Here is a 230,686-nt window from a genome sequence, read left to right on the forward strand (position 1 = left end):
AGCGGGTCCACTCATGCGTCCCCCCGGCCCCCCCCCCCCCCCCCCCGCCCCCGGCCCCCACCCCCCACCCGCAGCAACCAAGCCCCCCGCCGGCACCGCCGCGCTCACCCCGGGGCCTCCGCAAAGCGCGCCGGCGCGAACGGAGCCGGGTCCAGGACGGGGGCCGCCCCCGTCAGCGCCGAAGCGATCAGAACCCCGGTCCCCGGCGCCAGCCCGATGCCCGCCCCCTCGTGCCCACAGGCGTGGAACAGCCCCGGCACCCGCGGGTCCGGACCGATCGCCGGCAGATGGTCCGGCAGGTACGGCCGGAACCCGTGGTACGTGCGCAGCACCCGCACGTCGGCCAGCACCGGAAAGAGGGCCGCGGCCTGCGCCGCCAGCCGGCGCAACGCCTCCAGCGACAACGACCGGTCGAAGCCGACCCGTTCCCGCGTGGCACCGATCAGGACCGGCCCCGCCGGAGTGCCCTCCACCACCGCCGAGGACTGCAGCGCCGCCGATCCGCTCGCGACGTCCGCGATGTAGTCCGCGGCGTAGACCTTGTGCCGCACCACCCTCGGCAGCGGCTCCGTCACCAGGACGAACCCCCGCCGGGGCAGCACCGGAAGGCCGACCCCGGCCAGCGCGGCCACCGCCCCGCCCCAGGTGCCGGCGGCGTTGAGCACCGCCGGGGCGAGGAGGTCGCGCCGCTCCGTGCGCACCCCGCGCAGCTCGCCCGCCGGCCCGAACAGCACCTCGGTGACCTCCTCCCCGAGGTGCACCTCCACACCCGGCGAAGCCGACAGCGCCGCCGCCAGCAGCCGCGCCGCCGCCTGGGCCGGCTGGACCTGGGCGTCCTGCGGGTAGTGGAAGCCGCCCGCCAGGTCCGGCGCGAGGTGGGGCTCCAGTTCCCGCAGCTCCCCCGGTCCCACCTCGACCGCGTCGACCCCGGCCGCGCGCTGGCCGTCCGCGAAGCCCCGTAGGGCCTTCACGGTGGCATCCTCGGCCGCGACGACCAGGCCGCCCTTGGCCTCGTACTCGATCTCCTGCGGGAGTTCGAGCGCGAGCTCGCGCCAGAGCCGCGCCGACAGCAGCGCGAGGTCCAGCTCCGGGCCCGCTTCCTTGTCGGAGACGAGCAGGTTGCCTTCGCCGGCGCCGGTCGTGCCGCCGGCGACCGGGCCGCGGTCGACGACGGCCACGCGGAGTCCGGCGCGCGCCGCGTAGTACGCGCACGCGGCTCCGACGACGCCGGCGCCGATGATCACGAGGTCCGGGGACGGGGAATGTCTGAGCACGGCAGTAATATGTCACATATCTTTAGAGGTGGACAGAGGTGGCGCCGGAGGCCGCGCCGTACGCGGCGGACGCGGCGACCCGCCGCCGGGTCAGCCGCGCAGCGGACCCTCGCAGCTGTAACTCGACGTGCCGGCCACCCGATTGGTCCAGATGTCCAGCGCGCCGAAGGAGCAGTTCATGTCGGCCGGATTGTTCGAGGCGGCGCCCGCCCGGTCGAGGATGAAGTAGTCGACCGTCTCGGACATGTCCTTGAAGTTCTGGTCTTCGCTGCGCCAGTCCTTCAGGTTCGCCGTGATCCTGCCGGTACAGGTGAACCGGCGCTTGCCCGGCTCGCCGTTCTCCACGCAGTCCGGGGTGTTGTACGTGGCCGTCGCGAAGGTGGACTTCACGTCCGCGAGCACCGCGTCGCGCAGCTGCGCGTTCGGGGTGAAGACGGTGTTCGGCACGTACAGCCGGTCGACCTTGGCGATCTGCGCGTCCAGGAACCGGTCGTAGGCGGTCTGGACGGCCGCGTCGCGGCCCATCCGGTTCCGCCAGGCGTCGAAGGCCGCCGGGTTGTCGGCGCGCAGGTAGCCGTACATCTCCCGCAGCTTCGAGGGCTGCTCGTTCCACAGGAACTCGAAGAACGCGCCCGAGTACCCGTAGAAGCGGAAGCCGTCGTTGGCGTACGTGGCGTGCAGGAGTTGGTCCACCGACATGCGCGGGCCGCCGCCGGCCGTGTCGGCGATGATGCTCTTGATCAAGGACTTGCGCACGGCGATGCCGTCGTCGCGGGTCGCCCCGTCGAAGAACTCGGCGGTGCCCTCGTCCATGGCGGTCGTGCGGTCGCCCTCATACCAGGCGCCTTGCCCGAAGGTGCCGGGGACGGCGAAGCGGCCGTTGAGGTAGTGGGTGTACTCGTGGCGGAAGAGCTCTTCGAGGGTGAGCTGGGAGTCCTGCGGGACGCGGCGCTGATAGGTGTAGAAGGTGGCGCCGTTCTCGATGTACATGCCGCCGTTGTTGATCCCGTAGCCGGTGAGCAGCGGCTGGTAGTTCACGTAGTCGGCGCGGGAGGCGTAGAGCACGATGTTCAGCGTGGCGTTGACGTCCCCGGCGATCGGCTGGTCGGTGCCGACGACCCGGTGGTACTGGGTCTTGACCTGCTTGCTCGCGTAGTAGAGCTGGTCGACGGTGGCCCGGTCGAGGGCGGTGCGGACCTTGATGGCGCCGTTGTCGTACGTGTAGGTGTTCGGGAAGAGCTCCCGCTCGATGTCCTCCTTGCACACCCCGTACGGCTTGCACGCCTGGTAGAAGTTGAGCCAGGAGACGGCCTTCGCCCACGGCTCGCCGCCGTCGCCGAAGGCGGCCCTGGCCGGGGCGAGCAGCGCACCGAGGTCTGCGGTGATCCCGTCCTTGAGGCCCGCGATCTGGCCGAAGCGGCCGAACTCGGCGATGGCGTCGCGCGCCACCCAGGCGTTCGCGGTGCCCTTGAGGTGGGCGTACGTCGCGAAGTCCTTGAAGGCGGCCCGGTACGGGGCGTCGGAGGCGGCCGCCGCGTGGAACGCGGTGTCGTTGTTGTACACGCCGAGGTAGTTGACGGACAGGGCGGCGAGCGCCGCGCCCGCCCAGGCGGTGTCCAGGTGCGTCGCGGGGTGCGACGGGTCCATGGTGGCGAGCACGTTCTTGATCAGGCCGAGCTGATGGTGGCGCAGCCCGGGGGCGCTGCCGGCGTAGAGGGCCTCGCGCAGGGTGCGAGCGTTGGAGCCGGTGGCGTCGAAGGTGCGGGCGGCGCCCGCGAAGGCGGCGATGGCCTGGCGCATGGCGTCGACGGTCGGGGCGTCGGTGACGTCGATCTCGGCGCGGGAGTGGTCGTGGTAGGCCACGGCGTGCAGATAGGTGAACATCTCCTCCAGGTGGGAGGAGTTCAGGCCGTCGTGGGAGGCGGCCAGGCCGGATATCCGGCGGGAGACGGCCTGCACGTGGGCGTCCGACATGACGGGGGCCAGGCGGGCGTCCCAGGTCCAGATGAGGCCCGCCAGGCAGCCGCCCTTGGCCGCCGTGACGGCCGGGTCGGCGAGGAAGTCTGCGAACTGCTCCGGGGTGAGCCCGGCGATCCCGTCGAGGGTGCAGGGGACCCCGGTGGCGGTGGCCTGGGCGGAGGCGGCGAGCCTGCCGCTCTTCGTGGCGGACGCGGAGGCGGGCGCGGAAACGGCGGTCGGCTCGGTGACGGCGCCGGGCACCTTGCCTTCGGCGACGGCACGGCCGCCCGGGGCCTGCCCGCCGGGAAGCCGCCCGCCGGGCGCCGGAGCGGGTGCGGCGGCGGCCTGCCGCGCGTCGGCGAGGTGCTCGACCTCGTCGAACGGGTTCGCCCCGGCTTCGGCACCCGCGGCGCCCCCGGTGAAGGTGCCGGGCGCCGCGGCACTCGCGGCGTCGGCGCGGGTGCCGGTCTCGGCCGCCTGGGTCACGGCCTGCCCCGCGGTGGCGAGGAGGGTGACCGCGACGGCGGCGGAGAGGAGGGACGTGCGCACGACTCTGTGCTGGGACACCAAGAACTCCTGGCTGGGAGGGGCGGTGGGGGAAGGTGCGGAACTGCCCTGCTTCACGCGGCGTTTGACGAGGCTTAACGGGGCGCGGTGTGAGCTGTAACATAGTAATGTGAAATTGCACTGACAAGACCTGTGCGCCCACCAGTTCGCATCTTCTTGAGGGAGCCCCTGTGACCGACACCCCCTCCCGCCCCACCGCCGGGCTCAACATCGGCAGTCACGACCTGCCCGTATCAGCCGAGTTGTCTCGTTTCATGGCGTCGGACTGGGCGGCCTCCCCCCTTCCCGACTCCACCCGCGTGCCCGCGTACGCCGTCACCCCGGCTCGCCGCGCACGCCTCTCGGCCCGCTTCCCCGGCGAGCGGCTGATCATTCCCGCGGGCGAGCTGAAGGTCCGCAGCCACGACTGCGACTACCGCTTCCGCCCGCACAGCGCGTACGCCTGGCTGACCGGGCTCACCGGCGAGGACCAGGTCGGCCACGTGCTGGTCCTGGAGCCGGCCGGCCCGCACGGGCACGAGGCCGTCCTCTACCTGCGCCCGCGCTCACCGCGCACCGGCGGCAACGAGGAGTTCTACCGCGACCGCCGCTACGGGGAGTTCTGGGTCGGCCGCCGCCCCGACCTCGCGGAGGCGGAGCGACTCTCGGGCATCCGCTGCGCCCACCTGGACGCGCTGGGCTCCCCCACCGGCCGCAACGCCGCCGCGGACCCGGAGCTCGCCGTCGCCCTCTCCGAACTGCGCCTGGTCAAGGACGCCTGGGAGGTGGCCGAGCTACAGCTCGCCGTCGACCACACCACCGCCGGGTTCGAGGACGTCGTACGGGACCTCCCGCGTGCGCTGGCCCACCCCCGCGGCGAGCGCTGGATCGAGGGGGTCTTCAACCGCCGCGCCCGGGCCGAGGGCAACGGCACCGGCTACGAGACGATCGCCGCGTCGGGCGCGCACGCCTGCGTGCTGCACTGGATCCGCAACGACGGCCGGCTGAACGCGGGCGACCTGCTCCTCATGGACGCGGGCGTGGAGACCGACGGCCTCTACACGGCGGACATCACCCGCACCCTCCCGCTGTCGGGCCGGTTCTCCCCCGTCCAGCGGCAGGTGTACGAACTGGTCCTCGCCGCACAGGACGCGGGCATGGCCGCGCTGCGGCCGGGCGCGAGCTTCCGCGACTTCCACCGGGCCGGTATGCGGGTGATCGCGGAAGGGCTCGCGGAGTGGGGGGTGCTCAAGAACGCCGAGGGCGATCTGCACCGCCGCTACACCCTGTGCAGCAGCGGGCACATGCTCGGGCTCGACGTGCACGACTGCGCCCGGGCGCGCGCCGACACGTACCTGGACGGGGTCCTGGAAGAGGGCCAGGTCCTCACCGTGGAGCCGGGCCTCTACCTCCAGCCCGACGACGAGACCCTGCCGCCCGAGCTGCGCGGCATCGGCGTCCGCATCGAGGACGACCTCGTGATCACGGCCGAGGGCGCCCGACTGATGTCGGGCGCCCTGCCGCGCACGGTGGCGGGCATCGAGGAATGGATGGGGAACCTACTGGAGGACGGCGGCCGGTAGCGGGCCGGGCGGGGCGTGGCCGCGACAGCAGGCGACCGCGGCGGCCGCGCCACGCCCACGAGGCGCGAACCGCGGACGTGACCGGCGCGTGTTCGCCACGCAGAGTCACGGCGCCACTATGTTCGGTGCATGCCGATCTCTCCCGACCGGGCCCCCCGGCACCGGGCACCCCGCTGGGCGGCGTTCCTGTGCGCGGCCGGGCTGCTCTCCGCCGGCGCCTTGTTCATGCGGTACCTGCAAGACCGTCCGCACGGTCTGGGCGAGCACCGGGAACAGCGACTCCAGTTCGCCGGGCGGCGCGAGGAAGCGTGCCAGGCCATCTACGAGCTGGGCCGGCGGTGCGAGACCACCGGTGCGCGCATCGACGCCTTCCAGCACAGCATCAGCGCCGACAGCCACTGGTTGGTCCCCGCGTACTCCCTGGCCCTCCTGTCGCTGTTCGGGCTGGGTGTCCTCTTCCTGTACCGCCTGGCATCGCGGAGGTTCGCCTTCCGGGCGATGCTCCTCACCCCGGTGGCCGCCGCGGCGGACCTGGCCGAGAACGCCTTCCTGAGCAGCGCCCTGCGGCACATGGCCGACGGTCCCGACTATGAGTTGATGGCCGCGGCCTCTTTCGCGCTGCTGAAGTGGGCGCTCGTCGCGCCGCTGATCATCTCCGCGTGCTGGGTGCTCCTCACCCTGCTGGCCAGGTGCTTCACGAGGAGGGCGAAACTGCGGCTCGCCCCGAAGCCACCGGTCCTGCCGGGAACTCGGGGGATCGCGCGCCGGATGGCGCGGACCCGGGCCGGCGAGGGCCTGCGCGAATCGGCGCTCGCGGCGGGCTTCTGGGCGCTGTTGATCAGCCGGAGGATCCGGCGGCACGGCCCGCGGCTCCCCGTACGCTTCGCCCACCGGCTCGCCCACGGCACCGGCGAGCCGCCGGACGATGTGCAGATCGTCGTGCCGCCGGCGGCGCCGCACCGCTCCTCGCCCTTGGAGGACTGGACCGCGCCGCCGAGCGAGGCGGCGCCGCCGGAGAGTGCGCACCGCCGCTGGCGCAGCCGCTCCCTCCCCCTGCCCGGCCGCGAGGCGGCGGAGATCGGCATCTGCGTGTCCGGCGGCGGTATCCGCTCCGCGTCGGTCACGCTCGGCGCCCTGCAGGCCCTGCGCGAGGCGGGGGTGCTGACCAAGGCGCGCTATCTGGTGTCGGTGTCCGGTGGCGGGTTCACAGCCGGGGCCTTCCAACTGGCGCTGACCACGAGACAGCCACGGAACCGGGGGCCGCAGCCTCCGCCCCGGGCCGACCTGGCGACGCCGCAGGACGTGTTCGCTCCCGGCAGCCCCGAAGAGCACCATCTGCGGCGGCACGCCAAGTACTTGGCCGACAGCCCCCAGGAATTCGTGCGGGCCCTGGGCGCGGCACTGCGCGGGGTGCTCGTCTCCCTCACGCTGCTGGCGCTGACGTTCACGGTGGCCGGGATCGTGCTCAACGCGTTCTATTCGCTCGTCCCCGTGATCGAGATCGAACGCTTCCGGCCGGGCGGCTTCGACCCCACCTCGGCCTCGGGTACGCCCACGGGCGTCCGGAACCTCTTGCTCCCCCGCTACGCCTGGCTGCCCATCGCCGGCCTGGTCGCGATCGCCGGCGGGATCTCCCTGGCGGGCTCCCTGTTCCGGCCCCGCACCGGGGGCGGGTGGCCGCGCTGGCTGCGGCTCTCGGTGAAGGGCATCGTGTGGATGGCCATCGGGATCGCGGTGTACGCGCTGCTCATCCCCCTCGTGCTGTGGTTCTTCGGCTGGCTGATCCAGCGTCAGAACCTGTTCCCCGAGGGGACGCAGGGAGTGACCCTCCTCGCCGGCCTCACGGCGGCCATCACCTGGCTGGGCGCGATGTTCGCCGCGCTGTACGAGCAGGTGAAGAAGATCCGGCCGGACGGCGAGAAGGCGGGATGGCTCTCCGCGGGCGGCACCTCACTGGCCGCCAAGGTCGGTACGGGATGGCTCCAGTTCCTCGTCGTCTGGGTGGTGCTCCTGGTGCTCGGCTTCGTCGGCCTCGCCGTGCTCTCCTGGTCCACCGTGCTGTCCGGCGGGTGGCACTGGGGATGGCAGCTGGGTCTGCCCGCCGCCCTGCTCGCCCTGTCCGTGGTGCTCGACCAAACCATGTGCAGCCTGCACCCCTTCTACCGGCAGCGGCTGGCCAGCGCCTTCGCGGTGCGGCGCGCGGTGCTGTGGGACGGCTCCGTCGGCGCCCTGCCGTACGACTACCACACGGAGCTGACCCGGCTGAGCACGCACGCCCAGCGGGTGAAGCCCTTCCCGCAGGTGATCTTCGCGGCGTCCGCGGCCCTGTCCGGCCGCAACCGCACCGCGCCGGGCAGGCCCGCCGTCCCCTTCACCTTCGCCTCCGACTACGTCGGCGGACCCGATGTCGGCTGGGTGAAGACCTCCACGCTGGAGAAGACCTCGCACCCCTTGATCCAGCGCGACCTCACCGTCCAGTCCGCCGTCGCGGTCTCGGGCGCGGCGTTCGCTTCCACGATGGGCACCCAGTCGAAGGCGGTGCAGCGGCTGCTCGCCCTGTCCAACCTGCGCCTGGGCACCTGGCTGCCCAACCCGCTGTACCTCGCCGAGGTGGCGAAGTTCGCCCCGGACTGGACCATGCCCCGGCTCCCCCGGATGCGGCGGCTGCGCTATCAGCTCCAGGAGCTGATCGGGCTGTACTCCGACACCAGCCCGATGCTGCTGTGTACGGACGGCGGACACATCGACAATCTGGGCCTGGTGGAGCTGCTCAGGCTGCGCTGCCGGAAAATCTACGTCATCGACTCCAGCGGGGACGTCCCCCCGCTGGCCACCACGCTCGCCCAGGCGATCGCGCTGGCGTACGAGGACCTCGGCGTCGAGATCGACTTCGGCCTGCCGGATCAGGACATGCTCACGCTCGTGCCGGGCAGCGCCGAGAAGCTGAGCCCGGAGAACCCGATGTCGGCCCTCAACGCGCGCTTGTCCGCGCGGTGCGTCGTCCGGGGCACCATCCGCTACCCGGAGCCCATCGAGTTCACCCCGGGCGAGGAGCCGACCCGGGAGGGCACGATCGTCTTCGCCAAGGCCAGTCTGACCACCGACATGCCCTACAAGCTGCTGAGCTACGCCCTCACCGAGAAAGTCTTCCCCCGCCAGAGCACCTTCGACCAGTCGTTCGACCATGAGCAGTTCGACGCCTACGTCGCACTCGGGCGCCACCTCGGCGAGGCGGCCGCGGGCAGCCGGCCCGTCAAGCGCGTCCAGCCGAACCTGCGCCTGCGGCACGACCGCTAGGGCTTCTCCTTCGGCCTGGCGGCCACCTGACGGGGCGGAGTGGGGCCCCGGGGGGGGGGGCCCCCCCCCGGGGGCCCCCCCCCCCGCCCCCCCGGCCCCCGCCGGGGGGGGGGGGGGCCCGCCCCCCCCCCCCCCCCCCCCGCGGGGCCCCCCCCCCCCGCCCCGCGCCCCCGGCGGGGGGGGGGGGGGGGGGGGGCGGGGGGCCCGCGGGGGGGGGGGGGGGCGCCGGGGGGGGGGCCCCCCCGCCCCGGGCCCCCACCCCGCCGTTCAGCCGGTCACGGCTCGGTCAGTTGCGGTGACCTCCGCCGCCGCCTCCACCGCCGCCGTTCCAGCCTCCGTCGCCGCCTCCACCGCCTCCACCGTCACGCCAGTTGCCGCCGTTGTCGTGGTTCCAGTTGCCGCTGTCGCGGTCGTGGTTCCAGTTGTCGTTGTTCCAGTTGTCGTGCCGGCCGTCGTTCCAGTTGTCGTGCCAGTTGTCGTTGCTCCAGTTGCTGTTGTCCCAGTTGCTGTTCCAACTGTCGTTGTCCCAGTTGTTGTTGTCCCAGCACCAACTGGGGCGGTCCGCGCGTGAGGTGTCGCAGCAGTAGCGCCACCAGTCGTCTCCGCGCCAGTCACTGCCGCGCCAGTTGGAACACCGGTCGTACGTCTGCGGAAGACTCGATGCGAAGGCACTGCTCACGGGCATCAGGCCGAGCGTGATCCCGGCGGCCCCCGCCACGGCTGCCGCAACAAACCCACGGCGCATACTCATACACCTCCGAGAATGAAGGATGAATTAGCCCGGATTGCTCCGTTATGAGGCATTTCCACCCTCCCCCCTCCCCTGCCCACTGTCAAAGGCACCCGCGCGACACCCGCGCTCACCAGCGAAAAGGCCCACGGGGGCAAAGGCCTACGGGAGCACCGCCAGCCCGTCCAGCTCGATCAGCGCCGCCTCGTCCCACAGCCGGACCACGCCCACGACCGCCATCGCCGGATAATCCCGACCCGCCAACCGCCGCCAGATCCGGCCCAGTTCGGGGGCACAGTCCCGATAGCCGGCCACGTCCACGGCGTAGACCGTCACCCGCGCCAGGTCGGCCGGCGAGCCGCCCGCCCCCGCCAGCGCGGCCAGCAAGTTCGTCAGCGCCTGCTCGAACTGCTGCGGCAGCGTCGCTCCCACCACCTTCCCCGCGCCGTCGAGGGCCGTCTGCCCCGCCAGGAACACCAGCCGGCCCCCGCTCGCGACGACGGCGTGCGAGAAGCCCGTCGCCGGGGACAGCTCCTCCGGGTTGATCCGCTCCAGGCTCACGCCTCCTCCACCTCCCGCGCCTCGCCCATGTCCCGCGCCTCCCGCTCCTCCCGGTAGAGCTCCTTCGCGATGATCGTGCGCTGCACCTCGCTCGCCCCCTCGTAGATCCTCGGTGCCCGTACCTCCCGGTACAGGTGTTCCAGCAGGTGCCCCCGGCGCAGCGCGGCCGCCCCGTGCAGCTGCACCGCGTGGTCGACGACGTACTGGGCCGTCTCCGTGGCCAGCAGCTTCGCCATGGCCGCCCGGCGCGGCACCTGCGGGGAGGACGCGTCCGCGTCGTAGGCCTCCGCCGCCGCGTACACCAGGAGCCGGGCCGCCTCGGTCCGGGTGGCCATCTCGGCGACCCGGTGCGCCACGGCCTGGAGGTCGCCCAGCACCCCGCCGAAGGCCGTACGGGCGGCCGTGTGCGCCACCGTGGCGTCCAGGGCGGCCCTGGCCATCCCGACGGCGAAGGCGCCCACGCTGGGGCGGAAGAGGTTCAGGGTGTCCATGGCCACCCGGAAGCCCCGGCCCGGTTCCCCCAGCAGGTCGGCCGGGCCCACCGGGACCCCGTCGAAGGCGAGCGCGCCGATCGGGTGCGGGGAGAGCATGTCGAGCGGCTCCCCCGAGAGCCCCGGCCGGTCCGCCGGAACCAGGAAGGCGCTGACGCCCCTGGCGCCGGGGCCCTCGCCGGTGCGGGCGAAGACGGTGTAGAAGTCCGCCTCGGGGGCGTTGGAGATCCAGCACTTCTCCCCGCTGAGCCGCCAGCCCTCACCCTCCCCGCCGGCGGGGGCCGCGTCGAGCGCCAGCGCGCCCGCGTCCGACCCGGCCCCCGGCTCGCTCAGCGCGAAGGCCGCCACCGTGCGCCCGGCCCGCACCCCGGGCAGCCAGCGCTCGCGCTGGGCGTCGCTGCCCGAGCGCAGGACCGGGTAGGCGCCCAGTCCCTGGAGGGCGAGGGCCGTCTCCGCCTCCGTACAGCCGTAGGCGAGGGATTCGCGCAGCAGGCACAGCTCCAGTGCGCCCGAGGTGAACACCCGTTCCAGCAGCCCCTCTTCGCCCAGTGCGGCCAGTAGCGGCCGGTTGACCCGGCCCGGTTCCCCCTTCTCCGCCAGCGGCCGCAGCCGCTCCGCCGCCAGTGCGCGCAGCCGCGCGCACCACTCCTCCTGGTCCGCCCCGAGCGCGAATCCCGTGAATCGGGTCATCCGTATGCCCCAGCCTCTATCGCGTCCTGTTGACTCCCGTCACCATGACGATACGCTCGTGCTGCGTTCGTACGGCCCGGCTCTTCCACTTCGGTCCACAGTCCATACGCAGGGTCCGGCCCCCACCCGGGGCGCGGGCCGTCGCAAGGGGGCGAACCCGCCTTGGAGCTCAAGCCTTCCGCTCATCGAGACACCTTCGCGCGCGACCACCTGCCGCCCGCGCACGCCTGGCCGCGGCTCCACTTCGAACTCCCCGCTCTGGCCTACCCGGACCGCCTCAACTGCGGCGTGGAGCTGCTCGACGCCACCATCTCCCGGCTGGGACCCGACCGCCCGGCCTTCCGCGGCGCGGACGGGTCGGTGTGGACGTACGGGGAGCTGCACGCCCGCGTGGACCGGCTCGCGCACGTCCTCACCACCGATCTCGGCGTGGTCCCCGGCAACCGGGTGCTGCTGCGCGGCCCGACCGGCCCCTGGCTCGCCGCGTGCTGGCTCGCGGTGATGAAGGCGGGCGCGGTGGCCGTCACCGTGCTGGCCCAGCAGCGTGCGCAGGAGCTGGCCACGGTGTGCGCGATGGCCCGGGTGAGCCACGCCCTGTGCCAGGCGGAGGTCGTGGACGACCTGGTCAAGGCGGGGGTCCCGGGCCTGCGGATCACCGCGTACGGCGGCGCCGAACCGGACGACCTGCTGCGCCTGGCGGAGCGGCATCCGCACCCCTTCCCGGCCGTGGAGACCTCCGCCGACGACGTGGCGCTGATCGCCTTCACCTCGGGCACCACCGGGCGCCCCAAGGGCTGCATGCACTTCCACCGCGATCTGCTCGCGGTGGCCGACACCTTCTCTCGAGAAGTGCTGCGCCCCCGCCCCGAGGACGTCTTCGCGGGCAGTCCGCCGCTCGGCTTCACCTTCGGCCTGGGCGGGCTGGTGGTCTTCCCGCTGCGGGCCGGGGCCTCGGCGCTGCTGCTGGCGGACGGCTCCCCGCGCCGGCTGCTGCCCGCGCTGGCCGAGCACCGGGTGTCGGTGCTGTTCACCGCGCCCACCGCGTACCGGTCGATGCTGGACACCCTGGGCCCGTACGACACGGGCGCCTACGACCTCTCCGCGCTGCGCCGCTGCGTCTCGGCGGGCGAGAACCTGCCGGCCGCCACCTGGCAGGCCTGGTACGAGCGCACGGGCCTGCGGATCATCAACGGGATCGGCGCCACCGAGCTGCTCCACATCTTCATCTCGGCGGCCGACGAGGACATCCGGCCCGGTACGACCGGCCGCGCGGTGCCGGGCTGGGAGGCCCGGGTGGTGGACGGGGCGGGGCTGCCGGTCGCGGACGGGGTGCCGGGGCTGCTGGCCGTACGGGGGCCGGTGGGCTGCCGCTACCTGGCGGACCCGCGGCAGGGCGAGTACGTACGGGACGGCTGGAACCTCACGGGCGACACCTACGTCCGGGACGCGGAGGGCTACTTCCGCTACGTGGCCCGGGCCGACGACATGATCATCTCGGCGGGGTACAACATCGCGGGCCCGGAGGTCGAGGAGGCCCTGCTGCGCCATCCCGACGTGCTGGAGGCGGCCGTGGTGGGCCGCCCCGACGAGCGGCGCGGGCAGATCGTGGTCGCGTACGCGGTCCCCCGGGAGGGCGCGGTCCTCACCGAGGACGCCCTGCGCACCTTCATGCGGAGCGAGCTCGCCCCGCACAAGTGCCCGCGCACCTTCGTCTTCCTGCCCGCCCTGCCGCGGACGGCGACGGGCAAGCTCCAGCGCTTCCGGCTGCGCGATCAAGAAGAGCACCTAGAGTGAAGCCGTGGTCGAGCAGCACACTCCGCGATCCCTGATCGTCACGTTCTACGGTGCCTACGGGCGGGCCTTCCAGGGCCCGGTCCCGGTGTCCGCGCTGGTCCGCCTGCTGGGTGCGGCCGGCGTGGACGCTCCGTCCGTCCGCTCCTCGGTGTCCCGGCTGAAGCGGCGCGGCTTCCTGCTGCCCGCGCGGACCGGGGACCGCGCGGCGGGGTACGAGCTCTCCGGGGAGGCGCGCCGGCTCCTGGAGGACGGCGACCGGCGGATCTACGGAGCCACCCGCCCGGCGGAGTCCCAGGAGTGGCTGCTGGCCGTCTTCTCCGTTCCGGAGCAGGAGCGGGCGAAGCGGCACCTGCTGCGCTCCCGGCTCGCCGGGCTCGGCTTCGGCTCGGTGGCGCCCGGCGTGTGGATCGCCCCGGCGCAGCTGGACGGGGAGACCCGCCGCACCCTGGAGCGGCTGCACCTGACGGGGTACGTGGAGCTCTTCCGCGGCGCCCACCTGGGCTTCGCCCCGACCGCGGAGTCGGTGGCCCGCTGGTGGGACCTGGCGGCGCTGGCCAAACAGCACGAGGAGTTCCTCGACCTCCACGAGCCCGTCCTGCGCGCCCTGCAGACGGGGACGGCCGACCCCACCCCGGAGGCCGCCTACCGCGGCTACCTGCTCGCCCTGGACACCTGGCGCCGGCTCCCGTACGCCGACCCGGGCCTGCCGCGCGGGCTGCTCCCCGCGGACTGGCCGGGCGACCGCTCGGCGGCGGTCTTCGCGGAACTGCACGAGCGACTGCGAAACCTCGGAGCCGGCTTCGTGGAACCGTAGCGGCGGCCGGGCGCGGCACCTGCTCTCGTGACAGGAACCGAACGGCCCCCGCGAGGAGCCGGAGCCCCGCCCCTGCCCGCGCGGGGAGCGATGGTGCTCTGCTTCCTCGCCGTCAGGGGCACCCTGGACGGGTCTCCGGGGGACCCGGCCCGGTGCGGACCGGACGACGTGCCGCCGGGGTGGCCGGGGTGGCCGCCGAGCCGACCCGGCGCGGCGGGGCCGGGTGGAAATCCGGCTGCGCTCCGCACCCGGCACGGGTGACCATGTGCCATGCCTTGGACCTTCACTTCCGACCTGCCGGCCTTTCTGGCCGCGGCGCGTCCGGCCCTCGCCGCCGACCCCGTCGTCAACACCTCCCTCATGACCGTGGTCGACGCCCTGGAACGGCGGGGACCCGACGCCTACGGCTCCGACGCCCCCCTCTTCGGCTGGTGGACCGACCCGCGGGCAATCGACGCCGCCGTCGCCGGCGTCCTGGTGCACACCCCGCCGTACCCGCTGCTGACCGGGGCGCTGCCTGCCGGGGCGGTCCGGGAGCTGGGGGCCGCGCTCACGGCCGAGCCGCTGCTCTCCGGGGTCGACGCGCTCAGCGTCCGCCGCGAGGACGCGGGCACGCTGGCCGACGCCTGGGGCAGGCCCTCGGAGGTCGTCGAGGAGAACCGCCTCTACCGGCTCGCCGGGCTCATCGCCCCCGACCCCGCCCCGGCCGGCAAGGCCCGCCCCGCCGGGGAGGCCGACCTGCCGCTGCTCCTGGACTGGATCACCGCCTTCAAGCAGGAGTCCGGCGAAGGCGGGGCCGCCTCCGAGGAGGCCCTGCGCGACCGGTTCTCGTACGGGGGCATGCTGCTCTGGGAGGACGCCGGGAGCCCCGTCTCGCTGGCCGGGTTCACCCGTCCCCTCGGCGCGATGTCCCGGATCGGCCCGGTCTACACACCGCCGGAGCTGCGTGGCCGGGGGTACGCGGCCGGGGTCACCTACGCCGCGACCGAGGCGGCGCACGCGGCCGGCGCGCACGAGGTGCTCCTCTTCGCGGACTTGAAGAACCCCACCAGCAACGGCGTCTACCAGCGCCTTGGCTACACCCCGGTCGAGGACCGGGTGGAGGTCGCGCTGAAATGACCGGCCGCACCCGGAGCCCTGCCACTGACACGAGTGCCTGACCCTGCGGCCGCGCCGGTAGGCGGGGCGGCAGGGTGCTATCCGCGCCCCGTGGGCGGCTTGCGGCTGCCGGCGAGGTAGGGGGCGGGCCAGGGGGCGGCCGGGCCGGTGTAGGACTGGTCGGCGGCCGCGTGCAGGGTCCAGTGCGGGTCGTAGAGGTGGGGGCGGCCGAGCGCGCAGAGGTCCGCCCGGCCCGCCAGCAGCAGGGAGTTGACGTCGTCCCAGGAGGAGATCGCCCCGACGGCGATCACAGGGACGTCCAGGGCGCCCCGGATCCGGTCGGCGTACGGGGTCTGGTACGCGCGTCCGTACTCGGGGGTCTCCTCCGCGACCACCTGGCCCGTGGAGACGTCGATGGCGTCCGCTCCGTGCGCCGCGAAGGCTCCGGCGATGGCCACCGCCTCCTCGGCCGAGGTGCCGCCGGGCGCCCAGTCGGTGGCGGAGAGACGGACCGTCATCGGCCGGTCCGCGGGCCAGACGGCACGGACCGCGTCGAAGACCTCCAGCGGGAACCGGAGCCGGTTCTCCAGGGAACCGCCGTAGGCGTCGGTGCGCTGGTTGGTCAGGGGGGAGAGGAAGCCGGAGAGCAGGTAGCCGTGTGCGCAGTGCAGTTCGAGGAGGTCGAAGCCGCTCGCGGCGGCCCGGACGGCGGCGGCGGCGAACTCGGAGCGGACGGCGGCGAGGTCGGCGGCGCCCATGGCCCGGGGCACGGCCGAGACCCCGGGGCGGTAGGGCAGTGCGGAGGCGGCCATCAGGGGCCAGTTCCCCTCGGGCAGCGGGGCGTCCATGCCCTCCCACATCACCCGGGTCGAGCCCTTGCGGCCCGAGTGGCCGAGCTGGACGCCCAGCGCGGTGCCGGGCGCCGAGGTGTGCACGAAGTCGGCGATCCGGGCCCAGGCGGCCGCCTGGGCTGCGGTGTAGAGGCCCGTGCAGCCCGGGGTGATCCGGCCCTCGGGGCTGACGCAGACCATCTCGGTCATCACCAGGGCGGCCCCGCCCAGGGCCCGCGCGCCGAGGTGGACCAGGTGGAAGTCGCCGGGCACGCCGTCGCCCTCCGCCGTGGAGGCCGAGGCCCCTCCGCCCGCCGAGGCCCCTCCGCCCGCCGAATACATGTCCATCGGGGAGACCACGACCCGGTTGCGCAGGGTCAGGCCCCGCAGGGTGAACGGGGTGAACATCGGCGGGGTTCCCGGCTCCTCCGGGCCGCCCTCGGGAGCCTCGGGGCAGCCGAAGTCGCGTTCCACGGCCCGGGTGAAGCGCGGATCTCGCAGCCGCAGGTTGCCGTGGGTGACCCGCAGGCTGCGGGTCAGGAGGTTGAAGGCGAACTGCCGGGCGGGCTGCTCCACGTACCCGGCGAGCTCCTCGAACCACCGCATGCTGGCGGCCGCCGCCCGCTGGGTGGAGGCCACGGCCGGCCGCCGCGCGGCCTCGTACGCGGCCAGCGCGGCCGGGACGTCCGCCTCGGACTCCACCGCCCGGGCCAGCGCGAGCGCGTCCTCCACCGCGAGCTTGGTGCCGGAGCCGATCGAGAAGTGCGCGGTGTGCGCGGCGTCGCCGATGAGCACCGTGTTGCCGTGCGACCAGCGCGCGTTGACCACCGTACGGAACCGCGTCCAGGCCGAGCCGTTGCCCCGCAGCGGCCGTCCGCGCAGGGCCTCGCCGAAGATCTTCGCGCAGCGCGCCGCGGATTCCGCCTCGTCGCAGAGGTCGAAGCCGGCGGCCTGCCACACCTCCTCGCGCATCTCGACGATCACGGTGGAGGAGTCCGCCGAGTAGGGGTAGGCGTGCAGCTGCATCACCCCGTGCTCGGTCTCCGCGATCTCGAAGCGGAAGGCTTCGAAGGCGAAGTCGGCGGCCAGCCAGATGTACCGGCACCGCCCGCCCGTCAGCGTGGGCCCGTAGTGCTCCGCCGAGGCCTCCCGGATCCGGCTGCGCACCCCGTCGGCCGCGACCACCAGGTCGTACGAGGCGGCGAGCACCTCGGGGCCGGGGGCCGGGGTGCGGAAGCGGAGCCGGACCCCGAGGCCCGCGCAGCGCTCGTGCAGGATCTCCAGGAGCCGGCGCCGCCCGAGCGCGGCGAACCCGTGGCCGCCCGAGGTGAGCAGCCGGCCCCGGTGCACGATGTCGATGTCGTCCCAGCGGACGAACTCGGCGCCCAGGGCCGCGTAGACCACGGCGTCGGCAGCTTCGATGCCGCCGAGGGTCTCGTCGGAGAGGACCACCCCGAAGCCGAAGGTGTCGTCGGGGGCGTTCTTCTCCCACACGTCCACCGCGTGCCCCTGCCGGGCCAGCAGGGCGGCGGCGTACAGCCCGCCCGGGCCCCCGCCGACCACGGCGACCCGCAGGGCGGCGCTCTCCCGGCCGGTGCTCGTCGCGCTGCCTGCCCCGATGCTCATCGCGCTACCTGCCCTTCCACTGGGGCGGCCGCTTCCCGGTGAAGGCCGCGTGGAACTCCCGGTAGTCCTCGCCGTTCATCAGCAGGGCCTGGGTGTTCGCGTCGAGTTCCACCGAGGCGGCGAGCGGCATGTCCAGCTCGGCGGTCAGCAGTGCCTTGGTCTGCGCGTACGCGAGGGCAGGACCGGCGGCGAGGTGCGCGGCGAGCTCCGCCGCGCGTACGGAGGCCTTGCCCTCCTCGGTGACCTCGCTGAGGAGCCCGATCCGCTCGGCCTCAGGAGCCCTGACCTGCTCCCCCAGCATCAGCAGCCGGGTCGCGTGCCCGAGCCCGACGACCCGGGGCAGCAGGTAGGCGGCGCCCATGTCCCCGCCGGAGAGGCCGACCCGGGTGAAGAGGAAGGCGAAGCGGGCGGTGGGGTCGGCGATGCGGAAGTCGGCGGCCAGGGCGATGACGGCCCCGGCGCCGGCGGCGACCCCGTGGACGGCGGCGATGACCGGGAAGGGGCATTCGCGCAGGGCGCGCACGACCTGTCCGGTCATCCGGTTGAAGTCGAGGAGCTGGGCGGTGTCCATCGCGAGGGTGGCGCCGATGATCTCGTCGACGTCGCCCCCGGAGCAGAAGCCGCGGCCTTCGCCGCCGAGCACAAGGGCGCGTACGGACCGCTCCCTGGACAGTTCGGCGAGCAGGTCGCGCAGGTCGGCGTAGGCGCCGAAGGTGAGCGCGTTGAGCTTCTCGGGGCGGTCGAGGGTGACGGTGGCGACCCCGTCGCGCCGGTCCACCCGGAGGTGGTTCCAGCGTTCGGTCGCGGGTGTGGAACCGAGGAAGGGACTCACCCTCCCGAAGGTATCACCGGTCCATGACTGTCGTCAGGGAAGCGCGATAACTGTGGGTCCGTGCCCGGTCCCGGACGCCACACGCACCGAACGTCCCGAGCCGATGTGCCCGACGTCCCTTGCGATCACGTCGGGGTGCCCTACGGCAGGACATTTCCACTTCGTATCGTTGAAAGCAGGATTTCCCCCGCCGCACCCCGTACGACCCCACCGCGGCCCCCTGCGATCCCACGGAACGGACGGTCCTGCCTTGCCCGACGCCTCCGCCTGGCGGATAGCCCTGCCGCACACGACAGCGGCCGTACCCATCGCCCGCGCCCTCGTCCGTACGGCCCTCGCCGACATCGACGCACCCGCCGACAGCGACACCGCCGAACTCCTCACCGCCGAACTGGTCGCCAACGCCGTGGAGCACACCCCCGGCGACGCCCCCATCGAGCTCGTCGTGGAACTGCTGGCGAACGGCTGCCAGGTCGAGGTCCACGACGGGGATCCGCAGCCCCCCGCCGACCTGACCGCCCCCGGCCGGGACGACGCCCACCCCGACCCCTGGCAGGAGCACGGCCGCGGCCTGCTGCTGATCCGGACCCTGAGCTCGGCCTGCGGTCACCGCGCCACCCCGCACGGCAAGGCCGTGTGGTTCACCCTGCCGTCCCGGCCGCCGCTCTAGCCGCCGCTCTCGTCGGCGCTCCAGCCGGCCGCTCGCGCCAGTGGTCCCGTAGACGCCCCAGAGGGCGGCCCGCCCCGCCGCATGACTATGCGGCCGGCCCCGCGAGGGTCGCCACGAGTACGGCCTTGATGGTGTGCAGCCGGTTCTCCGCCTCGTCGAAGACGACGGAGTGCCTGGACTCGAACACCTCGTCCGTCACCTCCAGCGAGTCCAGCCCGTGCCGCTCGTGGATCTCCCGGGCCACCTTGGTGCCGAGATCGTGGAACGCCGGCAGGCAGTGCATGAACTTCACGTCCGGGTTCCCGGTGGCGCGCAGCACGTCCATGGTGACGGCGTACGGGCTCAGCGCCTCGATCCGCTCGTCCCAGACCTCCTTGGGCTCCCCCATGGACACCCAGATGTCGGTCACCACGAAGTCGGCCTGCCCGACTCCCTGCGCGAGGTCCTCGGTGAGGGTGATCCGGGCGCCGCTGGCGGCCGCCAGCTCGCGCGCCGCGGCCACCACCGGGGCGGCCGGCCAGTAGTGCTCCGGCGCCACGATCCGTACGTCCATGCCCAGCAGCGCGCCCGTCACCAGGTACGAGTTGCCCATGTTGAAGCGGGCGTCGCCGAGGTAGGCGAAGGCGATCCGCTCCAGCGGCTTGGCGCAGTGCTCGGTCATCGTGAGCACGTCGGCCAGCATCTGGGTGGGGTGCCAGTCGTCGGTGAGGCCGTTGAAGACGGGCACCCCGGCGTGGGCGCCGAGCTGATCGACGGTGTCCTGGGCGTCGCCCCGGTACTGGATGCCGTCGAACATCCGGCCCAGCACCCGCGCCGTGTCCCGGACCGATTCCTTGTGGCCCATCTGGGAGCCGGCGGGATCGAGGTAGGTGGTGTGGGCGCCCTGGTCGGCGGCGGCGACCTCGAAGGCGCAGCGGGTGCGCGTGGAGGTCTTCTCGAAGATCAGGGCGATGTTCTTGCCCACGAGGCGGCGCCGCTCGACCCCGGCCTTCTTGTCCGCCTTGAGTGTGGCGGCGAGCTCGACCAGGCCGCGGAACTCGGCGGCGGTGAAGTCGAGCTCCTTGAGGAAACTGCGGCCGACAAGATCGGTGGCCATGGGGGCGCTCCAGAGTCACGGTGACAGGGGATGCTGGAAGTCTATACGACGGGATGCATTGATATACAGAGCCTTCGTGTACCGGCCCGGGCCCGGCCTCCCGGAGCCCGCTTCCCCCTGTCCCGCCCCGCGCCCCGTCCCCGCGCCCGTCCCCGCGCCCCGCCCGGCTAGGCCACCGCGTCCCGCTCGACCGGGCAGCTCATGCAGCGCGGCCCGCCCCGCCCCCGCCCCAGCTCGCTGCCCGGGATCTCGATCACCTCGATGCCTTGCTTCCGCAGGTGGGTGTTGGTCGTGACGTTCCGCTCGTACGCGACGACCACGCCCGGCTCCACGGCCAGCACGTTGCAGCCGTCGTCCCACTGCTCCCGTTCGGCGGCGTGCACGTCCTGGGTCGCCGTGAGCACCCGGATCGCGTCCAGCCCGAGGGCGGCTGCGATGGCCCGGTGCATGTGCTCCGGCGGATGGTCGGTCACCTTCAGCTCGCTCGGGCCGCCGCCGGGCTCGATCGTGTAGGAGCGCAGCATGCCCAGGCCCGCGTACTGGGTGAACGTGTCCGCGTCGACCATCGTCATCACCGTGTCCAGGTGCATGAACGCCCGCCGCTTGGGCATGTCGAGCGCCACGATCGTCGTCGCCGACCCCGCGGCGAACAGCCCGCGCGCCAGCATCTCCACCGCCTGCGGGGTGGTCCGCTCGCTCATCCCGATCAGCACGGCTCCGTTGCCGATGACCAGGACGTCGCCGCCCTCGATGGTGGAGGGGTAGTCGGCCTGCCCCTGGGACCAGGTGTGGAAGGGCCCGGACCCGGTGAAGAGCGGGTGGTGCTTGTAGATGGCCTCGAAGTGCACGGTCTCGCGCTGCCGGGCCGGCCAGCGCATCGCGTTGATGGACACCCCGTCGTAGATCCAGGCGGAGGTGTCGCGGGTGAAGAGGTGGTTGGGCAGCGGCCCCAGCAGGAAGCCGTCCAGGTCCAGGGCGTGGAAGCGGACCGACACCGGCTCCGCGTGCCGCTCCAGGAACTCCCGCTTGGTCATCCCCCCGATCAGCGACTCGGCCAGGTCCGCCGAGGCCAGCCCGTCGAAGACCGCCCGCAGGTGGTCGGTGGCGAGGGGGCCGTACTCCTTCTCGTCGAAGACCCGGTCCAGGACGAGGTGTCTCGCCTCCGGGATGTCCAGGGCCTCGATCAGCAGGTCACCGAAGAGGTGGACCTCCACGCCCCGGTCGCGCAGTACGTCGGCGAAGCCGTCGTGCTCCTGGCGGGCCCGGCGCACCCACAGCACGTCGTCGAAGAGCAACGCGTCCTTGTTGCTCGGTGTGAGCCGCTTCAGCTCCAGGTCGGGCCGGTGGAGGATGACGCGGCGAAGCCGCCCGGTCTCGGAATCGACATGGAATCCCATGCCGTACACGTTCGCAGACCGGGCGGCTTTTTGACGTGGCGTCGGCCCAGGGCGTCTCCAGCGGATCCGTCCCGCCGGATCCGACGGCGGGCGGTGGCCCGCCGGTTCAGCGCAGGCCGAGCAGGGCCTCCGGGGTGCCGGTGAGGTCCGGGGCGATGACGCCCAGCGCGGGGGCGGTCACGTTCGGCAGCCCGTAGTTGGACGCGTCGGGCATGGTCAGCGGGGAACCGACCAGCAGGCCCGGGGTCCGGGTGCGCATGGTGGTCGCGGGGGCGTCCAGCGAGCCCTCGCCGTCCGTCTCGGGCTTTCCGGCCAGGTTGGGCACCGGGGAGGTGAGGAGGGTGTTCCCGAGCTCGGTGCCGATCGGCACCGCCGGCAGCAGCGGGGTCGGCAGCATGTCGCCCTTGTGGAAGCGGGGCGCCTCCGGCGCTCCGACCACGGGCACCGGCACTCCGGTGGCCAGGTGCGGGACGTCCACGCCGAGCGTGGTCCGCACCGCGTCCAGGGGGACTCCCACCGGCACCGCGTCGGCCATGGCCGGGGTGGCCGCGCCTGCCGCGGCCATACAGGTCATGAGTGCCGCAATGCTTCCGCGCGCGGTCATCTTCATAGGTGACGTTCCGTCCTTCCAGGGTCGCGGACATTCCGCTGCCCTGGATGAACGATCCCGCCGGTGGTTTTCCCGGAGTTCTCCGCGAAAGTTCCCCCATACGACCTAATGCGCGGCCGTACGGGGGTCCTTCCTTGACGCCGTCAGCGTCCCGGGGTGGTGCTTCAGAGCCGCGGGTCCACCGGCTCCGACTCCAGCGCGAGGACGGCGAAGACCGCCTCGTGGACCCGCCACAGCGGCTCCCCGGCCGCCAGCCGGTCCACGGCCTCCAGGCCGAGCGCGTACTCGCGCAGGGCGAGCGAGCGCTTGTGCCCGAGGTGGCGTCCGCGCAGCCGCTCGAGGTGGTCCGGACGCGTGTACTCGGGACCGTAGATGATCCGCAGGTACTCCCGTCCGCGGACCTTCACGCCGGGCTGGACGAGCCGGCCCTTGCCGTCCTTGGCGTACGCCTGGAGCGGTTTGACGACCATGCCCTCGCCGCCGGCGGCCGTCAGCTCCAGCCACCAGTCGGTGCCCGCCCGTACCGAGGCCTCGTCGGCGGTGTCCACCAGGATCCGGCCGGTGCGGCGCAGCAGTCCGGTCCCGGAGGCCTCGTCGGCGGCGACCAGCCGGTCCAGCCAGAACAGCTGCTCGTCGTGGGGTACGGCCGCCAGCGAGCGGCCGGCCGCCGCCAGCAGCTGGAACGGGGCGAACCGCACGCCGTCCAGCCCGTCGGTGCTCCAGCAGTAACGCCGGTACGCCTCGGTGAACTTCGCCGCGTCGGCGGCCCGCCCGCGCTGGCGCTCCAGCAGCTCCCCGGTGTCGACGCCCCGGGCCGAGGCCGCCTCCAGAGCGGCGATGGCCTCGGGGAAGACCGCGCCGGAGGCCGCGCCCACGGCCGCGTACTGGTTGCGCAGCAGGCCGCCGGACTTCAGCGACCAGGGCAGCAGTTCGCCGTCGACGAGCAGCCAGTCCGTGTCGAGTTCCTCCCACAGCCCCGCGTCGGTGACCGCCGAGCGGAGCCGGGCGAGGACCTCCTCGGTGACTTCGGAGTCCTTGAAGAAGGGCCGTCCGGTGCGCGTGTACACGGACCCGGTGGGTCCGTCGACCCCGAACCGCTCGCGGGCCACGCCGGCGTCCTTGCAGATCAGCACGGTGGCGCGGGAGCCCATGTGCTTCTCCTCGCAGACGACCTGGGCGATGCCGTCCTTGCGGTACTGCGCGAAGGCCTCGGCGGGGTGCTCCAGGTAGCCGTCCTCGTGCGAGGTGGCCGTCGGCGCCATGGTCGGCGGGAGGTACGGGACCAGGCGCGGGTCCACGGCGAAGCGGCTCATCACCTCCAGGGCGGCGGCCGCGTTCTCCTCGCGGACGTTGACGTTGCCCAGGTGCCGGGTCTCGACGATCCGGCGTCCGTGCACGTCGGCCAGGTCGAGCGGACGCCCGTCGTGACCGCCGGGCACCTCGGTGACGAGCGGCTTGACCGGCTCGTACCAGACCTTCTCGGCCGGTACGTCGACCAGTTCGCGCTCGGGCCAGCGCAGGGCGGTCATCCGGCCGCCGAAGACGGCTCCGGTGTCGAGGCAGATGGTGTTGTTGATCCAGGTGGTGTCCGGGACCGGCGTGTGGCCGTAGACCACGACGGCCTTGCCCCGGTAGTCCTCGGCCCACGGGTAGCGCACGGGCAGCCCGAACTCATCGGTCTCGCCCGTGGTTTCCCCGTACAGGGCGTGCGAGCGGACCCGGCCGGAGGTGCGGCCGTGGTACTTCTCGGGCAGCCCGGCGTGACAGACCACGAGCTTGCCGCCGTCCAGGACGTAGTGGCTGACCAGGCCCTGGATGAAGGCGCGGACCTCCCGGACGAACTCCTCCGGCTCCCTTTCGAGCTGCTCGATGGTCTCGGCGAGGCCGTGGGTCCGCTGGACCTTGGAGCCCTTGAGATAACGGCCGAGCTTGTTCTCGTGGTTCCCGGGCACGCACAGGGCGTTGCCGGAGCCGACCATGCCCATCACCCGGCGCAGGACGCCCGGACTGTCCGGGCCGCGGTCGACGAGGTCGCCGACGAACACGGCGGTACGTCCCTCGGGGTGTGCCCCGTCCCGGTAGCCGAGCTCGGCGAGCAGGGTCTCCAGCTCGGAGGCGCAGCCGTGGATGTCGCCGATGATGTCGAAGGGGCCGGTGAGGTGGGTGAGGTCGTTGAACCGCTTCTCCAGGACCACCTCGGCCGACTCGACCTCCTCGGGCGTGCGCAGCACGTGCACCTTGCGGAAGCCCTCGCGCTCCAGACCGCGCAGGGAGCGCCGCAGGTCGCGGCGGTGGCGCTGGATGACGGCGCGCGGCAGCTTCGCCCGCTCGGGGCGGGCCGCGTTGCGCTCCGCGCAGACCTCTTCGGGCAGGTCGAGGACGATCGCGATGGGCAGCACGTCGTACTCGCGGGCGAGCTGGACCAGCTGCCGGCGGGACTCCGCCTGGACGCTGGTCGCGTCGACCACGGTGAGGCGGCCGGCGGCGAGCCGCTTGCCCGCGATGTAGTGCAGGACCTCGAAGGCGTCCTTGCTGGCGCTCTGGTCGTTCTCGTCGTCGGCGACCAGGCCCCTGCAGTAGTCGGAGGAGATGACCTCGGTGGGCTTGAAGTGCGTACGGGCGAAGGTGGACTTGCCGGAACCGGTGGCGCCGATCAGGACGACGAGGGACAGGTCGGTGACGGGAAGTACGCGCTTGCGGTCGGTGGTGCTGCTGGTCTCGGTATCGGTATCGGTATCGGTGGTCATGCTGCCTCGCCCTCCTTCGGGGTGTCGGTGCCGGTGCCGGTGCTGGTGCCCGTAGCGGTGGCGGTGGCGGTGTTCAGGGTGAAGACGGCCATTTGGGTCGGCGGGCCCACCTCGGGGTCGTCGTCCCCGACGGGCAGGTACGCGACGGTGTAGCCGTGCCGCGAGGCGACGTCCCCGGCCCAGGCCCGGAACTCCTCGCGGGTCCACTCGAAGCGGTGGTCGCCGTGCCGGACGTGCCCGGCGGGCAGCGACTCCCAGCGGACGTTGTACTCGACGTTCGGGGTGGTCACGAGGACCGTACGGGGGCGGGCCGAGCCGAAGACCGCGTATTCCAGGGCGGGCAGCCGCTCCGGATCCAGGTGCTCGATGACCTCGCTGAGCACGGCCGCGTCGTAGCCCACGAGCCGCTTGTCGGTGTACGCGAGCGAACCCTGCGTCAGGCGGACGCGGGAGCTCTGCCGCTCCCCCAGCCGCTCCAGCCGCAGCCGCTTGGCGGCGATGTTCAGCGCCCGGACGGACACGTCCACACCGACGATCTCGGTGTAGGCCGGGTCCTTCAGCAGCGCCTGCACCAACTGGCCCTGGCCGCAGCCCAGGTCGAGGACGCGGGCCGCACCGGCCGCCCCCAGCGCGGCGAGGATCGCCTCGCGGCGCAGCACGGCGAGCGGTACGGGCTTGTCCGCCGCCTCTTCGTCGTCTTCGGCCTCGTCCACGGCGTTGTCGAGCTCCTCGACCTCGCTGCCGTCCGCCTCGGCGAGGCGGACCAGCTCCAGGCGCTCCAGGGCGTCCTGGGTCAGCCGCTTGTGGCGGGCCAGGTAGCGGGAGGTGATCAGCCCGCTCTCCGGGTGCTCGGCGAGCCAGCCGTCCCCGGCGCGCAGCAGTTTGTCCACCTCGTCGGAGGAGATCCAGTAGTGCTTGGAGTCGTCGAGCACGGGCAGCAGGACGTACAGGCCGCGCAGGGCGTCGGAAAGGCGCAGCTCGCCCTCCAGGACGAGGCGTACGTACCGGGAGTCGCCCCACTCCGGGAAGGTCTCGTCGAGCACGACCGGGGTGGCCGTGACCGCATCCCAGCCGAGCGGGCCGAACAGCCGGCGCACGAGTTCCGCGCCGCCCCGGGCGGGCAGGACCGGGATCTCGATGCGCAGCGGGCGCACCTCGTCGGGCAGCTCGGGGCGGGCCGCGCACTGCCCCTTGAGCGCGCTGCGGAACACGCCGCTCAGGGCGACGGCCAGCAGTGAGGAGGCGGCGTAGGGGCGGTCGTTGACGTACTGCGCGAGCGCGGCGTCGGGGGTGCCGCCCTGGCCCTTGCCCTGACCGCGCCGCACGAGCGCGACGGGATCCACCTCCAGGAGCAGGCCCGCCGTGCACCGCTCGTCCGTGGCTTCGGGGTAGAAGACGTGGGCGGTGCCGTGGGAGGTGGAGAACGCCTGCGTTCTGCCGGGATGCTTGTGCAGCAGGAAGCCCAGGTCGGTGGCGGGTCGCTCGGGAGAACCGGTGGTGGAGATCGTCAGGAACACACGAGCGATTGTTGCTGGTCACCGGTGGCGGGCGCGCCCCATTTTTACGGCGGCGCCCACCTCCGGAACCCGAGCGGCGCCGTCGTTGTCAGTCGGTGCCAGTCGGTGTCAGTCGGTGTCCGTGGCCGCCAGGACGGCGAGGCGGAGGCCGTCCGGGGAGAGGCCCGCGACGCCGTAGTCGTCGCCGTCCTGGTGGAAGAACGCGGAGTCGGCCCGGAAGTGGAACCAGCTGTACTGCTCGGCGAGGCGTTCCACGTCGCCCGCGCTCGCGTCGAACGGGAGGCCGCACAGGCCCATGAGCGAGCGCCACGCCTGATGCCGGCCCCAGGCCCCGTACCTGCCCGAGTTGTAGTAGCCCCCCATGCAAGCGGTGGCGAAGAGCAGCGACCAGATGTCTCCCACCGGGCGGGCCGCTATCTCGAAGCGGCCGGTGGGACCGAGGTCCGAGACGCACTCCATGCCCAGGGTGGGGAGCAGCGCGGGCACCTGGGCGGGGGTGATGGGCTGGTCGGCCCGGAAGACCCAGGCCTCGGCGTAGCCCCAGTTGTCCTCGGCGGCGGTGACGATGAGGTCGCGCTCGTCCACCGTCACGGAGTTGCGCAGCGGCGACGGGCCGGTCGGCCGGGGGGTCGGCGGATCCAGCCGTCCGTGCCCGGGCAGGCCGCTCTTCACGCCGCCGGACGAGCCGTTCACGGAATGGTGCGCGAACTCGGGTTCGGTCTCCAGAGCGCGCCGGCGGTCGGGGAGCCAGGCCAGGGGATGGTACGCCTCCGAGCCCGCGAGCAGGGCAGGAAACTCGTCCGGGTCCACCCCGCGCAGCAGCAACTCGTGGAACAGGAGCCCCCGCAGCGCGCGGAGCCAGTGGTCCTCGGCGGTGCCGGCGAACACCGTCCGGGCGATCACCTCGGCCGACTGGTGCTGGGCGAGCATCGTCGCCATGAGCGGCAGTTCGGCCGACATGGATCCGGCGGCGGCTTCCTGTTCGCCGAGCAGCCGGAGCAGGAGCTCGACGCTGTCGCTGCCCGGGGTCGTGATGAGGAGCCGCCGGAGGTAGGAGAGGTCGGTTCCGTGGACCCGGGCGGCCCTGGAGGCGGCCGCGTAGCGGGTGCTGAGGTCCGACCCCAGTCGCCGCAAATGGGCGATGTCGCCGGCCAGGGCGTGCTGGAGGGCCTCGTCCTTCGAGATGTACTCGGGCTCGCTACTGATGATCGTCGGGTCGTTCGCCGCGTCGTCGTTCACGGTGCGTCAGCCTAGCCACGCGGTGGATCGGCGCGTCCGGTGGATCCGGTGGACCGACCACGAAGGTCTCGTTCCCCGCCGCCCGAAGGGGGGTTGAAGGGTGATGACGTATCCATCATGACAGGTCAGAGGCCGTTTTCGTAGGACGGACGGCACAGTCGATCTTCCTTGTCCAGAGCCCTGCGCGGCTCACAGAATCTCCCTCATGAATCCCACGGAGAACATCAATCACGACGCCGTGCTGCGCGCCCGGGTGGCGCTCCTCGGATCGGGCACGCTGCCCGTCCGGGAGCGGGTGGCCGCCTACCGCGTCCTCGTCCAGGTGAGTCCGTTGGCCTATCTGCCGCTGCTGGCCGTCGCGTTGTACGCGTACAGCCGTCAGGAGTTCGCCCATCGGCCCGGCATCGCACTCGCCCTGCGCGCCGAGTCCGTCGACGCCGCGCGCCGCATGTGCGCGCTGGAACCCGGGGAGACCCAACTGCTGCTCAGCGCGCTGGTGCACTACCGCGAACAGCTGCTCCTGACGGAGCGTCCGGATGAACTGGCCTCCGTGGAGGCCGAGATGAGCGCACTCGCCGCCTCGGGCGGCGGATCCCCGGGCCTGCGCTGGGACCTCAGCCGATCGTAGCGGCCAGTTCGGCGATGCGGTCGGGGCCGATGCGGCAGCAGCCCCCGACGAGGCGGGCGCCGGCCCGGTGCCAGGCCGCCGTGGGCCAGCGGGCGGAGGTGGCCGGGGCCCGCCAGGTGGCGGTGTCCGGCTCCCAGACCGAACCGTCGTTGGGGTAGGCCAGCAGCGGTTTGGCGGTGACGGTGGCGGCCGCCCCGAGGGCGGGCAGCACCTCAGCCGGGTCGCAGCAGTTCACGCCGACGGCGATGACCTGCGGTGACCCGGCGGCGAGGGCGAAGGCCTCGGGCAGGGGCTGCCCGGCCCGGGTGCGGCCGCCCTCCACCGTGTAGCTCAGCCAGGCGCGGGCACCGGTGTCCGCGAGCACGGTGAGCAGGGCTTCGGCCTCGGTGGCGTCCGGGACCGTCTCCAGCGCCAGGACGTCGGGGCCCTCGGCCAGCAGCGCCTCGATCCGGGGCCGGTGGAAGTCGGCGAGCTCCCGCACGCTCAGGCCGTACCGGCCCCGGTACTCGGAGCCGTCCGCCAGCACCGCTCCGTACGGGCCCACGGACGCGGCGACCCACACCGCGCGCTCCGCCGCCCGGGCCGCCTCGTCGGCCAGCCGCACGCTGCGCCGCAGCAGGGCCGTCGTGCGCTCCGGGCCGTATCCGCGCCCGGCGAAGGCGGCGTACCCCACCTGGTAGCTCGCGGTGATCAACACCTCGGCGCCGGCCCGCGCGTAGGCGGTGTGGGCGGCCGTCACCTGCTCCGGGCTCTCGGCGAGGACCCGGCCGGTCCAGAGGCCGCCGGACAGGTCGCAGCCCTGGTCGGCGAGCTGGTTGCTCAGTCCGCCGTCCAGGAGCACGGTGCGCCCGCCGGGGCCGGCCAGGGCCTCGGCGAGCGGTCGCGGTGCGCGGGGCACGGTCGTCTCCCCGTCAGCCGAGCTGGGTCTGGACCCGGGAGGAGATCAGCTCCAGGTGCTCCAGATCGCCGAGGTCGAGCAGTTGGAGGTAGAGGCGGGAGGAGCCCACGGCCTCGTAGGCCGCGATCCGCTCCACCACCTCGTCCGGGGAGCCGGCCAGGCCGTTGGCCTTGAGCTCCGCCACGTCCCGGCCGATCGCGGCGGCCCGCCGGGCCACCTCGGCGTCGTCCTTGCCCACGCACACGACGAGGGCGTTGGAGTAGACGAGGTCGCCGGGCGCGCGGCCGGCCTCCTCGGCCGCCGCGCGGACCCGGCCGAACTGCCGCTCGCTGTCGGCGATCGAGGCGAAGGGCATGTTGAACTCGTCCGCGTACCGGGCGGCGAGCCGCGGGGTGCGCTTCGCCCCGTGGCCGCCGATCAGGACCGGGATCTTCTCCTGGACCGGCTTGGGCAGCGCCGGGGAGTTCTCCACCTGGTAGTGGACGCCCGCGTAGTCGAAGGTGGCGCCGGGCTGGGTGGCCCACAGGCCGGTGACGATCGCCAGCTGCTCCTCGAGCCGGGCGAGGCGCTCGGCCGGGAAGGGAATGCCGTACGCCTTGTGCTCCTCCTCGAACCAGCCCGCCCCCAAGCCCAGTTCGATCCGGCCGCCCGACATCTGGTCGACCTGCGCGACCTGGATGGCGAGCACGCCGGGGAGCCGGAAGGTGCCGGCCGTCATCAGCGTGCCCAGCCGGATCCGCTTCGTCTCGCGGGCCAGACCGGCCAGGGTGATCCAGGCGTCGGTGGGACCGGGCAGACCGTCGGCCCCGCCCATGCGCAGGTAGTGGTCCGAACGGAAGAAGGCGTCGAAGCCCAGGTCCTCGGTGGCCTTGGCGACGCGCAGGAGGGTGTCGTAGCTCGCGCCCTGCTGGGGCTCGGTGAAGATACGGAGATCCATGCCTCCATCCTGCCCTTTCGGCCCCGGCCGGGTGAATCTGAGTCAACCGGGCACTCCCCGCCGCCCGCGCCAGTGACCAGCCCGGATGGGGATCGTTGGCTCGGACGGAGCCGGACCGCCCGGCCCGCGCGCCGGCGGAGTTCGCCGGTGCGTCCACCGCCCCCTTCCGCCTCCCGGAAGGGCCAGGGCCGAGGAGGCCGCCATGTCCCAGGAGTCCGCGCCGGAGACCCCCCGGCAATCGGGTCAGGACTGTCAGACCGGGCAGGCAGCGCACGACCACGCACGCCAGGAACCCGCCGTACCCGCCCAGGGCGGTGCACCGAAGGGCCTGCTGCAGCAGATGGAAGAGCTGATGGCGGCACTGAACGCCGACCTCTCGCAGCTCGACGCCGACCTCCAGTCCTCCACCGACCGCACGCCCGCCGCTCCACTGTTCCAGGGCATCCGTACCCCGGAGAGCGAAGCCCGCCCGTCCTACCGGCCCTCCTGACCAACCCGGGTCCCGCCGCCACACGGCGGGACCCCACCCCGGCTCAGGCCACGCCGGAGGCGGATCCCCGCTCGCGCACGGTCAGCCGGCGCAGGATCGCCCGGACCCGGTCGCTCGACTCGTCGGCCGCGTCTATGGACTCTATGCACTGCCAGTACAGACTCTCGTCGTCCGTCCCGCAGGCCACCCCGACCAGCGCTATGCCCACTTCTCCGAGCAGCGCCTGGAGCCCGAGCAACGCCTGCCGGGTGTCCGTCACCTCGGTCAACTGCGCGGCCCGGGGCGGGAGATCGGGCGCATAGCCCTCTCCGCGCAGAGCCGCCCGGTCGAGTACCCCGCAGCCCCTGCCTCCCGCTTCGCCCAGCCCCCGTGCCTCCGATCTCAGCTCCGGCGGCCCGGTGACCGCCATCCAGCTCCCGATGCCCTGTGCGAGGGCCTGTGCCTGCCAGGCCTCTCCCACGATGTCCCATGCAGCCCCGCTCTGCGCCAGCGCGTGCCGGCCGGCTGCGATGAGCCGTACCGCGTCCATATGCCGTCCCCCGTCCGCACGACATCTCGCCGTTCTCTCCACTACCCAGAGTGAGGGCAACGGGCCGGTAAAGCCAGGGGTATTCGGAAATTGTGGACACCGAAGATGGTTGTGGATATCGCCATCACTCCGAAGAGTGACGATCTGCCCCCGAAGTGCCCGGTACGGGGAACCTCAGCTCGTTCCGCTCGATCTTCGCGGCGAGCGCATCCAGCACATCGACCCCGAGCACCTCACAGAACTGCAGCAGGTAGGCGAGCACGTCGGCCACCTCATCGGCCACTCTGTGTGCGGTCTCCGGCTTCTCCATGACCGCCGCGGACTGTTCCGGTGTCAGCCACTGGAAGATCTCGACCAGTTCGGACGCCTCGACGCTCAGCGCGACCGCCAGGTTCTTCGGCGTGTGGAAGGGCTCCCACCCGCGCGCCGCCGCGAACTCGGCGAGCCGCCGCTGGAGCAGGTCGATCCGCTCGCCGCCCCCCTTGTCCTCTCCTGTCACTCCACGCTCCCCAGCCACACTGTTCTCTCCACTCTCTGCGCCCGTGCGCCGCTCTTCGCTCATGAGCCCAGGTCTACCACCGAGATGCCGGGCACTTCCCGGGCGGCCGCCGCGCAGGCCTCGCCCGCCGAGGCCGCCAGCCTGACCTGCCCGCGCGCGCAGGCCAGTACGGCCAGCCGCAGCAGTTCTGCGGTCTGCCGGCCGTCCAGGTCCCGGTCTAATCCGTCCGCGAGCACCGTCAGCGCCTGACGCGCCGTCGGCAGTTCGGCCGCCGGATCCACGTCCAGGACCCCCGGCCCGGTCAGCAGCACCAGCGCGAGGGCGAGGAAGCGCAGCTCGCCCGCGCCCAGCCGGGCCAGCTCGGTGGCGGGCCTGTCGGGGCCCCGGTCCAGCAAGCCGGTGACCGGGCCGCCCTCGGGAGCCCGTACGTCCAGTCCGGCCACCCACCCCGCGCAGCCGGTACGGGCGGCCCCGGTCAGCAGCCCGTACCGGGTGCCGCACTCCAGTCGGGTCCGGCGCAGTACGTCGGCCAGGTTCGCGCAGTCGCCCAGCAGCCGACCCTCCCCCGGCCGGGCCGGCTCCCGCATCCGCTCCGGGCGGGGGTCGCAGGGGAACACCGAGCGCAGCGCGACCACGACCTGCTCGGCGGCGGCCAGCACCTGCCGCTGCCCCTCGGTGGACCCGGCCACGCGCAGCGGGAGCAGCGCGGTCCCGAGCCGGTCGTCGGGCAGCGGAGCCCGGGTGACCCCGATGGCCCCGCCGGTCAGCCAGGCCGCCTGGACGGACCGTCGCCCGGGATCGCGCAGCGCGGTGGCGAGGAGCACCTGCCCGTCCACCGAGAGCCGTTCGCCGACGATCCGCAGCTCGGGCTCCGCCTGGACGGCGAGGTCGAGCCGGACCGGCCCGGCGGGGCCGTCGACCGTACAGCCGATCCGGAACCCCCTGCGCCGCTCGGCGTCGGGCACCGCCCCGTCGGGGATCCGGGCCCGCGCGTCGGGGAACACCTCGCCGAGGGTGGCCCCGGCCCCCAGGGCGGCCAGGGCCCCGTAGGCCTCCAGCGCCTGGGACTTGCCGCTCCCGCTCGGCCCGGCGAAGAGGGTGACGGGCCCGAGGGCGAACCGGGCCCCACGGTGCGCCCCGTAGGCGGAGAGCCGCAACTCGGTGACGGCGGGCCGCACATGCGCGGCGCCCGCGGCGGGCGAAGCCGCGCCCTGCGCCCGAGCGGAGCCCCGCGCCGCCCCCTGAACCCCGCCCGGAGCGGATGCAGGAGCCGGAACCCGGCCCACGCCTAACCCCGGTGCAGCGAGCGCGGCGGTAGCCGCAGGAACGGCGGGCACGGCGGAAGCAGCGGAGTCGGCAGGCCCGGCCGGTGAGGCGGAGGCCGCGGGAGCCGCGGGGATGTCCGTGGGGATGGGCGTGGGGGCGGCGGGAGCCGTGGGGGGTGAGGTCATGCGCGGGACGGTACGGGCCGCCGGACCCCCCGTGGGTGCGGCGAACCGTTCCGTCCGCGGGACCTTCCTACGATCGGGGGACGGCCGCGGCCGCGATCCCCTCCACCTCGGTCCCGACGGGCGCCAGCAGGAAGACGTTCCGATCGACCCGGTGCATCCCGCTGCCCAGCCCGAAGACCACACCGCTGCTGAAGTCCAGGATCCGCTTGGCCACTTCGCCGTCCGCGCCCGTGAGGTCCAGCAGCACCGGGATCTGCGCGATCAGGTACTCCGCCACCTCCCGCGCGTCCGCGAAGACCTGGACCCGGATCACCACGAAGCGCCGCTGCTCCGCCGCGGACGCCCCCGGAACCGTGGGGATCGTGCGGTGATCCACCCGGGAGGGCCACTCGTTGCGACTCCGCAGGGGGACCACCTGCGCGAGCCCCTCCCACTGTTCGTCGGTGACGTCGTACCTGCTCACCAGGCCGCCTCGGCCTTGCGCTTCATGTGCATCCCCCCATCCTCTCGCGTTTCACCCGTTCAGCCCAACACCGACACGAGGCAGCTGAGACACCCCCGGCGACCCACCCCGGCCGCGACCCCGACTACCCGCCACCCGCCCGGTAGGTTAGGTTAGGCATACCTAAGTACGTGCCATCTCGCCACTCGGGACGACGGAGATCCACATGCACCTGCCCCTGCCGCTGCCCACCGACGCCGAGCGGATCCGGTCCATCCTGACCGCCGCGCACTCCATGACCGTCGTCACCGACGGGCAGCGCACGGAGATCCGCCACCTCGACGGCACCGATCCCCTGGGCCGCCTGCACCTGCACCCCGTCGAGCCGGGCGGCCGCGCCGAGCACCGCCCCGCGATCCGGCTGGAGTTCACGGACATCGCGCCGACCCCGGTACGGGACCGCGTGCGCGCCCGGGTCACCCTCGTCGGCCGCCTGCTCACCCCGTTCGGCGAGGAGGGGGCCGACTCCACTTGCGTGGAGTTCGAGCGTGCCGTTCTCGAAACCGCCGACGGCGCCCGCTCGTACGTCGGGCTCGACGAGCTGGACGCGGCCCACCCCGACCCGCTCGCCTCCTACGAGGCCGGGATGCTCACCCATCTTCTCGACGACCACGCCGAACTCGTCACCCTCCTGCTGCGCCTGGTCCGGCCGCGGCCGGCGGCGGAGGCGGGCGCCGGGTCCGCCGTCCTGCGCGCGCTGCCCCTCGCCATGGACCGGTACGGGATCACCCTGCGCCTGGAGGAGCGGCGCGGCCACCGCGACGTCCGGATCCCCTTCCCCTCCCCGCTCGACGACGTGGAGCAGTCCGGGGCGCAGATCCAGGCCCTGTTCAGCGCGGCCCGGCGCAGCTCGCACCGCAACACCCTGCCCGCCTGAGCGCCCTCCCCGGGGAGCGGGTCATTCCGGAAGAGAGCTCCGAAAAAGGCCGGAAATGAGCATCGGAACCCGGAACAACGATCCCCCGGCGGCCTGTTGGGACGATCATGAAGGCAATCACATACACCGCATACGGAACGCCTGACATCCTCGCCCTCACCGAGGTTCCGGAGCCCAAGGTCGGTCCGGGCGAGGTTCTCGTCCGCGTCAGGGCCGCCGGGGTGAACCCGGTGGACTGGAAGCTCGCCGCCGGTTACCTCGATTCGATCCTCGAAGTCCGCTACCCGGTCATACCCGGATGGGACGTCGCGGGCGTCGTCGAGGCGGTCGGCGAGGACACCTTCGACTACGCCGTCGGCGACGAGGTGTACGGCTACGTCCGCAAGGAGTGGGTGGAGCTGGGCACTTACGCCGAGCTGGTCTCCGCGCCCGTCCGCACCCTCGCCCGCAAGCCGCGCGAGCTGACCTTCGAGCAGGCCGCCGGCATCCCGCTGGCCGGGCTCACCGCCTACCAGTCACTGACCCGCGTGGGGCTCCGGGCCGGCGAGACCGTGCTCATCCACTCCGCCGCGGGCGGCACCGGTTCCCTCGGCGTGCAGATAGCCGTCGCGCTCGGCCTGCGCGTCATCGGCACGGCCGGCGCGCACAACCACGAATACCTGCGCTCGCTGGGCGCCGAACCGGTCCTGTACGGCGAGGGCTTCACCGACCGGGTCCGCGCGCTGGCGCCCGAAGGGGTGGACGCCGCCCTGGACTTCTTCGGCGACGACGTCGTCCCGGCGCTCCAGTCCCTGGTCAAGGAGCGGCACCGGGTGGTGTCGATCGCCGACTACACCGCGGCCGCCCAGGGCGCGCACCAGCTGTGGGTCCGCCCGGACACCGCCGACCTGACCTTCCTGGCCGAGCTCGCGGACAAGGGCGGGCTCGCGGTCAACGTGGAGCACGCCCTGCCGCTCGCCGAGGCGGCGAAGGCCTGGGAGCTGAGCGCGGCGGGCCGTACCCGCGGCAAGATCGTCCTCACCGTCTGACCAGCCGCCCCGTCCGTCCGCCGCCCACGGACGTGCCGCCGGAGCGTCTCGCTCCGGCGGCACGGGGTCGGTCCCTGGGCGACGCTCAGGACGTGATCGGCGGCGCCGTCCCGCCGCCGGTCCCGCCGCCCGCCGCGCCGAGCGAGGGGCCGACCGCGCGCAGGGAGCCCGGTGTGCGCCCCTCGCCCCAGCCGATCTCCCGCCGGTAGCTGCCGAGCAGGCCGCGGCCGGCGAGGGCGGCCTCGTCCCGTACGGCCGGGTCCTCGGGGACCGGCCGGGTCAGCGGGGACACGAACAGCGCGTCCACCGGGCAGTTGGCCTCGCACAGGAAGCAGGTCTGGCAGTCCTCCTGCCGGGCGAGCAGCGGGATCCCCTCCGGCCCCCGCTCGAAGACGTCGGTCGGGCAGACCTCCACGCACTTGTCGCAGGCGATGCACCGCTCGGCCGACACCAGCTCGATCATGCGACCAGCTCCGCCGGCCGCGTCCACACCCGGTCGAGCCCGCCCGTGACGATCCGGTGGTGCTGCGCCGGGTCCTGCCCCGGGTGGTCGAGCCGGCGGGCCATCCCGCGGCTCTCGGTACGGGCCAGTGCCGAGGCGTACATCCAGCGGGCGTGCGCCGTCATGGCCGCCGCCTGCCGGACCTTGACGAGCCCGGCGCCCTCCCCGCGGAGGGAGCGCACCTGCGCCCAGACCTCGTCGAGGGCCCCGAGCGCGCCGGTGAGGACGGGGCCGCGCCGCAGGTAGTTCTTGTCGTACGGCAGCACCTCCTCCTGTACGAGCCGTACGAGTTCCCGTGCCTCCTCGGACCCGGCCGCGGACCCGGCGCCCCCGGTCGGCCGCAGGCCCGCCCCGCCGGCCCCGGTGACCGGCCGGAAGGCGGCCCGGCCCGAGCCCAGCGCGCGGGCGTACCGGGCCGCGCCGGCCCCCGCCCAACTGCCCGAGGACATCGCCCAGGCGGCGTTGTGGCTGCCGCCTCCGGTGAAGCCCCCGCAGATCTCCTCGCGGGTGGCCGCGTCCCCGGCGGCGTACAGCCCGGGGACCGAGGTGGCGCAGTCGTCCCCCGTGATCCGGATGCCGCCGGTGCCGCGGACGGTGCCCTCGGCCAGCAGCGTGACGGAGAACCGGTCGGTGAAGGGGTCGATGCCGAGCCGGTCGAAGGTGAGGAAGAAGTTCGGCTGCGCCAGCCGCATCGCGGCCTGCGCGGTGGCGTCGGCCCGGTCGAGGCGGGCGAAGACCCGTGCTCCGGTCAGGAGTTCGCCGGCGATGGCAGAGCGCCCGCCTTGGCTGGCGGCGCCCTCCAGGACTTCGCCGTCCTCCCGGTAGAAGGTGGCGAAGGAGTAGAAGGCCGTCTTGGTGACGGAGGTGCCCTCGGGTGCGATCCCGTAGGAGTTGGAGAACTCCATGCCGGACAGCTCGGCCCCGGTCTCGGCGGCGAACAGCGCGCCGTCCCCGGTGTTGGTGTTGGTGCCGAGCGCGCCGCTGAGGAAGGCGCAGCCTCCGGTGGCCAGGACGACGGCGCCGGCCCGGACCCGGTAGGGATCGCCCGCCTGGCGCCGGTATCCGGCGGCGCCCGCGACGGCTCCGTCCGCGTCGGTCAGCAGCTCGGTGACCGGGCTGTGGTCGAGGATCCGGACCCCGGCGCGGCGGATCCGGATGCGCATCCGCCGCATGTACTCCGGCCCCTGCAGGCCGTTGCGGAGCGGACGGCCGTCGGGGCCGGTCGGGAAGGGGTAGCGCCCCTCGTCGGCCAGCTCGTTCATCCGGGCGTACGTCTCGTCGAGCACCCGGGACATCCACCGCCGGTCGGCGAGGTACCCGCCGAGCCCCTCGCGGCTCGCCATCGCGGCCTCACGGGCCGCCGGCTCCGGCGGGACGTACCAGACGCCGGTGCCGCCGGCGGCCGTCGCCCCGCTGGTGCCGCAGTAGCCCTTGTCGGCGAGGACGACGGAGGCCCCGGCCCCGGCCGCCTTGAGGGCGGCCCAGGTGGCGGCGGGGCCCCCGCCGACGACGAGCACGTCGGCGACGTGGTCGCTCACGCCCCGGCTCCGTGGCCGGCCGCCACCGCCGCTGCCGTCGTGTAGCGGTTGGCGGGGCGGGCCAGGCCGTAGTTCTCGCGCAGGGTCCGGCCCGTGTACTCGGTGCGGAAGAGCCCGCGGCGCTGCAGGATCGGCACGACCTGGTCGACGAAGTCGGTGAGCCCGGTGGGGAGTACGGGAGCCATGATGTTGAAGCCGTCGGCGGCCCCCTGGGTGAACCACTCCTCCAGCTGGTCGGCGATCTGCTCGGGCGTCCCCGCGAAGACGCGGTGGCCGCGGCCCGCGCCCAGGCGGGCGATCAGCTCGCGCAGGGTGAGGCCCTCGCGGCGGGCGAGCTCGGCGACGAGCGTGAAGCGGCTCTTGTTGCCGTTGACGTCCCGCTCCTCGGGCAGGTCGGGCAGCCCGCCGTCGAGCGGCAGCCCGGTGAGGTCCACGTTCAGCATGTTGGAGAGCTGCGCGAGGCCGTACTCCGGGATCTGGAGCTCGGTGAGCTCCTGCTCCAGGGCCCTGGCCTCCGCCTCGGTGGAACCGATGACGGGGGCGATGCCCGGCAGCACGAGCAGCTGGTCCTCGGAGCGGCCGTACTTGGCGAGGCGCGACTTGAGGTCCTTGTAGAAGGTCTGCCCGTCGGCGAGGGTCTGCTGCGCGGTGAAGACGGCCTCGGCGTACTGGGCGGCGAACTCCTTGCCGTCCTCGGAGGACCCGGCCTGCACGAGCAGCGGGTGGCCCTGCGGGGAGCGGGGCACGTTGAGCGGTCCGGCGACGCCGAAGTACTCGCCCTTGTGCGCGGCGGGGTGGAGCTTGTCGGTGTCGGCGTAAACGCCGCCCTCCTTGTCGAGGACGATCGCGTCGTCCTCCCAGCTGTCCCAGAGCTTGGTGGCCACGTCGAGGAACTCGCGGGCCCGCTCGTAGCGGAGGTTGTGCTCGAGGTGCTCGTCGCGGTTGAAGTTGCGGGCCTCGTCGGCGCTGCCGGAGGTGACGATGTTCCAGCCGGCGCGGCCGCCGCTGATGTGGTCCAGGGAGGCGAACTTCCGGGCGAGGTTGTAGGGCTCGTTGAAGGTGGTGGAGACGGTGGCGATGAGCCCGATGTGCTCGGTGACGGCGGCGATCGCGGAGAGCAGGGTGAGCGGCTCGAAGCCGCCGACGGCGTTGTAGCGGGCCTTGCCCCAGAGGGCGACCCCGTCGGCGAAGAAGATCGAGTCGAGCCGCCCGCGCTCGGCGGTACGGGCCAGTTCCTGGAAGTAGCGCAGATCGGTGATCCGCTCGGGGCTGCTGGAGGGGTGGCGCCAGGCGGCGTCGTGGTGGCCCGCGTTCATGAGGAAGGCGTTGAGGTGGAGGGTCCGGGGTGCGGTCATGTCGTGTCCTCGGTGGGGATCTGGGCGCGCGGCGCCCGCAAGGGTGTGGTCGTGGCGGGCCGGGCGGCCCGAGCGGCCGCCGGCCTGGTGCCAGGGAGGGCCTGGGGCCAGGAACGGCCGGGGGCAGGGACGGCCGGGGGGCAGGGACGGCCGGCCGGCCGGGGGGGCAGGGAGGACCTGCTCAGCGCCTCAGGACGGGACGCGCCATGTGCTCAGGCGGCGTTCGATCGTGACGAGGATCTGGTTGAAGGCGAGGCCGATCGCGGAGATCGTGACGATGCCCGCGTACATCTGCGGGATCGCGAAGTTGAACTGCGAGGCGTTGATCAGGTAGCCGAGGCCCGCCTTCGCGCCGATCATCTCGGCCGCGACCAGGACCAGGATGGAGACGGCCCCCGCCAGCCGGATGCCCGTGAAGATGACCGGCACCGACGCCGGCAGGATCACCTTCTGGAAGAGCTTCGGCGTGGACAGGTCCATCGAGCGCGCCAGTTTCACCAGGGTCGGATCGGCGTTGCCCACGGCGCTGATGGTGTTCAGCAGGATCGGCCAGACGCAGGCGTAGACGACGATCGACACCTTCGAGGTCTCTCCGATGCCCAGCAGCAGGACGAACACCGGCAGCAGCGCGAGCGCCGCCGTGTTGCGGAACACCTCCAGCAGCGGCCCGAGCAGCGCCGCCACCGGCCGGTACCAGCCGATCAGCAGCCCGAGCGGGACCGCGACGGCCACCGCGATGCCGAATCCGCCGAAGGAGCGGGCCAGGCTCGCCTTGCTGTGCTCCGCGAGCTGCCCGTTGCCCAGCAGCTCCCACCAGGCCTTGGCGACCTCGCTCACCGGAGGCAGGAACGTCGCGTCGACCAGCCCCAGCCGCGGCGCCGCCTCCCACAGTCCCAGCAGCGCCAGGATCGCCGCCGAGCGCAGGGCCGCCGCCCGCAGCACCCGAAGGGCGCGCAGGGCCACGGCCGCGGCCGGCGACCGTACGGGGGCCCGCGCGGGGGTCCGTACCGCCGGGGGCGCGAGGTCCGGTACGGCTGCGGCCGCCACGTCCGCCGTGACGTCCGACTCCGCCTCTACCGCCTCTACCGCTGCTTCCACCGTCGTGCTCATACGGCGACCTCCTCCTTCTCCAGTTGCTGGGCGCGGGCCACCTCGTCGTGGAGCAGGGTCCAGATCTCGTGGCGGTAGCGGGCGAACTCCGGGCTGGAGCGCAGGTCTTCACCCGTGGCTCCGGTGGCCCGGTCGCCGAACGACACCGGGACGACCTGCTTGACCCGGCCGGGGCGGGAGGTGATGACCGCCACCCGCTGCCCGAGGTACACGGCCTCCTCGATGCCGTGGGTGATGAACACGATCGTCTTGCCGGTGCTCTGCCAGATCCGCCGCAGTTCGTCCTGGAGGGACTCGCGGGTCTGCGCGTCGAGCGCGGCGAACGGCTCGTCCATCAGGAGCACGTCCGGGTCGTACGCGAGCGAGCGCGCGATGGCGACCCGCTGGCGCATGCCGCCGGACAGTTCGTGCGGATGCCGGTCCTCGAAGCCGGTGAGGCCGACCAGGTCCAGGAACTCGCGTGCCTTCGCCGTCCGTTGGCGGCGCGGGACGCCGGTGGCCTCCAGGCCGAACTCGATGTTGCCCAGCGCGGTGCGCCACGGCAGCAGCGCGTACTGCTGGAAGACGATGCCCCGGTCGAGCCCCGGCCCGGTGACCGGCTTGCCGTCGAGCAGGATCCGGCCGGAGGTGGGCGGGGTCAGGCCGCCGAGGAGGTCGAGGAGGGTGGACTTGCCGCAGCCGCTGGGGCCCACGACGACCACGAACTCCCCCGACCCGATCTCCAGGTCGATGCCGTCGAGGGCGGTGAACTCCTCCTTGACCCCGTTCTTGTTCTTGCCCTTCGTCGGGAAGGTCTTCGTCACGGACTCGAACACGATCTTCGCCATGGTGCCGTCAGCCCTTCCCGGACGCGTTGAACTCGTTGGTGTAGAGGTCGGCCGCCTTGAGCTGACCCTTCTTGATCTCCCCGCGCCCGCCCAGCCAGTCGATCCACAGCTGGAACTCCTTGTCGGCGATCCGGCCGCCGGGCTCGGCGACCCCGTAGGAGCGCCAGTACTTCAGGGTCGAGGTGTCCTCGTTGCGACCGCGCTTCTTGACGATCTCCGTCATCCGCGCGATGACCTCCTCGCGCGGGGTGGCGCGGGACCAGTCGATGGCCTTGCCCACGCCCGTGGTGAAGGTGCGGACCGTGTCCGGGTTCTCCTTGATGAACTTCTTCGTCATCACGTACGAGCCCGCGCTGAACGCGCCGAGCAGTTCGAAGTCCTTGAACAGCGGCCGTATGCCGCCCGTGGCCAGGGCCTTGTCCCGCAGCACGCCGCTGAGGACGCCGACCTCGATCTGCTTCTGCCTCAGCGCCTGTTCGGTGTTGACGGGGGGCACGACGAGCGATTCGACCTTCGCGGCCTCCGCCTTGGGTACGCCGTTGCGCTCCAGGTAGATGTCGAGCAGGGCCTGGGCGTGGGCACCCAGGGTGTTCATGCCGACCTTCTTGCCGATCAGGTCGCGGGGGGACCGGATCGGGCTGTCCTCCAGGACGTAGTACCCGAGGTAGGTGTTCTCGTCGGAGCCGTAGTAGGAGGTGACGGCCTGGATCTGGGCCTTGCTGGACGCCAGTTTGACGATCGCGCCGTTGAAGGCGCCGCCGAAGTGGGTCTGGCCGGTGGCCGCGGACTGGATGTCCTGGGGGCCGCTGATGGTGTTGCCGACCCAGTCCAGGGTCACGTCGCCGAGATAGCCGAGGTCGGCGGCGAGCTCGGGCAGGCTGACCGCGCCGACGTTGCCCTGGTACTTCAGGGAGGTGATCTGGCCACTGCGGGAGCCGGTGGCGGTCGCCGTCCCGCAGCTCACCGCGGCCGCCGAGATGCCGAGCAGGGTGAGGAACTGGCGTCGGGAGGTACGGGTGGTGGTGAAAGCTGCGGACATCGCGATTCCTTGTCGATCCGGGTCGGGCGGGTGGGGCGGGTCGGGCGGGCGGGTCGGGCGGGTCGGGCGGGCGGGTCCGTACGAGGGTCAGCGCGCGGTGGCGAGCGCGGCGGCCTGGGCGGCGCGCAGGGCCTCGGCGAACTCGTCGACGGCCTGGTACAGGTCCAGCTCCGCCTCGGGCCGCAGCCGGTCCGGGCCGGCCCCGCGCTCGACGGAGGAGTCCAGGACGAAGCGGCCGGCGGTGACGTGCCGGGCGCCGAGCGCGGCGAGGACCGGGCGCAGGGCGTAGTCGATGGTCAGGACATGGGCGAGGCTGCCGCCGGTGGCCAGCGGGAAGACCGTCTTCCCGGCCAGCCCGTCCTGCGGGAGCAGGTCGAGGAAGGCCTTGAGGAGACCGGTGTACGAGGCCTTGTAGACGGGCGTCGCGATGACGATCCCGTCGGCTTCGGCGACGGCTTCCAGGGCCCGGCGGATCTCCGGCTCGCCGCGGCGCGCGGCGAGCAGATCGGCGGCGGGGAGTTCCCGGACGGAGAGCTGCGCGGTCTCGAACCCGGCGTGGTTCAGGCGGCGCAGGATGTGGTCGGCGACCACGTCGGTACGGGAGTGGACGGACGGACTGCCGGTGAGGGCGAGCAGCTTGGGCACGGAGCGCTCCTTGGCTGACGGGGAGGGGCGGTGGGGTGGGGTGGGACGGGTGGTCCGGGGCGGGCGGGGCCCGGCCGGGCCTGGCCGGGCCTGCCTGCTCAGGCTCAGGCTCAGGCTTCGGAGGCGGAGGCTCCGGACGCGATGCCGAAGGCCGGGTCCGGCACGGTCTCCGGGCTGATCAGCCGGGACGGGACCCCGTCGGGACCGACCGGGACGTCTCCGTCGACCGTCACGCGGCGCAGGGTGCGCTCGTGGTCGTCGGAGTCGTCGACGCCGTAGTGCTGGGTGGCGCGGTTGTCCCAGATCGCGACGTCACCGGCCTGCCACTGCCAGCGGACGGTGTTCTCGGGGAGCTCGATGTGGGCCTGGAAGAGGTCCTGGAGGATGCGCGAGTCGCGGCCGGTGAGGCCGTTGATCCGCTGGACGAAGTTGCCGAGCAGCAGGGTGCGTTCGCCGGTCTCGGGGTGGACCCGGACCACCGGGTGCTCGGTGAGGAACTTGGTCGAGGTGAACACCTCGCGGTACTGGGCGAGCGCCTCGGGCAGGGCGTCGGGCTTCAGGGCCGCGTAGTCGTACTCGTTGGTGTGCACGGCGCGCAGGCTGTCGGCGAGGACGCGCAGCGGCTCGGGCAGGCCGGCGTAGGCGGTGGCCGTGTTGGCCCACAGGGTGTTGCCCCCGTACGGCGGGATGGTCACGGCGCGCAGGATGGAGAAGGCGGGGTAGGCGGGGACGAAGGTGACGTCCGTGTGCCACTGGTTGGCGCGGGCTCCGTGGTGGGAGTCGATGCCGAGCGCGTAACGCCCGTCGGCGGAGGGCACGGTGGGGTGGGCGACGGGCGCGCCGAGCAGCTCGGCGAAGGCCTCGTGCCCGTCCTCGTCGAGGTGGTCCTGACCGCGGAAGAAGACGACCTTGTGGGCGAGCAGCGCGGCCCGGATCCCGGCGACGGCCTCGGCGTCGAGCTCGCCGCCGAGGCGGACCCCACCGATCTCGGCGCCTATGCGGCCGCCGATCTTGGTGACGGTGAGGTCGGTGCGGGTGGCAGTGGACATGAGAGGCTCCTTGTTTATTTCCGCAGGGGAAGAAATGAGGCAAGCGAGAACGCCGGGATCCGGCCGGGGCAAAGGGACGGAGGTGGCGCGTACGACGGGGTGACGAGGTGCGGCGTGGCGACGAGGTTCGGCGGGCGGCGAGTTCCAACGGGCAACGGGCAGGGCCGGCGGCGGGTCAGCGACGTTCAGCCGGCAGAGTGCGCGGGTCGACGGACGGCCGCCGTCGGACGGCGACAGGGCGAGCGGGCGGGCGGGGACGGGCGGTGCTCGGATCCGATCGGCCCGGACCCGCGGCGTTGGTCACCAGCACTCCGCCGGCGACTCGGCGCGAGTCCTTGAGACCACCCGGACGGCGGGGCACGAGGGCCCGGCCACTCGGCACGTCGGTGTCCCAGGAGCCCAGCGGCCCCATGGCCCAGTGGCCGAAGGACTCGAGGGCTCAGGGACTCAAGGGCTCAGGGCGCAGACGCTCAGGAACAGCGCGGGGCCGTACAGCGACGGCCCTGACACTCGCCCGGCGCGGTACAGACGCCGGGGGTGTGGAGCCGCGGGGCGAGGAACTCGGTCGCGGTCATGTCCCGGAGACTGCCAGCGCCCCCAGCCCCGGTCAACCCCGACGAGCGCCCCCCACCCGCACGCCTGACCCCCCGCACATACACACTGCGACCTGCGCTTTCACCATTTCCCGCCACTCCCGGAACGGCCGAAACCCATGGCCTGATTTCACGCCCCCGCAACGCACCCGCCACGCAGCCCTCCCGCCATCGGCTCGCCCGCCCGCGCCGAGCGCGGCGACACGGCATGATCGGGACCACACCCCACCCTCCGAGGAGCCCGCCCGTGTCCTCCACCCCCGGTGACAGCCGGGCCGTCGCCAATGCCGCCGCCGTGCTCCGTGCCGTCCTGAGCCACGGCCCCCTCGCACGGAGCGACATCCCGCAGCTCTGCGGTCTCAGCCCGGCCGCCGTGTCCCGGCAGACCACGGCCCTGCTCCGCGCCGGCCTGCTGTGCGAGCGCCCCGGACCGGAGCAGCCGCCCGCGGCAAGCGGCGCCGGGTCCGGAACCGGTGCCAGCGCCGGTGCCGGAACCGGTGCCGGACACGGCTCCACCACCCCCGGCTCCACCCCCGGCCCCGGCCGCCCCCGCATTCCCCTCGACCTGCACACCGGCCCCCTCGGCGGCCCCCTCGCCGCCGGACTGCACATCGGTGTGCCCGCCTCCACCTTCAGCCTCGTCGACCTCCGCGGCCGCGTCCTGGCCCGCCGGGCCTTCCCGCACGCGGGCCTCTCCTCCGACCGGCTGCCCGCCGCCATCGCCGCCGAGCTCGGCCGGTTCCTCCGGGACTCCCACCCCGCCGGCCGCCCCCTGCTCGGTGTCGGCGCGGCGCTCGGCGGCTGGGTCCGCCCCGCCGACGGGACCGTCGTGCGCCACGACGCCCTCGGCTGGCGCGAGCTCCCGCTCGCCGCCGAGCTCTCCGACCGCCTCGGCCTGCCCGTCTCCGTGGACAACCACGCCCGCGCCATCGCCCACGCCGAGATCCTCTTCGGCCGCCCCGAAGCCCGCTCCAGCCTCCTCCACCTCTTCATCGGCAACGTCGTCGACGCCGCCTTCGGCATCGAGGGCACCGTGCACCAGGGCCCGGGCGCAGCCGCCGGGGACGTCGCGCACCTCCCCGTGCCCGGTTCGCGGACCCCCTGCGCGTGCGGCCGTACGGGCTGCCTCCAGGCGAGCGCCTCCGACGGGGTCATCGGCGCCGAGGCCGTGCGCCGCGGCATCGTCCCGGAGCCCTCCATCAACCTCCTGGTCGACGCCGCCGCCACCGGCGACCCCCGCGCCGACCGGCTGCTGCGCGAACGCGCCCGTACCGTCGGCCGGGCCGCGGCCCTGCTCCTCGACGTGTTCAACCCGGCCGTCATGGTGGTCTCGGAGCTGGCCGGCATCCTCCACGAGGGCTACCTCGACGAGATCCGCGACGCGGCCGGCGCCCAGGACCGCTACGGGCGCCGGATCGTCGCGCCGCACGCGGGTCCTGCCGTACTCCCGGTAGCCTCGGCGACCGTCCTCCTCGCCCCGCTCTTTCGCGACCCCTCAAGGCTCACTTGAGAGGGCGAGATCACATCCGGTGGTTATAGGTCGTTCACAAGGAGCCCCCCTACCATTCGAGCCATGACGGTCCTGCCTGATGACGGGCTCTCCTTGGCCGCCGAATTCCCTGACGCGACGCATGAGCAGTGGCAGCGCCTGGTAGAGGGCGTGCTGCGCAAGTCGGGCAAGGAAGTTTCCGGCGAGGCAGCGGAGTCCGCGTTGTCCACGAAGCTCGAGGACGGGCTCACCACCCGCCCGCTGTACACCGCGCCCGAAGCCGCGCCCGACACCGGTTCCACTGGGTTTCCAGGGTTCGCTCCCTTCGTACGGGGCGGGCGCGCCGAGGGCGGCGCCGCCTCGGGCTGGGACGTGCGCCAGCAGATCGCGGGCAGTGACCCCGTACGGGTGAACGACGCGGCCCTGGCCGACCTGGAGAACGGCACCACCTCGCTGTGGCTCGCCGTCGGCGACGCCGGCCTCCCCGCCGAGGGCCTGGGCCGGGCGCTGGAGGGGGTCTACCTCGACCTCGCACCCATCTCCCTTGACCCCGGCGCCCAGTTCACCGAGGCCGCCCGCGCCCTGCTCGCGCTGTACGCCGAGCGCGCGGTGGCCCCCGAGGCCGCTCACGCCTCGCTCGGCGCCGACCCGCTGGGCCACGAGGCCCGGACGGGCGAGGCACTCGACCTGGCCGAGGCCGCCGCGCTCGCCGCGCAGACGGCCGCCTGGCCCCACGTGCGCGCCCTGACCGTCGACGCCCTGCCCTACCACGAGGCGGGCGGCAGCGCCGCCGAGGAGCTGGGGCTGTCCCTGGCCACCGGGGTCGCCTATCTGCACGCCCTCACCGAGGCCGGTCTGAGCACCGAAGCGGCCTTCGGCGAGCTGGAGTTCCGCTACGCCGCCACCGCCGACCAGTTCCTCACCATCGCCAAGCTGCGCGCCGCCCGCCGGCTGTGGGCCCGGATCGCCGAGGCCTGCGGGGCCCCGGCTGCCGGCGCCCAGCGCCAGCACGCCGTGACCTCGCCGGTGATGATGACCCGCCGCGACCCGTGGGTGAACATGCTGCGCACCACCGTCGCCTGCATGGCGGCGGGCGTGGGCGGCGCGGACGCGGTCAGCGTGCTTCCCTTCGACCAGGAGCTCGGTCTGCCCGACGCGTTCGCGCGTCGCATCTCCCGCAACACCTCCACGATCCTGCTGGAGGAATCCCACCTGGCCCGCGTGATCGACCCGGCCGGCGGCTCGTACTACGTCGAGCAGCTCACGGACGAACTCGCCCACGCGGCTTGGGAGTTCTTCCAGACCATCGAGAAGGCGGGCGGCCAGGCCGCCGCCCTGCGCTCCGGCCTGGTGGCCGACCGGCTCGCCGCCACCTGGGCGACGCGCTCGAAGAAGCTGGCCACGCGCCGCGAACCCGTCACCGGAGTCAGCGAGTTCCCGCACCTGTCCGAGAAGCCGGTCGTACGAGAGCCCGCGCCGGCCCCGCTCACCGGCGGACTGCCGCGCGTACGGCGCGACGAGGCGTACGAGGCCCTGCGCGCGCGCAGCGACGTACACCTGGAGGCGACCGGGGCCCGGCCCACCGTCTTCCTGGCGGCCCTGGGCCCGGCGGCCGCGCACACCGCCCGCGCCACCTTCGCCTCGAACCTGTTCCAGGCGGGCGGCATCACCCCGGTGCACGACCCGGTGTCGGTGACCCCGGAGACCGCGGCCGCGGCCTACGCGGCGAGCGGCGCCGACGGCATGGCCGTGCTGTGCTCCAGCGACGCGCTGTACGAGGAACAGGCCGAGGCGGTGGCCGCGGCCCTGCGCTCGGCGGGCGCGACGACCGTGTTCCTCGCGGGCAGGCCCGGCACCGCCGAGACGGCCGTGGACGAGTACGTCTTCGCCGGCTGCGACGCGATCGCCGTGCTGTCCTCCGTACTCGACCGGATGGGAGTCGCGTCTTGAGCACCGACCGCACCCCCCGCATCCCCGATTTCTCCGAACTCCCGCTGGACGGCGGGGCTCCGGCAGCCGGCTCCGAGGACCAGTGGCGCACCGCGCTGAAGGAGTCCACCGGCTCGGGAGCCGCCGAGCTGCTGTGGGAGACCCCCGAGGGGATCGGCGTACAGCCCCTGTACACGGGCCGTGACCTGGAGGGCCTGGACTTCCTCCACACCTACCCGGGCGTGGCCCCGTACCTGCGCGGCCCGTACCCGACGATGTACGTGAACCAGCCCTGGACGATCCGGCAGTACGCCGGCTTCTCCACGGCCGAGGAGTCCAACGCCTTCTACCGGCGCAACCTGGCCTCCGGCCAGAAGGGCCTGTCGATCGCCTTCGACCTGCCCACGCACCGCGGCTACGACAGCGACCACCCGCGCGTGACCGGCGACGTCGGCATGGCGGGCGTGGCGATCGACTCGATCTACGACATGCGCCAGCTCTTCGACGGCATCCCGCTGGACAAGATGACGGTGTCGATGACGATGAACGGGGCCGTGCTGCCCGTCCTCGCCCTCTACATCGTGGCGGCGGAGGAGCAGGGCGTCTCCCCCGACAAGCTCGCCGGGACCATCCAGAACGACATCCTCAAAGAGTTCATGGTCCGCAACACCTACATCTACCCGCCGAAGCCCTCGATGCGGATCATCTCCGACATCTTCGCCTTCACCTCGCAGAACATGCCCCGCTACAACTCCATCTCCATCTCCGGCTACCACATCCAGGAAGCCGGGGCCACGGCCGACCTGGAGCTGGCGTACACCCTCGCCGACGGTGTGGAGTACCTGCGGGCCGGGCAGGCCGTCGGCCTGGACGTCGACGCCTTCGCGCCGCGCCTGTCCTTCTTCTGGGCGATCGGCATGAACTTCTTCATGGAGGTGGCGAAGCTGCGCGCCGCCCGCCTCCTGTGGGCGCGCCTGGTCAAGCAGTTCGACCCGAAGAACGCCAAGTCCCTCTCCCTGCGCACCCATTCGCAGACCTCGGGCTGGTCCCTCACCGCGCAGGACGTCTTCAACAACGTCACCCGTACCTGCATCGAGGCGATGGCCGCCACCCAGGGCCACACCCAGTCGCTGCACACCAACGCGCTGGACGAGGCCCTCGCCCTGCCCACCGACTTCTCCGCCCGGATCGCCCGCAACACCCAGCTCCTCCTCCAGCAGGAGTCGGGCACCTGCCGGACCATCGACCCGTGGGGCGGCAGCGCGTACGTCGAGAAGCTCACCTACGACCTCGCCCGACGCGCCTGGCAGCACATCCAGGAGGTCGAGGCGGCCGGCGGCATGGCGCAGGCCATCGACGCGGGCATCCCCAAGCTCCGTGTCGAGGAAGCGGCGGCCCGCACGCAGGCCCGTATCGACTCGGGACGCCAGCCGGTGATCGGCGTCAACAAGTACCGGGTGGCGACGGACGAGCAGATCGACGTCCTCAAGGTCGACAACTCCTCGGTCCGCTCCCAGCAGATCGCCAAACTCCGGCGGCTGCGCGAGGAGCGCGACGAGGCGGTCACCCAGGACACCCTGCGGGCACTGACGAACGCGGCGGAGCGCGGCGACGGCAACCTCCTCGCCCTCGCGGTGAACGCGGCGCGCGCGAAGGCCACGGTCGGCGAGATCTCGGACGCCCTGGAGAAGGTCTACGGGCGCCACGCGAGCCAGATCCGTACGATCTCGGGTGTGTACCGCACCGAAGCAGGCGAGTCCCCGTCCCTGGAGCGCACCCGCGCGCTCGTCGACCGGTTCGAGGAGGCGGAGGGCCGCCGGCCGCGCATCCTGGTCTGCAAGATGGGCCAGGACGGGCACGACCGCGGCCAGAAGGTGATCGCGACCGCCTTCGCCGACCTCGGCTTCGACGTGGACGTCGGCCCGCTGTTCCAGACCCCGGAGGAAGTGGCCCGCCAGGCCGTCGAGGCCGACGTGCACGTGGTCGGCGTCTCCTCGCTGGCCGCCGGACACCTGACCCTCGTCCCGGCGCTGCGCGAGGCCCTGGCCTCGGAGGGCCGCGAGGACATCATGATCGTGGTCGGCGGGGTCATCCCGCCGGCGGACGTCCCCACGCTCCTCGACATGGGCGCGACGGCCGTCTTCCCGCCCGGCACGGTCATCCCGGACGCGGCGCACGACCTGGTGACGCGGCTCGCCGCGGACCTGGGCCACGAGCTGTAGGCGCCGCCGTGCCGCCCCGGATCGACATCCCCGCCTACACGAAGGGCGTACTCGACGGGAAGCGCGCGTTCATCGCGCGCGCGATCACCCTCGTCGAGTCCACCCTGCCCGCACACCGGACCCTGGCCCAGAGCCTGTTGACGGAACTCCTGCCCCACGCGGGGCGGGCGCGCCGGATCGGCATCAGCGGGGTCCCGGGCGTCGGGAAGTCCACCTTCATCGACGCCTTCGGCACGCTGCTGACCGGCTTGGGCCACCGGGTGGCGGTCCTGGCCGTCGACCCGTCCTCCACCCGTACGGGCGGCTCCATCCTGGGCGACAAGACCCGCATGGAACGCCTCTCCGTGGACCCCGCGGCCTTCGTCCGCCCGTCGCCCTCGGCGGGCACGCTGGGCGGGGTGGCGAAGGCGACGCGGGAATCGATCATCGTGATGGAGGCGGCGGGCTACGACGTGGTCCTGGTCGAGACGGTGGGCGTCGGCCAGTCGGAGACGACGGTCGCCGGCATGGTCGACTCCTTCCTCCTGCTCTCCCTCGCCCGCACGGGCGACGGCCTCCAGGGCATCAAGAAGGGCGTCCTGGAACTGGCCGACGTCCTCGCCGTCAACAAGGCGGACGGCCCGCACGAGCGCGACGCGAAGTCGGCGGCGCGCGAACTCTCCAGCGCCCTGCGCCTGATGCACCCGGCCGACGCCGCGTGGACCCCGCCGGTCCTGACGTGCAGCGCCCGGGAATCCACGGGCCTGGAGGAGGTCTGGAACCGCCTGGAACAGCACCGCCGGCTCCTGGAAGCGGGCGGCCGGCTGGCGTCGAAGCGCGCGGCCCAGCAGGTGGAGTGGACCTGGTCGATGGTCCGCGACGAACTCCTGGAACGCCTCCGCTCGAACCCGGCAGTACGGGACCTGGCCCCGGCCCTGGAATCACAGGTCCGGGCAGGCACCCTGACCCCCACCCTGGCAGCGGACCGCCTGCTGTCGGCGTTCACCGACTCCTGAGGGGGCGGCCCTCCCGGGACACGTGCACCGGGAGGGCCGCTCGCCGGACACCGGGGTCGGGCGGCGACCAGGTCAGGCGGCCATCAGGTCGGGCGGCGACCGGGGGCAGGCGGCGACCAGGTCAGGCGGCGACCAGCACGGACCCGCCGCTGGCCAGCACCCGCCGGAGCACCTGCACCCGCTCCTGCGCGTCTCCCTCGGAGAGCAACGCCGCGAGCACCGCGACCCGCGCCTGCGGCGCCCGCAGCGTCCCCGTCGGCACGGCCCCGGCGGCGACCAGGTCCACCGCACCCCCGTGCGTGTAGATCTCCGTCACCGGCCCGGCCGCGACCCGCGTGGTCAGCGCCACCAGCACGCCGTCCGCGACGGCCGCCTTCACCGCGTCGACGACCTCCGGCGTCGCGTTCCCCGCGCCGGTCCCGACCAGCACGATCCCCCGCGCCCCCGCCGCCACCGCGGCGTTCAGCAGCACCGCGTCACCACTCACGTGGTGCACCACGACGTCCACCCGCGGCGGCCCTTCCGGGTCCTCCGGCATCGCCGGCAACGGCAACGGCTCCGGCCGCACCGGCGTCCGCAGCACGGTGACCTTGCCGAATCCGACCTTCCCCAACAGTTCCTTCGACGGGTCGGCGAACGCGTCGAGCGCCACCGCCTGCGCCTTCACGGTCCCCCGGGCCGCGTGCACCCGCCCCGCGAACGTGATCAGGACGCCGAGCCCGCGCGTCTTCGACGCGGTCAGCAGGGCATCGTAGAGATTCCCCGGACCGTCCCCGTCCGCCGCCCCCATGGGCCGCTGCGAGCCGGTGAAGACAACCGACCGCTCATCATGATGATGAAGATCCACCAGGAACGCCGACTCCTCCAGCGTGTCCGTGCCGTGCGTGACCACGACCCCGTCCACACCCGGGTCGGCGAGCACCTCGTGCACGGTCCGCAGCAGGGTCAGCTGGTGCGCGGTGGTCAGCCGAGGGCTGTTCACACTGAACAGATCGACGACCTCGACGCTCACGCCCTCGGGCAGCGGCGCGGTGGCCATGACCTCCGCGCCGTCGGCATCGGCCGCGAAACCGGAACCCTGCCAGCGGCTGGCTATCGTCCCGCCCGTACTGATGACGACGATGCGTCCCATGGCTCCGACCCTTCCCTCACACAGTCCGAAACGGCCCGTACAGATTTTCTACAAACGGCAATGGTAGGCCGATCTACGCGCAACGCGATTGCTATCTCACCCACCCCCGCAATAAAACATGCGTGATAATTGCGCCATGGACGCGATCGACAAAGAAATCTTGCGCGAGCTTCAGGCGGACGGCCGGCTCAGCAACCAGGAGCTGGCCCAGCGCGTGGGCCTCACCCCCTCCCCCTGCATGCGGCGGGTCCGCCAGCTCGAAGAGGAAGGGATCATCCAGGGCTACCGCGCGGTGATCTCCCCCGAAGCCGTGGGCCGCGGCTTCGAGGTCCTGGTCTCCGTGGAGGTCCGCCGCGACCGCGAAGCCGTGGAAGCCTTCGAAGCCGCCCTCCAGGACATTCCCGACATCATCGAGGCCTACCGCCTCTTCGGCAGCCCCGGCTGCCTCCTGCGCATCGCGGTGGCGGACCTCCGCGCGTACGAACGCCTCTGGATCGAAAAGCTCACGGCCCTGTCGGGCGTCACGGAGGTCAACTCCCAGATCATCATGAAACGCATCAAGGAACCGACGGGCCTGCCGGTCTGACGACCGGGATCAGTCGCCCTTGGGCAGGCTCGCGTACGAGAAGGTGCACCGGACCGTCCCGTCGGCCACGGGCACGAGGCGCACTTGCTCGGCCGGCATCTGTACGGACTTCCCCGCGGCCTCGTCCCACAACGAGACCGTCCCGCCGGCCTCCCCGAAGGAGACGTACGGGCGCTCGGGGCGCAGGACGCCGCCCCGCGTGCCGAGCTTCGCCGCGGGGACGGTGGGCTCGACGCAGGTCCACTCCGGCTCCACCCCGAAGTACGAGGGCAGTTCCGCCTTCCGGGCCGCCGCCGCGCGGAGGTGCTTGACCGCGTCGCCCGCCGACTCCAGCGCACCCAGCAGGCACACCACCACCACCACGAGCTGGGCGACCGCGTACAGCACGCCGCCGAGCCGCTCGGCCGGGCTGACGAACGGCGCGTGCACGTGCTTCGCGATGCCCCACAGGGCCGGCACGAAGAGGGCGAAGCTCAGCAGGCTCAGGAGCTTCACCGCGGATGTGGCCTGCCAGATCGCGGGCACGTCGAGGTCTTCGGGCGTCAGGTCGAGGCCATCGGCGTACATCGCGTGCAGCACCGACCCGGAGGACACCACGAGGGACGCGACGGCCGCGAAGGCCAGAGGCGCCGCGCAGGTGATCCATTCGGACCAGGTCCACCGCCGGACCAGGAGCCAGATGCCTCCCGCCGTCGCCGCGACGGCGAGGACCGCCAGCATCTGCAGGGGGGTCCAGCCCCTGCTGTCACCCATGTCCGCCCCCAGGGCGGACGCCAGGATGTACGCGGCCACCGCAGCGCACAGGACGAGGCTCCCGCCACGCCCTCCGGACGCGAACATGCCGTGAGCCAACCTCGCCGCCACGAGGAGGCACAGAATCGCCGCGCAGCCCCACACCCATGTCCGTACGCCGTCCTGCTGCCGGGCGACCACGGCGCAGAAGGTCATGGCGAACAGCCAGGCCACGAGGCGGTAGGCCCTGCGGTGGAAGTCCTCCTCGCGGCGCGGCACGATGTGGCCGCGCTCCCGGCCCGAGCTCGGGCGCACATCGGTGGCGGGGCCTGCGGCGGACCCGCCGGGCAGGTCCATGCGGGAGATGCGGCGGGCCTCCGACGCCGTACCCGTCACCACCATGCCGGTGTCGTGGTGGCCGCGCCGCTCCGTGAAGCGCGCACGGGCCACCGCCGCCGCGCGCCGCAGCTTCGCCATCGGCGTCGAGGGCCTCGGCTCGGGTACGCGGGGCGGCCGGTGGGCGACGCCGTGCGCCCACCAGACGGTCAGCTGCTCCCTGTCCCGGTCCATCGGCTCGCAGCGCCGGGCGTACATCTCCAGCCGCTTCACCCGCGCCAGGCGCTCCACCTGCCAGGCCGCGGCCCGCCCCGTACGCCGGTTTCGGGCTCCGAAGAATCGCACTTCGACGGAGTACAGCCTGGCCGAGGGGTCTTCCCTCAGCACACCCAATGAGGGCTCCTCGCCCCGTGCGAACGAGGTGACGACCGGCCAGTCCCGTTCACCGAAGGCCCGTTCCGCCTCGTCCCAGTCGCGCTGCCCGCCTCGCACCTCGACCAGCACCAGGACCCGTTGGTCGTACCGCCTGTCCTGCATCGGTTCCCCCGCTCCCCCGTCGGTTCGCGAAGGGTAGGCGACATTGACCAGCCGTCGGCCATACGGTTAGGCTTACCTAAGTCGGATGTGGCGGCCCTTGGCGCGCATTCCGACTCGTGTACATACGCGTTGCCGCCACGGGGAGTTGGACCGCCCATGCTGTGTTCGAGGCTGATCAACGCGAACATCCTCACCATGGACCCGGGTCGGCCCGTCGCCCGGGTGGTGGGGATCTGGCGGGGGCGGATCGTGGGGTTCGACGAGGACGTCGCCTCGTTGCCCGCCCGGGAGGTCGTCGATCTGCGGGGGGCCACCGTGCTGCCCGGGTTCATCGACAGCCATGTGCACCTGGCCTGGACCGGGCTGAAGCAGAGCACCCCGAGCGTCGCCCCGTGCGAGCGGGTCGAGGACGTGCTGGCGGTGGTGGCCGGGGCCGTGGCTCGCTCGGCGGGTGGGGACGGGGCCTGGGTCGATGTCATGGGGTACGACCAGCGGGCGCTCGGGCGGCATCTGACCGCCGCCGAGCTGGACGCGGTCAGCCACGGGCGCAAGGTGTTCCTGATGCACGACTCGGGACACGCGTGTGTGGTCAACAGCGCGGTGCTGCGCATGCTGCCCGACGGGGTTCCGCATCAGGACGGCTTCCTCGCCGAGGCGGCCATGACCGCCGCGCGGCGGCTGCGGCTGCCGTACGGGCAGGACGAGATCGCCGATGCCGTCGAGCGCGCGGCCCGGACCTGCCTCGCCGAGGGCGTGACGGCGGTCGCCGAGGCGGGCATCGGGGGCGGGCTGCTCGGGCACAGCCCGGTGGAGCTCGGCTCCTACCAACTGCTGCGGGACCAGGGGAGGCTGCCCCTGCGGGTGCAGCTCATGCCCGCGGGCGATACGTTGCGGCCGCGCGAGGTGCACCGGGAGGACGGCATTCCCCGGGCTCTGGACCTGGGCATGCGTACCGGGTTCGGGGACGACTGGCTCTCGCTGGGCGCGCTCAAGATCTACACCGACGGCGGGATGATGGCCCGTACGGCCGCGCTCACGGCCCCGTACGCGGGCACGGACCACACCGGTCAGCTCCAGGACGATCCCGACCGCCTCACCCGGCTGATCGTCGACGGTCACCTCGGGGGCTGGCAGCTCGCCGTCCACGCCATCGGGGACCGCGCCGCCGACCTCGCGCTCGACGCGCTGGAAGAGGCCCAGCGGCTGCGGCCCCGGCCGGACGCGCGGCACCGGATCGAGCACGCCGGGCTGATCCGCCCCGACCAGCTCCCGCGCTTCGCCCGCCTGGGCGTCAGCGCGGTCGTCCAGCCGGCCTTCCTCCACTCCTTCGGGGACGACTACGCGGACGTGATGGGTGAGGAGCGGGCTCCCTGGATGTACCGGGGGCGCGGGTTCCTGGACCACGGGGTGACCCTCGTGGGGAGTTCCGACCGGCCGGTCACCGACGGGGCCCCGCTGCGGGCGATCCAGTTCATGGTCGAGCGCACCTCCGCCTCGGGCCGGCCGATCGGGCCGGACGAGGCGGTCACGGTCGAGGAGGCGCTGCACGCCTACACGGTCGCCGGCGCGTACGCCTGCCGGTGGGACGACCGCGCCGGCAGCCTCACCCCGGGGAAGCGGGCCGACCTGGTCGTCCTGGGCGACGACCCGCGATCCGTCGACCCCTCCCGGATCAGCGGCATCGAGGTCGTGGCGACCTGGGTCGACGGAAACGAAGCTACGGACAAAGGAAAGTTGTGAGCAGCGCTGTGATCGGTCAAACGAACGTCCTGGAACGGTTCTCCCCGCTGTGGGAGGTGGCCGAGACGCCGCCGCGCTGGGTGATCTGGCACGCGGGCGCGGGTGACTCCTTCGTCTTCGACCGGGAGTTCAACATGCCCGTCGACGTGGACGACACCCTTCTCGGGGAGGTCCTGTGCCGGATGCGCGAGGCCGGAGCCCCGGAGGGCGACGACTACCCCGGCCGCCCGTGCGGATGACGGCCGCGGCCGACCTGGATCTCGACGTCGGCCCCGACGCCCCGGCTCGGCCCTGGCTCAGCTCTCCCGGACCGGGGCTGTGGGCCGTGCGCGTGAGCCTGTACGCCGATCGGGCGCGGGAGGTGGAGGGGATACTCGACGACGGCGAGCGGGCCCGGCTCCAGGGGCTCAGGCGCGCCGGCGACCGTGACCAGTACCGGGTCGCCCACGTCGTGCTGCGGCAGTTGCTCGGCGACCGGCTCGGACGGGATCCGGCGCGGGTGCGGTTCTTCCGCGAGCCGTGCCCCGGCTGCGGCGGGCCGCACGGCCGGCCCGCGGTGGTCGGCGTACCGCTGCACTTCTCGCTGTCCCACGCGGGCGACGCCGTGCTGCTGGCCTTCGCGGACGGCCCGGTCGGTGTGGACGTCGAGCGGCGGCCGGCCCCCGCGCTGGCGGCCCAGGTCGCCTCCGAACTGACGGAGGTGCTCCATCCCGCCGAGCGTGCCGAGCTGTCGGCGCTGCCGGCCGGCGAGCGCCCCGCCGCGGTGGCCCGCTGCTGGTCCCGGAAGGAGGCCTACCTCAAGGGAGTCGGGATCGGCCTCGGCGGGAACCCGGCCCTGACCTACGTGGGGACCGGCGCCGCCCCCTCGGCTCCGCCGGGATGGACCGTCGCCGATGTGCCCGCCTTTCCCGGATACGTGGCCGCACGCGCCGTCCGTACGGGGCGACTTGGCCTCGATGGCTAGGTAAGGCTAACCTTACCTCGATCGTTCCGCCGGGAGGCCCCGCCCCCGTACCCGCACACGGCGGAACCGAGGAAGGAACACCTTGACCACGGCCACGCTGCCCCCTGCCGCCGCGCACGCCACTTCGACGCCCCGCGCCCACACCCACGCACACGCACCCGCCCCCCGGTGGCACGAGGTCCCCGAGTTCACGGTGCGCCCGGCCCGCCGGGACGACGGTCCGGCGCTCGCCGCCCTCTCCCGTCCGTTCGCCCGGGCCGGGGCGCTGCGCGAACGCCCGCTCTCGCTCTACCTCTCCCGCACGAGCGACTTCCTCGTCGCGCAGGCGCCCGACGGAACCCTCGAGGGCTGCCTCGGCCTGCGCGAACACTCCGCCGCCGACGGCGTGCTGTACAACTTCTGCGTCGCGGCCCACCGGCAGGGCACGGGGATGGGCGCCCGCCTGCTGCAGGCGGCGCTCGCCAGGGCCCGCACGCGCTCCCTGGCCACGCTGTTCACGGCCACGACCGGCAGCGGCCGCCTCTTCCTCGGCCACGGGTTCCGCCCGGCCTCCCCGAGCCTGGCGCCGGCCGACTGGGCTCAGTCCCTGGACCCCGCCCGGGGAGCACGGGTCCTGGCCCGCGCCCTGTAGACGGCCTCGTACGGCGAAGGGGCGGGTCCCTGGTGGAACCCGCCCCTTCGCCGTACCTCCGGCCGGGCCTACGCGGCTTCGAGGATCGCGGGCAGCGCCGCCAGCAGGGCGTCGGCCCGCTCCTGCGGCAGTGTCAGTGCCGGAGCCAGCCGTACGACGTCCGCACCCGCCGCGTTCACGAGGAACCCGGCGTCCTGCGCGGCCCGCTGGACCCGCCCGGCGACCGGCTCGGCGAGGGCGATGCCCAGGAGCAGTCCGGCGCCCCGCACTTCACGGACCAGGGGGTGGTGCAGGGCCTCGACGCCGAGCCGCAGCCGCTCCCCCACCCGCGCGGCATGGGCCAGCAGCCCTTCCTTCCCGATGGTCTCCAGGACCGCGAGCCCGGCCGCGCACGCGACCGGGTTGCCGCCGAAGGTGGAGCCGTGCTGACCGGGGGTCAGCAGTCCGGCGGCGGCGCCGAAGGCGACCGTGGCGCCGATCGGCAGGCCGCCGCCCAGCCCCTTGGCCAGGGTGATCACGTCGGGCTCGGCTCCCGGCTCCGCCTGGTGCGCGAACCAGTGGCCGGTGCGGCCGATCCCGGTCTGCACCTCGTCGAGGACGAGCAGGGTTCCGGTGGCGCGGGTGATCTCGCGGGCCGCCCGCAGGTAGCCCGGCGGCGCCGGGACCACTCCGGCCTCGCCCTGCAGGGGTTCGAGCACGACCGCGGCCGTCTGCTCCGTGACCGCTGCGCGGAGCGCCTCCGTGTCCCCGTAGGGCACGTGCGTGACCTCCCCGGGCAGGGGCAGGAAGGGGGCTTGCTTGGGCGGCTGGCCGGTGAGGGCCAGGGCCCCCATGGTGCGCCCGTGGAACCCGCCCTCCGTGGCCACGAGGTGCGGGCGGCCGGTCCGGCGGGCGATCTTGAAGGCGGCCTCGACCGCCTCCGCGCCCGAGTTGGCGAAGAACACCCGGCCCGGCCTGTCCAGCAGGGCCAGGAGCCGTTCCGCCAGCGCGACGGCCGGCTCCGAGACGAACAGGTTCGACACGTGGCCGAGCCGGGCGACCTGCTCCTGGACGGCCGCGACCAGGGCCGGGTGGGCGTGGCCGAGGGCGTTGACGGCGATCCCGCCGGTGAAGTCCGTGTACGCGCGGCCGTCCTCGTCCCAGACCGTGCTGCCCTCGCCCCTGACCAGGGCCAGGGCGGGGGTGCCGTAGGTGTCCATCATCACCGCGCGCCAGCGGTCGGTGAGCGGGGCCGTCGTCGTGCGGTCGGCGAGCGGCATCGTCGTACGGTCGGCGGTCACGCGCCGTCCCCCTCGCCGCCCGGGCCCTGCGGGCCGGGCTCGTCGTCCGGCACCACCGTGGTGCCGGGTCCGTCCTCGGTGAGGACTCCGCGCAGCAGCGCGTGCGGCGTCCGGCCGTCGATGACCTGCGCCCGGGCGACGCCGGCCCGTACGGCGCGCAGGCAGCCCTCCATCTTGGGGAGCATGCCGCTGGCGAGCTCCGGGAGCAGGGCGTCCAGTTCGCCGGCCGTGAGGCGCTCGATCACCTCGGTGCTGTGCGGCCAGTCCGCGTACAGTCCCTCGACGTCGGTCATCACCACGAGCCGGTCGGCCCCGAGGGCGACGGCCAGGGCCGAGGCCGCGAGGTCGGCGTTGACGTTGTAGACCTGGCCGTCCTCGCCTCGCGCGACGGGCGAGACGACGGGGATGCGGCCCTGGTCGAGCAGTGCGGCGATCGCACTGCCGTCCACGTCGACGATGTCGCCGACCTGGCCGATGTCGACCGGCCGGCCGTCCACCCAGGCCGGGCGCCGTACCGCGGTCATCGTGTGGGCGTCCTCGCCCGACAGGCCCACGGCGAACGGCCCGTGGGCGTTGATGGCCCCGACCAGTTCGCGCTGGACCTGACCGGTGAGCACCATGCGCACGACGTCCATCGTCTCCGGCGTGGTCACCCGCAGCCCGGCCTCGAAGCGGACCTCCAGGCCGAGCCGGTCGAGCAGTGCGCTGATCTGCGGCCCGCCGCCGTGGACGACGACGGGTCGCAGGCCCGCGTGCCACAGTTCCACGACGTCCTGGGCGAACGTCCGCTGCGTGGACGGGTCCACCATGGCGTTGCCGCCGAACTTGACGACGACCGTGCGGCCTTGGAGCTGCTCCAGCCAGGGCAGGTCCCGGGGGGCCGGCACGGTGGCCGGCGTCCGCGCCTGCGCCTGTGCCCGCGCCTGCGGATCCACCTGCGGATCCGCCTGCGTCCGCGCCCGCGTCGTCTCCATCGTCATCTCGGCCCCGTTCACGAGCTGTAGGCGCTGTTCTCGTGCACGTACTCGGCCGTCAGGTCGTTGGTCCAGATCGCGGCCGAGGAGTCGCCGGAGCGCAGGTCCACGGTGATGGCGATGCGGCGGCCGGACAGGTCGACCTTGTCCCGCGACTCTCCCCCGGCGCCGTCCCGGCACACCCAGACGCCGTTGATCGCCACGTCCAGCCGGTCCGGGTCGAAGACGGCCGAGGTCGTGCCGATCGCCGACAGCACCCGGCCCCAGTTCGGGTCCTCGCCGTGCAGCGCGCACTTGAGGAGGTTGTTGCGGGCCACCGAGCGGCCCACCTCCACGGCGTCCGCCTCGGAGGCCGCGCCGACCACGGACACCTCGATCTCCTTGGAGGCGCCCTCGGCGTCCGCCACCAACTGGAGCGCCAGGTCCCGGCACACGGCGTGGACGGCCGCGGTGAGTTCCGCCCGCTCGGGCGTGATGCCCGAGCTGCCCGAGGCGAGCAGCAGCACGGTGTCGTTGGTGGACATGCAGCCGTCCGAGTCCACCCGGTCGAAGGTGGTGTTCACCGCCTCGCGCAGCGCCGCGTCGAGTACGTCGGCGCTCGCTTCGGCGTCGGTGGTCAGGACCACCAGCATGGTGGCGAGGCCCGGGGCGAGCATCCCGGCGCCCTTCGCCATGCCCCCCACCGTCCAGCCGGGGCCGGTTGCCACCGCCGTCTTGTGGACGGAGTCCGTCGTCTTGATCGCGACGGCCGCCTCCTCGCCGCCCTCGGACGACAGCCGGTCCGCGGCGGCGGCGATGCCGGCCGTCACCCGGTCCATCGGCAGCCGGACACCGATGAGGCCGGTGGAGCACACCGCGACCTCGTCGGCGGCGGTGTCCACGGCCAGCGCGGTGTGCTCCGCCGTCGCCCGGGTGTCTTCCGCGCCTCCGGGGCCCGTACAGGCGTTCGCGCCACCGGAGTTGAGGACGACGGCGGAGATCCGGCCGTCGGCGAGTACGCGGCGGGACCAGCGTACGGGCGCGGCCTGTACGCGGTTCGAGGTGAAGACACCGGCGGCGGCGCGCGACGGCCCCCGGTTCACCACCAGGGCCAGGTCCGGGTCACCGGACTCCTTGATGCCGGCGCGCACGGCGCCGGCAAGGAATCCGCGGGCGGCGGTCACACTCACGGAGCCACTCCATTCATGGGCAGGCCCAGCCGTTCCGGCAGGCCGAGGGCTATGTTCATGCTCTGCACCGCGCCACCGGCGGTGCCCTTCGTCAGGTTGTCGATGGCGCTCACGCAGATCAGCCTGCGGGCGTCGGGGTCCACGGCGATCTGCACCTGGGCGGTGTTCGAGCCGAGGACGGCCGCGGTGGTGGGCCACCGGCCGGGCGGCAGCAGCCGTACGAACGGCTGGTCGGCGTACGCGGCTTCGAACACGGCGCGCACCTCCTCCTCCGCGAGCGTCTCGGCCGCCGGGCTCAGACGGGCCGAGCAGGTGGCGAGGATGCCGCGGGGCATGGGCGCCAGGGTGGGCGTGAAGGAGACGGTCACGGGCGCGCCGGCCGCGCGGGACAGGTTCTGGGCGATCTCCGGGGTGTGCCGGTGGCCGCCGCCGACTCCGTACGGGCTCATGGAGCCCATGACTTCGGAGCCGAGGAGCTGCGTCTTGAGCGCGCGTCCGGCGCCGGAGGTTCCGCTGGCGGCGACGATGACGGCCTCGGGCTCGACCAGGTGCGCCGCGTAGGCGGGGAACAGGGCCAGGGTGACGGCCGTGGGGTAGCAGCCGGGAACGGCGACCCGGGTGGCACCTTTCAACTCCGTGCGCGCGCCGGGCAGTTCCGGCAGTCCGTACGGCCAGGTGCCGGCGTGGGCGGTGCCGTAGAACCGCTCCCAGGCGGCCGGGTCCCGCAGCCGGAAGTCGGCCCCGCAGTCCACCACCAGCGTCCCGGGCTCCAACTCGGCTGCCAGAGCGGCGGATTGGCCGTGGGGCAGCGCGAGGAACACCACGTCGTGCCCGCGCAGGGACGCGGCGGAGGTGTCCAGAAGGATCCGGTCGGCGAACTCCGGGAGCTGGGGCTGTACGGACCCCAGCGGACGCCCCGCGCTGCTGTGCGCGGTCAACGCACCGATCTCCACGCCGGGGTGCGAGCTCAGCAGGCGGAGCAGCTCCCCGCCGGCGTAGCCGCTGGCACCGGCCACCGCGACCCGTACGGTCATGTTCTTCCGCTCTCTCTCGGTTCGTTGGGCGCGCGGCCGGTGCGGGCCGGACCCGCGGTCGGGCGCCGAAGGGGTGGACTCAGGCATCCTTGCGCACGTCCGGGGACCCTCCGGCGAGCAGCAGCTCGCGGAGCAGGGTCCCGGTCGTGCACACCACCGCGCTGCGGGCGGCCCAGCGCAGGGCCATCGCGTGTTCCTCGGCGGAGAAGTCGGCGATGGCGTCGGCGACCACGAAGGGCTGGATGTCGTTCATGAAGGCGTCCGCGGCCGTCAGGAGGACGCCGAGGTGGGCGTGGATCCCGCAGACGATGAGCTGGTCGCGCCCCTCCGAACGCAGCAGTCTCCCCAGGTGGCTGTGGAGGAAGGCGTTGTGGCGGACGTTGGCCAGCACGCGCTCGCCGGGGCGCGGGGTGAGCGGCGGGACGATCGCGGCGGCGTCGGTCCCGTCGTCGCCGATGCCCGGCCCCCAGACGTCCGCGGCGAGGCCGCGCCGGCCGGGCGACTGGGCGGCGGGCTCGGCGGTGAACACGACCGGTATCCCGAGTGCCGTGGCGAGGGCGCGCAGAGCCGAGATGTTCTCCACGAGTTCCACGACCGGGGACCGGTCCGTCGGGAGTTCCCCCACGAAGTGGTTCTGCATGTCGTGGACCAGTAGCGCGGCGCGGCCCGGGTCGATGGCCCAAGACGCGCTGGACGGGGGCAGGTCGGCCCGGTCGGGCATGGCGTAGGAGCCGATGGCCGGCAGACCCATGACGATCCCCTCCCCCTGATGCCGTGCGCGCGGTCCCATGCAACGCAACGTGGTTAGCTTAGCCTAACCTAACCACTTGGTCCCCCTAGGGACACACGGCGGCCCCGGACGGGCCGCGAGCGCGGCGCGTCCGGGGCCGTCCCGGTCAGGCTTCGACGGCCGCCGCGAGGGACTTGGGGCGGAGGTCGGTCCAGCTCGACTCGATGAACTCCAGGCACGCGTCGCGGGTGGTCTCGGCGAGGGCGACCGTCCATCCACCGGGGGCGTCGGCGAAAGACGGCCAGAGGGAGTGCTGACCCTCGTCGTTCACCAGAACCAGGAAACGGCCGTCGGCGTCGTCGAACGGGTTGGTGCTCATACTGGGGTTCCTCCAGGAGCCCGATGGGACGGCGGGTGGCGCCGGTGTGCGGCGCGCGTCGCGCCCGGTCCGGCCGCGGGCGCCGTGCCCGTGGGGAAGGTCGATCAGGAATGAAGAGAGCCGTTCACTTAGGTTAGGCTCCCCTAATTATAGAGCTTAACGTTTCCCCTTCCCCCTCACAAGGAGGCACCGGTGCCTGCACTCGAACGGATCCTGGCCGAGGACGGCTCGGAGAGCCCCTTCGCCGCGTTCGGCCTGCCCAACGCGCCCGGCACCGATGAGTTCTGGGCGGCCGCGGCTCCCGTGTCCGCGCCTTCCGGTGACGGCGGTTGGGTCACCCTGTTCCTGTGGCGCGGCAGCCCGACGGTCATCGATTTCGAAAGCTGGTCGGATCCGGTGGCGCTGCTCCGCTGGCGCGACACGGACTGCTGGTACGCCGAAGTGCGCATGCCCGCGCGGCTCCGGGTGACCTACCGGTTCCTCGCCGATGACGGATCGTCGTACCCCGATCCCCTCAACCCCCTGCGGGCCGGCGGCGAACGCTCCATCGTGGCCACCCCGGACGCTCCGCCCCAGCCCTACTGGCCCACCGTGGGCGCCGACGACGTACTGCCCCTGCCGCGCACCCGGATCCGCTGGGCGAGCGAACGGCTCGGCGGGAAGCGCACCGTACGGGTCCACCCCGTGGGCGGCGGCGGCCCGGTGGTGCTGCTGCTCGACGGGGACGACTGGCTGTACCTCCACCCGGCCATGACGGCCTTCGACGCCGCCTTCGAAGCCGGCGACATGCCCCCGGCCACCCTGGTGTTCCTGCCCGTCAAGGACCGGCAGGCGGAGTTCGGTTGCCGGCCCGAGCTGTGGGAGGCCGTACGGGACGAACTGCTGCCGCTGGTCGCGGACAGCGGGGTGCCCGCGGATCTCGGCCGGCTGGTGGTCGCCGGGCAGAGCCTGGGCGGTCTGAGCGCGCTGTACGCGGCGACGGAGTTCCCGGAGCTGGTGTCCCGGGTCGCCTGCCAGTCGGGGTCCTTCTGGTGGACCCCGGAGGCCTCCGGCCTCCCGGACCCGCTGGGCGGTCCGCGCGGCGGCGCCATCGCGGCCCGGCTGCGCGAGCGCCCCGCCCCGTCCGGACTGCGGATCGCCTTCGACCTGGGCGAGCACGAGACGCGCATGCGCCCCCACTGCGAGCTGGTGGAGGCGCTGACGGAACAGGCCGGTGCGACCGTACGGGTCTCCCGGTCCGCGTCGGGGCACGACCGCGCGGGCTGGCGGCAGGCCCTGCTCAGGGACGTGGCCTGGGCGCTGGCCTGACGGCCCCGACCACACGACAAGGGGGCCTGGCCGCCCGGCGGATCGCCGGGCGGCCAGGCCCCCTTCCGTTCACCGGCTCACGAGCTCAGCGCGTGACCGCCGCACAGTACGCCGGGTCACTGGCCAGCAAGTGCCGGTGCGTGCCCTCGGCCGTGACCACCCCGTCGTCCAGGACCAGGACCCGGTCGGCCGCGTCCAGCAGGGCCGGGCTGCTGGTGATGACCACGGTGGTGCGGCCCCGCCGCAGCTCCGCGATCCTGCGCGCGACGAGCTGCTCGGTGACCGCGTCCACGGCCGTGGTCGGATCGCGCAGCACCAGCACGTCGGAGTCCGCCGCCAGCGCCCGGGCCAGCGAGAGCCGCTGGCGCTGCCCGCCGGAGAGGTTCGAACCGCGGTCGCGGACCTCGTGGTCGAGTCCCTCCCGGTGCAGGGCGACGACATCGGTCAGCATGGACGCCTCGACGGCCTCGCTCACCGTGCGGCTGGTGCCCGACGGGTCGATGTTCGTACGGAGGGTTCCCGCGAAGATCTCCCCGTCGTACGGGTTCACCAGCATGAGCTCGCGGACCGCCTCGACCGACAGCTCCGCGAGGTCCTGCCCGCCGATCCGCACCGTGCCGCCGTACGCGGCCGGAGGCACGTTCACGGCCAGGATCGAGGCGAGTTCGGCCGCCGCCCGCGGCTGGTAGACCGCGATCGCGGTGAACTGGCCCGCCGGGACGTGGAACTTCAGGCCCTGGAGGGACTCGTAGCGGACGCAGTCGATCTCCAGGTCCCCACCGGGTGCCGGGCGGGCCGTCCCCGTGGCCGCCACCGGCGGGGCGGTCAGCACCAGGGCCATCCGCTCCGCCGAAGCGCGGGCCATCATCACGTACTTGGGCATGTCCGAGAACAGCCGCAGCGGCTCCATGATGAACTGCGCCAGGCCGACGGCCATGACGAGCTCGCCGATGCTGATCTGCCCGTCGAAGGCCAGCCAGCCGGCGGTCAGGGTGACCGCGGCGGCGAGGGTCGAGTTCAGGGCCAGCGCGGTGCCCGTGTAGGCGCCGTTCACCTTGGCGACCGTGATCGCCTGCTCCTTGGCCTCCGTGCTGACCTTCCGGTAGGACCGGAAGGCCGCGTGGTTGCCGCCGAAGCCGTGCAGCGGTCGCAGGCCGGTGATCAGGTCGGCGACCTTGGCACCCGCCCGCGCCACCCGGGCCTGCTGCTCCTGGGTGCTGCTGCCGATCCGCTTCGACATCACGCTGAGGGTCGACAGGATCGCGACCGTGCCGATCATGACCAGCAAGCCGAGCCGCAGGTCCGCCAGGCCCAGCGCGACCGCCGCGACCAGCACGGCGACCGAGGAGCTGATCAGCATCGGTACGACCTCGACGATGTCTGCGGTCTGGTCGGCGTCCTCGGTGGCGATGGTGAGCACCTCGCCGGACTTGAGGTCCACATCCCGGGCCACCGGCTGGAGGCCGCAGGACGCGACCCGCACCCTCCAGTGGTGGGCCTCGGTCGTGTTGGCCTTCTGCAGGATGCGCATCCCGAACCGCCACGACAGCGACACGGTCGTGATGATCACGGCCAGCACGGCGATCGAGAGGACCAGCGCCCCCGGGCTCCGCTCGCGCATCGTGTGGTCGACGATCATGCCGAGCGCGATCGGGAAGGCCGTCTCGCCGGCCTGGTACAGGCCCATGAGGACGGTGCCCCAGACCATGGCGCCACCGTTGCGGCGTACGGCGGCCTTGAGGATGTCGGATCCCGCGCGGCGGGATCCGTGGACGTCAGGAGTTGTCATCGATGTGCCCGGCAATCGCTTCGGGGGTTCGCAGGGTGAGCAGGTCGCGGATGGTGATGGTCGGGCCGAATTCACGGCGCAGGAGTCCGACCAGGCGTACGGCCAGCATGGAGTGTCCGCCGAGCGATACGAAATCGCTCACGGCGCTCACCTCGTCCTCGTCCAGGTCCAGGGCCTCGGCGAAGAACTCGCAGACCAGGGACTCGGTCTCGGTCTCCGGGCCGCGCTCGACCGAAGTGGTCAGCGCGCCCAGCGGCTTGGGCTCCGGCAGGGCCTTGGTGTCGGCCTTCCCGTTCACCGTGAGCGGGATGGCGTCGACCCGGGCGTAGTGCGTCGGGCGCAGGTAGTCGGGCAGCCCGGCGCCCACCTCGGCGGCGACCGCCGCCAGGTCGGAGCCGTCCGCCAGCACGAGGTACGCGGCCAGCCGGTACGCGCCGTCGACCTGCGGGTCGGGCTGGGCGACCGCGGCGGTGAACCGTACCGCCGGGTGCGCGGCGAACGCGGCCTCCACCTCCCCCAGCTCGACGCGGTGGCCGCGGATCTTGACCTGCTGGTCGGTGCGGCCGAGGTACGTCAGGTTCCCGTCCGGCCGGCGGATCACCAGGTCGCCGGTGCGGTACATGCGCTCGCCGGGGGCGCCGAACGGGGAGGCGACGAACCGGTGCGCGGTCTGGGCCGGCTGGCCGAGGTAGCCGCGGGCGATGCCGATGCCGGAGACGTAGAGCTCACCGGGAACCCCGTCGGGCAGCGGCCGCAGCCACGGGTCCAGGACGAACACCTCGGTGTTGTCGATGGCGACGCCCACCACCGGGTCCTGGCACTCGAAGGTGCCGACGCCCAGGGTGTTGATGGTGTATTCCGTGGGTCCGTACAGGTTGTACCCGACGGTGCCCTCGGTCTCGGCGAGCCGCTGCCACAGGGTCGGGGTGACCGCCTCGCCGCCCAGGAGCACCAGCGCGGGGCGCCGGTCCGGGTTGTCGAGCAGGCCTTCGGCCGCGAGCTGCTGCGCGTAGGTCGGGGTCACGTTGACGACGTCGATCCCGTGCTCGCGGCAGTAGTCGACCAGTGCGGGTGCGTCGCGGCGCAGCTCCTCGTCGCAGATGTGCACCTCGTGGCCGTCGGCGAGCCAGAGCAGCTCCTCCCACGACATGTCGAAGGCGAAGGACACCGTGTGCGCGATGCGGAAGATCCGGTTGCCGTGCTCCGCCAGCACCGGTGCGAAGATGCGCCGCTGGTGGTTGATCAGCATGTTGGTGAGTCCGGCGTACTCGGTCACGACGCCCTTGGGCTTGCCCGTGGAGCCGGAGGTGTAGATCGTGTAGGCGGGGTGGCGCAGCCGGTCCGGGTCGTCCGGTGCGAAGGTCACGAGCGGCTCGGCCTCCGGAAGGGGCCGGTCCAGCTCGATCAGGTCGCCGGACCCGACCGGGCCGCCGGTCAGCCGGGGCGAGACGGCGCTGACGGTGAGGATCACCTCGGGCCGGGCGTCCGCGACGATCGTGGCGATCCGCTCGTCCGGGTGGTCCAGCTCCAGCGGTACGTACGCGGCTCCGGTGCGCAGTACGGCGAACAGCGCGACGATCCAGTCCAGCGTGCGCGGGATCGCCAGGCCCACCGTCTTCTCCGGGCCGATGCCGCGTCCGGCGAGCACGCCCGCCAGCAGGCGGCTGCGGCTCTGGAGTTCGGCGAAGGTCATGCTGCGGCCCTGTGCGACGAGCGCGACCCGCTCGGGTGCGCGGTCCGCCGCCAGGTCGAAGCGGTCGACCACCGTGTCGGTGCCGATGTCCGTACGGTCGGCCGGCGCGGGCACCGGCCCGAGGCCGGGCAGTGCGCCCACCGGGCCGGTGGAGCGGGCCAGGTCCTGGAGCAGGCCGACGTAGTCGTCGAGGAGGCGGCGGGCGCTCGCGGAGTCGCCGTGGCGGTGCTCCAGCTTGACCGTGAGCCGGTCGCCGGGGGTGACGACCCAGGTGAACGGGTAGTGGGTGGAGTCGTCCGACTTCACCTCGGTGATGCCGTGGCGGGCGTTCATCTCCGCGAGCCCGTCCAGGTCCAGGAAGTTCTGGAGCACGAACAGGTTGTCGAAGAGCGTGTCGTGGCCGCTGGCCCGCTGGATCTCGCCGAGCCCGAGGTGCTCGTGCTCCATCGCGTCGACCCGGGCCGCCTGTACGGACGCCAGGTACTGGCCGACCGTATCCCCGGGCCTGGCCCGGGTCCACATCGGCACGGTGTTGAGCAGCACGCCGACGATGTCGGACAGGCCCTCGCCGTCGCGGCCGGACACGGTGACGCCGAACACCGCGTCGCCGCGGCCGGTGTGGGCGCCGAGGAGCAGGCCGAAGGCTCCGGTGAGGACCGAGTTGAGGGTGACGCCGTGCGCCTTGGCCGTCTCCCGCAGCAGCTGCGACTGTTCGGCGGTCAGGGTGTGCAGGAGTGCGGGCGGCAGGTCGTCCGAGAGGGCCGGAGCCGGTCCGGCGAGCAGCGTCGGGCCGGTGAGCCCGGTCAGGTGCTCGGCCCAGAACCGCTCCGAGAGCGCCGGGTCCCTGCCGGCGAGCGAGCGGGCGTGGTCCTCGAAGGCCGGTACGGCCGGGGTGGTGTCCGGCTGTTCGCCGGCCACCAAGGCCCGGTAGGCCTCGAACAGGTCGCGCAGCACGATCGCCCGGGACCAGCCGTCCCACAGCAGCAGGTGGTAGCTGAGGAGCAGGCCGTCGCGGCCGTCGGGCAGCCGGATCACGGTCAGCCGGACCAGCGGCGGCTCGGCCGGGTCGAAGCCGGTGTTGCGGTCCCGGACGCGCAGGGCCTCGACTTCCTCGTCGGTCGACAGCTCGACGGTGTGGACGCCGACCCGGCGGCCCGCCGTGAGGACCTGGACCGGGTCGCCGTCGTCGTCGGTGGTGAAGCCGGCGCCGACGACGGGGTGGCGGGCCATGACCACGGCCATGGCCTCGGTCAGGGCGTCGGTGTCGAGGCGGTGGTCGAGGGCGAAGTAGCTCTGCGCGACGTAGTGGCCGGCCGTGCCGGCCAGCTGGGCCTGGAAGAACAGGCCCCGCTGGAGGGCGGTGACCGGCGCCGTGCGCTCGGCCGTCACGGAGGCTTCCGCCAGGGTTTCCAGGGCGCGCAGCCAGTGCGCGGTGATCTCGTCGGGGATCTCCTCGGCGAGGGTGAAGTGCGCGTGCAGGCTGCCGGTGGCCGCGTCGGTCCAGGCGTTGACCTCCACGGCGTACGGGCTGCCCTGGTCGCCGCCGGTGATCTGCGGGATCTGGGACTCGCCGCCCCGGCCGAGGTAGTTGAAGAGCACCTGCGGGCGGGCGGTGAGCAGCGGGGCCGTCTGCGGGTTGAGGTAGCGCAGCCGGCCGTAGGCGAGGTGCCCGGACTCGTCCGGCTGGCGCGCCGCGAGCTCGCGGGCCGCCGCGACCGGGTCGGTGTGCGCGGTGAGCCGGACCGGAGCGATGGCGGTGAACCAGCCGACCGTACGGGTGTAGTCGTGGTGCTCCTCCACGGCCACCCGGCCGTGCCGCTCCAGCTCGATCGCCAGGTCGGTGGGCACGGGCTGGATCCGCGTCAGTGCGGTGCGCAGGGCGCCGCACAGCAGCTCGGTGAGGGCGACGCCGAGCGCGGCGGGGGCGGTGCGCGTCACCCGGTCGCCGGCCTCGGGGCCGAGGACGACGGTGGTGTCGCGCAGTGCCCCGAACGCGGGCAGCAGCGGGGGCGCCTCGAGGGTGTCCACCCAGTGGCCGAGGTCGTCGGCGCCGGCGGCGGACCGCAGGGTCAGCGCGTCGGCGTACTCGGCGTAGGAGGTGGTCGCCGGCGCGAGGGGCTCCCCGCGCAGGGCGGCGGTCAGGTCGTCCAGCAGGATCAGCCAGGAGACCGCGTCGACCGCGAGGTGGTGGACGGTGACCACCAGGGTGCCGGTGGCCGCGAGCCAGGTGAAGGCGGTGACCTCCCCGGTCTCCGGGTCGAGCCGTCCGGCGGCCTCGTTGGCGGCGGCCGTGGCGTCGGCGGTGTCCGCGCGGACCACGGTGGCCCCGCGGGCGGGTTCGGTGCGCAGGGTCCACACGCCGTGCTCGGTGCGCAGGCGCATCCGCAGGGCCGCGTGGGCGGCCAGTACGGCGTTCGCGGCGCGCTCGATGTCGGCGAACGCGGTGCCTTCGGGCACCTCCACGGTCCGGGCCTGGGCGAACCGGGCGAGGGAGCCGCCCAGTGCGCGCTGGCGCAGGATGATCGGCGTGGGCGCCAGCGGGCCGTCCTCGCGGCGCGCGGGGGCGGCGGCGGGGGCCTGGGTCTGCGGTGCCCGCGTGCCCAGGAGCCCGGCGAGCGCGCGCGGCGTCTTCAGGAGGAACACGTCGCGGGGTGCGATCGGCAGGCCGAGCGCCCTGGCCCGGTTGACCACGGTGATGGCGATGATGCTGTCGCCGCCCGCGCCGAAGAAGTCGGTGTCGGCGTCGGCGGCCGGGTGGGACAGGGTCTCGGCGAAGATGCCGACGAGCGAGTCGAGCGCGGAGCCGGTGACGGAACCGGTGACGGATCCGCTGACGGAACCGCCGTCCACCGGGCCGTCGTCCTGCGCGGCCCGCGCGATCAGGGCCTTGCGGTCCAGCTTGCCGTTGACGGTCAGCGGCAGGGCGTCCACCGGGAGGACCCGGCCGGGCACCATGTGCACGGGCAGCTTCTCCGCGAGGAGGACGGACAGGTCGCCGGGCACCCGGCCCACGACGTGCGCGACCAGGTGGTCGCCGCTGTCGGCCACGGTGACGGCCACGTCGACCACGCCGTCGAGGTCCCGCAGCGCGGACTCGACCTCGCCGAGCTCGATGCGGAAGCCCTTGAGCTGGACCTGGTCGTCGGCGCGGCCGGTGAACTCCAGCTCCCCGTCGAGGGTACGGACGGCCAGGTCGCCGGTGTGGTACATCCGGGAGCCGTCGTTCGCGAACGGGTTCGCCACGAACCGGCCCGCGGTCAGGCCCGGCCGCCCGAGGTAGCCGAGGGACACCTGGTCGCCGGCCACGTAGATCGCGCCGACCCGACCCGGCGGCACCGGCCGGAGCCGGTCGTCGAGCAGGTGGGTGACCAGGCCCGGGATGGGCCCGCCGATGGGGCTCGCCTCGTCGCCGAAGGCGAAGTCCTCGTCGGTCAGCACCCGGTGGGTCACGTGGACCGTGGTCTCGGTGATCCCGTACATGTTGACGAGCTCGGGCGAGGCGGCGCCGTGCCGCTCGACCCAGCCGCGCAGCCGCCCGAGGTCCAGCGCCTCGCCGCCGAAGATGACGCGGCGCAGCGCCGGAAGGGGCTCACCGCAATGCCGGTCGGCCTCGACGAACTGGTAGAAGGCCGAGGGCGTCTGGTTGAGCACGGTCACCCCGCGCTCGCGCACGAGCCGGTGGAAGTCGACCGGGGAGCGGGTCAGGCCGTAGTCGGGCACGAGCAGCTCGCCGCCGTGCGCCAGGGCTCCCCACAGCTCCCAGACGGCGAAGTCGAAGGAGTAGGAGTGGAACTGGACCCAGACGTCGTCGGGACCGAAGTCCATGTCGGGCCGGGTGTTGGCGAGCAGCGCCACCACGCTGGAGTGCGGGACGACGACGCCCTTGGGCCTGCCGGTCGACCCGGAGGTGTAGATCACGTAGGCCGGGTCGTGCCAGCTGACCTCGTCGGCGGCGGCCCCTTCGGTCCCGGCGGCCTCCTGCGGCAGTTCCTCACCCTGTACGAGGACGCGTGCGGGCACGCCCGCCCGCTCCAGCAGGGCCGTGAAGCGTGCGCGCTGGGCCGGGTCCACGAGGACGGCCTGCGGGGCGGCGTCGCCGAGGACGTACTCCAGTCGGTCGTCGGGGTAGGCCATGTCGAGCGGGACGTAGGCGCCGCCCGCGCTGACGATCGCGACCAGGGCGACGACCTGTTCGATGGTGCGCGGGACGGCCACGGCCACGCGCCGGCCCGGGCCGACCCCGGCGGCGCGCAGGGCCGCGGCCAGTTCGTCCTTCGCGGCGGCGAGTTCGCCGTAGGTCAGCGAACGGGTGGTGCCGTCGAGCGCGCACTGGGTGACGGCGGTGGCCGCGGGGTCCCGCCGCGCCGCGGCGTCGAAGAGGGCGCCGAGGGTGGTCGGGGTGATCCGCTCGGGGGTCCTGCCGTCCTGCGGTGCGAGGTCGCCGACCGGGGCGTCCGGCCGGGTGAGCAGGCCGGTGAGGGTGTGCGAGAACCGGCTCAGGATGTCCCGGGCGCTGCTCTCGCGGAGCAGTTCGCCGTCGTAGATCAGGTTGAAGCGCGGGCGCCCGTCGAGGGCCCGCTCCACGACCAGGGTCAGCGGGTAGTGCGGGGCCCCCTCGTTGACGAGGGCGGTGACGCGGAGGGTGTCGCCGGTGCGGCGCAGGGCGGCCACGTCGGTGGCCACGTCGAACACGACGAGGGTGTCGAAGAGGGAGCCGACGCCCGCCAGGCGTCCGATCCGTGCCAGCGAGACGTGCTGGTGCGGCAGGACGGCGCCCTGGTGCTCGCGGACCGAGGCGAGCAGGTCGCGCGCCGTGGTGGCGGCGGACCACCGCGCACGCAGCGGGACGGTGTTGATGAACAGGCCGACCATGTCCTCGATGCCGGGGACGTCGGCGTCGCGGCCGGACACCGTGGAGCCGAAGACCACGTCGGCGGAGTGCAGGATCCCGCCCAGGGTCACCGCCCAGGCGCTGTGCACGGCCACGCTCAGCGGTACGCCCGCGGAACGGACGGCGGCGTCGATGTCCGGTGAGGGCAGGACGGAGGTGTCGGCGAACCGGTCGGACGGGGTGTGCTGCGGGGCCACCAGCGAGGGGCCGGGCAGCCCTGCGAGCTCGGCGCCCCACACGCGGTCGCTCTCGTCGGCGTCGCGCTCCGCGAGCCAGCCGACGTAGTCGGGGAAGCCGCTCAGCGGGTAGGTGCTGCCCGGCGCGTGGTACTCGGCGAGGAGGGCGCGCAGCATCGGGGGGACCGACCAGCCGTCGGCGAGGATGTGGTGGACGGTCTGCACGAGGACGTCGCGGCCCGATTCGGGGTCGCGGACCAGCGTGAACCGCATCAGCGGGCCGGTGGCCAGGTCGAATCCGGCGCGGCGGTCCCGCTCGGCGAGGTCGTGGAGTTCCGCGTCGGTGATGCCGGGCCGCTCCACGGTGGTGAAGGGTGCCTCGGCGCCGCTCTCCAGGACGGAGACGACGCGGCCGTCGGCGAGGGCGGTGAACCGCGCGGCCAGGTTCGGGTACAGGGTGAGCAGCCGGGTGGCCGCGGCCGCGAGGCGGGCGGGGTCGAGCTCTCCCTCCAGCGTCAGCAGCTGCTGTTCGACGTAGCTGCCCGCGGAGTCTTCGTCGAAGACCGAGTGGAAGTACAGGCCTTCCTGGAGCGGGGTCAGCGGGAGGACGGCGCGCAGCGCGGGTCCGTCGAGGGCGTCGACGTCGGCCTGGGTCAGCCGTACCAGCGGGAAGTCGCTGGGCGAGTGGCCGCCCTCCTCCAGTGCGGCCAGGGCGGTGAGGGCCGCCTGGAAGTACCCGCCGATGGCCTCGATGTCCTCGGCGGTGAACATCCCGTCGGGCCAGGAGACGGTGGTGACGAGTTCGTACGCGCCGGTGGCGGAGGGTTCGGCGATCGCGTTGAACTCCAGGGCGCGCGGCAGGCGCATCCGCGGGTCGCGCTTCTCGCCGAGCTGACCGGTGGTGCCGGAGAGCTGCCAGTCCCCCGGGGCGCCGGCGTCGAAGCGGCCCAGGTAGTTGAAGAGGACCTGGGGTGCCGGGGCCGTGAAGGCGGCGTCGGCCAGGTAGCGCAGGGCGCCGTAGGAGACGCCGTTGCTCGGTACGCGGGCCAGGTCCTCCTTGACCGCCTTCAGCGCGGCGGCGAGGTAGCGGGGGTCGGTGAAGTCGCCGGTCGTGCCGGGGTCCACGGTGACCGGGAACAGCGTCGTGAACCACCCGACGGTCCGGGACAGTTCCGGCTCGACGCCGGCGGGGCCCGCCACGTGGCGGCCTTCGCGGCCGTGGCCCTCCAGCTCGACGTGCGCGAAGGTCTGCTCCTGACCGCGGCTCCGGCGCCAGCGGGCGAGGGTGACGGCGAGCGCGGTCAGCAGGACGTCGTTGACGCCCGCGTGGAACTTCGCGGGGATCTCGCCGAGCAGTGCGGCCGTGGCCTCGGAGCCGACGGTGAAGACCCGGGTCCGCTCCCGCTCGACCGTGTCCGTCGCGGACGGGGCGCGCCTGCCGAGCGGCGCGTCGGGGCCGGGCAGGGGGCGCTCGAAGTAGGCGCGGTCCGCGTCGAATGCGGCGCCGCCCAGGAGCTGGGTCCAGCGGCGGAACGAGGTGCCCACCGGGGGCAGTTCGATCCGCGCGCCCGCGGAGAACTGGCGCCATGCCGTGGCCAGGTCCTCCATCAGGATCCGCCAGGACACGCCGTCGACCACCACGTGGTGGGCGACGAGGACCAGTTGGCGGGCCTCGCGGCGCCAGACGGCCCGCAGCATCACGCCGTTGTCCGGGTCCAGTCCTTCGGTCGCGAGGGCGACGCACGCGTCGAGCGGCCCGTCGCTCTGCTGCCAGTCGGCCGCGGCCGCGCCGGCCTCGGGGATGTCGAAGCTCCAGCGGTCCCCGCGCACCAGCCGGGCGCGCAGCATGTCGTGCCGGGTGACGACGGAGTCGAGGAGGGGCCCGAGGGCGTCGGCGGTGAGGCCCGCCGGGGTGTTGAGTACGACCGCCTGGACGAAGCCGTCGATGGCGTCCGTGGTCCGGCCGAGCCACTGGACGATGGGCGATCCCGGTACGGGACCGGTCGCGACGTCGGCGTGGTCCACCCGGGCCGCGTCCTCGCGGCCGGCCACGGCCGCCAGGGCGCCCAGGACGCTGTTGGCGAAGATCTGGCCCGCGGTGACGTAGAGGCCCGCTTCGCGGAGCGCGCTCAGCAGCGAGATGGCGAGGATGCTGTCTCCGCCGAGCTGGAAGAAGTCCTGGTCGACGCCGACTTCCTCCAGCCGCAGCACCGAGGCGACGGCGGCGCACACGGCGCGCTCCTCGTCGGTGGAGGGCCGCAGATGCGTCCCCGTCACGACCTCGGGTTCGGGCAGGGCGCGGCGGTCGAGCTTGCCGTTCGCGGTGAGCGGGAACTCGGTCATCACGACGATGTGGGTGGGCACCATGTACTCGACCATGTGCTCGGTGGCCCAGGCCTTGACCTCGTCGGCCCGCAGCTCTTCGCTGCCGGCGGCCGGGATCACGTACCCGACGAGGTAGGTGCCGCCCGCGCTGTTCTTCTTCGCGATGACGCAGGTGTGGCGTACCGCGGGGTGCTCGGCGAGGCCGACCTCCACGTCCTCCAGTTCCAGGCGCATGCCGCGGATCTTGATCTGGTTGTCGGCGCGACCGAGGAAGTCCAGCGAGCCGTCGGGGGCGAACCGGGCCAGGTCGCCGGTGCGGTAGAGGCGGGAGCCGTCGGTGGCGAAGGGGTTCGCCACGAACCGGGAGGCGGTCAGTCCGGGCGCGTTCACGTAGCCGCGGCCCAGGAGGAAGCCGCCGACGTAGAGCTCGCCGCCGACGCCGACCGGGACGGGGCGCAGCTCGTCGTCGAGGACGTACAGCTGGGTGTTGGGGTTGGCCTTGCCGATCGAGGTCGACAAGCGTTCGGCCTCGCCGCGGTAGATGACGTGGGAGACGCCGATGGTCGTCTCGGCCGGGCCGTAGCCGTGGTACATGGGGATGTCGAGCCGGGTGCGGTACCGCTCGTACAGCTCGGGGGTGAGCACCTCGCCGCCGCACCACACGTGGCGCATGCTGTCGAGGCGGTCGGAGTCCCCGGCGATCTCCAGCAGGACGTCCAGCATGGAGGAGACGAGGTAGGTGAAGGTGACGCGGTGTTCGGCGATCACGCCGAGCAGGTGGTGAGGGTCGCGTTCGCCGCCGGGCCGCAGGACGACGAGGCGGCCGCCGCACACCAGCGGGAGGAAGATCTCGTTGATGGATATGTCGAAGGAGAGCGGCGCCTTGAACAGCGAGGCGTCGTCGTGGCCGAAGCCCAGGATCTCCTCGACCTGCCACAGCAGGCGCTCGCTGATCGCCTCGTGGCGGATCATCGCGCCCTTGGGGCGGCCGGTGGAACCGGACGTGAAGATCACGTAGGCCAGGGAGTTTCCGTGCGCGGTGATTCCGGTGCCCTGGCTGGACTGGTCGGCGTACCGCCAGTCGTCGAGGTCGACGGCGGCGGCGGCCGGTTCCGCGGGGTCGTGCTCGCCGGAGTCGTTGAGCTGCAGCACGACCCGGGCGTCGTCGATGACGACGGCGCGGCGCGCGGCGGGCCACTGCGGGTCGAGCGGGACGAACGCGCAGCCGGCCTGGAGGACGCCGAGCAGGCCGATCACCATGTCGGCGGAGCGGCCCAGCGAGATGCCCACGACCTGCTCGGAGCCGAGTCCGCGGCCGATCAGGTGGTGGGCCAGCTGCGCGGACAGCTCCGCCGCCTGGCGGTAGGTCAGCGAGCGGTGTTCGTCGACGATGGCGACCGCGTCCGGCCTCAGGCGCGCCTGTTCGCGGAACAGTTCCACGATGGTCGGCCGGACCCGGTCCGCCGCGTTGTCGTTCCATTCGGCCAGGGTGGTGAGCCGCTCCGCCACGGTGGACGGGCTGATGGTGCCGAGGGCCCGGTCGGGGAAGTCCGCCAGGTCGTCCAGCGCGAGCTGGGCGTCGGACTGCGGGACGCTCGCGGGGACCGCGATGGCCCAGCCGTCCGGGGCGGCCTCGCCGGTCTCCCAACCGCCGGGGGCGCCGCCGCCGTTGTCGACCCATCCGAGGACGTCCGCGAAGAGCGTGCCGGGGGTCAGGTCGATTCCGTCGGGGCTCTCGCCCGTCGCCCAGTACGACAGTCCGAGGGCGCAGGCCTCGGCGATGGTCCGGTCGGAGTATCCGCCGGTACGCCGGCGCACGTCTGCCAGGCGCGTAGGAGAGATCAGCACGAGACGAGCGCTCGGTTCCATCATTGAAGACTCAACACCCTTCCAAGGTAGCAAGGTCAGCCTAACCTAAATTAGGGTGACCTAACTAGCGCCTAACCAGCGTCTCTCCAGGCCCGCCAGAGTCGCGCGTAGCGGCCACCCAGAGCCACCAACTCCTCGTGCGTTCCCTGCTCCACGACGCGTCCCGCGTCCAGCACGGCGATCCGGTCGGCGGCCACCGCCTGGGTCAGCCGGTGTGCCACGAACAGCGTGGTCCGCCCGGCGCAGGCGGCCAGGACGGCCCGCTCCAGCTCGGCCGCGCCCTCACTGCCCGCCTCCGCGGTGGACTCGTCGAGCACCACCACGGGAGCCCGGCCCAACACCAGCCGGGCCAGGGCGACCTGGGCCACCTTCGTGCCGTCCAGCCGGGCACCGCCCTCACCGACCGCCGTGTCCAGCCCCTCGGGCAGCGCGTCGACCCACTCGGCCGCCCCTACGGTGCCCAGCGCGGCCAGCAGTTCGGCGTCGGTCGCCTCCGGCGCGGCCAGCCGCAGGTCGTCGGCGAGCGGCCCGGAGAACACGTGCGTCTCCTGGGTCAGGATGCTCACCAGCGCCCGCGCCGCCGCCTCGTCCAGATCGGCGAGGTCGGTCGAGCCGATCCGCACCGACCCGGCCTCCGGGGTCCCGATGCCGGCGATGAGCGCGGCCAGGGTCGTCTTGCCGGCCCCCGTCGCGCCGACCAGGGCCAGCGAGCCGCCCGCCGGGATCGTCAGGCTGACGTCGCTCAGCACCGGCTCCTCGGAGCCCGGGTAACGGAACGTCAGCCCCTTCACCGTCACCGGGTGCGACTCCCGGTCCGCGGGCGCGGCGGTCGAATCCCCGACCAGCCGGTCCTGCGTGGACTCCGCCAGCACCCCGACGAGCCGGGTCAGGCTCGCGCCCGACTTCTGGGCCTCGTCGAAGGTGAACATGATGGCGCCCAGCGGGGTGAACAGGCGGTGGAACACCAGCGGAGCCGCCGCCACTTCACCGAGGGTCGCCGAGCCGGTCTCCAGCAGGACGTAGCCCACCACGAGGATCAGCGTGAGTCCGATGAACTCCGCCCGGTTCTCCCGGCCGACGAAGCGGCCGAAGAAGTGGAACACCTCGATGCCGAGGTCCCGCACCCGCCGCGAATCGGCGGAGACCTTCTCGCGGAAGGCCTCCTCCAGGCGGTGCGCCCGGACCGTCTCGATGCCGTTCAGGCCGCTGATCAGGGCTTGCGCGCGCTCGGCCTGGGCCACCGCGCGTTTGCGGTAGAGCGGGGCCGAGCGGGGCAGGTACCAGCGCAGGGCCAGCGCGTAGGCCGGCAGCGCACAGGCGCCGGCCAGGCCGAGCCGCCAGTCGAGGCCGAACATGCCGATCGTGGCGATGGCCACCAGGATCCCCGCGGAGAACACCGTGGGGATGGCCGAGCGGATGCCCTTGGACAGGACGGCGACGTCGTCGCCGACCCGGGAGAGCACGTCCCCGCGCCCCACCTGCTCGACGCGGGCGCTGGGCATCCCCAGGACGGCCCGTACGGCGCCTTCGCGCAGGTCCGCGAGCAAGTCGGCGCCGAGCCTCCCGATCAGGTAGGCGGACAAGGCGGTGGCCGCCGCGCCGAGCAGCGCGGCGGCCACCATCCAGGCCCCGATCGTGATCAGGATCGAACGCGGTTCGCCCCCGGTCACTCCGTCGACCACCCGGCCGAGCAGCAGGACCGGGAGCATCTGGAGAGCCGCCCCGGCGACCGTGCTGAGTACGGCTCCGGACGTCAGCCAGGGCATCGTGCGGCAGTTCGCCGCGACCCATCGGGCTGCTTCACGTCCGGTCGTCGTACGCAGGGTTGCCGGGGCGACCCGAGTCTCCGTGGTGCTCACACCTAGCCGACCGACTTGACGAGCTCGTCGATGGCGAACGGCAGGGCCGGCAGGGTGGCCTGGGACACGGCCGCGCCGACGGCCGGACCCTCGCTGTCCAGCAGGTAGGACACCTTCTTGGCCTTGGTGACCTTCAGGTTGGCGAAGAGGTCGAACTTGTTCAGCGCCTCCGTGTCGGCCTTGTCGTTGATGACGAAGACGCGGTCGACGTCGATGAGGTCCATGCGCTCCGGGGACAGCGCGAAGGAGAACTTGCCGTCCGAGATCTTGTCGAGCTCGGTCTGGCCCTTGAAGCCCATGCCGGTCAGGAGCTGGCCGCGCACGTCGGTGGTGGTGAAGGGGTTGACCGCGTCCTTGTACCAGGACACCGCGACGGCCGTCTGGGTGGCGAACTCGGGGTGCGCCTTCTTGACCGTGGCGAGCTTGTCCTGGACGCCCTGGATCATCGCCTTGCCCTCGGTCTCCTTGCCGACCGCCTTGGCGATCTGGAGGGCGTTGTCCTGCCACGGAGCGCTGAAGGGCTCCTTCTCGGCCTTGGTGCGGCCGACCGTCGGGGCGATCTTCGACAGCTTGTCGTAGGCGGCCTGGTCGACCTCGGAGTAGACCGCGATGATCAGGTCGGGGCGCAGGGCCGCGATCTTCTCGAAGTTGGGGCCGGCGTCACCGTTGTTCATGATGACCTCGGGCTTGGTCTCGCCCCACTTGTCCTTCACCCAGGGCCACTGGGTGTTGATGTCGGGGCTCTGACCGGCCGGGTTCGGGTACTGGTCGACCATGCCGACCGGCTTGATGCCGAACGCGAGGACGTTCTGGTCGTCGGTGTAGCCGACGGTGACGACCCGCTGGGGGGCCTTCTTGACCTCGGTGGAGCCGAAGAAGTGCTCGACGGTGACCGGGAACGCGCCCTTGGCGGCCGGGGCGTTGGCGCTGTCGTCCTTCTTCTTGTCCTTGTCGGCGGAGTCGGAACCGCAGCCGGCAAGGAGGCCTACACCGAGGGCCGCGGCGGACACGGTCGCCGCCAGCTGCCGCCAGGGCTTCATACGTGTCGTTCGGTCGAGGAGCATGCGTGTTCCCTTGCTTTCGTGCTGTCCACTGCGGCCCCCACTTAGGGCAGGCAAACCGTACCCCGGGGAAGTGAGGTAAGCCTAGCCTAAGTAATAACTATCTGGTGTCGGCTGCCCGCACTCCGGCTTCCACGCTCCGGACGTGGGTGCGCCCGATCGGCACCACGAGCGGACGGTCGCCCACCGGATCGTCAATCACCATGGCACGCAGGCCGAATGCCTCCTGCAGCAGCTCGGCGGTCAGCACCTCGCGCGGATGCCCCTGCGCGAGGACCGAACCGGCCTTCATCACGATCAGGTTGTCGCTGTAGCGCGCGGCCAGGTTGAGGTCGTGCAGCACCATGACCACGGTGCATCCCGACTCGTGCAGGTCGTCGACCAGGTCGAGCACGTCGACGGCGTGCGCCAGGTCGAGATAGGTGGTGGGCTCGTCGAGCAGCAGCAGGTCAGTGCCCTGAGCGAGGGTCATGGATATCCAGACGCGTTGACGCTGACCTCCGGAGAGCGCGTCGACGGGGCGGTCGGCCAGGTCGGCCACCCCCGTCATGGCCAGCGCGCGCTCCACGACGGAGGCGTCGTCCGAGGACCACTGACGCAGCCAGCTCTGGTGCGGGTGCCGGCCCCTGGCGACCAGATCGGCCACGGTCAGGCCCTCCGGCGCGACCGGCGCCTGGGGCAGCAGGCCGAGCTTCTTCGCCACGTCCCTGGTCCGCAGCCGGGCGATGTCCTCGCCGTCCAGGACCACGGATCCGCTGGTCGGCTTGAGCAGCCGGGACAGGGTCCGCAACAGGGTGGACTTGCCACACCCGTTGGGGCCGATGATGGTGGTCACCACGCCCTCGGAGATCGACACGTCGAGCGAGTCGATGACGGTCCGGTCGCCGTACCCGACCGTGACACCCTTGGCCGCCAATCGCGGGACCCCCGCGGTCCCGGACTGGATCCCGGTGATGGACTCAGCGCCCACGACTCCCCCTCTATTTAGGCTTGCCTAACCTTTCTATCACCTAGCGGCGGTTCGCCCGCACCAGGAGGTAGATGAGGAAGGGACCGCCGATCGCGGCCGTGACCACACCGACCGGCAGGCTGATCGGCAGTGCCGTACGGGCGACCAGGTCGGAGCCGATCAGCAGCAGCGCCCCCGTCACGGCGGAGGCCACCAACGGCGGCGTGGGCGACTTCGTCAGACGCAGCGCCACCTGCGGCGCCACCATGGCGACGAACGGGACCGGTCCCGCCGCGCTCACCGCGAAGCCGGCCAGGAGCACCGCGCACAGCAGCAGGACGGCCCGTACGAGCGCGAACCGGACGCCGAGACCGGCGGCCACGTCGTCGCCGAAGTGCAGCGGCTTGAACTGGAAGGCCACGCACGCCACGACCGCCGCGAGGGCGAGCGTGCCCCAGAGGGCCACCGACACCTCGTCCCACGAACGGTTGTCCAGGGAGCCGACCAGCCAGGCCTGGGCCCGCGCCACGTCCCTGATGTCGGCGGTGACCAGCAGCCAGGTGGTGATCGCCTCCATCACGGCGCTCACGGAAAGGCCGATGAGGATGAGCCGGAAGCCGTCGACCCCGCGCCGCCAGGCCATGAAGTAGACCAGCAGTCCGGTGGCGAGGCCTCCCGCGAGCGCCGCCCCGGACAGCCCCACGGAGCTGACGACCGCGGCCGTGGCCCCGCCCGACACCGTCACCAGGCACACCGCGACCGCACTGGCGCCCCCGGTGATCCCCAGGATGTCCGGACTGGCCAGCGGATTGCGGGCGATGGACTGGGTGATCGCCCCGGACATCCCCAGCGCGACGCCGACGACGAGCCCGGCCAGGGCCCGCGGCATGCGCAGGTCCATGATCACGAACTGGTCGACCTGCTCGCCGCCGCCGAAGAGGGTGGCCACCACCTGCGACAGGCCGAGGGGGAAGTCCCCCACGGCGATGGACAGGCAGAACAACAGGAAGGCCGCCGCCGCCAGCAGCAGCGTGACCAGCACGATCCTGGGCCGCCAGACGAACGACAGGCCGCCGAGCCGCACACCCGGCGCCACCGAGGGCTTCCCGGCGGCCTTCTCGCCTGATGCCTCGCCTGACTTCTCGCCGGAGTTCTCGGCGGACTTCACATCGGTCACGTTCATGCGCTCTTGAACTTTCCCCGCCACACCAGGACCGCGAAGAACGGAGCACCGAGGAGAGCGACGAGGATGCCCGCGTCCAGCTCTCCCGGCCGCACCACGACGCGTCCCACGATGTCGCAGACCAGAAGGACGACCGCGCCGAGCAGGCCCGCGTACGGCACCAGCCAGCGGTAATCGGGCCCGGCCAGATACCGGGCCACGTGGGCCACCATCAGCCCGAGGAAGGCGATGGGCCCGCACGCCGCCGTGGCCGCGCCCGCCAGCAGCGTGATGGCGACGATGCCGACGGTCCGGATCAGCGTGATGTTCACGCCCAGTCCCCGGGCCACGTCGTCGCCCAGGTTCAGCAGGTTGACGGAGGGCAGGGTGGCCAGGGCCAGTACCAGCCCGACCGCGATGAAGGCGGTCACCGGCCAGATGACGTCGAAGCCGACGCCGGCGACCGACCCCGCGTTCCAGAACCGCAGCGCGTTCAGCGCCGCCTTGTCCGACAGCGCGACCGCCGTCGTCATGGCCATCAGGAACACCGTGACCCCCTGCCCGGCCAGGGCGAGCGTCAGCGGATTGCCCGCGCCCCGGCCGATGCTGGAGAGCCCGAACACGACGACCCCGGCGAGCGCGGCGCCCAGGAAGGCGAACCAGACGTACTGGAACGGGTCGGTGAACCCGAACAGGGCGATCGCCGACACCACGGCGAACGAGGCCCCGGTGTTCACCCCGAGCAGGCCGGTGTCCGCGATGGGGTTGCGCGTGTACCCCTGGATCAGCGCCCCGCCGACGCCCAGGGCGATGCCCGCCACGATCGCGAGGACCGTACGGGGCACCCGTACCGTCCGCATGATGAGCCGGGCCTCGGAGAGCTTCTGGTCGGGGTCCGGATCCGCGAAGAGCCCGTGCCACGCCTCGGCGGGGCTGAGCGCCCGCGCGCCCACGGCGAGGGACACCAGCGCCGCGGCCACGAGGATCGCGAGGAGGGCGAGCAGACCCACGATCCGCCGCCGCCGGGCCCGCGCGACGACCCTGGAGGGTGCCGGGCGCCCGACCGCGGGCGGGCCGCCGGCGGGGAGGCGAGTACCAGTGGGCACGGACGTTCCTTCGGTATGGGGCAACTGCGTGACGGAGCAACCGGATGCATGGGGCACCGGTCGCACACTACTGCCGTGCCTCAGGCGCGAGAACGCCCGGGAGGCACGGCAGTGGGTGGGTGGGGACCGGTCAGACGGCCGGCTGGCGGGCTCCGCCGCCCGCTCCCCCGGCGACCGGACGAGCCTGGTCGGGGACGGCCTTGAGGCTCCGGTCGAGGATCGAGTCGAGTATCTCGCCGACCCTGACCGCGGTGTTGGACAGCAGGGAGGAGGTGATGCCGTGCGTGTGCTCGGTGCCGCCCTGGAGGTAGATGCCGCAGCTCAGTTCGAGGTCGGTCGTGACCCGGTAGTCGCGCTCGACCCGGATCCGGCCCTGGTCGTCACGGTGGCAGCGGTCGGCGACCTCGCCGAGCAGGCCCAGGCCATCGGCCTGCTGGTACCCGGTGGCGCACACCACGACGTCGGCGTCGAGCACGCTCTCCTCGCCGGTGACCAGGGACTTGACGGTGGCACGGACCCCGTCGGCGGTCTCCTCCACGCCCGTCAGGCGCGAGACGTTCAGGAAGCGCAGCCGCTCGGTGCCGAGCACCTTCTCCTGGTACGACTGCCGGTAGAGGTCGTCGATGAGGTCGATGTCCACCACGGAGTAGTTGGTGTTGCCGTGGTAGCCCATCAGCCGCTGCTTCACGTCCTCCGGGGCGGTGAAGTACTCGTCCACCGCCTGCGGGTCGAAGATGCGGTTGGCGAAGCTGCTGTCGTCCGCCGGGCTGTAGCCGTAGCGGGAGAAGACCGCGCAGACCTCGGCCTGCGGGAAACGGCGGTGCAGGTAGGCCACGTTCTCGGCGGCGCTCTGACCGGCGCCGACCACGACGAAACGGGTGGGCTCGCTGCCCTCCAGGCCGTCGATCTTCTTCAGCAGGTCGGTGTTGTGCCAGACGTGGTCGGTCCGCTCGACGCCCTCCGGCATGACCGGGCGCAGTCCGGTGGAGATGACGAGGTTGCGGGCGCGGTGGACGACGACCTCGTCGCCGGAGCGCGCCGTCACGTCGAGGTACTCCACGACGCCGTCCCGCACCACGGGCTCGACGGAAACGACCTGGTGGCCGTACGAGACCATGTCGTCGACCTTGGCGGCGGCCCACTCCAGGTAGTCGTGGAACTCGACCCGGAGCGGGAACAGGTTCTTGTGGTTGACGAAGTCGATCAGCCGGCCCTTCTCCTGCAGGTAGCAGAGGAAGCTGTATTCGCTGGTCGGGTTCCGGAGCGTCACCAGGTCCTTCATGAAGGACACTTGCATCGTCGCGTCGTCGATGAGCATGCCGCGGTGCCACCCGAAGCGGGGCTGCTGCTCGAAGAAGTGGGCGGTGACCGCCTCCTGCCTTCCGACGCGCACGTTGTGCTCGCTGAGCGCGATCGCCATGGCGACGTTCGACGGCCCGAAGCCGATACCGATCAGGTCGTGGATCAGTGGTGCGTCGCCAGGAAGAGCCTGTGACATGTCACTCCCATTGGTGCGGGACAGCCGCCTGCCAGGCGTCGTGTCAGGGGTGGGGGAAAGGGGGCGTCCAGGCGCACCGGTGACCGGCAGCCGAGTGGAACTTAGGTAAAGCTAACCTGATCCAGACGCTCTGTCGACCAGACAAACCACGCAAAACACCCCCACTCGCCCCAATCGAGCCCAGAATCGGGGCTGTTGCGTCGTTAGGTAAGCCTTGCTTTACTTACCTTTGCTCATTTCGCTCTTCTGAGGAGGAACCCCGATGCGGGTCGTCATGTTCGGTTATCAGACCTGGGGACATCGCACCCTGAAGGCGCTCCTGGACTCCGAGCACGACGTCGTGATGGTCGTGACCCACCCCAAGAGCGAGCACGCCTACGAGAAGATCTGGAGCGACTCGGTCGCCGACCTCGCCGAGGAGCACGGCGTCCCGGTCGTCATCCGCAACCGCCCGGACGACGAGGAACTGTTCCAGCAGCTCAAGGAAGCCGACCCGGACATCCTCGTCGCGAACAACTGGCGCACCTGGATACCGCCGCGCATCTACACGCTGCCGCGCTACGGCACCCTCAACGTGCACGACTCCCTCCTCCCGAAGTACGCGGGCTTCTCCCCCCTCATCTGGGCCCTCGTCAACGGCGAGCCCGAGGTCGGCGTGACGGCGCACATGATGGACGAGGTGCTCGACGCCGGCGACATCGTCATGCAGCATGCGGTTCCGGTCGGCCCCACGGACACCACCACGGACCTGTTCCACAAGACGGTCGACCTGATCGCCCCGGTCACGATCGGCGCCCTCGACCTGATCGCCTCCGGCCGGACGGAGTTCACGAAGCAGGACCGCTCCCAGGCCACCTTCTTCCACAAGCGGGCCGAGGAGGACATCCGCATCGACTGGTCCTGGCCCGCCGAAACCCTGGAACGCCTGGTCCGCGCCCAGTCGGCCCCCTACCCCGCCGCCTTCGCCTTCCACCGGGGCAAGCGCCTGGAGATCCTCACGGCCGTCGTCTCCGAGGGCCGCTACGGCGGCACCCCGGGCCGCATCTTCTACCGCGAGGGCGAGGGCGTGGTCATCGTCGCCGGCCCGACCGCCCACACGGGCCACAACCACGGCCTGTCCATCACGTCCGTCCGCACCGAGGACGGCCGGGAGCTGCCCGCGTCCGAGTACTTCACGTCCATGGGCGGCTACCTCACGTCCCGCCCGTAACGGGGACACCCCAAAAGCCCCGGCCCGCCCAGGACGGTCCCCGGGCGGGCCGGCCGTGGCGGCGGCGTGGCCGGTCCCGTCCAGACGGTCTCAAGAGGATGTCGTGCCGGTCATGCCTTCGCAGAACTCCCGGTACGCCTGCGAGATGTCCGAGAAGCGCACCGTGGTGATCTCCTCGCGGGTGAGCGTGCCGCTGCTCCCTCCGTGATGCTCGTACAGCCGCAGATCCCGCAGAGCCGCCGCCTTGCGGCACAGTTCGCGGGCGAAGCGGCCATTGCCCAGCTGGTCGACGAGCCCGTCGTCGACCGCACGCCGGCAGCAGGCCTCCAGCACGGAGGCGGCCTCCTCCTCGAGCACGTCGCCCTGGGCTTCCAGCAGGTTGTGGGCGATCCGGACGAGCTCGTCGGCGGAGTACGAGGGGAAGTCCACGCGCGTGGTGAATCTGGACGCCAGCCCCGGGTTCGTGGCGAGGAGTTCGGTGATCTCGTGCGGGTAGCCGGCCAGGATGACGACGAGCCGGTCCCGGTCGTCCTCGGCCCGCTTGAGCAGGACCTGGAGCGCTTCGTCCCCGAAGGCGTCGCCGCCGAAGTAACCGCTGTTGGACAGGGCGTACGCCTCATCGATGAACAGCACGCCGTCGAGCGCGGAGTCGATGGCCTTGGTCGTCTTGATGGCGGTCGAGCCGAGATGCTGGCCGACCAGGTCGACCCGCTGGACTTCCACGACTTGCCCCCGTCCGAGCAGCCCGAGTCCGGCGAACACCTTCCCGACCACCCGGGCGACGGTGGTCTTCCCCGTCCCGGGCGGGCCGGTGAACACGAAGTGCTGCGGAGCCGCGGTCGAGGGAAGCCCCTGCTCCTTGCGCACGGCGGCCATGCGCAGCTGCGCCGCCAGCGTGCGCAGCTGCCGCTTGATCGCCTCCAGCCCCACCATGCCGTCCAGGTCGGCCATGGCTTCGGCCAGGAGGAGCTCCCGTGCCCGGGAGTCGTCGGAGACGTCCGCCGTGTCCGGCCCCGGCTCCGGCGCCTGCGGTTCCGGCGCCGGGGCCGGGGCGGCCCGCACGGTGACGGCCTGGGCGCGGGTCGCGACATCCGCGAGCGTGGGGAAGCAGCGGAAGGCGTACTGGAAGTGCCGCAGCGCTTCCTCCTGCTGCCCGAGCCCCTCGTGCGCCAGGCCGCGCAGGTAGGCGACCTCTCCCTCGTACCGGCTCTCCTTCCCCAGGGCTTGCGGGAGTTGGGAGAGTGCGTTGAGCGCCTCGTGGAACACGTGCTGTTCGATCAGGGCGCGGGCCACGTAGAGCTGCGCCTCGTCACGAAGGAACTTGTCGGTGATGTTCCGCGAGAAGTGCAGCACGAGGTGCCAGTCCACCTTCAGGAAGGCGTACCTCGTGGCGGTGAACCGCGTTTCGTCGCAGTCGAGCTGAGCCTTCTCCAGCGAAGTCCAGGCTTCCTCCAGCCTCCGCTCGCTCAACAGCCCCGACACGGCGGCGAGCCAGAGGTCACGCGCCGATTCGAGGCGCAAGGTGACATACACACCGAGGTCGAAGCGCGATTGCAGCGGCATGTTGCACTTGCCGCGTAACGCACCGAACGACCGGTAGTGGAGTGACATCGCGTCAAGCGCTTCTGCCTGCCGCCGCCCCGCCGCGTGCAGGCCCAGCCAGGCATCGGCAGCCGAGGGGGCGTACCCGATGGCCTGCTCGAAACGCCCGGCCGCCCAGTCCGGCCGCCCCTGCCGCAGGAACCCGACCCCTTCCACCCAGGCCCGCTCGCTCCGCCTGGCGGATCCCCACGGTGCGGACACTCCGGACATCGCTTCCCCCACCCCGCCGGACCTCGGCTCCGATCACCCACTGGAGCGCGATTATCGCACCCAGCCCAGAGCCTGCCGGCGCACCGAACCTCCCCACCCCCCGAGCGGCCGGGCATGCCCGAATCGATCCGGGAACCTTGAGATTCGGCCAACTGTGCAGGCTACCCACCGGCACGGAGGAGCGGTGGGCTCAACACCCATGCAGCCCCTCTGCGGTAGAGCGCGGCCGGGCGACCCGTCGAGGGCATCCTCTGTCCGCCCGTGGGCTCCACGAACCCTTTCGTCCCCAGTGCCTTGCGCCGGAAGTTGCTCGGGTCCAACGGTTGGCCCCAGACCACTTCATAGACCGTACGCAACTCGCTGAGGGTGAACTCCGAGGCGCAGAAGGCCGTGGCGACAGGGGTGTATTCGAGTTTGCGGCGGACCTCCTCCAAAGCCTCGGTGAGGATCTCGGAGTGATCAAATGCCAGCCTCGCCTTCCCCTTGCCCAGCCCCTCCACCGGCGCCCAGTAGGCCCGTTCGGCATCGGTACCACCCACAGGCACGGGCAGGTTGGGCCCCAGGGCCAGGTAGGCCACGGTGACCACTCGCCCTCTCGGATCCCTTCCGGGATCACCGTAGGCACCCAGTTGTTCCAGGTGCAACAGCCCACCGTCGATGCCGGCTTCCTCCCACAACTCGCGCAGGGCCCCTTCGCGCAGGGTCTCACCCTTCTGGACATACCCGCCGGGGAGCGCGGGCCTGCCGATGAAGGGCTCCACCCCGCGGTCGATCAGGAGCACCATCAGGCGGGCACCTCGCATCGTGAAGATCGCGAGGTCCACCGTGACCCACGAGGCCTCCACCTCATCGGAGTCTTTCAGCCAGTCATCCACGAGAACCCCTAAAGGTCACATTGACTTGAATACCCTCGCCACTTATGGTCACACAGACCTTAACCCTAGGAGGTGAGGGCAGGGCATGGCCGCTCCCCGCGTACCACCCGAAAAGAACTTCCCGGACGAAGTGACGTCCGCAACACGCCACTTATGCGCCGGCCCCTACGTGGACGAAGACTTCCGCGACCTCGTGATCGACAAGGTCTGTACGTCTCCGCACCGCAGGGTCGCCCCGTCCTACGGGTTCGACATCGTCCCCGTCATGCGCCATGCGTGGCGAGCCGCCACCCTCACGGCCGTTCTGCGCGTCACGCTGCTGGCATCCGTGATCGCACCGGCCTGCACGGGCGCCCTGCCCGCGAGCGTCCTCGTGACATGCGGTCTCTCCCTCCTGTGGCTGCTCCGCATGGCCCTGCTCATACACCGGGGCGATCGCGAGCCCCAGGCCGGCCGGGATTCCGGACGCCGCAACAAGGGTCGGAGACAGCGCCATCGGCGCCGTCTCCAACGGATCCTCCCGCGAAGAAGTTCGGAGAAGTCGCAGGCTCTACGCCGCATCGGAGGCATCGCGCTCGGCGTGGCGACAACCGGCTTCGCGATCGGACTCACCCACCCCCATCACGCCACCACAGCGCTTCACTTGGGGGCCGGCATCGTGCTCACATGCCTCGCCATCGGAGCGACGCGCCAACTGCAACTCAACCGGATCCTCCGGGCACCGGCCCTACGACCCGCACGATTGTCCCCCCGACAACGGGTGGTCGACGCGCAGCAGAGGGACGTGCACACCGTCTATCGCCGCCCCAGCCACAGTCAGGACAAGGAAGCACCAGACGACGACCTGAACGTGTTCACCCTCTTCGGAAGGGAGTCACCGTTCATTGGCGCCGGAGAGATCGTTTATCAGTGGAACCCACCGATGAGCGTCCAACTCCTGCGCCCCGTCGAGGACGATGACGCCCCCCTACACGAACGGGAGCACCCCATACCCCCGTTCCAGGCCCACGAGCTCGTCGATCACCTGCGCGACGCGGTCCGCCTGCTGAACACCGACAGCCACGATGTCCGCTTGCCCGCCCAAGTCAGCGACCGTGTCTACGTGTCCGAGACCGACGTGGCAACCAATCGCTCTCTACTCCCCCAGAAACTCACTGACGCAGATCTACGGGAGATCATCAACACTCCAGGATCGAGGGGGCATCATTTCCTCGAGGTCACGACACCGCTGGAGGGCGCGGAATACGTCGCGACCGTCCTGCTCCACGTCAGCATACGGGGACGGACCCTGATCATCTCCACCGCAGCGTGCGTGCTCGCGCACACACCGAGGTCCTTCCAACGGACGGCCGAGTTCGGCCAGCACGGCTTCGTCGCAGTCATTTGGGCGGCCTTCCGCGAATTGTCCACCCTCCCTCGGCAAGTCCAGCACTCGTGGCGCATCATCCGATATCTCCACGCCCTGACCAAGGCCGCCGCCCTCCCTGCCGACCTCACTTCCACGCCGATACCCAACGTCCTCATCGGCAGCCGCGTGAGCATCCGGGAGCAATCGGCCCAGGCGTGGTCCAAGGTGCAATTGGAGAAGACCGACATCCTGGGCCGGATGAAGACGATCGAACAACGGCTGCTCAGGGCGGCGGGCGACTTCCTCCTGACCAAGGACGTGGACGCGTCGGAGTTCAACAATCGAGCACTCAAGATCATCAATAGTGGGATCTTCAACTTCGGCGACAACAACACCATCAGCAACAACGCCGTGGGTGACGCGGCCCAAGTCGGCGCCCCGGCGCATCCCGCCACGGGGACCGACAACCCCAGCGACGGAGGAACCCCGTGAACGCGAACCGAGGCATCAGCTCCTACGGCGATGGCAACACCATCAGCAACAACGCCGTGGGCAACCACGCCCGAGTCCACGTGACGCCTCCGGCGAAACAACGCGACGCGAAGGCTGCCGGCTCCGTGGCATCAACGGATCGGGGCGCGTGGGACATCGGAATCGTCACCATCCTCAGCGAGGAACTACGCGCACTCTGCGATGAGTTAAAGCTCGAACGACACAAGGAGCCAGGCGGCCTCTACTTCTATCGCGGAGAACACACCACTCCGGACTCAACCGTCCGCATCGTAGCCACACAGGCTCAGAGCCAGGGGCAGCGGTCGGCCATGGCCGCTCTGGACAATCTGCGACGTCACTACACGCCTCGGCTATGGGCTCTCGTCGGAGTGGGCGGAGGCATCCACGAGCATGCCCGCATCGGAAATGTCATTGTCTCGACCGACGTCGTCTACTACGAGAATCGCAAGATCAATCCGCTCGGTGACGTGCGGAGGCGGGGCGAACACCGACAGGCTCCGGCCCAAGTGGTCCATGCCGTGAACGCCTTCTTCACCGAGCACGGTACCCCCGCCCGTATCCACGATCAGCTCGCCTCGCAATCCTCACAGGAATACGAGGTGTATCCGGGGCCGATCGGCTCCGGTGAAGCAGTCATCGCCGACCGCGGCAGTGACATCCGCCGATACCTGGCTCACTACAACGAGAAGGTACTGGCGGTGGACATGGAAGCGGGTGGCTTGAGCCAGTACTGGCAGGAGAACTCCGTCCACGACGAGACGAACCCCGGTTGGATCGTCATCCGAGGTGTTTCCGACAACGCCGACGAAAAGAAGGGGCACGCGCACCACGAACTTGCGGCCCGAAACGCCGCCCACGTTCTGCGACTCCTGCTGCCTTTCCTCTGCTGACGCAATCGGCGCCCCGCCGAATCCGACCCGACACCGGAAGTGGGATCCACATGACCGATTTTATGATAGGGATCCTCGGCTCTCTGGCGGCCAGCGCGATCCTCCTCGTCCTCGGCCTGCTCCGTGGCTCCCGTCCCGTGTGGTGGCTGGTCGCCGCCTGCTCCCGGTGCACGGGGACCAGGATCGGGCGCGTCTACCGTCACCAGTCCTCGGCCGAACAGGACCTCGCTCGCGACCTGCGGCAAGCCCGCTGGGTCAAAGTCCTGGCAGGCCGGGGAAACGTGCTCACCCGTGAGGTCTTCTCACCCTTGTGGTCGGCAGAGCCTTCCCCGCAGTCCGTCCAAATCCTGTTGCCCGACCCCGGCCCCCGAGAGGATTCGTGGCTCGATCGGCGTTCTCAGGAAGTGTCCCGATTCGACCCGGGCTTCACGCGGGGTCTGCTCAGAACCCAGGTCCGAACGAACATCGACTACCTGACGCGGGTGATGCAGGCGAGGGCCGGCATCGAACTGCGCACCTTCAACCTGCCGAACAACTGTCGTGTGATCGCGACGGACCGTGCCGCGTACCTCACGTTCTACAGCGCGTCGGCCCACGGCAGAAGCTCTCCGTGCCTGTACACCCGAGCGCCCGGCATTCTTTACACCGCTGCTCTGCGCCAGTTCGACGCGACATGGGCACACGCCACACCGCCTGTTCCGGCCCCGCCCCCCTGACGAACGGGAAAGCGAAAGCCCGCCGCGGGCTCCCGGTCCGGGGAACCCACCAGCGGGCCTTCATCATCGGAGAACCGCGAGCGAGATACATCGCGCCCGAATCGGCGTACCCTCAGCCAACTTGCACCTCAGGCGTCCTTCGCCACCCGCTCCAGGATCGCCACGCACTCCACGTGGTGGGTCATCGGGAAGAGGTAGGCCCGGGCATGGTTGGCAACAAGTGCAGGTCAGAGGCTGTTCTGTGTACACAATCGCGGCGAGGTCTGGGGCCCGAGCGTCATATGAGCGTCAAGCGGACCAGGTCCCAGGCGAGTGCCGGAGTTCGAGTACAGCTCACTGCACCGCCTGGTCCGCCAGGGTGACAGACGGGGACTGTCAGTAGATCTCCTCCGGCTCTTCGTAGAACTTGGTTGAGGCCATGCACCAGGTCGAGGATCTCGTTCGCCGTGCCACAGCCCTGGGAGGGGCGGCCGGACCAGCGAGGACCGCACCGGCCGCACCACGTACGTCCCCAGCAACAGTGCCCACGACCTCTCCAACTGTCCCAGCGAGAAAAGTGCTCAGCGCCCCTACCGCTCCTGGCTGACCGAACTGCTCACCGAGTCGTACCGAGCCTCCGCCGAGCACGCGGTATCCGTGGTCTTCGCTGACTGCTTCCAGGAGCCGACTACGACCGGTGCCCTGCAGATAGCGGGTGGACCTGGAGCAGCACCATTCCGTGGATCACACCCGCCAGCAGGCCCCGCAAGGACCGGGCAGGCAATACCCAGAAGCCCGTTGAATGACGGAGCAGCTCGTCCAGGTCTGCCCCGAAGGCGCCACCGTCCTCGACCCGTTCACCAGCAGTGACTTCCCAGTCATGGCGGCCTCTCGTGAGAGACCCCGCTTTGTTGGCGTCGTCCTCGCACTACGCCGACGTTGCCGAGCAGCTACTCCGCGCGGAGCTGACGCAGAACGACTGCACCCTGGCTGGGCCGGAGGCATGAGCATCAGACCAACCAGGCCGAAGTCGACGGAACGCGACGCAGAGGGACGGCTGGGGAATCAGCTCGAAGACTCCAGCTGACTCGCCCAGCCAACGACCTCCGGTTCGGCATCACGCGATGCGGAGTCTTGTCGGAAGGTCATGCGGCCCAGCATTTGCGCCCCCGCAGGGCAGACCTTCGTCTTTCAATATCGGGAAATATAAGGGCTCGGCGCCCCGTGCCAGCTGATGCGGAGGGTGTCGCGGGCGCGGGTGGCGGCGACGAAGAGGAGGGAGCGGGCCTTGCGTTCCTCGCGGGCGTAGCGCTGGGGGTCGGATTCGCGGTAGCGGTCGATGACTGCGGTGCGGGGGATGACACCGTCGCGGGCGCCCACAATCGCGAGCTTCTGGTATTCGAGGCCCTTGAAGCGGTGCATGGTGCCGACGTGGACTTCGCCGTCTCCCTTGACCCCGTCCTTGGTGAGTTCGGCTACGGTGATGCCGGCCTCGGTGGCGAGGTAGTACATGACCTGGTGGACGGAGTCGCGGTCGGCGACGCAGACGGCGATATTGCCGCGGGGGTCGCGACGCGAATTGTTGCCACCGTCGCCGGAAGTGAGTTCCTCGCGCCAGGCGTGGAGAGTGGTGGCAAGTTGGGTGAGCTCGTCGTCCCAGGTGTCGCAGGGGGCGAGTTCGGGGACGGGGCCGCGAAGGACGGAGCGGTAGCCGGCGAGGGTGTCGGTGCCGTCGTCGAGGTCGTCGTAGGCGGGTGCGTTGCCCTTGGTGTCGACGACCTGCATCGCGCGGGCGAGGATCTCCTTTGTGGTGCGGTAGCTGAGGGTGAGGCGGGAGGAGCGGCCCCGGATGTTGATGCCGACGGTGCCGAGTGTGACCTGCTGGTCGTAGATGCGCTGGTAGGTGTCGCCCGCGATGAACATGTCGTCGGGGCCGGGGGCAACCATGGCGCGGAGCATCTTCCAGTGGGCGGGGCGCAGATCCTGGGCCTCGTCGACGACGACGTGCTGGTAGCGGTGGGCGATGTAGCGCATACCGGAGCTGTCGTCGCGGTGGATGAGATCCTTGCCGCCGACCTCGTCCTTACGGTCCTGCCTGGCCTTGATCTTGGCGGCACGTTCCATCTCGAAGCGGGCCGCGCGTTCGGCCGCCTGGCCCCAGGTTTCGCGGTTCTCCTTGTCGAGGCGGGCGGTGAACTGCTCGAGGATCTTCCAGATCTGGGCGCGTTCGGGGCGGCTGACGGACCGGCCTCGGCCCGCGCGGCGGGCGTCGAAGTACGCCTTGCGGTTGCCGAGCGACTGGCCAAGGATCACCTGTTCCCATTCCTCGTAGAGGAACTCGGGCTCCCAGCGCTTCTCGTCGAGTTCGAACAGGAGGCGTTGGAGGATGCCGATCGCGACGCTGTCGTAGATGCGCTGCTTGCCTGTTCCGCTGAGTGAGTTCTCGTTGAGGACCCGGGCTGCGAGCTTGTCGATGTTGGTGATTTCGACGCGGGCGACGAGGTCGGGTTCGAGGAGGGAGGAGAGGCGGGCGCGGAGGTCGACGGTGAGGTTGGTGGTGAAGGTGGTGAGCAGGATGGGCTTGTTGTGGCCGGGAGGGAGCTGCTGGGCCAGGTGCTTGACCCGGTGGAGGGCGACGATCGTCTTGCCGGTTCCAGGGCCGCCGGAGACCCTGGCGGGACCGTTGTAACGGCGGCCGACGAGCTTGGCCTGGGCGGGGTGGAGGAAGACCTTCCAGGCCCGGAAGTCGCCTTCTTCCAGTACGACGCGGAGGTCGTCGTCGATGGTGGTGACGGTGGTGCGGGCCAGCGCCGCGCCGAGGTCGTCATGTTCGGTGTCGGCGAGTTCAACCTCGACAGGGGCCGTGATCTCGCGCCGGACCTCGTCGACGGACATCCCGGCAGCCAGGCCGTAGAGGATGTCCTTGGTCAGGAGCGGAGCGCCGGAGACCAGCTGGTCGAGCTCGCCGCTCTCGGTGACGGCGAGTGCGAGGTCGATGAGCTGTGCGGCGACACCGAGCGAGCGCAGGTTCTCTCCGGTCATCCCGGAGAGGAGCGGTGCGGCGGGCTCTACGCCGACCGACTCGTGAACTTCCGGGGTCGGCGCCGGCTCCTGGAGCTCGGACTCGGACGCCGGGTCGACCGGCGTGAGGGTGACGCCGGCGCGCTGCAGCACGCTCTGCCCGACGACGGAAAGGTCGACGAACTCGATCTCACCGGTGACACGGTTGATCGCGACGGAGAGTTCTTCGTAGACGTGCTTGCGGTGGCGTACCGCGACGACGAGCCACCGCTCCTGGCCGTGATCGTCCACGCCAGCCTTGGCGAGGAGAGCACGGTAGGACTGGTCGATCTTTGCGCGGAAGACCCGTCCGTCGCCCTTGAGGGGCTTCAGGTCGAGGCCGGGGTGGTCAGGATTCTGCCGGAAGCGGTGACAAAAGTCGTAGAACTTTCCCTTGACCGAGCGGTCGAGTTTGTACAGCTCGTGTTCGGCCTTCTCGTACAGGCTGAGCCGGGCGGTCATCAGGAGATCGAGCCTTCCGTGTCGGGGAGGAGTGTCAGGAGGGTGTCTAGGTGGTCGAGCCAGTCGGCGGCAGTACGTACGGTCCAGCCGTCGGCGGCGTACGCCTCGTCGCGTTTGCGGCGCTCTTCCTCGGCCTGGGACCCGTGTGTGTCCGGGGCCACTACGACGGCGATCTTGATCTGGGAATCGGTCCAGGCGAAGTCCGTCTGCCAGCCCCGTTCGCCCAGTTCATAGCCGAAGACGGGGGCCTTCTTGCCCTTGGCGGCGATTCTCTTGGCGAGCCGGGTGAGGTCGGATTCCGGTTCGTCCTCCTCGAGGAGCTCGATGATGTCCTCGTCCCACGCCCGGTCCCGCAGGACGCCGGCGACCACCTTCTCCAGGGAGGACTCCTCCGTCGATTCGGCGTCGGCCGCACCGGCGAGTACCGCGGTGCGGCTGTCCACGACCGAACTCACCTCGCCGACAGCCGGGTTCCGCTGGACGATCAGCGATTCGAGTTCACCAATGCCGCCGCCGATGGTGAGGACCTCCACCGGGTAGTCGGCGGCCTGGCTGCTCGCGAGCTGGATGCCGTCGCCGCCGGCGAAGCCCAGGAACTGCAACAGGTTCGACCAGTACAGCCAGGACCGCCACATCAGTTTGTGTTCGGCCGTGCCCAGGCTCGCGGCGCGGTCGTCGAGTACGGCGATGGCGCTCCAACCCGGCTCCTGGCCGGAGGCGTCCACGGTGTAGACCAGCGGCAGCCCGGTCTCATCCACGGCGTGCAGGACGAGGATCGCTCCGTCGCCTTCCCCGGCTTCCGGCCCCGGCGCCTGACCGCGGCCGAGGGCGGAGAGGGCGGCCCGTACGGCTTCGCGTGCCTGGCCCCGGTCGGCCTGTTGCACGAGCGGCTCCGGCGCGCTCATCAGCCCACCGACCAGCGCCTTGGCCCGCCGCCCCCATGCGGTAAGGGAGGGCGTGCGCAGATAGGCGAGGAGCGTGTCGATGGGATTGGCGAACACAGCGGCCGAGAAGTGGGCGCGGTCGCCGCCCAGCTCCTCGTACCACTCCTTGGCGGTGTCCTGGCCGATGCGCCGGTAGGGCGGCCACACCGGCTGCGCCTTGGCGGCGTCGCCCTTTTCGAAGAGCTCCAGGTCGTCCCAGGTGATCTGGAAGACGATGTGCCCGTCGGCCCGCAGATGGTTGCGCTTGGTGCAGTCGGGCGCGATCTGGTTGTGCTTGCGGCTGGCGTGGTACCTGTGGCCGTCGAGGTAGACGGTGACGAGCCGGCGGGGGCCGTCGGTGGATTCAAAGGTGAAGTCGGTACGTGTGTGCTCCATACTGCGCTGGGCGGTGAGCCGCCACCCGGTCGAGCGTACGGATCCGGTATCGGCGGCCTCTCCCGCACTGGCCGAGGAACCGGTGAAGCGGAGGTATCCGCTGTTCGTTCCGCTCTCGTCGAGTGCAGCGTCGTCCTGGTTCTCGCTCCACTTGCGCAGGGCGGCCAGGAAACGGGCCTCCAGGTCGGACTCGACCTGCTTGTCCAAGCCGATCAGTTCGGTGGACGCCACCTTGGTGACCGCCCACCCATCGACGGGGTTACCGTCGGCGTCGCGCAGCGGCTCGCCGTTCTCGTCGACCGGGCCGAGGAGGTCACCGAGGATCTGCAGGGCCTCGTGGCGTGAGACGACGTCCTGGTGCCGTTCCTCGGTGTAGCGGTGCAGACAGCGGTGGCAGGCCCGCAGGCCCTCGTCCTGACAGGGGCAGGCGAGGAGCACGGCACGGGCCTTGAGGAGCATGTCCTTGAAGTCGCCGGGGTCGGTCAGCCGGTCCAGATATCCGGTGCCTCCGGGGAGCCGGTCGAAGAGCACCAGGAAGTGGCGCTTCTCGCCGGTGGCCTGGTCGGGCATACGGGCCAGCGTGGTGTCCAGGTGCGCCGGGTCACCGCCGAACTGCCGGTCGACGCCGAGCCGCAGCGCGGCCTTGAAGGAGTAGATCTTCTCCTCGACGAGCACGGTGGCCGCGGGAAGGAGCACCCGCAGCGCCTCGGTGTTCAGCTGGTGGGCGAGGAGCACCGGCTGCTGGGGCACGGTAGCGGCCTTCTTCCCACGCCGCAGCGGGCACCACGGCTGGTGGTGCTTGACCTTCGGGTTGCGCGCGGCCGAGGAGTCCAAGGCGTCGGTGGCGTGGTCGAAGACCGGTTTGCCGTCGGCGGTCGCCGCCCCGCACGCGGTGCATACGTGGAACGGGGCCATGCGGACGTCCTGCCCGGCGAGTTGGTCCTCGGTCTGGCTGTCGAACCGCATCGGGCCGACGTTGATGCGGCGAATCACCGCCTTGCGGCAGTAGTCGACGCCGAAGGTGTGGTGGGCGTGCCGCCAGGACGCGCCGTGCTTGATCTCCTCCCGGGGGATGTCCACCGCATCGACGACCGTGTAGTAACGCTGTTCCCGGTCGTCCTTGTCGTCACCGATACGGGCGTCCTCGCGCTTGTCGCGGGAGGTGACGGTCGTGGGCTCGATGATCTGGTGCAGGCAGGAACCGTCGTCCGCGATCCCAGTACTGCCGCAGCGCGGGCAGGAGGTGCGATCGTTCTTGGCATCCTCGGTGCGAACGTAGCCACACTCCGGGCAGAACCGCCAGGCCGTCCAGTCCGGCTGAGAGGGGCTGCCGATGTCGATGCCGGTGATCTCGTGCTTGTAGCCGTTGACGTAGAACGTGTTGCCAGGCGCGAGTTCGGACAAGGCGTAGCGGCGGGGCCGGTCGTAGGAGCGGATCTTGGAGTCGAAGCGGTCCCGGCCGGTGTTCGGATCCATACCGTCGACCCAGTACAGAGTCGCGTTGAGGGTGGTAACAGAGTCGATGAGCGCATAGTTCGGCAACAGCCCGAGATCGCACAGGGCCTGCTGGGCGGTGATGAGCCCAAGCTTGCTCAAGCGCTTGCCGAGCGCGCGGTGTTCGGCGTCGAGTTCGGCTTTACGGTCGCGCTGTTCGTCCTCGGTGTCGTGGAGTTCGTCGCGGGCCTCCGCGATGTACCGCAGTCGCCTCCGCAGCACCTCCTCGGCGTGGAGCCACTGTCGCTCCGCCCGCTCTACCGCGCTGCGCAGCCCGCGTCCGGCGAAGGCCCGCAGGTCATCGGCGGCCTGCTCGTTGACGCCGACGGGGAACAGGTCCAGGAACCCCTCGACCAGGTTCGAGGCGTCCGCGAGCGCCGCTTCGACGAGATCGGCGAGGTATCCGGACGGGCCGAAGAGGGCCGGGGCGTCCCGTACGACTGCGGGCAGCGGACGGCCGTCAGTGCGCGACAGCCGGCCCCGCGCGGCGAGGTCGAGGAGGTGTGCGAGGTACTGGCGGCGCAGGATCTCGATGGCCGACAGGTGACTGCCCGGCGGCACGATCTGCCCGGCGATCATCTCGCGCGGCTGCTCCAGGTAGTACAGGTCTCGGCGGCTGCGGTCGGGGATGGTCAGCAGGAACGCGTTTCCGGTACGACGCCCGGCTCGGCCCACCTGCTGGGCGTAGTTGGCAGCACGCCTGGGCAGCGCGGCGAGCACGACGGCCGACAGGTCGCCGATGTCGATGCCCATTTCGAGCGTCGGCGTACAGGACAGCACGTTGGGATCCTTGAACCCGCTGCCATCCTTGAAGGCCGCTTCGACCCGCTCCCGCTCCGGCCGGGTCAGCATGCCCGTGTGCTCAGCCGTGATGACCTGGTACGTGCCTGCCTTCCGGTACAGCCTGCGGTAGTAGTCCTCGCGGTAGTTACGGTCCCGCTGGTGCTTGCCGAGCCCCTCGGGCCGGTTGCCGGCGACGAGAAGGCCGGTGCGGCAGCGGTAGGACGGGCAGCGCTGCCCGTCCCACTGCACGAGCAGGCCGGGGTGGACGGTCTGCTCCCAGAAGCAGTCCGGGCAGCGCACGAACGCCTCGTTGACCTCGGCGTCCTTCAATAGCTGTACGTCGATCGCGCCCGGCTTCAGTCCATAGACGCGCAGGCTGCCGTCGGTCGGGGTACGCACCGATAGCAGGCCCGCCTCGACCAGCGCGGGCAACAGCCGCAACCAGAACTCCGCGGCCTGCTCCCGCGGCAGCCCGAGCGTGCGCTGCGCCCACCGCTCGTGCCAGGAGAGCCGGCCAGTCGCGAAGTCGAACTCGCTCTTCGTCTTTGGCGAGCTGAGCAGGAACACCGGGGCCGCGATGCCCTTGGGGAAGGCGCGCATGCCGGGAGGCCGCTTGCCCCAGATGAAGTACCGGCTGGTACCGGCCTCGGAGAGGTATCCCTCCAGCCACTTGTGGCCGATCGCTCCACGGGTCCGGAGCCGCTCCAGGAAGATCCGCAGGAACCCGAGGTAGCGGGCGTCGTCCTGCTCGATGACCGGCAGTCCACCGCCTCGCCCGTACGGCTCGGTATGCGCGGCCTTGACCAGGGCGATCGCGGAGGCAGGGTCCTCGATGCGCACGTGGGCGGCGGCGGTGCGGGTGAGTTCGAGGGTGCGGCCGTTACGGGAGCGGAAGCCGAACTCCATCAGCGCCTCGAACGCGAAGCGCTCGCCGATCAGCTCCCAGGTCTTCCTGTCCCCGCCTCGCCCCTGACCGGACAGGAGCCGCTTGACGCCCTTGAAGTCGTGCAGGTCTGTGGGGACGACGGCCGCAAGGGTCTCGCGGTCGGTGGTCGCCGCGACCACGTCGGCGATCAGGTCGTGCAGCGCGATCGGCGTCTCCTCCGACAGGTGCTTCTTGAACAGTGCACGCAGGGAGAAGGTGTACGAGCGGCTGGCCACGAATCCGGCCCGGTGTGCGGCATCCTGCACCGAGTCGTTGAACATCAGGGTCTTGTCCTCACCCTGAGCCCTGTCCATCTCGCCGCCGGTGAACAGCTGGGTGACCGAGGCCGCGGCGAGGGCGGCGGCACCGGTACCGAGGAAGCGGATCGCGTTGTGCGAGCCGCAGGCCGGGCACCAGTCGTCCTCTGCGGCGGTGGTCGCGGTGTCCCCGAGGTAGACGAGGACAAAGGCAGAGTCGGAGCCCGCCAACCGGGGCGCGCCGGTCTCCTGGTCGTAGTCCTCGACCGGATCGGGTAGCCGCAGGCGGCGCTTCGGCCCGTCCAGTACACGCAACTGCCCGGCATTGGTGGCCGCGAGGGCGGTGCCGCCGCGGCCAGCACCGCGCCCGGCCTCTTCCATCGGGGCGGCACCGGAGCCCTCCTGGGCCTCCTTCTCGGTGGCCGCTATCAGGTTCCGGACCCGCATTTTGTCCTGGCTGACCGAGGCTCGCCGGATCTTGTGTGTGTCGACCTGTACGTCCGCGTCGTCGGTCTCCGGGGAGAACACCGCCCAGCCCGAACGGCCGCAGTCACGGCAGTAGACGGCCGGCAGAAACAGGTTCGCGGCCGCGCCCGCGGTCGCCGTCGTCACCGGAGCGGTACGGGCCAGCTGCTCGCCCGAATGGTGGGTGGAACCGGCCGAGTCCCACTGGAACTCGGCCTTGGGCCAAGGCAGCACACCGCGCACGACCCGCGACACAGACCGCGCCCACTGATGCACTTCGACCTGCACGAAGGGACGCGGCCGCTCGGGGGTGGAGGCCGGATCACGGGCCACCGAGAGCAGCGCCAGGAGCCGGGCGAGGGCAGACGCCGCCACCTCCGGCTGCCGGGTGATCGCCTGCCCCCAGGAGAACGCGCCCCGCCGCCACATCAGGTCCAGCACTTCGGGCACGGTCCGCACCTGCCCGTCCAGGGCGTGCATCACCGCCGAGGTCAGCATGTGCTTCTTCAACAGGCCGCCGAGCACGAGCGGGTCGGTCTCGCGTGTGCCCGTGACGGCCTCGACGAGCGCGAGGAACTCCTCCTCGCCGAGTGAGGGGTCGGGGAGGGTGGCCAACTCGTCGGGGACCGTGATCGCCAGCATCGGATCGAAGCCGCTCGGCGGCACGAACTCGTCCACCGTCTGCCGGTGCTCCCCGATGATCGAGGACGGGTCGAACTCCGTACCGAACACCTGCGTCGCGACGTCGAGCAGCTGACGGACTCCGTCCTGGTCCGTGCTGTCTGAGGCGAGGGTCGCCGAGGTCGCCACCGGGCAGATCCGCCCCAGCGGACGGCCCTTCTCCGCCACCCCGACCGCCGAGGCAAGGCGCCGCAGCAGCATCGCGACGTCCGTGCCCTGCGCGCCGTCGTAGGTGTGGAACTCGTCCACGACCACGTACCGGATGTCCGCGTCCGCCCACAGCTGGGCGTCCTGGGCCCGCTGGAGCAACAGGTCCAGCATCTTGTAGTTCGTGATCAGGATGTCCGGCGGCGAGATCTGCATGTCGGACCGGCGCGTGTACACCCGGTCGTACTGTGTCGCCGCCTTGTCACCGATGTAGAGCCCCGCCCGTACTCTGCTCAACGCTGGCTGCTCGGAGAGGAGTTCGTTGATGCGAGCGGCTTGGTCGGTGGCGAGCGCGTTCATCGGATACAGGAGCACTGCCTTGACGCCGGAGCGTCCGGCCGCTCGCTCACGGGCGCAGTGATCGAGGATCGGGTAGAGGAACGACTCCGTCTTACCGGAACCGGTACCGGTCGTCACGAGCGTGGGCTTCGGCGTACGGTCACCCGCCGAGGACAGTCGCTCGAAAGCCTTCGCCTGGTGCGCGTACGGCGTCCAACCATCGTTCCGCCGCCAGTCGAGATACCCGGTCCAGGACGCGTCGGCCGCGACGAAGGGCGTGCGCAGGCGGAGGAAAGGCCCCCGGAACATCCCTGAGTTCTCGTCTCCCAGGAACCGGTGCAGCGCCTGCCGTGCACCCTCGTCGGTCAGCGCGTACGTGGTGGACAGGTACTGCAGCAGGCTCTCCTTGAGCCCCTGCGCCTCGAGCGTCGGCCTCACGGCTTGGGCACCTCCTGCGTGACCGGGTCCCACTTGCCGGCCTCGACGGCGGCGTCGAGACGCTTCTGGAAGTAGGCGTGGGCTTCGCGCATCTCGGTCTCGCGGTCGGCCTTGTAGAAGGGGGCGGTGTAGCCGTCGGGGACGGGGGTCGTGGCGGGGTCGGCCTGGTACTTCTCGAAGGCCTTCCAGTGATCACTGGTCTGGCCGTGACCGAAGGCATTCCGATGAGCGGCGATCTTGCATTCACTGCTGTCGAACCAAGTCGCGTCGTCGTATCCCTGCAGAACCGGGAATCGGGCCCGGTACATGATGACGAGGGTTTCGGCGTCAATCCCGAGCCAGACAGCCACGAGCGCGTCAATCTCTACGAGGGCAGCCCGGCGGGCGTACTCGGTACGGAGGGGGGTGTCACGCTGCCAGGTGGAGGTGACGGCGTGGAGCTCGGTGCTCATGTGCGGCCAGCGGCGGGCCCAGGGCTCGTAGGTGGTCCAGGTCGGATCGTGGAGCTCCTGCCAGAGGTCGGCGTAGGCGGTGGTGAGGCAATTGAGGCGAAGAGTTCGGAGGAGGAGGGCGGGGGCAAGTGGATGGCCCGAGTGAGGGGCAGGCAGCGACTTTGAACGTGTCACGTGCAAGTCGGAGACGTTGATCGTCCGAAGGAAATAATCCAGCGGGAGTGAAGACCACATGCCGCTCACCAAGACGGTGTCTGTAGGCGTTGCAGCTACGGCACTCCTGAGGCCTCCTAGATGGACCACCCTTGGCGGTAGTAGCGCTACGTACAGGGCGCGTTCCGTATCTGGTGCGATCTGCCTGCGCCAGGCGAGGCGGTAACAGGACGTGTACGGCTTCGTCGCTCGGGCGAAGAACTCTTCGTCCACCGCCTCGGGTGCAACTTCCGCGGGCAAGCACTCGAACGCCTCGGCGAGTCGGACCCGCGCCTCCCTGGCCTCCGACTCAGAGTCGCGCAGGCGCTTCAGCTCCGTGTGGTCCAGCCACCGTTCCTGCGCATCGAGGTAGGTGGCCTCGCTTACCACCCGTCGGTACTCCGATTCCGGCACAGCATCTGATGCCAGCTCGAGGTGGTTGAGTCCCCGCGCCTCCCCGCTGCCTTGACTCGGCTGCTTGAAGAATGGGTTGGCTACGCCGAGCTGCGGCCCCTTTAGGATTACATCGCCCCAAGACTTTACCTGATAGCCCTCGCGACCATCTTGGCTCCCGTTGTGCTCAATTAGCTGGGTGTCCCTACCGGGACCGTTGACAGATTTTTTGGCATTTGTCTCGTTGAAGCCCTCGAAAATCTGCGGGTCGAGATTACCGAGCCTTAGCGGGTAGTTCGCAAGCGCATCGATCGCCGGATCTTCCGCTGTGCTCACGGGCGCGAGCAAGCGCACTCGCTCTAGCGGAACGCCCTGCTCCCCGGAGAGTCTCGCCCAACGCGCAAGCGTGTCCAAGGTAACCCGGACCACCCGCTTGCTGTGCGGTCGCTCGTCCCACGCGCCATTGGATTTCAGTCCTGGCGCATCGCCACTGCCGTCGTGGTTGGCCGATTCCCGGAAGGCCTCGGCGGAGTAAAGCCATGAGAGATGTTGGAAGTCGATCTCACCAGAGGCGCCGTAGATGTGCACACCAAAGTGCGTGGCATCACTGACAGGGCGGGGAAAGAACCGCTGTCCCGCATTAACGAAGTCACCGTGAACTCGCAGCCTGCGATATGCGGCCTGCCGCAGAGCAGCCTCCTTATCGCCGCTAAAGTGCGAGTCTGGATGGAGCATGCCAACACTGCCACTGGATGTCGCGTGATCCCACACCTGGCAAATGAATGCCCGGTACAAGTCGGGTCGGCTCCCGGAGATCAAAGGGTACACCTGCGGCGCCGCCAAGTAATCCGCCGTCGTAATCGTAGCCGTGGCCTCGCCCAGCATGTACGTCGCTACCTTCGGCTTCGCCAGCTCGACTGCACGCCGACGGCTCTTGTCCGCCATCGCAGGTTTCTCCGTGAGCATGAACCACGGCTCGAACTCCGCAAGAATAGGACTCTCATCCCAATTGGGCCGCACCCACGGCGGGTTCCCTACCTGAAGGTCAAACCCGCCGCCCTCGGCAAAAGCCAGCGCAAAGTCCAACTCCCAGTGCAGAAAACCCTGATCCTCCGCGATGTCGCGCACCGCACCCATCCACGGGAAGCGTGCCTCCGGCTCCCGCTGGTCCATGTCCATCTCGGTCTCGTCCTGGAGGAGCTGCTCGTACTTGCTGAGCTCCTCCAGGGTATTGAGGGACCCGATGAGCGACCCGGCGTCCGGGACCGGTCCACGGCCGAGCATGGCCTCCAGGAAGTCCAGCCAGTCGTCGAGGTCCTTCAGTGCGATGAGCGGGCGGCGGGCGGGGCGGGAGAGGTCAGGGGCGGGCTGCTTCCTGGTCTTCACCGTCGTCTTGGACGGGCCGACCTCCTTGACCTCCACGTGGACCACCCCGTCGGAGGACGCCTCGATGTCGGACATCGAGATCTGGTCTCCCGTCATGGCGAAGAGCATGGTGTTCTCCACGAAGCGCGGCGCGCTCGTGGGCATGGGCGGGGACGGAGGCTGGGTAGTCACCCCGGGCTCAGTCGCCGGCGGAGACTCGATGGGCGGCGCCGCATCGCCCGGCACCACAGTCGCGGACATCGCCTCGATCAGGTCGCCGATACTGCTGGCGCCCTCACCCCCCACCACCGGGGCACCCGCATACGCGTCGTCCGTTCCGTCGAGCAGCCCCGCCTTGCCCACCGGCCAGAACCACAGCGCGCACCACGCGTCCATGACACGCTTGAGTCGCCAGTACGGGGTTCCCGCCGCACGGAACAGGTCCGCGTACACCTTCTCCTTCGACATCCGGACGGCAGCGGCATCCGAACTAACGCCGTCGCCCTCGGAGCGCCGCAGAAAGGCGAACTCCTCGTCCTTCGTGTCCGCGCCCCAGACCTCGATACTGCGGGCGATCTCCCGCTCCGACAGCTCCATCCGCTTGGCGACCAGCGACCACAGGAATTCCGCCCGCCGTGCGGCATCCCTCAGTCGTGTGTACTGCGAGGTCGCCTCGTCGCCAGACTTACGGTCGAGGATCGGCTCGCCGGTCTTCTTGTTCAGCCGTCGTGCCGGCGTCTTCAGGATCCCCTTCTTCCACTCCGCGAGATCCTTCACCCCGCCCTCGGCCAGCTGTACGAGCAGCTTCTTCGCGTCGCCGCTCGCGCCCGTGACCGCTGCCCACCCCGGCGTCGGCAGCAGGAACTGGTGCACCGCCCCATCCGGCAGCGGCTGCTCGGCCCCGTCCTTCAGGAACGGCAGCGGCTCCGGTGCGAGCGGCTTGGCGTTGAGCCAGGGGGCCTTGCCCTTCGGCGGGGCCACGTCCCCCGCCGCGTACACGGCCCGCCGCCCGCCGATCAGCGAGTTGCCACGCCTCAGGTGCAGCCCGAACCACGGGGCCCGCATCCCGGGATGCATGGTGTTCAGCCACATCGAGACCTCGGCAAGTTCGACGCCGGTCGCGTTGAGGTCGACTCCGTAGGCGTTGTGCAGGGCGATGTACGCCTTGGCCTTCTGCTTCTCCGTCAGCGCGTCGCCCGTCGGCACGGACACACCCAGCTCGTCCTGCCGGCGCCTCAGGTACTCCTCGGCGACCTGGTTGATGGCCTCGTTGAGGAACGCTCCCGAGCCCAGAGCGGGCTCACAGATCCGGTACTTGAGGAGCTCCGAGGCACGCGTCTTGACGACGTTTCCGTCGGCGTCGCGCTCTTGGTCGAGACGATGCTTGAGCGCCAGCTCGACGGTGACCTTGGTCAGCGACTCAGGTGTGTAGTACGAGGCGGACGTCTCCCGGTCACGGCCGGCCAGGCGGTACACGAACCGGCCAGGCGGGTACTTCTTCGGGCCGCGCAGTCCTTTCACCGCGTCCCGGTCGTCGTACGTCACCCAGGTGTCCTCGGGATACTCCTTGAGACGCTGCGAGGGCACCAGCCAGGAGCCCTTCGCCGGGTCGCCACCCTTGGCGACCTCGCACAGCTCTTCCTCAGCGATGATGCCGGTGTACGACATCAGCCCCTCGTACACGGCGCCGAGCTGGTTGATGCCGAGGTTGCGGTAGGAGATGAACCCGGCCCGGCCCCCGGCCCGTTCGGCCTTCTTCAGAGTCAGCAGACGCAGCACCTCGTGCAGGGCGCTGTTGCGCGGACGCAGGTCCAACCAGACCGGCGCGCTGTCCTCGTCGCTGCGCGGGTCGCGGGTCTCGTTGCCGATGAGGCGGACGGAGTCACGCTCGAAGAGCTCGCTGCGCAGGGGCTCGAACCGCAGTCCGCGGTCCTCGCTCCGGTACTTCGCCTTGCGTCGCCGAGTGTCCTCGTCGTCGCCGGGGAGGGCGTCGTTCGGTTCGGTGCCATAGGGCCGGTAGCCGTTGTTGACCTTCTTGAAGAGGACGTCGAGCGAGGCGTGTAGATGGAAGCCGTTACGGGCAGTCTCCTCGGTCAACAGCTCGTCGCGCTCCACCAGTTCACGCAGACGCGCCATCGAGTAGCCGGCCTCGTAGGAGCCGTCGTCTGCGGGCAGGATGCCCAGTTCAGGACGGGCCTCGGCGTACAGCAAGAACAAGATGCGGTATAGGTAGCGCAGCGACTCCCGGGTGAGTTGCCGGGCGAACGACAAGTCCGGGCGCTCGATGTCGCGCGGGTCGAGCCCGGAGTCCTCCAGGCGATCCAGGACCGCGTTGGCGATGATCTCGACGGACTTCTGAAGTCCTTCGCGCAGCTCTCCGGAGACTCCGACCGCGTTGTCGCGGGACGCCTTGACCAGGGCGTCGATGGCCGGCGGCTTGCCGTCCTCGGCCGGTGCGAGTACGTCGTGGCTGAACAGGCCCGCGATCGTCGCGAGTTCGCCATGCTGGCGGCGGTCGTTGCGCTCCAGGGCTGCGTCGAGGTTTGCGGAGAGGTAGCGGCCCTCGCCCCAGGCATACCGGTCGGCGAGGATGATGACGCCGCCGCACAGGAGCAGTACGAACCGCGGGGCCGTGCCGCCCTCCTCACCCAGCTCGCTCTGGAACAACCAGGTGGCGAGCGCCTGCCCGGTCTCGTAAACCTCACCGCTGCCCGCCCGCAACGGGTGGAGCAGGCGGCCGTACCCGTCCGCGTCGAGCGCCGTGTCGTTGCTCGCCGACCAGCCGCAGTCCAGGGCCACGATGCCGTCGCCGTGCCAGGCCACGGCCACTTCGTGCTCGCGCCCGGCGCGGTGCACGGTCAGTGCCCGTGCGGTGGGTTCCGTTGAGACGAAGGGGAAGCCAAGCGCGGCGAGGACCTGCCGGTGCCAGTCCTGAACGCGCTTGCACCACTCCTCGTCCCCGTAGGTGTTGAAGCGGGCCTCGAAGGCCGCGGCGCCCGGGTACTCGTCATCCTGCTCGTCGGCCTTCGCCTGCTCGGCGAAGAAGCCGCGGTAATTCTCGTCCAGGTACGTCGAGCGCAGTGCCCGCACCGACTCGCGCGGCGTGGGACGCGGGTCGTGCTCGTCACTCTCTCGGTCAGCCCAGGCGGCGAAGACGCCCTTCTTGAGGCCATCGCCGAGCTGCTCGGCGAAGTAGAACGCGGACAGGTACTCACCGCGGTTGGAGAAGGAGTCGAAGTCGGTACTCATCAGGCGGTCGTCTCTCCGGCAACAGGCGCAGCGGATACATCGGTTACTTCGGCAGGCGTCGCAGACAGGGGTTCAAGGACACCAAGCAGGCGCAGCATCGGCGCTCCGGAGGTCCGCAACGACCGGATCATGGACTTGCGGCGGCTCGCCGTGAGGTTCACGTCTTGCTTGGCCTTCTGCGAGCGGGCCGAGGCGGCGAACAGCGCGTCCTGCTGCCACTGGGCGACCCGCTTCTCGTACGGGGCGAGCACCGCGTCGATCGCCTCCTTGTACTCCGCCGCGCGGTCCGTGAGAAACCCGGTCGCCGCGTCGACGGCCGCCGGCACCAGCGTCTGGAGCCCCTCCCCGTCGGCCGGGGTGGCGCGTCCGGGCATCTTCGGGCCGACATTGCACGCGGCGAGGAAGGCGTCATCGATCCGCAGGACGCGCGGGGCGCCTGGCAGACCGACGACGGCCATCCACTCCACGACGGTGGGGCGCCCCACCGCGTTGGAGTAGATGCCCTGGAGCAGGTACACGGGACCGGCCAGGTCGGCCGGTAGCTGCTCGTCCAGCTTCCCAGCCGCTTCAAGATCGGGGGCGAAGGCGAGAACGAACGCCTCATCGTGGCGCAGGGCGGCCAAGGCCTTGTCGGTCACCCAGTCCAGGACGGGATGGACGTCCGACACGTAACTGACGTTGGGCCACTGACTCTCGGTGGTCTCCCGGGCGACCTCGAGACGCTTGGCCGCGAGCCCCTTGTCGAAGGTGAGCCGCAACCGGCCCTCCTTCTTCGGGGTCGGCAGAATGCCCTGGTCGGTCAGGTACGACTTGGGCAGCGACTTCAGCCGGTACACCAGGTCCGGCGGCGGTTCGAAGGCGATTGTGCCGTCGTCCTCACGGCGCAGTTTGAGCACGTTCTCCGGCTTGTCGGGGAAGTACGTCTGACGCAAAGCCTCGTCGAAGTAGGCGGCCGTGGAACCCGACGCGCCGAAAAGGCTCGGCACCGTGGCGACAGGCACGTCGTCGGTCGGCTTCTTGGCGCCGACGTTGCCCATCAGCCGGCCGAGCATAGCCTTCGCGCCGCCGCTGGACTTCTTGATGGACTCCTCGACCGTCCGCCCGGAGATCAAGTCGCGCGTCAGGCGGTCCTCTTCCTCCTTTGCCCGGTAGATACCGGTGACGGCCTCCGCCGAGCCCTCGATTCGGTGCGCCTCCTCCTCACGGGCCAGGAGCTTAGAGCCCACCAGGCGGTCGTCCAGATACAGCGGCTCGCCCTTCTCACCCGTGCGCCACTCCACATCGCCGGTGAGGACCATGGCCCGGAACTGAGGGGCCCTGCTCTGCCCGTAACGGTCGATACGGCCGTTGCGCTGCTCGATGCGGATCAGCGACCACGGAAGGTCGTAATGAATCAACTGGTGGCACTGCTGGTGCAGGTTGACGCCTTCGGAGGCGACATCGCCGGTGAACAGGATGCGGACCGGGTCGGTCTTCAACCCGAATTTGGAGACGATGTCCTTCTGCTCGTCCTCGTTGCTGGCCTCGCCATGCATGACCTGGACCGCGCCGCCGTGGGCCAGCCAAGGCTTCGACTCCGCCACGGACTCCTCCAGCTTGGTCCCGGCCCGGAAACCGAGCCTGGGCGGGACCACTTTGGCCAGCCACTTCAATGTGGGAATGCGCTCCGAGAAGACCACGACCCGCATGTCCGACCCCGGACCCACACCGATCTCCTTCAGCTCGCGCACCAGGGCGTCGAGCTTCGCGGAGTCATCGTCGCCGATGTCGGCGGCAAGGCGCTCCAGCTCCACGATGGCCTCGCGCTCGATCCGGCGCTCGGCCTCGCGGGCCGCCGGATCCTGCCCCCTCCTGACCTTGAGGGGAGCCTCCAGAACCTTCCGCCGCGCCACGACGGAGTCCTGGAAGGCCCGGTGCGAGGACAGGAACGACTTCAGCAGGTTGTAGGCCACCATCGTGTCCGCACACACCGAAGAAGCGGCCGGATCGCGGGGTGTCCACCGCGCGGCGAGCTCCTCCAGGACCGCCCGCTCCTTCGCCCCGGCCTCGCAGACCACCGGCCGGGACGGACCACGGTCGGCCCACTTGCCCTTGAGGGAGTCACGGACCTCTCGGTCGGTCTTGGTCCGCCGGATGTACAGGTGGCCGAGGTCCTTCACCTCGTACTCCGACGTGTTCGCGATCGCCGTCTTGTCCAGCATCCGGATCAGCTCGGCGAAGGACTCCGTCGCACCGTTGTGCGGAGTCGCGGAGGCCAGGATCAGCGCGTCCGTGTGCTCGGCGAGGGCGCGGGCGAGGTCGTTGTTCTTGGTGCCCCGGTTGACCAGGTTGTGCGACTCGTCGATGACCACCGCGTCCCAGTGGGAGTTCTCCAGGTGGTGTGCGTAGACGTCGCTCTTCAGGGTGTCCACGGAGATGATTGCGCGCTTGAAGTACGCGAACGGGTTGCGGCCGGCCGGGATGTCCCGCTGGATGCGCTGGATACCGGTGGAATCCAGGCGAACCAGCGGGATGGAGAAGCGGGTCCACAGCTCGCGCTGGAACTGCTCCAGGACGTGCGCCGGTGTAACCACCAGGATGCGCTCGCCGCGCCCGCGGCGGATGAGCTCGGCGAGCAGGATGCCGATCTCCAGGGTCTTGCCCAGCCCCACCACGTCGGCGATCAGGACCCGCGGCTGCGGATTCTCCTTGGACAAGGCCAGCTCGGCGGGTCGCAGCTGGTGGGTCTGCTGGTCCATGAGAAAGTTGTCGGCCAGCGCGAGACCGTGCTCGGTCTGCGGGAGGGCAGTCTTGCGGATGACCGCCTCCAGGTAGAGGCGGGCCTTGCGGTGGTTCGGGGAGTCGTCCGGGACCAAAAGGGTCTTCTTCGGGTCGAGGGCCTCGATGTAGTCGAGCTTGTCGTAGAAGACGGCGTCGGTCCCGCGGACGAAGGAGGAGACTCCAGTCGCCTCGACCATCCAGTCCTCGTCACCCACCGGCGTGACGGTTTTGACCAGCCATTGCTCGTCCCGGACCCGGACCTGCGCGCCCGGCGCGTACTTGGCCTGGCGGATCAGGGAGGCGTCACCTGCGGGGCTGAGGACGGCGGAGTCCACGGCTTCATCCGCAGTGTCCTCCGTGTCGAACGCGCCCTGACCGTCGCCGGTCTCCGTCACGCTGGTCACTTACCGCTCCATTCCTTCATACTGCTGTTTCACATGCGCTCCGGAGAAGCCCGGCGATGAAGTACAGCGACTCGATCGTCTGCCGTTGTTTTACCGCAGTGCACTGACATTGCCTCCGGCGGACGATTTTCCTGATAGCCGAGCTACAGCGCGGATTGCATCGCGTACCGCTTCCGCAAGTCCTCGGAAACTGTCAGAGAGGCCGGTTTCCGGCCTCGCCTCGGCTCCTGGGTCGGCGGCTCCGGATCGGGAGTTCTATCGGCTTCCCGCACGATGTCTTTCGTGAGATCGGCAGGCGCCTCAGCGCCGGCACCTTCTGAGGCCGGGAGAGGACGGTCGAGCGGGCTGTCCTGGTCATCCTCGTCTGCAGTGCCGGCCTCGCCGACCGGGGCCGTGAACTGTTCGATGCGCTCCCACACCGAGGGGGACGGGCCGTTGTCCTGCGTCGCGCGGTCACTGTCCTCGGAAGAGGCCGTTGCACTCACCAGCGCATGGCGGGCTTGTGCTGCCGACAGCCCTGCATCCTGTACGAGGGCCACACACTGTCGGGTCACCTCGGCCAGCACGGGACGGTCGGCCGGCGTGTACGCGAGCATTGCTGTGATCAGCGGGAGGAGCGCATCAGGCAGCCCCTCCAGATTTGGGAACTGCTCTTCGTCCGCCACCTGAGTGGCGATTCCGAGCCAGTCCCCACCCTCGTACGGGTAGTGGCCGGTCGCCGCATACAGCAGCACTGTGCCGAGCCCGTACACATCGGCAGGTTCTTTCGGCTTGGTGCGGGCGAGCGCTTGTTCGGGAGGTATACACCGAATGGTGCCGATGATCATCCCGGCCTGCGTCAGGTTATCCTTGTCGGCGTCGACGAAGGCTCCGAGACCGAAATCGATCAATATCGGACCGTACTCACTGAGCATGACATTCTGCGGTTTGAGGTCGCGGTGAAGCAGGCCTACCTTATGAACCGCTTCGAGTCCTTCGGCGAGCAGAGCACCGAGGCTGGCGACGAGCGGGGTAGGGAGCGTGCCCCGGCTCTGCACTTGCTCGTGAACCGTATGTCCTGGGACATACTCGACGGCCATCCAGGGCTGCTCGGCGTACGGATCAGCATCGAGGAAGCGTGCCACTCGGTTCGTGCCCACGACCGTTCGCGCGATGAGCGCTTCCTTCTCGAATCGGGCGCGCGTGGCCTGGTCGAGGCGATCCCGTCGAATCACCTTCACCGCGACTGGGTCCCCGCCAGGGGAATAGGCCAGATAGACCTCTCCCATGCCCCCCGAGCCCAGCTCGCGCTCGACCACATAGCGGCCGATCTGCGCGGGCACCTCTGCCATGTTCCTTACGTCACCCTCTCGCGACCGCGTCACCTTATTGCACCATCACCGAAGGTCACCCTATCCCTGCGGCTACGGGAACAGAGCGGGTTTCTTGCCCTTGACGTGCGCAGACGTCAAGGGCAGGCCAATTGGCCCGACGGGAATCAGCCAACGTACCCACCAAGCAGGTCCGCGAACGCCGTCTGGTCACGCAGGCTCCGCCGGGGGGGGCGTCGCCATGGGACTCAGTGAGGTGGGTCAGACCGATGCAAGTGAGGGCGAGTGGGTGGTTCGGTTTCCTCCCATGGGGCAGTTTCAGGTCTGCTCGTTCATCGCCATGAAGCGATGCTCCTTGGTGGTTCGGTAAGGCCGTTGCGGCCGTTGAAGGCCGGGCGCTGCCCGTCGCCCCAGCGAAGGCGGTACCACAGGTGTCACCGGTCGGTCTCGCTCGCCTTCTGGCCGAGCTCGACACGCCTTACATCAGTGCCCGATCTCGACACGATCAGTTCGAGGAAGAAACACCCGAACGTGCGAGCGAACGAGCGTCCAGGTTGCCCTTCGCCCTATCGTGGCAATCCATACGTCGCTCGTCCAGGTGGAGGCCGAGGTCGTGAAGTACACATTGTCGGCGCAGCAGGCCGATCTGCTCCGTCAGATCGCAGCAGCACCCGGTGCCCTGACCATCACACCCAACCGTTCAAACACCGCGTGGGCCCTTCGCCAACGAGGGCTCATCCAGCAGAGCGGGCAAGCTGCGGTGGTGACCTCAGACGGTCGCTACTTCCTCAAGCACGGCAAGCACCCCAAAGAGGTCCAATCGGAGAAGGATCGCCTGGCCGGAGACGCCGAGCGAGCTGCACGTGCTCCCGCTGACGGGGCCGAATTGGTCTCACGCCTACGGGCCACGGCCTACGGCCAGCTCACTGTTCCTGATCCGGGCCCGCAGACCCGGGGCCGATGGCGGGCCGCCTACTACGACGCTCTTCATCACGACCGCGTACCAGCAGGGCAAAAACTGCGGTGGTCGGGACGCCAGCGCGGCGATTGCGCCTTCGCCCTGGTCGACGAAGAAGCCGAACTGGCAGCTCAGCCTCAGCCGGTGCATGCCATCGCGATCCCCGACACAATCGATCGCCCTCACCAGCTGGTCCGTGCGACACGCAAGGCCATCGGTAGATCCAAGAGCGCCGTAGACACCCGCGAAACAGCTGGCGTCATCCCTCTGAATGTCTCCCGCGCACAGGTGGATCGCGCCCTGCGGATCCTGCACGCGCTACTGACGGAAGTCGAGCGCCGCGGCTATCAAGTGGACGCCCGAACCGATCTACAGCACGGGCAGGCCCTACACGAGATGGTGGTCGTCATCCGTGGGCACGACTTCCCGCTCACGCTCACAGAGCGGACCACCAAAGTGCCGCACGAGCCTACGCCGCAGGAGATCCGCCGGGAGCAGCAAAGCCCCTGGACGCGCATCCCCAAGTACGATCACGCGTTCAACGGACGCCTCGAACTCGGTGTACCGGCCGGGAGCCGGCACCGGCATGTCTACACCTACAGCGATAGCGCGCGGTGGACCCTGGAATCCCGACTGGGGCATCTGCTACGCGATCTCGAAGAGCACGTCACGGCGGCCGAAGGCCGGCAGGAAAAAGAGCGCCTCCAAAAGGCTGAGCAACGACGCCGTTGGTATGCGACTGTCTCCCAGGCCCGTCAGCAGCAAGTCGACCGGCACCGAACAACGTTCCTGAGCGAGCAAGTACAGGCGTGGCGCCACGCCTCCGAGATCGACGCCTTCTGTCAGGCAGCTCACGCCCGGGCCGACGGGATGCCCTCCTCGGAGGAGGAGATTGCATGGTTGCGGTGGGCCGAGGAGTACGCGGAGCGGATCGACCCACTGCGATCGCCACTGAGACCACCGCCGGATCCACCATCCAGTCGCGAGGCACTGGGTAAATTCGTGCAAGGCGATCTCGATGCCCACCCCTGGCCGTTCGACAGCAGGGGGCGCTGGTCGCCACCCGACGAGGACGTCAGTCCCGTGTGAGTGCGCAAACGCCTCCGCCCTGCCTATGCGGGGCAGGGCGGAGATGCGTCTATCCGGCGACAGTCAGCGGCGCCTCCAGCCGCTCCCAGGCCCCGAGGACTGCCTTGTGCGCGTCCGGCTGCAGGTGCGCGTAGCGCTGGGTGGTCTGGAAGCTCTCGTGGCCGAGGAGGTGCTGAACTTCGTAGAGCGAGACTCCCTTCTGGACGAGCCACGAGGCGCAGGTGTGGCGCATGGAGTGCGGTGGAAAGTGTGGGACGGGTAGCTGCTCGCCATCGGTGTCGAAGTGGTGGGCTCTGCCGATGGCGGGCCACCAGGTCTGGCGACGCCAGTTGCCGTCATCGAGGCGACGGCCCGTTCGTCCCTTGGTGATGGTGGTGAAAACCAGCGCATCGCGTTCCAGAGGATGGATGTGCCGCTCGAGAGCCTCCAAAGCATGCGCCGGAAGCGGGACCTCCCGACGGCTCTTCGAGCTCTTGGGATATTCCTTGATCCCACTCTTCGTGTTGACCTCCACCACGAAGAGACGTCCGCGGCGGCGGTCGATGCGGTGGCTATGCAGTCCGGAGAGCTCACCCCAGCGCAACCCTGTGTAGAAGCCGAGCAGGCACATGGTCTGCCATGGAACGGGTAGCTCATCCAGGACGCTCTGCGCTTGATCCAGGGTGAACCATTCGGGCGGCTTGACCGCGATGACGGGGAGGTCGATGCGACGGCACGGACTCACGGCGATCACATCGTCGTCCACAGCAGCGCGCATGATGGACGACATCAGGTTGTACGCGCGCTTTATAGCGGAGGCGCCCGCACCCTTCTCCACCAGCGCGCGAATCCAGCTCTGTGTGTCCATACGGGTGATGGCTCGCATCTCCCACGCTCCCCAGTGTGGTAGCACGTGGTTCTTGATGCTGGAGGCATCACCGCGCAGGGTATGAGGTTCTACGATCCTGGCGTTCCACCAGCGGTCGTGCCAGTCACTGAAGGAGATCTCACCCGCTCTCGGGTCGCGCTGTGACCCACGGGCGAACTGGGTCTCCAGCTCGGCGCCCCACGCGCGTGCCTGTGTTTTCAGTGGGAACGTCTCGCTGAACCGGTCACCCGCCCGGTTACGTACGGTGGCCTGCCAATTGCCGGTCTTCAGCTTACGCAGGTACAGCTTTACTCCTCGGTGTGGCCAATTGAAAAGGGCATCGGCATGTGATCAGCGGCGAGCCGCAGCGGGAACGATCGCCCTGCTCCTGATGAACTCGTCGAGTCCTGAGGCAGGGACGCGTACCCGGGAGCGCCCTGGGCCGGTTCGAAGGTCAACGATGGGCAGGTAGCCGGCGGCAATGAAGCGGTAGACCGTACGACGGTCGACATCGAGCAAGGCAGCAACGGCAGGGATGGACAGCAATCTCGCGGGCAAAGCGAGCTCCTTGGAATCGGAAGGTGCGCATTCCGCACACTTGGGGGCCTGCAGCTCGGCGTCGTCCCGCTGCCTGCCAGAGAGGGCGCTGTGTCGGCCAGGACCACGGACCTGGTCGCCCCCGCCCGGAACCTCCAGCAGGGGTTGAGCCTCTCCCCGGCCCTGTTCAGCGAGCGGACGGAAGCGCACGGGACCAGGAGAGATGCTCCGGGCGTAAGCGCCTTAGCGCATCGGCGGCACGTTCCACCAGCAGGAAGCTGTCGGCGGAGACTCAAGCACGGCGCAGGTGCTCAACAGTCGACGCGTCGCCATGGGCGGATGCCCTGGTCAATCGAGCGCGAAGGCCGCTTCGAGGCGGTCCCAGGGAACCTCGCCAGTGCACTGGAAACAGAACGGATATCTCAAATAGAGAGAGCACACACTGACACCGGCGCGCTCAGCAATCTCCACTACTTCAATAAGGGATATGCTCCCGCTACCCAGCCAGCCGACGATGCAGGAATCCCGCAGCACAGAGATGTTCACACCAGCCGCAAAGTCGGCCCCGTCCACGTCTCGCGCAGCTTCGCAAGCTTGCTTCCAAGCCCGGCGGTACATCGCTCCAGACAGCGGGCGCCCGCCTTCACACACGATCAAGGCATCGTCAGGCCCGAGCCCTCGCTCGGCGAACTGCCGCCTCAGCATCCCCAACAGCTGGGAACACACCGGCACGAGCCGCCGCTTACCCATGCCACCTTTCTTCCGGTCCGCAGATTCACCGCTACTGGCATTGACGATGAGCACACCGGACCCATCACCAAACACCTTCACATCTCGGACGCGCAGGCCAAGCGCTTCCGCGGGCCGCAGCGCAGCGAAGGCGATAACAGAGAAGAAGAGACGCAGAGTGCTCCCGTTCCTCTGTCGCCGACCAACCCATTCGAGAAGGTTGCCACGCTGCCGACCCGACAACTGGAGCTGTTCGTCAAATTTAATACTGGACATACAGCGAGTACCCCTTGCGTCATTTATCCGCCACCTGAAGGCGACCAGGAAGATCCCCTAGGGGTTAAAGGTTGGCATGCTCTCACAGAGCGAATCCACTCGATCGATGACTGGACTTGTCTGCGGTCAGCGAACCAAAAAAAATACCCGCCCCTCGGGCAACCCGGCCACTAACAATGATCCGGAGGATCCCGGAATTCGGAAATCTCGGATGTTGTGATAGAAGCGGCGAGCGCTCTACTGGCTGGGATCTGCGGAGTCTTACGCATGTGCCGGTCAGGGAAATTCCCAGGAGTCGAGCGGACGCGCGAAGTACTTACGGAAGGATTGGCCAAGGCCAGCGGCGATGTTGCTGCGCCGGCTTCGCGGGCGTGTCGATAGCCAGGTCCGACAGGGGCGCCATGTGGGGCGGTCCCGTGAGCCTGGGAGCCCTTGAGACGTCCTCACGAAGGGTGGAGTCGCCGACGAAGCGCGGTCCGCTGCGACCAAACGAGCAGGGGGCAACAGTCGACGTAGGCCTGATGGAGGATCAGCCCGCGTGCGACAGGGCCGCCTGGCCAGTTCATCACCGCGGAGGAGTGCACGCGACCACCGTGGGCGTCACTCATGGCGCAAGCGGTGACAAGCTATGGAGCAGGTGCCTTCTAAGCACCTACTCCATCCTGTCCAACGCTATTTCCACACGTTGGACAACACCCGTTCGAAAAGCGTTCAGGCACCGTGGCGCTAACCACCGCCAACTACCGCCCCACCTTCCACCACTGCGGCAGCAGCGGTTCTCGCTACGGCAATCAAAGCGCCGGACCGGGCAAGGGAGCTGCGAGATCAGTCGCCACCACGGAACAGTGGGGATGGCGCCGGCAGGTTCGAACAACTCGCCGAACCGCGGAAGCGCCACCCGCTGGCTGCCCTCCTCGCCAGCGTCGACCGTCCACTCCCCCGGCTCCACCCCAGCGTGGAGGGACACCATCGGCGCCCCAGTGGATCGGCAGTATCACACCGTGCGGCTTGGATCCTTGCAGGTCAAGGTAGGATGGTGTCCCGCGGAGTGCCGTAGCTGATCTTGGCTGGGAAGTGCGCCTTCGCTGTGCCCCGCGTGCATCGGCTGTGGGTAAATGCTCCTTGAAACGGCTCCCCCATCATGTCCCGCATCTCAACATGGACATGCCCACCGAGCAGCCCGGGACCGCGATCAGTAGCACGATCGAGCAATCACGAACGAAGAGAACTCGGACTTAACGACCACTCAGTGGCCGTAGGCCGTGCTCGCCGTCCTCGAGCAGGGCGAGGAACTGGCGGGATGCGGATGGCAGCGACTCAGAGCCGCCCACTCGGGTGCGGTTGGACTCCGCTCTGGTACACCATGACGGTCTGGGCCGAGATATAGCTAACTTCGTCCATCTGCTGTCATCTGACGCTGTTGCCACTCGAAGGGTTCAGCATCGGCGACGCCCCGGCGCGGCACAACGGCAACGTTCCTGTCCCCGTCCCTGACACCAATGCGAGCACGAAATCGCCATGCCGAGACAGCGGTGGCGCATACTCGAAGCCGTTCTCGGTGCGGGTGATCACGATGCTACCCGCGCAGCATCGACTCGCGGAGCGGCCACGGGCCATGGCCTGGGAGAGATGCCCCTCGGGTGGCGGCGGAGAGCCTGTCTCGTGACAGTGGGCCGACAGCTGCGTACAGGCGATGTGTGCGTCGGGTGCCGCCGCCCGTACTCCTTCGATGATTTCAGGTCGCGGATTGGCCGTTCGGCCGCTCGTCCCCATCGAGAAGATCACCACGCGCGGGTCAACCGCGGACGTGAGCGAGCGGGCGAACTCCACCGGATTCATAGCCCCGGGCAGGCCGCCATGATGCGGGAAGACGAGAACATTCGCGCAGAGTTGCTGACTCCGGCGATCCAAGATGTCCTGTAAGCCGATGCCGTCGATGTCGCTGGCAAGGAGCACGGCCGCAGCGCCGTCGAGATGGATCCGGATGACGGCGGACATGGTGTTGCTCGTCACCGTGCCGAACCGGGCATCGCGCGTGCGCGGACCCGAGAGCGCCATCAGCGACCGAGGATGACACACTTCGAGCTCCGCCCGACCCACCCGGATGGGCAGGCCCGTATCCGTGTAGACCGGCAGGATGCCCGTGATGCGCTTGTCGTCTGCCACGAGCTGCAGGGTTTCCTGCAGGTGCCGCCACGCCCGCGTGTCCTTGGACGCGTCAGCGTTGACCCGGACGCGCCCGAGCGACCACTGCGGGTCCAGGAGGAGCCTGTTCATTCCCGCGATGTGATCGTTGTCGACGTGCGAGACGATGACTTCCTCAAGATCCGTGCAGCCTAGTCGTTCGAGTTCGGCGTGTGTGGTGTCGTCCGCAGCGTCGATAACCGCGCACCGTTTCCCGTCTCGTACGATGGCGGAGTTGCCATGCCCTACGTCCAGGATCGTGACCGCGAGATCGCCCTCGGGAGATGCGCTCTGACGGGGGAGAAATGGAACGGTCACAGGGTACGGACTTCCTCGGACAGTTGAGGGGCCAGGGAGATGTGTGCGAAGCAGAGGTCCTCAGCCCGAGGGGCGTAGCAGTTGACCTCGGCCCGCAACCAGGTGCCTGGCTGCAGGGCATCGGCCGGGATCCCGGTGTCCTCCTCGAAGCGCAGGAGTGGCAGGTGCGCTGCCTGCATCAGGCTCCAGCCGCTGACCAGCACCTCGGCATACGGCGTTTCGCCTGCCGGGTACACGGCGAGGACCTCGACCGGGGTGCGGAACCGGCTCCGCTCTCGTGACCACTTGCCGGCCGCCTCTTCCAAGGCGTATCGGACGGCGTCGAGGACTTCTTCTTCGTCGGCCTGTTTGGGAACGACTGCGGGGATGTCGGCCCGCCAACGGTGGATCGAGGATGCTTCATGGGTACCTACGTGCGAACTCATGACGATGGCCGGGAGCTTGTGAGGGCGGCTGTTGGCCCGGGCGGCGAGCTCCGCTCCTGTGAACGCGACCGGCCAGCTGTTGCTCAGCTGGTGGTCGCAGACGAGTACGTCTAGAGGGGGGAGCGTCGACAGATACTCCTCCGCCGTGGCGCGGGACAGGGGCCGGGGCATGATCAGAGCCTGCATGTCGAAGTCTTCGAAGAGCCGCCCAAGGGCTTCCGCGTCGGCCTGCACATCGTCCACGATGCCGACCCTGTGCACACCCTCAAGGTGCAGAGCCATCGTCACTCCTCCCGGTCTTCGTTCGCGCTCCCGGCGGCGGGGGCTGACGTAGAGGCAGGGAACTCGACCAGGAGACGAGCTCCTCCCAAAGGACCATTTTTAAAAGCCTTCTGACGTCCCAGCATGTCGCCGACCGTGTCACGGACGATGGTCAGGCCCAAGCCTGTCCCGCCGTCTCGCGTCGTGAATCCGGGAACCCAGATCTCTTCGGTCGAGGCATCCTGGATCCCTGGACCCGAGTCATCCACGATGAGGCGAATCCACGGAGTGTCCTTGTCGACGAAGGAGCACGTCGCGAGATGGATCCTGCGCTCGGAACCACCGTGCGTACGCGTCAGCGCGTGGATGGAGTTGACGAGCAGATTGGAGACGATGGATTCGACCGCAGCCTCATAGGTTCGTACACGAAGGTTCTGACAGTCGAGGTCCTGGGTGACGTGAATGCCGCGGTCGCTTAGGAAGTTATGGAACAGCCGCAATGTGGCCAGACACACTTCGTCGATGTCCACGAATGCCAGATCCCGCTTCTTGCGGACGAGGAGTTCCAGGGGGAGCTTCGCAAAGATCTGCAAGGTGCGAGCCCCGTCCGCGATAGCGCTCAGAGACGGTTTGTAGCGGTCGTCGACGGTTGCCGGATCGAGGTCCCGACGCACCCTCCGGTCGACCGTGCGCACCTCCTGAAGGATGCGATCAGCGGGCTGCTGCGCCTCGTGGGCGAACACCGCGGTACTGGTTCCCACGGTGGCGAGGGCCCGGTAGAGGAGCAGCTCGGAGTGGAGATCCTTGATTTCTCGCAGACGCTGGTCCGCGAGGAGCTGCGAGGTGGCCAGGATGCGCTGAACCGACGCGCGGTCGAAGTTGCCGTCCAGACGGCCCTGGTTGTCAGCGAGTTGCTCCTCAAGAGCCTTCTTGGCCTCAGTGAATTCGGCCTCGGCGTCGGCCGTTTGCGCCTTCGCGCGCTTGCGTTGTTCCTGCCGTTCGGCCTCGCGAATCTGGCGACGGCGCTGTGATGCCCACTCGATCGCGGACCGGGCGAACTCACGCAGCTCACCGAAGGCCGCGTTCTGGACGAAACCGCTACGGTCTGTCTTCGGCTGGAGGCGATTCTCTGGGTCGTTGACGACCAGAGCCCCTACGGAGTTGTTCGTGTAGGGCCGGAACTCGGAGAGCACAGCACGGCGGACGTTGATGCTCAGCCAGTCGTCGTCAGGGTCGCCGTAGGGCTGGACGCGCAGCCCGTGGTGATACAGGTGCACACCGCCGACGTCTGCGAGCCAGCTCTTGATCTCCGATGTCGGCTGAATCGAGTCACGCAGGGCGACCGAATGTCTCGGGTTGAGGTTGAACATCCACAGGTCGAACTTGGCCGCAGGGGAACTGGTGAAAAGACGCTGGACATCGTCGGTCGTGGTTCGGCGTCGTCCTCCAGCGGCCGCGGACCGAAGGTCGCCCGCCGTTGCGGTGCCGATCAGATGCCCTTGGTGGTCTCTGAGTTCCGCCGACTGGCTGCCACCTGCACCGAGCCGCCCCGACAAGTGGAACTCGGCCCATTGCAGATGTTCATCCGTCACGGCCGAGGTCAGGTCCTCGTATCCGAACGCCGTTTGGTTCCAGAGGATCTTGAAGGTCGACTCTGTCTGAAACGGGCCCGTGAGCAGCGTGAGCGAGCGCGTCAGCCGCTCGACATCGGCGACACTCAGCCCCTGCCGGAGATCATGTATCTCGATACGAGTTCCCACGCGGGCGTGAGGCGGGACGTCGCGCAGTTCGAGCGATACGTCCTCCACCGCGTGAGCGGAGTCGAGTTCGTCCCAGTCGATCGCCAGGGTGTACTGCACCCCGGGGGTCGTCTTGGATCGTGTCGTGACCTTCACACGCCGGCCCAGGCGCAGCGCTGCAAGCCGCCCGAGCCCCTTCTCACCAACTCGCCTTCGACCACTCCTGGTGAACGGCGACGACGGTTTCCTGGAACTGCCGATCAGCAGGAAGTCGGAAGTGAGCTCGGCATCGGTCATACCGTGACCGTCGTCCGAAACAATAATCGAGCCGCCAGGGCGCGCAGAGTCGACCAACTCGATGCTGCACTCGGTAGCGTCGGCGTCGTACGCGTTGCGCACCAACTCCATGATCCCCATGTCCGGATGCGGAACAAGCTCTTCTCCGAGACGCGTGAGGATCTTAGGCGCGAAGCGCAGATGATGCCTGGCCAAGCGGCGCCACCTCTCGTCAGCAGTGGGATTTAAGCATGCTAGCTGTACAACGACCCTGCAAGTGCAGCTTTCTGACGCTCCGCCATAGCGCGGCCACTCAGGCCCGCTGAACTCATGCGTGATCGGGTGACGGCGCGGTTATGCGGCAGGGGCTGGGGCTGGGGCTGGGGCTGGGGCTGTCAATCGCGACCCCCTCATCGCTCCGCAGCATCCTTCGCCGACACCCGCTGCCCCGTCGACTTCGGCCCCGGCATATTTCAACCGTTACACGCATCGCAGTGGTACTGGGTGGTATCACGGTTCAGGACGGATGCTGTCGTCACCGCCACGGACGAGTCGTTGACAGTGCTGTGACACGCGCATAGGCCTTCGAGTCAACACTTGACGCGTTGGACGGCCTCCGCGCCCTTGACGTGCTCTTCTTCACCCGGCACAGCCGAATGCCAATCGTCATGCATCTACTCCACTACCGTAAGTGAAATTTCCGTCGTGACAGCACCTTGTCTCGGCCTTGCCTGACTCATCCAGCGGCCGTGTTCTACAGCCGGACCGAGACCGCGCTGACGCCCGCCGTTCCGCCGAAGACGAGCACAGGGTCCACGAGCTGTGGGTCGACTCCTGCCGGCGGCGCGCAGAGCGACGTCAGAGCAGCGCCAGTAACGATGCGTGTCAACTCCTCACCTGTACGGGGCTCCCACACCCGAACGGTGGTGTCCTGTTGCCCCACCGTGGCAAGGAGGACGGGCGAGGTGGGCGAGGCCCGGAAGCTTGTGATGGCAGTGACCGGGCCCTGATGGCCGTGCAATGCGGGGAGCACCTCCTGTTTCGGCGCATCTGGAGACCAGAATCGAACGCTGCCGTCGGAACCGCCGGTAGCGAGGAGCACGGTGCCGTCTTCCGCCGTCCAGGTGGACAGGCAGCCTACTGCGCCGATGCGGGCGGGAAGACGCCGTTCCAGTGGCTGCCCAGGACGGCAGAACCGTACGGCTGTAGCGGCTGAGTAAGCCACGATCGTGCCTTCTGTGCTTGGCAGGGCCGCAAGGGCGCGGATGGCACCTGATGCGCGGACGACGACGGGCCACGGCTCCCCGGTGGCCAGATCGTGGAAAGCCACAGTGCCTGAACTGGTACCGCTGACGAGGAGCACCTGGTCCATGTCATCGGCCCGGAAAGTAATCAGCGCACGAATCCGTGTCAGATCATGCACTGGCATATTCAAGAACTTTCGGGTCGCCTCAGACATCTGAGACCATCCGCTCTCCTGGTCCCAGCGGACGATGCCGCCACCGAACGTACCCCCGATCACGGATACCGATCCATCGGGCCACAGGTGGCTGGTGACAGCGGTCAGCCCTTGGAAAGCCACCTCTTCGGGCAGGTGGATCTGCTGCCGCACTTCCCCAGTGGCTGCTGAGACGACGTTCAGGGAGCGCAGGGACTTCGATTTCATGAGGAAGGCCGCACCTCCCGGCACCGGGAGCGGTGCCATGATCGACCCGTCCCACGGCGATTCCCGAAGATTGCTTCCAGGGTCGGAAGGGTCCCAAACCCGGACGGCGTGATCGTCGGACCCAGACACGAGTATCGGTGCTTGCCTTCCTGTGTCAATGGCGGTTAGGCCCTTGACCCTCTTGTCGTGCTTGGCTGCGAAGTCGCGCACTGCCAATCCGGTTTCCGGTTCCCAGAGGCGTACGTGCCCGCCCCGGCTGGGTCCCAGAGCGAGCAGCGTTCCCATGCGTGGATCGCGTCCTGCGGGGTACAGGCAGATGCTCACGGCGGACTCTCGAATGACAGCTGCAACGTTCTCCTCGCCTGTCCACGCGTCGTAGTTGCGCACGCACCCCGTGGATCGCGAGGCCGCAGCCAGCCGCGGTCGGCCATCAGTATCGAGGTACAGAGCAAGTGCCGAAACTCCTCTGCCCTGGCCGCCGAGTTCACTGACCAGCGTGAGCGATTCGGCATCGAGGACTTCGACCGTGCTGCCTTCTCCACCGGCGGCGAGCAGAGTCTGACCGGTGGGGAGCCGCAGCGCCGCCAGGGCCTTGATGGAGCTGCCCCACATGGTTGCGCGAGGAGTTCTGGAGAGCACCTGGCGGGCAACGGGGTCGCAGATCACCAGGCCCTCCGTGGTGCCCAGCGCTATCCGGGTGCGCCCCGCCGTGGCGAAGACGGACAGGGCGTGGACGGGGGATGAGACAGGAAGATCGTCGATCCGGCCGCTCTGTGGATCGTAGATCCACGCACCATTTGCGCAGCCGACCGCGAGCAATGGCTCTCCCTGGTGGCCGGCCAGCACGGCCAGAGCGCGTGCGTAGGGACCGCGTCGTACCGGTAGCCCGAAATCGGTGCCGGTGAGCGGGTCCCACAGGCGGACCTCGCCGTCGCTGTCCCCTGCCGCCACGAGGGTTGTGCCATCGGGCAGGGCGAAGGACACGAGTGAGGAGACCTCTGCCTGGGTACGCCCAAGCAGGTTTCCGGGCACCCGTAGCTCGTTCCACCGCGGGGTGAGACGGGGCTGTGTGGGTGCTGCGTCGTGCTCGCCGCGGGAGGTCGGCCCGGCGTCGCCCTCCGTCGCATGCTGCGTGCTCAGTGCGGCGCCGTCGTAGTCGCGCGCCATGCCGAGGGCAGCCATAGCCAGGCTGTCGACGCGTGCCGAGTGCGGGGCATCGACGAGGAAGGGCTCGATGCGTGCCCAGGAGGCCAGGTGCAGAGTTCGGGACGTGGGGGTTGCCGGCAGCCCGAGAGCGCCTCGTACAGCGCCGCTGGTCTCCCATGGGAGGAAGTGCGGTGGAACGTGGCTGCTGTCGAGGGCCTCGGCAGCTGCGGCATGGGCCATCAGGTGGCGCCGGAGATAGGGGTGAGGCGCACGGTGGTGACCGGCACGGGGGATCAGCCGCTCGAACGCCGAGACCAGTGTCTGGTGGGTATCCGAGATCTCTTCGTCCGAGAGGCTTCTGTGTCCGTCGGCTTCTGGGTCGCCGAGCAGCGTGTGCGGTGCGTTCCGGAGCGTCTCGCTGATCCGCTCGTGCACCGGCCGATATACGGTCCGGCCGTCCTCGACCGCGGTGGTGAGGTAGCCAGCGAGGCGGCTGTCCCAGATTCTCCGGATGACGTCATCCGGGTCGGTGACGAGGGACGGTGACAGGCACTCGACGGCGGCTGGCCAGATATCGGCCCATGGCAGACCGGCCCCGAAGGCGAACGCCGTGGCACGCAGGGCGGACATGAGTTGCTCGGCGGCGGAGCGCGTGGCGGAGACCTCGCGGAGGTCTTCCCGTAGGAGGGCCACTGTGCCCTGACGCAGGGTCTGAAGCCACTCAGGGTCCTCCGGATCCGGCAAGACGCATCGTGCGCGCAGCCGCTCGGCGGCGATGCGGGCGTCCAGGAAGGAAGGAGTCACCTCCCGGGCCACCGCCTCAGCCAATTCCGCGTAGCGGCCGAGCGGAACCGCCGCCTGCCCCTCCCCCGCCTCCTGATCCCCGTATGGTGCGTCCAGCAGCGCGTAGACGTACGCGGCAATGTCTGGTTCGGCATCGGAACCGTCCGTACGGACGGGGGGACTGGCGGCGGTGGCCCGGACCAGCAGGTCAAGGAGGTCCGGGGTCTGGGTGCGCGTGGCGGGAGCTTCCACGGCGGCCACGGTATCGGGGCGGGTGCTGCGGATGCCGAGCAGCAGCCGGACGGCAGGGCGTTCGTCCGGCATCCGAAGATCTGCCAGGGGACGTAGCAGGTCGGTGATGGTGCGTATCGGGTTCTTGGCTTCGTCTATGCCGTCGACCACGAGAGTGAGCGGCTCGCCCCTCTGCCGGGCTGCTCTCTGCACCAGATTCCGCAGCCGGGCGAGGTGTCCGCTCTCGTGGCTGCTGGCCCGGCCCGGGGCATCGCCGAGGGCGTCGCAGAGCACCCGAGCGAGCTCGTCCGGGTCGGTGTTGCGAGCGAAGACGGCAGCGTCCACGGAAGCTTCCGGGACCTGAAGTTCCTCCGGGATCGCGGCGACCAGCGCGCGGTACGTCTCGTCGGCGCGGAAGCAGGTATCACTCAGGGTCACGGTGCGGGCGAGGAGCGCAGACTTCCCGGAGCCGGCCACGCCGGTGACAATCAGTACGCCCTCGGTGCCGGTCAAGAAGGCAAGGATGCGCCCGACGAGATCGGTGCGGCCGGTGAAGTACCAGCCCGGACTGTCCGGTTCGGAGGTACCACTGGCACGCGAGATCCAGAACCTGTCGAGCTGGGCCCTCGTCCACCCAACCTGGTGAGAGGAAGCCTTCAGCACCGGTTCGCCCCCTGTGTGGCCGGGGTTGGGGAGGCAGGGGCTCAGCTGTTCCTGCGCCTTCTCTATGCTGGCCGAGAGCGTGGGCCAGGCATACATGGGGTCGGCCATTGTGCTCTGGTCGAACACCTCGCTGACAATGCTCCTCCAGTCCTGCCAGCTGAGGTGCGGCTCGGCGAAGCCTTTGCTCTTGTCCTCGCAGTGTGCCCGCACGGCTCGCAGGACGTTGGCGAAGGCGTTCGGGCTGGGCGTGCTCTGGTCGTCGCCGGCGACGAGGACGACCAGCGAGGCGAGGGCGCGGCGCTCCTGCCGCAGGCCTTTCAGCTTGGTCTTGAGCTCGGTCTCGAGTAGTCCCGAGAAGCAGGAGTCCACCATCACCAGGACGTGCGTGGCGTGGGAGTCCAGCACAGTGGTGATGATCTCGGCGGTCGGGAACGCGGTGGCGTACGGCCTGTCCACGTACGTGTCCCGCAGTTGTAGGAAGTGCTGGGGGGAGTTCGTCGGGGCCAGGCCGTGCCCGGTGATGTAGACGACGAGGGCTTCGTCGTCGTCCACGTTCCCGAGGTCCTCCTCCAGGAGGAAGGCGCGCAGATCGCGCAGTTCGTGGAGCTGCTTGGCTTCGGAGGGCTCGAAGCGGCGCTTGTCGTCGAGAGAGGGGTGTGCCCACCAATCCTTCACCGCCGTCACCTGCGCGGTGATCGCCTTGCCGAACGCCTCCTGCTCGGCGGCAGATCCGTCGTCGTACTCCGAGACCGCAATGACGACGAGTCGGCGGGCGAAGGTATCCGGGGCCGGCGCGCGCGTCACGGTCGGCCGCCCGCCACGGCGCGGGCCACGGGCACGCTGCGGAGATAGCGCAGTGCGCTATGGGGATCGCCGATCCCATTGTTCACCGGGGCTTCGGTGAGCCCCCGCGCGACGGTGGACAGGCTTACACCCCCGGTGATCAAGTCGCCGGGGTCGAAGACGTTGACCCACCTGATGTGCGACTCGAGCTGGAGAGGCATACCGTCGGTGACTCCCATGAGCCTCCGCACGGCGGGGATGCCCAGCGGCGAGCCACAGGTTACCAGCGTGTGGAGGCCAGATCCGGGTGTCCCCGCGGCACCAACCTCCTTGTGGCGGAGCAGATCGTAGGCGATAACACTGCCGAGCGAATGGCCGATGATCACGGCGGCATCCAGCGGGAACTCGTCCCGAAGGAACGCTCGAACCTCAGCAGCCAGGGCTGGCTTCGTGAGGTAGTAGCGCACCTCCCGCAGGCGCCGGACGACGAACTGCACTCCACCGCCCGGGAAACGGTGGTCGTAGGCCATGACCAACTGGGTCAGGCGTGGTGACCACAGTTTGGGCAGTCCCAGCGTGGCCAGGGGCTGGTTCTCGGCAAAAGCCACGTCTTCGGGCCGTACCAGGTCGGCAAAAGCCTCTGCGACGAAGTCCTCTTCCGATGGCTCCATCGGCACGGACTCGCCGAAGAGGTCGTCCTCGGGGCCAAGGCGGTCCCTTCGCCTCGCCAAGAGTGCAGTCCAGTGCGGTACTGCGAGGGACACTGCACAGGCTGCTGCGCCAGGCAGTGAGTCGATGCCTCGCTCGAGTGCTCGGCCCCAGTCGGCGGTCAGCCGATGCCCGGAAGTCTGCGACTGCCCGATTCCGTGTACGCCGACGATCTGTACCGTTTGCACGCCTGACCCCGCCCCGCTCCACGTGTGCCTGCATTCAAGCCGCGGATGTGGTGTTGCCTCCTCCCGGCTGAAGACCATTGTCGTGCATGTGCTGCAAGCAAGAGGCAATGGCCGGCAGCTCCGCGAACCCACCGTCGAACGTCAGAGTCACCTCCCAGGATCTCGTTCCCCTGATGCGGGGAGTGGGTCAGCCCCTTGGTCTGTAGGTTCGAGAGAAGAGCGCCCAGGTGCGGCTTCCCCCAAGGCGGCCGTGATCAGTGAACGGACGCTTCGCCCGGCTCGGGGCGATCACCTGGTGTCGCGCCACTTGAAAGGTGCACGGTCTGTGTGCGCACGACTACACAGGCCGATCCGTTTGAGGACGGTCCCGGCGTGAAGCCCACGGGCCGCTTCTGCCGCTCCGCGCGAGCCGGCCCATCGATGTCCCGGACGACCCACTCGCGCTCCTCGGGGAACCGCCGAGATCGCAGCTTCAACCCGATGTCCAATGGTTGGCATGGCTGGAGGCCACAGTCGGCTTCTGGTCACCGAATCGGGACTCGAACGCCGCCGTCAGTAGAGGAGGCGGTAGCGCACGATCCGCGAGGCTGCGACTTCGCAGGACATCAGCCGCAACGAGGTCACCCAGCACCTCGTACGACCGCAGGGGCCTCCAAGCCCGGAAAGAGCGCTATCGGCTCCTGAAGGCGTGCTCGACCTCACGCCCATGGGACGGGCTCGGTCTCACCAACCCACCTGTTGGTCCTAGAGAGGTCCTGGTAGGAGCCTAGGTAGCCCATCGAACGGAGCACCAGCAGCGCGAGGTAGTGGCGGTCAGGAGCCCGGTGTCGGTGACCAGTCCTTGGACGCCGTAGACGGGCTCTTGCGTCTCCTTGGGATGCACAAGACGGTTACGGACTCGGGTGACGACGTCGGCGCCGTCCGCCGGCCGAGCGCCGCCTACCTGCTGTCTGGTCGCATAGGCAGCGGCTGCCGGCAGACGGTCTGCACACACCCTCAGATCGACCCCGGACTCCGTCAGGAGCGTGCGCAGCTTGTCATGAGCCGGCCGTGCACGGGATGCGTACTCGGCTTCCGTGAGCCGGCCGCTGAGCACGAGTTCCTGCCACATCACATGCTCCAGTCCGGCAGCTCCGCTCATGATCCGCTGTTCGACAAATCCCCGATCGGTGATGGCAGTAATCGCGTACTGCATCTGCAGGCGCAGCGCCTGCCCCTTGTCGGGATCACGGAAGGCGGGCAGGAGGCAGACCTGCCAAGGACTCCTGGTCTTCGGGATGCCACCAGCCGGAGCTGATGCGGCGTGCCGGGTCGCAGAGCATTGGACCCCACTGGCCCCACACCGCATGCTCCTGGTCGTTCAGGCCGACGGGCAGGGCGGGGGCAACCCAACGGCCGAGCGCGAAGGACAGCCCGACGTGCAGCGCACTGAGAACCGGGGAGACCTCGGCGGCCGTGAACGTGGTTCCGTCCAGCCGACGGATCTCCATCACATGGGTCATGACGTAGACGTCAGCCTGGCGAACACCAGAGAAGACGGCCTCATGGTCGGGGCGGACATCGAGCGTGATCATCCATCCGCCCGCTACGTACACGCTGCGCCCGGCCGACACTCGTCGCGGCGTTCCATCAGCAGCATGAGCCTCAAGGTGGGCTGATCCACGCCATCGCGGGAGGTTGAACCAGTGGGCAACAAGACGGTCGAGCGGGGCGGTGGGGTCTCCGTAGGAAGTGCCGTTGGACCAGCCGCTCACAGCGCCTCTGGCAGACACCGGCAGTTCGATGCCGAGGTCGAGCAGACTCAGCTCAGTCCTGTCCATAGAGCTGGGGTCATAGTCCTCGGTACGCAACTGCCAAGAGATCCCGGGCTTCGGGGAGCACTCATAGTGGACAACCCCGGGCACCTCAGCCCCGGTCGGTCCAATGGGTCCGTCATAGAGAGTGATCGGCTCCCCTGGCACATTGAAGGGGTACATCGGCGCCAGGGGCTCCTCAGTCTTGAGGTCAGTCGATGTAGCAGACATGTGCCGCACCCTAAACGTCGCCACCGACATTGGCCGCGCAGTGCCGCCGGGCACTGCGCGGCTCCCCCCTGCAAGCTCAGCTCTCCACAACGCGTGCTCGGACAACAACCCGCGCCGCGAACAGCCCTGTTGTCATCGGGCAGACCACCGGACTGTTCGGCTTCTTGCGAGAGATCGCCCAAAGCAACCACCAGCGTCTACGGGACGACCGGCTTTCGCGGGAGCGTTTGTGGCTCGCCAGTCTGCCGGCCTCCGCACAACGCCCCATCGACCGGCCCGACGGCATCCTGCTCACCCTCGACCACGTGCCCCAGGCCGCCCCGCCACCGCTGCCGGAAGTGCTGGACGGGTGGGAATCCCCTGAACTGTGCCGGGACGCGGACGGATCCGCCGCTCGCGAGCGAGGACCGAGGAAGGAGTTGGTGCGGGCCCACCACCCTTCCGATTTTTCGGCCTCGAAGGAGCCCGCGAGCCACTGGCCCATGCGGCCGCGATCCGGTGTAAGCGCCCGGGCAGCCAACCGCTTGCCCCGCCCAATCCCGATCGCACCCAGTCCTTGCCACAACAGCACAACTACGGGCCAGGCAGGCACCAGTCAGACCAAGATCCGGACCAGCCCCCGACAGAGAGTCTCATCTCCTACCGCTTCCCCTGGTCAGCATGGGTGCAGCTGCTCTACCACCAGGAGACGAAGAACCTGATGGGCGCCCTGCCGGTGCAGCTGAGCATGACTGCCTGACACCAGAGATCTCCGGCATCCCCGCCTCGCGGACTTCCCATCCGGCCAGCCGACCAGCGACGCAACGGATCTGATACTCCATCAGGACGAGCGTCAAATGAGCGTCACGAGCGTCGTTTCGGCGTCAAGATATCGCCCGTAACGCCCACACCGCACATAATCCGCACGGGCAAAACCACAGGTCAGGCGTCCTTCGCCACCCGCTCCAGGATCGCCACGCACTCCACGTGGTGGGTCATCGGGAAGAGGTCGAAGGCGCGCAGGGTGCGGACCTTGTAGCCCGCCTCCTGGAAGTAGCCCAGGTCTCGGGCGAGGGCCGCCGGGTCGCAGGCCACGTAGGCGATGCGGCGCGGGGTGAGGCCGGCCACCTGGCGGACCGTCTGCTTGCCCGCGCCCGCGCGGGGCGGGTCCAGGACGACCAGGTCGCACTCGGTGATGCCGGTCTTCGGGAGGATCTGCTCGACCTTGCCCTGCTCGATGCGGACGCGGGGGAAGTCCGTGAGGTTGTGGCGGGCGTCCTCCACCGCGCGCTTCGTGGACTCGATGCCGAGGACGGCGCCGGTCTCGCCGAGGCGCTCCGCGAGGGCGCCCGCGAAGATGCCGACGCCGCAGTAGAGGTCGAGGGCCATCTCCCCCTTGCGCGGCATCAGGCCCTGCATGACGGCCTTGATCAGGGTGTCCGCGGCCTGCGGGTGGACCTGCCAGAAGCCGCCCATGCCGACGCGGTACGTACGGCCGTCCGCGCGCTCGCGCACGAAGGGGCGGCCGTGGACGCGGTGGACCCCGCCGTCCTTCTCCTCGACGCGCAGGACCGAAACCGGCTTGTCGAGCTCGACCAGGGGCAGGCGGCCGCCCGGGCGGGGGGTCAGGACGACCTGGCGGTCACCGGAGCCCGTGGCGGCGATGGCCTCGACGGTGGCCATCTGCGGCCAGTCCTGCTGCTCGATGCCGAGCTCGCTGACGCCGGGCGCCGCGATCATGCAGTGCTCGATCGGCTCGATGTCGTGCGAGCGGTGCTTGCGCAGGCCGACGACGCCGTCCTCGTCGATGGCGTACTGCACGCGGGTGCGCCACTGCGGGACCTGGCCCGCGGGCACCTTGTCGCCCTCGGCCGGCATGACCGTACCGTCCCAGCCGGCCTGCTCCGGGGTGAGCCCGGCGAGCCGCAGCAGCTGCTCGGCGATGACCTCGCCCTTGAGCCGGCGCTGGGCGCCCGGCTTGGCGTGCTGCCAGTCGCAGCCGCCGCACTTGCCGGGTCCGGCGTACGGACAGGGGGCCGGGGTGCGGTCCTTGGAGGGGTCGAGGACGGTGATGGCGTCGGCGCGCAGGAAGCGGGACTCGACGTCGCCCTCGGTGACCTTGGCAATGATCTTCTCGCCGGGCAGCGTGTGCCGGACGAACAGCACGCGGCCCTCGGCGGTCCGGGCGATGCAGTGCCCGCCGTGCGCGACGGGGCCGACCTCGACCTCGTACTCCTCCCCGACCAGTGACTGCTTCTCGTTCTGCTCGCTCGTCATGGTGGGGAGACTCCAAGGAGATGTGGATCAGAAGATCGGATCGGATCAAAAGGAACGGCCGGACGACCGACCCACCAGTTTACGTGGATCTCGTCCGGCCGTTCACCACGCCGAAACGCCGGGAGGGGCTACTTCCCCGCCGGACCCGCCGGGTCCTTCGGACGCGTACGCGGGGTGTCGACCGGCCCGCGGCGCACCGCGCCCGGGGCGTTCCACTCCGCGCGCTTCTTCGCCCTCTTCTTCGCCAGCTCCGAGGACTCCAGCTGGTAGGGCACCGAGGTGACCATCACGCCGGGGGTGAAGAGCAGCCGGCCCTTGAGGCGCAGCGCGCTCTGGTTGTGCAGCAGGTGCTCGTACCAGCGTCCGACCACGTACTCGGGGATGTACACGCTGACGGCGTCGCGCGGGTTCTCGCTGCGCAGGCCCTTCACGTACTCGACGACCGGGCGGGTGATCTCGCGGTACGGGGAGTCGAGGATCTTGAGCGGGACGTTGATGCCGCGCCGCTCCCACTCCTCGCGCAGGGCCTTGGTCTCGACCGGGTCGACGCTGATGCTGAGCGCCTCCAGCCGGTCCGAGCGGGTCAGCTTGGCGAAGGCCAGGGCCCGCAGGGTGGGCTTGTGGACCTTGGAGACCAGGACGATGGAGTGGACCCGCGAGGGGCGCACGCTGTCGTCGCTCGGGCCCTCGGCGGCGGCGATCTCATCGGAGACCCGGTCGTAGTGCTTGCGGATCGCGGACATCGTTCCGTAGAAGATGACCATGCCGAGCAGGGCGACCCAGGCGCCGTGGGTGAACTTGGTGGCCAGGACGACCACCAGCACCATGCCGGTGAAGAAGGCGCCGAAGGTGTTGATCGCCCGGGACCGGTGCATCCGGCGGCGCGCGGCCGGGTCGCGCTCGGCGCGCAGGTGGCGGTTCCAGTGCCGGACCATGCCGATCTGGCTCAGCGTGAAGGAGACGAAGACGCCGACGATGTAGAGCTGGATCAGCTTCGTCGAGTCCGCGTCGTAGATCCACACCAGCAGCATCGCGGCGCCCGCGAGGAGCACGATGCCGTTGGAGAAGGCGAGGCGGTCGCCGCGGGTGTGCAGCTGGCGCGGCAGGTAGCGGTCCTGGGCGAGGATCGAGCCGAGCAGCGGGAAGCCGTTGTACGCGGTGTTCGCGGCGAGGAACAGGACCAGCGCGGTGGCCGCGGCGAGCACGATGAAGAGGAAGCTGCCGTTGCCGAAGACGGCCTCGGCGACCTGGGAGATGACCGGGTGCTGGACGAAGCCTGCGCCGACCGGGGTGCCGTTCTCGAGCAGGTCGACGGCCGGGTTCTCCGCCATCTTGACGTCGGTCGCCATGGCCAGTCCGATGATCCCGCAGAACATGGTGACGGCCAGCAGGCCCATGAGGGCGAGGGTGGTGGCCGCGTTCTTGCTCTTGGGCTTGCGGAAGGCGGGTACGCCGTTGCTGATGGCCTCGACGCCGGTGAGGGCGGCGCAGCCGGAGGAGAAGGCCCGCAGCAGCAGGAAGACCAGGGCGAATCCGGCCAGTCCCTGGTGTTCGGGTTTGATCTCCAGGGCGGCCGTGGGGGCCTCCATGGTGTCGCCCATGACGATGCCGCGCCAGGCACCCCACCCGATCATGACGAAAACGGCGCCCACGAAAACATAGGTCGGGATGGCGAAGAGCTTCCCGGATTCCTTCATGCCGCGCAGATTCATCAGCGTGAGCAGAAGGATCATGATCATCGCGGAGAGCACTTTGTGCTCGATGACGAAATCGACGGCGGAGCCGAGATTCTCGACCCCCGAGGAGATCGACACGGCGACCGTGAGGACGTAGTCGACGAGCAGGGCGCTCGCGACGGTGAGACCGGCCTTGGGCCCGAGGTTGGTGTTGGCGACCTCGTAGTCACCGCCGCCGCTGGGGTAGGCGTGGACGTTCTGCCGGTAGGAGGCGACCACGGTGAACATCAGCACGACGACCGCGACCGCGATCCATGGGCTGAAGTGGTACGCCGACACGCCTGCGATCGACAGGACCAGCAGAACCTCGCCGGGGGCATATGCCACCGAGGAGAGCGGGTCGGACGCGAACACGGGGAGGGCGATCCGCTTGGGAAGGAGGGTTTCCCCGAGGCGGTCGCTGCGTAGCGCCCGGCCGATCAGGATCCGTTTGGGCACGTCGGTCAGTTTGGACACGCAGAGGATCGTAAGCGTTCGAAATCAGCCTGACGAACCCCCCACCCCCATGGGGCGGGAAGTCCCACCTCATCCAGGGCAAACGAGCCCCGCATCCAGGGCAAAGACGGGCCGCCGACCGCACGCCGACCGTACAAAGGGGCACACTGGTGACCGCCCGTGTGTAGCTTGGGCCATGGTCTGAGACCCTGTTAAGCCAGAGCAGCAATGAGGCTGGAATCCAGCGAGCCGCTGACAGCCGGAAGGACGGCCGTGCACATCGTCATTATGGGCTGCGGAAGAGTGGGCTCCGCCCTCGCGCAGACCCTGGAACAGCAGGGGCATACGGTCGCGGTCATCGACCAGGACCCCACCGCATTCCGCCGGCTGGGAGCCGGATTCGGCGGCCGTCGCGTCACCGGGGTCGGCTTCGACCAGGACACGCTGCGCGAGGCCGGCATCGAGGACGCGGGCGCCTTCGCGGCGGTCAGCAGTGGTGACAATTCCAACATCATCGCCGCCCGGGTGGCCCGTGAGATGTTCGGCGTCGAGAACGTCGCCGCCCGCATCTACGACCCCAAGCGCGCCGAGGTCTACCAGCGTCTGGGCATCCCCACCGTCGCCACCGTCCGCTGGACGGCCGACCAGATGCTCCGCCGGCTGCTGCCGTCGGGCGCCGAGCCGCTGTGGCGCGACCCGAGCGGCGGTGTCCAGCTCGCGGAGGTGCACACCTCCACCGCCTGGATCGGCCAGAAGGTCAGCCGGCTGCAGGAGGAGACCGGCGTCCGCGTCGCCTTCCTCACCCGGCTGGGCGAGGCCATGCTGCCGACATCGGCGACCGTCCTCCAGGAGGGCGACCTCGTCCACGTGATGATGCGGACGGACGAGATCGAAAAGGTGGAGGCAGCCTTCGCCGAGGGTCCTGAGGAGGCACACGCATGAGGGTCGCGATCGCCGGAGCCGGCGCGGTGGGCCGTTCCATCGCGGGCGAGCTCCTGGAGAACGGCCACGAGGTGCTCCTCGTGGACAAGGCCCCGACCGCCATCTCCGTGGAGCGGGTGCCGCAGGCCGAGTGGCTGCTGGCCGACGCCTGCGAGATCACCTCGCTCGACGAGGCGGCGCTCCAGCGCTGCAACGTGGTCATCGCCGCGACCGGCGACGACAAGGTCAACCTGGTCGTCTCCCTCCTCGCCAAGACCGAGTACGGGGTGCCCCGGGTCGTGGCGCGGGTGAACAACCCGAAGAACGAGTGGCTCTTCAACGAGTCCTGGGGCGTCGACGTCGCCGTCTCCACGCCGCGCCTGATGTCGGCGCTGGTCGAGGAAGCCGTCAGCGTCGGCGACCTGGTCCGGCTGCTGCGCTTCAGCCACGGCGACGCCAACCTCGTCGAGCTGACCCTGCCCGCCGACTCCCAGGTCGCGGGCAAGCAGATCAGCGAGATCACCTGGCCCGAGGACACCTCGCTGGTCACGATCATCCGCGGCAACCGGGTGCTCACGCCGCACGGCGAGGAGACCCTGGAGCCGGGCGACGAGCTCCTCTTCGTGGCCGCCCAGGCCCGCGAGGAGCAGCTGGAGGACCTCCTCCAGGCCGCGGACTGACCTGCGCTCCCGCCGAACGCCCGAAGGGGGCGGCCGACCATCGCGGTCGGCCGCCCCCTTCGCACTTCGCGGCTACGGAGCTGCGCGGCGTACGGCTCAGGCTCCCGGGCCCCCCGCGGCCTTCGCGGCCTTGGCTGCGGCCTTGGCGGCCTTCTCCGCCTCCTCCTCCGCCTCCCACTCCGCGATCACGTTGATCGGCGGCGGCGCCTGCGCCAGGAAGAGCCAGGTGAAGTACACCGCGAGGACCATCGGCGGCAGCTTCAGCGCGATCAGCACCCAGCCGAGCTGCGTCGCGTCGCCCCACCAGTACAGCGGGAAGAGGATCGCGTACTTCGCGAGGAAGATCAGGCCCCAGGCCAGGCTGGCCTTGACGTACGCCTTCTTGCGCCCGGGGTTGCGCGTGCGCCAGGACAGGTTCTCCTTGAAGACCGGCCCCAGGATCACGCCGAGCAGCGGGAAGCCCACCAGCGCGGAGAGCGTGAAGGCCACGCCCAGGCCGGCGCCGTAGATCATGCCGGGCAGGTAGAAGCCCTTCGCGCTGCCCGTGAACAGGGCGAAGGCCACGCCCACGCCCACGCCGAAGACCCCGCTGAAGGCGTGCTTGACGGTGTCCTTGCGCAGCAGTCGCACGATCACGAGCAGGACCGCGACCGCGCCCGCCGCGATGGCGGACAGCTTCACGTCCTTGTTGATCGTGTAGATCATCACGAAGAGCAGACCGGGGAGCATCGTCTCCACGGTGCCCCGGATGCCGCCGAAGGCGTCGAAGAGGGCGGCCTGCGTGACGGCCTTCTGGTCCGCGGTCGGTTCCGCGGCGGGATCCGTCCCGGGCGTGGTCGGTTTGTCGAGTGACGTCACCGTCAGTGCTCCTGTCCGAGCGGTCGGAGTTCGTACTTCGGGTTGAAGAGCACCCGACGGCCGTGGCTCATCGAGATCCGCCCGGAGGCGATCATGCGACGGCCGGGTTCGATTCCCACGATCGAGCGACGTCCGAGCCAGACGACGTCCAGCGCGGCCGAGCCGTCGAACAGCTCGGCCTCCAGGGCGGGGACGCCCGCGCGCGGCCGCAGGGTGACGGTCCGCAGGGTCCCGGTCACCTTCACTATCTGACGGTCGTGGCAGTCGCAGATCCGCGTGCACCCCGCGGCTTCTGCGTCCTCCTGCAGTTCAGCCGAATGCAGCTCCTCCTGCGAGGTGGACAGCCGCTCTATCATCCGGCGGAACCTGCCCGCAGGCCTGGCGGGCTTCGCCGGCTTCGCGGGCTTCTCGGGACGCGGTTCAGCACTCATACAGGAAGCGTACCGGCGCCCCCGCTACCTCTCGAAGCGGTATCCCATGCCCGGTTCGGTGATGAAGTGCCTCGGGTGCGAGGGGTCGGCCTCCAGCTTGCGCCGCAGCTGCGCCATGTAGACCCGCAGGTAGTTGGTCTCGGTCCCGTACGAGGGCCCCCAGACCTCCTGGAGGAGCTGCTTCTGGCTGACCAGTTTGCCGCCGTTGCGCACCAGCACCTCCAGCAGGTGCCACTCGGTGGGCGTGAGGCGTACGTCGCGTCCGGCGCGCACCGCCTTCTTCGCCGCGAGGTCCACCGTGAAGGTCTCGGTCTCGACGACCACCTCGTCCTCGCCGGCCCCGGCGCCCGGTTCGGCCCGCCGGACGGCGGCGCGCAGCCGGGCGAGCAGCTCGTCCATGCCGAAGGGTTTGGTGACGTAGTCGTCGGCGCCCGCGTCCAGGGCCTCGACCTTCTCGTCGGAGCTGTGCCGGGCGGAGAGCACCAGGATCGGGACCCGGGTCCAGCCGCGCAGCCCCTTGATCACCTCGACCCCGTCCATGTCGGGCAGGCCGAGGTCCAGGACGACCACGTCGGGGTGGCGGGCGGCCGCCAGTTCCAGGGCGCTCGCCCCGTCAGCGGCCGCGTCGACCTCGTACTTGCGTGCCTTCAGGTTGATCACGAGGGCCCGGACGATCTGGGGTTCGTCGTCCACCACGAGCACCCGGGTCATTGAGGTCCTGCCTTCTGTCGTGTCTGTCGTATCGAATCGAGATCGAGATCCGCCGGGAGTCCCCCGGCCCCGCCGGGCTCCGGTCCCCCGGTCCCGGCGGTCCCACCGGGCGCGCTGCGCCCCTCGCCGTCCACGCTCACCGTGACCGGCGGGCGCCCGCCGGTCGCCGCGCGCAGCGTCAGCACCATCGTGAGCCCGCCCCCGGGGGTGTCCTCGGCCTCCAGGGTGCCGTCCATGGCCTCGGCGAAGCCGCGCGCGACGGCCAGGCCGAGCCCGACCCCGGCGCCGCGGGGCGCGTCGCCGTGCCGCTGGAAGGGGGCGAAGATCCGGTCCTTGGCCTCGTCGGGCACGCCCGGCCCGCGGTCCACGACCCGTACCTCGACCCGGTCGCCGAGGAAGCTGGCCGCCACCAGCACCTGCTCCCCGGGCGGGCTGTACTTCACCGCGTTCTCCACCACGTTGGCCACGGTCCGCTCCAGCAGCCCGGGGTCCACGGCCACCATGGGCAGGGTTTCCGGGACGTCGAGCAGCACGCTGCCCTCGGGTACGCCGCCCAGCGCCATCGGGACCACCTCGTCGAGGTCGATCTCGCGGATCAGCGGGGTCACGGTGCCGGTCTGGAGCCGTGACATGTCCAGCAGGTTGCCCACGAGGTGGTCGAGCCGGTCGGCGCCGTCCTCGATGCCCTCCAGGAGCTCGGCGCGGTCCTCCTCGGACCATTCCACGTCGTCGGAGCGCAGGGAGCTGACGGAAGCCTTGATGGAGGCCAGGGGCGTACGGAGGTCATGGCTGACGGCGGCCAGCAGCGCGGTCCGGATCCGGTTGCCCTCGGCCATCCGGCGGGCCTCCTCCGCTTCCCCGACCAGCCGCTGCCGGTCGAGCACGACGGCGGCCTGGGCGGCGAAGGCGCCGAGCACGCGGCGGTCCTCGGCGGGCAGCACCCGCCCGGACAGGGCCAGCGCCATGTGGTCGCCGATCGGCATGTCCACATCCGCGTCCTCGGGGCGGGCGACCGGGTTGGGGCCGACGCTGCCGGCCGGCCGCCAGGGCTCGACGTCGCTCTCGCGCTCGAGCAGCGCCACCGACTCCATGGCGAAGGTCTCGCGGACCCGTTCCAGCAGCGCGTCCAGGGTGGTCTCGCCGCGCAGCACGCTGCCGGCGAGGAAGGAGAGGATCTCGGACTCGGCGCGCAGCCGGGCGGCCTGGTGGGTGCGGCGGGCGGCGGCGTCGACGACGGAGGCCACGGAGCCGGCGACGCCGAAGAAGACCACGATGGCCACGAAGTTCTTGGGGTCCGAGATGGTGAAGCGGTGGAGGGGCGGGGCGAAGTAGTAGTTCAGCAGCAGGGAGCCGACGGCGGCCGAGGCCAGCGCCGGCCAGAGCCCGCCGAGCAGGGCGGCGCCCACGGTCAGCGCCAGGAACAGCAGCATCTCGTTGGCGAGGCCGGGGTCGTTGTCGATGTGCGTCAGCAGGGTCGCGAGCGCCAGCGGCAGGGCCACCCCGACCACCCAGCCGGCCAGCAGCCGGGTCCGGCCGAGCCGGGCCGCCGAGCGGGCCACGGGCCGCAGGCCCCGGCCCTTGGCGACCTCCTCGTGCGTGACGATGTGCACGTCGAGGTCGGGTCCCGAGTCCCGGGCGACGGTGGCGCCGACCCCGGGGCCGAACACGTACCGCCAGGACCGGTGGCGGCTGGAGCCGAGCACGATCTGGGTGGCGTTGACCCCGCGGGCGAATTCGAGGAGCGCCTCGGGGACGTTGTCGCCGATGACGTGGTGAAACGTTCCGCCGAGGTCCTCGACCAGCGTCCGCTGGACCGCGAGCTCCTTGGGCGAGGCCGCGGTCAGCCCGTCGCTGCGGGCGATGTAGACGGCCAGGATCTCGCTGCCGGAGCCCTTGGCCGCCACCCTGGAGGCGCGCCGGATGAGGGTGCGCCCCTCGGGCCCCCCGGTGAGGCCCACGACGATCCGCTCGCGCGCCTGCCAGGTGGAGCGGATGTTGTGCTCGCCCCGGTACTGCTGGAGGTACTCGTCGGCCCGGTCCGCGACCCAGAGCAGCGCGAGCTCGCGCAGCGCGGTCAGGTTGCCGGGCCGGAAGTAGTTGGACAGGGCCGCGTCGACCTTGTCGGACTTGTAGATGTTGCCGTGCGCCATGCGGCGGCGCAGGGCCTGCGGGGACATGTCGACCAGCTCGATCTGGTCGGCCCGCCGGACCACCTCGTCGGGGACGGTCTCCCGCTGCCGGACGCCGGTGATCGACTCCACCACGTCGCCCAGGGACTCCAGGTGCTGGATGTTGACCGTGGAGATCACGTCGATCCCGGCCCGCAGCAGCTCCTCCACGTCCTGCCAGCGCTTGGCGTTGCGCGAGCCCGGCACGTTGGTGTGCGCGAGTTCGTCCACCAGGGCTATGGCGGGCTTGCGGGCCAGCAGGGAGTCCACGTCCATCTCGGTGAAGGCGGCGCCCCGGTACACGAGCTCCTTGCGCTCCACCTGCTCCAGGCCGTGCAGCATGACCTCGGTGCGCGGCCGCCCGTGGTGCTCGACGAAGCCCACGACGCAGTCGGTGCCGCGCTCCACCCGGCGGTGGCCCTCCGAGAGCATGGCGTACGTCTTGCCCACGCCGGGGGCCGAGCCGAGATAGATCCTGAGCTTGCCGCGTCCCATGCGGCCATTCTCCGGGACGTCCGCCCCGTTCACGCGCCGATGACCTGCCGCGGACGGATCCCTGACGGTTCCCTGACGCCCCCGGGCGCGGGCGGGTTCGTACCGCCGCGGAAACGGCCGTGGGGCGCCCCCCCCGCGGGGGGGGGCCCCCCCCCCGGGGGGGGCGGGGGGGGGGGCGCCGCCCCCCGGGGGGGGGGGGGCCCCCCCCCCCCCCCCCGGGCGGGGCCCCCCCCCCCCGGGGGGGGCCCCCCCACGGCCGTGACGGATCGAGCCGGGGTCAGCGGACCTCGGTGATCTCCGGGCCGCGCTCCAGCTGGCCCATTCCGCCGCCGAAGCGGGAGCCTTCCTGGTCCGCGGCCTCGTCGGTCTGCACGCCGTCCGGCACCATCTGCGCGTCGTTCGGCAGCTTCAGGACGATCGGGTCGCGCGGGGCCATCGGGCCCTCGCCGCGGACCACGACGGTGTCCAGGAAGATCCGCTCCAGCACACCGGCCGACTCGGGACGCACCGCGCCCTGGCCGGAGATGACACCGCGCAGGAACCAGCGCGGGCCGTCCACCCCGACGAAGCGGACCAGCTGGGCGCCGGTCTGTCCGTCCGGGAGCGGTACGGGGACCTGCGCGCGCAGCTCCCAGCCCAGCGGACCCTCGACCTCGTCGATGATGCCGCCCTGCTTGGTGATGCCCTCGGCGATCTCCTCGCGGACCTCGCCCCAGATGCCTTCCTTGCGCGGCGCGGCGAAGGCCTGCAGCTGCACGGCACTGTCGCCGAGCACCACGGTCGCGGCGACGATCGCGTCCCCGGCGACCTCCACCCGCAGCTCCATGCCCTCGACACCCGGTACGAGGATGCCGCCGAGGTCGACCCGGCCTTCCTCGGGGTTGCCGGGGACCTCCGAGATGTCCCACGGGCCGTCGGGACGCGGGGCCGGCGGCAGGTTCACCCTGCGCGGCTGTACCGCGTCGTTCTCCTCCGTGCCGTCCTGCTCATCGGCACCGACGCCGTCGACGACCTGCTCGGCCGCGCCGCCGTCCTTGACGGAGTCGTTCTTCTTGCGACGTCCGAACACGTCACTGTCCTTCCCGGTCGTGTACGACCGAAGCGTAGCCATTCCCACCCTGCTGACCAGCGCCGGATCCGGCCACGGCCGCATGACCACCGGTGGAGCCGAAACCCCCCTCGGCCCGCGCCGAGTCGGGAAGCTGCGCCACCTCGCGGAAGCGCACCTGCTCGACTCGCTGGACAACCAGCTGGGCAATGCGGTCGAAACGCTCGAACCTGACGCTCTCGCGCGGGTCGAGATTGACCACGATCACCTTGATCTCCCCACGGTACCCGGCATCCACCGTCCCGGGGGCATTCACGAGTGCGAGCCCGCAGCGGGCGGCCAGGCCCGAGCGCGGGTGCACGAACGCCGCGTACCCCTCGGGCAGTGCGATGGAGATCCCCGTGGGCAGGACCGCCCGCTCCCCCGGCTCCAGCTCCGCGGCCACCGTGGTGACCAGATCGCAGCCGGCGTCGCCGGGGTGCCCGTAGGCCGGAATCGGCACCTCCGGGTCGACGCGCCGGATGGCCACGTCCACGCCGGTGTTGTTCTCAGACATCAGGGGTTCACCTCGAAGGCGCGTGCGCGCCTGACCTGGTCCGGGTCGGCCATCGCCGCCCGGATCTCCTCGGGCCGTCCGTTGTCGATGAAGTGGTCGACCTTCACCTCGATGAAGAGGGCGTCGGCGCGCAGCGCGACCGGTCCCTGCGGTCCGCCTATTCGGCCGACCGCGCTGGAGTAGATCTTCCGGCCGGCGACGGCGGTGACCTCGGCCTCCAGGTACAGCACCGTGTCCACGGGCACGGGCCGGACGAAGTCCGTCTCCAGCCGGCCGGTGACGGCGATGACGCGCAGCAGCCAGTTCAGGGAGCCCAGGGTCTCGTCGAGCGCGGTGGCGAGGACGCCGCCGTGCGCGAGGCCGGGCGCACCTTGGTGGGCCGCCTTGACCGTGAACTCGGCGGTGACGCGCACGCCCTCGCCGGCGCGGGCCGCCAGGTGCAGTCCGTGCGGCTGGCCGTCGCCGCAGCCGAAGCAGTGCTCGTAGTGCGCGCCGAGGAGTTCGCCGGGGGCCGGGGCATCGGGGTGCCGCACCGGCGCCGTGGCGTCGGCGGGAGGCGTCAACGCTGTGTTTCGTCCACTCACAGCCGCAGACCTTACCCGCGCGGCTACCCGCCGGTCGCCTCGTGGCAGGCTTGGCCGCATGCAGCTCTCCCCCGCGCACTACGACGAACGTCTGACGGCCCCCCGCTCCTGGTGGGCCATCACCGCCCTGACCGGCCTGGCCTGCGCGCTGATGCTGCTCCCGCTCGGCACGCTGCCGCTGCTCGCGGGGCTGATCGGGGGCACCGCGCTGACGGGGCTGCTGGTGAGTTCGTACGGTTCCCAGCGCGTGCGCGTGGTGGGCGGCGCGCTGGCCGCCGGGGAGGCCCGGATCCCGGTGGCGGCGCTCGGCGACCCGGAGGTGCTGGACGCGGAGGAGGCCCGCGCCTGGCGTACGTACAAGGCCGACATGCGCGCCTTCATGCTGATGCGCAGCTACGTGCCGACGGCGGTCCGGGTCGAGGTCACCGACCCCTCGGACCCGACCCCGTACGTCTACGTCTCCACCCGCGAGCCGCAGGCCCTGGCGGCGGCCATCCGCGCGGCGCAGGGCCGGGACTGACCCCGGCCGGGACGGTCCCGCGGGTCGCCGATCAGTCCCGCGGGGCGCTGTCGCGGGGGTCGATGGCCCGAGGGTCGAACAGCCTGCCCTCGACGGCGGCCCTGGCTGCCTCGGGAAGGGCCTCGGCGGGCCGCTCCAGGGGCGGGAGCTGCGGCAGCGCGTTCCAGGGCACGGCGCGGGCCCGCAGGTCCGCACGTACCTTCTCGGCGAGTTTGCGGGTGTCCCGGCGGTTCATGACCGCTCCGACCGCGGCGCCGACCATGAACGGCATCAGGTTGGGCAGGTTGCGGAACATCCGCTTCATGATCTGCTGGCGCAGCTCGCGCTTCATCTGGCCGCCGAGCGCCGCGTTCAGCGTGGTCGGCTTGGTCAGGTCGACCCCACGCTCCTCCGTCCAGGACGTGAGGTAGGCGACGCTGCGTTCCTTGAGGCCGCCGGGCGGTCGCAGGCCGTAGACCTCGTGGAGTTCGGCGATGAGCTTCAGCTCGATCGCGGCGACCCCGGTGATCTCGGTGGCCAGCTCGGCGGGCATGGCGGGAGGCACCGGCAGCATGGCGGCCGCGCCGATCCCGGCGCCGACCGTGGAAGTGGCGTTGGCGGCGCCCGAGATCAGCTTGTCGGCCAGCTGATCGGGCCCGAGGCCCGGGAACTGCGCGCGCAGGGTCGCGAGGTCCCGAACCGGAACGCGCGGTGCGTTCTCGATGACTCGGTCGGTGAGGTAAAGGGCGGCGGCCCTGGCACTTTCGCCGCCCTTGCGCACACCGTTCTTGACGGCTTGCAGCCGACGGACCCCGGAGTTCTTCCGGGGCCCCTCGCCGGCCTCGGAGGCCGACGTCACCGCCTCGGCGGTGTCGGGGAGCACGGCGGGTACGCCGGGGGCTCCAGGCCCTGTTTCCAGGCCCCCGGTTCCCTCGTGCGTCTCCGCCGGATCACCAGCTTTTCGGAAGCGCCGCTTCCGAAATGGTGTCGAGCCAGTCACGGCCGACGCCTCTCAGTCGCATTCGCGGCAGATCGGCTGACCGTTCTTCTCTCGTGCCAGCTGACTGCGGTGGTGCACCAGGAAGCAGCTCGTGCAGGTGAACTCGTCGGCCTGCTTCGGCAGGACCCGTACGGCCAGTTCCTCGTTCGAGAGGTCTGCGCCGGGCAGGTCGAGGCCCTCCGCGTTGTCGATTTCGTCCAGGTCCACGTTCGACGACGACTTCTCGTTGCGACGAGCCTTCAGCTCTTCGATGCTGTCGTTGTCTACGTCGTCGTCGGTCTTGCGCGGGGTGTCGTAGTCCGTTGCCATAGTTCGCTCTCCCCCTCTGGGATTTAGCGGGTGTCTCAGCGCACGTAACGCGCGAGAGGCCGGACTTGTGCCCGACCTGAGGCGGAGATTTTGCCTCACATCAAGGTCTGTTACTCAATCGACACCCAGCCGCACATTCAGACGAGCGATTGGCTGGGATGACGACCGGGACCGTACACGGTCCGGGGGCCGTCTTGCACAAACGCCACCCCATGTATTTCCCGCCATCAGGGGGGCCGGAAACCCGGACTTCCCGGGCTTTCCGGCCCCCCCAAGGTCACTGAACGCATATGGCCGGACACTGGCCACTGTGATCGATCGCACAGAAGTCACTGTCTTCATGACCCAAGCATTCAGCCAACAGCGAACACGGGGTGGTCGTCCTCACAAGGGCGGCGGCCGCTCTCACAAGGGCAGAGTGACACGCATCACGAGGCCACCCCCCTCGCGCGGGACCGCCTGGATCCTCCCGCCGTGCGCGCGCGCCACGGAGCGCGCGATCGAGAGGCCGAGCCCGACACCCTTGTCGCTGCCCGTGCGCTCCGTACGCAGCCGCCTGAAGGGCTCGAAGAGGTTGTCCACCTCGTACGCGGGAACCACGGGACCCGTGTTCGATACCAGCAGGACCGCCTGCCCGTGCACGGCCTCGGTGGTCACTTCCACCCAGCCGCCCTCGGGCACGTTGTAGCGCACGGCGTTCTGCACCAGGTTCAGTGCGATCCGCTCCAGCAGCACGCCGTTGCCCTGGACCACGGCCAAGGCTCGCTCCCCGCGGATCTCCACGCCCTTGGCCTGCGCCTCCCCGCGCGCCTGGTCGAGGGCGCGCGAGGCCACCTCCGCCAGGTCCACGGGCTTGCGCTCGATGATCTGGTTGTCGCTGCGGGCCAGCAGCAGCAGGCCCTCGACCAGCTGCTCGCTGCGTTCGTTGGTGGCCAGCAGGGTCTTGCCGAGCTGCTGGAGCTCCACCGGAGCCCCGGGATCGGAGAGGTGTACCTCCAGCAGCGTCCGGTTGATGGCCAGCGGGGTCCTCAGCTCGTGCGAGGCGTTGGCCACGAACCGCTGCTGGGCCGTGAAGGCCCGCTCCAGCCGGTCGAGCATCTCGTCGAAGGTGTCGGCGAGCTCCTTGAGCTCGTCGTCCGGACCGTCCAGCTCGATCCGCCGGGTGAGGTCGGAGCCGACCACCCGGCGGGCGGTCCGGGTGATCTTGCCGAGCGGCGAGAGCACCCGGCCGGCCATCGCGTAACCGAAGGCGAAGGCGATGATGCTCAGACCCATCAGCGCCATCAGCGAGCGGCTCAGCAGGTCGTCCAGCGCGTGCCGGCGCTGTTCGAGGATGCACGTGTTGATCGCGGCGTTGAACTGGTCGGGCATCTGGCCCGTACCGCTCACACCGGGGCAGCTGCTGGTGACCTGGATCGGGCCGCCGCCCACGATGGTGAAGGGCAGCGCGTTGCCCTGCCGCAGCGCTTGGGCCGCCAGCAGGTAGATGATCGACAGCAGCAGGATGCCGGCGATCAGGAACATCCCGCCGTACAACAGCGTCAGGCGTATCCGGATGGTCGGCCGCAGCCAAGGGAAAGGACCCTCGGGCTGGCCGGGGTCCCAGGTCGGTTTCGGTGGCGCGGAGGGTGGCGCCGGGGTCGCGGCCACCCGCGTCAGATCCGGTAGCCGGAACCGGGGACGGTCACGATGACCGGCGGCTCCCCGAGCTTGCGGCGCAGCGTCATCACCGTCACGCGCACCACGTTGGTGAAGGGATCCGTGTTCTCGTCCCACGCCTTCTCCAGGAGCTGTTCGGCGGACACGACCGTGCCCTCGCTGCGCATGAGGACCTCCAGCACCGCGAACTCCTTCGGCGCCAGCTGCACCTCCTTGCCCTCGCGGAACACCTCGCGCCGGTTCGGGTCCAGCTTGATCCCCGCGCGCTCCAGCACGGGGGGCAGCGCGACCGTGGTGCGCCGGCCCAGCGCCCGTACCCGGGCGGTGAGCTCGGTGAACGCGAAGGGCTTGGGCAGATAGTCGTCCGCCCCGATCTCCAGGCCCTCGACCCGGTCGCTCACGTCGCCGGAGGCCGTGAGCATGAGCACGCGGGTGGGCATGCCGAGCTCGACGATCTTCCGGCACACGTCGTCGCCGTGCACGAGCGGGAGGTCCCGGTCGAGCACGACCACGTCGTAGTCGTTCACTCCGACGCGCTCCAGGGCCGCGGCACCGTCGTACACGACGTCCACGGCCATGGCCTCCCGGCGCAGTCCGGTGGCCACCGCATCGGCGAGCAGCTGCTCGTCCTCGACGACGAGTACGCGCACGTCGTTTCCTTCCTCAGAGCCCGTCAGGGCAGGGGTGTCATGTGTCGTCCATCCTGCCCCTTTCGCCGGTAAACCGGCTGTAAGACGCCGCTCGGGGGCGCGCGCGGGGGCTCGAGGAGTGCTCGAGGAGTGCTCAGGCGGTGCTCAGGCGGTGCTCAGGGAGTGTCCGGGGAGGACCTGAGAGGCGGAAGTGAGGATTCCCTCGCCTTACGAGGTTTCTGGGTCCAACGCGGCGGGGAGGACGACTTCACACCCCGAACACCTCCCTGACGGCGCACTGCCACGTGCCGCCGCCGACCCACGAAGAGGGGGCGAACCCACCATGGACGCATTCACCGCGGGTCTCCTGCAGCGCATCAGGAGCACGCAGTCGGACCTCAGGCAGGCTCGCGAAACGGGCGACGACTTCCTCGTGGAAGTGGAACAGGCGGAGCTGGAAGACCTCCAGCGCATCGCAGCCGATCACGGCGTTCCGGTCACCGTCTCCGCCTGCTGACTCCAGCCGCCGGTATCCCACCGGCCACCGCACACCCCCGGACCCCGGAGGCCGCCACCCGGCCGCCGGGGTTCCCTCATGCCCGGGGGCCGGTCCGACCGCTCAGTCGTGCCAGGCCCCGGCCTCCTCCAGCAGCGGCCGCAGCGAGGCGAACACCGCCGGGGTCGCCGCCAGCGCGAGTTCGCCCGAGGCGGGCTCCCCTGGGCGGCCGCCCGTCACCGCGCCCGCCTCCCGCGCGATCAGCTCGCCCGCCGCCAGGTCCCACGGGTTCAGCCCCCGCTCCCAGTACCCGTCCAGCCGTCCGGCGGCCACGTCGCACAGGTCGATCGCCGCCGAACCGCCGCGCCGGACGTCCCGGACCAGCGGGATGATCCGCTGCGCCACGTCGGCCTGGTGCGCCCGCCGGCTCTGGACGTACGCGAACCCGGTGCCGATCAGCGCCTGGTCCAGCGGAGCGGCCGGCCGGCAGGCGAGGCCGACCCCGCCCAGCCAGGCCCCGCGCCCCAGCACCGCGTGGTACGTCTCCCCGCGCATCGGCGCCGCCACGACCCCGACCACCGTCTCGCCGCGGTACTCGGCCGCGATGGAGACGCCCCAGGTGGGGAGCCCGTAGAGGTAGTTCACCGTGCCGTCCAGCGGGTCGATGACCCACCGCACGCCGCTGGTGCCCGCCGATTCCGAGCCCTCCTCGCCGAGCAGCCCGTCCTCGGGCCGGCGCTCCGCGAGGATGCCGGTGATCAGCTTCTCGGCCGCGATGTCCATCTCGGTCACCACGTCGATCGGGCTCGTCTTGGTCGAGGCGACCGCCAGATCGGCGGGCCGCCCGTCCCTCAGCAGCGCGCCCGCCCGGCCGGCCGCCTCCAGGGCCACGTCCAGCAGTTCGGTCTTCAGCTCTTCGGAGATCACGCCCGGCTCCCGTTCATCGAATTCTGCGGACTTCACTGCGCTACGGCTACGCGTACGGGCTGTCCACGCCCGCGGCCGCCGGCCGGGGCCCGCGCGCCGGGCAGCAGCCCACCGCGCACAGGTCGTGGCTCGCGCCGAGCAGCCCGAGCGCGCAACGCTCCACGGACTCGCCGCGTTCCGCCGCGGCCCGCTCCAGCACGAGGTCCCGTACCGCCGCCGCGAACCGGGGGTCGGCGCCGACCGTGGCCGAGCGGGCGATCGGCAGCCCCAGCTCGGCGGCCTTGGCCGTCGCCTCCGTGTCGAGGTCGTACAGCACCTCCATGTGGTCCGAGACGAAGCCGATCGGCACCATGACCACCGCCGGGGCGCCCGCCCCGTGCAGGGCCTCCAGGTGGTCGCAGATGTCCGGCTCCAGCCACGGGATGTGGGGGGCGCCGCTGCGCGACTGGTAGACGAGCTCCCAGGGCAGCTCGGTGCCGGTCTCGGCGCGGACCGCGTCGGCGATCACCTTGGCGACGTCCAGGTGCTGCTTGACGTAGGCCCCGCCGGCGCCGTCCGCCGTGTGGTCCTCCACCGGTCCGGAGGCGTCCGCCGCCGCGATCGGGATGGAGTGCGTGGTGAAGGCCAGGTGGGCGCCGGCGCGCACCTCCTCGGGCAGCGCGGCCAGCGAGGCCAGCACCCCGTCGATCATGGGCTGCACGAAGCCGGGGTGGTTGAAGTAGTGCCGCAGCTTGTCGACCTTCGGCAGGTCCGCCTCGGCCACGCCCTCCTCCACGAGCAGGGCGAGCGCGTCGGCGAGGTTCTCGCGGTACTGCCGGCAGCCCGAGTACGAGGCGTACGCGCTGGTCGCGAGCACCGCGACGCGGCGGCGCCCGTCGGCGGCCAGCTCGCGCATCACGTCGTTCAGGTACGGGCCCCAGTTGCGGTTGCCCCAGTACACGGGCAGGTCCAGCCCGTGCCCGGCGAAGTCCTTGCGCAGGGCGTCCAGCAGCTCGCGGTTCTGGGCGTTGATCGGGCTGACGCCGCCGAAGCCGAAGTAGTGCTGCCCGACCTCCTTGAGCCGCTCGCGCGGGATGCCGCGGCCGCGCGTGACGTTCTCCAGGAACGGCACGACGTCGTCGGGGCCCTCGGGGCCGCCGAAGGACAGCAGCAGGAGGGCGTCGTAAGGGGCGGCGGGGCCCTCGGTCGAGCCGGGGGCGCCGGCGCGGAGCTGGTCAGACATGCTTCGAATCCTGCCACCCGCCGCCGCCCCGCGGAAAACAGGTCCGGGCTCCGGGACCGCTCGACCCGGGGGTACGGGCCGTTCGGCCCCTGTCCGGTTCCTCCCCGCGCGGGCGGCTTGTGCGCGGCCGTAACCTGTATGGGCCAATGACGTCCCTTACGGAGGGCACCTTGCCCAGTCCCTACCGCGCGATCTTCGCCGCCCCCGGGAGCCGGGGCTTCAGCGCGGCCGGCCTCATAGGCCGGCTGCCGCTCTCCATGGTCGGCATCGGCATCCTGACGATGATCTCCGAGCTCACCGGCCGCTACTCACTGGCCGGCGCCCTCACCGCCACCCTCGCGCTCTCCGCCGCCGGGATCGGCCCGCAGGTCTCCCGCTTGGTCGACCAGTACGGCCAGCGCCGCGTCCTGCGTCCGGCGAGCCTGCTCGCGATCCTCGCCATCTCCGGGCTGCTGCTGTGCGCGGCCAACCACGCGCCCGACTGGACCCTGTTCGTCTTCGCCGCGCTCGCGGGCTGCGTACCCAGCGTGGGCGCGATGATCCGGGCCCGGTGGACGGCCATCTACCGGGACTCGCCGCGCGAACTGCACACGGCGTACTCCCTGGAATCCGTCCTGGACGAGGTCTGCTTCATCTTCGGGCCGATCCTTGCCATCGGGCTCTCCACCACCTGGTTCCCCGAGGCGGGTCCGCTGGTCGCCGGGGTCTGCCTGCTCGTGGGCGTGGGGTGGCTGACCGCGCAGCGCGCCACCGAGCCGGCCCCGCACCCGCGCGACGAGAACTCGGACCGGACCTCGGCGCTGCGCTCCCCCGGACTCCAGGTACTGGTGGCCACCTTCGTCGCCACCGGGGCCATCTTCGGCTCCATCGACGTGGTCACGCTGGCCTTCGCCGAGGAGCAGGGGCACAAGGCGTGGGCCAGCTTCATCCTGGCCGTCTGGGCGGTCGGATCCTGTCTCGCCGGCATCGTCTTCGGCCTGCTGCACCTCAAGGGCAAGGCCGAACGCAGGTGGGTGCTGGGCATCTGTGCGATGGCCGTGAGTATGATCCCCCTCCTACTGGCCGGGAACCTTCCGTTTCTGGCCGTGGCGCTCTTCGTCTCGGGCCTCGCCATCGCTCCCACGATGATCACCACGATGGCCCTGATCGAGGCGCACGTACCACGCGCGAAGCTGACCGAGGGAATGACCTGGACGGGCACCGGGCTCGCGGTCGGGGTCGCGCTCGGGTCCTCCGTGGCCGGCTGGGTCATCGACGCCGCCGGCGCGAAGACCGGGTACGTCGTCTCCATCTCGGCGGGGGCCGCCGCGGCGGCGGTTGCGTTCGCGGGTTACCGCCGGCTGACGAGGCCGGCGCAAGGGGAGGAGCCTTCCAACGATGGCGACGACGGGGACAGCAGGCAGCAGCGGGACACGGACCGCCGCGTGGCATAACTGGGCGGGCAACATCAGCGCCACGCCCGCGCGCGTGGTCACCCCGGCATCGGTCGGGGAGCTCCGGGAGGCGGTCCGCCGGGCCGCCGGGGACGGGCTCAAGGTGAAGGCGGTCGGCTCGGGCCACTCCTTCACCGCGGCCGCCGCGACCGACGGCGTACTGATCCGCCCTCAGTCGCTGGCCGGGATCCAGTCGATCGACCGGACCGCCGGCACCGTCACCGTGGCGGCGGGCACGGTCCTCAAGGACCTCAACCTGGCCCTGGCACAGGAGGGCCTGTCGCTCACCAACATGGGCGACATCATGGAGCAGACGGTCTCGGGCGCCACCAGCACCGGCACCCACGGCACCGGTCGCGACTCGGCCTCCATCGCCGCCCAGATCCGCGGCCTGGAGCTGGTCACGGCGAACGGGGAGCTGCTGGTCTGCTCCGAGAAGGAGAATCCGGAGGTCTTCGCGGCGGCCCGGCTGGGCATCGGGGCGCTCGGCGTGGTCACCTCGATCACCTTCGCCGTGGAGCCGCTCTTCTTCCTGACCGCCCGTGAGGAGCCCATGAGCTTCGACCGGGTGACGGAGGAGTTCGACCAGCACCACGCGGAGAACGAGCACTTCGAGTTCTACTGGTTCCCGCACACCGGCAACTGCAACACCAAGCGCAACAACCGCAGCCAGGGCCCGGCCGCCCCGCCCGGAGCGGTCTCCGCCTGGGTCGAGGACGAGCTGCTGTCCAACGGCCTCTTCCAGGCCGTGAACTCCTTCGGCCGCGCCGTCCCCGCGTCCATCCCCTCCATCGCCCGGATCGCGAGCCGCGCCCTGTCGGCGCGCACCTACACGGACATCCCGTACAAGGTGTTCACCAGCCCGCGCCGGGTGCGGTTCGTGGAGATGGAGTACGCCCTTCCGCGCGAGCGCGTCGTCGGGGCGCTACGGGAGCTGAAGGCCATGGTGGACCGCTCCGACCTGCGGATCAGCTTCCCGGTGGAGGTGCGGACCGCTCCGGCGGACGACATCACCCTGTCGACGGCCTCGGGCCGCGAGAGCGCGTACATCGCGGTGCACATGTACAAGGGCACCCCGTACCAGGCCTACTTCACGGCCGCCGAGCGCATCTTCACCGAGCACGGCGGCCGGCCCCACTGGGGCAAGGTGCACACGCGGGACGCGGAGTACTTCGCCGGGGTGTACCCGCGCTTCGGAGAGTTCACCGCGCTCCGGGACCGGCTGGACCCGGACCGGGTCTTCGGCAACGACTACCTGCGGCGCGTCCTGGGGGACTGAGCCCGGAGCTGATCCCGGGGGCCGCGCCCTCAGGGGGCCGGCGACTCCTGACCGGTGCCCGGCGTCGGGGACTTCGGGGGCTTGCTGCTCGGCGAAGGGTCGGGCTTCGGGGGTGTGGGGGTCGGCGAGGGGTCGGGCTTCGGCGGGGCCGGGCTGGGGCTGGACGACGGGTCGGCGGACGGCGAGGTGTCCGGGTCGGGCTTCGGGCTCTTGTCGCCGTTCGGGTGCGAGGGGCTCGGGGAGGTCCCGGTGTCCGGGGTCTTCCCGCCCTTGCCGCCCTTCTCGCCGTTGCCGTTGCCCTTGTCCGCGCCCTTGTCGGACGGGTCCTTGGGCGGTTTCGGCTTGTAATCGCGGGCCTTGACGGTGCCGCCGGTGAGGATCGTGCCGCCGTCGGCGCTGATCGCGGTACCGGCCACCGCCTCGTAGGTCCCCAGGCCGCCGAGGGCGATGGCGAAGGCGGCGCCGGAGGCCACGGCCGTCCGCTTCCAGCCCCGCACGCGGGTGCCGTGGACGGTGCCCGCGCCGAACTCCTCGTCGGCCGACGGCCCGCCGGCCGGGACGGTGCCCAGCATCATCGTGCCGTCCGGCGCCCGCCCCGCGGGGGCGGGCCCGGGCCCGGCCACCGGGACCTGACGGGCCTTCGGCCGGGCCGTCTCGCGGAGCTGGTCGCCGGTGCGGCGGAAGAAGTGCTGGATGACGGGTCCGCCCGCGGTGGCCACCACGCTCACGATGCCGGCGCCGATGATGGTCCCGTAGAGGCCCATCCCCGAGGCCAGCACGGCCGCCGCGACCGTGGCGAGGGAGGAACCCGCGACCTGAGCCACGCTCAGATCGAGCTTCTTCTTCTCCGTCTCCTGGTCCGGTTCCACGTCCAGCACCGTCTTCTGACCCATCGCCATCCCCTGCGTGTCCTGCCCTTCGCGCTCCAACGCCTTCTCCCGTTACTGACACGTCAGCGAAACGGATAGTTCCGTTTCCGGAGATTCTGTGAAGCAAGACACCCGAAATCGGGTGCGCACGCAGGTCCGGCAGGATGGGGGCCCGATCCAGGGCAGCCCAACTCCCGCCGTCCGGGACAAGTTCGGCGGCGCGGCGGTCCACCCAGGTGGCCCGAATGGAGTACTGTGGCGAGCCCTGGGGCCGTCCTTCCTTTCGGATGTCCGGACTCGGGAGAGGGGGCCGGCTGATGGAAAAACGGCACTCGAGACCGGCGATGCCGCGGTTTTGCACGGGATCCTGCTGCGCACAGTAATCGTTCGGTCACTGTGCGTACCCAACAGGTAACCGTGCCATAACAGCGATCAAGGGCGCATGCCCGACACGCCGGTTTAACTCGGCAAGGTAGTGGCAGGCTGCACCCGGGCAGGCCACACTCGACTAGCGGAAGCAGCGACGCACGTGACGTCGGCAGGCACCACCCGGGAGGTCCCCATGCCCGAACTGCGTGTCGTGGCCGTCTCCAATGACGGCACACGACTGGTGCTCAAGGCTGCGGACAGCACGGAGTACACGCTTCCGATCGACGAGCGTCTCCGGGCTGCCGTACGTAACGACCGTGCGCGCCTGAACCAGATCGAGATCGAGGTGGAGAGCCACCTCCGCCCCCGTGACATCCAGGCCCGCATACGGGCCGGCGCCTCCGCGGAGGAGGTCGCTCAGATGGCCGGCATCCCCGTCGACCGGGTGCGCCGCTTCGAGGGCCCCGTGCTCGCCGAGCGCGCCTTCATGGCGGAGCGGGCCCGCAAGACCCCCGTGCGCCGGCCCGGTGAGAACACCGGGCCCCAGCTCGGCGAGGCCGTGCAGGAAAGGCTCTCGCTGCGCGGGGCCGAGAAGGAATCCGTGCAGTGGGACTCCTGGCGCCGCGACGACGGCACCTGGGAGGTCCTGCTGGTCTACCGGGTCGCGGGCGAACCGCACTCGGCGAGCTGGACGTACGACCCGCCGCGCCGGCTGGTCGTGGCCGTGGACGACGAGGCCCGCTCGCTGATCGGCGAGTCGGACGACCTGCCGGCGACCCCGGAGCCGAGCTTCCCGTTCGTGCCGAGGATCGCGCGGCTGCCGCGCGACAGGCCGCTGGACCGCGCGCTCGACCGTCAGATGGAGCGGCCCGTCAGCCACCCGGCTCCGCCTCCCCCGCCGGAGCCGGAGCCCGAGGAGGAGCGGGACACGCTGACCGCCCTGCTGGAGGCGGTCCCGAGTTTCCGCGGCGACCTGGTGGTCCCGGAGCCGGTCACGGAACCGGAGGTGGAGGAGCCGCCCGCCGCTTCGGCGTCGGCCGGTGCGGGTTCCGCGTACGCCGACGTCCTGATGCCGCGCACCGTCGCGGGACACCGGGACCGGCTGACGGGAACCACCGACCGGCAGGCGGAGGCCGACGGGGTGCGCCCCGGCCGCCGCGCGGCGGTGCCGAGCTGGGACGAGATCGTCTTCGGCACGCGCCGCAAGAAGCAGGAGTAGCCCGGCTCGGGCCCCGGCGGCGGAGTCCGCCATCGGGGCCCGGGGCCGCGTGCCTAGCCCGGCAGCTCGCCCACGGCGACCTCGCGGGACGGGTCCGCGGACCATTCCGACCAACTGCCCGCGTACAGCGCCGCCGGGATCCCCGCCGTCGCCAGCGCCAGGACCTCGTGGGCCCCCGAGACGCCCGAGCCGCAGTAGACCCCGACCGGAGTGCCGGTGTCGGCGTGGACGCCGAGGCCTTCGAAGCGGGCCCGCAGGGCCTCGCGGTCCAGGAACAGGCCGTCCGGGCCGGTGTTCTCCGTGGTCGGAGCCGACAGCGCCCCCGGGATGTGGCCCCCGACCGGGTCGATCGGTTCGACCTCGCCCCGGTACCGTTCGCCCGCCCGTGCGTCCAGCAGCACACCCGTCCGGGCCAGCGCCGCCGCCGCGTCCGCGTCCAGCAGCCCGATGGCACCCGGATTTGGCTTGAAATCACCCTCGCTCACAGGAGTGACTTCGGCCGACAGTGAGCCGCCGTCGGCCTGCCACGCGGCCAGTCCCCCGTCCAGGACCCGCACGCGGGCGTGACCCGTCCAGCGCAACAGCCACCACGCGCGCGCCGCCGCCCAGCCCAGCCCGCCGTCGTACACGACCACCGGGGCCTCCCCCGAGACCCCGGCCCGCCGCATCACCGCCCCGAACTCCTCGGGATCGGGCAGCGGGTGCCGGCCGCCGGAGCCCGCCGGGCCTGCCAGTTCCGCGTCGAGGTCGACGTAGACCGCGTTCGGGAGGTGTCCGGCTTCGTACTCGGGCCGCAGGTTCGGGCCGCCGAGCTGCCAGCGGACGTCGAGGAGCACCGGCGGCAGCGGGCCGTCCAGCTCCTCCCTCAGAGCGGCGGCGGAGACGAGCGGGGAGCGGGGCGGGTTCACAGTCATGCCGCCAATTTTGCTCCCCGCCACCACCTCGCGTAACAAGCCTGACATCGACGGGCCGCACTGATCCGGACATCTCTCCCGGCTCCCGCGAAACCCGGCCGGTCGGGGCGCGCCGGGCCTCCTGGAGTGGAAGCATCAGCTCCGGGAAAGGTCACGTGCGTGACGACGGAGGAGACGGCTGACATGACCGAGGCATCGGAAGCAACGCGGCGCACACCCGGCACGCCGTGCTGGGCGAGCCTGATGGTGCACGGCCTCGGGACCACCGAGGAGTTCTACGCCGACCTGTTCGGCTGGGAGTACGAGCCCGGCCCCGAGCAGCTGGGCCCGTACGTCCGGGCCATGCTCGGCGGGCGGGAGGTGGCCGGCATCGGCGAGATGCCGCCGGACCGCCAGCTCCCGGTGGCCTGGACCACGTACCTGGCCACGGACGACGCCGACGCGACGGCGGAATCCATCCGCTCCTGCGGCGGCACGGTGGCGGTGGGCCCGCTCGATGCCGGGATCGCGGGGCGGGTGGCGATCTGCTCGGACCCGCTGGGCGCGATCTTCGGGCTCTGGCAGGCGGCGTCCCACCTCGGGACCCGGCTGGCCGGGGGGCCCGGCACCCCGGTGTGGCACGAGCTGGTCACGCAGGACACCTCGACGGTCGGGAAGTTCTACGAGCACGTCTTCGGCCACGAGGCCCGGACGCACGCCGACGCCTGTGAGGACTTCGACTACCTCACGCTGTCCCTGCAGGGCCGTCCCGTGGCGGCCGTGCACGGGGTCGGCCGCTCCCTGCCCCACGACCGGGGGCCGCACTGGATGACGTACTTCGAGGTGGAGGACACCGACGCGGCCGTCGCCCGGGTCCGGCGGCTGGGCGGCGGAGTCGTCCAGCAGCCGCGCGAGGGTCTGAGCGGCCGACTGGCGGTGGTCACGGACCCGGAGGGCGCGGTGTTCACGCTCGTACGCGGCAGGGGCTGACCTCCTACCGGGACTACAGGGGCTACCGGGCTACCCGGCGGACTACCCGGCCGGCCCGGCGTCCCTGGGCTCCCTGGCGGTGACCAGCAGGCCGCCGGCGAGGGCCGCCAGCAGCAGGGTGCCGAACCCGCACCAGAGGAACGTGCCGTAGCCCTCCACCAGCGTCCGGTACTGCTCGTCCGGTTCCGCGGACCGGGCGGCGACGACCACGACCACGGCGAGCAGCACCCCGCCGATCGCGTCGCCCAGCTGCTGGGCCGTGGCGACGGCGGCCGAGGCCGCCCCGGCGTACCGGGGTGCCACGCCGGCGGTCACCGTGGCGAGGAGCGGGACGAGGGCCGCGCCGAGACCGAGCCCGGTGAGGAACATGCTGGGCAGTGACAGGCCGGTGGACAGGTATCCGTTGTCGCCGGTGGCCAGGACGAGCACGCCTGCGGCCGCGACCACCAGCCCCGCCGCGATCAGGACCTGGGGTGCGGCGCGGTGCAGCAGGCGGGCGGAGACCTGGGTGGAGCCGATCACCGTCCCGATCAGCAGGGGCAGGAGGTACCTCCAGGTCTCGTCCGTCCGGTAGCCGGCGATCTGCTGGAGGTAGAAGGCCAGCGAGGAGAACAGGGCCAGGGAGCCGATGCCCACGAGGAGCAGGGTGAGGAGGGCGCCGGCCCGGTTGCGGTCCTTGAAGACGGACGGGGCGAGGCGGGGTCCGGAGGCGCCGGCCTGCCGCCACAGGAAGCCGGCGAGGAGGGCGGCGCCGACGGCGAGCAGGAGCACTGCCAGGAGGTCGATCGTCCCGTCGGACTCGATCTCGGTGAGGCCGTAGGTGAGGGCGGCGAGCCCGCCGGTGCCGAGCAGCGCACCGGGCACGTCCGGGCGGACGCCGGAGGCACCGGGGTCGTCCCGCGGCACGGTGAGCGCGACCGGCAGGAGGAGCACGGCGATCGCGGCGGGGGCGTACAGGCACCAGCGCCAGCTCAGGCTCTGGAGGAGCGGTACGCCCAGGAGCAGCCCGACGGCCGAACCGCCGCAGGTGAACGCGGCGTAGACCCCGAGGGCCCGGCCCCGCCTCCTGGTGTCGGTGGAGTCCGCGACGACCAGTGCGAGCCCGGCCGTCGTCAGCAGGGCGGCGGAGGCACCCTGCACGACACGGGCCCAGAACAGCGTGCCGGAATCGCCGGCCGAGCCGCCGAGCGCGCAGGCCGCCGCGAATCCGAGCAGTCCGACGAGCAGCGACCGCCGGCGGCCCATCAGGTCCGCGAGGTGCCCGCCGAGCAGCAACAGCGCGCCGAAGGAGACCGCGTAGGCCGTGAACAGCGGGCTCAGGCCGGCGGAGTCGACACCGAGGTCCGACTGGACGGACGGCATCGCCATGGTGAAGGCCGTCGCCGCGAGCACCACCGTCAGCTGGGCCAGGGAGGCCACCAGCAGGCCGCGCCGGCGTCCGGCGGCGCGCGGGGCGCCGGCCGGATCCTGGCCCGGGGGCGTGAACGGGGGCGTGGACGGGGCCTCGTGCGGCACGCCGGGGGGCGGGCCGAATCCTCCGGCGGGGGTCGCGTCGGCCGGGGCCGTCGGAGCGTACGGGGGCGGCAGGGGGTGCGGGCGGGCGGCGGGGACGCGGGGGTCCGGCCGCGGGGCTGGCTCGGGGGCCGCGGGCATCGCCGGGGCGTAGTCCAGCAGCTTGGCCGCGTGGCGGCCCAGTTGGGCGAGCACCGTGCCCGGCAGCCATTCCCCGTCCCGGTCCGGCGACGTGCGTTCGGCCACCTGCGCGGGGGTGGGCCGCCGGGCCGGGTCCTTGTGCAGGCAGTCGCGTACGAGGTCGGCCAGGGTCTCCGGTACGCCCGTCAGGTCCGCCTCCTCCTCGGCGACGCGGAAGAGGTGGGCGTTCAGGCCGGTGTCCGCGGCGCCGAAGAGGAGCCGTCCGGTGGCGGCGTAGACGAGGACGGCCCCGAGGCAGAAGACGTCGCTGGCGGGGGTGAGTTCGAGGCCGCGGACCTGCTCCGGCGACATGAACCCGGCCGAGCCGATCAGCATGCCGGTGTGGGTGAGCAGACTGTCCCCGGCCAGGCTGTCCATCGCCCGGGCGATGCCGAAGTCGATGACGCGCGGGCCGTCGACGGTGACGAGCACGTTGGAGGGCTTGAGGTCGCGGTGGATCAGGCCCGCCTCGTGTACGGCCCCCAGGGCGAGGGCGAGCCGGTTGGCGAGGGTGCGCACGGAGTGCTCGGGCAGCGGCCCGAAGTCCTTGGCGACCACGGCGTGCAGGTCGGGCCCGGGTATGTACTGGGTCGCCACCCAGGGCACCGCGGCCTCGGGGTCGGCGTCGAGGACGGCGGCGGTCCAACTCCCGCCCACCCGCCGCGCGGCGGCCACCTCCCGGGCGAAGCGCCTGCGGAACTCCGGGTTCCCGGCGTATTCGGCCTGCACGACCTTCACGGCGACGGTGCGCCCGCCCTCGGAGCGGCCGAGGTAGACCAGGCCCATGCCGCCGGCACCCAGCCGGGCGATCAGACGGTACGGGCCGATACGGGTCGGGTCTTCGACGATCAGCTGATCCACGCGCCGAGGATAGTGCAACTATCCAACGCCTGCGGGTGCATCGGCGGAAATGACGGGCGGCCATCGTCGCCACCGGAACTCCTCCCACACCTGAACCGGGCGCCGCCTCAGCCCTCGGTCAGTCCTCGGCGCTGGGGCTGCGCTCTCCGTGCAGTCGCAGGAGGTCGGCGTCGCTGCGGAAGCGGTGGGCCCACCGGCGGCCGTCGAAGACGCTCAGGCCGGGGATGTGACGGGTCTCCAGCGCCAGGATCACGAAGGCCGTCGCCGCGACGGCCAGGGCGAGCCGCCCCTGTCCGGCGGCCGCTCCGATCGCGGCCGCGGCGAAGATCGCTCCGGCGGTGGTCACCCCGTGGACGAGGTCGCCCTCGGTGCGGTTCTGCCGGAACACCAGGCCGCCTCCGATGAATCCGACGCCGGTGACGACTCCCGCGAGGGCGTTGGGTGCGCCGTCCAGGGCGAGGACGGCCACCACGGCGGCGCCGACGCCGATCATGGCGAAGGTCCGGTTGCCGGCGGCGGCCCCCCTCAGGGTGCGCTCGAAGCCGAGCAGGTAGGTGAGGACGAAGGCCACCGCGACGTGGCCGATCGTGACGAGGGTGGAGGTGTCCGCCTGCCGGTAGTCCATCGGCCGCCCTTCCGGAGTCCTCCGCACGCGGAGGCACGGCTGTCCGCGCCGGCGGCCGTGCAAGTGGTCGTGCCAGTAGAGCGCGCGGGGGCCGCTCCGGGCGTCGGGCGCGCCGCCGCGGGGGCTCAGTTGTGCGGGGCCGTTCCGCTGACCCGGTGGTCGGCGTGGCTGAGGGCTTCCAGGACGAGTCGGCGCAAGTGCCCGTCGCGCAGGCTGTAGTGGATGCGGCGGCCCTCGCGGCGGGTGTCGACGAGGCCCGCGAGCCGCAGCTTCGCCAGGTGCTGGCTCACCGCGGTCCTCGACGCGGCGCACCGGTCGGCGAGGGAGCCGACGTCCGACTCCTCTTGGGCGAGCAGCCACAGCAGGTGCAGCCGGGTGACGTCCGACAGCATCGCGAAGACCTCGGTCGCCTCGGTCAGGCGCGCCCTGTCGGGATCCCGTAGGTGCGCATCGGGTGCAGGTGGCTGGGATTCGCGAGCTGGCATACCCCACAGGGTAGGTCGCCGGGGGCGGCTCGGGGTGAGGGCGGAGCCGTGATCCCTCAGACATGTGCGCAGATGCGCATGTGTGGATACATTGGAGGTCCCGCACCACCGTCCCGCCCGGAGGGCCATCGCATGCCGAGCGTGCTGCGCGACCGCACCTACCGCCGCCTCTTCGGCGCCCAGGTCATCGCCCTGACCGGCACGGGCCTGGCCACCGTGGCCCTCGGCCTGCTCGCCTACGACCTCGCGGGCGCCGACGCGGGTTCGGTGCTCGGCACGGCGCTCGCGATCAAGATGGCGGCGTACGTGGTCATCGCCCCGGCGGTTGCCGCGGTGGCCGACCGGCTGCCGCGCCGGGCCCTGCTGGCCGGCTCGGACCTGATCCGGGCGGCGGTCGCGCTCTTCCTGCCGTTCGTGAGCCAGGTGTGGCAGGTCTACGTCCTGATCTTCCTGCTGCAGACCGCCTCGGCCGCCTTCACTCCGGCCTTCCAGGCCCTGATCCCCGAGGTCCTACCGGAGGAGCGCGCCTACACGCGGGCCCTGTCGCTGTCCCGGCTCGCCTACGACCTGGAGAGCCTCTTCAGTCCCGCGCTCGCGGCCGCACTGCTGTCGGTGGCCACCTACGACCGGCTGTTCCTCGGTACGGCGGCCGGATTCCTCGGCTCGTCCGCGCTCGTGATGTCCGCCGCACTGCCCCGGCGGGGGCCGGCCCGCGCCGGGGTCAGCCCGGGGGCGTACGCCAAGGCCACCGCGGGGGCGCGGCTGTTCCTCGGCGCCCCGCAGCTGCGGTCCCTGCTGGCCATGAACCTCGCGGTCGCGGCCGCCGGAGCCGTGGTCACGGTCAACTCCGTCGTGTACGTACGGGACGTCCTGGGGCTGTCCGCCGAGTCGGTCGCCCTGGCTCTCGGCGCGTACGGAGCCGGTTCCATGGCCGTGGCGCTGGCCCTGCCGCGGATCCTGGAGGACCGCCCCGACCGGCGCGTGATGCTGGCCGGCGCCCTGCTGCTCCCGGCGGCGTTCGGCGCCCTCGGCGTCATCACCGCCGCGCACGGCGGAGGTTGGCGCTGGCCCGCCCTGCTGGCCACGTGGGCGGGGTTCGGGGCGGCGTGCTCGATGGTGCTCACGCCCGCCGGGCGGGTGCTGCGGCGGGCGGCTCCGGAGGGGGACCGCACCGCGGTGTTCGCCGCCCAGTTCTCCCTGTCGCACGCCGCCTGGCTGCTGACCTATCCGCTCGCGGGCTGGCTCGGGGCGAAGGCCGGGCTCGGGTGGGCGACGGCGGCCCTGGGTGCGATCGCCCTCGCGGCCGCGGCCCTCGCAGCCCGCCTGTGGCCGGCCGGAGCCGGGGCCGGGCAGCCGGGCGCCGCGGCGGCGGCGGTGGAGACGGCGGCGGCGACGGGCCGGGGCCACGTACACGAACATGAGCACACTGGCCTGACTCCCGGGCATCCGCACCTGCGCGGGGCACGACGGGCCGGGGCGGGATGGCGGCACAGCCACCACCACTCCACGGACGCACTGCACGCCGCGCACGGCTGAGCCGACGACATACGACCGACGGACTGAATTCGATCACCCATTGGTCATAAGCGATCAACCAAGGCGCACCCTTCCTGACCATTTGTGTGAATAGATCACCGCACTGGTCCTCTTTGGGCGAGTTCTCCTCCCCGAAGGGCAGCCGATGCGACGTGTCGTGAGAAGCCGCGCCGGTGGCCCGTACCGGCGTCGGCGCACCGTGTCCGCGCTCTCCGCGGTGGCGGCGTGCTGCTTCCTCTCCGCGGCTCCTTCCGCGGCATCGGCGCTGGTGCCGGCACCGGCGGACCCCGGCACCAGCACCCCGTCCGGATCCCCGAGCTCCCCCGCGTCCGCCGCACCGGCGGCGCCCGTCGCGGGTACGGGGCAGCCGCCCCCGGGAACAGGACCCGACGGGAACGGCGTACGGGCGGCGGACGAGTCCGGGGAGAGCGCCACCGGAGCCGCCGCCTCGGAGCTCCCGGAGAGCGCGGACCTCGCGGTGTCGGGCACCCTGCGGCGGGCGGCGGCCGCCGAGCAGGACGACCCGGAGAGCCGGGAGGGCGTCGCCCCGGCGGGGCGGGAGACCTTCGACTACGTCGTGACGGTGACCAACCGGGGACCGTCCACCGCCCGGCAGGTGCGCGTCACCGACCGGTTGCCGCCCTCCCTGGAGTTCGTCTCGTCCCGCGACGGCTGCGTCGCGAGCGGACGGACGGCGGTGTGCGGGCCGTTGGCCACCCTGGCGGTGGGCGCCTCGCACGCGTGGGTGATCACCGTACGGCTCGCCGCCGGCTACCGCGGAGACGGTTCGGACATCGTCAACGAAGCGGTCGTGGACTCGGCCACCGCGGACCCGGACTCCCGGAACAACACCTCCTCCCTGACCGGACTGGAGATCCCGCCCAGTGCGCGGACCGCGGACCTGTCGCTGCGGAAGACCGCGGTGCTCGCGAAGGGGCGGGAGCACGTCAGGCCCGGCGAGAAGTTCACCTACCTGATCACGGTGCGCAACGAGGGCCCGGCGACGGCGCGGCAGCTCCAGGTCACCGACCTGCTGCCGCCCTCGCTGACCCTGCTCTCCTCGCCCGACGACTGCGCGGTCGCGAAGGACGGGGAGCGGCTGGTGGTCTGTCCGCCGCTGGACCGCCTGGCGGCCGGCGAGAAGGCGGAGTACCGGATCACGGTGCGCGCCGTCACCGGGGACCGGGCGGCCCGGCCGCCGGACGGCCGGTGCACGCCCATCGAGAACGTCGCCCGCGTCACCTCGGCGAGCTTCGACCCCGACCTCTCGGACAACGCCAACCGGCCCGGGACCACGGGGCCGGGCGGCGGCCGGCTGTGCCTGGTGTCCGAAGGGCGCGGGGAGCATCACGACGGGCACGACGAGCACGAGGGCCACGGGGGTCACGGGGACGGCCACCACGGCCGCGGCGACCAGCACGACGGCCGGGAGCAGCACGGCGGGCACGGCGACCTCGCCGACTCCGGGGCCACGGTCCCTTCCTGGCTGCTGTGGACCTCCACCGCGCTGGTGGCCGCGGGCGCGGCGCTGCGGACGGCCTTCCGGGTGCGGCGCCCGTGACCGGCCGTTCGCCGCGCTCCCCGCGGCGGACGGCCGCCGCAGGCCCCACCGCAGCGCGAGCAGACGAGGAACGATCCGGTATGACGATGCCCCGGAGTGCCCGGAGTGCCCGGAGTGCCCGGTCCGCCCCGTGGCGCAGGGCCGCGGCCGCCTTGCTGTGCACGACGGCGCTGGTCCTGCCGGCCGCCCTCGCCGCGCCCGCGACGGCGGGCACGGCCGCCGCGGCCGACCCCGCCGACGGCCCCCGGCCCCGCGCGCTCGCCTTCCCCGTCAACGAGACCTTCGACAGCTCCGCCAACCTGGGCGGCACCAGCGGCAACGCGAGCTATCCCGAGGGCGGGGGCTGGCTGCGGCTGACGTCCGCGAGCTCCGGCCAGGCCGGGACCTGGAAGCTGAAGGACTCCTTCCCCTCCAGCCTCGGGATCGTCGCCGAGTTCCGCTACGCCACTTACGGGGGCACGGCCTTCGAGGGCAAGCGGGGTGACGGGCTGTCGTTCTACCTGGCGGACGGCGCGGCGGCCGACGGGACCGGCGCCGTCGGCGGAGCCCTCGGCTACGCCTGTTCCGGTACGGCGGACGCCTGCGCCGCCTCGGGCGTACCGGGTGCCTACCTCGGCATCGGGCTGGACGAGTTCGGCAACTTCTCCTCGAACACGGTCGGCAACGGCGGCCCCGGCGGACAGCCCAACAGGATCGTGGTCCGCGGCGGAGGCAGCGGCAGGGCGGGGTACCGCTTCGCCACGGCCGCCGACGGGCCGGGCAAGACCGTGGAGACCGGCAGCCGCGCCAAGGAGCGCACGATCCGCGTGTCCCTCCTGCCCAGCGGTACCAAGATGCTGCTGTCGGTGTCGTCCGACAGCGGCCCCGGCACGGCCATGACCGCGCTGATCACCGACTACGACGTCACGGGCATCACCGGCCAGCCGAAGCTTCCGGCCACCCTCAAGGTGGGTTTCTCCGGGAGCACCGGCGGCGCGACGAACGTGCACGAGATCGACGACCTGCGGATCAACGTGCCGGCCGACCTGACCCTCACGAAGACCGGCTCCCCGGCGACGCTTCCCGCCGGCGGCGGACCGGTGACCTACACCCTGGCCGTTTCCAACAGCCAGGCCAACGAGGTCACCGGCGCCGTCGTGCGCGACACCGTGCCCGGGCTGACCAACGTGACCTGGACCTGTCGCGCCGGCACCGGCGGGACCTGCGGGCGGGCCTCCGGCAGCGGGAACGTCCTGGACACCACGGCCGACTTCCTGCGGGGCGGCTCCGTCACCTACACCGTCACCGGTACCGCCCCGGCCCAGCCCGTCACACTGTCCAACACGGCCACCGTGACCGCCCCGGCGGACCGTACGGACACCAATCCCGCGGACAACAGCTCCACCGCCCCCGCCACGGTGGTGACGGCGCGGGCCGACGTGGCCGCGGAGAAGGAGGGGGTCGGCTCCGGACCGGTGGTCCCGGGGCAGGAGTTCGCGTACCGGATCACCGCGCGGAACCTGGGGCCCTCCCACACGAGCGCCGTCCGGGTCTCCGACACCCTTCCCGGTCCGCTGCGGTTCGTGTCCTCCGCCGACGGGTGCACCGCCTCGGGACAGCAGCTGTCCTGCCCGGTCCGCGATCAGTTGAACGCCGGTTCGAGCGCCTCGTGGACCGTACGCGTACGGCTGGACCCCGCCTATCAGGGTGACGGCTCGGACCTCGGCAACGTCGCGTCCGTCCGGCACGCCCTCCCCGATCCGCAGCCCGCGAACGACACCAGCGCCGCCACGGGTCCGCCGGGCGGAGTGGCGGCCGCCCAGGCCGACCTGTCGCTGGTGAAGGCCGTCGAGGCCCGCTCCCCCGTGGCCCCCGGGGAGACCTTCACGTACACGGTGACCGTACGCAACGGCGGCCCGTCGGTGGCCCGGACGGTCACGGTCGCCGACCCGCTGCCCGCGGCGCTCGCCTTCGTCTCCTCGGCCGGCGGCTGCACCGCCGTCGGCCGGGACGTCACCTGCGGTACGGCGGCGACGCTGGACCCGGGCGGGGTCCGGTCGTGGACCTTCACCGTGCGCCTGGACCCGGCGTACACCGGGGACGGGACGGGCCTGCGGAACACCGCGACCGCCCGCGCGGACACGGCCGATCCGAACCCGCTCGACAACAGCGGCTCCGCCGGTGTGCCCGGCGGTCGGGTCCGCCCGCCGACCGCCGACATCGAGCTCGCCAAGCGCGCGACGGCGGGCTGACGGGGCCGCCCCCTGCCCGCCCTCCCCCGACTCCCGTACAGCTCTCTCTGTACGGTCCCCTCCCGCACGAAACGGAACGATGCGCGATGACGACGACACCCGGCCGGCGGTCGGTGGTGTGGGCGCTGGCCCCGCTGCTCAGCGCCGCGGCCCTGTGGGCCGGACCGGTCCCCGGGGCCGCCGCCCTGCCCGGCGGAGGGCCCAGGATCGAGGTGACGGCGCAGCGGGCCAAGGCCCCCGGTGACCTGATCACCTACACGCTGACCGCGAGGAACAAGGGCCCGTCGGTGGCCCGGAAGGTCACCGCGACGGACAAGCTCCCCACCGGGATCTCCTTCGTGGGCTCCTCCGACGGCTGCACCGCCGTCGGCCAGACCGTCACGTGCGGGCCCGAACCGCAGCTCTCCGCCGGGGAGACCAAGAGCTGGAGCTTCCAGGCCCGGCTGAGCCCCTCCTACCAGGGCGACGGCTCCGACCTCGGCAACAGCGCCACGGGCAGCTCCGAGGCCACCGATCCCGACCCGGCCAACAACAAACCGGATCCGGTGCTGCCGCCGGGGCCGTTCGATCCCGTGTCGGACCTGGCCACCGTCAAGACCCCGCTGGGCGCGGGGCCGACGGTGCCGGGCCAGGAGTACGAGTACGAGGTCCGTACGACCAACAAGGGACCCTCCGACGCGCGCAACGTCGTGGTGACCGACGCCCTGCCCGTCGGGCTGGACTTCGTGTCCTCCGCCGACCCGTGCGCGGTGTCCGGACGGACCGTCACCTGCGGTCCGCTGGCCCGGCTCGTCCCCGGCGGCGAGGTGGTGTGGACGTTCAAGGTGAAGCTGGACGCCGCCTACTCCGGTGACGGCGGCGACCTGCGCAACACGGCGACCTCCGCCTCCGCGTCCAAGGATCCGGAGCCCTCCGACAACACCTCGCGCGCCGTGCTGCCGCCGGGCGGGGTCACCGCCCCGCAGGCCGACGTGTGGACGAGCAAGGCGCCCGCGACCAGCACCCCGATCGCCCCCGGGCAGACCTTCGACTACGTGGTGACCGCCGTCAACGACGGCCCGTCCCGCGCCGTGGGCACCACGATCACCGACAAGCTGCCCGCACAGCTCTCCTTCGTCTCCTCCCCCGACGGCTGCTCGGCCACCGACGGCACGGTCACCTGCGGGCCGGTGACCGTACTGGAGCCCTCGGCGACCCGGATCTGGCGGTTCACCGTCCGCCTCGACAGCGACTACACCGGCAACGGATCCGACATCCGCAACACGGCCACCGCCACCTCGCGGACCAAGGACCCCAAGCCCGAGAACAACACGAGCAGCCCGGCGGGCCTGCCCGGCAGCACCGTCAACAAGCCGACCGCGGACCTGGAAGTGGTCAAGGAAGCAGTCGGCACCAAGCCCCCGGTGCCGGGCGAGACCTTCGACTACCGGATCCGGATCACCAACAACGGCCCGTCGGCCGACGCCTTCAACGTCAAGCTCTCCGACGCGCTGCCCGAGGGCCTCTCGTACGTGACCTCCTCCCCGGCCGGATGCACCGTCGCCGGGCACCTGGTGTCGTGCAGGCGCACCAGCCCGCTCAGGGTCGGTGAAACGATCGAGTACCTGCTCACCGTGAAGGTGGATCCCGCCTACGCGGGAGACGGCAGCGACCTGAAGAACACCGCCCAGGTGACGGCCGACAACATCGACCCGGCGAGCGGGAACGACAAGAGCACCGCGACCGTTCCCGGCGGGCACGTCACGGATCCCGCGGCGGACCTCGCCCTCACCAAGAAGGCCGTCCAGACCAGCCCGGTGGCCCCGGGCGAGACCTTCGACTACGCCCTGACCGTCACCAACAACGGCCCCTCCCAGGCCGAGCGGATCACGGTCTCCGACACGCTCCCGACCGCGCTGAGCTTCGTATCGGGCGACCCCGGCTGCACCTCGGGGCGGACCGTCACCTGCGGCGCGCTGCCGCGGCTGGCGTCCGGGGCCTCGATGACCTGGGTGATCAAGGTGAAGCTGGACCCGGAGTACACCGGGAACGGCTCCGACATCCGCAACACCGCGATCGTCGACTCCCTGACCCGCGACCCCAGGCCCGCGAACAACACGAGCGCGGCCGCCGGCCCGCCCGGCGGCACGGTCAAGGACCCGACGGCCGACCTGGAGGTCGGCAAGACGACCCCCTGACCCCACACCCCACGGAAGGCCGGCAGGGCTCCCCGCCCCGCCGGCCTTCCGGCGTGCGCCCACCCCCCACGCAGTCGGGGCCCTCGCGCGGATTCACCCGAATGGCGGCGCTCGAATGTCCCCGTCCTCCCCCGCCACGGACGCTGGGCGCAACGCAGGACCCACGGCGTCCCGCCCGACGAAGGAGCCTCTCGTGGCACAGGCAACGCCCCCCAGCAGGGCCCCCCACAGCAGGTACACCACTGACGAGAACCCGTGGGCGGCGAGCGGCACCGTGTTCGCCGGCGTGCTGATGCTCGTCGAAGGCGTCCTCGGCATCCTGAAGGGGATCGTCGGCATCGCGAACGACGACGTCTACGCGACCGTCGGCGACTACACCTTCAAGTTCGACGTCACGGCGTGGGGCTGGATCCACCTCGTCCTGGGCATCGTCCTCGTGGTCGTCGGCACGGGCATCCTCAAGGGCGCGGCCTGGGCCAAGGTCACGGGTGTGGTGATCGTCGCGCTGGACATCATCCTCAACTTCCTGTGGCTGCCCTACACCCCGCTCTGGGGCCTCATCTCGATCGCCATCGGCGTCTTCATCATCTGGGCCCTGTGCACGGACAAGGGCACATCCCGCTCCACCACCTCCTGAACGGCGCTCCGGGCGCCCTTCCCGCTCCGCGCACCGGCCGCCGGCCGGGTGTGGCGCACGGGCAGGGCGCCCCCGGCGCGTTCACACCTCTGAGTGAGTCCGGTGCGGTTCACGAGGGGTGTGGGCCCGCCCCTGCCTAGGGTGACCACCGGTGGGCGGGCAGCCGCTCCGACCGGCGCGAACGGCGCGTCGACTCAGGTACGGGAGCTTGTGTGGCGCAGCGGCACACGACGTCACTCCGGCTCCGCTTCCGGTACCGGTTCGACCATCTGGTCTCGGGCGGAACGGCCGCGCTGATCGGCTGGCTCGCCGTGGCCTGCCTGGCCGTGGTCGTCCCGGCGAGCATGGTGCTCGTCTGGTCCGACCGGTCCGCTCCGACCACGCTGTCCGGCCGGCTCACCGCCGTGTGGGTCAGCGTCGGCCAGACCCTGAAGATCGGGGGCGCCGTCGGCTCCCCGCTCTACGTACTGGCCTCCGTGGCCCTCGCGCTGGTGGCGCTGCTCTTCGTGTCGACCCTGGTCAGTCTGATCACCACGGGGATCAACCGGCGCATCATGGCGCTGCGCCTCGGTCACTCCACCGTTCTGGAGACCGGGCACACCGTCGTACTGGGCTGGTCGGACCAGGTCTTTCCGGTGATCGGGGAGCTGGTGGCCGCGAACGCGAACCAGCGCAGGTCCGCCATCGCCGTGCTCGCCCCGCAGGACAAGGTGTGGATGGAGGACGAGATCTCCACCCGCGTCGGCGACGGCGGCAGGACGCGGATCATCTGCCGCAGCGGGAGCACCACCGACCCCACCGAGCTGTGCCGGGTGAGTCCGGGCGGCGCGAAGGCGGTGCTGGTGCTGCCCCCCACCGGGGACGGCGGTGACGCCCACGTGGTGAAGACGCTCCTCGCCCTCGGCGCGGCCGTCCCCGGGTCCGGCGAGGGGCGAGCGGTGGTGGCCGCCGTCCGCGACTCCCGCAACCACGTCACCGCCCGGCTCGCCGCCGGGCCCGCGGGGCACGTCCTGTGCGTGGACGACATCGTCGCCCGGCTGCTCGTCCAGACCGCCCGGCAGCCCGGTCTCTCCCTCGTCTACTCGGAGTTGCTGGACTTCGAGGGGGACGAGTTCTACCCGGTCGCCGCCGAGGACCTCGCCGGGCGGACGTTCGGCGAGGCCCTGTTGTCCTTCGCCACGTCCTGCGCGGTCGGCCTGCTGCACGCCGACGGGAGCGTCACCCTCAACCCCGGCCAGGACACCGTGATCGGCGCGGCCGACCGGATCATCGTCATCTCCCCCGACGACGACACGGCCGTCCGGGAGGACGCCGCCTCCCTCGGCTCCCTCGTGGAGGAGAAGGCGATCGTGTCGGCCCGGCCCCGGCCCGCCCCGGCCGAACGCCTCCTGCTGCTCGGCTGGAACCGCCGCGCCCCGCTCGTCATCGAGCAGCTGGACCAGTACGTGAGCCCGGGAACGACCCTGGACGTCGTGGCGCTCGGCGCGTACGCGGACACCCACGGCGCCCGGTTCGCCGCGGCCTCCCGGTCCCGCCTCGAGGTCTCCCTCCACACCGGCGACATCACCGACCCGCTCACCCTGGCCAAGCTGGACGTGCCCTCGTACGACGGCGTGATCGTGATCGGCGAGGCGCGGCTCCCGGCCGCGGCGGATCCGGAGTCAGGGGCGGGAGCCGGTACGGCGGAGGCCGGGGCGGCGGAGGAGGCCGGGGCGGACGACAGGACGCTGGTGACCCTGCTGCACCTGCGGGCGGTCGGGGACGCCGCCCGGCGGGAGCTCGCCCTCACCACCGAGATGTCCGACGACGGCAACCGGCTCCTCGCACCCGCCCGGGACGGAGCGGACTTCATCGTGAGCGGCAGGCTGATCAGTCTGCTGATGACGCAGATCTCGGAGAGCCCGTATCTCGCCGAGGTCTTCGAGGAGTTGTTCACGGCGCGGGGCCACGAGTTCCACCTCAAGCCGGCCGCGGACTACGTCCGGGCCGGCTCCGAGGTCTCCTTCGCCACGGTCGTCGAGTCGGCGCGGCGGCGCGGGGAATGCGCGGTCGGCTACCGGCTGCGCGCCCGGAGCGCCACGGCCCCCGACCACGGGGTGCGGATCAACCCCGACAAGCGGCAGCGGATCCGGTTCTCCGAGGAGGACTGGCTGATCGTGCTCGCGGAGAGCTGACGGCCGCCCGGGACGGCCGGGCGGCCGGGCCGCCGGCTAGGCGGTGTGCACTTCCAGGGCGGTCCGTACCGCGGATTCCAGGGCTCCCTCGATCCACGCGGGCTTGATGGACGTGTGGCACCCGGCGAAGTGCAGGCGGCCCTCGGCCCTGCGGACGTCGGGGAAGAGCTCGGTGTGCTGGCCGGGCAGCAGGACGGAGGCCTCTCCGTAGGCGTACGGGTCGCGCATCCAGGACTGGGTGCGGCCGACTCCGGTGTAGAACACCTCGACGCGCTGTCCGAACACCTCCTGCACTCCCGCGAGGGCGCGCGGGTAGCGCTCCTCGTCATCCAGCGAGTCCCACTTCAGGGCGTCGTCCGACCAGCTGTAGGAAGCGAGGATCACGCCGCCCGCGCTGCCTTCCACGGGGTGGGAGGGCTGGAACATGAAGCGGTTGGGGTTGTCGGTGGCCGAACCGCCGCCGATGACTCCGGCCGCCTCGGGCTGGTCGCGGCTGACCACACGGCTGGCGGCGTAGTGCGCGCGCTGGCCGGCGGAGATGTGGCCCGCGCGGACGGAGGAGTGGGCGCCCAGCAGGGATCCGTCCACCGGGGTCCGCCCGGTCTGGTACTTCCGGTACAGGCCCGGCCGCACGGCCTCCAGCTCGCGCTTCCAGTCGGCCTCGTCGAACTCCCACCAGCGGCGGCTGAATTCGAGCAGCACCTTGGTGGCGGCGTCGTAGTGCAGCTCGGTGACCGCGCGCCGCTTGCCGTAGGAGAGCGCGGGGGTGATGGGGATGTGGCGCAGTCCCGAGAAGGGGACGGTGATGACGGCGATGTCGGCGGTGAAGGTCTCCCGCCGCACGGGGCTGCCGCCGCGGCCCTCGGACACGGTGTCGACAGTGACCTCGTCCTCGCCGTGGGTGATGCGGGTGGCGCGCCGGTCGAGCCGTACGAGGTCCTTGACGCGGGCGTACATCGCGTCGGCCAAGGTGGCCGTACCGCCGGGCAGTTCGTAGAAGGCGGTGTCGGGGCTGATCAGCGAGGCGCCGATGAAGCTGTGCACGAAGGCGAGGTGCAGGCGGGAGGTGAGGTTCTCGACGGTTCCGATCAGGTCGATCGTCCGCACGTCGAGCTTGGCCTCCTCCGTCAGGAAGCGGTACATCGACATGTGCCCGTAGCGCTGGATGACGCGAGCCCAGCCCTCGACGAGTTCCTTGTCCTTCTTGCCCTCGATCTCGCGGCGCACGGGGGCGAAGGCATCGCGGACGATCCGCGAGGCGGGCACGGACTCGTACGCCTGCGGCACGCCGAAGGAACGATTGACCGCCTGCGGGGCGCGCGCGTAGTCGGCGCGGCGGACCCGGAGGCCGTTGACGTGGATCCAGGTGCGGTACGCGGGGCGGCCGGCCGTGTCCACGTCGACCAGGTGGAAGCGCCGGCGCTTGAGGCCGAAGCTGTCCATCAGGCCGGTGACCAGCGGGTGGCTGTCCGGGATCCGCATCGCGCCGGCCTCGGCGTACTGCTTGGGGTCGGCGAAGGGCTGCGCGGCGTTCTCGTGCCCGCCCGTGCGGAAGGTCTTGATCCGGCCGCCCACCCGGTTGCCGTTGGCCTCGATCACGGTGACCTTGTGCCCGGCCTCGCGCAGGAGGTGAGCGGCGGTGAGGCCGGCCGGTCCGGCGCCGATGACCAGCACCTTCTTCCCGGGGCGGCGGGAGCGCGGCAGGCCGCTCTTGAGCAGGATGTCGGCGTAGCGCGGTACGAGCGGCTGGTCCTCGTCGTCCCGGACGAGGATGGCCCGCGCGATCGTCATGCAGGCACCCCAGTCGGCGACCGCGGCCCCGGGTACCGCCTGCGAGGTGTCGGCGGAGGTGACGGCCACCGTCAGCCCGCCGGCCGCGGCGACGGCGGCCGCGCCGGCGATGACGGTACGGCGGGAGGGACGGCGGGAGGGTGCGGAGTGGGCATCGGGGTCCATGATCATGACCCAACTTTCGCCGTCCGCCCGCCCCCGATCGCCCAGAAGGGACCCGCGCGGGCAAGGACCACCCGGACGTGCGTCGCGCGCCCGGCGTGCTGACGAACTGGGTTTCGTACGACCAGCCTTGTGGGCCGTGAGGGGCCCGGCGACCGCGCTCGCGCCCTGCCCGTACGGCGCCCTCAGCGCAAGGGCGCAACGGGCACGGCGGCGGTCAGCACGGCGCCCTCACCGGGCGCCGACTCGATGGTCAGGGTCCCGCCGAGCTGGCGCATCCGGGCCCGCATCGCCGGAACGCCGTGTCCGCGCAGGCCGGACGGAGCGTCGGGGAGGGCATCGGGGTCGAACCCCCGCCCGTTGTCCGCGACATCGAGGACGACTTGGTCGTCGAGCCGGGTGAGGGTGAGCCCGGCGGTGGTCGCGCCGGAGTGCTCCCGTACGTTGGCCAGCGCTCCTTGGGCGATGCGGAGCAGCGCGGACTCCACGCGTTCGGGCAGCGGGGCGATCCGCCCGCCCGCGTCGATGTGGACGCGCACCGTCAACCCGGCGCCGGACTCCCGTTCCGCGAGGGCGTGCAGCGCGGCGTCGAGTCCACCGCCGTGAGCGAGGTCGGCGGGGGCGAGGTCGTGCACGAAGCGGCGGGCCTCCGCCAGGTTCAGCTCCGCGATGGACACGGCGGCGCGGACGTGGCCGCGGGCCTTGGCCTGGTCGGTGTCCCAGGTCCGCTCGGCGGCCTGGAGCAGCATCTGCTGGCTGGAGAGGCCCTGGGCGAGCGTGTCGTGGATCTCCATGGACAGCCGTTGGCGTTCGGCGAGGGTGCCCTCGCGGCGCTCGGTGGCGGCCAGTTCGCGGCGGGTGCGTACGAGGTCGTCGATGAGGGCGTGCTGGCGGGCCGCCTGCCGCTGCATGTGGAGGAAGACGGCCGTGCTGAGCGCGGCGACGGCGGCCGGTCCGATCACCAGGTCGAGGTTGAAGCGGGGGGCCAGGGTCAGCTGCGCGAAGATCACGAGGAGGGTGAGGAACGCGACGAGGACGTACGCGGCGACGGGCGGCAGCGTGCGCAGCACGGAGTAGAAGAGAGGGACCGCGACCCACGCGAAGCTGGGCGCGAGCAGCACGAGGACGGCCCACACGGTGACGACCAGGCCCAGCCAGACCAGCCGGGAGGCGGCGGGCCGGGGTACGCGGCCGTGGGGCGGGGGCGTCCCGGCCGCCGTGGAGGGCCCGCCGAGCACGTAGAGGACGGCGAGCAGGACGGCGAGGGCGATCACCCAGGGGGCCCGGGCCTCCTGGGTGTGCCGCTGGACGAACCGGATCATCGACGTGCCGATCAGCACGAAGAACGTGACGCGCATGACCAGCGCGAGCCGCTGGTCGTCCGGATCGCCCGCGGAGGGGCCGCTGGAGTCGGGCCGCACGTGCGCCTCCTGACATAGGGGTCCCCGAACCGGGCAAACCATCACATTGTCACCGAGCAGGGCGGGCGGCACCGCAGGCAAACCGATCGGATGACCCGCGTGTCACACGGAGCGCGTCCTCAGGTCGGTACCGGATCCTCACCCGAGGCTGACGCTCCACAGGTCCCCGTGGCCCGGCCAGCCGTCCCGCCCGTCCTCACCGTCGACGACGAATACGGACACCTTGATGTCCGGGTTTCGGTATTCCAGGTAGTCGCCCTGTGTCGTGCGCTCCAAGTCCCCCTCGGCCAGACCGGCGGCGGCCAGGGCGCCGGCCACCTCCGACCACGCCGTGTACGGCGCGAAGTCCACGCCCGTCGCCGCGCTCCACTCCGCCGCGAGGGCCGGGTCGCCGGGCAGGCGGTGCAGCTCCAGCGAACCGCCCGTCAGAACCCGGTCGGGCTCGCCCGCGAAGTACAGCTCGACCAGCCCGTAGTCCCGCCGGAGCGCGCCGCCCGGGCCCCCCTCCTCGACGAAGTCCACCGCCAGCGCGCGGTCGGCCTCCGCGACGGCCGATCCGGGCCGCAACCCGAGGAGGCTGCCGTCGGACAGGAATGCTGCGATCAACTCGGGTCCGGTCACGGCCAGTTCTCCAGTGTGTCGATGAGGGCTTGCATTTCCGCGACGCCGCTGCGGCATCCCGCACACAATCCTTCTCACCAGTCCCTACCATCTGGGGAATGGGGGATGACATGTTCGCGCCGGGCGAGTACGTGGCCGACGGGCGCTACCGCATCGACGGGATCCTCGGGAGCGGGGGCATGGCCGCGGTCCACCGCGCCTGGGACACCTCGCTGTCCCGGCCCGTCGCGATCAAGACCTTGCTGGTGCGCCCGGAGGCGGACAGCGAGGCGGCGACCCGGTTCCAGCGCGAGGCCCAGGCCATGGCGGGGCTCGCGCACCCGCACGTGGTCACCGTGTTCGACACCGGCACGGAGCCGCGGGCGGACGGGCCGCCCGTACCGTATTTCGTCATGGAACTGGTGAGAGGACCGTCCCTCGCCGACTCGCTCCGCGAGCGCAGGGCGTTACCCGTCGCCGAGGCATTGCGGATCGCGGACCAGGTGCTGGCGGCGCTGGAGGCCAGCCACGCGCGCGGGATGGTGCACCGGGACATCAAGCCCGCGAACGTCCTGCTCTCCGAGGACGGCACCGCGAAGGTCGCCGATTTCGGGATCGTCCGGGCGGGCGCGGGCGACGGTACCGCCCTGACCGGGACCGGCTTCACCATCGGCACACCGGAGTACATGTCTCCCGAGCAGATCCAGGGGCGGGCGGAGATCGACGGCCGGTCGGACCTGTACGCCGTCGGGTTGCTGCTCTTCGAGATGCTGACCGGCGCCCGGCCCTTCGCCGGGGCGAACCGGCTGACGATCGGTTACCACCACGTGCACGAGGCCCCGCCGACCCTCACGGACGCGGGCCTACCGGGCCAACCCCGCCTGGAGGGCGTGCTCACCGCGGCCCTGGCCAAACTCCCCGAACACCGCCCCCGTGACGCCGCCACCATGCGCACCGCACTCACGACGGCCACCGCGCCCCCACCGGCCACGGAACTCTCCCGCCCGGCCCCGGATCTCCCCCACCCGGCCACGGAACTCGCCCACTCGGCCCCGCCCGCCGAAACCCTGACCGCCGCCGCCCCGCCGCTCCCTGCTCCCCGAACGCCCTCGCTGCCCCTGCTGCCCCCCATACGAAGGACGACCCCCTGGCAGCAGGCGAGCCGCTTCCGCCGATGGCTCCCGCGAACACCCCGCTCCCTCTGGGGCAGGTTCCCGCTCCTCCTGCTCGCGCTGCTGCTGGCCCGGCTGCACCTCGAGGAGACGGGCACGATGAACGCGCCGCCCCGCCCGGCCGTGTTCCTCCTCGTCGGCATACCCGGACTGCTCTGCACGTACTACGGCAGGTCCCGCTCCCGGAAGGAAGCCTCCTCCGGCTGCTTGTTCATGCTGTACGACACCCTCACCGGAGTCATCCTGGTCGCGCACGGCTTGGCGGTGCTGTGGGCACTGATCACGCTCGGCGGGCTGCCGATCGCCACCTGAAACCAGGCCGGTGCCGCCCTTGGTGAGCCGGGGCGGCTGGTGGCACGTCCCGGCACGGGCGCTGACACCGCCGCCGTTTCAGGCGTCGCCTCTCAGCCGCCGGGCGATGTCGATGTCGTTCTGGAGCGCGCTGAGACGGGGGAACGGCTCGCGGGTGGCGTCCAGCACGCAGACGTGGAGCTTGTCGCCGGCCTGCGGTGGCGCCACGTTCTCGTCCCGCCAAGACGGGTGCTTCACCTGGTCGATGAATCCGAAGAGGCCGGCGGACCGGTCCACTTCCGCCTTCGCCCCCACGGGAGCGACCGCGACGACCGTCACGTCGAGTTCTTGATGGTCACGGAACCTCAATGGGGCCCGCCACGTTGCCGGACTCGTCGACGAGCTCGGTGGGGGTGCCCACCAGGTCGGTGACGATCGCGAAGAACCGGGAGTCGATCTCTTCCCGGGAGGCGTCGAGAATGCGTTCCGTCTGGGCTATCGGCCGGATGTCCTGGTGGTCCCAGGTGATGGCGACCACGTGAGACAGATCGTTCGAGCTGGTGGTCTGCTCGCACAGGGTCCTTTTGCTTGGGCATCCACCACGTTTCAGCTCGGTTCCTGCACCGCCAGGGCTTCCTCGGCCCGCAGCGCACCCGCACCGGAACCGACGAGGCAGACCTTCCCATGGTGCATTTCGTCCAGCACCTCCCGGGGCTGCCCGTACCACTCGATCTCCGTCAGTTCCACGGTTCCGGCCGCCGGGGAGGGCAGCTGGTAGGTCGTCCCGACGCGTGCGGAACCGTACAGGCTCCGCACCACGCAGACGGCCCGTGAGGCATCCGCGCTCTCGACCGAGACGATGAGGAGCCGGTGGGTGTCAGCCGCCATACTCGTGAGCCCTTCGAACGAATTCCGAGATCTGTTCCGGCGTCAGTTTAGGGACGTCGTATTCCAGCAGGGGGTCCATGTCCGCCTGGTTGATCCGACTGGGGACATGGATGCCCATGTCCCTGAGGATGTCACGGGCGGCCGCGGACGGAATTTCCGCCGACGCACGAGCCGTGACCTCGGCAGGCGTCAGACCGACGGGGACCTCTGCCTCCCTCCGGATGTAGCCGTGAAAGGTCTCCACCCCGTCCAGGGAACTGCGCGGGACGACTTGGACGACGGCGTCGCCGAACTCCTGGGCCCGGGTCGCGAACACCGTCGCCACACCGGGGTCGGTCGATGTCGGCGTGATGGTCAGCTCTTGGACGCCCGGACTTCCGTCGAATCCGCGTGTGGTGCCCCGGAACAGATGCTCGTCCTCACACGGTGTCAGGCCCAGCGGGTCGGCCCAAGTGTGCGGGTTGTGGACGTAGGCCACGGGGTTGGCTGCCGGGGCCAGACCCAGCGGGTCGGGCGAGAGATAGCGCGCCGTCTCCGGGTCGTAGGTCCGCAGGACGTTGTGGTGAAGGCCCGACTCGGGATCGAAGTACTGCCCGGGAAAACGGAGCGGGGTGTACGCCGTCGCGTCCCGGTTCCAGGTGGTCGTGCCCCATACGGTAGCCCTGGTGTGCCAAGCTATCTGCCCGCTCTCGTCGACGAGTTCGGTCGGCGTACCCACCAAGTCCGTGACGATCGAGAAGAAGCGCGTGTCGATCTCGGACTGAGAGGAGCCCGCGGTGATGCGCTCCGTCTGGGTGAGCGGGTGCGCGCCCTGGTGGTTCCAGGTCAGCGTTACCGGGTGCGGCAGATCGGGCGAGAACGTGGTCTGCTCGCACAGCACCGGGCCGTCCCAGGTGAAGAGTGTCTCCTCCACCACCGCTCCGGATCCGGAGAGGCGCTGTTTGGACGTACGACGGCCCAGCGGGTCGTACCGGTATCGCCAGGTCGTGCCGTCCGGTGTGATCACCGAGGTGAGCCGGTCCTCGCAGTCCCACGTGTACCGCCAGGTATCGGGCTTGCGGGAAAGGCGGACCTTCTGCCGGAGGGTGACACGGCCCGCCGCGTCGTACTCGTAGCGAACTGAGCCGGCACGCTGGATACGGGTGCCCTCGTACACCCGCTCTCCCTGGGCCTTGCCACCGGGATGTGAGGTCGGCCATGAGGCCGAGGTCTGGTTGCCCGCCTCGTCGTAGGCATACCGCTCGGTCCAGCTCTCCGCGTCAACCGCCGTGACGCGTGCAGCCGCGTCGAGGGTGATGGCGCTGAGGCCGGTCAGACTGTCGTCGATACTCGTGAGAGCACCGTCTGCGCGGTAGGCGTAGCCGCGTCGCCGCAGGCCCTGCCCATCGTCGCCGAGCAGCTGCTGCCCCGTGCGGCGGCCCACTGCGTCGAAGGTTTGGGAGAGCGAGGATCCGCCGCCCAGGGAACGTGACACGGTCCGGCCGGCAGCATCACGGACGAAGGTGACCGTTCGGCCCGCCGTGGTGAGGCGGGTCCGGCGGCCGGCCGCGTCGTACGTCCACTCGGTCTGCTCCCCCACGGGGGTGGTCCGACCCGTCCGACGACCCACCTCATCGTGGGTGAATCTCAGCGTGCGGCCGTCGACCGTCTCGGAGTGCAGCCGTCCGGCGCGGTCCCGCACCCGTATGACCTCTGCATCCGGACCGACGATCCGGGCGGGCTTGCCCGTAACGTCGTACTCGTAGGTCGTAACCGCTCCGGCGGCCTCCTTGCGGAGGACCTGGCCCAGCTCGTTGTACGCGTAGGTGATCCGTTCGCCGGTGGCCGTGGTGCGGGACGTGAGGCGACCCGCCGGATCGTAGGTGTAGCCGGTGCGCCGGGCGTCGAAATCCCTCTCCCCGGCCAAGCGGCCTGCCTGGTCGTACGTGTACGACCAGGTCAGGCCCTGTGGGTTGGTGACGTCCGTGAGCCGCAGCTCTGCGTCGTGGGTGAAGGTGTACCGCACTCCGTCCGGACCGGTGCGGGCGGTGAGCAGGTCGAAGTCCCCGTACTCGGAGAGGGTCACACCGCCTGCGGCATCGGTGAACCGGACGCAGTTGCCCTCGCCGTCGTACATCCACGACTCCGAACCGCCGTCCGGGGCCGTACGGAGCAGCATCCGGCCCTCCACGCTCCACTCCATGCGGACGGTGTGGCCCAATGGATCCGTCACTGCGGTGGTGCGGCCGAAGGCGTCGTGCTCCCAGCGGGTGGTGTTACCCAGAGGGTCCACGGTTTCGACGAGGAGACCTGCCGCATTGCAGCGGACCGCCGTCTTGTTGCCCAGTGCGTCGGTCACCGAGGCGATGTGCCCGCGCGCGTCGTAGGCGAAGCGGGTGGTGCTGCCCGAGGGGCCCGTCACCGAGGTGCGGTTTCCCCGCTCGTCGTAGGTCTGCCGGACCACGGTGCCGTCGGCGTTCACGATCCGCACGGGCCGCCCGAGGCTGTTGTACTCCGCCGTCGACCTGCGGCCGTCCGCTCCCACTACGGAAGTGACCCGGCCCGCCTCATCGTACGAGAGGCTGGTCCGGCGGCCCAGCGGGTCGGTATGCGAGAGCAGGCGGTTGAAACCATCGCGTTCGGTACGGATCGACGCACCGGTGGCATCGGTCTGGGCCACCACCTGGGCCCGCTCGTTCGTCTCGTAGCGCCGGACGTGGCCCAAAGCATTCGTGGCTCGGGTGACGCCCGGCTCGTACGCGTAGTGCACGTCGAGGTGGCCGCGCGTGCCCGACTGGGCGATGCAGCGGTCGCGGTCGTCGTAGGCGTACTCGAAGCGATGGCCGTTGGTGTCGGTCCAGGAGGTGATGCGGGCCTGGTCGTCGTAGCCGAAACGCAGTGGCCTCCCCGAGGAATTGACCACCTCGGTGAGGTGGCCGCCATCGAAGCCGTAGTCCAGGATCCTGGTGCCTTCCCCCAGGGAGAGCGAGGTGATCCGGCCTTCGGTGGTGGTGATGCACACCCGGTAGCCGCCGCTGTGGCTGACGGCTGACGGGCTGCCGTGATCGTCGTACTCGTAGGCGATCCAGGCACCGTTACGGTCGTCAAGCAGGATCAGGGCGCCCTCGGCGCTGTAGTGCCAAACCCGGCCCGCGTCGGGGTCTGTGACCGTGAACTCGCCCTCGGGTGTGCGGTCCAGTGGCCAGCGCCGGCCATGGGTGGGGAACACCGGGACGCCCGGAGCGGGATGCGGATAGCGCAGCAGGCTGCCGTCCTCGCCGATCCGTACGAGCCCTTCGGCGTCAATCTCCAGCCGCTGGTCGAGCGTGCCGGCCCAGGACGGACCGAACCAACGGCCGGACCGGTACGAGGACTCGAAGGTGCGGGTGAGGGTCAGCGGCAGCGAGCCCGGCAGGACGAGGTCGGTCTGCGGCAGAACCATCCGCCCGGTCGCGACGTCGACCGGGTCATCGATGCACGTCTTGTCGCCGGGGGCGCGCGAGGGGCCGTCGGGGCCGTCCTTGTCCAGGCCGGTGCGGCCGGGCCCCTTGAGGTCATCGGCGTGCTTGGCGACCGATCCGACCTTCTTCAGGGCGCCCAGCCCCTTGGACCCGACGAGCTCCGGGATCATCTTGCCGATGCCCTCGGAGGGGTCCTTCATGAACTCGTCGAGCATCTTCTTGCCCGCGCCCAACGGGTCGTTGGCCATCGTGACCAGACCCGCGGCCGTGGAGTTCAGGTTCGTCACGTACTCGGCCGGGTGCGTGAGGTTGTACGGATCCATCGGGTTCAGCGCCCGCGCGAAGTTCGCGATCCCCGCCGTGCCCTTGAGGACACCGCCCGCCAAGTGCGTCGTGGCCAGGTCCATGTAGTCCATGCCGTCGCCGAGCTGCTTCGCGTACGAGGGCTTCGGCGGAGCCGCGTCCCGCGCCGCCCGGACCGCCGTACGGACCGTCTCCGCGACGTCGTTGCGCTGCTTGCGCGCCGTGTCGAGCTTGTCCTGCGCCGCCGCCGCGAGCGCGGTCCCCGGGTCGGTGAAATGCTCCGAGGGGCGGGGCGGCAGCGTCTCCTTCTTCGCCTTCACCGCGTCGTTGTAGGTGTCGACCAGCTTGTTGTGGGCGTTGCGGGCGTCCGTGGAGACCCTCTTCGCCCGGTTGTACTCCTCCAAGGCCTCCTTGGCCTGCCCCTGCGCCCACTCCACGGTCTCCGCGAACCGGCCCATGGCGTCCGCGGCCTTCCCGAAGGCCTCTGCCGCCTTGAACCAGCGCGGCGGCTCCTTCGCCACCGCCTCCCGGAACGAATCGGCCGTCTTGCCCTTCAGGCCGTCCGGCTCCCCCATCCCCTTCAGACCGTTGCCGACCTTGTCGAAGGACGCCTTGAAGTCGTTCAGGTGGGAAACCTGCGCGCGGATCTTGGAGACACTGCCGTAGACCAGCTTGTGCGGGTCCTCGGTCTGGCCCAGCTCCATCTCGGAGACATCGGCGCCGAGTTGGTTGGCCGCCGAGCGGCTCTTGTCGCGGATCCAGTCCCCGGCGTCGTCCAGACCAACGTCCTCGGCGAGGTCCGCCGTCTTGTCACCGGCCCACTCGATCGCGTCGCCGACCTTCTCCGTGCCCTTCTCGACGCCGTCCTCGATGACGTCCGGTACGAAATCCCGCCAGCCCATCAGTGACCGCCCCCGTCACGCTTCGCCTGCTCCAACAGGTCCTTCAGCGAGCCGATCTTCCCGGTGGAGGTGAGCTGGTCCCCGGTGTCCGACCAGGTCTTCTTGATGTCCTCGGCGCTCTTCTCGAAGGATTCCGGGCTGTAGTCGGGCTTGTAGGCGTCCGCGGAGAAGATGTCACCCCAGGACTTCTGCTCGATCTCGTCCTCACTCGCGTGCGGATTGCCGAACGCGGCCGCGTTCGCGACCACCTTGAACGAACCCTGGAGGTACTGCTCCTCCTCCCACACCGTGCCGGCCGCGATCCCCAACGACCGGGCCAGTGTGCTCGCGTCCTGGACGAGGCTGCGCACGCCCCACTCCCAGCGCTCGCAGAAGTCCTCGAAGTCGCCCGCGAGCCCGGCGTGCCCGGCCTCCATGCCCGTCATGGCCAGGTTCTCGAAGCCCGCACCCATCGAAGCGCCGGCCGCGTCCCCCGACTCCCGCAGCTCCCCGATCGCACCCCGCAGACCGTCCTGGATGTTCTTGACCGCCGCCGGCGAAACCTCGAGGTCCCCGTTCCCCGCCATCAGGCCGCCTCCCCGCGGCCGGCCGGATCCACGGCACTCGCGTCCGGAACGATCCCCGCCACCGGCGGGAAGAACATCGACCCGTCCCCGTCGGCCACGTTCACGGCCACACCGGCCGGACCGTCCGCCGACGGAACCACCTCGTCGACCAGCCGCGCGCCCAGCATCGAGAGGAACTCCCACTCCCGATCGGACTCCCCGCGCGCCTCGGCGAACCGGGCCAGCGCTTCCTCGTCCGTGAACGCGTAGATCCAGCGGATACCGCCCGACACCGCCGACATCAGACCACCGTCGGGACCGTCCGCGAGGGGAACGAGGAGAGCGGCCCGGCGGAACTCGCCGACCAGGCGTGCCGGATCACCCAGCCCGTCCCGTATCGCCGCGATTTCTGCGGTCAGTTCCATGGCTCGTATCCCCTCCAGCGCCGGGCAGCGTCCTTGGGAAACACGCTACCGGGGACCCCATCGGTTCCCCCTGGCACCCTGAAAAGGCCCCCGTCACACCCGTCAGGCGTGGTTGACCGGGAGGACGTCCGGGGAGAGGGCGCCGGCGTGGGCCGCGGCGCTCGTCATCCGCCTGCGGTGGTGGCGGCGGCACAGGACCTCGTAGCCGATCTCCCCCGCCGGGCGGTTCACGTCGCCGACGACGACCTGCTCGCCCTCGACCACCATCTCGCCGTCTATCGTCCGGGCGTTGTGCGTGGCCCGGGCCCCGCACCAGCACAGGGCCTCCACCTGGAGCTGCTCCAGGCGGTCGGCCAGTTCGATCAGGCGCTGCGAGCCCGGGAAGAGCTTCGTGCGGAAGTCCGTCGTGATGCCGAAGGCGAAGACGTCCATGTCGAGGTCGTCCACGATGCGCGCCAACTGGTCGATCTGCTCGGGCGCGAGGAACTGGGCCTCGTCCACGATCACGTAGTCCGCCTTGCCTCCCTTGGTGAGCCGGGCGACCACGTACGCGTACAGGTCCATGCCCTCGGGCGCCTCCACCGCCTCCGTCACCAGGCCGAGACGGGACGAGAGCTTGCCCTCGCCCGCACGGTCGTCACGGGTGAAGATCACGCCCTGCAGGCCACGGGCGTCACGGTTGTGGGCGATCTGGAGCGCCAGCGTGCTCTTTCCGCAGTCCATCGTTCCGGAGAAGAACACCAGCTCGGGCATGGGGGGTGCAGGGCCTTTCGAAGGGAGGGGTGTGAGGAGGAAGGCGCGCGTCAGGAGCGGATTTCGAGCAGCGGGACCAGCTGCTCCGCCGGGGTCATGGAGCCGTGCATGCCCGCGAGGGCCGACTCGTTGGGCTCGGCCCGCGAGGCGGTGATCGCCACGTCGGCCTGGGCCGCGGCGATCACGTCGCCGATGCGGCCGAGGACCCGCTCGTCGCATTCGCCCGGCGCCCCGAACCAGCCCAGGTCCAGGGCCTCCGCTCGGCTCGCCACCCAGAAGCGGTCGCCGAGCACCTCGCGCCAGACGGTCAGGACGTCGGCCTCGGCGCCCGGTACGGCGTACACGTGCCGGGCCCGGCCCTCGCCGCCCAGCAGGGCCACGCCGGCGCCGAGTTCCCAGTCGTCGTCGTAGTCGATGCGGGAGTCCTCGTCGAAGGGGACGTCCACCATGCCGTGGTCGGCGGTCACGTACAGCGCGGTGCGCGGCGGCAGCCGCTCGGCCAGGCGCTGAACCAGGCGGTCCACGTACATGAGCTGGCCGCGCCAGGCGTCGGAGTCCACGCCGTGCCGGTGCCCGGCCCCGTCGAGCTCGCTGTAGTACGTGTACACGAGCGAGCGGTCGCCGGCCGCGAGCCGCTCGGCCGCGAGGTCCATGCGCTCCTCGCCGGTCATCCGGCCGAGGAAGGTGCCGCCGCTCAGCGCGACCTTCGTGAGCGGGGTGGTCTGGAAGGCGGGCGAGGACACCTGAGCCGTGGCCACTCCGGCCGCGTCCGCCTGCTGGAAGACGGTCGGGTACGGCTGCCAGGGCTTGGGCGAGGTCCACGGGTGCCAGCGGAGCTGGTTCATCAGTTCGCCGGTGGCGGGGTTGCGCACGGTGTAGCCGGGCAGGCCGTGCCGCGCGGGCGGCAGGCCGGTGCCGACGGAGGCCAGCGAGGTGGCGGTGGTCGCCGGGAAGCCCGCGGTGATCGGGCGGCCGGTGCCGCCGCGCGAGGTGGCCAGCAGGGAGGTGAGGTACGGGGCCTCGTCCGGGTGGGCCTTGATCTGCTCCCAGCCCATGCCGTCGACCAGGAACACGCAGTTGCGGTCGGCCGGGGTCAGCTCGGCGATCGAGGCCTCGAAGCCGGGCACGCCCTGGCCGGCCACGAGGGTGGGCAGCAGGTCGGCGAGCGAGCCGGTGCCGTAGTGCGGCACCGGGGCTCCGGCCAGGTCCAGCAGCTCGGGCTCGTCCTGCCAGCTCTGCGCGGCGGAGTACGCCATCAGCGGGCGGGGTGGGAGGTGGCCGCCGTCGCTTCGGAGAGCGCCTGTGCGAAGACCAGGGTCTGGCGCACCGCCTCCGGGCCGTCGCCGGCCTCGCTGACGCGGAGGCTGAGGTCGTCGGCGGTGGAGTTGCCGGTGTAGCCGTGGTCGGCGTCGCAGTTCTGGTCGCCGCAGGCGGCGGGTTCCAGGTCGATGCGCGAGACCGCGCCCCAGCCGATGGTCAGCACGACCTCGCGGGGCAGGGTGCCGGGCGTGTAGGACTCGGGGTTGGCGACGACGCGGCTGAGCACCACGGAGGAGATGCTGGCCAACTTGACCGACTCGGTGGAGGTGGTCGCGTACGGCGACGGGGACCCGGCGTCGGCGGCCTGCTCGTCGGTGTGGCTGACGATGAAGCGGTTGCCGGTCAGGACCAGCACGGTGACGTGCCGGCGCACCTCGTTGGAGTCGAAGGTCGTCTCTTGGTGGACCAGGTACGACGACATCGGCTCGCCGCCCACCGCGGCCTCCACGGCCTCGGCCACGAGGGCCGGGTAGTAGCCGCTGCGCTCGATCGCCGTGCGCAGCCCCTGGGTCGTCGTACCGGATTTCGCCATGAGGTCCATCCTAAGGCCCGTACGGGGCACCCCGGCCGCCCTGGGGCTTTTCGTGAAAGTGCCGTCTCTCCGCGGCCCCCGTCCTCAGTAGCTGGGCAGGGTCCGCGGGCCGAGGTCGCCGCGGGCGGGCGGGTGGGCGACGCGGACCGTCGCACTGAGCACGGACAGCCCTTCGGTGGCGACGACGACGGGCTCCAGGGCCACCCCGACCACCTCGGGGTGATCGTCGACGAGGCGGGACAGGCGCAGGAGCAGTTCCTCCAGGGCGGGGGTGTCCACGGGGTCGCTGCCGCGCCAGCCGAACAGCAGCGGAGCGGTGCGGATCGAGCGGATCAGGCTCGCCGCGTCCCTGTCCGTGGCGGGCACCAGCCGGTGGGCGGTGTCCCCGAGCAGTTCGGAGGCGACCCCGGAGAGCCCGAAGGACAGGACGGCGCCGGCGGCGGGGTCGATGACGGAACGGATGACGGTGTCCACGCCCCGGGGGACCATCGACTGGACCACGGGCAGCAGCTCCTGCGGTTTGCCCAGGGCGTGGGTGAGCTCCTCGTACGAACGGCGCAGCTCGGCCTCGGTGGTGAGGTCGAGGCGGACCCCGCCGAGGTCGGCGCGGTGGCGCAGGTGCGGGGCGGTGGTCTTGAGCGCGACGGGGTACCCGAGCACGGCCGCGGCGCGGACGGCGGCGTCGGCGCTGGGGGCCGGGAGCGTGGAGAGCACCCGGATCCCGTACCGGGCCAGCAGCTCGCGGGCGTCCGGGTCGTCCAGGGTGGCCACCTCCTCCCCTACGCCGGCCAGCAGGCGGGAGAGCTGGCCGGCGGCCCCGCTCTCGTCGATGTCCTCGAACTCGGGCACCTGCCCGACCTCGGCGACGGCCCGGCGCCACTGCCCGTACCGGACGGCTTCCGCGACGGCCTTGACGGCCCGCTCGGCGGCGGGGTAGCTGGGGATCCGGGCCGTGCCGGGAGCGGGCGCGGCCCCGCCCCCGGCGCCGCCGCGGGCCGGCTCCGGCCGGAAGGGCGCGGCCGGGGGGACGGGGGCGGCGGGCCGGGAGACGGGCACGGTGTCGGATACGGGCCCGGTGCCGGACACCGGACCGGCGTCGGGCATCGCCTCGGACCCTGCCGCCAGAGCCGCCAGAGCCGTCGCGGGCGTCGGCAGCACCGCGGGCAGCGCGTCCGCGAGGTCCGCCGCGGCGGCCGGCGCCGTGGCGGCCGAGAGCGCCTCGGCGAGGGCGCCCAGCTCCACGTGGACCACGGCCACCGGCTTGCCGGGGTGCGCGGCGGCGGCCGCCCGCAGGGCCTCCGCCAGATCGTCGGCGAGCGCGTGCTCGCTCACCCACGGGATCGCGGTGACGACGACGACGTCGGTGTCCGGCGAGGCCAGCGCCGCGGAGACGGCCCTGCGGAAGTCCTCCGGCGAGGCGGCCGTGGTCAGGTCGAGCGGCGGCAGCGGCCGCAGCCCCTCCGTGAGGCAGGCGTCGTAGGTGAGGACCCCGAGCGATTCCGAGTTGCCGAGGATGGCCACCCGCGGCCCGGCCGGTACGGGCTGCGAGGCCAGCAGCAGGCCGACGTCCACCAGCTCGGTCACCGTGTCGACCCGGATGACGCCGGCCTGCCGCAGCAGCTCCGAGACCGTCGCCTCGGGCAGCCGGGTGCCGGGGACCACGTGTCCGGCGGGGGTGTGCCTGCCTCCCTTGGCCACGACCACGGGCTTGACGGCCGCGGTGCGCCGGGCGAGCCGGGTGAACTTCCTCGGGTTGCCCAGGGTCTCCAGGTACATGAGCGCGACGTCGGTGGCCTCGTCGTCGTACCAGTACTGGAGGATGTCGTTGCCGGAGACGTCGGCCCGGTTTCCGGCGGAGACGAAGGAGGAGAGCCCCTCCCCGCGCCGCAGCAGCCCGGAGAGCAGCGCGATGCCGATCGCCCCGGACTGGGTGAACAGCCCGATCCGGCCCCGGGCGGGGGCCGGAGCGGGGGCCAGGGAGGCGTTCAGCTCCACCTCGGGGGCCGTGTTGATCACCCCGAAGGCGTTCGGTCCGATCAGCCGCATCCCGTACGAGCGCACCTGGCGCACCAGTTCGCGCTGGCGGGCCATGCCCTCGGCCCCGCTCTCCCCGTACCCGGCGGACAGCACGACCAGCCCCTGCACCCCGTGCTCGCCGCAGGCCGCCACCGCGTCCGGGACCCGGTCGGCCGGGACCGCGATGACGGCGAGGTCCACCGGGGCGCCGACGGCGCCGAGCGTGGGGTAGGCGCGTACGCCGTCGAGCAGATCCCGGGTGACCGCCTCGTTGACCGCGTAGAGGTGGCCGTGGAAGCCGCTGTCGCGCAGGTTGCGCAGGGCCGCCGCGCCCACGCCCGCGAGGGAGCGGCTGACGCCGATCACCGCCACCGAGCCGGGGGACAGCAGCCGCTGGACGGAGCGGGCCTCGGCGCGCTGTTCGCGGGCGCGCTGGACGGCGAGGGACTCGGCGGTCGGTTCGAGGTCGAGCGTGAGGTGGACGGAGCCGTCCTCGAAGCTGCGCTTCTGCTGGTAGCCGGCGTCCGTGAACACCTTGATCATCTTGCCGTTGGCGGGCAGTACCTCGGCCGCGAACCGGCGGATCCCCCGCTCGCGGGCCACCGCGCCGATGTGCTCGAGCAGGGCGGAGGCGACCCCGCGTCCCTGATGGGCGTCCTGGACGAGGAAGGCGACCTCGGCCTCGTCGGAGGGGCCGGTGGCGGAGCGGCCGTCCGCGCCGATCCGGTCGTAGCGGACGGTGGCGATGAACTCGCCGCCGATCGTCGCGGCGAGGCCGACCCGGTCCACGTAGTCGTGGTGCGTGAAGCGGTGCACGTCACGGTCGGAGAGCCGGGGGTACGGAGCGAAGAACCGGTAGTACTTCGACTCGTCCGAGACCTGCTCGTAGAAACTGACCAGCCGGCCCGCGTCGGCGGTGGTGATGGGCCGGATCCGGGCGGTCCCGCCGTCCCGAAGGACGACGTCGGCTTCCCAGTGGTCCGGGTACGAGGGGTCGGACGCGGTGGTCATGGGGTCACCTTAAGGCGCGAACGGTTCGATTGGCCTGGGCGCGGCGCATCGGGCAAGCTGGCTCGAATCAGGGCAAGCTGGGGGAGGTCGAACGGCGGGAAACTCGGGCCGAAGGTCGGTTCGACCATTCCGGACGTCGTGAGAGACTGGTCTAGACAACCCGTAAGCACCTGAAGGGCATCACCATGGCAGAGCGCCGCGTCAACGTCGGCTGGGCCGAGGGCCTGCACGCTCGTCCCGCCTCGATCTTCGTCCGCGCGACGACCGCTTCCGGCGTCCCGGTGACCATCGCGAAGGCCGGCGGCGACCCCGTCAACGCCGCCTCCATGCTGGCGGTTCTGGGCCTGGGCGCCCAGGGCGGCGAGGAGATCGTCCTCTCGTCCTCCGCCGATGGCGCCGAGGCCGCGCTGGACCGCCTCGCGAAGCTGGTCGCCGAGGGCCTCGAGGAGCTCCCCGAGACCGTCTGACCCTTCGGGTTCGACCCGCAGGACTTGCTGGACTTGCACGGCGAAGCCGTTGCCCCCGACCCACGAGGTCGAGGGCAACGGCTTCGCTGCTTTCCGTGCGGGGATCCGGCCGGCCGGCTCTGCCCGGCCATTTCGGAACGGCCCGTCCCGGTGGCCCGAATTCCGGCGGCATAATGGCGCCCGGGGCGCGGGGAATTACAAAGGGGCTCGGGGCACTAATTACCGGCCCGGATATCCTCTCTTTGTATACGGCGTTTGTTAATGCGGAACGCTCGCCGTGTTTACGGCAGGTTGCAAAGTCCTCACGCGCATCCTGTGCGCCCCCGCCGCGCGGTCCACGTGCGCCGCCATCAGCATCCGGGCCCGCTCCGCGTCGCCCCGGGCCACCGCGTCCACGATCGCGCCGTGCTCCGCCCAGGACTCCGCGGGCCGCACCGGGGCCTCCACCACGTACATCCAGGCCACCTTGTGGCGCATCTGGGTGAGCAGGGCGATGAGTCCGGGGCTGCCCGAGGCCTGGGAGAGCGTCTCGTGGAACCAGCCGCCCAGGGAGCGCAGATCCTCCCCCTGGCCCCTCCTGGCGCGCTCTTGGCCCAGCCTGACCAGCCCGCGCAGCACCTTGAGGTGGGCCTCGCTGCGCCGCCTGGCCGCCCGGGCGGCCGCGAGGGGCTCCAGCAGCATCCGCAGCTCCAGGAGGTCGGCCGCCTCCTGCTCGGTCGGCTCGGCCACGCAGGCACCGGCATGCCGGCGGGTGGTCACGAACCCCTCGGACTCCAACGTGCGCAGCGCCTCGCGCACCGGAACGCGCGAGACCCCGTACCTGCGGGCCAGGACCTCCTCGGTCAGCCGGGCGCCGGGCCCGAACACCCCGGAGACGATGTCGTCGCGGATCGCTGTGCATACCGTGTGCGCGGGAATACGCAAGACCGGACCTCCGCCTTTTTCGTATGGCTGTGCGCGTTGCGACTCTATTGCAACACACGATAATTTCCGAGGACGGCCGGAAATACGAAACATTCACACAATGCGGAGTGCGAAACACGACGAAGGCCCCGGCTCTCAAAGAGCCGGGGCCTTCGCGGAAGACGTGCGCTGGGGCGAGCGGGTCAGACGCTGACGCCGTGCGAGCGCAGGTACGTGAGGGGGTTGATGTCCGAACCGTAGTCGGCGCCGGTGCGGGCCTCGAAGTGCAGGTGCGGGCCGCTGGAGTTGCCGGTGGAGCCCGACAGGCCGATCTGCTGGCCCGGGGTGACCTGCTGGCCGACCCGGACGCTCAGCGAGGACATGTGACCGTACTGGGTGTACGTGCCGTCGGCGTGCTTGATGACGACGTTGTTGCCGTACGCGCCGCCCCAGCCCGCCTCGACCACGGTGCCCAGGCCGACCGCGTGCACGGAGGTGCCGGAGGAGGCGTGGAAGTCGATGCCGGTGTGGCTGCCGGAGGACCACATGCCGCCGCCCGCGTGGTACTGCGTGCTGACGTAGGAGCCGTCGATCGGCGAAACGAAGGTGTTGAGGCGCTTGCGCTCCTCTTCGCGGGCGGCGCGCTCGGCGGCCTCGCGCTCGGCCTTGGCCTGGGCTTCGGCCTTCGCCTTCGCCTCGGCGGCCCGCTGGCGGGCGTCGGCCTCGGCCTGCGCCTTGGCGGCGGCGGCCTCGGCGGCCCGCTCCTGGGACTGGGCCTGGGCCTCTACGTCACCGGCGAGCTCGTCGGCCAGCACGATGGTGTTCAGGGCGCCGGTGTCCTCCAGCGAGGGGGACTTGTCCGCGGCGAACGCGGGACCGGCCAGGGAGCCCACGACGCCGGTGGCGGCGAGGGCGGCTATGCCGGCGTAGCCGGCGGTCTTGCGGCTCAGACGGCTCGAACCACGGTGCTTGCCGGCGGCACTACTGCCAAACGCCATGAAGGGGCTGATCCTTTCCTTCCCTCTCGCCTACCGGGTTAGCTGACGGGTTCGGAGCAGGAAGGTCTCCTACGGGCCCCCTCTTGCGAGGCGGTCCGATTCACCCCAGGGACACAAGTGGGTCCCCGGCTCCCCAGGCTCGCGCCTGACGGGGACTCGGCGATCACTGCCCGGTGCCGCGGACGCGGCGGTTACAACTGACGGACAGCACGGCCGACGCTAGGCGGATCATCAGTCAATCGCCAAACAGACGCGCCTTTTTGTTGCGTACGCCACACCACATACAAGCAACCACACCAGAAAAGGGACAAGCAACCCAAAAGGGACCCCAGCGGACAAGCCGCCGGAGCCCCTTCCGCGGCGGGCCAGTTGACGGCCCGCCGGAGATCAACTGACGATCAGTTGGCGACCACGGTCACTTCGCCGATGCCGAGGGCCCGTACCGGCTCCTCGATCAGCGAGGCGTCCCCGACCAGGACCGTGACCAGACGGTCCACCGGGAAGGCGCTGACGACCGCCGAAGTGGCCTCCACCGTCCCCGTTTCGGCCAGCCGCGCGTACAACTGCGCCTGGTAGTCGTCCGGAAGCTCCTGCTCGACCTGGTCGGCGAGCGTGCCCGCGACGGAGGCCGCCGTCTCGAACTTCAGCGGGGCCACCCCCACCAAGTTCTGCACGGCCACGTCCCGTTCGGCGTCGGTCAGGCCGCCCTCCGCGAGGGTACGCAGCACCGTCCAGAGGTCGTCCAGGGCCGGGCCGGTGTTCGGGGTGTCCACCGAGCCGCTGATGGCGAGCATCGAGGCGCCCTTGCCGTCGGCGGTGGAGCGCAGCACCTGGCCGAAGGCGCGCACGCCGTACGTGTACCCCTTCTCCTCGCGCAGCACCTTGTCCAGCCGGGAGGTGAGCGTGCCGCCCAGGCAGTACGTGCCGAGCACCTGGGGCGCCCAGACCCGGTCGTGCCGGTCCGCCCCGATGCGGCCGATCAGCAGCTGCGTCTGGACCGCGCCGGGCCGGTCCACGATGACCACGCGGCCCGTGTCGTCGGCGGTGATCGGCGGGACCGGGCGCGGGGCGGTGGTGTCGCCGGTCCACGCGCCCAGGGTGTCGGCCAGGACGGCGTCCAGGTCGATGCCGGTCAGATCGCCCACGACCACCGCGGTGGCGGTCGCGGGGCGCACGTGGGCCTCGTAGAAGGCGCGTACGGCCGCGGAGTCGATGCGGGCGACCGTCTCCTCGGTTCCCTGACGCGGGCGCGACATCCGCAGGGTGGCCGGGAAGAGCTCCTTCGAGAGCTGCTTGGCGGCGCGGCGCTGCGGGTTGGCGCTCTCGTGCGGGATCTCGTCGAGCCGGTTGCGCACCAGGCGGTCGACCTCGGCGTCGGCGAAGGCCGGCGCGCGCAGCGCCTCGGCGACCAGCCCCAGCGCCTTGTGCAGGCGGGAGGCCGGGACCTCCAGGGAGACCCGCAGGCCGGGGTGGTCGGCGTGCGCGTCGAGGGTGGCGCCGCAGCGCTCCAGCTCGGCGGCGAACTCCTCGGCGGAGCGCTTGTCGGTGCCCTCCGACAGGGCGCGGACCATGATCGTGGCCACGCCGTCGAGGCCCTCGGGCTCCGCGTCGAGCGGGGCGGCGAGGTTGATCTCGACCGCGACGACCTGCTGGCCCGGGCGCTGGCAGCGCAGCAGGGTCAGGCCGTTGGCCAGTACCCCGCGCTCGGGGGCCGGGAAGGCCCACGGCTGCGGCTCGCCGGCCTCGGGGCGCGGGTGGAAGGTCATCGTGACGGCTGCGGTGTCGGCTGCGGTGTCGCTCACTGCTCCGCCCCCTCGTTCTGGTCGCTCGCGTCGGTCTCTTCGGTGTCTTCGGCGTCGTCCGCGGCGATCGGCTCGTAGACGAGCACCGCCCGGTTGTCGGGGCGCAGTCGGGCCGCGGCCACGGCCTGCACCTCCTCGGCGGTGATGTCGAGGACGCGCTGGACGGCGGTCAGCGCCAGCTGCGGGTCGCCGAACAGCACCGCGAAGCGGCACAGTTCGTCGGCGCGGCCCGCCACCGTGCTCAGCCGGTCCAGCCACTCGCGCTCCAGCTGGGCCTGCGCGCGCTCCATCTCCTCGGCCGTCGGGCCCTCGGCGGCGAACCGCGCGAGCTCCTCGTCCACGGCCGCCTCGATGGCGGGCACCTCGACCCCGCTGGAGGTCTTGACGTCCAGCCAGCCCAGCGAGGGCGCGCCGGCGAGGCGCAGCATGCCGAAGCCGGCGGCCACGGCACTCTGGTCACGGCGCACCAGCCGGTTGTGCAGACGGGAGGACTCGCCGCTGCCCAGGACGGTCAGCGCCACGTCGGCGGCGTCGCACTCGCGGGTGCCGTCGTGCGGGAGGCGGTAGGCCGCCATCAGCGCGCGGGCCGGGACCTCCTCGACGATCTCCTCGCGCAGCTGCCCGCCCATGATCTCGGGGAGCGAACCGTCGCGCGGCGGCTGCTTGCCGTCGTGGCCGGGGATGGTGCCGAAGTACTTCTCCACCCAGGCGAGGGTCTTCTCGGGGTCGATGTCGCCGACGACCGAGAGCACCGCGTTGTTGGGCGCGTAGTACGTACGGAAGAACGCGCGCGCGTCCTCCAGGGACGCGGCGTCCAGATCGGCCATGGACCCGATCGGGGTGTGGTGGTACGGGTGGCCCTCCGGGTAGGCCAGGGCCGTCAGCCTCTCGAAGGCCGTGCCGTAGGGGACGTTGTCGTACCGCTGGCGGCGCTCGTTCTTGACGACGTCGCGCTGGTTCTCCATGGACTCGTCGTCCAGGGCGGCCAGCAGCGAGCCCATCCGGTCCGCCTCCAGCCACAGCGCGAGCTCCAGCTGGTGGGTCGGCATCGTCTCGAAGTAGTTGGTCCGCTCGAAGCTGGTGGTCCCGTTGAGGGAGCCGCCGGCTCCCTGGACCAGTTCGAAGTGGCCGTTTCCGGAGACGTTCTTCGACCCCTGGAACATCAGGTGCTCGAAGAGGTGAGCCAGGCCCGTACGTCCCTTGACTTCGTGGCGCGAGCCGACGTCGTACCAGAGGCAGACCGCGGCGACCGGAGTCAGGTGGTCCTCGGACAGCACCACGCGCAGGCCGTTGGCCAGCCGGTGCTCGGTCGCTGTGAGGCCGCCGGAGCCTGCGTGAGCTGTGGCCGTGTGACCCATGGGCATGTGGTCCCTTCGATCGCGATGCAGAGATTCCTGTCAGACCTGCCACTGTATGCAAGCGTGTCGCCGGGCGGAGAAGTTCCCGGCCCAGTCCTGGGTCGGAGTCGGCGATGTCGGTGCCTCGGGCCACAATGGTCCGCGTCACCCCTGTCCGAAACCGCTCGCCCGACCGTCCCAGCCCCGTCCCAGTCCCGTACCCGCCCCACCCCGTGAGAGCTCAGCTCATCCCGATTCTTGGTTAAGGAGCCGCGCAGCGATGGCCCGCCGCAGCACGAAGACCCCGCCGCCGGAGGATTTCGAGGAGAAGATCCTCGACATCGACGTCGTCGACGAAATGCAGGGCTCCTTCCTCGAGTACGCGTACTCGGTGATCTACTCCCGCGCCCTGCCCGACGCCCGCGACGGCATGAAGCCGGTGCACCGGCGCATCGTCTACCAGATGAACGAGATGGGCCTGCGCCCCGACCGCGGCTACGTGAAGTGCGCCCGTGTCGTCGGCGAGGTCATGGGCAAGCTGCACCCGCACGGCGACGCGTCGATCTACGACGCCCTCGTGCGCATGGCGCAGCCCTTCTCCATGCGGCTCCCGCTGGTCGACGGCCACGGCAACTTCGGCTCGCTCGGCAACGACGACCCGCCGGCCGCGATGCGGTACACCGAGTCGAAGATGGCCGACGCCGCCTCGCTGATGACGGACGGGATCGACGAGGACACCGTCGACTTCGCCGCGAACTACGACGGCCAGGAGCGCGAACCGGTCGTCCTGCCGGCGGCGTACCCGAACCTGCTGGTCAACGGCGCCTCCGGCATCGCCGTGGGCATGGCCACCAACATGGCCCCGCACAACCTGGGCGAGGTCATCGCGGCCGCCCGCCACCTGATCCGCTACCCGGAAGCGGACCTGGACGCGCTGATGCGCTTCGTACCGGGTCCCGACCTGCCCACCGGCGGCCGGATCGTGGGCCTCTCGGGCATCAAGGACGCCTACGAGAACGGCCGCGGCACCTTCAAGATCCGCGCCACGGTGGCCCTGGAGGACGTGACCCCGCGCCGCAAGGGGCTGGTCGTCACCGAACTGCCCTTCACGGTCGGCCCCGAGAAGGTCATCGCGAAGATCAAGGACCTGGTCGGCTCGAAGAAGCTCCAGGGCATCGCGGACGTCAAGGACCTCACGGACCGCTCGCACGGCCTGCGCCTCGTCATCGAGATCAAGAACGGCTTCCACCCCGAGGCCGTCCTGGAGCAGCTGTACAAGCTGACGCCGATGGAGGAGACCTTCGGCATCAACAACGTCGCGCTGGTCGACGGGCAGCCGCTGACGCTGGGCCTCAAGGAACTGCTGGAGGTCTACCTCGACCACCGCTTCGAGGTCGTGCGCCGGCGCAGCGAGTTCCGCCGCGGCAAGCGGCAGAGCCGCCTGCACCTCGTCGAGGGCCTGCTCGTGGCGCTGCTCGACATCGACGAGGTCATCCGGATCATCCGGGACAGCGACAACTCCGCGCAGGCCAAGGAGCGCCTGATGGAGCGCTTCTCGCTGAGCGAGATCCAGACCCAGTACATCCTGGACACCCCGCTGCGCCGGCTCACCCGCTTCGACCGGATCGAGCTGGAGTCCGAGCGCGACCGACTGGCCGGCGAGATCGACGAGCTGACCGGGATCCTGGACTCCGACAGCGAACTGCGCAAGCTGGTCTCGGCGGAACTGGCCGCGGTGTCGAAGAAGTTCGGCACGGAGCGACGTACGGTGCTGCTGGAGTCGGCGGGGACGCCGGTCGCGGCGGTCCCGCTGGAGGTCGAGGACACCCCCTGCCGGGTGCTGCTGTCCTCCACCGGACTGCTGGCCCGCACGCCGAACGCCGAGCCGCTCCCCGAGGAGGAGGGCGGCGCCCGCGCCAAGCACGACCTGATCGTCTCTCAGGTCGCGGCGACCGCCCGGGCGGACATCGGCGTGGTCACCTCGTACGGGCGGCTCCTGCGGCTGTCGGTGATCGACCTGCCGCAGCTGCCCGACACGCACGCCGCGCCGAACCTGGCGGGCGGCGCCCCGGTCACGGAGTTCCTGTCCGGACTGGAGGCGGACGAGAAGGTCGTCTGCCTGACCTCGCTGGACGAGTCGGGGCAGGGCCTGGCGCTCGGCACCGAGCAGGGCGTGGTCAAGCGGGTCGTGCCGGACTATCCGGCCAACAAGGACGAGCTGGAGGTCATCACCCTCAAGGACGGTGACCGGATCATCGGCGCGGTCGAGCTGCGCACGGGCGAGGAGGACCTCGTCTTCATCACCGACGACGCCCAGCTGCTGCGCTACCCGGCCGGCCAAGTGCGCCCGCAGGGCCGCCCGGCGGGCGGTATGGCGGGCATCAAGCTCGCGGACGGCGCCAAGGTGATCCACTTCTCGGCGGTGGACCCGGCCCGCGAGGCCGTGGTGTTCACGGTGGCGGGCTCGCACGGGACGCTGGACGACTCGATGCAGTCCGGGAAGCTCACCCCGTTCGACCAGTACCCGCGCAAGGGAAGGGCCACCGGCGGCGTGCGCTGCCAGCGCTTCCTGAAGGGCGAGGACATCCTGCTGCTGGCCTGGGCGGGCGCGTCCCCGGTCCGCGCGGCGGCGGCGAACGGCACTCCGGCCGCGCTGCCCGCCGTCGACCCGCGCCGCGACGGCTCGGGCACGGCCCTGCCGGCCGTGGTCGGGGCGCTGGCGGGGGCCGCGCTGTAGGAGGTTGCAGGTCATTCGGGTGGTACGTCCAGGGGACGTACCACCCGAATGGCGACTAGTGTTTTCCCTCTTGGCACTGTCGGGTGGGGCGGGGAGACACAGAACTGATGAGTCGTCGGTCGGGCGGATTGATCAGTGACTGGGCGGAAGCCCAGCGCCGGACGCAGCAAACGCAGCTGATCCAGCAGCGCGAGGCCGAACGCCGGCAACGGATGTACGAACGGGACGTGGCCCGGGGTCAGCGCCAGCAGCAGGCCGCCTACAAACAGCACCGCGAGGCCGAGGCCCGGCGGGCGACCGAGCGGCTCGATGCCCAGGTCGCCGCCCTGCAGGGGCTGTTGGCCACCGGCTGCCGGGCGCCGGCGTTCCGGCTGGCCGACCTCGTCAGGCCCGAGCGGCTCGAACCCTTCGATCCCGGGACCCTGGCACACCCCGTACCGCTGCCGCAGCTGCACCACTTCCAGCAGCAGAGCAGCGGCTGGACGCTGGGCTCGAACCGGCGGGCGCAGGCGGAGCGCGAGGCGCACGCCCGGTACACGCACGCCTGGCAGGCGGCTCAGGCCGCGGAGGCGCAGCGGCAGCAGCAACTGGCGGCGTACCGACAGCAGTACGACCGCTGGGCGGCCGAGCAGCTCGCCGGGATCCGCGGGCACAACGGGGGGCTCACCGAGCTGGCCGGGGCGCTGCGCGCGGGCGACGCCGAGGCCGCCGTGGAGTACTTCTCGGCGGCCCTGTACGCCTCGGCCGGCTGGCCTGAGAACCTGCCGCGACAGGTGTCGGCGGCCTACGACCCCGCACGGCGCCAGCTCGTACTGGACTGGGAACTGCCCGGCTACGAGGTGGTGCCGGAGGCCAAGTCGGTGCGGTACGTGCCGAGCACGGACCAGGACAAGGAGACGGCCCGCCCGGCCACGCAGCGGCGGGCGGTCTACCGGGACCTGCTGGCGCAGTGCGTGCTGCTGGTGGTGCGCGATCTGTACGCCGCCGACGAGTTCGGCGTGCTGGAGTCGGTCGTCGTCAACGGTTTCGTGGACGCCCACGATCCGGTGACGGGACGGGAAGCGCAGCTCGTACTGGCCTCGGTGTCGGCGGCGCGGTCCGCTTTCACCGGGCTGCGGCTGGAGCTGGTGAGCGCGGTGGACTGCCTGGTCGAGGGGCTGGGCGGGCAGTTGTCCACGCGGCCGGACCAGTCGGCCGTCGTCCGCCCGGAACGCCGGCCCGGCGAGGTCGGCGGTGTCGTCAGCCACGGCGGGCATGCGGGCCGGGGCGAGGGCCAGGAAGAGGACGAGCCGGACCTCTTCGCGATGGACCCGATCGCCTTCGAGAACCTGGTCGCGGAGCTGTTCCGGGCGATGGGCATGGAGGCGGTGACCACGCAGCGGTCCGGTGACGGCGGCGTGGACATCGAGGCGAACGACCCGTCCCCGATCACGGGTGGGCGGATCGTGGTGCAGGTCAAGCGCTACCGCAACACCGTGTCACCGACGGCGGTCCGGGATCTCTACGGCACGGTGCAGGACAAGGGGGCGAACAAGGGGGTCCTGGTCACCACCGCGACCTTCGGGCCCACCTCGTACACCTTCGCCAACGGCAAGCCGCTGGAGTTGGTTCCCGGGGCCGCGCTCGTGGAGCTGCTGCACCAGCACGGGCTGCGCGGCCGTCTCGGCCCGGGCGCGGCGCCCTCGATACCGGCCCAGCGGGCGGCCGAACCGGAGCCCGCCGCGGACCACAACGTGCTCGGCATGTCCTGGGCGGGGTCGGTCGCACTGGACGTGTGCGCGCTGGTCTGCGAAGGCAACCGGGTGCTGAGCGAGGACCACTTCGTGTTCTTCAACAACCCGAACACCCCGGACGGTTCGGTACGGACCCACGCGCACGCGGCGCCCGACAAGGCGGCGCTGCTGGTCGCCTTCGACGCGTTGCCGCAGCGGGCCGACCGGCTGGTCCTCGTCGCGGCGATCGACCCCGAGGTCAATCCGCACGCCGATCTGGCCGGCTTCACCGACGCCCGGATCCGGCTGCTGGGGGCGGCCGGCGAGGAGCTGGGCCGGCTGGAGGTCTCCGACGGCCGCGCCGGCGAGACCGCCCTGGTCCTGGGATCCTTCCGGCGCCGCCCGGGCGGCGACTGGGACTTCGTCCTGGGCGGCAAGGGCTACCGGGACGGCCTGGAGCCCCTGCTCGGCGACTTCGGCATCGAGGTCGCCTGAGCGGCGCCGGCCGCTCTCAGAAGTCCTCGGGGTCAACCTCCGGGTCCGGCTCGGGCTCCGGGTCGGGGTCGGGGGTGGGCTCCTGCGCCGCCGGGCGGTCGACGTAGCGCAGGACGCCCCACATGGATTCCGGTGCGGCACGCCACGGCTCCGGTTCGCGGCAGTCCTCCAGCTCGCGCAGCAGCGCTGGGCCGTCGGTGCCCGAGCCGATCAGGACGAGCTGCGTCAGGCGCGGTTCGCCCCGGCCCCAGGCGTGCGGGGCGAAGCGGAGGAAGCGGCCGACCGCGTGGACCTCGTACCGCTCCTCGTGGCCGGGGACGCCGAAGTGGACGGAGCCCTTGATCCGGTAGAGGCCGGCCGGGCGGCGGTCGAGGAAGTCGATGAACCGGCGCGGGCTGAGAGCCTCCTCGGAGACGAACTCCGTGCTGGCGTAGGCCGCGTGAACGTGACCCGTGTGATCACCCTCGTGCGCGTGGTCGTCGGCCTGGGCCAGCAGGTCCTCGAAGGACAGCTGGCCGCGCGTCTCGGTCCAGGGGCGGCGGTCGAAGAGCAGTTCCGGGTCGATCCGCCCGTGGTCCGCGCCGATGACCGGGATCCCCGGTGCGCAGAGCGCGGCGAGCGCGGTCTCGATCCGGGTGCGTTCGGCGGCGTCGATCCGGTCCGTCTTGTTGAGCACCACCAGGTCGGCGACGGCGAGGTGCCGGTCGGTCTCGGGGTGCCTGGCCCGGGTCGCGTCGAACTCCGCCGCGTCGACGACGTGCACCATGCCGCCGTAGCGGACCGCCGGGTTCTCGTTGGCGACGAGCATCCGGACCATCTCCTGCGGCTCCGCCAGCCCGCTCGCCTCGATGACGATCACGTCGATGCGGTGGACGGGGTCGGCGAGCTTCTCCAGGTAGGCGTCCAGCTCGCTGCCGTCGACCGCGCAGCAAAGGCAGCCGCCGCCGAGGGAGACCATCGAGTCGCCGACCTGGCCCGCCACCGACATCGCGTCGACCTCGATGGAGCCGAAGTCGTTGACGACGACCCCGATCCGGGTGCCGCCCCGGTTGCCGAGGAGGTGGTTGAGGACGGTCGTCTTGCCGGATCCGAGAAATCCGGCGAGGACGATGACGGGGATGCTGTTCACCCGGTCGATCGTAGCCAGCCTCAGCCGAGGGCGGGGACCGGCTGGGGCGGGGTCGGGCCGGTGTAGCGGGCGGCAGGTCGGATGATCTTCGGGTCGGCGGCCTGCTCCAGGACGTTCGCGCTCCAGCCGACCACGCGGGCCGCGCAGAAGGTCGGCGTGAACATCTCGCGCGGCAGCCCGCACAGCTCCATGACCACGCCCGCGTAGAACTCCACGTTGGTGTGCAGTTCCCGGCCCGGCTTGAGCTCGGCGAGGATCGCCTCGACGTGCCGCTCGACCTCCACGGCGAATTCCACGAGCGGGCCGCCGAACCGCAGGGCGATCCCGCGCAGCATCCGCGAGCGCGGGTCCTCGGTGCGGTAGACGGGGTGTCCGAAGCCCATGATCCGGTCTCCCGCGAGGACCCGCTCGCGGATCCACGGATCGATCCGGTCCGTCGTGCCGATGGCGTCCAGGGTGTCCAGGGCCCGGCTGGGGGCGCCGCCGTGCAGCGGGCCGGAGAGCGCGCCGATCGCCCCGGTGAGGCAGGCCGCGACGTCGGCGCCGGTGGAGGCGATCACGCGGGCGGTGAAGGTGGAGGCGTTGAAGCCGTGGTCGATCGTGGAGATCAGGTACCGCTCGACCGCGCGGGCCCTGACCTGCTCGGGTTCGCGCCCGGTGAGCATGTAGAGGTAGTTGGCCGCGTACGGGAGGTCGTCCCGCGGTTCCACCGGTTCCAGCCCCTGGCCGAGCCGGTACAGGGCGGTGAGCAGGGTCGGTACGGCGGCGCAGGCGGCCAGCGCGTCGGCGGCGCGGCGTTCGGGGGTCAGGTCGTAGACCGGACTGAAGCCGGCGGAGGCGCCGAGCAGCGAGAGCGCCGTGCGCAGTCCGGCGAGCGGGCCGGAGAGGGCGGTGGCGCGGGCCAGGGCGGGCAGGGCGTCCCGCACCTCGGCGGGGAGGCGGCGCAGCGGGGCGATCCCGGCGGTGAACGCGGCCCGCTCGGCGGCGTCGGCCGGCAGCGCGCCTCGGAACATCAGGTGCCACACGTCCTCGAAGGTGCGGCTCCCGGCGAGCTCGACGGCGGAGTACTGGCGGTAGTGGTAGAAGCCCTCACGGCCTCGGACGTCACCGAGCTCGGTCTCGGTGACCACGACTCCCGCGAGTCCGCGGGGGCTTTCGGCGGGTGCGACGGTGGTGTTCATGGATCGACCATCCATGATGGACTCAATCACTGTCAATATTGATTGAATCAATATATGTAGGGTGTCCGTCATGAGCGTCATGAACGACGAGTCCGGTGAGTCCGGCGAGTCCGGTGGGCGAAGGATCGACACCCGGGAGGCGGCCCGGCTGCTGGGGGTGAAGCCCGCGACCGTGTACGCGTACGTCAGCCGCGGTCAGCTCACGAGCCGCCGCGACCCGGTCGGGCGCTCCAGCAGTTTCGACGCCCGCGAGGTGGAGGCCCTGGCAGCGCGCAGTCGGCGCGAGGCGGCGGGTCCCCCCGGGGGCGCCGCGTCCGCCTCCGCCGGCGAGCTCTCCGTCCGCACCGCGCTCACCCTCATCGAGTCCGGCCGCTACTACTTCCGTGGCGTCGACGCCGTGGAGCTGGCCTCGCGGTACCGCTACGAGGAGGTCGCCGAGTGGCTCTGGACGGGGACCCTGGTGTCCGGGGCCCGGTTCACCGCTCCCCCGGAGTCCCTCGCCGCGGCCCGGCGCGCGGTCGCCGCGCTGCCCGAGCACAGCGGTCCGATCGACCGGCTGCGGGTGGCCGTCGCCGCCGCGGCGGTCGCGGACCCGCTCCGCTTCGACCTGTCCAAACCGTCCGTACTGGGCTCCGCTCGCTCCCTGATCCCCACCCTGGTCGGCGCCCTGCCCGAGGTGGGCCCGGCGCAGTGGGGCGGGGACGGCCGCCTCTCCCGGCAGCTGTGGCCCCGGCTCTCCGCCCTGGACCCCGATCCCGACGCGCTGGCCGTACTGGACCTGGCCCTGGCCCTGCTGACGGACCACGACCTGGCCGCCTCGACCCTGGCCGTACGGGTGGCCGCGTCGGCGCGCGCGCATCCGTACGCGGTGGTCTCGGCCGGGCTCGGCGCACTCGAAGGCCCCCTGCACGGAGCGGCCGGGCGGCTCGCGCACCGGATGCTGGTGGAGGTGCTGGAGCGCGGCGGGGCGGCCCCGGTGGTGGCGGAGTACCTGCGGGCCGGGCGCCGGGTGCCCGGGCTCGGGCACCGGCTGTACGAGGCCGAGGATCCGCGGGCGACGGCGCTGTTCGCGCGGCTGGAGCCGCTGGCACAGGCCGGGCCGGCGCTGGGCGCGGCGCGCCAGGTGGCCGCGGTGATGGCCCGGCACGGCGGCGGCCTGTACCCCAATGTGGACCTGGCGCTGGCGGTGCTGACGGTCTCGTGCGGGATGGCCCCGGAGGCCGGGGAGACCGTCTTCGCGGTGGCCCGTACGGCCGGGTGGATCGCGCACGCGCTGGAGGAGTACGAGGAGCGCCCGCTGCGGATGCGACCGAGTGGGCAGTACCACGGGCCCCGCCCGCCACAACCGTTGCCGTGACGGGCGGGGTGCCCCTGGGGGAGAACAGGTCGTGCCGACGGTCCGGCTGCGGCGTCAGGTCCGCAGCCAGACCGCCGCGTCCTGACCGAGCAGCCCGTCCGCACCCAGGGCGGAGCTGCTCAGCAGGAGGCTCGTGTGGGCCGGCAGCGGGACCGGCTCCGGGGACAGGTTGGCCACGCAGACCAGCCCGTCGGGGCGGGCGAAGGCGAGCACTCCGGCCGGCGCGGGCAGCCACTCCAGCGATCCGCCGCCGAAGCCGGCCGCGGCCCGGCGCAGGCCCAGTGCCGTCCGGTAGAGGGTGAGCATCGAGTCCGGATCCCCGGCCTGGCGGTCCGCGGCGTACGCCGGCCAGTCCGCGGGCTGGGGCAGCCAGGGCTCGTTCCAGGGCTCGGCGGTCCACGGCAGCGGGACCCGGCACCCGTCCCGGCCGGGGTCGGTGCCGCCGGACCGGAAGTGCATGGGGTCCTGGATCCGGCCGAGGGGGATGTCGGCCTCGGGAAGCCCCAGTTCCTCGCCCTGGTAGACGTAGACGGCGCCTGGCAGGGCGAGGCTCAACAGCGCGGCGGCGCGGGCCCGGCGGGTGCCGAGGGCCAGGTCGGCGGGGGTCCCGAAGGCCTTGGTGGCGAAGTCGAAGCCGGTGTCGGAGCGCCCGTAGCGGGTGACCGTGCGGGTCACGTCGTGGTTGCACAGCACCCAGGTGGCCGGGGCTCCGACGGGTGCGTGCTCGGCCAGGGTCTCCTCGATGGAGGTGCGCAGCCGGTCGGCGTCCCACGGGCAGCTGAGGAAGGAGAAGTTGAAGGCGGTGTGCAGTTCGTCGGGGCGCAGGTAGCGGGCGAACCGCTCGGAGTCCGGTAGCCACACCTCGCCCACGAAGATGCCCCCGTACTCGTCGGCGATGGCCCGCCACGAGCGGTAGATGGTGTGCAGGTCGTCGCGGTCGATGTACGGGTGCACCTCGCCGGGCCACGGCTCGGGCGAGCGGCCGGCCAGGTCGGGCAGGGCCGGGTCCTTGGCGAGCAGGGCCGCGGAGTCGATCCGTACGCCGGACACTCCGCGCTCGAACCAGAACCGCAGCACTTCCTCGTGTTCCCGGCGGACGGTGGGATGGTCCCAGTTGAGGTCGGGCTGCTCGGGCGTGAAGAGGTGCAGGTACCACTCCCCGTCCGGTACCCGCGTCCAGGTGGCGGCGCCGTTGAACTGCGAGGGCCAGTCCCCCGGCGGCAGTTCGCCGTGCTCCCCGCGGCCCGGGCGGAAGTGGAAGAGCTCCCGCTCGGGGCTGCCGGGGCCGGCGGCGAGGGCGGCCTTGAACCAGGCGTGCTGGTCGGACACGTGGTTCGGGACGATGTCGACAATGGTGCGGATGCCCAGCTCGCGGGCCTCGGCGATGAGCTTCTCGGCTTCGGCGAGGGTGCCGAAGGCGGGGTCGATGGTGCGGTAGTCGGCGACGTCGTAGCCGCCGTCGGCGAGCGGGGAGAGGTACCAGGGGGTGAACCACAGGGCGTCGACGCCCAGTTCGGAGAGGTAGGGGAGGCGGGCCCGGACGCCCGCGAGGTCACCGGTGCCGTCCCCGTCGCCGTCGGCGAAGCTCCTTACGTACACCTGGTAGATGGCGGCCGAGCGCCACCAGTCGGCGGCGTTTTCGGGCAGGGGAAAGTCAGCCACGGAGGGGTCCTTTCACGGCGTTCTTCTCACAGCGGTCTTTTCACGGGGGCGACCGGGCACGGCGGGGGTGCGGGGTGGTGCTCACCCCTTGAGGGAGCCTGCCGTCAGGCCGCTCATGATGTTGCGCTGGAAGATCAGGAAGATGATGAGGGTGGGCGCCGAGGCCATCGCGAGTGCGGCGACGAGATGGTTCTCGGGCACTCCCCGGGAGAGCGAGTAGATGCCGACGTTGAGCGTCTGCAGGGCCGGGTCGGGGAGGGTGAGCATGGGCCAGAGGAAGTCTTTCCAGACTCCGACGATGGCGAAGATCGACACGACGCCGAGGATCGGCCGGGACATCGGCAGGACCACGGACCGGAGGGTGCGCAGGGAGGAGGCGCCGTCGATGGACGCGGCGTCGAGGATCTCGCCCGGGATGGAGTCGAAGAATCGCTTCAGAAGGAAGATGTTGAAGGCGTTCGTGACCGAGGGCAGCCAGATCACCCAGGGCGTGTTGAGCAGGTTCCGCTGGATGAGCGGCATGTCCAGGACCGTGAGGTACTGCGGTACGACGAGGACGGTGGCCGGGATCATCAGCGTGGCCAGCATCATGCCGAGGACCGCCTTGCCGAAGACCGGCCGGAGCTTGGACAGCGAGTAGGCGGCGGCCACGTCGAGGACGAGCTGGAAGGCCAGGGCGCCGAACGCGTAGTAGAGGGTGTTGAACAGCAACTTGGCGAGGTCCATGACCTCCCAGGCCGCCGAGTAGTTGTCGGGGTGCAGGGAGTCCGGCACCACGGTCGGCGGGACCTGGGTGAACTCCGCCGTGGATTTCAGGCCGTTGACGACCATCCAGTAGAGGGGCCCGAGGAAGACGACCGTGAAGCCGATCACCACCAGGGCCAGGACGGTCCAGTAGACGGCCTTGCCCCGGGGACGGCCGAGCTGGGCCGGCGATATGAGCGTGCGCTCTGACATGTGAGGGTGCTCCCGTCAGTTCTCGTTGTCGCGGCTCAGCCGGACGTACACGGCGGAGAAGCCGGCGAGCAGGACGAGCAGGCACAGGCCCAGGGCCGCGGCGCCGCCGTACTGGTTGAAACTGAACGCGTACTGGTAGATGAGGACGACGACGGTGGTCGTCGACCCTTCGGGGCCGGCTCCGCCCGTGAGCATGAACGGCTCGACGAACACCTGCATCGTCGCGATGATCTGCATGAGCAGCATGAGCGAGAGGATGAGCTTGGTCTGCGGGATCGTGACGTACCAGATCTTGCGCAGCACCCCGGCTCCGTCGAGCTCGGCCGCTTCGTAGAGCTCTCCGGGGATGCCTTGGAGGGCTGCCAGGTAGATCAGGGTCGCGCCGCCCATGTTCATCCACGTGGAAGCGATGACGACGGAGAGCATCGCGGTATCGGTGGATTGCAGCCAGTCTTGCGCCGGCAGGTGCAGGAATTCCAGAATCCTGTTGAAGACCCCGTAACCGGGGTCGTAGAAGTACTTGAAGAGCAGGATCGAGGCCACCGGCGGCATCATCACCGGGAGGTAGACCAGCAGGCGCAAGTAACCCTGCGCGTGCCGGAATTCGTTGAGCACGATCGAGACCACGAACGGCACGGCGAAGCCGAGTACCAGCGCGAGCCCGCTGAAGAGGAGGGTGTTGCGCCAGGCCTGCCAGAACGTCGGATCGTTGAAGACGTAGCGGAAATTGTCCCAGCCGACCCAGTGGACGGCTCCGCCCTCGGTCTTCTGGAAGGCCAGCAGGAACTCCCGGACCATCGGGTACCAGGAGAAGAAGGAGAAGCAGAGGACGGCGCCGATCAGAAAGCCGTGGGCCGAGAGGTTCCGCTTGAACGCCCGGAGGAATTCCTCACGAGAGGTACCGGGCAGGGTGGGAGCCGACATCGCCGCTCGCTCCTTGGTGGTCGTCGCCATCGGTTTGCTGGGGTACGGGGTCTGCGGGCGGGTCCGGGCCGGGGAGGCCGCCCGGACCTCCCCCGGCCAGGACACGCGCCCCGGGACCGCTACTGGTTGGCCAGCACCTGGTTGACGGCCTTCTCGGCCTCCGCGAGGAGCTGCGCCGAATCGGCGTCCTTGTTGGTCAGGACCCCCGACATCACCTTGTCGAGGACCTTGTAGACCTCCTGGGCCTTCGCCGGCTCGGCCTTGCCGGCCACCGGGTTGTCCAGGAAGGACTTGAAGTTGACGACCGGCATGGTGGCGCTGGCGGCCTTCAGCTCGTCGTCCTTGGCCTTGCTGGCACCGGTGAAGAAGGCGGGCTGCGGAAGCCCGACCGGCAGGCCGTCGGCCTTGGAACGGTCGTACTGGAACTGCCCCTTGCCGACCGCGAGCGTCTTGAAGTTCAGCCAGGCGATGGCCGCCTTGATCTTGTCCGGCGAGCTGCCCTTCTTGATCATGTAGCCGTTGCCGCCGGCCAGCGTCGCGGCGCCGCCGGGGATGGGGCCCATGCCGAAGTTCTCGTACTTGCCGGCGAGCTGCTGGACCATGTAGGTGATGTCGTCGGGCGCGGCGAGGAACATACCGAGCTTGTCCGAGGCCATCTGCTTCTGCAGGTCACCCCACTTGAGCAGCTGGGTCTTGCCCATGCTGTCGTCTTCCCAGCGCATGGCCTTGAGGTTGTCGACGACCTGCTTGCCGGTCGCGTTGTTGAAGGCCGCCTTGCCGTCGGCTCCGACCACGTCGCCGCCCAGGCCGTACATGGCGGCCGTGAAGTGCCAGCCGCCGGTGTTCTCAACGCTGTACTCGCCGTAGCCGGCGGTGCCGTTGCCGAGCGCCGCGATCTTCTTGGCGGCCGCGCGGACCTCGTCCCAGGTGCGCGGGGGCTGGTCGGGGTTGAGCCCCGCCTGCGTGAAGAGCTTGCGGTTGATCAGCAGGCCCATCGTGTAGTTGCTGGTGGGCAGGCCGTAGAGCTTGCCGTCCTGCTTCAGGGTGTTGACGACGTTCTTGTCGATGTCGTCGATGCCCGGAACCGTCTTGGCCGTGACGTACGCGGAGATGTCCTCGGCGCCGTCGTTGTCGAGGACCTGCTTGAGGTCCGTGAAGTAGGCGTAGAAGACGTCCGGCTGCGACTTGGCCTTGAGCATCGCGGTGAACCGCGGGGGCTCCAGGCACTGGCCGGGGGTGGAGCGGCCTTCGATCGTGACGTTCGGGTAGGTCTTGTTGAACTCCGCCACGTCCTCCTTCCACTGCTTGAGCTCCGCCTTCTTCGCGGCGGGCGGCATGCAGTCCATGGAGATGGTGACCTTGGTCTTGGGGTCGAGCGGTGCGGAAACGTCCGAGGAACCGCCGGACGGCTGCTCCTTGGGGTCGTCTCCGTCGCTGCTCGTGCCACAGGCCGCGAGGGCGGTGACGGCGAGCGCCGAGACGAGGGCGGTCGCGGTGGTGCGGCGGATGTTGGTTCTCATCGGTGGTCCCCTTCGAGCATCGAGCAGGAGGCGTGGGGCGTGTAAGGAGGCGAGCGCGGCACACTCAACCACCACCGACAGATGAACGCAATATCTCGCGCAGATTTCGCAAGAGATTGGCAGTAGGACGCCGGACTGCCCGGATCTCGAACGCAAAACAGGGCCCCGGAACGTCGGTGAGACGTTGCGGGGCCCTGTGGCCGGGGGTTGAACTCGGTGGAGCCCTGTGGGGCGTTACGCCGGACGGGGGCGCGGAACCTGCGCGGTGGAGCCGCGCACGACGAGCTCGGGCTCGAAGAGCAGCTCTCCGGGCTGCACGGCGGCCCCCTGGATCTGCGCGGTGAGCAGCTCCACGGCGGCCCTGCCCATGGCCTCGATGGGCTGCCGGACGGTGGTCAGCGGGGGCTCGGTGCAGTTCATGAAGGCCGAGTCGTCGTACCCGACGACGGAGACCTCGCCGGGCACGTCCAGCCCGCGCCGGCGGGCCGCCCTGATGGCCCCCAGGGCCAGCGGGTCGCTCGCGCAGATGATGCCGGTCACCCCGCGGTCGAGCAGCCTCGAGGTGGCCGCGTGGCCGCCCTCCAGGGAGAACAGCGCCCGTTCCACGTGCGCGGCGGGCAGCTCCGTACCGGCCGCCGCCGCGACCGCCTGGGCGGCCACCAGCTTGCGCAGGGAGGGGATGTGGTCGGGCGGGCCCAGCACCAGCCCGATGCGCTCGTGGCCGAGGGAGGCCAAGTGGCGCCAGGCCTGTTCGACCGCGACGGCGTCGTCGCAGGAGACGCACGGGAAGCCGAGGTCCTCTATCGAGGCGTTGATCAGCACCACCGGGACCTTGCGGTCGTGGAGCAGCCGGTAGTGCTCGTGCGGGGCGTCGGCCTGCGCGAAGAGCCCGCCGGCGAAGACGACGCCGGACACCTGCTGCTGGAGCAGGAGCTCGACGTAATCCGCCTCGGAGACCCCTCCGGTGGTCTGCGTGCAGAGCACCGGGGTCAGCCCCTGCTGGGCCAGCGCCCCGCCGATCACCTCGGCGAAGGCAGGGAAGATCGGGTTCTGGAGTTCCGGCAGGACCAGGCCGACCAGCCGCGCCCGTTCGCCGCGCAGCTGGGTGGGGCGCTCGTAGCCGAGGACGTCCAGGGCGGTGAGCACGGACTGGCGGGTTGTCTCCGAGACGCCCGGCTTGCCGTTGAGCACCCGGCTGACCGTTGCCTCGCTGACCCCCACCTTCTTCGCCACTTGAGCAAGTCGTCGCGTCATGAGCGCAAGAGTAGCGCAAACAATGCAAGTTCCTTGCAGTTCGATTACGGCCAGTTTGGCCCATCGGAAACCGGCGCGGAACCCCCCGTGTCCCACCGGCCTCGGCCGGCTTCCGGGCGGCGAGCACACGGGCGGGGGCACGGGCGAGCGGCGGGGCACCCCGAAGGGATGCCCCGCCGCCCTCTGCGCCCTGGACCGGCCGCCCGCTACGGCAGCTGGTTGATCTTGAACGTCGAGGTCGTGTTGCGCACGTCCACGGCGTTGTCGCTCATCCTCAGGTTCTGGATGGTGACCTCACCCACCGCCGGCCCTTGTCCCGCCTCGGGCATCTCGTTCGCCCAGAGACCGAATCCGGACTTGGCGTCGAAGGCGTCACCGCTCTTCTTCGCCCCCGTGATGGTGATGTCCTTCAGGATGGTGTCCTTGATGGGATTGACCGGCTGGCCGCCGACGTACTGCGTCTGGAACATGATTCCGCTGTAGGTCGGATCGACGATGTCGACGTTGTTGATGCGGATTCCCTGGAACACCTTGGAAGCCGAGAAGATCCAGATTCCGGGGAAGGTCTGCGCCCCCCAGAAATGGCCTCCGGCCCGGACGATCGAGATGTTCTCGAAGAGCGTCGGGTCGGTCCCGAATCCGTTCATCGGATACCCGAAGTCCAACGAGCTGATGGTGATGCCCGAGTAGACGAGGATGTCGGCGATGTAGATGTTGCGGAAGGTGTTGTTGAAGCCGCCGTAGACGGCGACACCGGCCGCGCGCCAGGTCAGGATGGCGCTCAGGTTCTCGTAGACGTTGTTCTTCATGTCCGCGCCGCCCGCGTCGATGGCGGAGAACAGCGCGAAGCTGTCGTCACCCGTGGAACGGGCCTCGATGTTGGCCACGAGGTTGTCCGTGCTGCCGTTGGTCATGTTGATGCCGTCGGCGAAGGTGTCGCGGATCCGGGAGTTCTTGATCGTGATCCGGTCGGTGTTGGCGCCCCAGTAGAGGCACACCTGGTGTTCGTTCCAGACGTTGTCGATGGTCATGTCGGTCACGTTGGCGAAGTCGAAGACCTTGCCCGGACCGTCGATGCGCGAGGTGTAGTTGCCGAAGTAGGCGAACCCCGTGAAGGACGAGCCCTTCGCGGTGCCCTCCGCGCGCCAGCCGTTGTCGGTGTTGTCCTGCGAGGACGGGGCGTGGAAGCGGGTGAACCACGGTCCGGCGCCGACGACCTGCACGGCCTTCCCGTACACCTGGAACTTGCTCGCCGTGTCGTAGTCGCCCGGCGGCAGGTAGACGCCCACGAGCTTGCCCGTGGTGTCCATGCGGACCTTGTCCAGGGCGTTCTGCACGTCCTGGTGGGTGAAGCCGGCGGGCACCGCGTAGGTCGCCGGGTCGGGGTTGGCGATCACCGTGGCCTGTTCCAGGCTCACGAAGTCGATCGCGTAGGTGGTGGTGTTCGCCGCGTCCTTCTGGAGGCGGATCTTGCTGCCCGCCGGGACGGTCTCGCCGAGGAGGATGTTCGCCTCGTCGTAGATGTGCCGCGGGGCACCGGCGCTCGGGGCGTTGCCCGGTCCGGCCTCGGCCCCGTAGAGCCAGGCGTACTTCGAGGTCAGCGGCAGGGCCTTCTTCAGGACGCCGTTGACGTAGACGTTGATGGTGGAGTCGATGCCGCCGCCGCCCGGGGCGTCCGGGATGGAGAAGCGGGTGACCAGGGTGTTGGTCGCGGCCCGGGTGGTGAACTCGACGTACTCGCCCGTCGCGTCCAGGTTCACGGCCTTGCGGCCCGAGGCCTCGCCCGCGATGTCGCCGACGGTCCGGTTGGGGCCGACCACGTTGGCTCCGCCACCGACGACGCCGTCCTCGGCCTCGTAGGTGTCGAAGGGCATGTTCGCCCCGCGGCCGACGAAGAAGGGCTTGCTGGAGGTGTTGTTGGCGCGCTTGACCGGCAGTTCGTTGGCATCGTCGGCGAGGACCACCTTGACGGTGTACTTGCCGTTGGCCGCGGTCCAGTTGCCGAGTGCGATCGGCGCCGAGGAGGCACCGGCCGCGAGGGCGCCGCTGAAGGATCCGGTCAGCGTACGGATGGTCGCGCCACCCGCGTCCTGCAGCGTGAGGGTGACGTTGTGGGTGCCCGCCGCGGCGGCCACGGTGCCCTGGTTCTTGACCGTGACGGAGAAGCCCACGGACTGACCGGCGGACGGGGCGCTCGGCGACCACCCGACGGAGGAGGCCACCAGGTCGGAACTGTCGACCGGGCGGACCACCAGCGGGGAGCCGGTGAGGCTGTTGTTGGTGTCGTTCTGCTCGACGACCGTGTTGGCCTCGTCGACGATCGCGCTCAGCGGGTAGCTGCCCGCGTCGCGCGGTCCGATGGCGGCCGTGACGGTGGCCGAGGCGCCCGCGGCCAGCGCGGGCACGGTGGCGGAGGCGATCTTCGAGCCGCCGAGCTGGAAGGAGACGGAGGTCGCCGGCGCCGCGGCCGGGCCGGTGTTCTTGACGGTGGCGGACAGGGTGACGGAGTCCGACTCGACCGGGGCGGCCGGACTGGCGCTCACCGCGGTGACCTGGAGGTCCGGGTTGGGCGCCGCGACCCCCATGACCTGGAACTCGGCGATCTGGCCGTTGGAGGAGCCGGTGTTGGAGGTGAAGCGCAGCTGCACGTCCGCGACCCGGGCGCCGACCGGGATGGTGACGGTGTTGGAGCCGGAGGCCGGGTTGAAGACGTAGTCCTTGGCGGCCACCAGGCCGGTGACGCCCGAGGCGCTCTGCTCGCGGCCGAGCACCTGGATGTTCTGGGTGCGGGTGCCCCAGCTGCTGTCCGGGTTGAGCTTGAGGACCAGGCGGTCGACGTCGGCGTTGGCGCCGAGCTTGACGGTCAGGGTGCTCGGGTAGGCACCGCCGGCGCCCTCCCAGTAGGTGGAGGTGCTGTTGTCGTTGGCGTTCTCCGCGACGAAGGTGTGGATCACGGAAGAGCCCTCGATGGGCTTGCCGACGGCCAGGTTGGAGCCGCCCGTACCGCCGCTGCCGTTGCGGGTCACGGAGTTGCTGTCGCCGGAGCGGTTGCCCGCCGCGTCCTTGGCCCGCACGAAGTAGCTCACGGTGGCGGTGGCCGGCTGGGTGTCGGTGTAGGTGGTGACGTTGCCCGCGACCGTGGTGAGCAGGACGTTGTTGGCGAACACCTCGTAGCCGGTGACGCCGGTGTTGTCGGTGGAGGCCTGCCAGGCCAGCTTGATCTGCCCGGCGGCCGGCTCGGTGAAGGTCAGGGCGCCCGGGATGGTCGGGGCCTGGGTGTCACCGGTGTCGCCGGCCCGGGTGACGCTGTTGCTGTTCCCGGACTGGTTGCCGGCCGCGTCCTTGGCCCGGACGTAGTAGGTCACGCTCGCGGAGACCGGCTGGGTGTCGGTGTAGGTGGTGACGTTGCCCGCGACGCTGGTGCGCAGCTGGTTGTTGGCGTAGACGTCGTACCCGGTGACGCCCGTGTTGTCGGTGGCGGCGGTCCAGGTCAGCTTGATCTGGCCCGTGGCGGGCTCGGTGTAGGCGAGCGCCGTCGGGGCTGTCGGGGCCTGGGTGTCGCCGGTCGTCGGGCCGTAGATCTCCAGCTCGGAGAGCTGCCCGCCGGGCTGTACGGAGTTGGACGCTATCCACACCCGTACGTAGCGGGTGGTGGTGGCGTCGAAGGTGATGCTCACCGTGTTGCCGCCGGCGGGGCTGAAGTCGTACCCCTTGGACGCCGTCAGGTCGAGGTAGTCCGTGCCGTTGGCGCTGCCCTGGATCTTGAGGGTCTGGGTGCGGGCGCCCCAGTTCTCGGGGAGCTTGAGGACCACGCGGTCCACGCGGACGGAGGAGCCGAGGTCGGCCTGGAGCCACTGGGGCATGGCGTTGTTGACGCTCTCCCAGTAGCTGGCGGCGTTGCCGTCGTTGGCGTTGCCCGGTACGTAGACCTGGGTGTTACTGCTCGCGGTGAGCGTCTTGCCGAGGGCCAGGTTGGTCCCGGACTCACCGGGGGCGCGGACCTCCAGCTCGGAGAGCTGGGCGGCCTGCCAGCCGGTGTTGGCGGTGATGTCGATCCGCACGTACCGGGCCTGGGTGGCCGGGAAGCCGATGGTGACCACGTTTCCGGCGCCCTGGCCGAAGGTGTAGGTCGCCGAGCTCACGAGGGTGCTGAAGCTGGTGCCGTCGGCGCTGCCCTGGACGGACAGGGTCTGGTTGCGGCTCTCCCAGGAGGCGGGGAGCTTGAGCACCACCTGGTCGACGCGGGTGGTGGCTCCGAGGTCGGTCTGCACCCATTGCGGGAGGGTGCTGCCGGCGCTCTCCCAGTACGAGGACTGGTTGCCGTCGGTGACGTTGGCGGCGGCGTAGGCGCCGTTGGTACTGCTCGCGGCGGCGGGCCTGCCTGCCGAGACGCTCGGTCCGCCGGCGGCCACGGCGGTCAGAGCGGGCCAGCCCAGCATCAGCAGGGCCGTGCTGATCAAGGCGGCCAGGGTCCGCCATCTCCAGTTGTGCCTTCTCATATGTCCTCGTCCCTCGACATGAACTTTCTGAACCATGGGAGATAGGAATTTGCGATGTTCGGTGCGAGAGTTGCAGAGCTTTGCCGAGTCGTCTACATCCCTGACAGCACTTTTATGCCTTCATCACTTGCGCAAGCTGGGCGCAAATAACGCAAGCGATTTGCGTGAGGGGGCCACATTCCGCTTACGTCCGAATCGCCCTACCGTTCGTACTCATGCAGTCCCCGCGGTTCCTCCCCATGAGCGCTCGGCGCCTCGGGCTGCCCAGACGGGCCGCCTCGCAGATCCTGCTGACCCAGCTGGCGATCGCCGCCGGGGTCCTCGCGCTGGCCACCGGCCTGTTCCTGGCCCCGCTGAGCGCGCAGCTCGACGACCAGGCCATGCGGCGCGCCCTGGCCATCGCCCAGAGCGCCGCGGCCGACCCCTCCCTGGCCGCCGGCCTCCTCGGCTCGGCGCCCTCGCCCGACAGCCCCGTACAGGCCGCCGCGGAGCGGATCCGCTCGGCCACGGGCGCCGAGTACGTGGTGGTCATGGACCTGGACGGCATCCGCCGCTCGCACCCGAGCCCCGACCGCGTCGGGCGGCCCGTCTCCACCGACCCCCGCGACGTGCTGGCCGGCCGCCCGGTCATGGAGATCGACGACGGCACCCTGGGCCGTTCCGCGCGCGGCAAGGTCCCCCTGCTCGCCGCCGACGGCGAGGTCGTCGGCGCCGTCTCGGTCGGCATCGCCTACGACAGCGTCCAGGGCCGTCTGCTCGGCGCCATCCCGGGCCTGCTCGCGTACGCGGGCGGCGCCCTGGCGGCGGGCGCTCTCGCCGCCTACCTGCTCTCGCGCAGGATCCACCGGCAGACCCGCGACCTGGCCTTCTCGGATATCGCGGGCCTGCTCGCCGAACGCGAGGCGATGCTGCACTCCATCCGGGAAGGTGTGATCGCCCTCGACCGGACCGGCCGGATCCGGCTGGTCAACGACGAGGCGGCCCGGCTGCTCGGCCTCGCCCCCGAGGCCGCCGGCGCCGTCGCGGGGCGCGCTCTGGACGAGGTGCTCGGCGCGGGCCGCACCACCGACGTCCTCACCGGCCGGGTCACCGGCCGCGACCTGCTCACCGTGCAGGGCCCCCGGGTGCTGGTCGCCAACCGGATGCCCACCGAGGACGGCGGAGCCGTGGCCACCCTGCGCGACCGCACCGAGCTGGAGCACCTGGGCCGCGAACTCGACTCCACCAAGGGCCTGATCGACGCCCTGCGCGCTCAGGACCACGAACACGCCAACCGGCTCCACACCCTCCTCGGGCTCCTGGAACTGGGCCTGTACGAGGAAGCCGTGGAGTTCGTCACGGAGGTGGTCGGCGTGCACCGCAGCACCGCCGAGCAGGTCACCGAGAAGGTGCACGACCCCCTGCTCGCCGCCCTGCTGATGGGCAAGACCACGGTGGCGGCGGAGCGGGGCGTCCCCCTGCGGCTGGCCGATTCCGCACTGCTGCCCGACCGCCTCGTCGACCCTGGGGGTCTGGTCACCATCCTCGGCAACCTGGTCGACAACGCGCTGGACGCCGCCGTCGGTTCGGCCGCGCCGCTGGTCGAGGTCGACATCCGGGCGGACGGCCGCACCGCGGTCCTGCGGGTCCGCGACAGCGGCCCCGGCGTCCCGGTGGCACGCCGCGAGGAGATCTTCACCGAGGGCTGGTCGACCAAGGAGCCCCAGGCCGGCGGCGCCCACCGCGGACGCGGGCTCGGTCTCGCCCTGGTCCGGCGCCTGGCCGAACGGCAGGGCGGCACGGTCCGGGCCGGCGACGCGACCGGCGGCGGAGCGGAATTCTCCGTCGTGCTCCCGGAGGCCCTGCGATGAACGATGCCGGCCGGCCCGGGACATCCGAGGCAGCCGGGATGTCCGGGGCCTTCGACGTCCTGGTCGTCGACGACGACCTGCGCGTAGCCCGGATCAACGCGGCCTACGTGGCCAAGGTCCCCGGCTTCCGCGTCGCGGCCCAGGCCCATTCCGCGGCGGAGGCACTGGCGCTCCTCGACTCCCGCCCCGTGGACCTCATCCTCCTCGACCACTACCTCCCCGACGAGAACGGCCTCGACCTGGTCAGGCGCCTGCGCGAACGCGGCCACCGCACCGACGTGATCATGGTGACCGCCGCCCGGGACCTGGCCACCGTCCAGGCCGCCATGCGTCTCGGCGCCCTCCAGTACCTGGTCAAACCCTTCACCTTCGCGGGCCTGCGCGCCCGCCTGGAGGCCTACGCGGCCCTACGGCGCACCCTGGACACGGGCGGCGAGGCCGAGCAGTCCGAGGTCGACCGGATTTTCGGCGCCCTCGCCGCGGCCGGCGCCGACGCCCCGAGCGATCTCCCCAAGGGCCACTCCCCCACCACCGCCGACCTGGTCCGCGGCATCCTGCGCGCGGCCGAAGGCCCGCTCTCCACCCAGCAGATCGCCGACCGCGCGGGCATCAGCCGCCAGACCGCCCAGCGCTACCTCAAGCTCCTCGACCGCGCCGGCCGCGTGGTCCTCGCCCTGCGGTACGGCGAGACGGGCCGCCCCGAACACCGATACGCCTGGCGTCCGCCCACGACCGGCTGACACCGCCCGGCCGACCATCCGCCCGCAGGCCCGACCGACCGACCGGCCAGCCAGCCGACCTCCCGGCCGATCCCGCTCCCCCGTCGCGCCGGCCCTACACCGCCCCGGCCCCCGTCAGGGCGCGGACCTCGGTCTCCGCGTGCCGCCGCTCGTCCGGCTCCTCCGCCGAGGTCACGGTGCCCAGCCAGCCCGCCAGGAAGCCCAGCGGGATGGACACGATGCCCGGGTTCTGGAGCGGGAAGAACTGGAAGTCCACGCCCGGGAAGAGGGATTCGGGGCTGCCCGAGACCACCGGAGACAGGGCCACCAGCAGCACGGCCGGGAGCAGTCCCCCGTACACCGACCAGACGGCGCCCCGCGTGGTGAAGCCGCGCCAGAACAGCGAGTACAGGAGCACCGGCAGGTTCGCCGAGGCCGCCACCGCGAAGGCCAGACCCACGAGGAAGGCCACGTTCAGGTCCTGGGCGAGCAGACCGAGCGCGATCGCCACCGCCCCGATCCCGACCGCCGCCGTCCTCGCCACCGCCACCTCGCTGCGCTGGCGGGCGTGGCGGCGCTTGAGCGAGGCGTACAGGTCGTGGGCGACGGAGGCCGACGAGGCGAGGGTGATCCCCGCGACCACCGCGAGGATGGTCGCGAAGGCGATGGCCGCCACGAAGGCGAACAGCACCGCCCCGCCGGTCGAGTCGGCCCCGCCGCCCAGGAAGGCCGCGAGCAGCGGAACCGCCGTGTTCCCCGAGGCGTTGGAGGCCCTGACCTCCTGCGGCCCGAGCAGCGCCGCCGCGCCGAAACCGAGCACGATGGTCATCAGGTAGAAGCCGCCGATCAGCCCGATCGCCCACACCACCGACCGGCGGGCCGCCCGCGCCGTGGGCACCGTGTAGAAGCGGGACAGGATGTGCGGCAGCCCGGCCGTCCCCAGGACCAGGGCGAGCCCGAGGCTCATGAAATCGAAGCGGGCCGTCCAGTCGCCGCCGTACTTGAGCCCGGGGCCCAGGAACCGGTCGCCGTGCCCGCTGCGCTCGGCCGCGGTGCTGAGCAGCTGGTCGAAGTTCCCGTGGAAGCGCAGCAGTACGAGCACCGTCAGGGTGATCGCCCCGCCCATCAGCAGCACGGCCTTGACGATCTGGATCCAGGTGGTGGCCCGCATGCCGCCGAAGGACACGTAGATCACCATGAGCGCGCCGACCCCGATGACCGTCAGCGTCCGTGCGGCCCGGCCCGAATCGGCGAGCAGCAGGCCGACGAGGCTGCCGGCGCCGACCATCTGCGCGACGAGGTACAGCACGGAGACGACCACCGAGGAGGTCCCGGCCGCGATCCGCACCGGGCGTTCCTTCATCCGCGCGACGACCACGTCGGCGAGGGTGAACCGACCGCAGTTGCGGACGAGTTCGGCGACGAGGAACAGCACGACCAGCCAGGCGACGAGGAAGCCCACCGAGTACAGCAGGCCGTCGTAGCCGAAGAGGGCGATGAGGCCGGAGATGCCGAGGAAGGAAGCGGCGGACATGTAATCGCCGGCGATGGCGAAACCGTTCTCCATCGGGGAGAACAGCCGCCCGCCCGCGTAGAACTCCTCCGCCGAACCGTGCCGGTTGCGGCTCACCCAGGTGGTGATGCCGAGGGTGACGGCGATGAAGACGCTGAACAGGAGCAGCGCCAGGGTCTGGTGCTCGGTGGTCACCGGCCCGCCCCCCGTCCCCGGGTGCGCTCCCCGGCGTCCGCCCGGCGGACCTGCTCCTGCTCGAAGACCGTCCAGCGCAGGTCCAGCGCCGCGCGGTCGCGCCGCAGCCGGGCGTGACGGGCGTAGGCCCAGGTCAGCAGGAAGGTGCTGAGGAACTGCCCCAGGCCCGCGAGCAGGGCCACGTTGACGGACCCGAACACCGGCCGGGCCATCATCTCCGGCGCCGTGGTGGCGGCGATCACGTAGGCGACGTACCAGAGGAAGAAGCCGGCGGTCGCGGGGACGACGAACCTCCGGTAGCGGCCGCGCACCTCCTGGAAGGCCGCGCTGCGCTGCACTTCGAGGTAGATGTCGGAGGCAGCGCGCGCGGGCGCGCCACCCGGGGAGGAGTTCGGCGGTGACGTTTCCGCTCCGCCGCCCGCCGCTCCACCCGGCCCCTCGCCTACGCCGGCACCATCGCCCTCGCCCCAACCGACGGCCAGCGCGTCGTACCAGGGGTCGTCCAGCCGGATCGTTCCGGCATCACGACCTTCGTGCTTGTCCACCGAACTCTCCTTGTCCGCCGCCGCAGTGGCCGCGTGCCCACAAGGATGTGCGGGAGGGACGGTTTCCGGACTGGTGTCCCGGTGCTCTTCACTCCATCAGGTGATGGAGTGAAGAGCGCGGGTGTGCCAGTGCCCCGGAAGTGCCACCGGAGGTCCGCCGGTGATCCCGGACGGCCCCCCGGGGCGGGTCAGGCGTCGATCCTCGAGCGGTCCAGGGTGGCCGCGGAGCTGGTGATGAACTCCTTGCGCGGGGCCACCTCGTTGCCCATGAGCAGGTCGAAGACCGACTCGGCCGAGTCCAGGTCGCCGATGTTGATCCGGCGCAGGGTGCGGAAACGGGGATCCATGGTGGTCTCCGCCAGCTGATCGGCATCCATCTCGCCGAGGCCCTTGTAGCGCTGGATCGAGTCCTTGTACCGGATGTTCTTGCGCTGGTACTCCAGAAGGGTCTGGCGCAGCTCGTTGTCCGAGTACGTGTAGACGTACTTGTCCTGGCCCTTCTTCGGCTGGACGAGCTCGATCCGGTGCAGCGGCGGCACGGCCGCGAAGACCCGGCCCGCCTCGACCATCGGGCGCATGTAGCGCTGGAAGAGCGTGAGCAGCAGGCAGCGGATGTGCGCGCCGTCCACGTCGGCGTCCACGAGCAGGACGATCTTCCCGTACCGGGCGGCGTCGATGTCGAAGGTCCGGCCCGAGCCGGCTCCTATGACCTGGATGATCGCCCCGCACTCGGCGTTCTTGAGCATGTCCGAGACCGAGGACTTCTGGACGTTGAGGATCTTGCCCCGGATGGGCAGCAGCGCCTGGAACTCGGAGTTTCGGGCGAGCTTGGCCGTACCGAGAGCCGAGTCCCCCTCGACGATGAAGAGCTCGCTGCGCTCCACGTCGTCGCTGCGGCAGTCGGCCAGCTTGGCGGGCAGCGAGGAGGACTCCAGCGCGGTCTTGCGACGCTGCGCCTCCTTGTGCTGGCGGGCCGCGATCCGGGTCCGGGCGGCCGCGACGATCTTCTCCATCACGGAGCGCGCCTGCTGCTTGTCGTCCCGCTTGGTGGAGGTCAGGAAGGCCTTGAGCTCCTTGGCGACGACGGCCGCGACGATCCGGGTGGCCGCCGAGGTGCCGAGCACCTCCTTGGTCTGGCCCTCGAACTGCGGCTCGGCGAGGCGGACGGTGACGACCGCCGTCATGCCCTCCATCGCGTCGTCCTTGACCACGTCGTCCTCGGCGACGCGCAGCAGCTTCGCGGAGCGCAGCACCTCGTTCACGGTCTTGGTGACCGAGCGCTCGAAGCCGGAGATGTGGGTGCCGCCCTTGGGGGTGGCGATGATGTTCACGAACGACTTCACGTTCGTCTCGTAGCCCGTGCCCCAGCGCAGGGCGATGTCCACGCCGAGCTCACGGGTGACCTCGGTGGGGGTCATGTGGCCGCGGTCGTCGAGGACCGGGACGGTCTCCTTGAAGATCCCCGTGCCGGTCAGGCGCAGGACGTCGCAGGCCGCCTTGTCCTGGGCGAGGTACTCGCAGAACTCGCTGATGCCCCCGTCGAAGCGGAAGGTCTCCTCGGTCTTCCCGGCCCCTTCCAGGGCCCGCTCGTCGCGGACCACGATGGTCAGGCCGGGTACGAGGAAGGCCGTCTGGCGGGCGCGCTGGTAGAGCGTGTCCAGCGTGAGCTTGGCGTCCTTGAGGAAGATCTGGCGGTCGGCCCAGTAGCGGATCCGGGTGCCCGTCTTGCCCTTGGCGATCCGCTTGCCCTTGCGCAGGCCGTTGGCGGGGTCGAAGGGGCTGTCGGGGCCCTGCTCGGTGAACATGCCGGGGACGCCGCGGCGGAAGCTGATGGCCTGCGTGGCGCTGCCCCGGTCGACCTCCACGTCCAGACGCGCCGAGAGGGCGTTGACGACGGAGGCGCCGACGCCGTGCAGGCCGCCGGAGGCCGCGTACGACCCGCCGCCGAACTTGCCGCCGGCGTGCAGCTTGGTCATGACGACCTCGACGCCGGAGAGGCCGGTCTTGGGCTCGACGTCCACGGGGATGCCGCGGCCGTTGTCGCGGACCTCCACGGAGGAGTCCTCGTGGAGGATCACCTCGATGTGGTCGCAGTAGCCGCCCAGGGCCTCATCGACGGAATTGTCGATGATCTCCCAGAGGCAGTGCATGAGGCCCCGGCTGTCGGTGGAGCCGATATACATGCCGGGGCGCTTGCGGACGGCCTCGAGGCCCTCGAGGACGAGCAGGTGCCGCGCGGTGTAGTTGGAGCCGTCCCGGTCTGCTCCGGTCAGCAGTGCGCTGGAAGGCACGGACGTGTCGGCGGTCACGCAGTTCGCTCCTCGCTGAATTCTTTTTCTGGCCCGGTCGGGCGCAGTGGTGGCTCGGTTGCCGTTGGAAGGGTACCGAGGCCTGGTAGAGCCGATGCAACGCCATCCCAGCCCCTTCATCAGCCTAGTGCAGATCCGTACGCCTGTTCGATCCCCCGTGAGGGTGAAGCAAACATCACGTTCCCTTCCGCGCATGAACCATTTAGTGTTCGGGCACGTCCTCATCAACATCCGGCACTCAGCCGGGAGAGGACAGAACTGCGACAAGCGAACGACCTGACAACGCGAAACCGTAAAGCAACGCAATACGGCTCCTTCGCCGCCAACCGGCAACAGCCGGCCAGCTTCGGAAGGAAGTTTCGAGGAAAAGCCGCGAGCGGGAACGTTTTCGGCCTGGTTGGATGTTGACCCTGGTACGACAGCTCGTCGAGCTAGAGAAGAGGCGACGTGACTACTGTTCTGACACCCGCGACCCCGCTGACGGCCGCTGACCGATGCGACCGCTGCGGCGCCCAGGCATATCTGCGCGTCGTCCTGCTGAGCGGCGGTGAACTGCTCTTCTGCGCCCACCACGGACGCAAGTTCGAGCCGGAACTCAAGAAGATCGCCGCGGAAATACAGGATGAGACCGAGCGGCTTACGTCCGCTCCGGCGGCCAGTGCCGCCGAACCCGAGGACCGCTGACACAAGGCCTACACCTCGCATCCGACGAGCCAGGACCGGCGATGCCGGTCGACGGGCGGTACCTCTGCGACCCAGAGGGACCGCCCGTCCTCATGTCCGGACGGGCTTCGGCCTCACGTCCGGACGGGGCTCAACGCTTCAGTGCGGGCAGGTCCCCCGCCGCGAGGCCCCTCCCGGGCCCCTGGGCGGGGCGTACGTCCGTCCACAGGACTCCGCGACCACCAGGACGCCCCAGCTCCCCCCGGGTCGTCTCCGGGCCGTTGACGGGCTCGGCGACGAAGCCGATCAGCGGTGCGATCCGCGTGTACACCCCCGGGCTGTCCGCCCGCCCGCAGCCGCGCCCCCAGGACACCAGACCGATCAGCCTCCCCTGGGCCACCAGGGGGCCGCCGCTGTCCCCCTGGCAGGCGTCCTTGCCGCCCTCGCGGTCCCCCGCGCACACCATGGAGTCGGCCCGGTACTGACCGTCGGCGTCTCCCGGGTAGGCACGCCCGCACACCTCGTCCGCCAGCACCGTCACCCTGGCGGCCCGCAGCCCGTAGGCGTAGTCGCCGAAGCCACTGGTGTCGCCCCAGCCGTACACGGCGGCCTCGGTACCGGCCCCGTAGGCCGGATGCCCGAGGTCGGCCATCGGCAGCACGTGCTGCGCGGACACGGCTTCGGCCAGCTCCAGGACGGCCAGGTCGCCGGCATTGCTGCCCGCGTCGTACGCCGGGTTCACCCGGGCGGAACGCACCGCGATCTCCCGGCCCTCGCTCGCGCGCAGCTCCGTACGCCCGGTGATCACACGGAAATCGCGGACGGAGTCGACCGGACCTCCCAGCACCTGACGCGCCAGGCAGTGGGCCGCGGTCACCACCTTGGTCGGGGTGACGAGGACGCCCCCGCAGAACTGGCCGCCTCGCGTACCCCCGAACCGGTCACGGCTGGCGAGGGCCACGACCCACGGGGCATCGGCCACCTTCACCGGCTTCCCGCCGATCACCACGCTGTCCGCGGCCGCTCGCGGCGCCTGGGAGAGCGGCGCCGCCGCCGCTCCCGCCGCCAGGGTCAGCGCTCCCGCCAGGACACGGGCAAAGGGACGACGCATGAGGCCTCCTGACTCCGAGTGTGCATGACTCCACTCAGAGTGGGACGCCCGGTGGCCGTGCGCACCCGCGCGGCCACCGGCGACGACCTGCGACGAGCCCCTCGCCGCGCCGGACGGATCCGGCGGGATCGGTCCGGATCAGGCTGGATCGGGCCGGATCAGGCTGGATCAGTCGAGGTAGTCGCGAAGCACCTGGGACCGGGACGGGTGGCGGAGCTTCGACATGGTCTTCGACTCGATCTGGCGGATGCGCTCACGGGTGACGCCGTAGACCTTGCCGATCTCGTCGAGCGTCTTGGGCTGGCCGTCCGTGAGGCCGAAGCGCATGGAGACCACGCCCGCCTCGCGCTCGCTCAGCGTGTCCAGGACCGAGTGCAGCTGCTCCTGCAGGAGCGTGAAGCTCACGGCGTCGGCCGGGACGACCGCCTCGGAGTCCTCGATGAGGTCGCCGAACTCGCTGTCGCCGTCCTCGCCGAGCGGGGTGTGCAGGGAGATCGGCTCGCGGCCGTACTTCTGGACCTCGATGACCTTCTCGGGGGTCATGTCGAGTTCCTTGGCCAGCTCCTCCGGGGTGGGCTCGCGGCCCAGGTCCTGGAGCATCTGGCGCTGGACGCGGGCCAGCTTGTTGATGACCTCGACCATGTGCACCGGGATGCGGATGGTGCGGGCCTGGTCGGCCATGGCCCGGGTGATCGCCTGCCGGATCCACCAGGTGGCGTACGTGGAGAACTTGTAGCCCTTGGTGTAGTCGAACTTCTCCACGGCGCGGATCAGACCCAGGTTGCCCTCCTGGATCAGGTCCAGGAAGAGCATGCCGCGGCCGGTGTAGCGCTTGGCGAGGGAGACCACGAGGCGGAGGTTGGCCTCCAGCAGGTGGTTCTTGGCCCGGCGGCCGTCCTCGGCGATGATCTCCAGCTCGCGCTTGAGCTTGGGCGCCAGCTTGTCGGAGTTGGCGAGCTTGTCCTCGCCGAAGAGGCCGGCCTCGATGCGCTTGGCGAGCTCGACCTCCTGCTCGGCGTTGAGGAGGGGAACCTTGCCGATCTGCTTGAGGTAGTCCTTGACGGGGTCGGCGGTGGCACCGGCGACGGCGACCTGCTGGGCCGGGGCGTCGTCCTCGTCGTCCGAGATGACGAAGCCCTTGCTCTCGGCGCCTTCCTCCTCGTCCTCGGACTCGGCCTTGGCGGCTCCGGGACCCTCTTCCGTGGTCTCCTCGTCGCCTTCGTCGGCGTCCTTCTTGGCGGTGGTCTTCTTGGCCGCCGTCTTCTTCGCCGCCGTCTTCTTGGCGGGCGCGGCCTTCTTCGCCGCCGTCTTCCTCGCCGCCGTCTTCTTGGCGGCGGGCTCGGTCGCGGTCCCCTCCGCGAGGGCATCGACGCCGGTTTCCACCTGCGCGGTATCCGGTTCCGCCGTCCCGGCCACCGCGTCCGGTGCGGCGGCGGGCGCTGCCGCCGGCCCGGTCGCGGCCTTCTTGGCGACGGGCTCGGTGGCCGTCCGCTTGACGGGGCTCTTCGCTGCGACGCTCTTGCGGGTGGTGCGCTTGGGCGACTCCGCGGCACTGACCATCAGCGTCACACCCTCTTCCTCAAGGATCTGGTTGAGGCTGCGCAGAACATTCTTCCACTGGGTCGCAGGAATCTGGTCAGCCTCGAAGGCCCGACGCACGTCATCGCCGGCGATCTGCCCCTCGGCCTTGCCCCGCTCGATGAGCGCCATCACAGACTCGGAATCGGCGATCTCCGGCGGGAGCGTACGGGATGTGCTGGCCGACACGAACAACCTCTCGGAACGATGGAAACGGCTTCCGACCCCGGCCTGGTGGTGCTGGACCGGAGCCGACGACCACCGACTGGGGATGGGCCGGGGGCGCGGGCAGGGGCCGGGGAGCTGCACAGCACCCCCAAGGGCTGCTGTCTTCCCTCCGTCGGCCATCACCTCTTAGGTCATCGCGTGACCTCGCGGAGCGTTACGCCCAATCTTCGTGGCCCGAGTCACACCCTGTTTGATGCCATGCCGGTCATACCGTTATTTCTGCACGCCCGGTGTGTCCGAACACGCCCCGTTTCGCGGGCCGGACGACTCCCCGGAAGCGGGGCCGAAGCGGGGTCCCGGCGTCCGGAACGGGGCCGGGCGGGCGGCCGGGGCGCTCAGGACCCGGCCGGGGAGCCCTGCCCAGGCCCCGGCGGAGCCGCCCCGGGCTCCCTCCGGGGGTGCCGCCCGCGACGGGCTCCCCGTCGACGCGCCCCACGCCCGTGCGCTGCGGCTCGTCAGTGCTCGCGCGGGGCGGGGACCACACGCTCGACTTCCGGATGCACCGTCAGAAGCTGGCGCATGGCGTTCTCCGCGCCCACCGCGTCGCCGGCGGCGAGGCACTCGACCATGCGCGCGTGGTGCGCGACGCAGGTCTCGCTGGGGCGGTCGCAGGCGGTGATGGGGCTGCCGGACACCTGCAGCGCGGCGGAGACGATGCCGGAGAGGTGCTCCAGCATGCGGTTGGCCGCGACCTGGATGAGCAGCGCGTGGAACTCGTGGTCCGCGCGCGCGAAGGTGATCGAATCGCCCTGCCCGAGGGCGTGCCCCATGATCTCGACCATGTCGGCGAGGCGCTGCTGGATCTCCGGGCGGCCGTGGCCGGCGGCGAGACGGGCGGCGAGCGGTTCGATGGTCCAGCGGAGCTCGCCGAGTTCGCGGCGCTGGTCGTCGCGCTGCGGGCCGAAGGCGCGCCATTCGATGATGTCGGGGTCGAGCAGGTTCCAGTCGGCGACCGGGCGGACCCGGGTGCCGACGTTCGGGCGGGCGCTGACGAGGCCCTTGGCCTCCAGGACCCGCAGCGATTCGCGGACGACGGTGCGGGAGACCTCGAAACGCTGCCCGATCTCCTCGGGGACCAGCGGGCGGTCCGCGCCGAGGTCGCCGGAAACGATCATCTGGCCGAGCTGCTGGACGAGTTGGCCGTGCAGGCCGCGTCCGCGGCTGCCCGCGGCGCGGCGGCCGACCCGGCTCAACTCGACGTCGGATCCGTCCCAGTGGGGCACTCCCACCCGGTCGGCCCCCGAGGCCTCCGGGTAGGGGTAGCGGTCGAGTTCGCCCGCGCCGGCGAGGCCGGAATCGGCATGGCGGGCGGCGGTCATCATGGTGTGCGCAAGGGTACTCACGAATCCTTTGTCGGCTGTGTCTCCGCGACCCTTGAGGTCTTTGGTGAAAAGCACACGAAAGGGTGATCGGTGCCACCTACGCAATTGACGACTTATCGTAAAGAACCGGGCCTTTTGCGGGGAGTTGCGGTCCGCCGGGCTTGATGTGGACCACAACGGTCCCGTTGGGTCCGGATCCATACGGAAACGATCACCAGCGATCCCTCACAAACGGACGCGGCCGCGCAGTCCTGTGAACCCATAGGCGCACAACAGGACCATCAGCGACAACACCAGCGCGGTTCCCACCGGTTGGGCCATCACCCGAATCGCGCCGAGGACCACCCGGTCCGCCTCCGGCGGCCACTGCGCCCAGGCCAGACCGCGCAGCCGCTCCGCGAGTCCGGTGACCGGGTACGCGGACGGGCCGTCCAGCGCCTTGCGCACCAGCGGTACGACCATCACCGGTACGGCGAGCACCGCGGCCAGGCCGGCGGAGGCGGACCGGAAGACGCCGGAGGCAAGGACCCCGGACCAGGCGCAGCCGATGAGCAGCCCCGCCCAACTCGCGGCCGGGGAGACCCACTCCGCGGGCGTACGGAGCGGCGCGCTGCCGAACACCAGCGTCAGGGCGGCGGCGTCGGCGGTCACGGCGAGGGCGCCGAACAGCAGCGCGAGGGTGGCGCTGACGCCGAGTTTCGCGGTGAGCAGCCCGAGTCGGCGCGGGACGGTGCCGCGGTCGGCGGCCAGCGCGGGATAGCGGTACTCCTCGCCGAAGGCCAGGGCCCCGAGCAGCCCGGCGCCCAGCGCCGCGGGCGGCAGCGGGAGCAACTCGGGCCAGGCGGCGAGCAGCCGGTTCTGCGGAGTGTGTCCGGCCCGGGCCAGCACCAGCGCCGTGACGACGGAGACGGCGACGACGAAGGCGGCGGTGAGCACGGGGGTGGCGGTGCCGAACATCCGGTGCAGCTCGTAGCGCAGGGGCCGCAGCGGGCCGCCGAGCCGGCGCACGGCCGAGGCGGGCCGCCCCCGACGGGCGGAGCGGGGCCGGTCGCCACCGTCGGCCCCGGCCCCGGCCGCTGCCGCCGCTGACGCGGTCGGCGTTCCGGCGGCGGCCGCGTCCCGCGCCCCGGTTGCGGCGCGGTCCCGGGCGCGCGGCAGCGTGGGCTGCGCGCCCGCGTCGCCGGTCTCGTCGGCGAGTTGGTGGACGAGCACGCCGTGCCGGAAGGCGGCCTCGCCGACCTCGGCGCAGTTGGTGCCGTAGACGGACAGCCGGCTGCCGCTCTCCTCCACGATCTCCCACGTCCGCCGCGCCGCCCGCGCCTCCCGGCCCAGTACGTCGGCCAGCCGGGCGGCGTGCGGGGTGCGCACGGCGACCCTCGGCCGGAGCCGGGTCCGGGCGAACTCGGCGGCGTCCTGGTCGGCGACGAGCCGGCCCGCCTCGATGCTCACGACCCGGTCCGCGCTGCGGGCGGCCTCCTTCGCGTCGTCGGTGGTGAAGAGCACCGCGCCGCCGAGGGAGGCGTGGCCGCGCAGCAGCCCGTGCAGCCAGCCCCGTTCCCGGGGCGAGAGCCCGGCGGCGGGCTCGTCGAGGAGCAGCGTGCAGGGGTCGGCGAGCAGTGCGGCGGCCAGCGCGACCCTGCGCTCCATGCCGAGCGAGAGCGAACCGAGCCGCTGATCGCGCAGTCCCGCGACGCCGACGACCTCCAGCATCGCGTCGGCCCGTGCGGCCGGCACACCGGCTGCGGCACAGAGCATCCGCAGCTGACCGCGCACGGTGCGCGAGGGGTTGCCGGGGAGATCGCCGAGGAGCACGCCGACCTCGCGGCCCGGATGCGGGATCCGGTGCAGGGGGCGCCCGCGGAAGTAGGTGACCCCGCGGCCCGGCTCGAGTTCGAGCATGAGCCGCAGCGCGGTGGTCTTGCCCGAGCCGGGCTCGCCGAGCAATGCGGTCACGCTCCCGGGGCGGGCCTCGAAGGTGAGGTCGTCCACGAGGGGCGGGAGGTTGCGGCGGGGGGTGCTGGTGAGTCCGATGGCCTGGAGCATCGCTTCTCTCGCGGGGGGTGAGACCGCTCTGCGGCAGGGTGATTACCGCCAACAAGATAACGCGATATGTCCGATTTACGGCGTAGCTCGTCGCGAACCGCACCCGTGTCGGCGCCCCGGCGCGAGTGCGGGGCGCCCTGGCCTCAGACTTCGGGGCGCAGCATCGGCGGGTTGAGCAGGGTCGCCCCGCCGGCCCGGAACAGCTGGGCGGGACGGCCGCCCTGACGCGTCGTCGTCCCTCCGGCCGGCACCAGGAACCCGGGGGTGCCAGTGACCTTGCGGTGGAAGTTCCGGGGGTCGAGGGCGACTCCCCAGACCGCTTCGTAGACCCGGCGCAGCTCGCCGACGGTGAACTCGGGCGGGCAGAAGGCGGTGGCCAGCGAGGAGTATTCGATCTTCGAGCGGGCCCGCTCGACACCGTCGACGAGGATCTGCTCGTGGTCGAAGGCGAGTCCGGCGCCGGTCCGGCCTTCCGTGGACAGGAGCTCGTCGACGGGGGCCCAGCGCGCGCTGTTGGCATCGCCGCCGGCGCGGGGGGCGGGCAGGTCCGGAGCCAGCACCAGATGCGCGACGCTGACCACGCGCATGCGCGGATCCCGTTTCGGATCGCCGTAGGTGGCCAGCTGCTCGAGATGCGCCCCGTTGCCCACGTCCGGAGCGGCCGGGTCGTGGGCGCAGAGGCCGGTCTCCTCGGCCAGTTCGCGGGCCGCGGCGGCCGACAGGTCCTCGTCCCCGCGCACGAAGCCGCCGGGCAGCGCCCAGCGTCCCTGGAACGGCTGCTCACCCCGTCGGATGACCAACGCGCAGAGCGCATGGCGCCGCACGGTGAGCACGACCAGGTCGACGGTGACGGCGAAGGGCGGAAAGGCCGACGGGTCGTAGGGCGACATGCCGCGATCATAGTCGTCTGCCTGACGATAAACAGAGCTTTGGGGATCTTCGGACCACGGAAACGGAAGCCTCGGCCCGATCCGGCCCGGCCGGCGGGGCGTCGGCTACCCGCCCAGTTGCAGCGCATCGGCGGCCTCCTCCACCATGCCCAGGCCGAGCCGGCTGATCCGGACGGCGAAGGGCTCCCCCGAAACCCGCAGCCCGGAGAGGCGGAGACCGCCGAGCGGAGCGCCGGGGAGCGGCACCAAGGCGACCGTTCCCGCGGGGGCGTCCGGGCGGATCCCGGCCAGGGCCGTGAGCACGTGGATCCCCGCGGCCGCGGCGACCGCGGCCGGGCGGCAGGCCGCCGGATGCGGAAGCGGAGCGCTGCCCTCGGTGCGCTGCTCGGCCGCGTACATCTCCGGGAGGCGGTACCCGAAGGCCTCCGCCGCGTCCAGCAGGCCCCGCAGCAGCCCCGTGGCCTCCTTCTCGAAGCCCGCCTGGGCCAGGCCCGCCACGGCGACCGCGCTCTCGTACGGCCGTACCGCGCCCGAGCGGTACCCGAACGGGTTGAACCCCGGCTCCCGCACCGCCATGCTGCGCAGTCCCCAGCCGGAGTCCATGGCGGGGGCTCCGAGCAGCCGGGCCAGCTGTTCGGTGCGGACCCGGTCGAGCAGCCCGCGCGCGAGCCGGCCGCCACCGAGCAGCCCGGTGTCCAGCAGGTGGGCGGCGGCCCCCGTCAGCCGGGGCAGGGGCCGCCCGTCGGGATGCAGGGCCGCCGCGGGCCGGCCGCCGTCGGGGCCGTCGACCCAGAAGCGGGCTGCGAACCGCTCCCGCAGCCCGGCCGCCCGGTCCCGCCACTCCTCGGCTCCGGGACGCCCGCACCCGGCGAGCAGGTCGGCCCCGAGGAGCGCGGCGCGATGGGCATGGGCCTGGGTTTCACAGCGCCGGGGCCCCGGATCGGGGTCGGCCAGGAAGCCGTCCTCCCCGAAGGCGCCCCGGAGCCACTCCAGGCAGCGCTCGGCGGTGGGGAGCAGCCGGTCCACCTCCGCCTCGGGCATCCCCCAGAGCCGGGCTTCGGCGAGCACCGCGGGGAAGGCGAGCGTCGCCTCGGTCCCGGTGCATCCCGGGGGCAGCTGCGGCCCGGCCCCCCGCAGCGGCCCGGGGATCTTCCCCGCGTCGCCGCCCCGCCCCCCGGTCTGGGTCCGGGCCAGGATGCGCAAGGTCGCGGCGGCCAGTCCGGTGCCGAGCGGGAGCGCCATGCGGGCGGCCCACAGGGACTCCGCCGGGGCCAGTCCGAGCCGCCACGGCACTCCCGCCGCCGCGTAGCCGTCGGTCGGCTCCTTCGGGTCCCTGAGCAGCAGCGCGCCCAGGTCCTGCACGCCGGCGCGCAGCCATGCCTCGGCCCTCGGGTCGTCCCCCTCGGCGCGGACGTCGTCGGACAGCGGATTGGCCACCTGTCCGGCCGGGGCCCGGGCCCCTCGGTCCCTCGTGGTCCGCAGCTCGATGGTGCGCGATTCCCCGGGGCGCAGTTCGAGCTGCCAGCGCAGCAGGCCGGCCGAGGCCAGCGCGTCGTCCGGAGGCGGCTCGGCCGCGGTGACCGACTGGGCCTCGCCCTTGGTCCAGCGCAGCCCGGCGGCGTGCACCCCGGCGGGCAGCTCCGGCCCGGCCCGGCCGGCGGCCACGTCGGCCAGCTCCGCCAGGTCCGTGCCCAGCGAGACCTCCACGGGGATCCGCAGGGGCCGGCCGGCGAAGCTGCGCAGGGTGATCCGCTCGGTGCCGTCGGCGTGCCGGATCCGCTCCACTCCGACGTCGGGATCCGGCCCGGGCTCCGCTCCGGTCCGAACGGTCGCGGTGAAGGAGGCCCGGTCGGCACCGAGGCTGCGGCCCTGGACGGCCACCGGGTCGCGGCCGGCGACGCGCAGCACGCAGCGGGACAGCAGCCGGATCCCTGCGCGGTAGATCCCGTCGGCTCCGCGCCCGGTGAGCTGTCCGTGCTCGGGCGAGATGACCATGCACGGCGCGGAGACGCAGATGACGGCGCCGTGCACGGGCGGCAGGTCGGGCCTGCGGGAGGGGGCTGGGCGGGCGGAGGGTACGGGGTGGGACATGGGTCGCCTTGTCTGCGCTCCGGGTGGTTCGGCTGGGCGGCGGCGCGGCCGGGCCCCCACCACCCCCCAGCGCAACGCCCCCGCCCCCGCCCGGGTCACGGGCCCCGGCGGAGGCTGCGCCCGGCGGAGCACCGGCCTTCGCGGGGGCCGTAGCCGCAGGACCCCTCGCGCCCCTTCCCGCAGCCACCCCCGCAGCACGGTGCCGCAGGCCGCCCCCAGGCCCCCACAACTGCCTCCACCCCGGGCTCTGCGCCCGACGCCCAGACCAGCACCCCGCCCAACCCGCAGGCCCGTGCCCCGTCCAACCCCCGGCCCAACCCCCAGGCCGCACCCACTGTCCGTGACCGTGTCCGTGTCCCC

The 230,686-nt window shown here is 71.3% G+C and carries 161 protein-coding genes, 1 pseudogene and 1 riboswitch; of the genes and pseudogenes, 48 read left to right on the plus strand and 114 right to left on the minus strand.

The window, feature by feature from the left end:
* Positions 1-104: 104 nt before the first annotated feature.
* Entirely contained in the window at positions 105-1,274 is a 1,170-nt protein-coding gene (locus tag ACFYYB_RS30000) for an NAD(P)/FAD-dependent oxidoreductase (RefSeq protein WP_389439041.1), read from the minus strand.
* Between the two features lie 90 nt (positions 1,275-1,364).
* Positions 1,365-3,800, minus strand: a complete 2,436-nt coding sequence (locus ACFYYB_RS30005; RefSeq protein WP_389439043.1) for a collagenase — start codon at positions 3,798-3,800, stop codon at positions 1,365-1,367.
* A gap of 170 nt (positions 3,801-3,970) precedes the next feature.
* Between ACFYYB_RS30005 and ACFYYB_RS30010 the strand changes: the two genes are divergently transcribed.
* Together ACFYYB_RS30010 and ACFYYB_RS30015 are read left to right on the plus strand one after the other, a co-directional pair.
* Positions 3,971-5,362, plus strand: a complete 1,392-nt coding sequence (locus ACFYYB_RS30010) for an aminopeptidase P family protein (RefSeq protein ID WP_389439045.1) — start codon at positions 3,971-3,973, stop codon at positions 5,360-5,362.
* A gap of 129 nt (positions 5,363-5,491) precedes the next feature.
* The gene (locus tag ACFYYB_RS30015; RefSeq protein WP_389439047.1) at positions 5,492-8,659 is read left to right on the plus strand and encodes a hypothetical protein; all 3,168 of its coding nucleotides are present in this window, start codon (positions 5,492-5,494) and stop codon (positions 8,657-8,659) included.
* Between the two features lie 286 nt (positions 8,660-8,945).
* On the opposite strand, the gene ACFYYB_RS30020 is transcribed toward ACFYYB_RS30015, so the two are convergent.
* From ACFYYB_RS30020 to ACFYYB_RS30030, 3 genes are all read right to left on the minus strand, one after another.
* Complete coding sequence (locus ACFYYB_RS30020) at positions 8,946-9,344, minus strand: hypothetical protein (RefSeq protein WP_389439049.1); 399 nt, start codon at positions 9,342-9,344, stop codon at positions 8,946-8,948.
* A gap of 207 nt (positions 9,345-9,551) precedes the next feature.
* Positions 9,552-9,950 (minus strand): RidA family protein, encoded by a 399-nt coding sequence (locus ACFYYB_RS30025; protein WP_389439051.1) that lies wholly within the window; start codon positions 9,948-9,950, stop codon positions 9,552-9,554.
* The gene (locus ACFYYB_RS30030; RefSeq protein ID WP_389439054.1) at positions 9,947-11,131 is read right to left on the minus strand and encodes an acyl-CoA dehydrogenase family protein; all 1,185 of its coding nucleotides are present in this window, start codon (positions 11,129-11,131) and stop codon (positions 9,947-9,949) included. Before ACFYYB_RS30030 ends, ACFYYB_RS30025 begins: the two co-directional genes overlap by 4 nt.
* A 162-nt stretch (positions 11,132-11,293) precedes the next feature.
* Here ACFYYB_RS30030 and ACFYYB_RS30035 point away from each other — a divergent pair, with 162 nt between their 5' ends.
* The 3 genes from ACFYYB_RS30035 (at position 11,294) to ACFYYB_RS30045 (ending at position 14,858) form a co-directional block, all read left to right on the plus strand.
* Positions 11,294-12,925 (plus strand): AMP-binding protein, encoded by a 1,632-nt coding sequence (locus tag ACFYYB_RS30035; RefSeq protein WP_389439056.1) that lies wholly within the window; start codon positions 11,294-11,296, stop codon positions 12,923-12,925.
* 4 nt (positions 12,926-12,929) lie between these two features.
* Positions 12,930-13,739 (plus strand): PaaX family transcriptional regulator C-terminal domain-containing protein, encoded by an 810-nt coding sequence (locus ACFYYB_RS30040; RefSeq protein ID WP_389439058.1) that lies wholly within the window; start codon positions 12,930-12,932, stop codon positions 13,737-13,739.
* 270 nt (positions 13,740-14,009) lie between these two features.
* Entirely contained in the window at positions 14,010-14,858 is an 849-nt protein-coding gene (locus ACFYYB_RS30045; RefSeq protein ID WP_389439060.1) for a GNAT family N-acetyltransferase, read from the plus strand.
* Positions 14,859-14,935: 77 nt separating this feature from the next.
* Here the strand turns inward: ACFYYB_RS30045 and ACFYYB_RS30050 are convergent, their stop codons facing one another.
* The gene (locus tag ACFYYB_RS30050) at positions 14,936-17,293 is read right to left on the minus strand and encodes a bifunctional salicylyl-CoA 5-hydroxylase/oxidoreductase (RefSeq protein ID WP_389439062.1); all 2,358 of its coding nucleotides are present in this window, start codon (positions 17,291-17,293) and stop codon (positions 14,936-14,938) included.
* A gap of 4 nt (positions 17,294-17,297) precedes the next feature.
* Complete coding sequence (locus ACFYYB_RS30055) at positions 17,298-18,125, minus strand: enoyl-CoA hydratase family protein (protein ID WP_243331536.1); 828 nt, start codon at positions 18,123-18,125, stop codon at positions 17,298-17,300.
* Between the two features lie 250 nt (positions 18,126-18,375).
* On the opposite strand from ACFYYB_RS30055, the gene ACFYYB_RS30060 reads away from it, so the two are divergent.
* On the plus strand, positions 18,376-18,795 hold the full coding sequence (locus ACFYYB_RS30060; RefSeq protein WP_327303930.1) for an ATP-binding protein: 420 nt from the start codon (positions 18,376-18,378) through the stop codon (positions 18,793-18,795).
* A gap of 85 nt (positions 18,796-18,880) precedes the next feature.
* On the opposite strand, the gene argF is transcribed toward ACFYYB_RS30060, so the two are convergent.
* From argF to ACFYYB_RS30090, 6 genes are all read right to left on the minus strand, one after another.
* The gene (argF, locus tag ACFYYB_RS30065) at positions 18,881-19,891 is read right to left on the minus strand and encodes an ornithine carbamoyltransferase (RefSeq protein WP_389439065.1); all 1,011 of its coding nucleotides are present in this window, start codon (positions 19,889-19,891) and stop codon (positions 18,881-18,883) included.
* Between the two features lie 167 nt (positions 19,892-20,058).
* Positions 20,059-21,288 carry an arginine deiminase gene (locus tag ACFYYB_RS30070; RefSeq protein ID WP_389439067.1) on the minus strand — a complete coding sequence of 410 codons (1,230 nt, stop codon included), beginning with the start codon at positions 21,286-21,288 and terminating at the stop codon, positions 20,059-20,061.
* A gap of 106 nt (positions 21,289-21,394) precedes the next feature.
* A complete protein-coding gene (locus ACFYYB_RS30075; protein WP_327303933.1) occupies positions 21,395-21,862 on the minus strand; it encodes a hypothetical protein in 468 nt (155 codons plus the stop codon).
* Between the two features lie 200 nt (positions 21,863-22,062).
* Positions 22,063-24,645, minus strand: a complete 2,583-nt coding sequence (locus tag ACFYYB_RS30080) for a polynucleotide kinase-phosphatase (RefSeq protein WP_389439069.1) — start codon at positions 24,643-24,645, stop codon at positions 22,063-22,065.
* Positions 24,642-26,162: a 3' terminal RNA ribose 2'-O-methyltransferase Hen1 gene (locus ACFYYB_RS30085; RefSeq protein ID WP_389439071.1), complete on the minus strand. Its 1,521-nt coding sequence runs from the start codon at positions 26,160-26,162 to the stop codon at positions 24,642-24,644. The genes ACFYYB_RS30080 and ACFYYB_RS30085 overlap by 4 nt, the downstream gene beginning before the upstream one ends.
* A 108-nt stretch (positions 26,163-26,270) precedes the next feature.
* The gene (locus ACFYYB_RS30090) at positions 26,271-27,401 is read right to left on the minus strand and encodes a DUF6183 family protein (RefSeq protein ID WP_389439073.1); all 1,131 of its coding nucleotides are present in this window, start codon (positions 27,399-27,401) and stop codon (positions 26,271-26,273) included.
* Positions 27,402-27,606: 205 nt separating this feature from the next.
* Here ACFYYB_RS30090 and ACFYYB_RS30095 point away from each other — a divergent pair, with 205 nt between their 5' ends.
* On the plus strand, positions 27,607-28,029 hold the full coding sequence (locus ACFYYB_RS30095) for a hypothetical protein (RefSeq protein ID WP_389439075.1): 423 nt from the start codon (positions 27,607-27,609) through the stop codon (positions 28,027-28,029).
* Here ACFYYB_RS30095 and mmuM read toward each other — a convergent pair.
* Both mmuM and ACFYYB_RS30105 read right to left on the minus strand, forming a co-directional pair.
* On the minus strand, positions 28,016-28,927 hold the full coding sequence (gene mmuM, locus ACFYYB_RS30100) for a homocysteine S-methyltransferase (RefSeq protein ID WP_389439077.1): 912 nt from the start codon (positions 28,925-28,927) through the stop codon (positions 28,016-28,018). The two genes, ACFYYB_RS30095 and mmuM, sit on opposite strands and share 14 nt — an antisense overlap.
* 13 nt (positions 28,928-28,940) lie before the next feature.
* Positions 28,941-29,864, minus strand: coding sequence for an LLM class F420-dependent oxidoreductase (locus ACFYYB_RS30105; protein ID WP_389439079.1), 924 nt, complete (start codon positions 29,862-29,864; stop codon positions 28,941-28,943).
* A gap of 202 nt (positions 29,865-30,066) precedes the next feature.
* On the opposite strand from ACFYYB_RS30105, the gene ACFYYB_RS30110 reads away from it, so the two are divergent.
* Positions 30,067-30,354, plus strand: coding sequence for a hypothetical protein (locus ACFYYB_RS30110; protein ID WP_389439081.1), 288 nt, complete (start codon positions 30,067-30,069; stop codon positions 30,352-30,354).
* Positions 30,355-30,397: 43 nt separating this feature from the next.
* Here the strand turns inward: ACFYYB_RS30110 and ACFYYB_RS30115 are convergent, their stop codons facing one another.
* The 4 genes from ACFYYB_RS30115 to ACFYYB_RS30130 form a co-directional block, all read right to left on the minus strand.
* A complete protein-coding gene (locus ACFYYB_RS30115; RefSeq protein ID WP_389439083.1) occupies positions 30,398-30,883 on the minus strand; it encodes a DUF6099 family protein in 486 nt (161 codons plus the stop codon).
* Between the two features lie 124 nt (positions 30,884-31,007).
* On the minus strand, positions 31,008-31,382 hold the full coding sequence (locus ACFYYB_RS30120; protein ID WP_389439085.1) for a nucleotide pyrophosphohydrolase: 375 nt from the start codon (positions 31,380-31,382) through the stop codon (positions 31,008-31,010).
* Between the two features lie 59 nt (positions 31,383-31,441).
* A complete protein-coding gene (locus ACFYYB_RS30125; protein WP_389439087.1) occupies positions 31,442-32,833 on the minus strand; it encodes an ATP-binding protein in 1,392 nt (463 codons plus the stop codon).
* A gap of 67 nt (positions 32,834-32,900) precedes the next feature.
* Positions 32,901-33,296 carry a cell division protein SepF gene (locus ACFYYB_RS30130; RefSeq protein WP_250742110.1) on the minus strand — a complete coding sequence of 132 codons (396 nt, stop codon included), beginning with the start codon at positions 33,294-33,296 and terminating at the stop codon, positions 32,901-32,903.
* A 205-nt stretch (positions 33,297-33,501) separates the two neighbouring features.
* Between ACFYYB_RS30130 and ACFYYB_RS30135 the strand changes: the two genes are divergently transcribed.
* Entirely contained in the window at positions 33,502-34,212 is a 711-nt protein-coding gene (locus tag ACFYYB_RS30135; protein WP_389439089.1) for a DUF2470 domain-containing protein, read from the plus strand.
* Between the two features lie 107 nt (positions 34,213-34,319).
* Complete coding sequence (locus ACFYYB_RS30140) at positions 34,320-35,240, plus strand: NADP-dependent oxidoreductase (protein WP_389439092.1); 921 nt, start codon at positions 34,320-34,322, stop codon at positions 35,238-35,240.
* A gap of 85 nt (positions 35,241-35,325) precedes the next feature.
* On the opposite strand, the gene ACFYYB_RS30145 is transcribed toward ACFYYB_RS30140, so the two are convergent.
* From ACFYYB_RS30145 to ACFYYB_RS30180, 8 genes are all read right to left on the minus strand, one after another.
* Positions 35,326-35,703: a ferredoxin family protein gene (locus ACFYYB_RS30145; protein WP_389439094.1), complete on the minus strand. Its 378-nt coding sequence runs from the start codon at positions 35,701-35,703 to the stop codon at positions 35,326-35,328.
* A complete protein-coding gene (locus ACFYYB_RS30150) occupies positions 35,700-37,280 on the minus strand; it encodes an FAD-dependent oxidoreductase (protein WP_389439096.1) in 1,581 nt (526 codons plus the stop codon). Before ACFYYB_RS30150 ends, ACFYYB_RS30145 begins: the two co-directional genes overlap by 4 nt.
* Positions 37,277-38,635 carry an LLM class flavin-dependent oxidoreductase gene (locus ACFYYB_RS30155; protein WP_389439098.1) on the minus strand — a complete coding sequence of 453 codons (1,359 nt, stop codon included), beginning with the start codon at positions 38,633-38,635 and terminating at the stop codon, positions 37,277-37,279. Before ACFYYB_RS30155 ends, ACFYYB_RS30150 begins: the two co-directional genes overlap by 4 nt.
* A gap of 189 nt (positions 38,636-38,824) precedes the next feature.
* Positions 38,825-39,745 carry an ABC transporter permease gene (locus tag ACFYYB_RS30160; RefSeq protein WP_389439100.1) on the minus strand — a complete coding sequence of 307 codons (921 nt, stop codon included), beginning with the start codon at positions 39,743-39,745 and terminating at the stop codon, positions 38,825-38,827.
* Complete coding sequence (locus ACFYYB_RS30165) at positions 39,742-40,572, minus strand: ABC transporter ATP-binding protein (RefSeq protein WP_389439102.1); 831 nt, start codon at positions 40,570-40,572, stop codon at positions 39,742-39,744. The genes ACFYYB_RS30160 and ACFYYB_RS30165 overlap by 4 nt, the downstream gene beginning before the upstream one ends.
* Positions 40,573-40,579: 7 nt before the next feature.
* Positions 40,580-41,611 (minus strand): ABC transporter substrate-binding protein, encoded by a 1,032-nt coding sequence (locus ACFYYB_RS30170; protein ID WP_389439104.1) that lies wholly within the window; start codon positions 41,609-41,611, stop codon positions 40,580-40,582.
* Between the two features lie 87 nt (positions 41,612-41,698).
* On the minus strand, positions 41,699-42,256 hold the full coding sequence (ssuE, locus tag ACFYYB_RS30175) for an NADPH-dependent FMN reductase (protein WP_389439106.1): 558 nt from the start codon (positions 42,254-42,256) through the stop codon (positions 41,699-41,701).
* Positions 42,257-42,366: 110 nt separating this feature from the next.
* On the minus strand, positions 42,367-43,305 hold the full coding sequence (locus ACFYYB_RS30180) for a TauD/TfdA dioxygenase family protein (RefSeq protein WP_389439108.1): 939 nt from the start codon (positions 43,303-43,305) through the stop codon (positions 42,367-42,369).
* A gap of 801 nt (positions 43,306-44,106) precedes the next feature.
* Between ACFYYB_RS30180 and ACFYYB_RS30185 the strand changes: the two genes are divergently transcribed.
* From ACFYYB_RS30185 to meaB, 4 genes are all read left to right on the plus strand, one after another.
* Positions 44,107-45,408 carry an ROK family protein gene (locus ACFYYB_RS30185; RefSeq protein WP_389439110.1) on the plus strand — a complete coding sequence of 434 codons (1,302 nt, stop codon included), beginning with the start codon at positions 44,107-44,109 and terminating at the stop codon, positions 45,406-45,408.
* A 63-nt stretch (positions 45,409-45,471) separates the two neighbouring features.
* On the plus strand, positions 45,472-47,337 hold the full coding sequence (locus tag ACFYYB_RS30190) for a methylmalonyl-CoA mutase family protein (RefSeq protein WP_389439112.1): 1,866 nt from the start codon (positions 45,472-45,474) through the stop codon (positions 47,335-47,337).
* A 20-nt stretch (positions 47,338-47,357) separates the two neighbouring features.
* Complete coding sequence (gene scpA / locus ACFYYB_RS30195) at positions 47,358-49,538, plus strand: methylmalonyl-CoA mutase (protein ID WP_389439448.1); 2,181 nt, start codon at positions 47,358-47,360, stop codon at positions 49,536-49,538.
* 8 nt (positions 49,539-49,546) lie between these two features.
* Positions 49,547-50,533, plus strand: coding sequence for a methylmalonyl Co-A mutase-associated GTPase MeaB (gene meaB, locus ACFYYB_RS30200; protein WP_389439114.1), 987 nt, complete (start codon positions 49,547-49,549; stop codon positions 50,531-50,533).
* Between the two features lie 121 nt (positions 50,534-50,654).
* On the opposite strand, the gene ACFYYB_RS30205 is transcribed toward meaB, so the two are convergent.
* Entirely contained in the window at positions 50,655-51,665 is a 1,011-nt protein-coding gene (locus tag ACFYYB_RS30205) for an asparaginase (protein WP_389439116.1), read from the minus strand.
* A gap of 136 nt (positions 51,666-51,801) precedes the next feature.
* Here ACFYYB_RS30205 and ACFYYB_RS30210 point away from each other — a divergent pair, with 136 nt between their 5' ends.
* Positions 51,802-52,251 carry an Lrp/AsnC family transcriptional regulator gene (locus tag ACFYYB_RS30210; protein ID WP_327303958.1) on the plus strand — a complete coding sequence of 150 codons (450 nt, stop codon included), beginning with the start codon at positions 51,802-51,804 and terminating at the stop codon, positions 52,249-52,251.
* Positions 52,252-52,260: 9 nt separating this feature from the next.
* Here the strand turns inward: ACFYYB_RS30210 and ACFYYB_RS30215 are convergent, their stop codons facing one another.
* Positions 52,261-53,856, minus strand: coding sequence for an NnrS multi-domain protein (locus ACFYYB_RS30215; protein WP_389439119.1), 1,596 nt, complete (start codon positions 53,854-53,856; stop codon positions 52,261-52,263).
* A 156-nt stretch (positions 53,857-54,012) separates the two neighbouring features.
* On the opposite strand from ACFYYB_RS30215, the gene ACFYYB_RS30220 reads away from it, so the two are divergent.
* The 4 genes from ACFYYB_RS30220 to ACFYYB_RS30235 all read left to right on the plus strand — a co-directional run bounded on the left by ACFYYB_RS30220 (position 54,013) and on the right by ACFYYB_RS30235 (position 57,191).
* Entirely contained in the window at positions 54,013-55,596 is a 1,584-nt protein-coding gene (locus ACFYYB_RS30220) for an amidohydrolase (protein WP_389439121.1), read from the plus strand.
* Entirely contained in the window at positions 55,593-55,835 is a 243-nt protein-coding gene (locus ACFYYB_RS30225; protein WP_389439123.1) for a hypothetical protein, read from the plus strand. The genes ACFYYB_RS30220 and ACFYYB_RS30225 overlap by 4 nt, the downstream gene beginning before the upstream one ends.
* Complete coding sequence (locus ACFYYB_RS30230) at positions 55,832-56,560, plus strand: 4'-phosphopantetheinyl transferase family protein (RefSeq protein ID WP_389439450.1); 729 nt, start codon at positions 55,832-55,834, stop codon at positions 56,558-56,560. The genes ACFYYB_RS30225 and ACFYYB_RS30230 overlap by 4 nt, the downstream gene beginning before the upstream one ends.
* Before the next feature lie 82 nt (positions 56,561-56,642).
* On the plus strand, positions 56,643-57,191 hold the full coding sequence (locus tag ACFYYB_RS30235; RefSeq protein ID WP_389439125.1) for a GNAT family N-acetyltransferase: 549 nt from the start codon (positions 56,643-56,645) through the stop codon (positions 57,189-57,191).
* A 68-nt stretch (positions 57,192-57,259) separates the two neighbouring features.
* Here the strand turns inward: ACFYYB_RS30235 and ACFYYB_RS30240 are convergent, their stop codons facing one another.
* The 6 genes from ACFYYB_RS30240 to ACFYYB_RS30265 all read right to left on the minus strand — a co-directional run bounded on the left by ACFYYB_RS30240 (position 57,260) and on the right by ACFYYB_RS30265 (position 62,757).
* Positions 57,260-58,450 carry an acetylornithine transaminase gene (locus ACFYYB_RS30240; RefSeq protein ID WP_389439452.1) on the minus strand — a complete coding sequence of 397 codons (1,191 nt, stop codon included), beginning with the start codon at positions 58,448-58,450 and terminating at the stop codon, positions 57,260-57,262.
* Positions 58,451-58,467: 17 nt separating this feature from the next.
* A complete protein-coding gene (gene argB / locus ACFYYB_RS30245) occupies positions 58,468-59,451 on the minus strand; it encodes an acetylglutamate kinase (protein WP_389439127.1) in 984 nt (327 codons plus the stop codon).
* Between the two features lie 11 nt (positions 59,452-59,462).
* Positions 59,463-60,614, minus strand: coding sequence for a bifunctional glutamate N-acetyltransferase/amino-acid acetyltransferase ArgJ (gene argJ / locus ACFYYB_RS30250; protein WP_389439129.1), 1,152 nt, complete (start codon positions 60,612-60,614; stop codon positions 59,463-59,465).
* Complete coding sequence (gene argC, locus ACFYYB_RS30255; protein ID WP_389439131.1) at positions 60,611-61,648, minus strand: N-acetyl-gamma-glutamyl-phosphate reductase; 1,038 nt, start codon at positions 61,646-61,648, stop codon at positions 60,611-60,613. Before argC ends, argJ begins: the two co-directional genes overlap by 4 nt.
* Before the next feature lie 79 nt (positions 61,649-61,727).
* Complete coding sequence (locus ACFYYB_RS30260) at positions 61,728-62,399, minus strand: isochorismatase family protein (protein WP_389439133.1); 672 nt, start codon at positions 62,397-62,399, stop codon at positions 61,728-61,730.
* Between the two features lie 145 nt (positions 62,400-62,544).
* Complete coding sequence (locus tag ACFYYB_RS30265; RefSeq protein WP_389439135.1) at positions 62,545-62,757, minus strand: MbtH family protein; 213 nt, start codon at positions 62,755-62,757, stop codon at positions 62,545-62,547.
* 192 nt (positions 62,758-62,949) lie between these two features.
* Between ACFYYB_RS30265 and ACFYYB_RS30270 the strand changes: the two genes are divergently transcribed.
* On the plus strand, positions 62,950-64,065 hold the full coding sequence (locus ACFYYB_RS30270; RefSeq protein WP_389439137.1) for an alpha/beta hydrolase-fold protein: 1,116 nt from the start codon (positions 62,950-62,952) through the stop codon (positions 64,063-64,065).
* Positions 64,066-64,150: 85 nt separating this feature from the next.
* Here the strand turns inward: ACFYYB_RS30270 and ACFYYB_RS30275 are convergent, their stop codons facing one another.
* From ACFYYB_RS30275 to ACFYYB_RS30310, 8 genes are all read right to left on the minus strand, one after another.
* Complete coding sequence (locus tag ACFYYB_RS30275) at positions 64,151-65,854, minus strand: ABC transporter ATP-binding protein (protein ID WP_389439139.1); 1,704 nt, start codon at positions 65,852-65,854, stop codon at positions 64,151-64,153.
* Positions 65,841-76,811, minus strand: coding sequence for an amino acid adenylation domain-containing protein (locus ACFYYB_RS30280; protein ID WP_389439141.1), 10,971 nt, complete (start codon positions 76,809-76,811; stop codon positions 65,841-65,843). The genes ACFYYB_RS30275 and ACFYYB_RS30280 overlap by 14 nt, the downstream gene beginning before the upstream one ends.
* Before the next feature lie 68 nt (positions 76,812-76,879).
* On the minus strand, positions 76,880-78,667 hold the full coding sequence (locus ACFYYB_RS30285) for an ABC transporter ATP-binding protein (protein ID WP_389439143.1): 1,788 nt from the start codon (positions 78,665-78,667) through the stop codon (positions 76,880-76,882).
* Positions 78,668-78,669: 2 nt separating this feature from the next.
* On the minus strand, positions 78,670-79,731 hold the full coding sequence (locus tag ACFYYB_RS30290; protein ID WP_389439146.1) for an iron-siderophore ABC transporter substrate-binding protein: 1,062 nt from the start codon (positions 79,729-79,731) through the stop codon (positions 78,670-78,672).
* A 97-nt stretch (positions 79,732-79,828) separates the two neighbouring features.
* Complete coding sequence (locus ACFYYB_RS30295; protein ID WP_389439148.1) at positions 79,829-80,698, minus strand: ABC transporter ATP-binding protein; 870 nt, start codon at positions 80,696-80,698, stop codon at positions 79,829-79,831.
* Positions 80,699-80,738: 40 nt separating this feature from the next.
* Positions 80,739-81,860: a FecCD family ABC transporter permease gene (locus tag ACFYYB_RS30300; RefSeq protein WP_389439150.1), complete on the minus strand. Its 1,122-nt coding sequence runs from the start codon at positions 81,858-81,860 to the stop codon at positions 80,739-80,741.
* Complete coding sequence (locus ACFYYB_RS30305) at positions 81,857-82,945, minus strand: FecCD family ABC transporter permease (RefSeq protein WP_389439152.1); 1,089 nt, start codon at positions 82,943-82,945, stop codon at positions 81,857-81,859. The genes ACFYYB_RS30300 and ACFYYB_RS30305 overlap by 4 nt, the downstream gene beginning before the upstream one ends.
* A gap of 130 nt (positions 82,946-83,075) precedes the next feature.
* On the minus strand, positions 83,076-84,443 hold the full coding sequence (locus ACFYYB_RS30310) for a lysine N(6)-hydroxylase/L-ornithine N(5)-oxygenase family protein (RefSeq protein WP_389439154.1): 1,368 nt from the start codon (positions 84,441-84,443) through the stop codon (positions 83,076-83,078).
* A 262-nt stretch (positions 84,444-84,705) separates the two neighbouring features.
* Here ACFYYB_RS30310 and ACFYYB_RS30315 point away from each other — a divergent pair, with 262 nt between their 5' ends.
* On the plus strand, positions 84,706-85,653 hold the full coding sequence (locus ACFYYB_RS30315) for a methionyl-tRNA formyltransferase (protein WP_389439156.1): 948 nt from the start codon (positions 84,706-84,708) through the stop codon (positions 85,651-85,653).
* 90 nt (positions 85,654-85,743) lie between these two features.
* On the opposite strand, the gene ACFYYB_RS30320 is transcribed toward ACFYYB_RS30315, so the two are convergent.
* Both ACFYYB_RS30320 and ACFYYB_RS30325 read right to left on the minus strand, forming a co-directional pair.
* Entirely contained in the window at positions 85,744-87,465 is a 1,722-nt protein-coding gene (locus ACFYYB_RS30320; RefSeq protein WP_389439159.1) for an AAA family ATPase, read from the minus strand.
* Positions 87,466-87,626: 161 nt separating this feature from the next.
* Positions 87,627-88,340 (minus strand): NUDIX domain-containing protein, encoded by a 714-nt coding sequence (locus tag ACFYYB_RS30325; protein WP_389439161.1) that lies wholly within the window; start codon positions 88,338-88,340, stop codon positions 87,627-87,629.
* Positions 88,341-88,425: 85 nt separating this feature from the next.
* Between ACFYYB_RS30325 and ACFYYB_RS30330 the strand changes: the two genes are divergently transcribed.
* The 4 genes and pseudogenes from ACFYYB_RS30330 to ACFYYB_RS30345 form a co-directional block, all read left to right on the plus strand.
* Positions 88,426-90,180 (plus strand): hypothetical protein, encoded by a 1,755-nt coding sequence (locus tag ACFYYB_RS30330; protein WP_389439163.1) that lies wholly within the window; start codon positions 88,426-88,428, stop codon positions 90,178-90,180.
* Positions 90,177-91,091, plus strand: coding sequence for a hypothetical protein (locus ACFYYB_RS30335; protein WP_389439165.1), 915 nt, complete (start codon positions 90,177-90,179; stop codon positions 91,089-91,091). Before ACFYYB_RS30330 ends, ACFYYB_RS30335 begins: the two co-directional genes overlap by 4 nt.
* A gap of 50 nt (positions 91,092-91,141) precedes the next feature.
* Positions 91,142-91,807, plus strand: a complete 666-nt coding sequence (locus ACFYYB_RS30340) for a hypothetical protein (protein ID WP_389439167.1) — start codon at positions 91,142-91,144, stop codon at positions 91,805-91,807.
* 465 nt (positions 91,808-92,272) lie between these two features.
* Positions 92,273-92,793 (plus strand): annotated as a pseudogene (locus tag ACFYYB_RS30345) (site-specific DNA-methyltransferase); the annotation flags it as partial.
* 184 nt (positions 92,794-92,977) lie between these two features.
* Here ACFYYB_RS30345 and ACFYYB_RS30350 read toward each other — a convergent pair.
* The 5 genes from ACFYYB_RS30350 to ACFYYB_RS30370 all read right to left on the minus strand — a co-directional run bounded on the left by ACFYYB_RS30350 (position 92,978) and on the right by ACFYYB_RS30370 (position 112,302).
* Positions 92,978-95,308, minus strand: coding sequence for a UvrD-helicase domain-containing protein (locus ACFYYB_RS30350; protein WP_389439169.1), 2,331 nt, complete (start codon positions 95,306-95,308; stop codon positions 92,978-92,980).
* A complete protein-coding gene (locus ACFYYB_RS30355; protein WP_389439171.1) occupies positions 95,308-102,156 on the minus strand; it encodes a DEAD/DEAH box helicase in 6,849 nt (2,282 codons plus the stop codon). The genes ACFYYB_RS30350 and ACFYYB_RS30355 overlap by 1 nt, the downstream gene beginning before the upstream one ends.
* Positions 102,153-107,807, minus strand: coding sequence for a hypothetical protein (locus ACFYYB_RS30360; RefSeq protein WP_389439174.1), 5,655 nt, complete (start codon positions 107,805-107,807; stop codon positions 102,153-102,155). Before ACFYYB_RS30360 ends, ACFYYB_RS30355 begins: the two co-directional genes overlap by 4 nt.
* Positions 107,807-110,971 (minus strand): SNF2-related protein, encoded by a 3,165-nt coding sequence (locus tag ACFYYB_RS30365; RefSeq protein WP_389439176.1) that lies wholly within the window; start codon positions 110,969-110,971, stop codon positions 107,807-107,809. The genes ACFYYB_RS30360 and ACFYYB_RS30365 overlap by 1 nt, the downstream gene beginning before the upstream one ends.
* A 143-nt stretch (positions 110,972-111,114) precedes the next feature.
* Positions 111,115-112,302: a serine/threonine-protein kinase gene (locus ACFYYB_RS30370; protein ID WP_389439178.1), complete on the minus strand. Its 1,188-nt coding sequence runs from the start codon at positions 112,300-112,302 to the stop codon at positions 111,115-111,117.
* A 550-nt stretch (positions 112,303-112,852) separates the two neighbouring features.
* Here ACFYYB_RS30370 and ACFYYB_RS30375 point away from each other — a divergent pair.
* Positions 112,853-114,328, plus strand: coding sequence for a hypothetical protein (locus ACFYYB_RS30375; protein ID WP_389439180.1), 1,476 nt, complete (start codon positions 112,853-112,855; stop codon positions 114,326-114,328).
* Positions 114,329-114,377: 49 nt separating this feature from the next.
* Here ACFYYB_RS30375 and ACFYYB_RS30380 read toward each other — a convergent pair whose 3' ends face one another.
* The 12 genes from ACFYYB_RS30380 to ACFYYB_RS30435 form a co-directional block, all read right to left on the minus strand.
* Positions 114,378-115,397, minus strand: a complete 1,020-nt coding sequence (locus tag ACFYYB_RS30380) for a tyrosine-type recombinase/integrase (protein ID WP_389439454.1) — start codon at positions 115,395-115,397, stop codon at positions 114,378-114,380.
* Positions 115,398-115,526: 129 nt separating this feature from the next.
* Entirely contained in the window at positions 115,527-115,922 is a 396-nt protein-coding gene (locus tag ACFYYB_RS30385; RefSeq protein ID WP_389439182.1) for a helix-turn-helix domain-containing protein, read from the minus strand.
* A 138-nt stretch (positions 115,923-116,060) separates the two neighbouring features.
* Positions 116,061-116,717, minus strand: a complete 657-nt coding sequence (locus ACFYYB_RS30390; protein WP_389439184.1) for a hypothetical protein — start codon at positions 116,715-116,717, stop codon at positions 116,061-116,063.
* Positions 116,718-118,124: 1,407 nt separating this feature from the next.
* Entirely contained in the window at positions 118,125-119,219 is a 1,095-nt protein-coding gene (locus tag ACFYYB_RS30395; protein WP_389439186.1) for a ComEC/Rec2 family competence protein, read from the minus strand.
* Positions 119,216-119,887 (minus strand): response regulator, encoded by a 672-nt coding sequence (locus ACFYYB_RS30400; protein WP_389439188.1) that lies wholly within the window; start codon positions 119,885-119,887, stop codon positions 119,216-119,218. The genes ACFYYB_RS30395 and ACFYYB_RS30400 overlap by 4 nt, the downstream gene beginning before the upstream one ends.
* A 41-nt stretch (positions 119,888-119,928) precedes the next feature.
* On the minus strand, positions 119,929-122,136 hold the full coding sequence (locus ACFYYB_RS30405; protein WP_389439190.1) for an ATP-binding protein: 2,208 nt from the start codon (positions 122,134-122,136) through the stop codon (positions 119,929-119,931).
* A 538-nt stretch (positions 122,137-122,674) separates the two neighbouring features.
* The gene (locus ACFYYB_RS30410) at positions 122,675-127,213 is read right to left on the minus strand and encodes an AAA family ATPase (RefSeq protein WP_389439192.1); all 4,539 of its coding nucleotides are present in this window, start codon (positions 127,211-127,213) and stop codon (positions 122,675-122,677) included.
* Positions 127,210-127,863, minus strand: coding sequence for a hypothetical protein (locus ACFYYB_RS30415; protein WP_389439194.1), 654 nt, complete (start codon positions 127,861-127,863; stop codon positions 127,210-127,212). The genes ACFYYB_RS30410 and ACFYYB_RS30415 overlap by 4 nt, the downstream gene beginning before the upstream one ends.
* 991 nt (positions 127,864-128,854) lie before the next feature.
* Positions 128,855-129,283: a hypothetical protein gene (locus ACFYYB_RS30420; RefSeq protein ID WP_389439196.1), complete on the minus strand. Its 429-nt coding sequence runs from the start codon at positions 129,281-129,283 to the stop codon at positions 128,855-128,857.
* Between the two features lie 31 nt (positions 129,284-129,314).
* A complete protein-coding gene (locus ACFYYB_RS30425; protein WP_389439198.1) occupies positions 129,315-129,662 on the minus strand; it encodes a hypothetical protein in 348 nt (115 codons plus the stop codon).
* Between the two features lie 1,371 nt (positions 129,663-131,033).
* On the minus strand, positions 131,034-132,368 hold the full coding sequence (locus tag ACFYYB_RS30430) for a class I SAM-dependent RNA methyltransferase (RefSeq protein ID WP_389439200.1): 1,335 nt from the start codon (positions 132,366-132,368) through the stop codon (positions 131,034-131,036).
* A 128-nt stretch (positions 132,369-132,496) separates the two neighbouring features.
* The gene (locus ACFYYB_RS30435; protein ID WP_389439202.1) at positions 132,497-134,560 is read right to left on the minus strand and encodes an APC family permease; all 2,064 of its coding nucleotides are present in this window, start codon (positions 134,558-134,560) and stop codon (positions 132,497-132,499) included.
* 252 nt (positions 134,561-134,812) lie between these two features.
* On the opposite strand from ACFYYB_RS30435, the gene ACFYYB_RS30440 reads away from it, so the two are divergent.
* Entirely contained in the window at positions 134,813-135,481 is a 669-nt protein-coding gene (locus ACFYYB_RS30440; RefSeq protein WP_389439204.1) for a potassium channel family protein, read from the plus strand.
* Positions 135,478-136,140: a TrkA family potassium uptake protein gene (locus ACFYYB_RS30445; protein ID WP_214953432.1), complete on the plus strand. Its 663-nt coding sequence runs from the start codon at positions 135,478-135,480 to the stop codon at positions 136,138-136,140. The genes ACFYYB_RS30440 and ACFYYB_RS30445 overlap by 4 nt, the downstream gene beginning before the upstream one ends.
* 96 nt (positions 136,141-136,236) lie before the next feature.
* Here the strand turns inward: ACFYYB_RS30445 and ACFYYB_RS30450 are convergent, their stop codons facing one another.
* The 7 genes from ACFYYB_RS30450 to ACFYYB_RS30480 form a co-directional block, all read right to left on the minus strand.
* Positions 136,237-136,998, minus strand: coding sequence for a DUF3159 domain-containing protein (locus tag ACFYYB_RS30450; RefSeq protein ID WP_389439207.1), 762 nt, complete (start codon positions 136,996-136,998; stop codon positions 136,237-136,239).
* Positions 136,999-137,000: 2 nt separating this feature from the next.
* On the minus strand, positions 137,001-137,429 hold the full coding sequence (locus tag ACFYYB_RS30455; RefSeq protein ID WP_112451269.1) for an OB-fold nucleic acid binding domain-containing protein: 429 nt from the start codon (positions 137,427-137,429) through the stop codon (positions 137,001-137,003).
* A gap of 24 nt (positions 137,430-137,453) precedes the next feature.
* A complete protein-coding gene (locus ACFYYB_RS30460) occupies positions 137,454-138,140 on the minus strand; it encodes a response regulator (RefSeq protein WP_250742929.1) in 687 nt (228 codons plus the stop codon).
* Positions 138,137-140,803: an ATP-binding protein gene (locus tag ACFYYB_RS30465; RefSeq protein WP_389439210.1), complete on the minus strand. Its 2,667-nt coding sequence runs from the start codon at positions 140,801-140,803 to the stop codon at positions 138,137-138,139. The genes ACFYYB_RS30460 and ACFYYB_RS30465 overlap by 4 nt, the downstream gene beginning before the upstream one ends.
* Before the next feature lie 277 nt (positions 140,804-141,080).
* Positions 141,081-141,872: a DUF3710 domain-containing protein gene (locus tag ACFYYB_RS30470; protein WP_389439212.1), complete on the minus strand. Its 792-nt coding sequence runs from the start codon at positions 141,870-141,872 to the stop codon at positions 141,081-141,083.
* Position 141,873: 1 nt separating this feature from the next.
* The gene (gene dut, locus ACFYYB_RS30475) at positions 141,874-142,407 is read right to left on the minus strand and encodes a dUTP diphosphatase (RefSeq protein WP_266886143.1); all 534 of its coding nucleotides are present in this window, start codon (positions 142,405-142,407) and stop codon (positions 141,874-141,876) included.
* Positions 142,407-142,991 carry a PaaI family thioesterase gene (locus tag ACFYYB_RS30480; protein WP_365919584.1) on the minus strand — a complete coding sequence of 195 codons (585 nt, stop codon included), beginning with the start codon at positions 142,989-142,991 and terminating at the stop codon, positions 142,407-142,409. Before ACFYYB_RS30480 ends, dut begins: the two co-directional genes overlap by 1 nt.
* A gap of 58 nt (positions 142,992-143,049) precedes the next feature.
* Between ACFYYB_RS30480 and ACFYYB_RS30485 the strand changes: the two genes are divergently transcribed.
* Positions 143,050-143,511 (plus strand): DUF3093 domain-containing protein, encoded by a 462-nt coding sequence (locus ACFYYB_RS30485; RefSeq protein ID WP_327304131.1) that lies wholly within the window; start codon positions 143,050-143,052, stop codon positions 143,509-143,511.
* 31 nt (positions 143,512-143,542) lie between these two features.
* Here the strand turns inward: ACFYYB_RS30485 and ACFYYB_RS30490 are convergent, their stop codons facing one another.
* From ACFYYB_RS30490 to ACFYYB_RS30505, 4 genes are all read right to left on the minus strand, one after another.
* Positions 143,543-144,490, minus strand: a complete 948-nt coding sequence (locus ACFYYB_RS30490) for a hypothetical protein (RefSeq protein ID WP_389439215.1) — start codon at positions 144,488-144,490, stop codon at positions 143,543-143,545.
* A 12-nt stretch (positions 144,491-144,502) separates the two neighbouring features.
* On the minus strand, positions 144,503-144,799 hold the full coding sequence (locus ACFYYB_RS30495) for a DUF4193 domain-containing protein (protein WP_112451146.1): 297 nt from the start codon (positions 144,797-144,799) through the stop codon (positions 144,503-144,505).
* Positions 144,800-145,204: 405 nt separating this feature from the next.
* Positions 145,205-146,449, minus strand: a complete 1,245-nt coding sequence (locus ACFYYB_RS30500) for a sensor histidine kinase (RefSeq protein ID WP_389439217.1) — start codon at positions 146,447-146,449, stop codon at positions 145,205-145,207.
* A gap of 5 nt (positions 146,450-146,454) precedes the next feature.
* Positions 146,455-147,108 carry a response regulator transcription factor gene (locus ACFYYB_RS30505; protein WP_112451148.1) on the minus strand — a complete coding sequence of 218 codons (654 nt, stop codon included), beginning with the start codon at positions 147,106-147,108 and terminating at the stop codon, positions 146,455-146,457.
* Between the two features lie 322 nt (positions 147,109-147,430).
* Here ACFYYB_RS30505 and ACFYYB_RS30510 point away from each other — a divergent pair, with 322 nt between their 5' ends.
* Positions 147,431-147,604 (plus strand): hypothetical protein, encoded by a 174-nt coding sequence (locus ACFYYB_RS30510; protein ID WP_204357838.1) that lies wholly within the window; start codon positions 147,431-147,433, stop codon positions 147,602-147,604.
* Positions 147,605-147,706: 102 nt separating this feature from the next.
* Here the strand turns inward: ACFYYB_RS30510 and ACFYYB_RS30515 are convergent, their stop codons facing one another.
* Both ACFYYB_RS30515 and ACFYYB_RS30520 read right to left on the minus strand, forming a co-directional pair.
* A complete protein-coding gene (locus tag ACFYYB_RS30515) occupies positions 147,707-148,507 on the minus strand; it encodes an inositol monophosphatase family protein (RefSeq protein ID WP_389439456.1) in 801 nt (266 codons plus the stop codon).
* A 49-nt stretch (positions 148,508-148,556) separates the two neighbouring features.
* Positions 148,557-149,732, minus strand: coding sequence for a ferrochelatase (locus ACFYYB_RS30520; protein ID WP_389439220.1), 1,176 nt, complete (start codon positions 149,730-149,732; stop codon positions 148,557-148,559).
* Positions 149,733-149,902: 170 nt separating this feature from the next.
* On the opposite strand from ACFYYB_RS30520, the gene ACFYYB_RS30525 reads away from it, so the two are divergent.
* Together ACFYYB_RS30525 and ACFYYB_RS30530 are read left to right on the plus strand one after the other, a co-directional pair.
* Positions 149,903-151,165, plus strand: a complete 1,263-nt coding sequence (locus tag ACFYYB_RS30525) for an MFS transporter (RefSeq protein ID WP_389439222.1) — start codon at positions 149,903-149,905, stop codon at positions 151,163-151,165.
* Complete coding sequence (locus ACFYYB_RS30530) at positions 151,110-152,444, plus strand: D-arabinono-1,4-lactone oxidase (RefSeq protein ID WP_389439224.1); 1,335 nt, start codon at positions 151,110-151,112, stop codon at positions 152,442-152,444. The genes ACFYYB_RS30525 and ACFYYB_RS30530 overlap by 56 nt, the downstream gene beginning before the upstream one ends.
* Before the next feature lie 29 nt (positions 152,445-152,473).
* Here the strand turns inward: ACFYYB_RS30530 and ACFYYB_RS30535 are convergent, their stop codons facing one another.
* On the minus strand, positions 152,474-153,337 hold the full coding sequence (locus ACFYYB_RS30535) for a hypothetical protein (protein ID WP_389439226.1): 864 nt from the start codon (positions 153,335-153,337) through the stop codon (positions 152,474-152,476).
* A 538-nt stretch (positions 153,338-153,875) separates the two neighbouring features.
* Between ACFYYB_RS30535 and sepH the strand changes: the two genes are divergently transcribed.
* Positions 153,876-154,901: a septation protein SepH gene (gene sepH / locus ACFYYB_RS30540; RefSeq protein WP_389439228.1), complete on the plus strand. Its 1,026-nt coding sequence runs from the start codon at positions 153,876-153,878 to the stop codon at positions 154,899-154,901.
* 53 nt (positions 154,902-154,954) lie between these two features.
* Here the strand turns inward: sepH and ACFYYB_RS30545 are convergent, their stop codons facing one another.
* Positions 154,955-155,815 carry a sulfurtransferase gene (locus ACFYYB_RS30545; RefSeq protein WP_389439230.1) on the minus strand — a complete coding sequence of 287 codons (861 nt, stop codon included), beginning with the start codon at positions 155,813-155,815 and terminating at the stop codon, positions 154,955-154,957.
* A 183-nt stretch (positions 155,816-155,998) separates the two neighbouring features.
* Between ACFYYB_RS30545 and ACFYYB_RS30550 the strand changes: the two genes are divergently transcribed.
* A complete protein-coding gene (locus ACFYYB_RS30550; RefSeq protein ID WP_389439232.1) occupies positions 155,999-156,784 on the plus strand; it encodes a VOC family protein in 786 nt (261 codons plus the stop codon).
* A gap of 42 nt (positions 156,785-156,826) precedes the next feature.
* On the opposite strand, the gene ACFYYB_RS30555 is transcribed toward ACFYYB_RS30550, so the two are convergent.
* The 3 genes from ACFYYB_RS30555 to ACFYYB_RS30565 all read right to left on the minus strand — a co-directional run bounded on the left by ACFYYB_RS30555 (position 156,827) and on the right by ACFYYB_RS30565 (position 160,447).
* Positions 156,827-159,337: a bifunctional serine/threonine protein kinase/MFS transporter gene (locus ACFYYB_RS30555; protein WP_389439234.1), complete on the minus strand. Its 2,511-nt coding sequence runs from the start codon at positions 159,335-159,337 to the stop codon at positions 156,827-156,829.
* A 118-nt stretch (positions 159,338-159,455) separates the two neighbouring features.
* The gene (locus tag ACFYYB_RS30560; RefSeq protein WP_389439236.1) at positions 159,456-159,962 is read right to left on the minus strand and encodes an MgtC/SapB family protein; all 507 of its coding nucleotides are present in this window, start codon (positions 159,960-159,962) and stop codon (positions 159,456-159,458) included.
* 125 nt (positions 159,963-160,087) lie between these two features.
* On the minus strand, positions 160,088-160,447 hold the full coding sequence (locus ACFYYB_RS30565) for an ArsR/SmtB family transcription factor (protein WP_389439238.1): 360 nt from the start codon (positions 160,445-160,447) through the stop codon (positions 160,088-160,090).
* A gap of 132 nt (positions 160,448-160,579) precedes the next feature.
* On the opposite strand from ACFYYB_RS30565, the gene ACFYYB_RS30570 reads away from it, so the two are divergent.
* From ACFYYB_RS30570 to ACFYYB_RS30595, 6 genes are all read left to right on the plus strand, one after another.
* Entirely contained in the window at positions 160,580-161,983 is a 1,404-nt protein-coding gene (locus tag ACFYYB_RS30570; RefSeq protein WP_389439240.1) for an MFS transporter, read from the plus strand.
* A gap of 145 nt (positions 161,984-162,128) precedes the next feature.
* Positions 162,129-163,544, plus strand: coding sequence for a hypothetical protein (locus ACFYYB_RS30575; RefSeq protein WP_389439242.1), 1,416 nt, complete (start codon positions 162,129-162,131; stop codon positions 163,542-163,544).
* Positions 163,545-163,624: 80 nt separating this feature from the next.
* A complete protein-coding gene (locus tag ACFYYB_RS30580; RefSeq protein WP_389439244.1) occupies positions 163,625-165,775 on the plus strand; it encodes a hypothetical protein in 2,151 nt (716 codons plus the stop codon).
* A gap of 86 nt (positions 165,776-165,861) precedes the next feature.
* Entirely contained in the window at positions 165,862-167,952 is a 2,091-nt protein-coding gene (locus ACFYYB_RS30585) for a DUF11 domain-containing protein (RefSeq protein WP_389439246.1), read from the plus strand.
* Between the two features lie 193 nt (positions 167,953-168,145).
* Positions 168,146-168,589, plus strand: coding sequence for a hypothetical protein (locus ACFYYB_RS30590; protein ID WP_389439248.1), 444 nt, complete (start codon positions 168,146-168,148; stop codon positions 168,587-168,589).
* Positions 168,590-168,801: 212 nt separating this feature from the next.
* Entirely contained in the window at positions 168,802-170,763 is a 1,962-nt protein-coding gene (locus ACFYYB_RS30595) for an NAD-binding lipoprotein (RefSeq protein WP_389439250.1), read from the plus strand.
* 36 nt (positions 170,764-170,799) lie between these two features.
* Here the strand turns inward: ACFYYB_RS30595 and ACFYYB_RS30600 are convergent, their stop codons facing one another.
* The 3 genes from ACFYYB_RS30600 to ACFYYB_RS30610 all read right to left on the minus strand — a co-directional run bounded on the left by ACFYYB_RS30600 (position 170,800) and on the right by ACFYYB_RS30610 (position 174,758).
* Positions 170,800-172,719 (minus strand): flavin monoamine oxidase family protein, encoded by a 1,920-nt coding sequence (locus ACFYYB_RS30600; protein ID WP_389439458.1) that lies wholly within the window; start codon positions 172,717-172,719, stop codon positions 170,800-170,802.
* 182 nt (positions 172,720-172,901) lie between these two features.
* On the minus strand, positions 172,902-174,074 hold the full coding sequence (locus ACFYYB_RS30605; RefSeq protein ID WP_389439460.1) for a sensor histidine kinase: 1,173 nt from the start codon (positions 174,072-174,074) through the stop codon (positions 172,902-172,904).
* Between the two features lie 201 nt (positions 174,075-174,275).
* Positions 174,276-174,758: a hypothetical protein gene (locus tag ACFYYB_RS30610; RefSeq protein ID WP_389439252.1), complete on the minus strand. Its 483-nt coding sequence runs from the start codon at positions 174,756-174,758 to the stop codon at positions 174,276-174,278.
* Between the two features lie 98 nt (positions 174,759-174,856).
* On the opposite strand from ACFYYB_RS30610, the gene ACFYYB_RS30615 reads away from it, so the two are divergent.
* The gene (locus ACFYYB_RS30615; RefSeq protein WP_389439254.1) at positions 174,857-176,221 is read left to right on the plus strand and encodes a protein kinase; all 1,365 of its coding nucleotides are present in this window, start codon (positions 174,857-174,859) and stop codon (positions 176,219-176,221) included.
* Positions 176,222-176,299: 78 nt separating this feature from the next.
* On the opposite strand, the gene ACFYYB_RS30620 is transcribed toward ACFYYB_RS30615, so the two are convergent.
* From ACFYYB_RS30620 to ACFYYB_RS30665, 10 genes are all read right to left on the minus strand, one after another.
* A complete protein-coding gene (locus tag ACFYYB_RS30620) occupies positions 176,300-176,539 on the minus strand; it encodes a hypothetical protein (protein ID WP_389439256.1) in 240 nt (79 codons plus the stop codon).
* A gap of 16 nt (positions 176,540-176,555) precedes the next feature.
* Positions 176,556-176,738, minus strand: a complete 183-nt coding sequence (locus tag ACFYYB_RS30625) for a hypothetical protein (RefSeq protein WP_389439258.1) — start codon at positions 176,736-176,738, stop codon at positions 176,556-176,558.
* A 68-nt stretch (positions 176,739-176,806) separates the two neighbouring features.
* Positions 176,807-177,088 carry a hypothetical protein gene (locus ACFYYB_RS30630; protein ID WP_389439260.1) on the minus strand — a complete coding sequence of 94 codons (282 nt, stop codon included), beginning with the start codon at positions 177,086-177,088 and terminating at the stop codon, positions 176,807-176,809.
* Positions 177,078-181,733: a putative T7SS-secreted protein gene (locus tag ACFYYB_RS30635; protein ID WP_389439262.1), complete on the minus strand. Its 4,656-nt coding sequence runs from the start codon at positions 181,731-181,733 to the stop codon at positions 177,078-177,080. Before ACFYYB_RS30635 ends, ACFYYB_RS30630 begins: the two co-directional genes overlap by 11 nt.
* The gene (locus ACFYYB_RS30640) at positions 181,733-182,299 is read right to left on the minus strand and encodes a hypothetical protein (RefSeq protein ID WP_389439264.1); all 567 of its coding nucleotides are present in this window, start codon (positions 182,297-182,299) and stop codon (positions 181,733-181,735) included. Before ACFYYB_RS30640 ends, ACFYYB_RS30635 begins: the two co-directional genes overlap by 1 nt.
* A complete protein-coding gene (locus tag ACFYYB_RS30645) occupies positions 182,299-182,703 on the minus strand; it encodes a hypothetical protein (protein WP_389439266.1) in 405 nt (134 codons plus the stop codon). The genes ACFYYB_RS30640 and ACFYYB_RS30645 overlap by 1 nt, the downstream gene beginning before the upstream one ends.
* 102 nt (positions 182,704-182,805) lie before the next feature.
* Positions 182,806-183,456: a thymidine kinase gene (locus ACFYYB_RS30650; protein ID WP_389439268.1), complete on the minus strand. Its 651-nt coding sequence runs from the start codon at positions 183,454-183,456 to the stop codon at positions 182,806-182,808.
* A 50-nt stretch (positions 183,457-183,506) separates the two neighbouring features.
* On the minus strand, positions 183,507-184,712 hold the full coding sequence (locus ACFYYB_RS30655) for an alkaline phosphatase family protein (protein WP_389439270.1): 1,206 nt from the start codon (positions 184,710-184,712) through the stop codon (positions 183,507-183,509).
* Positions 184,712-185,308, minus strand: coding sequence for a DUF5998 family protein (locus tag ACFYYB_RS30660; RefSeq protein WP_389439272.1), 597 nt, complete (start codon positions 185,306-185,308; stop codon positions 184,712-184,714). Before ACFYYB_RS30660 ends, ACFYYB_RS30655 begins: the two co-directional genes overlap by 1 nt.
* Before the next feature lie 84 nt (positions 185,309-185,392).
* On the minus strand, positions 185,393-188,335 hold the full coding sequence (locus ACFYYB_RS30665; protein ID WP_389439274.1) for a GNAT family N-acetyltransferase: 2,943 nt from the start codon (positions 188,333-188,335) through the stop codon (positions 185,393-185,395).
* 185 nt (positions 188,336-188,520) lie between these two features.
* Here ACFYYB_RS30665 and ACFYYB_RS30670 point away from each other — a divergent pair, with 185 nt between their 5' ends.
* Positions 188,521-188,802 (plus strand): HPr family phosphocarrier protein, encoded by a 282-nt coding sequence (locus tag ACFYYB_RS30670; RefSeq protein ID WP_327304159.1) that lies wholly within the window; start codon positions 188,521-188,523, stop codon positions 188,800-188,802.
* Between the two features lie 258 nt (positions 188,803-189,060).
* On the opposite strand, the gene ACFYYB_RS30675 is transcribed toward ACFYYB_RS30670, so the two are convergent.
* The 4 genes from ACFYYB_RS30675 to ACFYYB_RS30690 all read right to left on the minus strand — a co-directional run bounded on the left by ACFYYB_RS30675 (position 189,061) and on the right by ACFYYB_RS30690 (position 193,863).
* Positions 189,061-189,726, minus strand: coding sequence for a GntR family transcriptional regulator (locus ACFYYB_RS30675; RefSeq protein WP_389439277.1), 666 nt, complete (start codon positions 189,724-189,726; stop codon positions 189,061-189,063).
* Between the two features lie 182 nt (positions 189,727-189,908).
* Entirely contained in the window at positions 189,909-190,703 is a 795-nt protein-coding gene (locus ACFYYB_RS30680; protein ID WP_389439279.1) for a M23 family metallopeptidase, read from the minus strand.
* A 12-nt stretch (positions 190,704-190,715) separates the two neighbouring features.
* Positions 190,716-190,875, minus strand: a riboswitch (cyclic di-AMP (ydaO/yuaA leader).
* Positions 190,876-191,101: 226 nt separating this feature from the next.
* Entirely contained in the window at positions 191,102-192,469 is a 1,368-nt protein-coding gene (locus tag ACFYYB_RS30685; protein WP_389439462.1) for a M16 family metallopeptidase, read from the minus strand.
* 32 nt (positions 192,470-192,501) lie between these two features.
* Entirely contained in the window at positions 192,502-193,863 is a 1,362-nt protein-coding gene (locus tag ACFYYB_RS30690) for a M16 family metallopeptidase (RefSeq protein WP_389439281.1), read from the minus strand.
* A gap of 259 nt (positions 193,864-194,122) precedes the next feature.
* Here ACFYYB_RS30690 and ACFYYB_RS30695 point away from each other — a divergent pair, with 259 nt between their 5' ends.
* Together ACFYYB_RS30695 and ACFYYB_RS30700 are read left to right on the plus strand one after the other, a co-directional pair.
* A complete protein-coding gene (locus ACFYYB_RS30695; protein ID WP_389439283.1) occupies positions 194,123-196,579 on the plus strand; it encodes a DNA topoisomerase (ATP-hydrolyzing) subunit A in 2,457 nt (818 codons plus the stop codon).
* 107 nt (positions 196,580-196,686) lie between these two features.
* Complete coding sequence (locus tag ACFYYB_RS30700; RefSeq protein ID WP_389439285.1) at positions 196,687-198,786, plus strand: restriction endonuclease; 2,100 nt, start codon at positions 196,687-196,689, stop codon at positions 198,784-198,786.
* A gap of 16 nt (positions 198,787-198,802) precedes the next feature.
* On the opposite strand, the gene ACFYYB_RS30705 is transcribed toward ACFYYB_RS30700, so the two are convergent.
* Entirely contained in the window at positions 198,803-199,915 is a 1,113-nt protein-coding gene (locus ACFYYB_RS30705; protein ID WP_389439287.1) for a CobW family GTP-binding protein, read from the minus strand.
* Positions 199,916-199,935: 20 nt separating this feature from the next.
* Complete coding sequence (locus tag ACFYYB_RS30710) at positions 199,936-201,111, minus strand: citrate synthase (RefSeq protein ID WP_389439289.1); 1,176 nt, start codon at positions 201,109-201,111, stop codon at positions 199,936-199,938.
* A 55-nt stretch (positions 201,112-201,166) separates the two neighbouring features.
* Here ACFYYB_RS30710 and ACFYYB_RS30715 point away from each other — a divergent pair, with 55 nt between their 5' ends.
* Positions 201,167-202,453, plus strand: a complete 1,287-nt coding sequence (locus ACFYYB_RS30715; protein WP_389439291.1) for a citrate/2-methylcitrate synthase — start codon at positions 201,167-201,169, stop codon at positions 202,451-202,453.
* A gap of 54 nt (positions 202,454-202,507) precedes the next feature.
* Here ACFYYB_RS30715 and ACFYYB_RS30720 read toward each other — a convergent pair whose 3' ends face one another.
* From ACFYYB_RS30720 to ACFYYB_RS30745, 6 genes are all read right to left on the minus strand, one after another.
* Positions 202,508-204,115, minus strand: coding sequence for a glycoside hydrolase family 13 protein (locus tag ACFYYB_RS30720; RefSeq protein ID WP_389439293.1), 1,608 nt, complete (start codon positions 204,113-204,115; stop codon positions 202,508-202,510).
* An 81-nt stretch (positions 204,116-204,196) separates the two neighbouring features.
* Entirely contained in the window at positions 204,197-205,072 is an 876-nt protein-coding gene (locus ACFYYB_RS30725; protein ID WP_327304169.1) for a carbohydrate ABC transporter permease, read from the minus strand.
* Between the two features lie 15 nt (positions 205,073-205,087).
* Positions 205,088-205,996, minus strand: coding sequence for a sugar ABC transporter permease (locus ACFYYB_RS30730; protein ID WP_327304170.1), 909 nt, complete (start codon positions 205,994-205,996; stop codon positions 205,088-205,090).
* 119 nt (positions 205,997-206,115) lie between these two features.
* Complete coding sequence (locus tag ACFYYB_RS30735) at positions 206,116-207,516, minus strand: ABC transporter substrate-binding protein (protein ID WP_389439296.1); 1,401 nt, start codon at positions 207,514-207,516, stop codon at positions 206,116-206,118.
* A 234-nt stretch (positions 207,517-207,750) separates the two neighbouring features.
* On the minus strand, positions 207,751-208,770 hold the full coding sequence (locus ACFYYB_RS30740) for a LacI family DNA-binding transcriptional regulator (RefSeq protein WP_389439299.1): 1,020 nt from the start codon (positions 208,768-208,770) through the stop codon (positions 207,751-207,753).
* 206 nt (positions 208,771-208,976) lie between these two features.
* Positions 208,977-213,269 carry a discoidin domain-containing protein gene (locus ACFYYB_RS30745; RefSeq protein ID WP_389439301.1) on the minus strand — a complete coding sequence of 1,431 codons (4,293 nt, stop codon included), beginning with the start codon at positions 213,267-213,269 and terminating at the stop codon, positions 208,977-208,979.
* Positions 213,270-213,508: 239 nt separating this feature from the next.
* On the opposite strand from ACFYYB_RS30745, the gene ACFYYB_RS30750 reads away from it, so the two are divergent.
* Positions 213,509-215,119 (plus strand): ATP-binding protein, encoded by a 1,611-nt coding sequence (locus tag ACFYYB_RS30750; RefSeq protein WP_389439303.1) that lies wholly within the window; start codon positions 213,509-213,511, stop codon positions 215,117-215,119.
* Complete coding sequence (locus tag ACFYYB_RS30755) at positions 215,116-215,859, plus strand: response regulator (RefSeq protein WP_389439305.1); 744 nt, start codon at positions 215,116-215,118, stop codon at positions 215,857-215,859. Before ACFYYB_RS30750 ends, ACFYYB_RS30755 begins: the two co-directional genes overlap by 4 nt.
* Before the next feature lie 94 nt (positions 215,860-215,953).
* Here the strand turns inward: ACFYYB_RS30755 and ACFYYB_RS30760 are convergent, their stop codons facing one another.
* From ACFYYB_RS30760 to ACFYYB_RS30770, 3 genes are all read right to left on the minus strand, one after another.
* Positions 215,954-217,546, minus strand: coding sequence for a cation acetate symporter (locus tag ACFYYB_RS30760; RefSeq protein ID WP_389439307.1), 1,593 nt, complete (start codon positions 217,544-217,546; stop codon positions 215,954-215,956).
* On the minus strand, positions 217,543-218,091 hold the full coding sequence (locus ACFYYB_RS30765; protein ID WP_327304177.1) for a DUF485 domain-containing protein: 549 nt from the start codon (positions 218,089-218,091) through the stop codon (positions 217,543-217,545). The genes ACFYYB_RS30760 and ACFYYB_RS30765 overlap by 4 nt, the downstream gene beginning before the upstream one ends.
* Positions 218,092-218,279: 188 nt before the next feature.
* On the minus strand, positions 218,280-220,400 hold the full coding sequence (locus tag ACFYYB_RS30770; protein ID WP_389439309.1) for a type IIA DNA topoisomerase subunit B: 2,121 nt from the start codon (positions 220,398-220,400) through the stop codon (positions 218,280-218,282).
* A 447-nt stretch (positions 220,401-220,847) separates the two neighbouring features.
* Between ACFYYB_RS30770 and ACFYYB_RS30775 the strand changes: the two genes are divergently transcribed.
* The gene (locus tag ACFYYB_RS30775; RefSeq protein WP_112449103.1) at positions 220,848-221,084 is read left to right on the plus strand and encodes a hypothetical protein; all 237 of its coding nucleotides are present in this window, start codon (positions 220,848-220,850) and stop codon (positions 221,082-221,084) included.
* Positions 221,085-221,214: 130 nt separating this feature from the next.
* On the opposite strand, the gene ACFYYB_RS30780 is transcribed toward ACFYYB_RS30775, so the two are convergent.
* The 6 genes from ACFYYB_RS30780 to ACFYYB_RS30805 all read right to left on the minus strand — a co-directional run bounded on the left by ACFYYB_RS30780 (position 221,215) and on the right by ACFYYB_RS30805 (position 230,326).
* Entirely contained in the window at positions 221,215-222,174 is a 960-nt protein-coding gene (locus ACFYYB_RS30780) for a S1 family peptidase (protein ID WP_389439312.1), read from the minus strand.
* 168 nt (positions 222,175-222,342) lie between these two features.
* On the minus strand, positions 222,343-223,947 hold the full coding sequence (locus ACFYYB_RS30785; protein ID WP_389439314.1) for an RNA polymerase sigma factor: 1,605 nt from the start codon (positions 223,945-223,947) through the stop codon (positions 222,343-222,345).
* 488 nt (positions 223,948-224,435) lie between these two features.
* Positions 224,436-225,377, minus strand: coding sequence for a FadR/GntR family transcriptional regulator (locus tag ACFYYB_RS30790; protein ID WP_389439316.1), 942 nt, complete (start codon positions 225,375-225,377; stop codon positions 224,436-224,438).
* 150 nt (positions 225,378-225,527) lie between these two features.
* Positions 225,528-227,345: an ATP-binding cassette domain-containing protein gene (locus tag ACFYYB_RS30795; protein WP_389439318.1), complete on the minus strand. Its 1,818-nt coding sequence runs from the start codon at positions 227,343-227,345 to the stop codon at positions 225,528-225,530.
* 143 nt (positions 227,346-227,488) lie between these two features.
* Complete coding sequence (locus ACFYYB_RS30800) at positions 227,489-228,235, minus strand: NUDIX domain-containing protein (RefSeq protein ID WP_389439320.1); 747 nt, start codon at positions 228,233-228,235, stop codon at positions 227,489-227,491.
* Between the two features lie 105 nt (positions 228,236-228,340).
* Positions 228,341-230,326: a glycogen debranching N-terminal domain-containing protein gene (locus ACFYYB_RS30805; protein ID WP_389439322.1), complete on the minus strand. Its 1,986-nt coding sequence runs from the start codon at positions 230,324-230,326 to the stop codon at positions 228,341-228,343.
* Positions 230,327-230,686: the final 360 nt, after the last annotated feature.

Origin of the sequence: Streptomyces sp. NPDC002886 (assembly GCF_042888445.1) — a bacterium.
In the GTDB taxonomy this organism is placed as follows: Bacteria; Actinomycetota; Actinomycetes; order Streptomycetales; family Streptomycetaceae; genus Streptomyces.

Bases quoted from the DNA above. Each gene is read 5' to 3' on its own strand.
- ACFYYB_RS30015 (WP_389439047.1), top strand. From the start codon at position 5,492: ATGCCGATCTCTCCCGACCGGGCCCCCCGGCACCGGGCACCCCGCTGG.
- ACFYYB_RS30020 (WP_389439049.1), bottom strand. From the start codon at position 9,344: ATGCCCGTGAGCAGTGCCTTCGCATCGAGTCTTCCGCAGACGTACGAC.
- ACFYYB_RS30030 (WP_389439054.1), bottom strand. From the start codon at position 11,131: ATGACCCGATTCACGGGATTCGCGCTCGGGGCGGACCAGGAGGAGTGG.
- ACFYYB_RS30045 (WP_389439060.1), top strand. From the start codon at position 14,010: ATGCCTTGGACCTTCACTTCCGACCTGCCGGCCTTTCTGGCCGCGGCG.
- ACFYYB_RS30050 (WP_389439062.1), bottom strand. From the start codon at position 17,293: ATGAGCATCGGGGCAGGCAGCGCGACGAGCACCGGCCGGGAGAGCGCC.
- argF (WP_389439065.1), bottom strand. From the start codon at position 19,891: ATGGCCACCGATCTTGTCGGCCGCAGTTTCCTCAAGGAGCTCGACTTC.
- ACFYYB_RS30070 (WP_389439067.1), bottom strand. From the start codon at position 21,288: ATGGGATTCCATGTCGATTCCGAGACCGGGCGGCTTCGCCGCGTCATC.
- ACFYYB_RS30075 (WP_327303933.1), bottom strand. From the start codon at position 21,862: ATGACCTGTATGGCCGCGGCAGGCGCGGCCACCCCGGCCATGGCCGAC.
- ACFYYB_RS30080 (WP_389439069.1), bottom strand. From the start codon at position 24,645: ATGACCACCGATACCGATACCGATACCGAGACCAGCAGCACCACCGAC.
- ACFYYB_RS30095 (WP_389439075.1), top strand. From the start codon at position 27,607: ATGAATCCCACGGAGAACATCAATCACGACGCCGTGCTGCGCGCCCGG.
- ACFYYB_RS30105 (WP_389439079.1), bottom strand. From the start codon at position 29,864: ATGGATCTCCGTATCTTCACCGAGCCCCAGCAGGGCGCGAGCTACGAC.
- ACFYYB_RS30110 (WP_389439081.1), top strand. From the start codon at position 30,067: ATGTCCCAGGAGTCCGCGCCGGAGACCCCCCGGCAATCGGGTCAGGAC.
- ACFYYB_RS30115 (WP_389439083.1), bottom strand. From the start codon at position 30,883: ATGGACGCGGTACGGCTCATCGCAGCCGGCCGGCACGCGCTGGCGCAG.
- ACFYYB_RS30125 (WP_389439087.1), bottom strand. From the start codon at position 32,833: ATGACCTCACCCCCCACGGCTCCCGCCGCCCCCACGCCCATCCCCACG.
- ACFYYB_RS30135 (WP_389439089.1), top strand. From the start codon at position 33,502: ATGCACCTGCCCCTGCCGCTGCCCACCGACGCCGAGCGGATCCGGTCC.
- ACFYYB_RS30140 (WP_389439092.1), top strand. From the start codon at position 34,320: ATGAAGGCAATCACATACACCGCATACGGAACGCCTGACATCCTCGCC.
- ACFYYB_RS30145 (WP_389439094.1), bottom strand. From the start codon at position 35,703: ATGATCGAGCTGGTGTCGGCCGAGCGGTGCATCGCCTGCGACAAGTGC.
- ACFYYB_RS30155 (WP_389439098.1), bottom strand. From the start codon at position 38,635: ATGACCGCACCCCGGACCCTCCACCTCAACGCCTTCCTCATGAACGCG.
- ACFYYB_RS30160 (WP_389439100.1), bottom strand. From the start codon at position 39,745: ATGAGCACGACGGTGGAAGCAGCGGTAGAGGCGGTAGAGGCGGAGTCG.
- ACFYYB_RS30165 (WP_389439102.1), bottom strand. From the start codon at position 40,572: ATGGCGAAGATCGTGTTCGAGTCCGTGACGAAGACCTTCCCGACGAAG.
- ACFYYB_RS30170 (WP_389439104.1), bottom strand. From the start codon at position 41,611: ATGTCCGCAGCTTTCACCACCACCCGTACCTCCCGACGCCAGTTCCTC.
- ACFYYB_RS30180 (WP_389439108.1), bottom strand. From the start codon at position 43,305: ATGTCCACTGCCACCCGCACCGACCTCACCGTCACCAAGATCGGCGGC.
- ACFYYB_RS30185 (WP_389439110.1), top strand. From the start codon at position 44,107: ATGATCGGGACCACACCCCACCCTCCGAGGAGCCCGCCCGTGTCCTCC.
- ACFYYB_RS30190 (WP_389439112.1), top strand. From the start codon at position 45,472: ATGACGGTCCTGCCTGATGACGGGCTCTCCTTGGCCGCCGAATTCCCT.
- ACFYYB_RS30205 (WP_389439116.1), bottom strand. From the start codon at position 51,665: ATGGGACGCATCGTCGTCATCAGTACGGGCGGGACGATAGCCAGCCGC.
- ACFYYB_RS30210 (WP_327303958.1), top strand. From the start codon at position 51,802: ATGGACGCGATCGACAAAGAAATCTTGCGCGAGCTTCAGGCGGACGGC.
- ACFYYB_RS30215 (WP_389439119.1), bottom strand. From the start codon at position 53,856: ATGCAGGACAGGCGGTACGACCAACGGGTCCTGGTGCTGGTCGAGGTG.
- ACFYYB_RS30220 (WP_389439121.1), top strand. From the start codon at position 54,013: ATGCTGTGTTCGAGGCTGATCAACGCGAACATCCTCACCATGGACCCG.
- ACFYYB_RS30230 (WP_389439450.1), top strand. From the start codon at position 55,832: ATGACGGCCGCGGCCGACCTGGATCTCGACGTCGGCCCCGACGCCCCG.
- ACFYYB_RS30240 (WP_389439452.1), bottom strand. From the start codon at position 58,450: ATGCCGCTCGCCGACCGCACGACGACGGCCCCGCTCACCGACCGCTGG.
- argB (WP_389439127.1), bottom strand. From the start codon at position 59,451: ATGACGATGGAGACGACGCGGGCGCGGACGCAGGCGGATCCGCAGGTG.
- argC (WP_389439131.1), bottom strand. From the start codon at position 61,648: ATGACCGTACGGGTCGCGGTGGCCGGTGCCAGCGGCTACGCCGGCGGG.
- ACFYYB_RS30260 (WP_389439133.1), bottom strand. From the start codon at position 62,399: ATGGGTCTGCCGGCCATCGGCTCCTACGCCATGCCCGACCGGGCCGAC.
- ACFYYB_RS30265 (WP_389439135.1), bottom strand. From the start codon at position 62,757: ATGAGCACCAACCCGTTCGACGACGCCGACGGCCGTTTCCTGGTTCTG.
- ACFYYB_RS30275 (WP_389439139.1), bottom strand. From the start codon at position 65,854: ATGACAACTCCTGACGTCCACGGATCCCGCCGCGCGGGATCCGACATC.
- ACFYYB_RS30280 (WP_389439141.1), bottom strand. From the start codon at position 76,811: ATGATGGAACCGAGCGCTCGTCTCGTGCTGATCTCTCCTACGCGCCTG.
- ACFYYB_RS30290 (WP_389439146.1), bottom strand. From the start codon at position 79,731: ATGCTCCTCGACCGAACGACACGTATGAAGCCCTGGCGGCAGCTGGCG.
- ACFYYB_RS30300 (WP_389439150.1), bottom strand. From the start codon at position 81,860: ATGAACGTGACCGATGTGAAGTCCGCCGAGAACTCCGGCGAGAAGTCA.
- ACFYYB_RS30310 (WP_389439154.1), bottom strand. From the start codon at position 84,443: ATGTCACAGGCTCTTCCTGGCGACGCACCACTGATCCACGACCTGATC.
- ACFYYB_RS30315 (WP_389439156.1), top strand. From the start codon at position 84,706: ATGCGGGTCGTCATGTTCGGTTATCAGACCTGGGGACATCGCACCCTG.
- ACFYYB_RS30320 (WP_389439159.1), bottom strand. From the start codon at position 87,465: ATGTCCGGAGTGTCCGCACCGTGGGGATCCGCCAGGCGGAGCGAGCGG.
- ACFYYB_RS30330 (WP_389439163.1), top strand. From the start codon at position 88,426: ATGGCCGCTCCCCGCGTACCACCCGAAAAGAACTTCCCGGACGAAGTG.
- ACFYYB_RS30340 (WP_389439167.1), top strand. From the start codon at position 91,142: ATGACCGATTTTATGATAGGGATCCTCGGCTCTCTGGCGGCCAGCGCG.
- ACFYYB_RS30350 (WP_389439169.1), bottom strand. From the start codon at position 95,308: ATGACCGCCCGGCTCAGCCTGTACGAGAAGGCCGAACACGAGCTGTAC.
- ACFYYB_RS30360 (WP_389439174.1), bottom strand. From the start codon at position 107,807: ATGAGTACCGACTTCGACTCCTTCTCCAACCGCGGTGAGTACCTGTCC.
- ACFYYB_RS30370 (WP_389439178.1), bottom strand. From the start codon at position 112,302: ATGGCAGAGGTGCCCGCGCAGATCGGCCGCTATGTGGTCGAGCGCGAG.
- ACFYYB_RS30390 (WP_389439184.1), bottom strand. From the start codon at position 116,717: ATGTCCAGTATTAAATTTGACGAACAGCTCCAGTTGTCGGGTCGGCAG.
- ACFYYB_RS30415 (WP_389439194.1), bottom strand. From the start codon at position 127,863: ATGGAGCCATCGGAAGAGGACTTCGTCGCAGAGGCTTTTGCCGACCTG.
- ACFYYB_RS30420 (WP_389439196.1), bottom strand. From the start codon at position 129,283: ATGCAGTACGCGATTACTGCCATCACCGATCGGGGATTTGTCGAACAG.
- ACFYYB_RS30425 (WP_389439198.1), bottom strand. From the start codon at position 129,662: ATGATCACGCTCGATGTCCGCCCCGACCATGAGGCCGTCTTCTCTGGT.
- ACFYYB_RS30430 (WP_389439200.1), bottom strand. From the start codon at position 132,368: ATGACGAGCGAGCAGAACGAGAAGCAGTCACTGGTCGGGGAGGAGTAC.
- ACFYYB_RS30445 (WP_214953432.1), top strand. From the start codon at position 135,478: ATGAGGGTCGCGATCGCCGGAGCCGGCGCGGTGGGCCGTTCCATCGCG.
- ACFYYB_RS30455 (WP_112451269.1), bottom strand. From the start codon at position 137,429: ATGAGTGCTGAACCGCGTCCCGAGAAGCCCGCGAAGCCGGCGAAGCCC.
- ACFYYB_RS30460 (WP_250742929.1), bottom strand. From the start codon at position 138,140: ATGACCCGGGTGCTCGTGGTGGACGACGAACCCCAGATCGTCCGGGCC.
- ACFYYB_RS30465 (WP_389439210.1), bottom strand. From the start codon at position 140,803: ATGGGACGCGGCAAGCTCAGGATCTATCTCGGCTCGGCCCCCGGCGTG.
- dut (WP_266886143.1), bottom strand. From the start codon at position 142,407: ATGTCTGAGAACAACACCGGCGTGGACGTGGCCATCCGGCGCGTCGAC.
- ACFYYB_RS30485 (WP_327304131.1), top strand. From the start codon at position 143,050: ATGCAGCTCTCCCCCGCGCACTACGACGAACGTCTGACGGCCCCCCGC.
- ACFYYB_RS30495 (WP_112451146.1), bottom strand. From the start codon at position 144,799: ATGGCAACGGACTACGACACCCCGCGCAAGACCGACGACGACGTAGAC.
- ACFYYB_RS30510 (WP_204357838.1), top strand. From the start codon at position 147,431: ATGGACGCATTCACCGCGGGTCTCCTGCAGCGCATCAGGAGCACGCAG.
- ACFYYB_RS30520 (WP_389439220.1), bottom strand. From the start codon at position 149,732: ATGTCTGACCAGCTCCGCGCCGGCGCCCCCGGCTCGACCGAGGGCCCC.
- ACFYYB_RS30530 (WP_389439224.1), top strand. From the start codon at position 151,110: ATGGCGACGACGGGGACAGCAGGCAGCAGCGGGACACGGACCGCCGCG.
- ACFYYB_RS30535 (WP_389439226.1), bottom strand. From the start codon at position 153,337: ATGGGTCAGAAGACGGTGCTGGACGTGGAACCGGACCAGGAGACGGAG.
- sepH (WP_389439228.1), top strand. From the start codon at position 153,876: ATGCCCGAACTGCGTGTCGTGGCCGTCTCCAATGACGGCACACGACTG.
- ACFYYB_RS30545 (WP_389439230.1), bottom strand. From the start codon at position 155,815: ATGACTGTGAACCCGCCCCGCTCCCCGCTCGTCTCCGCCGCCGCTCTG.
- ACFYYB_RS30550 (WP_389439232.1), top strand. From the start codon at position 155,999: ATGACCGAGGCATCGGAAGCAACGCGGCGCACACCCGGCACGCCGTGC.
- ACFYYB_RS30560 (WP_389439236.1), bottom strand. From the start codon at position 159,962: ATGGACTACCGGCAGGCGGACACCTCCACCCTCGTCACGATCGGCCAC.
- ACFYYB_RS30565 (WP_389439238.1), bottom strand. From the start codon at position 160,447: ATGCCAGCTCGCGAATCCCAGCCACCTGCACCCGATGCGCACCTACGG.
- ACFYYB_RS30570 (WP_389439240.1), top strand. From the start codon at position 160,580: ATGCCGAGCGTGCTGCGCGACCGCACCTACCGCCGCCTCTTCGGCGCC.
- ACFYYB_RS30575 (WP_389439242.1), top strand. From the start codon at position 162,129: ATGCGACGTGTCGTGAGAAGCCGCGCCGGTGGCCCGTACCGGCGTCGG.
- ACFYYB_RS30580 (WP_389439244.1), top strand. From the start codon at position 163,625: ATGACGATGCCCCGGAGTGCCCGGAGTGCCCGGAGTGCCCGGTCCGCC.
- ACFYYB_RS30585 (WP_389439246.1), top strand. From the start codon at position 165,862: ATGACGACGACACCCGGCCGGCGGTCGGTGGTGTGGGCGCTGGCCCCG.
- ACFYYB_RS30600 (WP_389439458.1), bottom strand. From the start codon at position 172,719: ATGGACCCCGATGCCCACTCCGCACCCTCCCGCCGTCCCTCCCGCCGT.
- ACFYYB_RS30605 (WP_389439460.1), bottom strand. From the start codon at position 174,074: ATGCGCGTCACGTTCTTCGTGCTGATCGGCACGTCGATGATCCGGTTC.
- ACFYYB_RS30615 (WP_389439254.1), top strand. From the start codon at position 174,857: ATGGGGGATGACATGTTCGCGCCGGGCGAGTACGTGGCCGACGGGCGC.
- ACFYYB_RS30630 (WP_389439260.1), bottom strand. From the start codon at position 177,088: ATGGCGGCTGACACCCACCGGCTCCTCATCGTCTCGGTCGAGAGCGCG.
- ACFYYB_RS30635 (WP_389439262.1), bottom strand. From the start codon at position 181,733: ATGGGCTGGCGGGATTTCGTACCGGACGTCATCGAGGACGGCGTCGAG.
- ACFYYB_RS30640 (WP_389439264.1), bottom strand. From the start codon at position 182,299: ATGGCGGGGAACGGGGACCTCGAGGTTTCGCCGGCGGCGGTCAAGAAC.
- ACFYYB_RS30645 (WP_389439266.1), bottom strand. From the start codon at position 182,703: ATGGAACTGACCGCAGAAATCGCGGCGATACGGGACGGGCTGGGTGAT.
- ACFYYB_RS30650 (WP_389439268.1), bottom strand. From the start codon at position 183,456: ATGCCCGAGCTGGTGTTCTTCTCCGGAACGATGGACTGCGGAAAGAGC.
- ACFYYB_RS30655 (WP_389439270.1), bottom strand. From the start codon at position 184,712: ATGGCGTACTCCGCCGCGCAGAGCTGGCAGGACGAGCCCGAGCTGCTG.
- ACFYYB_RS30660 (WP_389439272.1), bottom strand. From the start codon at position 185,308: ATGGCGAAATCCGGTACGACGACCCAGGGGCTGCGCACGGCGATCGAG.
- ACFYYB_RS30665 (WP_389439274.1), bottom strand. From the start codon at position 188,335: ATGACCACCGCGTCCGACCCCTCGTACCCGGACCACTGGGAAGCCGAC.
- ACFYYB_RS30670 (WP_327304159.1), top strand. From the start codon at position 188,521: ATGGCAGAGCGCCGCGTCAACGTCGGCTGGGCCGAGGGCCTGCACGCT.
- ACFYYB_RS30680 (WP_389439279.1), bottom strand. From the start codon at position 190,703: ATGGCGTTTGGCAGTAGTGCCGCCGGCAAGCACCGTGGTTCGAGCCGT.
- ACFYYB_RS30685 (WP_389439462.1), bottom strand. From the start codon at position 192,469: ATGACCTTCCACCCGCGCCCCGAGGCCGGCGAGCCGCAGCCGTGGGCC.
- ACFYYB_RS30690 (WP_389439281.1), bottom strand. From the start codon at position 193,863: ATGGGTCACACGGCCACAGCTCACGCAGGCTCCGGCGGCCTCACAGCG.
- ACFYYB_RS30695 (WP_389439283.1), top strand. From the start codon at position 194,123: ATGGCCCGCCGCAGCACGAAGACCCCGCCGCCGGAGGATTTCGAGGAG.
- ACFYYB_RS30700 (WP_389439285.1), top strand. From the start codon at position 196,687: ATGAGTCGTCGGTCGGGCGGATTGATCAGTGACTGGGCGGAAGCCCAG.
- ACFYYB_RS30710 (WP_389439289.1), bottom strand. From the start codon at position 201,111: ATGGATGGTCGATCCATGAACACCACCGTCGCACCCGCCGAAAGCCCC.
- ACFYYB_RS30715 (WP_389439291.1), top strand. From the start codon at position 201,167: ATGAGCGTCATGAACGACGAGTCCGGTGAGTCCGGCGAGTCCGGTGGG.
- ACFYYB_RS30725 (WP_327304169.1), bottom strand. From the start codon at position 205,072: ATGTCAGAGCGCACGCTCATATCGCCGGCCCAGCTCGGCCGTCCCCGG.
- ACFYYB_RS30730 (WP_327304170.1), bottom strand. From the start codon at position 205,996: ATGTCGGCTCCCACCCTGCCCGGTACCTCTCGTGAGGAATTCCTCCGG.
- ACFYYB_RS30735 (WP_389439296.1), bottom strand. From the start codon at position 207,516: ATGAGAACCAACATCCGCCGCACCACCGCGACCGCCCTCGTCTCGGCG.
- ACFYYB_RS30740 (WP_389439299.1), bottom strand. From the start codon at position 208,770: ATGACGCGACGACTTGCTCAAGTGGCGAAGAAGGTGGGGGTCAGCGAG.
- ACFYYB_RS30745 (WP_389439301.1), bottom strand. From the start codon at position 213,269: ATGAGAAGGCACAACTGGAGATGGCGGACCCTGGCCGCCTTGATCAGC.
- ACFYYB_RS30750 (WP_389439303.1), top strand. From the start codon at position 213,509: ATGAGCGCTCGGCGCCTCGGGCTGCCCAGACGGGCCGCCTCGCAGATC.
- ACFYYB_RS30755 (WP_389439305.1), top strand. From the start codon at position 215,116: ATGAACGATGCCGGCCGGCCCGGGACATCCGAGGCAGCCGGGATGTCC.
- ACFYYB_RS30780 (WP_389439312.1), bottom strand. From the start codon at position 222,174: ATGCGTCGTCCCTTTGCCCGTGTCCTGGCGGGAGCGCTGACCCTGGCG.
- ACFYYB_RS30795 (WP_389439318.1), bottom strand. From the start codon at position 227,345: ATGCTCCAGGCCATCGGACTCACCAGCACCCCCCGCCGCAACCTCCCG.
- ACFYYB_RS30800 (WP_389439320.1), bottom strand. From the start codon at position 228,235: ATGTCGCCCTACGACCCGTCGGCCTTTCCGCCCTTCGCCGTCACCGTC.
- ACFYYB_RS30805 (WP_389439322.1), bottom strand. From the start codon at position 230,326: ATGTCCCACCCCGTACCCTCCGCCCGCCCAGCCCCCTCCCGCAGGCCC.